This is a genomic window from Mucilaginibacter pedocola, assembly GCF_002013915.1.
In the GTDB taxonomy this organism is placed as follows: Bacteria; Bacteroidota; Bacteroidia; order Sphingobacteriales; family Sphingobacteriaceae; genus Mucilaginibacter; species Mucilaginibacter pedocola.
Map to the genome: position 1 here is coordinate 55,297 of NZ_MBTF01000023.1, position 230,686 is coordinate 285,982.

Below are 230,686 nucleotides of genomic sequence, written 5' to 3' on the forward strand. Positions count from 1 at the left end.
GGTATGCAAATCCACCGTGCATGGTTGCCTGTCCTGCGGGAGACGCGAAGTATCGCGCCTCTACGGAAATAGATTTTTACTTGAACCAATTGCCCAGTTTTTGAAGGATAGATTTCGGTTTCTCTGTCGCAGGGGTGTCTTGAGTAGATTCTTCTTCCTCTTCTTCAGGATTTAACTGATATTGCCAATCATCCTCAATGCTGTTTCTGAATGCTTGCCAACCGTATTCTAAATCGAAAACATTATTTACACTCGGGTCGAGCTTTGTAATAGTTTCCAGCGCTACAAGTTTAGCATCAGCTATATCAAGGGTGTCGTTAGTGTGGAACTGCCAGGCACCATCCTCATTATGGTAAACATTCAATATCGGCGCACCATTCAGCACCTGGATGGTAGTAAAAACGCCAACGTTTCGTTCTTCATAAAATTTGAAATCTATATTCCTGTCGAGCAATGGCTGCCTAAATTTCCATTCGGGGTTAAAGTTCTCCTCCCATGGGAAATTACCCTGCAAGTCTGGGTAAACGATCTGTAGTGCCGGAAAATCTATATAGTTGCCATAATACCATCGGGCATATCCAAAATGCTCGGCATAAAACGCCTTATCAACCGGCAGCAATTGCACATTGTGGCCCTCTAAAAAGCCATCGTACAATTTTCCGGGAATTAGCAACTCTCCTTGTTCTATCAAATCGCAGGCATGGTTGATCATCGAGCTCATCAAGTCTGACTTCAGATCGAAGCATATGATTTCCGGATGGTTAAATCGTTCGTATAAACCTATAGAGTAAGCAAAGTCGGGTACGCTATTACCGCTTTGTACCAAAACAATATGGCAGCCATGTTGCTCAATATTAGCGGTTACGTTATTGCGGGCTTCGTCGGTGTGGTGGTCGTGTTTACATTCCATGGTTTAGATGTCTTGCCCCTAAATTAACAGAATATTCCCTCTTCGCGCGAAATTTTATGGGCACGCAAAGGCGCAAAGCCGCCAAGTTTTTTCTTTGCGTCTCTGCGCCTTTGCGTGAAATATTTTATACGTCTCTACAATTGCGTACTTAAAACCGCATCAAGTAATTTGCTGGTAATATCAGTAAATTATAACTTTTGATTCTTTGGGATTAAATATTTGATTTTCAATATTTTGTAAACATTTTACGTCAAAAAGTGTTAAGTTATGTTAACCCTATATCGCGTTTGAGAGCATGCCTAAACTCTATAGTAGAAAGATATTCACCTTCAAGAGGGTTTAATTATTTCATCTTGTTCCTCAAATAATTAAGCCTATATTTATTTCAAATTATAAAACCTATGGCTTCATCTATCATTGTTTACGTATTGCTGTTTTTGGTGTTAATGGTTATCCTCGGTTCGTTTGTAACCGTTAAGCAGGGTACTATTGTGGTGATCACTATTTTTGGCAAATACCGCCGCATATTATTGCCGGGGCTGAATTTTAAGATACCCTTCATCGAAAACATATACTCCAAAATATCTATCCAGAACCGCTCGGTAGAGCTGGAGTTCCAGGCTGTAACGTTCGATCAGGCCAATGTGTATTTCAAAGCCATGCTGCTGTATTCGGTATTAGATCAGCAGGAAGAGACCATCAAGAACGTCGCCTTTAAATTTGTGGACGAACGCAATTTGATGCAGGCGCTTATTCGCACCGTAGAGGGCTCTATCCGTGCATTTGTGGCCACCAAACGCCAAAGCGAAGTACTGATACTGCGCCGCGATATTGTGGAGCACGTAAAAGAGCAGTTGGATACTATACTGGAAGGCTGGGGCTACCACCTGCAAGATCTGCAATTGAACGATATTACCTTCGACGATGTGATCATGAAATCGATGAGCCAGGTAGTAGCATCAAACAACCTGAAAGCCGCAGCCGAGAACGAGGGACAGGCATTGCTCATCACCAAAACAAAAGCTGCCGAGGCCGATGGTAATGCGATAAAAATATCTGCCGAGGCCGAGCGCCAGGCGGCACAACTGCGTGGGCAGGGCATAGCATTGTTCCGCGAAGAAGTTGCCAAAGGTATGACCATGGCCGCCAAAGAGATGCAAGGCGCTAATATGGATACTTCAGTTATCCTGTTCACCATGTGGACAGAATCTATCAAGCACTTCGCCGAAAACTCTAATGGTAACGTAATATTCCTGGATGGCTCAACCGCCGGCATGGAAAATACCATGAAAGAAATGATGGCATTAAACCTTCTGCAGTCGGAGAAAGTCAGAAAGTAAAAATTACTTTTAACGGCTTTTAATGATGTTGAAATGTTTACGCGCAGGCACGGTATTGATGTTGTTGCTGCTTGCTTCTTCACCACTTTTTGCGCAGCCTTTCAGGCAGTTAGTGGCGGGCGATTTTCAGGGCTACCCGCGCTTTAACAACCGCGGCGTTGTGGCTTATACTAATTGCACTATCGATTTCAGGTTCCAGGCATCACACCGGGATGGTGAATACATTTTGCATTTTAATGTAACGCTGAGCATGAACAGTAACAAGTCGTGGCTTGACCGCGCTCGCGTTACCTCGGCAGAATCTCTTGCTTCTATCCTGAACCACGAGCAGGGGCATTACAACATAGCCTACCTGGAGCAGCAGGAAGTACTGCGCACCGTAAACCGCACCCGCTTTACCGCCAACTACCAAAACGAGGCCATGGCTATTTTTAACCGGATAGATGCCAAGTACAAGCAGCTGAATATTGACTATGACGAAGATACCGGGCATAGCACCAATAAGCAGCAGCAACACGCCTGGGATATATACTTTGCCAAGCGTATAGAATATATGCCGCCGGTAAACAATGGAAGCTATTAAAACAGCTTTGAGGGATTAGATCATTGTCGTATTTTTGGCGATATATGCCAACCGGAAAAAATATCTATTTCGCTTCTGATATGCACTTAGGCATAGGCGCGCAAACTTCGGCTCGTGAACGCGAAGATAAGGTAGTGCGTTGGCTGGACATGATCAAAGACGATGTTGCTGAGCTTTTTTTGGTAGGTGATGTATTCGATTTTTGGTTCGAATACAAAACCGTAGTACCAAAAGGCTACATCAGGTTTTTGGGTAAACTGGCGCAGCTGACCGATGCCGGCGTAAAGCTGTATATGTTTAAAGGCAATCACGATATGTGGATGTTTGATTACTTTGAGAACGAACTGAACGCCACCATTATCCCCAACGAATTTACTTTTGAACGCAACGGTAAAAGTTTTTACCTGCATCATGGCGATGGCTTGGGCCCTGGGGATAAAAAGTATAAATTCCTGAAAAAGATATTCCGCAGTAAATTATGCCAATGGGCCTTTGCCCGGCTGCATCCAAATTTTGGTATTGGTATTGCCGGTGCATGGTCGCATAAAAGCAAAGTAACTAACGCACGTATAGGCGAAAAAAAACTGCATCCGCAGGAATGGATAGAGCTTTATTCGAAGGAGGTTTTGCAAACCCGGCACTACGATTACATGATATACGGGCACAGGCACCGCCCTATGGATAAACCCCTCATTAACAATACCCGTTACATAAACCTTGGCGATTGGATATACAACTTCAGTTACGCGGTATTTGACGGAGTTAAGCTGGAGTTGAAGTACTTTGAGAAAGCTAAAGACGGTGTTCCTGAATGGAGCAGTGTAATTTAACCGCGAAGAACACAAAAAAGAAACGCAAAGGGGCGCAAAGCCTTGCAAGCTGATCAATTGAGGTTTTAGTGACTTTTTTCTTTGCGTCTTGGCGCCTTTGCGTGAGATCGAAAATCTTTGTATTCTTTCTGCTAATCAGTTCGCAAGTCTCTGCGCCCTTTGCGGTTAAATGGCCGCCGAAAAAAGCCCGATAATCTATTTACAATCCCCTGAATAAATTAATCCCTTATTTTCCGTATTTTTGCATGTTTTTTGCAAGCTGAAATAACCAAACAGCAAGCAGGAGATTTTCAACACAATACCATGTTAGAGAAATTAGAATTGATATTTCAACGCTGGAAGGCGGTCGAAGCTGAGCTGAGCACACCAGAAGCCATGAGCGATATGAAGCGCTTTGCCCAGTTGAATAAGGAATATAAAGACCTTGCCAAAATTGTTGAAGAGTACCACAAGTACCGCAACATTATGAGCAATATAGATACCAACAAACAAATTTTGGCTACCGAGAAGGACGAGGAGTTCCGCGAGATGGCCAAAATGGAATTGGACGAGTTATACGTTCAGCAGGAAGAAATGGAAGAAGCTATCCGTGTGATGCTGATACCAAAAGACCCTGAAGACTCGAAGAATGCCATTGTAGAGATACGCGGCGGTACAGGCGGCGACGAAGCTGCCCTGTTTGCCGGCGACCTTTACCGCATGTATATGCGCTACTGCGAAAAACGCGGTTGGAGAACCGAACTGGTGGACTACACCGAGGGTACATCGGGCGGTTACAAAGAGATCGTTTTTAACATAAACGCCGAAGATGCTTATGGTAACTTCAAATACGAGAGCGGTGTGCACCGCGTACAGCGCGTTCCTGATACCGAAACCCAGGGCCGTGTGCATACCTCTGCAGCATCGGTAGTGGTATTGCCGGAGGTTGACGAGTTCGACATCGATTTGCAGGTAAGCGATATCCGTAAAGATCTGTTCTGTGCTTCGGGCCCGGGCGGCCAGTCGGTAAACACTACCTACTCGGCGGTGCGTTTAACACACATTCCTACAGGTATTGTTGCCCAATGCCAGGATCAGAAATCGCAGTTGAAAAACTATGATAAAGCTTTGCAGGTACTACGTTCGCGTGTGTACGAAATGGAGCTGCAGAAGCACCTGGAGGAAACATCTAAGAAACGCAAAACCATGGTGGCCACCGGCGACCGCTCTGCTAAAGTACGTACCTACAACTATCCGCAAGGGCGTTTAACCGAGCACCGTATTGGCTTAACTATATACAACCTTACCGGCGTAATGAACGGCGACTTACAGGAAATTATGGAAGCCCTGCAATTTGCAGAGAACGCCGAGCGCTTAAAAGAAGGCACCGCCGCTTAATGCGTGCGGAATATTAACCCGCCGCCCAGGTAGTCGCAATCGCTGCCGTGTATGTAGCTTTTCACTTGTAAAGCCATCCATGGCAGCATATAATATTTTATGCCCGGCATCCAATACGTATGTATGGGCGTGGTGCTTCGGTAATGCAGGTAGTAGCCGGTGTTGGCCATAATAGCCAATCGCCCAAGCCATAAATCAAAGCCTGCGCTTAGCCCATATCGCCACCTATCAAACGAGGAGCCATGGTATTGGTAACTGGGTTCGAGGTTGGTTTTAGGGTCGTCATCGGGGTGGTAAAGCGAAAAATAATACACCGCATCGGCGCCTGCCTTTAAACTCAGTGCATTACCTACCCTGTAATTGTACGCCGCTGATAGGCCTGTTTTATAAAGCCCGCCTTCGGCCTTCTGTACGCCTCTTCGCCCTACATCAAACCCAAACTCAAACGAATGTTTGTAAAAGGTACTAAAAGCCTTGCTACTGGTTTGCGGCCCGGGGGTATTTAAGTTTTGAATGAGCCCTAATGATACTTCTACCGAGTTAATGCCATTGTTGGGTACCTTTACCGCGCCGTTAGAGTAATGGAAAATATCTATACCACCCTTTAGCCCAACACTATTGCTTAACGGTGCCGATATAAAAAGCCCGGCCTGGCTTGCTAAGTTAATATGGCTGCCAATAAGCGGGTTGCCGTTTGTAAAGTAGGTACCTGTGGCATAAGCAAGCCCGATTGCGGGCGCGAAAACCAAACGCCCTCTGCCAAATTTCACAATGGGTATTTCCAATCGCCCAAGCACACTGTAAACCTGGCCAATGGGTTTTGTTTCCACATCATTACTATCAATAATACTTACGCTGTTAAAATTGCGGAAACCGCCTACTATATCAATATTTTCAATATTCAGCAGCCGTATGTAGGGGGCTTTATTATTCCCCATATTAAAGCGGTAGCTGGCCTCCAGCCCTTTTAGGTGCCCCGGCATTTTATAAAATTCGGCAGTGAAGGAGCTTAGGCCATGTATGGCATTTATCTCGAATGAATTGGTGTTAGCTGTTTGGGCAGCCAGCTGTTTGCACAGCAATAGCAGGGTAAATATTACCGCAATTTTTTTCATATAGGGGCTAATCCGAAGCTATGCGCTTCGTTGTAGTTTAAATTAGTTTGGGGAGCAGCAATATAGTTTAAATATTATAATATTTATATATAAAATGCGTTGCGGATGGCATTCTGTTACTGATAGTTGCGCTTTTCATCTCAATTTCATAATGAGCCACTACTTTCGTATTGTTAGGTTGCCGTTTTGCCTTATATTTTGGCAAACTGTAACATTTGGTAACAGTAATTCATCTTGAAGATATGCTGGCAGTAAAAAATTTAACAGAAAATAAAGAGGTATTTGTACGCGAGGCGCGTTTGATGGGAAGCAATTTTGTGGTGAGCCTGGTAGGGGATAACGAAGCCCGCGCCGAAGAATGCTTTGCCGATGCTGTTGCCGAAATTGCCCGTGTAGAAAAACTGTTGAGCACTTTTACCGACGAAAGCAAACTGAACGAGATTAACCGCAACGCCGGCATCCGTCCGGTGCGTGTTGATGCCGAGATATTCCGTTTGGTTGACAGGGCGCTGCAAATATCTGAGCTTACTTACGGTACTTTTGATGTTACGTACCCTGCTACCCAGCCGGCAGAAGCTGATAGCAAGGCTGCCAAACGCAAATTAAACTTAGCCAACTATAAAAACGTTGTGCTTGATGCTGCAAAGCAAACCGTTTTTTTAAAAAACAAGGGTATGCGCATTGGCCTTGGCGCTGTTAGCCGCGGTTATGCTGCCGATAGGGCAAAATATATATTGCAAATGCAAGGCATTGCCAGCGGTGTTATCAACGCCGGCGGCGATTTGCTAAGCTGGGGCCTGCAGCCTGATAATACCCCATGGACAATTGGTACAGCCGACCCATCGCAAGCGGCGCAGCCTTTTGCCGATGTAGAGATAAGCAACATGGCCATTGCAACTTCGTTCAATTCGGATAAACTGGCGCCAATTGCCGATAGTAAACTGGCAGGCACCGTGAACCCCGAAACAGGTTTCCCTGTGAGTAAAATAAAAAGCGTGAGCATTATTACCCCAGGTGCCGAGCTTGCCGATGCTATGGCAAGCCCAATTATTGCTATGGGCATAAACGCCGGCCTTTACCTTATAAACAAGCTTAACCAAATGGCTTGTATTATAATAGATGACCATGCGCGCGTTTACACTTCAAAAGATATTAAATTAATGGCATAGGCACTTTGTTGCTTATGCCGCTATTTATATATTTATCCAATTAATACAGCCAAGCCTTTATAAGTAAAATTTTTACCCTCAAGCTAAATTAGCTGAGCCGGTGCCACGTCTAAAGGGCGTGTACGGGCACGGTTAATAAAGCATTTGTACGCTCTCACCTGGAATGATAAAGTGGTTTTTGTATATTGTACTCCTGATAATAGCAGTGCCACACATTTTGTCTGCCCGCAACGCCCCTTCAAGCAATAAAAATTTTTATAGTGCAGTAATACCTGCGCCGTTGTATCCGTCGTTACAGCATGATACCACTAACAAGGCCAAACAGCGCCAGCAGGAGGAGGAAAAAAAGAAAATTAAGGAGGTTGCCAAGGCAAAAAAACAGCCCAAGCCCGAAAAAGTGGAGGAGATAGACCCTGCCACCGGCAAGCCGAAGGCCAAGCCAAAACGCCAGCGCCGGCCCGATGGTATGGAGCGGCCACCCGAGATACCACGTAGAAACAATAATTAATATTAAGTTTACGGCATAATTTAATAATGAAATATTTAGGCATACTGGTTTTTATATTGAGCTGCGGCACCCTTAACGCGGCAATGGCTAAGCCTGTGCTTATTGATACCCTGAAGAAGCGCCTGCCTGCCGATGCTGATACGGTTGCCCTAAAACCGGCCGAAGCCGATACTACCAAGCCGGTAAAGAAAAATTCGCTTTCGGCGGGGATAAATTATGGCAGCGATGCTTTGTTTTTTGGCCGCACCGGCCCATACAAATACCCTTTTGTGGCGGCAGATATGGTTATTAACTACCAGTCGGGCTTTTTTGTGTACGGCTCCGCGCTAAAGGTGCTGGGTTATAATGCCTCGGTTGATGAGATTGATGTTGGCGGCGGGTATTTTTACCGTTTATCAAAAAAGTTTACCGGTACTATCAGTTATACGCGTTTCATTTTTAATAAAGAGTCGGAGATCATTAAATCTGCATCATCTAACGATATCAACTTCAAAAACTCCTACGATTGGGGGCCATTTAAAACCAGCATAATCGGCGATTACCTCTTCGGTAAATCGTATGATATTTTTGCTACCGTAAGCAACTCTAAGTACTGGGAAAGCAGCTGGAGTATTTTCGACGATCAGGATTACCTATCTATCAACCCATCGTTCAACTTTATATTGGGTACGCAAAATTTTGTGCAGCGCTACTCTATCGACCATAAGTACCGCCTGGAGGCCAACAATATTTATGTGCGGAATGAGAATGCCATAGGTGCAAGGGCCAACGCACGCTTCACCATGCTTAACTACAGTATTAAAGTGCCTGTTTCATACAACAGGCCGCATTATACGCTGGAGTTTTCGTACCGGTACTCGATGCCCGTGAACGTGGAAGGCTCTTTGCGCAACCGCCGCGAATCGTTTTATAACCTTACGTTTTACTACGTTTTTTATTGATGCCTGATGAATGTTTTAATTATAGAGGATGAAAGGGCGCTTGCCGACGAAGTGGAACTATTCCTATCCAAGAATAATTTTATTTGCGAGGTATGCTACAACGGTGCTTCGGCATCCGAAAAAATTGCCATAAACCTTTACGATTTTATACTGATAGACCTTGGCCTGCCCGATTACGACGGGCTCGACCTGCTGAAAGAAGCCAAACTAAACCGCCCCGAAGCTGCTTGTATTATCCTGACGGCCCGCGCCGAGGTGAACGACCGCATTAAAGGGTTGGACCTTGGTGCTGATGACTACCTGCCCAAGCCCTTTTCGCTGCTGGAGTTGCAAAGCCGTATGCAGGCCATTACGCGCCGCAAATTTGGGCTGGTTAACCAAACCGTAAACCTTGATGGCTTTATAGTAAACCTTACCGACCGCACTATTACCTATATGAGCAACGCGGTGAGCGCTATTACTAAAAAGGAGTTCGACCTGATAGCTTACCTTATTCTGCATAAAAACCGCACGCTAACCCGCGCGCAACTAAGCGAACATATTTGGGGTAGCGTGGTTAATGATGATTACGACTCGAACTTTATTGATGCACATATAAAAAACATACGCAAAAAGTTAAGCGCCTTTGCCGCCGCCGATTGGCTGGAAACTGTGCGCGGGTTGGGTTACCGCATCAAAACAAACGTTTAGGTATTTGAAACTTAAAACCAAACTAACGCTGTTTAATGCTATCTCTAAACTGGTGATAGTAACCCTTTTTGTGCTCTTGCTGCCCTCTATTATCGAGAACATCAACCGCAACTATACCGATGATAGGCTCATTAAACAAAAAGATAAGCTGCTGCAAATAGTAAGGGAGCAGGGTATTAAAACCTATATTGAAGATGGGCAAAGCTACGGTAGTTATCTTCCGCTTAAAGAAGAATACATAAGTTTGGATGAGGTGGAGCCCGACTACTACGCCGACACCATACAAAACGAACGGCGACTGGTAGAGCGCGATACCATAGACTACCGCATATTAAGCCACACCTTTGTTGCCGGGAAAAAGAACTACCTGCTGGAAATAGGCAAAAGTACCGAAACCATAGGCGATACCACCGGCCCGCTGCAAACCATAGCCTTTTTGCTGCTGTTAGGCATGATAATGCTTACCATTATTGCCGACCAGGTGTACTCTAACTATATACTCGCACCACTCAGCCGCATTATCCGCACCAAGTTAGTGGGTGCCAAATTCCCGAGCTTTACTACTTATAGCCGCATAAAAACCACTACATCAGATTTTCAGCACCTCGACCTCAGCATCCATAAAATGATAGCCACTATTGAGCGTGCCTTTCAAAAAGAGCGTGAGTTTATCTCCAATGCTTCGCACGAGTTGATGACCCCTATCTCGATCATTCAAACCAAGATCGAGAACATGTTTGAACAGGAGGATGTTGCTGACGAATTGAAGGTGCGCTTGCTGGAGATGCAAAGGATACTTAACCGCCTTAAAAGTATTACCAAAACCCTGCTACTGATATCGCAGATAGAAAATGAACAGTTTTTGAAAGAAGACGAGATATCATTAAACGATATGCTGCAGGAGCTTTATGAGGAGATATCCATACGCCTGCAGGAGAAGAATATTGGGTTCAGCATTGCTTTAACTGAAGATGCCACGCTGGTAAACGTAAACAAGTTCCTGCTGTTCAACTTGCTGTTCAACCTGGTGAATAATGCCATTAAATACAATAAGCCCGATGGTGCCATAATTATTACCGGCGAGCCGTTTAAGGGTGGCTACCGCATCAATATAAACGATACAGGTATAGGCATAGCCGAAGACGAACTGCCATTTATATTTAACCGATTTAAAAAACTGAAGGCCTCGCTAAAACAAGACAGCTTCGGGTTGGGGCTTCCCATCGTAAAATCAATAGCCGATTTTCACCAGATAGATGTGCAGGTGCAGTCGGAACAGGGTGTTGGCAGTACGTTTATCCTCTCTATTCCGGCAAAACTTTTGCGTGCCTAATATGGCATTGTGCCAAAGTTGTACTAAAATGCAGTCAGTGTATAATTGTGGCGTATAAACTGCCTGCCATTCTTTCATTCCGGCTTTACTAATCATTAAAAAATTATAGTCAAACTATCAATTATTAAGGCTGATTTATAATCGGCGCCATTGCTTTCGCTCTGTAGGTTTTGGCACCTGCTTTGCAGTTGTCATGCTTACATACACATCAACTTTATAACATGAAAACTTTGAAATTAAAAATAGCTACTTTCAGTATTGCATTAGCTTCATTAGGCATTTTGGGTGCCGGTTGTAACTCGCTTACTAAAACACAAAAAGGTGCTGCCATTGGTGCGGGTGCCGGTGGTACTATAGGTGCTATTATTGGTAAAGCTGCGGGTAATACTGCATTAGGTGCTATTATTGGTGGTGCCGTTGGTGGTACAGCCGGTGCTTTCATTGGTCGTAACATGGATAGGCAGGCTGCTGAGATTAAACAAACTGTACCGGGTGCAACCGTTATCCGCGAGGGCGAAGGTATTTTGGTGAAATTTGATTCGGGTATTTTATTTGATACCGACCAATCTGCTTTAAAGGCTGCTGCACGTACCAACCTGCAAAATCTTTCTACCTCATTGGTAAACAACCCGCAAACTAACATCCTGATCGTAGGCCATACCGATAACACAGGTTCAGATTCACACAATATGGATCTTTCTATCCGCCGTGCCGAATCGGTAAAATCATTCATCGCTGCCGGTAACGTTGCTGCATCAAGGTTAAGCACATCGGGCAAAGGCGAAAGCGAGCCAATTGCAGATAACAACACTGTTGACGGCCGCGCGCAAAACCGCCGTGTAGAAATTGTAATTGTAGCCAACGAGCAAATGAAAAACCAGGCCCGCTCGGCACAATAATTTAAAAGAGAGATTATATAAGAGTTAATAGTTCTTCAGCGCCTTTCCGGAATACCGGGAGGGCGTTGTTGTTTTATGGGAAATGAGAATGGGTATTTGTACAGTCCGGTGGGAATATCGATATTATGCTTCCACTACCTCGGCTTTGCCTTTTTCTTTAATGGCTAATTGCCCGCAAGCTGCATCAATATCTTTGCCACGGCTGCGGCGCAGGTTGGTGTTTATACCCTGGCTGCGCAAGTATTCGGCAAAAGCTTCTACTTTATCTTCGCCCGCGTTTATGTAGCTGGCAAAAGCAATGGGGTTGTATTCAATGATGTTTACCTTGCAGGGCAGGTGCTTGCAAAAGGCTGCCAGCTCTTTGGCATCCTGCAGGTTATCGTTTACGCCATCAAAAATAATGTACTCGTAGGTTACCGGGTTTTTGGTTTTTGCGTAATAGTATTTTAAAGCTTCGGCCAATGCCTTTAGCGAGTTTTGCTCGTTTATGGGCATTATGGTGTTGCGCTTTTCGTCGTTAGCGGCATGCAGCGATAGCGCCAGGTTAAATTTCACCTGGTCGTCGCCAAGTTTGCGTATCATTTTGGCAATACCTGCGGTTGATACCGTAATGCGTTTTGCCGCCATGCCCAAACCTTCGGGCGAGGTAATACGCTCTACCGATTTCATCATGTTGGCATAGTTAAGCAAGGGCTCGCCCATACCCATGTACACAATGTTTGATAGGGGGATGCCATAATTGTCGCGCGCTTGCTTATCAATTAAAACAACCTGGTCGTAAATCTCATCGGGGTTAAGGTTGCGCTTGCGTTCCATGTAGCCCGTGGCGCAAAACTTACACGTTAAACTACAGCCCACTTGCGATGATACGCAGGCCGTCATTCGCTCAGTTGTGGGTATTAAAACACCCTCAATTAAATGGTTATCGTGTAATATAAAAGAATTTTTTATAGTTTTATCAGCACTAACCTGTGAAGTATTTATTTTAACATGATTGATAGTAAATTTCTCATCAAGCTTAGTACGTAGTTCTTTAGAAAGATTGCTCATGTCCTCAAAAGATATGCACGACTTTTTCCAAAGCCACTCGTACACCTGTTTAGCCCTGAAAGCCTTCTCACCCATCTGGGTGAATTGCGCCTGAAGTGCCTGAAGGTCAAGGCCGCGGATGTCTATTTTATCTTTTTTTGCGTTCACGGTGCAAAAGTACTTAATTTTAAAAATTCCGCTGCTTTTTTAAAGTCATTCATTTCTAACATTAAAAACAATAACTAAAAGTTAATTGTATTTAATTAAATTGGATGGGGTTAAATTGTTTTTAGAAGATGCCATTTTTTACTTGAATGAAAAGTTTTATAGCCGATTACGTTTACCCTGTTTATGCCGATCCAATAAAAAATGGAATAGTAACAGTTGACGACGACGGGAAAATAGTTTCCGTTAGTGATAGTCAAGGAGTTGATTTACAGCAAACTAAACCAGAGCGTCTTAGCGGCGTAATTGTCCCCGGTTTTGTAAATACCCATTGCCACACCGAACTCTCTCACCTTAAAGATAAAATTGCCCCTGGTGGCGGGCTCATTAGTTTTATTCAGGACGTTCAAAACTTCCGCAATATTGATAAGCAAGCTGTTATTGATGCCGCCCAAAAAGCCGACGAAGAGATGCGTGAAAACGGCATTGTGGCCGTTGGTGATATAAGTAACAGTAATTTTACAATTGATATAAAAAACAAAAGCAACCTCTATTACCACACGTTTATAGAGATATTCGGCTTTCTACCTGAGCGTGCCGAAGAGCTTTTTGAAAAGGCCGTTGCCCTTGCCGAAGAGTTTAAACCGTTATCCAGTTCGGTAACGCCGCATGCGCCTTACTCGGTTTCAAAAGAGCTGTTCAAACTCATTAAACGCTACAGCGATAGCGGTACAAACCTCATCAGTATACACAACCAGGAGTGCGAAGACGAGAACAAGTTTTACCGTTACAAGCTGGGTGGTTTTATTGATATGTACAAACACTTTGGTATCAATATAGATTACTTCAGGCCGCAGGCGCGCAACTCTATCCAATCGGTTATACCACTGCTTACCAATCGCCAAAAAATATTAATGGTGCATAATACCTGCACTAATCTGAAGGATATCTACTTCATTAAGCGGTTCGACCGTAAAATAAACTGGTGCTTTTGCCCTAATGCCAATTTGTATATCGAGAAACGCCTGCCCAAAGTAGAGCTGTTTATAAACCAGGGATTGAACATCACCCTCGGCACCGATAGCCTGGCATCAAATGGCCAGCTTTGCATCCTCAGCGAGATGCGTACATTGCAGCAAAATATCCCATCGCTAAGCTTCGACACCTTGCTGCAATGGGGCACTATAAACGGGGCGCGGTTTTTAGATATCGATAACACTAAAGGCACTATAGAAGCCGGCAAAACCCCGGGCCTGAACCTCATCACCGGGTTGGATGGTGGTAAAATTACGCCTGAAACTAAAGTTCGTAGGTTGGTGTAAGGTGAATGGTTGATTTGGTGAACGGTTGCTTTTGCCCGCCTTTATTTGTGGCTATCTCTTTAGAGTGCCAACAAGTTTAAGTTATTTTGCGTTGTTTATGCTGTTGTGAGTCATACAACTACTCACCACTTAACTCAATCAACCACTCACCAAAATGAAACATCTCGATATAACGGTTAAAGGCAAAGTACAGGGCGTTTTCTACCGTAAGTCAACCAAAGCCGTTGCCGACCAGCTGGGCGTGCGCGGCACGGTTAAAAATTTGCCTAACGGCGATGTTGCCATAGAAGCCGAAGCTGCTGATACCATCACCATGGATATGTTCTTAGAATGGTGCCACGAAGGCCCCGAAGATGCCGAAGTTACTGCTGTAGAAGTGCATGACGGCGAATTAAAAAACTATCGTAATTTTGAGGTAGTAAAAAAATAATCTGCTCACTTTATTTCCCGCCGATTGTCAACCGCAAAAAAATTCGCCGGACAAACTTTGGTATATGGCTTAAGCACTATTGCCGGCCGTGTGTTAAGTTTTTTCCTCACGCCTGTATACACCCACACCTTCCCAACCAAGGTTTACGGTATTTTTGGCAACCTGTATAGTTATGCCTCTATGCTGAACGCCCTGCTGGCTTTCGGAATGGAAACTACCTTTTTCCGTTACCTCAATAAACGGCCCGATGATAAGCAAAGCGTATATAATAATACCTTTGGCGTGGTGCTAATGGTATCGTTACTGTTTGTGCTGTTTACCTTTCCATTCGCCGGGCTTATCACTACCTGGATACGTATAGACCCATCAACACCTGTTTCCGAGTACATACTGTTTATCAAATTTTTTATCGGCACGCTGGTGGTTGACGCGCTTTCGGTAATACCCTTTGCTAAACTACGTGCCGATGGGCGCCCGGGCAGGTATGGTATGCTCAAGTTTGTTAATGTTATGATGTTCGTGAGCCTCAACCTTATTTTTATTTACGTTTTGCCTGCTATAGTTAACAATAAATGGGTGGGGGCATCGCTGGTAAGCCCATGGTTTAAACAAGGCTGGATCGGTTATGTGTTCCTTTCCAACTTCATTGCCAACTCAATAACCGCTATTATGCTGTTACCCGAGTTTGTAAAACTGAGGCCGAGATTAAGCAAGGCACTTATTCTCGAAATGCTGATGTACAGCTGGCCCGTTCTGATAGCCAACTTCTCGTACCTGGTAAACGAGAACCTGGATAAAATACTATTGGGCAAGATACTACCCATCAGCACGAGTGCCACGCAGGTAGGTATTTACTCAGCATGCGCCAAAATCTCCGTCTTCCTGAGCATTTTTGTGAACGCCTTCAGGCTTGGTGCCGAACCCTTCTTTTTTAGCCATGCCAGTAACAGCAACGCCAAACAAACCTACGCGCGCATAATGCATTATTTTGTAATTGCGGTGTGTATGATATTTGTGGCGTTGGTAGCCAACATCGAAATACTGAAGTATTTTATAAGAGGCGGAAATCCTGCACAGACACAATTGTATTGGTCGGGTATTGAGGTGATACCGGTGCTATTGTTTGGTTATGTTAGCCTGGGTATTTATATGAACCTTTCGGTATGGTACAAACTTACCGACCAAACTAAGTATGGCCTTTACATATCGGGTATTGGGGCGTTGGTAACCATTATACTCAATGTAATATTCATTCCGTTTTACGGCTATATTGCTTCGGCATGGATATCGCTGGCGGCCTATACCACCATGATGGTGCTTAGCTACCTATGGGGACAAAAGCATTACCCCATACCATACATGCTAAAAAAACACCTGGCCTATATTATAATATCGCTTGTGCTCGTTTACATATCGTTCAGCTTATTCAATCGTAATATATTTATCGGCAACGGGCTATTTATTTTATTTGCACTTGGCGCGCTGTATACCGAACGGAAAGAACTAAAAGCTATATTTAGCAAATGAGAAAAGCAGCGTTGGCTATTTTACTTGCAGGCTCACAGATGGCCGCTTTTGCGCAACAAAAAGGCGCAGGCAACGCCGTGCCTCAAAAGCAGCTTAGCTATGCCGATAGCATGAAGGTGAAGGACCTTTTCTTTAACGCCCTTCGGCAAAAAACTACCGACAATACCCGCCTCGCGTCAGAAATGTTTGGGCAGGTGCTGGCGATAGACCCCAATAACGATGCCTCGATGTACGAACTGGCTAACCTGCAAAAAAGCCAGAATAACTACAAAGCGGCAACCCCGTTGCTGGAGAAGGCAACCACTGTAAACCCCGATAACGAATGGTATTGGTTATCGTTAGCTGACATTTATGAGCGCAATAACGATTTGCCCAAACTTGCCCAATCTTTCGACCAGCTGATACGTATTGACCCTGAAAAACCCGATTATTATTTTGGCAAAGCGGGCGTGTTTGCGGCCGAACGTAAATTTGATGAGGCCATAAAGCTATACGATAAAGTAGAAAGCATAACCGGCCCTACCGACCAACTGCAGGCCAACCGCCAAAAAATATACCTGATACAAGGCAAGGTTGACCGTGCTTCGGGCGATTTGGAGAAACAAATTGCAGCCAACCCCACCGACCCTAAGTACTACCTGATGCTTGCCGAGGTTTATAATTCCAATGGCCTTAACGATAAAGCGCTTGATATATTAAACAAGGGCGTTACCGCTTTAGATAAAGAGAAAATAAGCGGGCAAGGCATTGGTTTGTTGCACATGGCCCTGGCCGATGTTTATAAAGACCAAAAGAATTTTGACGCGAGCTTTAACGAGCGTAAAATAGCATTTACCAATCCGGATGTGAATGTGGAGCAAAAGGTGCGCATAGTGCTCGACCTTATCCCCCGGCTTACCGACCCGAAAGTAAAAGCACAAGCACTGGAACTTAGCCGGTTGATTAGCGAGGTGCACCCCGACAATGATAAAGGCTTTGCCATTTATGGCGATATGCTGGTGCAAAATGAGAAATACCGGGAGGCGAGGCCGATGTACAAAAAGTCGGTAGAGTTGAACCCGCAATCGTACCAGGTGCAGGAGCAATTGGTGCGTATAGAGATGGCCGAAAGCGATTTTACTGCCGCGATAAAGGATGGCGAGAATGCATTGAGCTATTTCCCTAACCAGGCATGGATGAATTATTTGGTAGGCGTGGCCTGGCTGCAAAGCAAAAACTATAACAAGGCGCTGGGCTATTTAAAAAATGCCGCAAGCCTGGAGGCTGCCGATGCAGATATGCTATCGCAGGTATACTCGGGCATCGGCGATGCCTATCATTCCATCAGCGATAATAAAAACTCTGATGATGCCTATGAGAAAGCGTTGACCTATAATGCCGATAACGCTTTCACGCTGAACAATTATGCGTACTATTTGTCGTTAAGGAACGAGCGCTTGGATAAGGCAGCGGCCATGTCAAAACACAGTAACGAGTTGCAGCCTAATACCGCCTCTTTTGAAGATACTTACGCCTGGATATTATTCAGGCAGAAGAATTATGCCGAGGCAAAAGTTTGGATAGAAAAATCGCTGGCGCATGATAAGGACGACAGCGCGGTAAAAACCGAGCACTACGGCGATATATTATACTTTTTGGGCGATACTAATGGTGCCCTGCAAAACTGGCAAAAGGCCAAAAAGCAAGGCGCAGCGTCGCCTGTATTAGATAAAAAGATAAATGAGAAGAAATATTCTGAATAAAATAGCCCTCCTTGCTTTATTGGTTACAGCGGCAAGCTGTAAGTCGAAAAAGCTGGTAGAGGTACAACGCCCTACAAAGGATAGCACCGCTACAGTAAAGCCCAACAACGTGGCCGAAAAACTGGCGGTCATACGTTCTAAGCAGATCACCTTTAATACCTTTTCCGGTAAAGCCAAAGCAAAGCTGGCCGTTAATGGCGACGAGAACGATTGCACGCTGAACATCCGCATAAACCGCGACCAAAAGATATGGATATCCATTACCGCCATTGCGGGACTGGAAGTTGCTCGTGCCCTAATTACGCCCGATAGTATACAGGTGGTTAACCGTTTCCAGAATATCTACCTGAAAAAGCCTTTCAGCTATGTGCACCGATATGCAGGCAGCCAGGTAAATTTCAAAACCATACAATCGTTGCTGCTGGGTAATGCCATTGGCGAATTACTGAACCCTAGCGCTAAGCTTAGCCCCGAAGGCACCAATACCTTAGTGGCGGGTAACCTGCAGGGTGCTATTGTATACAAACTATTGTTAGGCCCCGATCTGCGCGTTACCCAAACCAATTTGGTGAACCAGGATGCCGGGCAGAGTTTAGAGGTGACCAACCGGGTATTTACACAGGCCGGCGACCGTATGCTGCCATCGCAGATCGATATAAACTCTACCGCGCCGCGCAATAAAGTAGTGGCCAACCTGCGTTATACACAACTGGAGTTTGATAAGGTGCTGGAGTACCCCTTCAGTATTCCAAAAAGTTACCAACCTGCTGATTAAAAAACTATTTTTGGTGAATGAAATTTTTTAAAGCCTTCCTTATTGTTATTGCTGTATGTACAGCTTCGGCAGCGTTCGCACAAAGCAGCGCGGAGTTGAAGCGCCGTAAAGATAAACTTACGGAAGAACTGAACCAACTGAACCAGGAGTACGAAGAGACGGCCAAGAATAAAAAGGTATCGTTAAAACAACTTAATAACTTAAAAATTCAGATAAACCTTCGGCAGGAGAAAATACAGAATATCAATGCCGAGGTGCGCAACCTGGATAACCAGATATCTGAAAGTAACAACACGGTGCGCAACCTGCAAAGCCAGCTCGACCAGTTGAAGAAGGAATACGCAGGTATGGTACTCTTTGCGTACCGCAACCAAAGTGCCTACAATAAACTGATGTTCATTTTTGCCGCGAAGGATTTTAACCAGGCCTACCGCCGTTTAAAATATTTGCAGCAATTTGGCACCTATCGCGAAAGGCAGGCAGGCTATATACAAGGAACCCAAAAAGAGTTGCATGTAAAAATTATTGGGCTTGATAGAGACAAAAAAGAGAAGAACAACCTGTTGAACGAGCAGGAGAAGGAAAGAGAAGAATTGGGCAAGGCTAAAAACAGCCAGGTAAAGGTAATTAGCGACCTAAGCAAACATCAGGGTGAACTGAAACAGCAGCAACGCGATGTGCAGCAAAGGATATTAAAGACCAACCGCGAGATCACCCGTGCAATTGCCCGCGAAATTGAAGAGGCTCGCCGCAAGGCAGAAGAGGAGGCCCGTAGAAAAGCGGCCGCAGAAGAAGCCGCACGAGCCGCCGCCGCTGCAAAAGCCAAAGCAGAGAATGCTAATGCACCAGCACCAACCGTAACCAAGAAACCGGTAGCTATAGCCAAGAAAACCGACAGTGAAGCGCTGAACGCAACACCCGAGGCTGCCAGGCTTTCTAACGACTTTTTGGGTAACCGTGGCCGCTTGCCATGGCCGGTTGCTAACGGACAGCCTATACATTATTTTGGAGTTTATGTAGAAGATGGTATTCGGAATGAGAATAATGGCTGGGAGATTAGGGCACCTGCCGGTGCAGCAGTTCGTGCCGTTTTTGACGGAGAAGTGAAAAGGGTGATGGACATAAGCGGGACTTATTTGGTTATCGTTCAGCATGGCGAGTATTTTACATCGTACTCAAACCTTCGTTCTGTAAGCGTGTCTGCAGGGCAAAAAGTGAGTACCAAGCAAACTATAGGTACTGTAGCTACCGATCAGCTAAGCGGCGAATCATCAGTTAACTTTATTTTGAACAAGGGCAAAACCTTTGTGGACCCTAAGATATGGTTAGCGCCAAACTAAAAAGTAAACCATTGCGTTTATATTGTATATATTTGTAACCTTAATTGTGAGATAAGATGTTGAGCATGGTTTTTGCATTCCTGAATATAGGCACCGGCGAGATGATACTGATCATTTTTGCGGCGCTGATGCTGTTTGGCGGCGAGAAGTTGCCCGAGATAGCACGTGGGCTGGGCAAGGGTATACGCGATTTTAAAGATGCATCTGACGATGTGAAGCGCGAGATAAACAACCAGATAAATAACTACGAGGATAAAAAGAGCGAGTTGAAGAAATCCCTCGAAGATAAACCGAAGGAAGAACTGCCCGAAGCAACCACTCCGGCTTACACCCCAATAGAAGGTACTATGCCGGCATACGAAAGCCATTACTCGGCTACCGATGCCATTGAAGAAGAAACCACCTATACCGAGCTTGGTAACCCCGAGGCACCCGAAACTTACGAAGAAGTGCCCGAAATAAAACACCCGGTTACCGGCAGCGCAAATACTGCTTCGAGTATCAATTTGAGCAAAGAAGGCGAAGCAGAAACCAAAACGACTATCGACGAAGAATATAAATAAGTCAACAAAAAAATTTAAATTACATTAAACACTAAGAAAATGGGATTAGGCGCACCGGAAATTATTCTGATCATTATCGCAATACTGATATTGTTTGGCGGTAAAAAAATTCCTGAACTAATGAAAGGTTTGGGTAAAGGCGTTAAAGAATTTAAAGACGCCCAAAACGGCGAAGGCGGCAGCGCATCGGAAGAAAAACCGAAAGTGTAATTGCCTGTATGGTAGCAACAGCTTTAATTAGCTGTTTTAACTTATAAACTTATCTGCTGAAATAGTTATGCTTCAACAGATAAGTTTTTTATTTTAGGCCCCATGTCTAAAAATTTTACCTCTTACACCGAGATAAAAAGAGGGTTACAAAGCGGTTCCGTTACAGCCGAAAGCCTGGTTAAAGAATATCTGAAACAGATAAAGGCCCACGCCCGCTTAAATGTTTTTAACGAGGTTTTTGAGCAGGACGCGCTTGCTGCCGCCAAAAACGTTGATGCACGCGTTAAAGCCGGTACTGCCGGCCGCTTAGCCGGTATGGTTATCGGTATTAAAGATAATATCTGTTATAAAGATCATAAGGTAACAGCATCATCGCGCATACTGGAGAATTTCACCTCCATTTATTCCTCCACCATTGTTGAGCGCTTATTAGCTGAAGATGCCATTATTATAGGCCGTTGCAATTGCGATGAGTTTGCCATGGGTGCCGCTAACGAAAACTCGTTCTTCGGCCCGGTGAAGAACTTTGCCGATGAAACCCGCGTGTCGGGTGGTTCGTCCGGTGGTTCGGCGGTGGCTGTGCAGGCAGGTATGTGCCACGCGGCAATTGGTACCGATACCGGCGGCTCGGTAAGGCAACCCGCATCGTTTTGCGGTGTAGTAGGTTTTAAGCCAACTTACGGCCGTATATCGCGCCATGGTATTATATCTTACGCCTCATCGTTCGATCAGGTGGGTACACTTACCAAGTCGGTAGAGGATGCAGCTTTACTGTTAGAGATAATGGGCGGGCCTGATGAGTTCGACGGTACCCTGTCGCGTAAAGAACTACCCAAAGCAGAAGCACACAAGCCTGATAACGGCAAAAAGAAAATAGCCTATTTACAGGAAGCCATATCGAGCCCCGGCGTAGATGCCGAGGTGAAGAATACGTTGATAAACGCTATAGAAAAACTACGTGCCGACGGGCATACGGTTAAACCCATATCATTCGAGTACCTGGATTACCTGGTACCATCGTACTACATATTGGCCATGGCCGAAGCATCGAGCAATTTGGCTCGTTACGATGGCGTGCACTACGGCTACCGCAGCCCCAATGCTACCGACCTGATATCAACCTACAAACTTTCGCGCTCAGAAGGTTTTGGTAAAGAGGTGAAGCGCCGCATTATGCTGGGCACCTTTGTACTGAGCGCTGGCTATTACGATGCCTATTACGCAAAGGCCCAAAAGGTGCGCAAACTCATCCGCGACCAAACTAACGCTATATTGGGCGAGTACGATTTCCTGCTTACACCAACTGCGCCCGAGCCTGCTTTCCCGATAGGCAAAAAGGAAAAAGACCCGGTGGTAACCTATCTGTACGATATTTTTACAGTGCAGGCATCGCTTGCCGGGCTGCCGGCCATATCCTTACCGAGGGGCAATAACAGCAAAGGGCTGCCGTTAGGTTTACAGTTATTGGCTAAAGGTTTCGCCGAAGAACAACTCTTGAACTTCTCCGAATATTTTCTTCAGCTATAAAAAAATTATACTTTAGTAGATAGTTTTACGGGCTTCCGTTCCCGTGTATAACCTGGATTTATGAGGAAATTCTTTACGTTTATTACCTGCGTGGCAGCATTGCAGGTGATGAAGGCCGATCGCTTATTCGCGCAATCGCCAACGGCAGATACTGCGGCCCTTCTCCCTGTAAAAGAAGTGGCCGTATCAAAATACCAGGATGTTATTTACAAACGCCGCCTGGATGCTATCCAAAAAGACGTCCCGCTCGATTATAATAATTTTGTACAGGGCTATATAGACGCCTACATGGGCCGCCGCGATGAGATAGGCCGCTTTATTGGCCTCTCTAAATATTACTTCCCCATTTACGAAAAGGCGCTTCGCGATGCCGGGGTGCCCGAAGAAATAAAATACCTTTCGATAGTTGAATCGGCATTGAACCCCAATGCCGTATCGCGCGTGGGTGCTGCCGGGCCATGGCAGTTTATGTCGGAAACGGCCAAGATATACGGCTTGAAGATGACCGACTATGTAGACGAGCGCCGCGACCCCATACAATCGAGCGCGGCCGCCGCTGCCTACCTGCGCGATGCCTACCAGCAATTTGGCGATTGGCTGCTGGCCATAGCCTCATACAATTGCGGTAAAAGCAACGTAGAAAATGCACTGGCCAAAACCGGCGCTACGGATTACTGGTCTATCCGCACCCTGCTGCCTGCCGAAACGCGTGGCTATGTGCCTGCTTATATTGCCATCAGCTATATGATGAATTATTACCCCGAACACGGTGTACGCGCGCAGCCTACCGATATTTCGATGGAGAACGATACGCTGAGCATTAACCGCATGGTCCCCATGAACCGTTTAGCCGCCGCTTTGGGTATGGATTTGAAGGATCTAGTGGTGCTTAACCCCGGTTACCGCATGCTTATTGTAAATGGCACGGCTACCGCGCCAAGGCAGTTACTGGCACCGCATACGCGCAAGGAGCGCTTTGCTATTTTAGCGGAAGCTGTAGATAACCCTACGTTTGTAATACCGCCGTACCATCCGGTTTATGTACCACCGCCGGCACCAATTAAGCCGCCGGTAATTGCCGTGGCACCTGCTGCTGCCAAAACTATGCAGGCGGTTGCCCCTGCCGTAACAAAAACTGCCCCGGCTGTAACTACTGCCGAAGCAAGCGGCCCAAAGCCTAACATCCCGGCTACCTATATTACTAAATTAGGCGATACACTGGCAGATATTGCCACCAAATACGGACTGAAAGTAGAAGACCTGATGGCCTGGAACAAACAACTGGGCAGCAGCAAAACCATACGCCTTGTGGCAGGCCTTACGGTGAACTTAAGCCGTGGGTAATTGATATTTAATGTGGGCCGGGTTTGGAGAATTACCTCCAAAACCCGGCCTTTTTATTACCGGCTTTCAAAAAGGTAATTGTAATTTTGAGGGCTTGAATTAGAGAAGAATGAATAAACCAACACGCAAACAGGATGCCCTTAACTACCATGCTAAGGGCCGCCCCGGTAAAATTCAGGTAGTGCCAACCAAGCCTACCAATTCGCAGCGCGATTTAACCCTGGCTTACTCGCCGGGTGTTGCCGAACCTTGCCGCGCCATTGCGGAGAACGTAGACGATGTATATAAATATACCGCCAAGGGTAACCTGGTGGCGGTTATCAGCAACGGTACCGCTGTATTGGGGCTGGGTAATATAGGCCCCGAGGCCAGCAAGCCGGTAATGGAAGGCAAGGGCCTGCTGTTTAAAATTTATGCCGATATCGACGTGTTCGACCTGGAGGTGAACGCCAAGAGTGTCGACGAGTTTGTAACCATTGTAAAAGCACTTGAGCCAACTTTCGGCGGCGTGAATCTGGAGGATATATCGGCCCCTACCTGTTTCGAGATAGAGCGCAGGTTGAAGGCGGAGATGAACATCCCGGTAATGCATGACGATCAGCACGGCACCGCCATTATATCGGGCGCGGCCCTGATGAACGCCTGCGAAATACAGGGCAAAAAGCTTGACAAAATAAAATTGGTAGTGAACGGCGCAGGCGCTGCGGCGGTATCATGTACTAAAATGTATCTCTCGCTGGGTGTGAAAAAAGAGAACGTTGTAATGTTCGATATCAACGGCGTGCTGGATACCAACCGCACGGACCTGGATGATATCCGCATGGAGTTTGCCACCGAGCGCACAGATGTAAAAACTCTTGCCGATGCCATGAAGAATGCCGACGTTTTTGTAGGCCTATCGGCAGGTAATGTGGTTACGCCTGCTATGCTGGTGAGCATGGCTAAAAACCCGGTAGTATTTGCTATGGCCAACCCGGAGCCCGAGATAAATTACGACTTGGCGGTTTCGGCACGTAAGGATATCATTATGGCCACAGGCCGGTCGGATTTCCCTAACCAGGTGAATAACGTATTGGGCTTCCCATATATATTCCGTGGCGCGTTGGATGTAAGGGCTACTGCTATTAACGAAGAAATGAAGATAGCCGCGGTAAAGGCAATCGCCGAAATGGCGAAAAAGCCCGTACCGGAAGCGGTTAACTTAGCTTATAACATTACCAACCTGAAGTTTGGTAAAGATTACATCATCCCTAAACCGATGGACCAAAGGCTGATAACCGAGGTGTCATCGGCTGTGGCCAAAGCGGCTATCGAAAGCGGTGTTGCCCGCAAGGTAATTACCGATTGGGATGCTTACAACGAAGAACTATTATCGCGCCTGGGCACCAACAATAAGCTGATGCGCGATATTACCAACAAAGCCAAGCAACACCCAAAACGCGTGGTATTTGCCGAAGCCGATACCTACAAAATTTTGCGAGCCGCCCAAATTGTAAAAGACGAGGGTATAGCTACGCCGATATTGCTGGGCAACATTGAGAAGATAAAGGCCATCATCCGCGAAAACGAGCTTGATCTGGGCGATGCGCAAATGATAGATACCCGTGATGAATGCCACCGTGTACAGCTGTTCACGGAGTTTCTGTACAAAAAACGCCAGCGCCGCGGTATTACCAAACAAGAGGCCCGTAAACTGGTAAGCGACCGTAACTACTATGGGGCCTGCATGGTACAATTTGGCGAGGCTGATGCACTAATATCGGGTTTGACCAAGAACTACGCAGACACCATTAAACCTGCCCTGCAAATTATTGGTACCGACGAGGGCGTAAACCGTGTTGCCGGTATGTACTTAATGATAACCCAAAAAGGCCCTGTGTTCTTTGGCGATACTACAGTAAATATCAACCCCACTGTTGATGAATTGGTGGATATTACCGTACTGGTAGAAAAAGCGGTTTCGCACTTTATACCTAAGCCAAGGGTTGCGCTTTTATCGTACTCCAACTTCGGATCAAACAAAGGTGAAATTCCTGAAAAAACTGCCGAAGCGGTGCGTATATTGCATGAGAAATATCCCAACATGATAGTAGATGGTGAGATGCAGGCAAACTTTGCCCTCAACCCGGATCTGTTGAAGGATAACTTCGAGTTTTCGATGCTGAACGGGAAACCGGCCAATACGCTGATTTTCCCGGGCTTGGCATCGGGTAACATTGCTTATAAACTGTTGCAGGAAATTGGTGGTGCCGAAGCGGTAGGCCCAATTTTGCTGGGCCTTAAAAAGCCGGTGCATGTGTTACAGTTAGATAGTAGTGTTAGAGAAATTGTGAACATGGTCACTATTGCCGTGGTTGATGCGCAGGAAAAAAAGCAAACTGCATCGGCCACGCAAAAAAAGAAATAAAGTATGTACGATTATATTGATGGGCGCATGGCCTTTAAGGGGCCGGCGCATGTGGTAATTGATGCTGGAGGTGTTGGCTACCACATCAATATCTCGGTAAATACTTTTTCTAAGCTTTCAGATACTGAAAGGTGCAAGTTGTACGTTTGGTTACATGTAAAAGAAGATGCACACACCCTCTACGGTTTTGCCGACGAGGGCGAACGCAGGCTTTTTTTACATCTGGTATCAATATCCGGAATAGGGCCGGGCACAGCGCGTATGATGTTATCTTCCATCACCCCCGATGAGATACGTAACGCGATAGTGCAGGGGAATGTTCCGCTTATACAAAGGATAAAAGGTATCGGGCCTAAATCTGCGCAACGCATAATTTTAGAACTTCAGGATAAATTAAAAAAAGAAGGGCCGGACACGCTTACGGTGGTTCCGGGCCTGAAAACCGCTAAGGAGGAAGCTCTTGCTGCCCTTGTTATGCTCGGCTTTGCGCGCAATGCGGCCGAAAAGGTTTTAGACCAGGAGATAGCTAAAAATGGTGGGACGTTAAGTGTAGAACAACTTATTAAATTTGCATTAAAAAGCTTATAATTACCCTAATATAAAATAACACTTGGTTAAAAATTTTACTTTTAAAATCTTTATTAGTACTATTTTTTTGTCCGCTTTATGCGGAACCGGGAAGTTATTAGCCCAAAATCAGATACCGGGGCAAACCACAATACCCCGCCCGGGGCAGCAATCGGGCACCCAACAACCGGGTTTTCCGCAACAGCAACCGCCAACGCAACAGCGTCCGGGGCAGCAAAATGTACCACAAACAAACCAGCAGAATACAGCTCCGCAAGATACCAGCCGCCCGCGTAATACGGCACCGTTGAGCAACAAGCCAAAGCTTACCAAAACCCGTAACCAATGGGCGTTGGAGGGTTTGTTTGATGTTGACCCTCCGGGCGTAACCAGTACCGTGGAGTACGATTTGAAGACCAACTCCTACATTATCCGCAAAAAGCTGGGGAACATGAATTATGGCGTACCGCTGTATTTAAGCCCATCGGAATACCTGAAACTGCAGCAAAAAGGCATGCAGCGCGAGTATTACAGGCAACTGGCAGATAATTATGCATACGAGTCGCAGCAGCCGGGCTTTATACCGGCCATAAAAGTGCGCAGCAAAACCTTCGAGCAGATATTTGGCAGCTCTAACATCAACATCCGTCCGCAAGGTTCGGCTGAGGTTATTTTGGCAGGGCAAATAAATAAGAACGAGAATCCACTCTTCAATACCCGCCAGCGCAACCAGTTCAACTTCAATTTCGACCAGCGTATACAACTGAACGTTACAGGCGATATTGGCGATAAACTAAAAATTAGTACCAACTATAATACCGAGGCGCAGTTCCAATTTGAGAACCAGATAAAGTTGGATTACACCGGCCACCCCGACGAAATTATCCAAAAGATAGAGGCGGGTACCGTAAGTATGCCACTGAATACTTCGCTCATTACCGGTAGCCAGGCACTGTTCGGGGTGAAGACCAAACTGAAATTCGGCAAGCTGGATGTTACCACCATTTTATCGCAACAGCGCTCGCAATCAAAAAATATTACCATTACCAATGGCTCGCAGCAGGGCAATATATCGCTAACCGCTGCCGAGTACGAATCTAACAAGCACTTCTTCCTGTCGCAATATTTCAGGAACAACTATAACCGCGCGCTTGCTAATATCCCCATTATTAGTTCCAATATCAACATTACAAAAATTGAAGTTTGGACAACCAACCGCACCAACGTAACTACCGATAGCCGCGATATATTGGCCTTTTTGGATTTGGGTGAGAACCGCCCGTACAATACTACGTTAATACAGCCCGGCGCGAGCGGCTTGCCTGCCGGCTTTAGTGGCCCAGGCTTCCCGCAGCAATCGAATAATCTATTGTCGCAGTTGCCCACCGGTGCACGTAGCACCAACTCTAACGAAGTTGCAACTTTCTTCCGCTCTTCAGGCGCTACCGATAACTATGCCAAGCTAACCTACGCCCGCAAGCTTACCGAGAAAGAGTTTACCCTGCACCCGCAATTGGGTTATATATCGCTAAACTATCCGCTGGAGAACGACCAGGTTTTAGCTGTGGCCTACCAATACTCATACAACGGGCAGGTTTACCAGGTGGGGGAGTTCAGCAGTGATGTGGCGGTTGACCCTAATACCCCCAAAGTGCTGTTCGTAAAGTTGCTGAAGAACGAGTTGCTGAAAACCAATCTGCCCACCTGGGACCTGATGATGAAAAACATCTACTCGCTGGGAGCTTACGGCATCAGTTCATCAAACTTTAAACTGAACATTAGCCGTTTGGATGATAAATCGGGTATTGAGAAAACCATAATGGACGAGGGTACCAACACCAAGAGCAAACGCTGGATGCAGCTAACAGGTGTTGATAATCTGGATCAGCAGAGCGATAAACGCCCCGATGGCTATTTCGACTTTTTGGAGGGCATTACCATCGATTCGCAAAACGGGCGCATTATGTTCCCCGTGATAGAGCCCTTTGGATCCGATCTGGCAAAACAATTCACCGCAGGCGAAACGGATTTGGTAACGCGGTATACCTATCAACCGTTGTACGATTCTACCAAGACCATTGCGCAGCAACTGTTCCCCAAACTTAACCGGTATTTAATAAAGGGTACTTACACCTCCACACAAGGCTCGGAATATCAACTGAACGCTGTGAATATTCCGCAAGGTTCGGTAGTGGTAACAGCGGGTAACCTGAAATTGAACGAGGGTTCGGATTATACGGTAGATTACAGCTCGGGCCGTATCCGGATATTGAACAGTGCATTGCTTCAATCGGGGCAACCCATCAATATCAAGCTGGAGAATAACGAGCTGTTTGGCGTTCAGCAAAAATCGCTTTGGGGTACCAGGCTCGATTACCGCGCCAACAGCAAACTTGCATTGGGTGCCACCTTTATGCACCTAACCGAGCAGCCCATCACCCAAAACGAAATAGTGGGCGAGGAGTCTATCTCTAACAGTATTTTCGGTTTCGATGCTAACTACAGCACTACATCAAGGCTTCTGACGCGGTTGGTGGATAAAATACCGTTGATAAACACCAAAGCACCATCAACCATCAATCTAAGCGGTGAGTTTGCCAAGCTGATGCCGGGTAGCCCGGGCGCCCTGAATTTTGCAGGCTCGAAGAACGGTACTTCTTATTTGGACGATTTTGAGAATAGCCGCTCTATTATTGATGTGAAAAGCGCCGTAAGCTGGCAGATATCGGGTACACCGCAAATGTTCCCCGAGTCGCAATTGTTTGATGACCTGAGCTATGGATTCAACCGTGCCCGACTTGCCTTCTACAACATCGATCCGATATTTTACACCAACGCAGGCAATATCCCGGTGAACCGTACCGACTTATCTAACCATTACGTAAGGCAGGTGATAGAGCAGGAGGTGTTCCCGTATAAGCAATCGGTAACCGGGCAGCCGCTTACTTTGGCTACGCTTAACCTTGCCTTTTACCCAACTGTGCGCGGCCCGTATAACTACAGCACCACCGGCGTTAGTAACGATGGGCACCTGCTAAACCCGCGCACACGCTGGGGGGGCTTGTTCCGCAAGCTGGAGACTAACGACTTCGAATCGAATAACATTGGCTACATCGAGTTTTGGATGCTGGACCCCTTCATTTACAAACCCGGCTCGCAGGGTGGTGACCTTTACTTTAACTTGGGTAGCATATCTGAAGATGTGCTGAAAGACGGCCGCAAGAGTTTAGAGAATAGCTTGCCGGTAGATGGCGCTACTGATAAAACCGACGAAACCAACTGGGGCCGCGTATCAAAACTGCAGCCGGTTATTAACGCTTTTGATAACAACCCAAGCTCTCGCGCTTTGCAGGATGTGGGTTTAGATGGTTTGAACAGTGCCGCCGAGCAAACCAAATTTGCCAGTATTGTGAACCAGGCCAAAGCGGTATTAAGCCCGCAAGCCGCAGCCGAATTTACTGCCGACCCATCATCTGACGACTACCGCTACTACCAAGGGCCTGAGCTTGACCAGGCACGTGCCGGTATATTGGAACGTTACAGCCGTTACAATGGTAGCGAGGGTAACTCTAAAACAGCAGAGCAATCGCAAGCGGAATTGGGGCTGCAAACTTCGGCATCAACATCGTTACCCGATGGCGAGGACATTAATCGCGATAATAACATGAGCCAAACCGACGAGTACTACCAGTACCGTATATCTATCCGTCCGCAGGATATGTTGGTTGGCCAAAACTATATTACCGACAAAGTAACTTCGAACGTTAAGTTGGCCAACGGCCAAACCGAAGCCGCTACCTGGTACCAGTTTAGGATACCCATTGGCGATTACCAAAGCAAGGTGGGCAACATACAGGATTTTAAGGCCATCCGCTTTATGCGTATGTTCATGACCAACTTTGCCGATACCTCGGTATTGCGTTTTGCAACCCTGCAACTGGTACGCGGCGAGTGGCGTACCTTTAATGCCGAAAATAATCCGCTGAATGTTATTGCAGACCCAAGCATACAAAACCCTGTAGTGGATGGCTCGCAACTGGATGTGCAGGCTGTAAACATCGAAGAGAACGGTAACCGTACACCAATACCTTATGTAGTGCCGCCGGGCATTAACCGCCAGCGTAACTATAACAACCTGCAAACCGATACCAAGCTGAACGAGCAATCGCTATCGCTGAAAGTGGCCAACCTGCGCGATGGTTATTCGCGTGCGGCCTTCCGTACTTTTTATAACGACCTGCGTTCGTACAAAAAGATACAAATGTTCATCCACGCGGAAGGTGAAACACTTAATGACAAGGACCTGAATGCCTTCGTGCGTTTAGGTGTGGATTATATAGATAACTACTACGAGTACGAGGTGCCGCTTACCATTACCCAGCCCGGCACCCGCGACCCCGGCGCTATTTGGCCTGCCAATAACGAACTTAACCTGCAACTGGAATTGCTGACCAGCGCCAAACTGGCTCGTAATAATGCCAAGCTGAACGGCCAACCATGGCCATTCACCACGCCATTTGTGTATACCGATGGCGCCAATAAAGTAACCATAAAAGGCCAGCCCGACTTGAGCCGCCTGCGTACTATTATGCTGGGTGTGCGTAACCCTTACAAAGGCAACAACTCGGGGCCCGACGACGGTTTAGATAAGAGCGGTACCATTTGGTTTGATGAGTTGCGCTTAACGGACTTTGACCAGCGCGGCGGTTGGGCGGCAACAGCAAGGGCCGATTTTGCTTTGGCCGATTTTGCCAACATCACCATATCCGGCAGTAAGAGTACGGTGGGCTTTGGCTCGCTGGATTCGCGGGTGAGCGACAGGAGCAGGAGCGACAACCAGATTTATGATATATCGGGCAGCGTGGAGTTGGGCAAGTTCTTCCCGGCGAAGAGCGGAATAAAAATACCGGCCTACGTGAACGTGAGTAATGCCGTGGCTACCCCGCAGTACGACCCGCAATCGCCGGATGTGGAGCTGAAGAAAACTTTAGCTGCCGCCCCAACATCGCAGGCAAGGGATTCGATACGGAATGTATCTATAGATTATACCATGCGCAAAAGCATCAACTTTACAAACGTGCATAAAGAGCGTACCGATGCCAGCGCGCCTGTACACGTTTGGGATATTGAGAACTTTAACGCCACCTACGCCTATACCGAATACACCCACCACGATTTTATTGTGGAGAGTGATATAGCCCGCACTTACCGTGTAAGCCTGGCCTATAACTATAGCAACCAGCCGAAATATATTTCGCCATTTGAGAAGGTGATCAAGAGTAACCTGTTGGCCCTGGCGCGAGATTTTAACTTCAGCCTGCTGCCATCAAGGTTGAATTTTAGCATCAATTTCGATAGGTTCTATTCGGAGAACACCCTGCGTAATAACGACCCGAATAATTTTATACCGATACCTACGGCCTTCAATAAAAACTTTAACATTACCCGCGTTTACGGTATAGGCTGGAACTTGTCGAAGTCCTTACAGATGGATATCGATGCTACCAACCTTTCGGTGGTGGATGAGCCCGCCGGGCGAATTAATGGTTTGAAGCGCGATACCCTTTGGGAAAACCTGAAAAGGCTGGGGCGTACTACCAATTACAACCACACTATTAACTTTAATTACACCACGCCTATAAACAAGGTGCCGGGTTTAGATTGGACGGCGTTGGTGGCGCGTTACAGCACGCATTTTAACTGGCAAACCCAACCCGAGTTTGCTATTAACAACCCCGAGTATAACATTGGCAATAGCATACAAAACTCGCGCACCGTACAACTGAACCCTACGCTGAACTTCATTACCTTCTACAACAAATTTAAGGGGCTGCGCAAAGGGCCGAATGATAAGGGAGGGGTGAAGGGTTTCTTCCTTGGTTTATTAACCAGCTTGAAGAATGTTAGCGGTACTTATACCCGCACTGAGGGCACCTTCCTGCCGGGCTATCTGCCGCAGTCGAATTTCTTCGGGCAGGATTTTAGTTATAACTCTCCGGGCTTAGGCTTTTTGTTAGGCAGCCAGGCCGACCTGCGTAGCCAGGCAGTTGCCAATGGCTGGATAACCCGTGACACCCTGCAAAACCAGCCTTACGTACGCACCTTTAACTCCGACCTTCGCCTACGAAGCATCATAGAGCCGATAAAAGACCTGCGCATAGAGCTGATTGCCTTTAAAACCCAGGACCGTAACTACCAAACCAACTTTAAGTATTTGGCCAGCAGTAATTCCATAGAGAATTTGAGCCCTACAACTACGGGTACTTACAGTATTTCGATATTGTCGTTCGCTACGGCATTTTCTAAAACTACCGGCGGTACCAATAACTCTACCACCTTCCAGCAGTTTTTAGCTAATAGGGAGGTGATATCGCGCAGGCTGGGTGTTACCAACCCCAACTCTACCGGCACGTTAACCGATGGCTTTGTGGATGGTTACGGCGCCAACGCGCAGAACGTTTTAATACCGGCCTTTTTAGCGGCTTATACAGGTAAAAATGCGGCAAGTGCATCGTTAAGCCAGTTCCCGGTAACGCCTATACCCAACTGGCAGGTAAGCTATAACGGTTTGGGTAAAATGCCATTCTTTACCGAGATATTCGATTCGTTTGACCTGAAGCATGGTTACCGCTCATCGTACAACGTAAATGGTTATACCACCCTGCTGCAATATCAAGAGGCAAACGGAGCAGTTAGCGCCCGCGATGTGAATAACGACTTCCTGCCATTCTTCCAGATGACGCAGGTGAGCATCTTCGAGCAATTTGTGCCCTTACTGGGTGTTGATGTACGCTTTAAAAACAGCATGACAGCCAATATGGAGTTCCGTAAAACGCGTACTTTGGCGTTGAGCTTGTTGAACAGCCAGCTGGCGCAACAGAGCGAGAATATCATTGTATTCGGTTTCGGCTACCGCCCTAAAAACTTCAGGATGCCGTTTGGCCTGCTTGCGGGCAAAACCAATAACGATGTAAACTTTAAGCTGGATGTGGCCATCCGCGATAACAAAACGCTGATATACCGTGCGGATGTACAAGATGCCGAAGTATCATCGGGTGCTAAAAATATCACCATGCGCCCGTCGATAGATTATGTAATAAACCAGCGCTTCAACCTCAATATCTTCTACGATAGCAATATCACCAAACCCTATACTTCGCAAACGTTCAACACCTCGTTTACCAACTTTGGCTTGAACTTGAAGCTGTTGTTGCAGTAGTTTTATGCCCTTGTTGGTGTTATCACCAACAAGCCCGTAATGCCCTCAGATACATGACAACCGCGAGACCATTAGCTCAATGACAATATGAGGTTTCAACAAGCGTTGGAGTCGCTGGTGATAACACCAACGACGGCGGGGAGAAAAAGAGCCCTTGTCATGCTGAGGGACGAAGCATCTATTCGCGAATTTGCATAGCGGCAATTGTATTGTGGCTAACAGATCCTTCACTATCGCTCAGGATGACAAAAAGAAAAAGAGCCTTTGTCATGCTGAGGGACGAAGCATCTATTCGCGGATTTGCATAGCGGCAATTGCATTGTGGCTAACAGATCCTTCGCTTTCGCTCAGGATGACAAGAAACAACCACTCTCCACTCACCCAATCAACCACTCACCAACCCTTAACACTCCGGCAAGCTAATAGGGATATTAATGGCCAAACCACCATCTGAGGTTTCTTTGTATTTGGAGTTCATATCAAGCGCGGTTTGCCACATGGTGCGTACTACGGCATCAAGGCTTACTTTGGCTTTATCGGGGTTGCTTTGCAGGGCAAGTTGGGTGGCAGTGATAGCCTTTATAGCACCCATGGTATTGCGCTCGATGCAGGGGACTTGCACCAGGCCGGCAATTGGGTCGCAGGTGAGGCCGAGGTGGTGCTCCATGGCAATTTCGGCGGCCATTAATACCTGTCGCTGGCTACCGCCCAAAACCTCCGTAAGGGCTGCTGCTGCCATGGCAGATGATACGCCTATTTCGGCCTGGCAACCACCCATAGCTGCCGATATAGTAGCGCCTTTTTTAAAGATGCTGCCTATTTCGGAAGCCGTGAACAGGAACTGTATGATGCGGCTTTCGTCGAACCCGTCGCAAAAGCAAATAAAGTATTGCAGTACGGCGGGGATAACACCTGCCGCGCCGTTAGTTGGGGCCGTAACCACGCGGCCAAAGCTGGCGTTCTCTTCGTTTACGGCAAGGGCGAAGCAACTCACCCAATCTAAGATATTTTTGAAGCCGTGCCCGGTTTCGCGTATGGCGGCAACCCACTCGGCATAATTACTGTAAGCATGGTGGCCAACGAGGCGTTTATTTAATTTGTAGGCACGGCGGGCAACGTTCAAGCCTCCCGGGAGGTTACCGGTGGTATGGCAGCCGCGGTACATGCACTCCTGCATCACGCGGAAAATATCAAGCGTACCGGCGCGGGTTTCTGCCTCGCTACGCCACGCTAACTCGTTCTCGGCAACTACTTCAGATATTTTTAGGCCGGTTTTTATGCACCAGTGCAGCAGGTCGCCGGCGGTATCAATGGGAAAGGGGAGGTCTACCTCGGCCTTGTGCGAAGTGTTTGCACCCTCCTGTACCACAAAGCCCCCGCCTATAGAATAGTAGGTAGCAGACACGGCCTTACCATTACTTAAAAACGCCTGAAAGGTAACGGCATTGGGGTGAAAAGGCAGGCTCTCGGTGAATAGGAAAAGCATATCGTCCTCAAAATGGAAGCTTATTTCTTTATCGCCTCCTAATTGAAGTTTATGCCCTTTAATGATGCTATCTATCTTGCTGTTTATTTTATCTACCTCGAAGGTAACCGGGTCGTCGCCGCTTAAGCCAAGCAGTATGGCAATATCGGTACCGTGCCCTTTGCCGGTTTTGGCCAGCGAGCCGTACAGCAGCACTTTTATTTCGACAACCAATGGTAAGGCATCCTGTGCGGCAAGCAGGGCTACAAATTGCTGCGCGGCACGCCAGGGCCCCAGCGTATGCGAACTGGAGGGGCCAATGCCAATCTTAAACATATCGAATACCGAAATCTGTTCTCTTACCATTGTTGCAAACTTAAGGATAGTAAATATTTATTTGCCCGAATGCTTTTAAAATTAACGGGCAATTAATAATTTAAGGCACACATTAAACACTAAATACTTTATTACAATGGATCAAACTTACGACTCAGGCTCGGTAGCAGCAGCGGCCGCCATTTTTGGTATCGTTATGATACCCGCACTAATTGTTACGGTTATTTTAGTTATTGCCCACTGGAAGATCTACGAAAAAGCAGGTAAACCGGGTTGGGCAGCCATTATTCCTATTTACAATGTTATTGTATTGTTAGAGATCGTTGGCAAACCCGTGTGGTGGTTTTTACTGATTGCATTCCCCTGCACCGCGCCTATATTCGCCATTTGGGCAATAAACCTCCTTAGCAAAAGCTTTGGCCAGAGCGAAGGATTTACCGTTGGATTATTGTTTTTGCCATTTATATTTTACCCAATGCTGGCTTTTGGTAACTACCAATATGTTGGCCCAGCAGGCGCAGGTTTTGCAGGCGCAAAAGGCTTCGACCCATCTGTTGGTTATAAAGACCCATTTAATAACCCGCCTCAAGCATAATGTTACTATACTTATTTGCCCCTTTGGCCCCGGTATTTATTACCTGGCTGAAGGGGCATTTACTTCCGTGCCCTTTTAAATATTTTACCGGGATAGATTGCCCGGGCTGCGGTTTCCAGCGGTCGGTAATAGCACTTGTTCAGGGCGATCTGAAAGTGAGTTTGCTGCTTTATCCGGCTACTATTCCTTTGTTATTGGCCATTGCTTATACCGTTGCCGATAATTTTTACAAGCTCGATACACCAAAGAAAACTATCAAGAAAAGCGCTTACATTACAGTTGGCAGTGTAATGCTAATAAGTTACACTATCAAAATGGTGCACTTATATTGGCTATAATGCTGCTGCCTGCTGCATGTGGTAACTGTAATCGGTACGCAGGGTTTGCAGAAATTTAAGGTCGTTCATGTCTGCGGGTGGCGTTACCTTCAGGTGCTCTTTCAGTCGGGTGGCCATATTATAAACCACTACGCTGTTACCGGTTTTTACGTAGGTGTTTATTACCTCGCTTATCAGCTCAACTTCCTGTTCGCTTAATTGTGCTGCTTCGGCAAATGCAGGTTGGTAATCATCTGCCGCAGGAGTAAAGGCAACATGGTTTATTTGCGTGCGCGGAACGGTGCGGATAAGTATAGTACCGGCCACCAGGTCGCCAATGCGTTGCACCTTATCGCTTATTGCAGCAACTACCAAGGCTATAGAGCCAAAGCTTATCCCGAAATCGATAATGCGGAAAACCCATCGCAACAGGTACTGGCTAAAGCGCGGCTGTGCCCCGTCGAGGCTCACCACCTTTATTTTCATTACCTTTTTACCTACCGATTGGCCGTTCATAGCAAACTCGCATACCAGGTCGTAAAAAACGTAGCATACGCCGTAAATTATAGCACCAATAAGCACACCGGTGCCATTGCTGCCAATGCTGACACCTGTTATGATGAACAGCAAATAAAGTAGGAAAAAGATGCCAAAATCTATAATACTTGCCACCATACGTTCGCCCAAGCCGGCCAGTTCGTAGTCGATATCAATGTTTTGTGATGTGGTTATTCGTACGGTTTGCATGTTAAGAAATATATATGCTCAATTTGCCGGTTTTTTGTTGAATAATAAAACTTTTGTAATTATTTTAACGGCATATAAAAGTACCTAACCCTGCCCCATGCGCGAACCGGTCTTCGTAAAACAAAACGCCCAAAAATGGCAACGCTTCGAAAATTCGCAGGGGCAAGGGCCCGATGAACTGGCCGACAGTTTCATCCAGATAACCGACGACCTGGCCTACGCTAAAACCTTCTACCCCAAATCAAAAACAACGGCTTACTTAAACGGACTGGCGGGGAGGTTCCATCAATCTATCTATAAAAATAAAAGCGAAAAGGGTAACCGCTTCATCAGCTTTTGGAAGTATGAATTGCCGCTGCTGTTTTATAAACACCGCATGCCTTTGCTGTATGCCTTTGCATTTTTTATGGTGTTTTGCCTTATTGGCGCGCTTTCGGCAAAGTACGATGAGAACTTTATACGCCTGATACTGGGCGACCGGTACGTGGACGAAACCAATGCCAACATTGCACGCGGCGAACCATTCGGTGTTTACAACAGCCAGTCGGAGGCGCTGATGTTTTTAGGGATAGCTGCCAATAATATTTATGTATCGTTGGTTACGTTTGTTAGCGGTATTATTTTTTCGGTGGGGTCGGTTTATCACCTTTTTCAAAATGGGGTAATGCTGGGTGCCTTCCAGTATTTCTTTTTCAGCAAAGGCTTGGGCATGCAATCGGTTTTGGTGATATGGATACATGGTACGCTGGAAATATCGGCCATTGTGATAGCCGGTGGTGCCGGGTTGGTATTAGGCAACAGCTTTTTATTCCCTAAAACTTATACCCGCATGGTATCGGTACGTAAGGGTGCCTCCGAGGGTATCAAGATAGCTATTGGGCTGGTGCCCATATTTATAACCGCTGCTTTTTTTGAAGGCTTTGTAACCCGGCATACCGATATGCCCATATGGCTAAGCGTAAGCATTTTGGCATCATCGCTTTTATTTATTATTTGGTACGTAGTAATTTACCCCCGCAAGCTTAACAATACTTTAAATGGAAAATAATATAGAACTGGCCAAACCGCGCGACTTTGGCGAAATAATTGGCGATACCTTCGTATTCATCAGGCAAAATTTTAAAGAGTTGATGAAGAACTTCTTTATTTTTTGCAGTTTTTTTATGATTGCCAGTGCCATAAATATGAGCATGATGCAAATTCGCATACAGCAATTTACAAGAGGGTTACAAACGGGAGAGCCGGCCAGCCCTACTACTTTCGAAAGCATAAGCGACTTTTTTATAAATTGGGTATTTGTAATGGTTTTTGGCTTGTGCATGTTTGCTACCAATATGCTGGTAATAGTATGCTATATAGCGCTTTATAAGCAAAAAGGCAATGTTGCGCCCACCACGCAGGAGCTTTGGGCATATTTTAAATACTATTTTTTCAGGATGCTGCTTTCGGTGTTCCTGATAGTTATTATGCTGACAGTTGCTTATATGGTATGCCTTATCCCGGGTGTATGGTTGTTTCCTATATTTGGGTTGATATTCCCTATCATCGTGATAGAGAACGGCAGCTTCGGTTATGCTTTTAGCCGGGCGTTTAAACTCATCAGCAATAACTGGTGGGTTACCGCGGGGGCGGTATTAATAGTTTGGATAATTGCCTACTGTATGGTTATGGTTTTGAGCATACCGGCATCTGCCATGAATATGGCAAGCGTGTTTTTGCATCCGGGTAAAATGCCTGTTTTATCAAATGTACAGATCATAGTAACAACCGTATTGCAGCAGTTGATGCAGGTGTTTTTTATAATACCTACCATTGGTATATGCCTTTGCTATTTTAACCTTACCGAAACCAAAGAGGGCACCAGCTTGCTGGAACGCATAGATAAATTTGGCCAGCAACCTAACACCCCTAATCTGCCAACCGAGGAGTACTAAATGCTGCGTATTACCTGCCTTTTTATATTCCTGTTATTTGCCCGTGCCGGTTTTGCTGCCGCGGATACAACTGCTGTGCCTGTAAAAAAGGGTGTAAAAGCCGATACCGCAAAAATAGTAAAGGTACCGGCGGTGGTAAAGGCAGATACCTCGGCCGTTTCAATACGCCGGTTTAATGATGCCGCCATAAAAAAGTACGCTGCACAACCCGAGTTTAAATACAACGAAGTAAAAACAGGCGGCCTATCCTGGTGGACGCGCTTTTGGATATGGTTTTGGGCTTGGTTCCAGTCGCTGTTTAGCAAGAACAAAACGGAAATATCCGGCTTTGCGGTTTTCATGAAGTACTTTTTTATAATGACGGGGGTGGCAGCATTGGTATTTTTGATACTAAAGCTGTCGGGTATTAACATGCTGCAGCTTTTCCGTAAAAAGCCATATAGCGCTATCAGTTATTCCGAAGCGGTAGAGAACATCCACGAGATAGATTTTGAAGCAGAGATAGAGAATGCTGTTGCCGTGAAGAACTACAGGCTGGCCGTGCGCCTGCTTTACCTGCGCAGCTTGAAACAGTTGAGCGATGCCGGTTTGATAAACTGGCAGATAAATAAAACCAATACCACCTACGTAACCGAATTAACCGATGCTACCCAGCGCGAAGCCTTCAGGCGGCTTACCCTGCAGTTTGAGTACGTTTGGTATGGCGATTTTGTGATAAACGGCGATATCTTTAAAAAGATAAATACGCTTTTCAGCAACTTTAAAAGCAAGGCCGAATGAAAGATTTTAAAATATACATCGGCATAGCTTCGGCCTTATTATTGGTTTACCTTATTGCCCAGTACAATAAGCCTACACCTATTAATTGGGAAAGTACGCTTTATTATAACGACAAAATTCCCTTCGGTACTTTTATCATGTACAACCGCCTTGGAGATATGTTCCCCGATGCGGAGGTAACGCGCACCAATAAGTCGGCCTATGAAGTGTTTAGCGATACACTTTTAATGCCGGGCAACTATCTGGTCATTGCTAATAACGTTGACTTAAGTAAAGCCGATTATACTGCTATGGTTGACTTTATCAGCAAAGGCAATTCGGTGTTCATTAGTGCTTTTGCCTGGGATGGGGTGATGATGGATACGCTGAATGTTGGTGTAAGTACCGAACTCACCCAAAAGGATATTAGCGTAAATTTTAACAACCTTAAACTGAAACAGGCCAAAAACTACGTATTTGATAAACACATTACCGACGAATACTTTACCAAATTTGATACCACCCGCGCTACCGTTATAGGGCAGAACTCGGAGGGACATGCTAATTACATCAGTTACTCTTTTGGCAAGGGCAAGCTGTTTTTGTTTACCAACCCGCAAGTGTTTACCAATTACAGCCTGCTTAAACCGCAGTCGGCAGATTACGCGGAGAAGGCGCTATCGTACCTGCCGGCAAATGCCGATAATGTTTATTGGGACCAATACCAAAACCACGATATCCCTACCGACGAATCGCCAATGCGTGTATTTTTTCAATATCCTGCGCTGCAGTGGGCCTATTACATAGCACTTGCCGCCATGCTGCTTTTTGTGGTGTACGAAATAAAACGCCGCCAACGCATTATACCCGTGGTAGAACCGCTGAAAAATTCCACGCTTGATTTTGTTAGCGTAGTAGGTAAGGTGTATTACGAGCAGCGCGATAACAGCAACATTACCGCCAAGAAGATATTGTACTTCTCCGAGCATCTGCGCAATACTTTCGGGCTAAAAATGGATAGCCAATCCCCCGAATTTACCGAACGCCTGGCTAATAAAACAGGTATAGAGCGTTCGCTTGCCGATGAACTGGTGAACCATATGAGTTACCTGGCAAGGCAGGTGAAGGTAACCGACTACGAACTTATTGTATTGAATCAATTAATAGAAAAATTTTACACCCAAACCGGCTCTTATGGAAAATGAAGATTTTGAACAACGCACCGACCTTGGCCAGCTAAGTGCTGCTGTTGAACAGATAAAGGCTACACTGGGCAGCATTATAGTAGGGCAGCAGCACGTGATAAACCTGCTGATAGCCGGCATTTTGGCCGACGGCCATATATTGATAGAAGGTGTTCCCGGCGTGGCTAAAACCCTTACCGCAAAACTTATTGCCCGCGCTGTGGATGTGCAGTATTCGCGCATACAGTTTACCCCCGACCTGATGCCCTCCGACGTATTGGGTACCTCGGTATTTAACCCGCAAAGCACCGCTTTTGAGTTTAAGCGCGGCCCGGTGTTTGGCAATATTATTTTGATAGACGAGATAAACCGCGCGCCAGCCAAAACACAGTCGGCATTGTTCGAGGTGATGGAAGAGCGGCAGGTTACCATGGATAGCCATACCTACAAAATGGCGGAGCCTTTCATCGTATTGGCCACACAAAACCCCGTGGAGCAGGAAGGTACCTACCGCCTGCCCGAAGCACAGCTCGACCGCTTTTTATTTAAGGTAGAGATAAAATACCCAACCCTGGAAGAAGAGATAGCCATTGTTACCCAACAGCATCAGCAGAAAACGGTAGAGCAGGTAGCCGACGTAACGCCGGTACTTAAAGGTGCTGATATTATAGCCCTGCGCAAGCAAGTGCGTGAGCTTTATGTAGAGCCGAAGATATTGGCCTTTATTGCGCAAATAGTGCACGAAACACGCAACAATCGCTCGATATACCTCGGCGGGTCGCCGCGTGCCTCGTTAGCCATAGCCAATGCAGCCAAAGCCATTGCTGCCATTAACGGTCGCGATTTTGTAACGCCGGATGATGTTATTTACGTAGCAGCGCCGGTGTTGCGCCACCGCATAATGCTAACGCCCGATAAAGAGATGGAAGGCGTATTGCCCGATGATGTGATCGCGCAGATCATTCAAAAAATTGAGATACCAAGATAAAGAGAGGTGAAAAAAATATTCGCGCTGTTTTATACCAATTTGTTTTTAAGCGGCAGGCTGTTCCTGTTGTTGGCGGGCAGCGTTGTGTTCTTTCTGTTCTCGTTTTTTTACCCCTGGCTGGGCGATCTGCCCGAGTTTGCATTTTGGGGCATAGTGCTGCTGGTACTGGCAGACCTGCTGATGCTTTACCGCGTGAAAGAAGCCATGTTTGCCAAGCGCCAGGCACCCGAGCGCCTGAGCAACAGCGACGATAACGAACTGGGTATTTATATCGAGAACCGCTATTCGTTCCCCGTATCGGTTGGTATTATTGATGAGATACCCGTGCAGTTTCAGAAGCGCGATGTTTGGTTTAAGACCGATTTGAAGGCCGGTGAGCATAAAACCATCAACTACTTACTGCGTCCGCTTAAACGGGGAGAGTATGAGTTTGGCGCAGTGCGGGTGTTTGTGCGCTCGCCGTTGGGCTTACTGAGCAGGCGCTTTACATTTGGGCAAACAGAGGTACTGCCCGTTTACCCTTCGTTTTTGCAGATGCGCAAGTACGAGTTGCTGGCCATATCTAACCGGTTGAACGAAATTGGCATCAAGAAGATCCGCCGCCTGGGCCATAGCCTGGAGTTTGAGCAGATAAAGCCCTACGTACCCGGCGACGACTATAGGAACATTAACTGGAAGGCATCCGCAAGGCAAGGTGCACTGATGACTAACAGCTATACCGACGAAAAATCGCAGCAAGTGTATTGCGTGATAGATAAATCGCGGGCGATGAAGATGCCTTTTGAAGGGCTTAGCCTGTTAGATTATGCTATTAACGCCAGCTTGGTGCTCTCGAATGTGGCGCTGCTGAAGGAGGACAAAGCAGGGCTGATCACTATATCTGAAAAAATAGGAGCGGTGCTGCCGGCAGATAAAAAACATTCGCAGATTAACCGCATACTGGAGATATTATACAAAGAGAAAACCCGCTACCTGGAAACCAACATGGAAGCGCTGTACAGCACCATACGCAATGTGGTAAAACAACGCAGCCTCATTGTTTTCTTTACCAATTACGAGAGCATACCTGCCTTGCACAGGCAGTTACCCTTCCTAAAACGCATAGCACGTTTCCACTTGTTGTTAGTAGTTTTCTTCGAGAATACGGAACTAAAACAGTTAAGCGAAAAACCGGCTAATGATGTAGAAGAAGTATACATAAAAACCATTGCCGAAAAATTTGCCTACGACAAAAAACTCATCGTAAAAGAACTCGCCGCCCACGGCATTCAATCCATCCTGAGCACCCCGCAGAATCTCACCATTAATACCATCAACAAGTACCTGGAGTTGAAGGCTAAGCAGAGGATATAGTCGTTTGAGAATCAAGAAAAAAGAGTCAAGAGCCAAGATGTATGCCATATTCAACTTCTTGTCTTGATTCTTGAATCTAACCGTCTTGGCTCTTCTCTAACTACATCCCCGGCAACTTCACCCCAGCGGCGGCTAAACCGTTTACAATGCGTTCCTGCAATTCTATTTTGGTAGAGAGGAAGTTTGCCGGTTGTACCCAAACATTTACGGTATACTTAACACCCTCAATATCCATTGCTATAACACCAACGCGGGTTGCGGGTTCTTTTAATATAGCGGGGATGGCTTTAATGGCTTCGTTTATGATCTCTTTCACCTTCGGCACGGGTGCTGCGTAGCCCAATTTTATTTCAAAATCGAGGCGGCGCTTGCCCTCGCGGGTTACGTTAACAATTACTTCGTTGAATAGCTTTCCGTTAGGGATGATGACGGTTTTATTATCAGCCGTAATGAGTACGGTATAGAATATTTGGATAGAGGTTACTTTACCATCCTGCCCCTGGGCAATAATGCTATCATCAACCTCGAAAGGTTTTAATAATAGGATAAGCACACCACCGGCAAAGTTTTGGAAGGTACCTGATAGTGCCAAACCAGCTGCTACCGAAAAAGCACCAATAATGGTGGTAAATATGGTAAGTTCGAAACCTACGATATTCATCACCGTGATAATGAGCAGAACGTATAGCGCCGTAATGGAAAGGCTTAAGATAAATGGTTGAAGCGATGAGTGCACCTGGTTGCGATCCATGCGGGAACGCAGGCGTGATTTTAGAAAGCGGATGAACCACAATCCCGCAAAGAACAGTAAGATACCTGCAGCATAGCTGGGTCCGCGGTGTATCAACCAAACATGAAATTCTTTATAAAATTCTTTTAGCTCCATAGCGGTGCCAAAAGTATAGATTTTTTGCCGATTAGCTATAAATGGCCACGAAAAGCTCCGGGCCTTTGTACAGCACCCATTCTACAATGCGGGTGTGTATTTGTGTTTTTTTGTTTCTGAGGTTTTTCATAACGCTGAACACTATTCAAACGCTGTGCCTAACAGCTTCGGTAGCAATTTAATTACGAAAATTTCATACAGAGCGGTTTCCTTGTTATTAAATGATATCCAAAACATTACACAAGCTCAATCAAAACCACCTATACCGGCGCTACCGCCTGCCATTCCATACAAAAGCCCTGTATGTTTTACCATACAGGGCTTTTGAAAATTTATATCCTGTGGAAGGATTGGAGGCTGATTACATCATGCCGCCCATGCCGCCGCCACCCATTGGAGGCATGCCAGCACCTTTATCGTCTTCCGGATCATCAGCCAATACGCACTCGGTAGTTAACAACATCGAGGCGATAGAAGCAGCGTTCTCTAATGCTACACGGCTTACTTTAGTTGGGTCGATAACACCGGCGCCAATTAAGTTTTCGTAAACATCGGTACGTGCGTTGTAACCGAAATCGGCAGTACCTTCTTTAACCTTTTGTACTACTATAGAACCTTCGATACCTGAGTTTTGACAGATCTGGCGAAGTGGCTCTTCAATAGCACGACGGATAATTTGGATACCTGTGTTTTCGTCGTCGTTAGCACCTTTAACGTCTGCCAGCGAAGCAACTGCGCGGATGAAGGCAACGCCACCACCTGCAACAATACCTTCTTCAACAGCAGCGCGGGTAGCGTGCAATGCATCGTCAACACGGTCTTTTTTCTCTTTCATCTCTACTTCAGAAGCAGCACCGATATACAATACCGCAACACCACCGCTTAATTTAGCTAAACGCTCCTGCAGTTTTTCTTTATCGTAGTCTGATGTAGTGTTCTCTATCTGTACGCGGATCTCGCCAACACGTGCTTTGATCTGCTCTTCTTCACCGGCACCGTTAACGATGGTGGTGTTGTCTTTATCAACAGAGATTTTTTCTGCCTGGCCTAACATGCTCAGGTCAGCGCTTTCCAGTTTGTAACCACGCTCTTCAGATATAACGGTACCACCGGTAAGGATGGCGATATCTTCCAGCATAGCTTTACGGCGATCGCCAAAGCCCGGAGCTTTAACAGCAGCAACTTTCAGCGAGCCACGGATTTTGTTAACAACCAAAGTAGCCAGCGCTTCGCCGTCTAAGTCTTCAGCAATAATTAACAATGGTTTGCCGGTTTGTACTTGTTTCTCCAGTATAGGAAGGATCTCTTTCATCGACGAGATCTTTTTGTCGTAGATAAGGATGTATGGGTTATCCAATTCTACTTCCATTTTATCAGAGTTGGTTACGAAGTAAGGAGAAAGGTAACCACGATCGAACTGCATACCTTCTACGGTTTTCACTTCGGTTTCGGTACCTTTTGCTTCTTCAACAGTGATAACACCGCTGGTGCCAACTTTTTTCATTGCATCAGCTATCATCTCGCCAATAACTTCGTCGTTGTTTGCAGAGATAGAAGCTACTTGTTTGATCTTACCGAAATCGTCGCCAACATCTTGTTTTTGCGATTTTAAGTTAGCTACAACAGCAGCAACAGCTTTGTCGATACCGCGTTTCAAGTCCATTGGGTTTGCACCGGCAGCAACGTTTTTAACGCCTGCGGTAACAATAGCTTGTGCCAAAACGGTAGCAGTAGTTGTACCATCACCTGCAACATCGGCAGTTTTAGAAGCAACTTCTTTTACCATTTGTGCACCCATGTTCTCAACAGGGTCTTTCAATTCAATTTCTTTAGCTACAGTAACACCGTCTTTGGTAACCGATGGAGAACCAAATTTTTTGTCGATGATAACGTGGCGGCCTTTAGGGCCTAAGGTTACTTTTACTGCATTAGCCAGGATGTCTACACCGCGTTTTAAAGCGTCGCGTGCTTCAACATTATATTTAACTTGTTTTGCCATTTTATTTTTAAGTTTCGAATGAGTGAATTGTGGTTAGAAGGGTTAGAAAAGTTGAAAGGGTTGGAAAAGTTGGAAAAAGATGATCTTGATATGTCGGCCTTTTCTAAACTTTTTTAACCTCTATAACTTTTACAACCTTCAACAATTAATTGAATACCGCGTAGATGTCTGATTCGCGCATGATCAGGTACTCTTTACCGTCAACAGTAACTTCGGTACCTGCATATTTACCGTATAATACTTCGTCACCAACTTTTACGGTCATTGGGATAAGCGAGCCCGATGCATCTGCATATTTACCGGGGCCAACAGCCACAACAGTGCCTTTTTGAGGTTTTTCCTGAGCTGTTTCAGGCACGTAGATACCCGAAGCAGTTTTAGTTTCGGCAGCAGCGGCTTGTATAACCACCCTGTCTGCACTTGGTTTAATGTTTAATGACATAGTAATACTATTATTTGAAATTTTATTTAAGTTTTTCAGTAATTGGTTTTCACATCAATTATGCCAAGCCCGCAAATACTGTTGTATTGTCAGCATTAGGTAAAGGGGCTTGCGGTAGTTCACATTAATTTTACATGCGGGTGCCAACGTGTCAGCACTCGTATTTAACCAAAAAAGGCCCCGTTTTTTGCGGAGCCTTTTTGATATTTTTTCGTAGCTATTATTTTTTGCCGGTATCTGTTTTTGCAGCAGGCAATAACGGAGTTGTTGCAGCAGGAGCGGTAGCACCCGGTTTAGATACTTTTTTGATCAGTTCTTTTTGTGCCGAATCATCGTTGCCTTGTGCACCGCCTTTAACCGATACATTGATGATCAACGAGAACACCATAATGGCAATGGCCAATACCCAAGTGCCTTTTTCAAGGAAATCGCCTGTTTTTTGAACACCCATCAGTTGCGATGAGCCTGCAAAATTTGATGATAAACCACCACCTTTAGGGTTTTGTATCAGCACTATAAGGCCCAAAAGGATGCAAACAATAATGGTGATCACGATTAAAACTACGTACATTTCTTATTTAAATTAATTGATTTTCTTTTCTAACTGTTCAATTTGGGTTGCAAAGTACGTCTTTTTTTCCGGTATTTTCAACATTAATTTTTTATAAGTAGCTATCGCTTTATGATATAGCATTTGGTCGCCGTATATGCGGGCCAGTGTTTCGGTAACCATGGCATCCTGGTCTTCCGAGCTGCGGCGCGCTTTGTTCTCGTTGTCCAGTTTATCAGCCGCCAAAGGTTTTATCTGCGGGTCGTTGTGGATAAAGCGCTCGATGATCACATCTTCCTTCTTCTCCGGGTCGAAGGCTATTTGCGGCGGCTCGATATCGCCTACGCTGCTTACCGAAGTAAGGCTGAAAATATTGGCAAAATACTGCTGTTGTAAACCATCGGCTGTAACTGCTTTTATATTATCGGCAATTGCTGCACCTTGTGGTTGCGCCTGTGCGTAGGGGCGGGTGCTGCCGGCATGCTCTTTACGTGTTTTATCAAGCCACCACAAAAAGCTGTAGGGCAAGGTATCATCGTCATATTTCGAAACCCGTTCAGGGTCTTTCGCCGTTTCGGCGATTTGTGGCTGCTGGGTTACCTCTGCTACAGCAAATTGTGCAACAGGTTCCGGTGCGGCTTCTATCGCAGGTTCTGCAGTTGGCTCCGGTGCCGGCACTTGGGCAACGGGCTGTGCTGCTGTTTCGGTAGGAGTGCTTGCGTTTGTAAAACCGGCACGTAATTCATCCAGTTTCTTATCGAACGATAAATAGTCGGTTGCAGCTATGTTACCGTACATCAGGCGCTCGGTTTCGTCGGCAATCAGATTTTCCTGCGCTTTAATGGCTTCCTCATTGGCATCTGCTTCTTCCAACTGCTCTGTGTGTTCGCTTTCGGCAAATGTATTCCCCAACGATTCTATACCTATAGCATCAATGCTTACTATCTCGTCGTAAACAGGCTCTTTTATTTCATCCTGCTTGTGGAATACATTGAACGATGTTGTTTCTTCTTCGGCTTTAGGCGCTTCGGCAGGTTTTTCAACCGCAATAGGTTCTATTACTGATAACGAGTGGTCGTAGGTTTCTACTTTCGGTTCTTCGGTTATCGCAGTAGCTTCGGGTTGTGGCAGGCTTTCTACTAATGGTGCCGGGGCTATTTCCTCTATTGGCTCTACCTCTATCGGAGTACCTGCTGGTTCGGCCGGTATTTCGGCAGCAGGTTCTGTTTTTATTTCGGCTACCGGTTGCGGCGCTGCTTCAGCAGCTGGTGCTATTTCTTCTTTTACCGGCTCTGGTGCATTAACTGCCTCCTTTTCGTCAAGCTTCGAAAGATCCCATGGGTTGGCATACTCATCGTCGTCTTCATCCTGCGCGGGCTGTGCATAGGCAGTAGCGGCTACGGGGATCTCCACCGGCGGAATATAAGTAACCAGCGGCGCAGGTGATTGCTCCGGTTCTGGTATAAAGCCTATTGTGTCGCTATGGAAAGTATTTTCTTCCTCGTGCTGCGGCAGCATTGGCGGCTCATCATGTGCAGGTAACAGTTCCTCAGTTGGTGTAAAGTTATCTACAGGCTGTGGCGCTGCCTGCTGCGATAGTTTTTGGAATATATTAACAGGCGCATCGCTTTCCTCATCTGTAATTACAGGGGCGGTTTCGGGTGCGGTGCCTATGTTAAAGTAATTCTCGGGTTCGGCGGGTTTGTGGCCGTTAAGGTATTTGTTCACCCTATCGCGCGATACGGGCAGCAGCCCATCAGCATCGTGCATGAGTTTATGCAGCGTTTTAGGGCTGAAATAGGCAGATGCCTTCTGTATATCGGGTGTTTGCAGCGAGCGGGCGTACATTACCTGCAGCAAACCGCTTTGCGGATTATCCTGCACCAGCCGCTCTAAATTATGCTTGTACAACTGGCCATTCTCGGCCGGGTTAGCCAGCAAATCCCACAAAATTTCTTTATGCCTGTTATCTATGTTTTGATCCACCTGCTTAAAACTACAAATTGCCTACCAATTATTGAAAGCCTTATTGAAAATATCGTCGGTGAGCTGCTTGTTAATATCCTGTATCAACTGCTGCTCCTGCGATGATATATCGCCTGTAAAGTCTTTGTACTTACTAAAGCTCTGCTCAAAACTAAGCTTTTTATCCTTATCGTAGGTAAACTTCACGTTTACGGTAATAGTTAAACGGCTTGCACCTGCAATTGGGGCCGTATTATTATTGGTAGCCTGTACCGATATTGGCGCATAGCTGTAACCCGTAATAGTACCCGTCATCATTGCATCAGCTTCCGCATTCCTAACAATGCTGAGGCTGGTTTGTGTGCGGATTCGGTTTTTTAATGCTTCGGTAAAATCCTGGCTCAATGTATTTACTACCAGCGGCGCATTGTTTTCAAAATATTGTACGTTGATGGTTTTAAGCGCCGGCGGTATTGTAGCCCCGTTCAGCGAAACCGAGCAAGAGTTGAACAGGCAAATAACAGCGGCCAATAAAACAGGGGCGAAAAATAGCTTTTTGATCATATACGTATGATAACTATAAATTTAGCTCTTTTATTTTACGGTACAAGGTTCTTTCAGAAATACCCAGTTCGCCGGCTGCCAGCTTGCGCTTGCCCTTGTGTTTTTTAAGTGCCTTACGTATCAGGTCCGACTCTTTATCCACCAGCGACAACGATTCTTCAACTTCCTCGGCATCGTGCGTAATGTTATAAGCATCATTAGTGTTATTGCTGTTGCTTACAGTTGCTGTTAAGGGCTGTTGTATGGTAAACTGCGGTTCTTTGTAATTGGCGGGCGGTAATTCAATGTCGCGGTAAAGCTGTGTAAGCGTTTGCGAATGGTTGGGGTAATTAGCGCTTACGCCGCCATGCTCAATAATATCGGCAACCAGTTTCTTCAGCTCCACCATGTCGCGTTTCATATCGAACAATACTTTGTACAATATATCGCGCTCCGAGAAATCTTCCTTCGGCTGATTATCTAAGCGCATTGGGAGATTACTGCGGCCTGCTTCGTGCGGAATGTAGGTAAGCAGGGTTGCGGCGGTAATTACACGGTCGCGTTCCAACACGGCTAATTGCTCGGCCATGTTTTTTAACTGGCGCACGTTACCCGGCCAGGTGTAGTTGGTAAGTACCTGCTGCGCGTCATCATCCAGTTGGATGGGCGGTGTACGGTACTTATCGGTAAAATCTGCCGTAAACTTGCGGAACAGCAGGAAAATATCTTCCTTCCTATCGCGCAGGGGCGGGATGCGCAATGGCACTGTATTTAAACGATAATATAAATCCTCGCGGAATTTGCCGGCTTTCACCGCATCGTAAACATCAACATTTGTTGCGGCAATTACACGCACATTGGTTTTCTCAACCTTAGACGAACCTACACGGATGTACTGTCCCGACTCCAGCACGCGCAGTAAACGCGCCTGGGTGCCCAAAGGCATTTCGGCAATCTCATCTAAAAAGATGGTGCCGCCGTTCACAGTTTCGAAATAACCTTTACGCTCGCCAACGGCACCGGTGTAAGCACCTTTTTCGTGCCCGAAAAGTTCCGAATCGATAGTTCCCTCGGGGATTGCACCGCAGTTAACCGCAATAAAAGGCCCATGCTTACGCGGGCTCATCTGGTGGATGATGTGCGAAAATACCTCTTTACCGCTGCCGCTCTCGCCGGTTATTAAAACCGAAATGTCGGTAGGCGCTACCTGGTTAGCTATATTAATGGCCCGGTTAAGCAAAGGCGAGTTGCCAATGATACCGAAGCGTTGTTTAATGTCTTGTATATCCATGCCCCCTAACCCCCTGAAGGGGGAATATTAAGTTTGTAATTCAGTAAGCCCAGCTTTGCTAATCAAAAGCTCCTCCGCTAATCAGCGGAGGCTGGGGGGCTAAACGATTCTTCCTATCAGCGTTGCCGATGTAGTCCTTTCAACCAGTACGTTGGCGTATTGGCCCGGTTTGTAGCCTTCGGTTACCGGGAATATTACCATGGCGTTTTGGTCGCTGCGGCCGCAATAGTCTTTGTCGGATTTTTTGGAGAAGCCTTCTATCAGTACTTTTTCTACACGGCCTAAGCGAGCCTGCATACGGTAATAAGAGTACTCCTGTTGTTTGGCAACTATCTCGGCTAAGCGCGCTTGCTTTACATCTTCCGGTATATCATCGGCGTAACGTTTGGCAGCTAAAGTACCCGGGCGTTCGCTGTATTTAAACATGTAAGCAAAATCGTATTTCACGTAATCCATCATGGTTACGCTATCCTTATGCTCTTCATCGGTTTCGGTACAGAAGCCGGTTATCATATCGGTAGATATGGCGCACTCCGGAATAATACGACGGATAGCATCAATGCGGTTGATGTACCACTCGCGGTCGTAAGTGCGGTTCATCAGGTCTAAAATGCGGCTGTTACCGCTTTGTACCGGCAGGTGTATGTAGTTGCAAATATTATCGTACTTGGCAATGGTGTATAAAACCTCGTCGGTAATATCCTTAGGGTGCGAAGTTGAAAAGCGCACGCGTAGATCAGGACTAACCAATGCCACCATCTCCAGCAGGTTGGCGAAATTCACAATTTTCACTTCATCACCAACTGCTAAAGCCTCTCCGCCTTCTGCTACCGGCGCGGTCCACTTGTACGAATCTACGTTCTGGCCCAGCAAAGTTACCTCGCGGTAGCCCTGGTTGAACAGGTCGGTACATTCAGCAACCACCGAAGCTGCATCGCGGCTACGCTCGCGGCCACGGGTAAACGGAACCACGCAGAACGAACACATATTATCGCACCCGCGCATAATTGATACAAAGGCGTTGATGCCATTGCTATTTAAGCGCACCGGGTTAATATCGGCGTAGGTTTCTTCGCGGCTTAGCAATACGTTTACCGCACGCTGCCCGTTATCTACCTGCTCTATCAGGTTCGGCAGGTCGCGGTAGGCATCGGGGCCTACTACTACGTCTACCAGTTTTTCTTCTTCTAAAAATTTGGCTTTTAAGCGTTCGGCCATGCAGCCCAATACGCCCACCACCATGCCGGGGTTTTTAAATTTGGCACCGGCAAATTCTTTCAGTCGGTTACGTACGCGCACTTCGGCATTCTCGCGGATTGAGCAAGTGTTAATGAAAACCACGTCGGCATTATTAAAATCCTTGGTGGTTTCAAAACCCTTGTCGGCCAGTATCGAGGCAACAATTTCGCTGTCAGAAAAATTCATGGCGCAGCCATAACTTTCTATATACAGTTTGCGCCCGTTATGCTTGCCGTTCGGCTCTAACACCAACGCCTCGCCCTGGCGGCTCTCATCATGCGCCTTATCCGGAATAAGCAGATCCATCTCCATTATAAAAAATTGAACGGCAAAAATACAAAATTTTAGTTAAAGGTGTGACAGTTTGTCAGCGACTAACAAAACTGAATTTTTGTTGTTAGGTAAACGCTGTGGTGCATAGGGCGTTGCAGTTAATTACCAAATTACCCTAAAATGGCGTTTAAACTATTGAAGCATCGCTGGCAAAAAATAACCCTCATTGTAGTGGGCGGCTTATTGGTTTTAACACTTATAATCGCCTTATTCGCCAACAGCTACTTCGCCCCAAAGCTTGCTGATAAAATAAAAGTTGAGGTATTGAAAGGCAGCGATAGCCTATATCGAATAGATATTGGGAATACCGACCTCCACATTTTGCGCGGAACAGCCACCCTCTATGATATTAAGCTAAGCGTAGATAGCTCGGTCTACAACCTGAAGAAAAAGCAAGGCGATGCACCGAATAATTTATACGAATTGCAGGTGAAACGCCTGGTAGTATCGCACATGCAATTGTTGCGGATGTATTTTAAGAAAGAACTGAACATTGGCCGCATAACGCTGAACGCGCCCGATGTGGTAATAAGCTACCACCCCAACCAGCCCGATACTGCCGGAAAAAAAGATAAGCGCACCCTATGGCAAAAACTATCCAAAACACTAAAGTTGGTTAATGTAGGCGAGATATACCTGAACGATGTAAAGCTGAAATACAAAAATTACAGCGGGCCAAAAGTGGCCACCTCCGAATTTAGGGAGTTGAACCTGAAGGCGACCGACTTACTGATAGATTCGGCTACGCAAAAAGATACTTCGCGATTTTTGTTTTGCAAGAATGTTAGCACCGAGTTATTGAACTACAGCAGCAAATCAGCGAACGGGCTTTATAGTTTTAAGGTGAAGTCGGTAAAGCTATCTACCCAAACATCAAAACTGACGGTTAAAGGCATTAACCTGCAACCGGCAGAGCACGTGAAGTTTTTTAATACGGTAAAAGCCGACCGCTTTACTTTACGGATAGATTCGGCAGCTATTAATAATTTCGATTACATCAATTACCAAAAGTCGCAGGAGATGGATGCCTCCAAAATTACCCTGAACCATGGATTTTTTGAGGTGTACAGCAATTACAACGGCAAACTGCAAACTACCGACAGGCTGGTTACTTTCCCCAACTGGGCCATGCGCTATGCGTTTAAGGCCCGCGCAAAAGTTGATACCCTCGATTTGAAACGCTTCGAGTTTGTTTACCGCCAACTGAACAAAACGCCCATGAAAACCGGCGTGGTGGTATTCAACAACATCAACGGGCGGTTTTTAAACCTCACCAATAAAAAGGAAGCACTGCAGAAGAACAACATTGCTACGGCCAACGTAAGCAGCTATTTTATGGGGAAAGGTAAGCTCGACCTTAACTTCAAATTCAACCTCGACGATGCCGACTATAAATACCATTACACCGGGCACCTGGGGCCAATGAGCATTACCGATGCCAACCAGCCCATGATGGCATTATCCATGGTACGGGCAACATCGGGCAGGGTGAAAAGCCTCGATTTTGATATCAGCAGTACGCAAAAAACATCAACGGGCACGGTAACCTTGCTGTACAATAATTTGCAGGTAGATGTATTGCGAAAGGATTTTACCAAACGCGGCCTCATCAGTACCCTGGCCAATACCTTTATCCTGAAACACGATAACCCCGACGATGGAAAAACAGAACCACGGAAAGCGAAAGTAGCCTTCATTCGCCCGGCGAATTTCCCTTTCTTTAAAACCGTTTGGCAAACCATTTTAGTCGGCCTGAAAGCCTGCGCCGGCGTTGGCAAAGCCGAAGAAGAAAAGTTTAATAAGCAAAACGCCGAGGATGCTAAAAAGGAACAGGAAGATCTGTTAAAGGATGCGAAGAAGCGGAAAGAGAAAGAAGACGAGAAGTTTAAGGAAGCGTTGAAAAAGAAACGCGAGGGGTAAAATAGTGCACCTACATTTTTACGAGAGTTTCGGTAAATACATACTTCTGACTACCTACAACATTCTCGAAAGTGAGCTGGATAGAAGTTTTGCTGAGCATTTTTATTACGCCATAGCCATTATCTAAGGCCCCGTGGCGGCCCTGTATGCCCGAGAAAAAAATATATTTGTCGCCATCCCGGGTGATGCTGTATTCTCCGTCTGATGTGATGTGCCCTTCGTAATAAAGTACTTTTCCGTTAGGCAAAAATTCGAATTGGTAATTGAAATATTCGAGTGGGATGTCTTGTACAAAAACATCGTTTCTATACAATTTATTAGTGTATGCCGTAAGGTCCCATTTGCCTAAAATAGTATTTGCGGTAATGGTGGTATCGGCTTGTTTATCTTTTTTACAGCCTGCGAAAGTAGCGATACAAATTAGGGCGATGATAAGGTTTTTCATGGTTGAAATTGGTTAACGCTAAGGTAAGCTTCGATCCACAAAAAATCAAACCACCAAGCGCGTTTTGCAGCGATAATTTGCAGGAGGTTATTTACGCAACCTTCGTGTCCTTTTTTCTTTCGGTTACCGCTTTCAGGTCGGCCGCTATCTGCGTAGCAATAACCGCTGCCAGATCCACCGGAACAGCATTGCCGATCATTTTATAACCGGCGGTTAGTTTTTTGTAGTGGAGAATAAAATCGTCGGGGAAGGTTTGCACGCGGGCACACTCGCGCACCGTTAGGCGGCGGTATAGTTTTTCGGAGCCCTTGGCAAATTCGCGCACGTTGGTGGCTACAAAAGGCATTTTTGGTGCTTGCGGATGCAATGGCGCATGCCTGCCGCCTGCCTGTATGGTGAACGAAACATCGTCCCAGCCGCGCACGCGGTTACGCGACATATAGATAGACGAGAAATCGCCCGTCATGTATTCGTGGTTTGGCACCAGGCAATCGGACCCGTTGGTAAAGTCTTTTTTAATGGCAGGTATTGCCGTATCTTTCAGGTCGCCAATAGTTTGGTGCAATGGCTTTTTTTCCGATGCATTTTTGGTGGTAGGCTCGGGGAATTTGAATTTCATGCCCAGGTCTTTACGGTAACCTACAAAGAAGATACGCTTACGGTCTTGCGGTACGCCATAGTCGGATGCGTTTACCGGGGTTACCGATAGCTCGTACCCGCATTCGCCGAACAGGTTTTTAAAGTTCTCCATCGAAAACTTATGCCTCTCCAGCAGCATGCCGGCCACGTTCTCGGCCAAAAAGAACAGCGGTTGTTTATCTTTCAGGATGCGGATAAAATCGTAAAAAAGCTTGCCGCGTTTATCGTCGATGCCGCGTAATGCGCCGCCGGCGCTCCAGCTTTGGCAGGGCGGGCCGCCAATAATCCCGTCGCAATCGGGCACTTCGTCAGAAGTTATATCGGTAATACTGCGCCTGTCGAGCACAGTATGGGTATGGTTTTTTTCAAAAGTTTCCCAAATATCTTTATCGTATTCGTTTGCCCATACCGTATTAAAACCGGCTTTTTTAAAGCCAAGGTCTAAACCTCCTGCGCCCGAAAAAAAGGAAACTAATTTCATAACCGCCCAATTTGATTTACAAAAGTAAATGCTGTGATAAACAATAGCGAAAATTGTTACTCACAATCATTGTATATTACAATATTAAACAAAAGGATTTAAAAGCTAAAGTATTTAGTATTATTGCCGCGTAGGCTATTGCTTTCAAATAACTTTAACATTTATTTTAAAAAAATAATCTTATGGGGCACAAAGATAAATTAATCACATATAATGCTGAAGTTCAGGATATGTCTTTCAATAACGAAAAATCTTTTGATCAACTGAAATCTTTTTTAGAAGAGGTTGTAAGATACTATGATTCAATTATTCCAGATAACGGTGGCAGGTATCAAGAAGATATAAAGATTAGGCACTACGAACAGGAGAGGATGCATATGACTTTGGATTTAAAAATATTGAGCAATGTTTCGTGGAAAGCAGGGCTGTCGCAAAAAAAGAAAGCTTACGAAGAATGTTTAAAAGAAACTAAGTACGATTTAAAAAATGCTTTAGTCCACTGGTAACGATAATTGTTTGATTTCGGGAATAATGAGTTTTTCCTAACTTCCGCCCCATAAACCCAACCCAATGAAAACCGAACTACAGAAAATGCTGGATGGCGAGCTATACGTTGCCAGCGATCAGGAACTGGTGGATATGCGCGACAATGCCCGCAAACACCTTAGCCAATACAACCAAATGATGGCCGAGCCGCTTGAGAAGAAGAACGCCATACTAAAGCAGCTTTTAGGCAAATGCAGCACCATTGATATACAGCCGCCCTTTTATTGCGACTATGGCAAGCACATTGTGGCCGGCGAGAACTTCTTTATGAATTTTAACTGCATAATTCTGGATTGCGCCATGGTAACTATTGGCAACAATGTAATGTGTGGCCCCAATGTGCAGATATACACCGCTTACCATCCGCTGGCGGCCGAAGAACGCATTAAAGGGCCCGAACTGGCTAAACCTATAACCATTGGCGATAATGTTTGGCTGGGTGGCGGCGCCATTATTTGCCCCGGCGTAACCATTGGCAGCAATACCACCATTGGCGCAGGCAGCGTAGTTACCAAAGATATCCCCGCGGGCGTATTTGCGGGGGGGAACCCATGCAAGGTGATACGGTTGATTTAGTTGAATATCGAATGAAGAATGCCGGATTCCCAACGCCGAAGTAAGATACTTCATCATTCGACATTGGGTGTTCGATATTCGACATTCTTTTATTTGTTATCTTGCGCCCGTATTTAAAACATCAAAACCATGCAAGAGCCAAGCGCATTAAACCAGGTAGCCGAATTTCACAGAACCTTTAAACACCCGGTGGTTGATGGCCCGGCCATCCCCTCAAAAGAGCGTTGCGCACTGCGTGTTTCGCTGCTTGCCGAAGAGGTGAAAGAGTTACAGGATGCTATCGCCGATAACAACCTGGTAGAAATTGCTGATGCCCTTTGCGATATACAATACGTATTGGCCGGCGCTATTTTAGAGTTCGGGCTGGGCGAAAAATTTAAAACGCTATTCGACGAGGTGCACCGCTCCAACATGAGCAAGGCCTGCAAAACCATTGAAGAAGCCGAGCAAACCATAGCCCACTACAAAGCCAAAGACGGCAGCGAAGCATACCACAAAGAAGAAGACGGACTGTTTTTGGTGTATCGCAATAACGATAATAAAACCCTGAAATCTATTAACTACTCGCCTGCTGATTTGGGAGGGATATTGTTGTAGGGCGCAAAGTTGGTTTTGCCGATGTAATTATTGCTACATTTATGTTTGAGTAAGAATAAGGCTTTTAAATGCATTACGAAATTCCCTTATTGCCGCCTAAGCAGGACTTAGAAACAAAAGCGATCTTAAAAAAACTTCCTTCTGCCCACAGAAGATTGGCGGAGTTAAAGGGTATTGCAGCAACTATTCCAAATGAAAGTATTTTAATTAATACATTGGCGTTGCAGGAAGCTAAAGATAGTTCTGCCATAGAAAATATTATTACTACTCATGACGAACTATATAAAGCTCAGTTATTTGAAGAACTTGTAACCAACGCATCCGCCAAAGAAGTAAATAATTATGCCGACGCATTAAAACATGGATTCGATTTAGTTCGAAAGAATAAAATTATCTCTGTTAGGCATATTATAGAAATACAAAATTTACTTGAGCAGAATGACGCGGGCTTTCGCAAATTGCCGGGAACTGAGTTGGTCAATCAATCTACAGGCGAAAGCGTTTATAAACCACCTCAGTCTTATGATTCGATAGTAGAGTTGATGGATAACATGGTAAGGTTTATAAACGAACCGGAAATAAGCGATTTAGACCCGCTTATAAAGATGGCGGTTATTCATCATCAATTTGAAAGCATACACCCATTTTACGATGGTAACGGCAGGACTGGCCGTATTTTAAACATTTTGTATCTGGTAATTCAAGACCTGCTTGATTTGCCGATACTTTATTTGAGTCGGTTTATTATCAGTAATAAAGCTGATTATTATAGGCTTCTACAAAAAGTTAGAGACGAAGGAAGTTGGGAAGAATGGATAATCTACATGCTGAATGGCGTAGAGCAAACGGCGAAGGAAACTATTGTTCTCATAGGGGCAATGCGCAATTTAATGCAAGATTATAAAATTAGGATACGAAAAGAATTACCTAAGATTTATAGCCAGGATCTATTAAACAATCTCTTTAGGCACCCTTACACCAAAATAGATTTTTTAATGAAGGAACTCATTGTTTCAAGGCTCACAGCTACAAGGTATGTGGATTTATTAGTTAGCAATGGTTTTCTTACTAAAGAAAAAATAGGGAGAAGTAATTTTTACATAAATGTTCCTTTGTTTACGCTGTTTAAAAATGAACCTGATGTTAAGCAACCAGTTCCTCCTATCCAAACGATAAATCCTAATTTCGATTCAATTTGATATGTATAGAAAACGCGGGTTTTCTATACATGTCGTAGGTGATATGTATAGAAAATGCAGGTTTTCTATACATGTTGTAGGTGATATGTATAGAAAATGCAGGTTTTCTATACATGTTGTAGGTGATATGTATAGAAAATGTAGGTTTTCTATACATGTCGATGATATGGATAGACTTTGAAGAATTCGTTCGAATTCCGTAAATTAACCCCATCATGAGCAACCAAAACCGCCGCATTTTTTTAAAGCAAGCTACTGCTTTGGCGGGCGCCTTCGGCGCCGCCAGTATGTTTAACCATGCACATGCCGAAAGCTTTGCAAAAGCATCGGCAAGGGTAGCGCATTTAAACCCCGAACAAGTGGCGGCGGATGAGGATTATTGGGCCACCATACAGCAAGCCTATACGGTTAACCCCAGCATTATTAACCTGAATAATGGCGGGGTTTCGCCTACGCCTACGGTGGTGCAACGTGCGCTGGAAAGGTATAATGCGCTTTGCAACGAGGGGCCATCATACTTTATGTGGCGCATTTTGGATATGGGGCGCGAGCCGCTTCGCGAGAAACTGGCGGCCCTTGCCGGTTGCCTTCCCGAAGAAATTGCCATTAACCGCAACGCTACCGAAGCACTGAATACCATCATCTACGGGATAAACCTGCAACGGGGCGACGAGGTGATAGGTTCGTACTTTGATTACCCTAACATGATGCATGCTTACGAGCAGCGTGCCCTGCGCGATGGTATTGTTTACAAACAGCTTAGCTTTAATTTCCCGATAGAGAACGACGACGAGATAGTTAAGGCCTATACCGATGCCATTACCCCTAAAACCAAACTGATACACGTTACCCACATGGTGAACTGGGTGGGGCAGGTGATGCCCGTGCGTAAAATAAGCGATATGGCGCACGCTAAAGGCATTGAGGTAGTGTGCGATGGTGCGCATTCCTTCGGGCTGATGGATTTTAAAATACCTGATCTGCATTGCGATTATTTTGGTACCAGTTTGCATAAGTTCCTCTCGGCACCTATTGGCAGCGGCATGATGTGGATACGCAAAGACCATATAGAAAAGACCTGGCCGCTCACCTGTGCCGATAAGCCCCAAAGTGCCGACATACGCAAGTTTGAGCAATTGGGTACCCGCAGTTTTGCCATTGAGCAGGCCATTGGCGAGGCAGTCAATTTTCAACTGGCCATTGGCAGCAAACGCAAAGAAGACCGCATTCGTTACCTGAAAAATTACTGGGCCGAGAAAGCAAAAGATATCCCGAAGGTAAAAATACACACCTCGCTAAAAGCACCATACTCCTGCGCCATTTGCGGCGTAAGTATCGATGGCATGAAAGCCGGCGACCTGGACGCCGCCCTTTGGAATGGCTACAAAATACACGTAGTAGGTATTGTATACCGCGACCTTAACCTGGTGCGCGTAACCCCGCATGTATATACCACAACGGCGGATCTGGATAAATTTGTGAAGGCTTTGAGGGAGATAGCAGCGAAAGTATAGAAGAGTCCGAAGTCCGTAAGTCGGAAAGACCGAAAGACGGAATTGAGTCTGCAAGTCGGAAAGTCCGAAAGACACTGCCATTGACATTTTTCTTTCTTCTTTCCGACTTACGGACTTTCTGTCTTTCGGACTAATAATCTACAAATGGCTCAATACTACCGGTGCTAATTGCTGCACCCATAGGCTATACATAGCCGCGGAGGGATGTAAACCATCGCCGGCGGTGAGGCTAGCATCTGTAGCGGCTTTGGTGGATATGCCGGTTATGTCGATATAAGCGACCCCCTGTTTGTCGGTTTCCGATTTGTTGATAGCGTTGAAAGCGGCTATATCTTCCGATAATTTTTCGAGGTTACGCCCATTGGCGAAAGGCGTTGCGCCCCAATCGGGGATAGAAAGTACAAACACCCTTCGCTTGTTGCCGTTAGCATAAGCAATGGCTGTGTTTAGCAGTTGGGCGAACTCCGTTCTGTAAACATCTTTTGGATAACCGCGGAATTGGTTGTTCACGCCAATGAGCAGGGTAACAATATCGTATGTTTTGCCCTGGGTATCGCTGGCATTTATGCCTTTGATGAGTTCGTCGGTGGTCCAGCCCGTGGTGGCTATAACCTTTACCGAGCTTACCGGGTGGTGTGCCGCTGTTAACCGTGCTGCCAGTTGATAGGGGTAAGTTTTACTCGTTTCCACCTCCTGGCCAAAGGTATAGCTATCGCCAAGGGCAAGGTAACTCAAATTACCAACAGTGGCAGGTGTAGTTGTGGTGGTTGGCTGGTAAGTCACGGGTTGTTGCTGCGGATCTAACTTTTTGCTGCAGCCGTAAAAAACGCCTGCTATAAATAATAAACTTAATAATTTTCTCATACGGCCTCCATACCAAACAATACGAAAATATGTTTGGTAAGGATTTGTTGTACGTCTTTTAAATTCACTTCGTGCCCCAGTTCCTGCTGCATGCTGGTAACGGCCTTATCGTCTATCCCACAGGGCACTATGTTTTTAAAGTAGCTGAGGTTGGCGTTCACATTCAGCGCCAGCCCGTGCATGGTAACCCAGCGGCTGCAGCGTACGCCCATGGCGCATATTTTGCGAGCCTTCTCGTTATCAGCGTCGAACCAAACACCGGTATAGCCCGGGTAGCGGCCGGCAGTTAAGCCGTATTCGGCAAGGGTGAGTATGATGGCCTCCTCCAGCGTACGCAGATAGAGGTGTATGTCGGTAAAAAAATTGTCGAGGTCTAAAATAGGGTAGCTCACCAATTGGCCGGGGCCGTGGTAGGTGATATCGCCGCCGCGGTTTATGGGGTAGTAAACGGCTTCTTTTTCTTTCAGGCCTTTTTCGTCCAGCAAAAGGTGTTCGGGTTTGCCGCTTTTGCCAAGGGTGTATACGTGCGGGTGTTCGCAAAAAACAAGGTAGTTGGGCGTAAGCGGTTCTTCGGCAGGGGCATCACCAGCCGCAACTAAGGTTTGCCTGTTGCGTATCTCGGTTTTCAGTTTCACGGTTTCGCCGAAAAGTTTTTCCTGGCGTTCCCAGGCAACTTTATAATCGGTTAGCCCCCAATCCTGTAGTATTACTTTCTTGTTTTTCATTATCAGGCCTTCACGTATCCTATCATATAATCTTCGTACTTAATGTAATTCACTTCGTACGCATTATCTATTGCCCCTTTTTGCAATTTGGCATCAACCACGCCATGCCCCTCGTAAGCAAAGGGTTGCAGCGATATGTTATCTAAAAACGAAACCTCTTTTTGCCCGTAGCATTTATAGATGGCCTCTTTGGCACACCAGCAAACGTACAGTTGGTCTATGGTATGTTTAGGGTTTATGTAAGCCAGTTCATCGGGGCTCATAAATTTATTGGCAATGCGCTCTACCTTTTCTTTCACCTGCTCAATATCTATACCTACCGGGCTGCTTTTGCTGATCATTACAGCCGCGTAATCAAACGAGTGGCTTAGAGAGATATGGTAGGGCAAGCTAACGAGGTAAGGTTTGCCGTGGGCATCTACCTTGCAATCTATATAATCTTCGGTGCCCAGCATTTTGCGCAGCAGCACGCGGGTGCCCAGCCAATGCAGGTAGCGTTTGCTTTTGCTTAGCTGTTTGGTAAAGGCTTTCTCGTGCTCGTCGAGCTGTAGTTGCTTGTACAGTTCGTCGGCACCCTCCTCTATCCGCCAAAGGGCAAATTCGGTATCATCGTCTATTTGGTGCCGGTAAGCTATCGCCATAAAAGTAAAATTGCAAAAACGGCTGCAAAATTATATCAAATAAAATTAATAATTCGTTTTTATGGGATCGGATGTAACAGTACGCGGTGTACTTACGTCATACCCGTACTAAACGTTATTTAAATTACATTACCATGAAAAGGATATACATAGCCGCTGCCGTTTTAATAGCCGTGGCACTTAGCGAAAGCTGCCGCAAATTGCAGGTTAGCGCCGCCGGCGCCCCGCATGAAAAAGTAACCATCAATTAATAAATACCAATAAAATCGGCAAAAAATTGCCTTTCAGTATTTTATAACAAATTTTAAATTGATAGTGTGTTAAGTTTCGGGTAAAAAGTGTAACTTGTACCCTGTTTTACCCTCCAACCGTTAACTTAACACAATCATGAGCGTCGTAGAAATATTCGCATCAATTGTACTTGGTTTTGCCTTGCTGCTTATATTGGGCATTATCTTTTTCAGCATTTTGAAATGGATCAAAAAGAAATATTACCCCACCTGGAAATTCCCTGATTACATCAGCGTAGGTTACGCCGAATACCTTTACCATAAATTTATAAAGCGCGACCTGAAGCAATAGGCTCTATTCTACAACCGGAGTTTACTCACCCCGGGTACGCTATCGCTGCCCGACCCTCTCTCTCGCTTTGCGGAAAGAGGGTGAACTGCAACAAATCTTCCGCCCTCTTTACGAAGTAGAGAGGGCCGACGCCCGCGAATTGCGGGCCGTCGGGGTGAGTCAACTCGCCGAGCGATAGCCAGCTTCATTACACAATTGTTGGTTAATAACGCGGCAACAAGCTTGCCCGCCCCGGCATTTTGTGATAATTTTGATGCCTCATTTAACAAGTTCATGATACTATCTGATAAGCGCATCCTCGAAGAAATTGACAAAGGCACCATTATTATTGAGCCTTTTAATCGCGAGTATTTGGGCACCAATTCATACGATGTGCATTTGGGCAAACACCTGGCCACTTATAAAGACCGTGTGTTGGATGCTAAACTGCATAACGAGATAGTAGGCTTTGAGATACCCAAGGAAGGTTACGTACTGCAACCCAACACGCTGTACCTGGGCGTTACCATGGAGTATACCGAAACCCATCAGCATGTGCCTTTTTTGGAAGGAAAATCGAGCACGGGGCGTTTGGGGATAGATATACACGCCACCGCCGGCAAGGGCGATGTAGGTTTCTGCAACACCTGGACGCTGGAGATATCATGCGCGCAGCCCGTAAGGATATACCACGGTATGCCCATAGGCCAGCTGATTTATTTTGCGGTAGAGGGCGAAATTGAAACGCTTTACAACACCAAAACCAATGCCAAATACAACAAGCCTACCACCCGCCCGGTAGAAAGCATGATGTGGAAGAACAAGTTTTAATTATTACAGTTTATATACAGAAAAACAGGCTATTAACGTTGTAGCTTTGTATAAGCCCCGCCTTTTTCTGTATGATCACCAAACGACATTTTATTGCGCTGCTTTTTGCTGCCGCCATAGCGGGTGCATATAGCTTTATGCCCGCCGATGGGCCTATTGATAAGCTTGCCAAGCAACTGGCCAATTGGCTTAGCATACACCCCATAGAGAAAGTTTACCTGCAGTTTGATAAGCCCAATTACGCCGCCGGCGACGATATTTGGTTTAAGGCTTATGTGGTTGAGGGTGCAGAGAATAAACCATCGATAATTAGCGGGGCTGTTAACGTTGATTTGGTGGATAGCAAAGGGCGGACTACTATCGCCGTTAAACTCCCCTTAAAGGATGGCACAGCCGCGGGCGACTTTGCCCTGCCCGATACCCTCCGTGGCGGTTCGTATTTCATCCGCGCTTATACCAACTACATGCGCAACGCCGGGCCCGAATATTATTTCAGCCAAAGCATTACGGTTGTAAATAGCCCTATATCAAACAATAACAAAAAGAGCACATCCCCTCAAAGTGCAGCGGTGCCTTCTGCCGATGCTAAACCCGACCTGCAGTTTTTCCCCGAAGGCGGCGAACTGGTTGCCGGGTTAAAAAGCGATGTAGCATTTAAGTGTGTTGGTGCTAATGGTTTTGGCCTGGATGTACAGGGCGTTTTGTTGGACGGCAGCGGGCAACAAGTACTTAACTTCAATAGCAGCCATTTGGGTATGGGTAAGTTTAGCTTTGCCCCGGCTGAGGGTAAAACTTACAGCGCGAGGATAACCACCGCGGACGGCGCTTCTTTTACTTACCCTTTGCCTATCGCCAAAAGCGCAGGTTATATACTGCATATCCCCGATGCCACCGCCGACAATATTGAAGTACAGTTGAAGGCTAATAGCATTGCTTTGCAAAGCGGCATAAATAAAACATTGTATTTAATAGCACAGGGCGGCGGGCAAATTTATTACAGCAGCAGTTTAGCTGTTAATGCCAATGGTGTATCTGTTAGTATACCGAATAGCAAATTCCCCACAGGCATTGTTCAGTTTACGGTGTTTACCGAAGCGGGTGAGCCACTGCTGGAGCGGCTGGCTTTTATCAAGCATCCGGATAAATTGGCCTTGGGTATTTCGCAGGTGCAAAATTCAGCTGTGAGGCAAAAGGTTACTATAGGGCTTGACGCAAAAAGCGAAGGCGCACCTGTTGCAGGCAATTTTTCGGTAGCGGTGATAGACGAGAGTACCATGCCTGTTAACCCGGATAACGAAAACCATATTATGGCAAGCCTGCTGCTCAAATCGGAATTGAATGGCTTTATTGAAGACCCGGCATATTATTTTGAACGGAATACCCCAAAGGCCTTGGCCCACCTCGATCTGCTGATGCTTACCCAGGGTTACCGCCGCTTTAGCTGGAAACAACTGAATGCCGGTAATTACGGGCGCGATGTGTATAAAGCCGAGCAGGCCTTAAGTATATCGGGCACCATTACCACCCCGGCGGGCAAGCCGGTGCCTAATGGTAAAGTACAGGTAATTAATATCGACAATGCTACTTATACTTTAGATACCCTTACCGATGCTAACGGCCACTTTGCCTTCACCAACCTCGATTTTGATGATAGCATACGCTTTATTGTGCAGGCGCGTACTGCCAATAATAAAAAAGATGTGAAGATATTGCTGGATAGCGTTCCGCCCGAAACTATTTTCATAAAAGCAAGCCTCCCCGAACTGAGTATTGATAAGCGCGAGGATCTGGCTGTTTATACCCGGGCAAGCCGCTTGCTTTACCAGGCGCAGCGGCAAGCAGGCGTAGGCAACCATATTATACCGTTGGCAGAGGTAATTATCCGCGAGAAAAGGATAGCCCTAAAACATTCTGCCAATCTGAATGGCCCAGGCAATGCCGACCAGGTATTGCTGGCCCGCGACCTGATGAATTTTGCTTGCCCTAACTTTGCAGATTGTTTGCAGGGCAGGCTGCTGGGCGTTACCTTCAGGAATGGCAGGCCATACTCTAACCGCGGCTTTGGGCCAATGCAGGTTATTATTGACGGTATTTATGTAGGCAGCGATTATTTAAATTCGGTTAACTACAACGATGTTGCCGCGGTAGAAGTACTGCGCAATGCATCAACTTTAGGGGTATACGGCGGGCGGGCCGCAAACGGCGTAATATTAATAACCACCAAACGCGGCGACGAGCCCGATAATAGTTACGATGGCCCTATAGCCGGCCGCGGCATAAAGCCATTTTACCCCAAAGGATATTACAAAGCGCGCGAATTTTATTCGCCCCGGTATGATGACCCTAAAGTGGTCAAAACTCTGGCAGACCTGCGCACTACTATTTACTGGAACCCTACAGTAAAAACAGGAGCCGATGGCAAAACATCATTCGAGTACTTTAACGCAGGCAGCCCCGGCACTTACCGCATTATTGTAGAGGGGATAGATGCTAACGGCAACCCCGGGCGGGCGGTTTACCGCTATAAGGTGCAGTAATTACGGCTAAGCGTTTAGTTTTGAGTTTTTTTGAGTATTTTTGGGGCATATATGCCAACCGAAGTACAGGAAGAAACCCTCACCCTCGAAGAGATACTGGCCGGGCTGAAAGAGATGCACCGCCTTATTTTGTGGAACGACGACCATAATACTTTCGACCATGTAATTTATTGCATGATGAAGTACCTTGATTATTCTGAATCGCAGGGCGAAAAGATTGCCTGGAAGGTACATAACGAAGGCAAGTGCGCCGTGTTAGAGGGCTCGTTCACCGAAATGGAGATCTACCGCAAAATTTTGCAGCAGGAAGGTTTGACCGTTAGTGTGGACTAAGCCATGGCATACACACTGCAAACCGAACGGTTGAACATCAGGGGGCTCACGCTTAGTGATACAGCCTTCATCATCCAATTGCTTAATTCTCCCGGCTGGCTCACTTTTATAGGCGACCGCAATGTGCGTACTACCGAAGAAGCCATAGCATACCTCAATAACGGACCCATAAAAAGCTATAGCGAAAACGGCTTTGGGTTGATGCTTGTGGAAACTAAAGAGGGGGCACCTATAGGCATGTGCGGCATCATCAAACGCCCCAGCCTCCCTAACCCGGATATAGGTTATGCATTAATGGCTGAATTTGCCGGGCAAGGTTACGCTTACGAAATGGCACGCGCTGTTTTAACCCATGCTGTTGATGTTCTAAAACTACCCATTATAACGGCCATCACCCTGCCTTCAAATGCTTCGTCGGTTAAGTTGCTGAGCAAACTCGGTTTGAAACTGCAAGGCGAGATCACTTCGGGCGATACAGGCGAGACACTTTTGCTTTTTGAGCTATAAGCTCGCCCATACCGTAAAGTCCATCCGCTATAATTTGCTCTTCGTCTACACAAAGCGGGGCTTCATCTATTCTTCTTTTTTTATTCGTTTAAATTTCACTCATTTGCAATGCCAATCCCCGGGGGCGGTGCTGCAAACCCGGGATTGATTTGTTCGATAATGATGCGTTCCGTGTGAGAAACGGGGCGCATTTTTCGTTTATAGCTTTCGGTAACATTTTTTGCATCAACATAAACATTAGTGTTTCTGGACGAGGCTTGGTGCGGGCTATTTTAGCAACGTAAAGAACCGCAATTCCCAAATCATGAAGAGAACCCTTGCCCTGTGCCTGTCGCTATTCGGCTTAACGGCTTTTGCCAAAAGCCAAACAATATCTCCCATACCCAAAGTAATTGAAAAGAATGGCCGCCATGCTTTGCTGGTAGATGGTAAGCCCTTTTTAATGCTGGGCGGGCAGGCGCATAACTCCAGCGCATGGCCGGGCATGATGCCGCAGGTTTGGCAAGCTATGGATGCCATGCACGCCAATACTTTAGAAGTGCCGCTTTATTGGGAACAAATAGAACCGCAGCAGGGCAAATTCGATTTTTCGGTTGTTGATACTTTGCTAAAGCAGGCACGTGCCCACAAGGTGCGTTTAGTGCTCCTATGGTTTGCCACCTGGAAGAACGGCAGCAACCATTATATGCCCGCCTGGATGAAAGCCCAATCAGCCAAATATCCCAATATTGAAGGTAAAGGCGGTAAGGTTATCGATTCGCCCTCGCCGCATGCCGAAGCAACGCTGGAAGCCGACACCCGCGCTTTTGCCACCGTAATGCGCTACCTCAAAAAAGCCGACCCGCAACATACGGTAATAATGGTACAGGTAGAGAACGAGCCCGGCGCGTGGGATACCGTGCGCGATTATTCGCCCCTTGCCCAAAAGCTTTTTGACGGTGCCGTGCCGCCGCAATTATTGAAACCCCAAGTACTTAAAGCCCTTAACCGCCCAACAGATGCTACCGGCAATTGGCAAAAGGTTTTTGGCAACCGTGCTGAGGAATACTTTCATGCCTGGTCGGTTGCTTATTATATAGGTAAAGTTGCGGCAGCCGGTAAAGCCGAGTATGGTTTGCCCTTGTACGTAAACGCTGCCCTGCGCGACCCGCTTACCGACCCTATGCCACCATCGTACGAAAGCGGTGGCCCTACCGATAATGTAATACCTATTTGGAAGGCCGCGGCGCCCGCTATTGATGTGCTGAGCCCGGATATTTACCTGCAGGGCAGCGAACGCATTATGAAGGTAATTGAATTATACGATAGGGCAGACAATGCTTTGTTCGTTCCCGAAGCCAGTTTAGCCCCACACATGTCCCGCTATATGTATGATGTTATTGCCCGTGGTGGCATAGGCTTTTCGCCATTTGGTATAGATAGTAACCTGCCGGATGGTAAAAAGGCCGAAACAGTAGAACGCCTGGCACCGTTTGGGCAGGAATACAAAGTTTTTGCCCCCATGATGCGCGAATTGGCGGCTTGGGGTTTCGATGGTAAAATAAAGGCCGTGGTAGAGCGGGAAGATAATGCTGCCCAAACGATGGACCTGGGCGCATGGCAGGCAAAAGTAACCTTCGGCAGCAAATGGAATGGCAACGATGTTACACTAAATGCAACACCATCGGGCAAGGCCATGGTGGTGAAACTTAGCGAGAACGAGTTTGTGGTAATTGGTTCGCTTTGCCATATAACCTTTAAGCCGCTGGGTGCCAACGAAGGCAAAGTATGGCAATACCTGAAGGTAGAAGAAGGCCGGTATGAGAATGGCGTGTTTAAAGCCCTGCGCATACTAAACGGCGACGAAACTGATTGGGGAGGCCCGCGCATTGGCCAAACGCCGGTAGTGCTTAAAATATCGCTTGTTGTAAGGTAATATTACCAATTAGAGTATTAGCCTTTACCTGTAAGGCACTGTACATATTTATAGCTAAAAAGCTACTTATTATGCGTAGTTTCGTAAGGTGCGGATGTGGTTTGGGCCCGTCCGCGCCTTTTTAATATCCGCCAAAAAAGGCGCTTAAATAAACTATGTATTTAAACAAAAAGGTGGTGGTTGTTTTGCCATCGTACAACGCCTCGTCTACATTAAAGCAAACTTATGCAGAGATCCCTCTCGGTCTGGTTGACGAGGTTGTATTGGTTGACGATAAGAGTAACGATAATACCGTTGCCGTAGCGCAGGAACTGGGTATACAACACATTATTGTACATGAGGTGAATAAAGGCTACGGCGGTAATCAAAAATCGTGTTACAACAAGGCGCTCGAACTGGGTGCCGATATTGTAGTAATGCTGCACCCCGATTACCAGTACTCGCCAAAATTGTTGCAGGCCATGATATCTGTTATTGGAGAGGATGTATACCAGGTAATGTTTGGCTCGCGCATATTGGGTAAGGGCGCCCTAAAAGGTGGTATGCCTATGTATAAATATATTGCCAACAGGGTGCTAACGCTGCTGCAGAATATACTGATGAACCAAAAGTTATCCGAGTACCACACCGGCTACCGTGCGTATTCGGCACAGGTGCTTAGGGCAATTCCATACCAGAAAAACTCCGACGATTTTGTATTTGATAATCAGGTGGTAGCGCAGATATTTTACGCGGGTTTCGAGATAGGGGAGGTTACCTGCCCCACCAAATACTTTGATGAAGCATCGTCTATCAGCTTTTCGCGCAGCATGACTTATGGCTTTGGCGTGTTAGGGGTTTCTTTAAGGTATTGCCTCGCCAAGCTGAAACTGCTGAAATGGGATATCCTGGAGTGTTGATATGCGGAAGATAAAACCGGAAAGCCTCATTGTACCTTTAGCGTTGTTATCGCTTGTTGCGATAGCCGTAATTATACTTTGCCGCACGCAGGGTATACTGTACGATGAGAGCTATTTCGTACCCAATATACCCCGCATAGCACAATTAGGGCTTACCAACGAGTTTTTATTGAAGATAACCGGCTCGCCGGGACCCACCTACGCCGTAATACACAGTTTCTTTTCGGGCATTACCCACTTCAGTACATTAGGTATCAGGCTGGTGAATTTTGGCTTGTTGCTGTTGCTACTCGCTTTTATTTATTTAAACGCTAAGCTAATGGGCGCTGCCTCGCCGCTGAGCGTTGCCGCCAATTTCATTTTTATACCAATGGTATGGGTTGTATGCGGGCTGGCCCTAACCGAAGTACCTACCATGCTTTGCGCCATGGTGAGTTTGTATTTTATGCTGCAGTGTTTTAAAAACGGCAAGCCAATTGGCAAGCAGATGCTGCTGGCTGTAGCGGCAGGCTTGTTTTTATCATTCGCTATAATGGGGCGCTCTTTTTTCCTGATGGTGGTATTTGCCGCCCTGGCCTGTTTATTTATCTACGCCATAATTGTTAAACCTAAAACAGGTGTTACAGGAAACTCAGCTTACAGCACACCGGGATTTAATAACAAATGGGCAGTAGTGTTGCTTGGTGTTTTTTTGTTAGCAGCGCTGCCTTTACCCGCCTATGTTTTTAAAGTATGGGGAGCCCTTGCCCCGCCTACCGAAAATGTGGTTGTTGGTGCCGACAATATTTCAATTGTGCCCTGGTACGCACTGTTATCGTTTTGCTACTGCGGGTTTGTCGCCCTCATATTGGCACCCGCATGGTTCGTTGCCGATAAGCGCACTCTGCTGGCCACGCTGGCCGTAAGCCTTGTGTTTTTAGTGGCGAATTTGATAAACGGCTATTTCGAATTTGCGCCTATGATGAGCGCTGCCGCGAAGTTATTGGGGCCTGCTATGTTTGGGGTATACCAACGTGCCATACCGGCTTTGGTGGTGTTTTTATCGTTCCATTTCCTGCTGTCGTCGGCCATTAGGCTCTGGCAAAACCGCAATAACCCGGTATTTGTATTTATCGGGCTGACGGCGTTGTTTATCGCCTTCTCGGCCATTAAGGTGAAGGTGCAATTTTCCAGCCGTTACGTAGCGCAGGTGGTCCCTTACTTTTTATTGCTGTTTATCCCTTATCAAAAAAACGATTGGACGAAGATTGTCCGCATAAGCATTGGCGCAGCGCTGGGCTTTGTTTCGCTGTGGTTTTACTATAACGGATAGGGGAGCGAGTAAAATAGGTTTGGTGGCTCAGTAAGGCAATAACTCTTGTTGCAAGGCCATCAGCCGTTGGCTATCAGTTCAACAGCCTCCGTTAAGTCATTCTAACTCTTCTTCCTGCCTGTTCATTACAAACAGATCGAAAAGCCCCAGCAGCGTTAGCCATAAAATAAAAAGAACAGCAAGGGCTATGTGGGAGGCGCGATGAGTTGTTACAACATACAATATTAATAGTGCTATCAGAATAGAAAGGGTACCAATAATATATTTTGCCGCTCGTTTATTGGTTTTATTTTGAAGTTCAAGAGAGGTGGTATATATCATAAGCACAATGTAGCAAAGGCTGCCTGTGTCAATTAATACATCTATCCAATCCACAGCAATAGGAAGCGATGCAAACCCCGAAAACAACGTAAAAACAATGAACATAAAACGTGTGATCGTCCAAAAGTAATAGCTCTGAATAAAGAAGCGTTTCATTGCTTGAAGATAATAATTATTCAATGGAATTAAATGGGGGGTACACGCCTTATTTATCCATGAAGTTAAAGGAAAGGCTGAAAGCGAGATCTGTAAATTTCCGTGCGGTATAGGCTCTGGCAAAACCTCAATAACCCTGTGTTTGTAACGGATAGGTGTTAATCAACGTTGTTTGGAACACTATTGCGAAACTGCGATGGCGGCATATTTTTTACCTTTTTAAATACGCGATTGAAATACGGTACATCATTAAACCCCACGGCATGGCATACTTCGGCTACCGACATGCCCGTGCGCTGCAGCATTTGTACTGCCGACTCCACGCGGTATTCGGCCAGGAAAGTGAAGAACGGTTTGCCTGCTTTACGTTTAAAGAAGGTGCAGAAAGATGACTTTTCCATCCCAACAAATGCCGCGGCATCTGCCAAAGTTATTTCCCGCTGAAAATTATTGATCACATAACTGTAGGCTTGTTGCAGCTTCAGTTGGCTGCGGTCTTCTACTACTACGCTACCTACTATTTCCATTTGCGCCGACTCGGCTATAAGAGCAAGCATGCGCACCAGGCTGGCAAATTGTTCGGTTTTCGATTCGTTCCGGGTATTGCGCATTAGCTCCTGTAAACGCTCGCGGGTTTGCCCGGTAAACACCAAGGCGCTTTCCAGGCTAAGTATTTTTGTAAAACATTCGTGTAATTCGGGGCAGCCATCAAGCGCGGTTTGCAACAGTTGGGGTGTAAAAAAGATGGATATGTTCTCGATCTTTCCGTCGGCCGCTGTATTAAAGTTATCAAACGACCAGCAATGCGGGATATTCGACGGGATAAATATCACCTCGCCCTGGTTAAAGTTATCGGCCGTGTTGCCAATAACCCGCCTGCCCGAACCCAATACGATGTATGATATTTCCAGCGATTCGTGCTGGTGAAAGGTGATCTGCTGGGAAGGCGTTACCCGCACATGATCAATGAAAAAAGATTGCCAACTTTTTTCGGGTGTTGGACAATATTTTACCCTATTAACAACATTTCTCAATTTATCGAGCTATTTATCCAAATATACGACAAGTATTTTCAATTATCCGACAATTTGCGCACGTGCCTTCCTTTTACTTTTGTTCACCCGGTAGCTGATATTCCGCCGGTATAAACTATCCCTTAACTAATTTCATGAGCGCAAATTCAACAAACCTTGCCACCAAACCGCACTATCCTATATTGGATGGGTTGCGTGGCGTGGCCGCTATTACCGTAGTAGCTTATCACATTTTAGAAGCAAGCACAACCAATACCCTCACGCAGGCAATAAACCACGGCTACCTGGCTGTCGATTTCTTTTTTGTGCTTTCGGGTTTCGTAATAGGTTATGCCTACGACGATCGTTGGCATAAAATGACCATAGGCGGCTTTTTTAAACGGCGCTTAGAGCGGCTGCAGCCTATGGTTATAATGGGGATGCTGATAGGTGCCCTGTGTTTTTACTTTTCCGATTCGCCCGCCTGGCCTAATATTCATAATGTACCGGTTTGGCAATTACTGCTTGTTATGCTCGTTGGTTTCACGCTGCTGCCGATTCCGCCATCTATGGATATACGCGGCTGGCAGGAAATGCATCCGTTGAATGGGCCGGGCTGGTCGTTGTTTTATGAGTACGTGGCCAATATTTTATATGCGCTTGGGTTGCGCAAGTTAAACAAGCCGGCCTTGTGGCTATTAGTAATGGTTGCCGGTGCATGGTTGGCGTATTATGTAATAACCAGCCCTGGCGGCGATGTTATTGGCGGCTGGGCATTAGATCCGGTTCAACTCAAAATCGGTTTTACGCGCCTTATTTACCCGTTTTTTGCGGGCTTATTGCTCTCGCGTTCCATTAAACCCGGCAAGCTTAACAAAGCCTTTTTATGGTGTAGTATTCTGCTACTGGCATTGCTATGCGTGCCAAGGCTTGGCGGGCAGGAGCAACGCTGGATGAATGGTATTTACGAAGCCGCGGCGATAATTATATTCTTCCCTCTGGTAGTTTACTTGGGTGCCTGCGGCGAAGTTAAGGGGAAGGCCGAAAGTAAGATCTGTAAATTTCTGGGCGATATATCGTATCCCATCTATATAACTCACTTTCCTTTTATTTACATTTATGCCGGCTGGGCAAGCGGCCACCGCCCTCTCGACCTAAAAGAAGCAACAGTTTATGGTATTATTACTTTTACGGTTTCGGTAATAGTAGCGTATGCTACGCTGGTGTTTTACGATGAGCCGGTGCGTGCGTGGCTGCGCAAAAAGCTGAATTGAGCATTTAAACCAATTATAAACCTATATATGTATAAATTACGATTGGCAGCCGCAGCTTGCCTGTTTGCCCTTGCGTTTAGCGCTTGTAGTAACACCACCACCAATACAGATAACCAATTAACCGAAAAAGAGCAGAGCGAAGGCTGGAAGCTTTTATTTGATGGCACAACCACCAATGGCTGGCATTTGTATAACCAGGAAAGTATTGGCGATATATGGCTGATTAAAGACGGTGTTTTGTATTGCAACCCCAACCCCGATTTAGACCACGGCGATTTGGTAACCGACGAATCATATATTAATTACGATTTTAAGTTTGATTGGAAGCTGGGCGAAGGTGGCAATAGCGGCGTATTTGTAAATGTGCTTGAGCGAAAAGACCTGGCAACCGCCTGGGCATCCGGTCCCGAATATCAGTTGCTGGATGATAAGCATAAGGATGCACACATCCCCACAAAGATATCCGGTTGCCTTTATGGATTTAGCCCGCAATTAAACCCTGTAAAGCTAACACCCAATGGCGGCTGGAACCATTCGGAGATCATACAAAAGGACGGTAAGGTATCATTCTATCTAAACGGCACCCTCACCGCGGAGCAGGACCTAAAAAGTACCCAATGGGCAGAAAAAGTTAAGAACAGCAACTTTAAAGCCTTCCCCGAATTTGGCAAATACACTAACGGCCGTATAGCCCTGCAAGACTGGACCAAAGGCGTATCGTTTAAAAATTTGAAGATACGAGAGTTGTAAGTAAATTAATATGTGTGGGGATGTTGATATCCTTAATGATTAGGCTGCTTCAGTTGGAGGCGGCCTTTTTTGTTGGCGAAAATTAGTGAGGTGGTCAAAAAATAGGTTTCAAACAAAAAAGCCTCACATTTCTGTGAGGCTTTTGAAGTGGGAGCTACTGGGTTCGAACCAGTGACCCTCTGCTTGTAAGGCAGATGCTCTGAACCAGCTGAGCTAAGCTCCCTTTTGTTTTTCCTTTTTCTTAGCGGATATTTCCGTTCGTTTTGGGATTGCAAATATAGAGCTAATACTTGTTTTGCCAAAAAATATTTTCAAATATTTTTAAAGTGCAAGATACAGAGGGATTTAATTTTTTTCACATAGCCAATTCGTGCCCGGGGCGCGGGTCCTCGGGTAAAATTTCCATCTCAGGGAAATCAATATAATCGGCATACCACTGTATGGCGCCTACCACATCAAGGGCATCTTCGGCGGCAATGTTGATGGTTTCGAAGGCATAAAGCTTATCATGCGCATAACCATAAAGCTGTATTTCGTTTTCGCTGGGGCTAAAGCGGTCGTGATTGAGGCAATATACTCTTATTTTAAGGCTGGTATCTCTGGAGTGGATAACATCCCTGCACGGATCCTTCGGATCGGTAGCCAATAAATATACATTGTAATCCATTTGCGTAGTATTGGGAGTTAGCTTATAATTATCTTATGCATAACCCATTAGCGGGGCATTGTGTTTTTGATAATGTCAATAATAAACATTTGGGTAATGTTTCCCCAAAATGGGTGTGTTTTTTCTACAGTTTAAATTAAATAAAGCAAGGCGAGGGGCTTTTTCTCTATAATTAAGCAGTTTTTGAGTTTGGTATCAGTATTGAATTAAAGTTAATACCCTTCTCAAAGGGTGTTTTTCATAGGTAGATGTAGGGCCGATAAAACTGCGAGAGTTTTACGGCCTTTTTTCTTTTTAGCCCCTACATAGGCTACATCATATGCACAGTTCCCCAATTTCCCCAAAACTCCGCAAGATTTCCCCACGCTTAAAACAGTATCGATAAAAAAGCTTAATATTTCCCTGTAATTAATATGTTTTGAACTTTGGCATTAGTATTGAATTAAAGTTAATACCCTTCTCAAAGGGTGTTTTTCATAGGTAGATGTAGGGCCGAATAAAACTGCGAGAGTTTTGTCGGCCTTTTTTCTTTTTAAGGCACCCGGGAAAACAATTCAATTAAATTAAACAAGCCGCAAATAGCAAGGGTTAAAAACTTTGCCATAAGCGCGGCCTTCTAAATACAAGGCTCTGCAAATGCGCCGGCCGTTCAATACTTTAAAGCGTAATCTTATTTTCTTACGGCCGAACCGATACCAGGTTACAGGCCATTAACTTAAGTTCATGTTGAGGACCGAATATTTCCGGTATCGTTCCCCAATTTCCCCAAAAATGTGAAGTTTTTCTACAATTTAAATTTTGATAAAGAGGAGAAATGCCCTTTTGCCTTATAATTAAGCGCTTTTGAAGTTTGGCATAAGTGTTGAATTAGAGTTAATACCCTTCTCAAAGGGTGTTTTTCATAGGTAGATGTAGGGCCGGCAAAACTGCGAGAGTTTTATCGGCCTTTTTTGTTTTAAATACCTTACTCTTTTATCAGCTACTCCCGCAACGGCTACTCTCGTTTCAGCTACTCTCCAAACGGCTAACAAGTTTATTATCAGGCTCAATCTAACATGACCGGTAATGCGTTTGTCTATTTAATTAATCAATACAAAGTAATTATAAACTACTTATGAAAACAGACACTAACTTAACTACAGGCGGAGCGAATATGGCCAGGCGGTCGTTCCTGCGCTATGCCGGGGCAAGTGCCGCAACTGTGGCTATCCTGGGCGCAGCATCCTGCCGCAGCGAACAGATACCGCACCCGGTTGATGCTACTGATATTGGCTCGGGCGACATTGGTATACTAAACTATGCCTATGCGCTGGAACAATTAGAGGCTGCCTTTTACATGCAGGTTGTGGCAACACCCTACAGCGGCATCTCCACTTCAGAAACAGCTTACCTTACCGACATTCGCGACCACGAGGTGCTGCACCGCGATTTCTTTAAAACAGCTTTAGGCAGCGCTGCTATAAAAGGCCTTACGCCCGATTTTTCAACCATCAACTTCAGCGACCGTGCAAGTGTATTGGGCGCAGCAAAGTTGTTTGAAGATACAGGCGTAAAAGCTTATGATGGTGCTGGTTACCTGATACAAAGCCCCGACTATTTAACCATTGCAGGCAAAATAGTTTCGGTAGAAGCAAGGCATGCCGCGTTAATAGCTAACTTAATTACCCCAGGCAGTTTTGTAAACCCCGATCAGGTAGATGAGAACGGCATTAACAGGTCGGCATCTATAGCTGAAATACTCAGCGCGGTAAATGGTTTCCTTAAAACCAAGGTAATAGCATCAAGTTTCGGTTACGATAAAGTATAACGCCATGAATTTATTTGAAATAATAGACGAAATAGAAAAAGTTGACCCGGAGATACACGAAAGGTTAAACCCGCGCCGTGCGGCCATAAAAAATATCACCAGCTTTGGCTCAAAAGTAGCGGTTGCTGCTTTGCCATTTGCCTTGGGTACCATGTTTAAAAAAGCATACGCCGCCGCATCAACTGCCGATGTTATTGGCGTGTTGAACTACGCCTTAACATTAGAGTACCTGGAGGCGGGTTTCTACAACCAGGGAACTTCTAAAGCAGGCTTGTTCCCCGGCTCAGATACCCAATACATCAACAAAATTACTGCCGACGAAAACAATCACGTTACTTTTCTTAAAAATGTGATAGGTTCGTTAGGCGGTACCGCCGTAGCTGCACCAACTGTAGATTATACCGGCGGCAACAACAAGGGCGGCGGTCCGTTCCCTACAGTATTTACCAATTACGATACCTTTTTAGCTGTTGCGCAGGTGTTTGAAGATACCGGTGTGCGTGCTTATAAAGGTGCTGCGCCGATTTTGATAAACAACCAGGTAGTGTTAACTGCTGCATTGGGTATACACGCGGTAGAAGCACGCCACGCATCGGCCATACGTAAATTACGTAACGACAGGGCTAACGGCGCAACCGCAAAACCTACTATTTACCCTTACATAGTAAGCAGCGCATCGTTAGGCAACGATACCGGTGTTTCTGTAGCCAACGGCAACTACGCAGGCGAAGAAAACCAAACACAGGGTGGCGTAAATTTAAGTTCGCTGGCTTCAACAGCTGTAGTAACTGCCGCTTTTGATGAGCCACTTACCAAAGACCAGGTATTGGCCCTGCTGGTAGGTTCGTTTATTGTGAACTAACGCTATTCTCTCCAAAAAGATCAGCTAAATAAAAACGGCCGCGGGGTAATTCCCGCGGCCGTTTGCATTATAAGGCTTTTGCTTACCGGTAGCTTAGGGCCTACCGGGGCGGTTCTGTTGCTGCTGTTGCTGGCGTTGCTGCTCGCGCTGTTGTTCTTGTTGTTGGCGCTGTTGCTCACGCTGCTGGCGTTGCTGCTCCATCTGTTGCTGGCGAGCTTGTTCTTGCTGCTGCCTTTGTTGCTCCTGCTGTTGTTGGCGCTGTTGCTCTTGCTGCTGGCGTTGCTGCTGTTGCTGTTGTTCGCGAGCCTGACGCTGTTGCTCCATTTGTTGTTGGCGTGCTTGTTCCTGCTGCTGCCTTTGTTGCTCTTGTTGCTGTTGGCGCTGCTGTTCCTGTTGTTGGCGCATTTGCTGTTGTTGCTGTTCACGCTGCTGGCGTTGTTGCTCCATTTGTTGCTGGCGCTGCTGTTCTTGCTGCTGCCTTTGTTGCTCCTGTTGCTGTTGGCGCTGCTGCTCTTGTTGCTGCCTTTGCTGATCCATTTGCTGCTGACGGGCCTGATCTTGCTGTTGCTTCAGTTGGTCTTGTTGCTGCTGTTGGCGCTGTTGTTGTATTTGTTGCCTTTGCTGTTCACGTACCTGCTGTTGTTGTTGGTCGGCTTGCTGGCGAGCTTGTTCTTGCTGTTGCCTTTGCTGATCTTGCTGCTGGCGGCGTTGCTCCCGTTGTTGGTCTGCCTGCTGGCGCTGCTGGTCGGTCTGCTGGCTGCGCTGTTGCTCCCATTGCTGGCGGCGCTGTTCGCGTTGCTGATCGGCTTGTTGGCGCTGCTGGTCGGTTTGCTGGCTACGTTGTTGCTCCCATTGCTGGCGGCGTTGGTCGCGCTGTTGGTCGGCCTGCTGGCGTTGCTGATCGGTTTGCTGGCTGCGGTCGACCTGCATTTGTTGGCGTTGTTGTTCGCGTGCCTGGCGTTGCTGGTCGGCTTGCTGCCCTTGTGCGTTGGCATCTATAGGGCGGCGCGTTGGCCTGTCGGCAGTTCCTTGCTGCCCGTCGGGCCTTCTGAAGCCGCCGTTGCCACCGTTTTGTTGTGCGCCGGGTACATTAGGGCGGTCGTTGTTGTACGCAGGCCTATCGTTACCGTTGCGCACAAAGCGGCTGTTGTTTGAGCGTGCTTCGTTGGCTAACCTTGCGGCATTATCACGCTGGCTAACTATACCTGCGCGGCGGTCGCGGCCGCCTATACCCTGGTTAGGGTTCTCGCGTCTGTAAGCTGCACCATCTATCACTGTCGATGGGCGTGCACCACGGTCGCGGCGGATATCGGGCCTGTAAAAATTAACCGTATTGCGGTTAAAGGTATTGCGCGATGGGCGGTCGATATTGTTAATGGTATACATCCTTACCGGGCGATTGGTGCGGCGTTGAATATCCTCGCGGCGCGGGCCGGTAACGTACACGCGGTTATTATACCTGTAGGTATTGCGTATAAAGTTACTATGTACATATATGGTACGCACACGGGCATAAGGCACGCAGTAGTTATACACGTTGGTGTAGTTGATGTAAGCATATGGCGCAAACGACCAGTAGAAATCCGGAACGGAGTAGCTGTTATAATAATCGTCGCCATAGTAGGCATTATAGCTGTAGTCGGGTGTCATTGGTGCCCAGCCGTAGTAGCCGTCGCCATCGCGCCAGTCAACCCAGGCGGGTGCCCATTCGCTGCCGGGTACCCATTCCCAGCCATAGTAATCATCATAGGTCCAGCGGCCATAGTGGAAGGTTGCCCATCCCCATTCAAAATCGCTTACCCAAGTATTGCCGTAGTTGGTGTACACCCAGTGCCCGTTGGTTACATAAGGGCGAAAATCCTGGTCAACATCAGGCAGCCATACGTCGCCATACTTGGCATCGTAAACCCAAGTGCCATAGGGCGACAGTTGGTCGTAAAAATCCTGTGTGGATATATATTGGCCGCCATCCTGGGCGGAGCTTTTTGCAGGGGCAATTGCCACCAACATGATGGCTAAAAGTGCTGTCCCCCATAATTTTGTTAACGCTTTCATAATATATTCGAATAAGATAGGCTTATATGCAGGTAAGACTACGCCAAGTATAAAACGTTTAAACAATAAATAGTTTTAAGCCTTATATTGTGTAACAAATGTGCGGCAGATAAATTGTGGAGAGATAAACCCGTATCTGCCCCATCTTTTTAATAATTTTGAAGGCATTTTTAAACCCATACTTATGAGCACCATCAACATCCCTCGCCTCGACTTAAATACCTACGTAAACGGCAGCGCCGAAGAAAGGAAACAGTTTTCTGACGCTATTGGCAGTGCCTTTAACGAAACGGGCTTTGTTACCATAACCAACCATGGTTTAAGCAAAGAGCTGATGGATAAATTATACGAGCAGGTAAAAGCTTTATTTGCGCTGCCCGAAGCTACCAAGCAACAATACGAAATACCCGAATTGGCTGGCCAGCGCGGCTATACAGGCAAAAACAAAGAAACTGCTAAAGGCTTTAAAGTGCCCGACTTGAAAGAGTTTTGGCAGATAGGGCAGATAGACCCCGAAGAAACCGCCAGCAAAGAAGACTACCCGGATAACATGACGGTTGCCGAACTGCCCGAGTTTAACAGCACTACCGAAGAGGTTTACCAAAAACTGGAAGCTGCCGGTAAACACCTGCTGCGCGCTATTGCCGTGTATTTAGAATTGCCCGAGAATTATTTTGATGATAAAGTAGAGCATGGCAATTCGATATTGCGCACGCTGCACTACTTCCCGATAGAGGACCCGGATAGCCTGCCTGATGACGCCGTACGCGCCGGAGCACACGAAGATATTAACCTCATCACTCTGCTGATAGGTGCCAGTGCTGATGGTTTAGAGTTGCTAACCCGCGAGAACAAATGGTTCCCGGTAACAGCTTTTGGTGAAGACCTGGTAGTGAATGTAGGTGATATGCTGCAACGCCTGACCAACAATAAACTAAAATCGACCACGCACCGTGTAGTAAACCCGCCGCGCGAACTGATGAAGAACTCGCGTTTCTCGGTTCCGTTCTTCCTGCACCCCAAATCAGATATGGACCTAACAAGCCTGCCATCAACAATTGATGCCGAGCACCCCAAAGTGTATAGCGATATGACGGCAGGGGAGTATTTGGATGAACGATTGAGAGAGATAGGGTTGAAGAAGTAACCTGTCGACATAATTATAAAAAGGGCGAAAATCGAAGATTTTCGCCCTTTTTCTTTTACCTCCATGTCATTTCGACGAACAGAAGCGAGGGGAAGCGTAAGGTGTGAGGAGAAATCTTCGACACAATGCAATGCAGTCATGCAAGGCGATAATACATTGCGTCGAAGTTTTCTCACACTCGCCTTTCACGCACATGCCATCCGCACACCGGTTCGAAATGACATCGTGGTAGTAGTGTTTTCTTTCCTTCCTTTTCTACTCCAACACCACCTTCTGATGCTGATACGGTATCTCAATATTAGCAAATCCCTTTTCGCTTAGCTTTTCGGCAAAGTGCTGCTGTACTTCGTATTCGCCGTGCACCAAAAACAATTGTTTAACTACAGCCGGGTCCTGGCAACTGAGGAAGTGGAGCAGGTCGTCGTAGTCGCCATGGGCACTCATGCTTTTTATCGACTGTACTTCGGCATTTACCCGGTATTGCTCGCCAAAAATATGTACTTCCTTTTCGCCACGGGTCAGGCGGCCGCCAAGTGAGTTGGGTTCGGCGTAGCCTACCATCAAGATCGTGTTCTTTTGGTTGCTGATGTTGTTTTTGATGTGGTGCTTCACCCGGCCGGCCTCGGCCATGCCCGATGAGGAGATGATAACGCATGGGCGCACATCATCATTTAGCGCAATAGATTCCTGCGAGCTTTGAATGAACTTCAATCCTTTAAAGCCGAACGGGTCGGCATCTACCTTTAGTACTTCTTTTACCCCGTTGTTATAAACCTCGGGGTGATCTTTTAATACCTGCGTAGCTTTTTCGGATAGCGGGCTATCTACATAATACGGCACATCGGGCAATACACCTTTTAGTTCCAAAGCATTCAATGCGTAAAGTAATTCCTGCGTGCGCCCTACGCTGAACGCGGGTATAATTACTTTGCCTTTCTTTACCTCGCAGGTATGCTTTATTACTTCCAGCAAGGCATCCTCTATCGGGCCGATATCTTTATGCAAGCTGTCGCCATAGGTCGATTCTAATAAAATATAGTCTGCCTGCGGGAATGTTTGCGGGTTTTTCAGCAGCAGGTCGCCGTAACGGCCAACATCGCCGCTGAAGGTGATATAGGTTTTCTTGCCGTTCTCTATCACCCTGATGTGTACCGCAGCGCTGCCCAGTACGTGCCCGGCATCGGTAAATTTAAATTTTACGTTTTGGTTGATGTGGTAAGGCTCGTGATAATCTACTATTTTAAACAGGCTCAAAGCCTTAATTACATCTTCTTCGGTATACAAGGCTTCTAAAAGCGGCTGCCCTTTGCGGGCGCGGTGCTTGTTGCTGTATTCAATATCCTGCATCTGTATCTTGGCCGAATCGAGCAGGAGTATCTTGCAGAGGTCCATTGTGGCGGCGGTGCAAAATATTTGTCCTTCAAAGCCTTCGGCTACCAGGCGTGGTATTAATCCGCAATGGTCTATGTGCGCGTGCGAGAGTATCAGGTAGTCAACTTTTTTTGGGTTAAAGCCAAAATGCTCGTTCATGTCTTCGGTTTGCTCGCCCAGGCCCTGGAATATGCCGCAATCTAACAATATGCCAGTGCCATCCTGTAAACGCAAAAGGTGTTTGCTGCCGGTAACATTACGGGCAGCCCCGTGAAAAGTAATATCCATGTATAATTGGTTGTGGAATTTTAACAACCAAACATGCACATAAAAGTTTATTAAATAAAAAACTAAACATTTAGTTGTAAATTTGCTTTATATATTTTAACTTCGTTTAACTAATAAATTAGTTCGTTTTTATCATGATGGAAATAAAAGAGTTAACACGCGCCGAAGAACAGATAATGCAAGTGCTGTGGCAGTTGCAAAAAGGCTTCGTAAAAGATGTGCTTGACGTATTGCCCGAGCCGAAACCTGCGTACAATACGGTATCAACTATCATCCGGATACTGGAGACCAAAGGCTTTGTGGGGCATACGGCCTACGGCAAAAGCCACGAGTATCATCCCATTATCAGCAAAGAAGCTTACAAAAACTTTGCTGCCGATAAATTGCTTACGGGCTACTTCGATAATTCGGTGAACCGTATGCTCTCCTTTTTTGTGAAGAAAGAAAAAATAGACCTGAAAGAGGCCGATGAGATAATGAAACTTATTGAGAAACTTAAAGAGAAATAGTTATGGCTTGGTGGCATTATTTGTTGCTGGTAAATATTTACCTCACCTTGTTTTTTGGCTTTTACGCGCTGCTTTTGCGCCGCGAAACCTTTTTTCAGCTTAACCGCATTTACCTGGTAGGGGCGGCGCTGCTATCGTTCTTTATCCCATTGATGCAGTCGGAATGGGTGAAGAACCTGTTTATTACGCAAAAGGTGCAATATGTATTTTACGGTACGGGTACCGAAATAAACATAACAGCCATGGCACCTATAAACAATAGCTCCTACACGCTGGGCGAAATACTGGTAATGGTATACCTTGCCGGCGTTACGCTGCTTGCTTTGCGGCTGATGTGGCAATTTATACAGCTTAGGCGAGTGATAAAGCAGGAAACGCCATCGGCCACGCCCTACTCTTTTTTTAATACCGTAAACGTTGCCGAAGATACCGAAGGCCGCGACGTAATTATGGCACACGAGCATGTGCACGCCAAACAATGGCACTCGGCAGATGTGCTGGTGATAGAAGCGGTAATGATCATTAACTGGTTTAACCCCGTGGTGTACCTGTACCGCTTTGCCGTTAAGCACATACACGAGTACATTGCCGACCGCCAGGCCATTGATGCCGGCAACGATAAAGCCGAGTATGCCATGCTGTTGCTTAGCCAAACCTTTAACACACCCCAAAGCCAATTAGTTAACCCATTTTATAACCACAGTTTATTAAAACAACGAATTATGATGTTACAGAAGAACAGATCGGCGAGGGTGAAGTTGTTAAAGTACGGCTTATCGGCCCCATTATTTGGTTTGATGCTGGTATTGTCGTCAGCCACCATCAGTAACAGCAAGGCTATTGAAGCCATCCACGATAATGCAGCAGAGTTGTTATTGCAACCCGCTACCGGCGAGGCACCCGAAGAGGCAAAAGTTATAGAGCCCACCGCTACAAATTTATTGCTTAAAGAAACGGTAGTGGTTATTGATACTCCGCGACGGGGTAAAGTTTATATGAAGGTGGACAAAATGCCGCAATTTGGAAAAGATGAGAGTGCATTTGGTCGGTACATTGGAAAAAACGTTAGATACCCTGCTATTGCCAGAGAGCATAATGTGCAGGGCCGTGTAATACTCACTTTTGTGGTAGAAAAAGACGGCTCATTGAGCGATGTAAAAGTACTGCGTGGTATTGGCAGCGGCTGCGACGAAGAAGCCGTACGCGTAATAAAAGCATCGCCTAAATGGACACCGGGCACACAAGGGGGTAAAAAGGTACGGACCCAATTCTCGGTGCCTGTAAATTTTGCACTTTCACTTGAGGCTGATAATAAAGAAAATGCAACTTATACCGAACCTACGGTAGCGAGCTCGGCCGTTCCCAACGAGGTATTTACCGCGGTAGAGCAGCAACCAGCCTACAAAGGGGGCAATGAGGCTTTTGCAAAATTCCTTACCGCCAACATTAAATACCCGGCTGAAGCACGTAAAAATAAGATACAGGGTCGCGTAATTACCACCTTTGTAGTGATGAAAGACGGTAGCATAAACAACGTAAAAGTATTGCGCGGAATTGGCTACGGTGCGGATGAGGAAGCCGTGCGCGTTGTGAAAGCCATGCCAAAATGGAACCCCGGCATGCAAAACGGGCACCCTGTAAATGTACAATTTACGGTACCGATCACTTTTACACTTGATGGTAAACAACTAAACCTGCAAGGCAAAGTAGACCCGGCGATATATCCTAAAACATATAAATTGTTAGCGGGTGATACCAGCACTATCAAAACCGGAGATGGTAAAACATTTATCGAGCTAAAGGGAGATAAAGTGCCATTGTATATTGTTGACGGTAAAGAAGCGAAGGATCTGAGCAGTATTAACCCCAATGATATTCAGAGTATCAGCGTATTAAAAGATGCATCTTCGACATCTATATATGGTGATAAGGGCAAAAATGGGGTGATTTTAGTAACTACTAAAAAAGCAAAATAGCACACAGTTTAGTTAATTATAAACCTGGCCGGCAGATGCAAATTTGCCGGTTTTTTTGTGTTATCCCTTTTGTCATATCGAGGGAAGCGAAGCGACGAGATATCTTGTTAAATAAAGTATGAACGCTAATGTATGAACGATTTGCAGCCGTACAGGATATCTCCCCAGGCTGCGCCCATCTCTCCCCGCTGCCCATCGAAATAACAAATAATATAAGTTGGTGATTATGAAATACTCTCTCTAAATTTATACCATAAACCTGCCCCGCCATGAATGTTAAACTAATCCTTCAATTATCCCTTTTCGGGCTGATAATGGCCTTTGGTACCATATCGCTTATACCCGAACCTATCGAACCATTCTTTTGGGTGGTGATATTTATATTTTCAGCAGTAGTGATTGCCAAAGCCTGCCCGGCCAAACATTTTTGGCATGGCTTTCTGTTAAGCCTTTTCAATAGCGTTTGGATAACTTTAGTGCATGTTTATTTTTATGATAAGTACCTGCCGCATCATCCTAATATGTCGGGGTTCGAAATTGGTACACACCCGCGGGTGATGATGATATTAATGGCACCACTATTCGGCATTATCTTCGGGCTGATACAGGGCGCATTTGCTTACATAGCCTCAAAGTTGTTTAAGCCCAATCCGGTTTACTGAGCATCTGTAGACTCCATAGCTTCTTTTTGCTCGCGCAGGTTCCGCATAATTTTGGTGAAGCCGCGGTGGTTACGTTCCTCATCGTATAAGGGGAATACCAGCCCGCTGCCCCAAAAGCGGCTTCCGTCGCGCCGCATGTGGTAGCGCTCGTCAATAGCGCGGCCGTGGATGAGCGCATTGGTCAATTCTTTTTCCGGCTCGCTAATAGCAATATCTTCGGGCGTGAAAAATATTTTGGCGCTGCGGCCAATTACTTCAACTTCTTTATAACCTAAAACTTTCTCTGCACCCGAGTTCCAACTGTTAATGTCGCCGTTCTTGTCGGTAGTTACTACGGCGTAATCTTCCAAACTCTCCAGCACCTGGTGGAAAAAGTCCTCACTCATCCTGAAGTAGCTGTCGTCAAAAATATCCTGCCCGGTTATGTTATCGTTCCGCGTTTCATAATCCAGCATAATAATAGTTTCGCTGATGCCGGCTGCCATTACCATAGGTTCGCGGGTTATTTTGTAGAAAGTTTCGTAACCCTCGGGTAGGTTATATAGTTCGGGCTTTTTGCGTACGGGTTTCAGCGTAATAGCATTTTCCAGCGATGGCTCGGCGGCGCTGCTGGCCAGCAGGTAAGTGTAGCCTTTTTCTATCAGGTCGCCCAGTAATTGCGGCGTGAACGGGATCTTCATGGTGGCAGTAGAGTTATTGAAAAGGCCCCGGTTTGCGCCGGAGCCTTTGATTTATAATGTTTGCTTACTATATTGCTGTCGGCCTGCGTATAATACCCAGTATTACGGCTATAACGGCCAGTACCAGCAATATATTTATCAATCCGCCTACGGTGGTGAAGAAAAAGCCCACGGCCCAACCAATAACAAGGATGACCGCGATGGTATACAATAATGAATTCATGGTAGTAGATGTTTAAAATGTTATTTATTATGGGTTATGTAATAAATAATGTGCCAAAAAAATAGGTTAGTGGTTATTTTACCGCAAAGGGCGCAAAGATTTGCAGCTTCATTAGCGCAAAGGCCACAGAGCTTTGCAAACCGTTTATTAAGGTTTTAAGAGGGATAAATTAGTAAGTAAAGTAGCTATAAAAGGTAATCGCGGTAGGAAATGAAATTGCGCTTGCAAGGCTTTGCGCTTCTTTGCGTTTTTTCTCTGCGTTCTTTGCGGTTAAATAATAAAGCCAACAAAAAGCCCCCTATCCAAAAGAATAGAGGGCTTGTATAAAAAGTTATTCAATCTACAACTTCAACCATTTTTTACGTACCGCCAATTGCTTTTCGGTAGCGTTTGGCAATTGCTCGGCTTTGTATTGAACGCGGCTGTTGCGTTGCAGGGTTACCGGTAGGCTGTAGGGTTTACCATCGCGTATTACGGCTACGGTAACTTTATCGCCTACTTTATGGGCGTTCAGCATTGCTGCAAGATCGGTAACCGGTGTGCCGTCTATCGATACTATTTCGTCGCCCACGTTAATGCCGTCTTTCCAACCCGGTCCATCGCGCAACACCATGGTCACTATCTTTTTACCATTTTGGTTTACCGATACGCCCAGTGTTGGGTTATTGGTATCGGCCAGTTTATCTACTATCTGGTAACCGGCGTAGCCCAAGTATTTGTTATAATCGATAGCTGCTAAGCCATTGATGTATTTAGCATAAAAATCATCCAGTTTTTTACCTGCGAATTTTTCGAAACCTGCTTTAAACTCGGCATCGGTATAGCCGCGTTTTTTGCCTTTGTAATAGGTTTGGTACATGTATTTCATTACATCGTCCAGCGATTGCTTGCCGCCGGTGTTGTTCATTATCTCCAGGTCAAGCAGCATGCCTACTACAGCACCTTTGTCGTAGTAAGATATACCGGTGTTGTATGAGTTCTCGTTAGGGCGGTAAGCTTTTATCCAGGCATCAAAGCTGGCTTCGGCCAATGGCTGTATGCGCGAACCGGGCTGGTTCTCTACCGTGTTTATATCACCAATAGCATCTTCCAAATAGGCATCGGCCGAGTAAACATCAGCATGCAGGCGGGCCAGGTTTTGGTAGTAGGCAGTAAAGCCTTCGGCTATCCACAGGTTGGTGGTGTAGTTTTCGTTCTCGTAATCAAACGGGCCCAATACTATAGGGCGCAGGCGTTTTACATTCCACAAGTGGAAGTGCTCGTGTGCTACCAGGCCTAAAAAGCCCATGTAGCCGCTCTCGCTGCCATATTGCTCGCGGCCGGCACCTAATACGGTAGAGCTTAGGTGCTCTAAACCGCCGCCACCACGCTGGCGGTTGTGTACAATAAAGGTGTAGTGTTTATTAGGGTTCTCGCCAAATACGGCAGTTTCGGCTTCAATAATTTTAGTCATGTCCTTTTTCAGGCGCTCTTTATCGTAGTTACCGCCGCCATACATGGCCACTTCGTATTTAACGCCGGCAGCATCAAAACCAAATACATCCTGCGTGCCCACCTCGATAGGCGAATCGAACAGGATATCATAGTTTGGCGAAGTGCGGGTGAACTGGTCGCCGCTAACCATTTCAAGGCTGGTAGATACGGTGGTCCAATCTTTATAAGGGATTATTTTTACGGTAGAAGGTTGGTCCAGCATACCTTTTGGGTACAGGAATACGCCTGAAGTTGAAAGGAAGCCGTGGCTCACATCAACAAAACTGGTACGTACCGATACCTCGAAAGCATAAACCTTGTATTTAACCACTACGGTAGATACGCCGGTGGTAGCAATATGCCAGGTGTTTTTACTAACCTTTGGCGCGGCAATAGCTTTGCCATTGGCGGTAGCGGTAAGGCTCTCTATGTTTTTGGCAAACTCGCGCACCAGGTAGCTGCCGGGCGTCCAAACAGGCATCTTTAATTCGAGGCTTGCTTGTTTCAGGCCGCTAACGGTCATTTCTACATCAATGTAATGAGCCTGTACTTCGGGAAAGGTAACTTTATAAGATATTTTAGGAGATACAGCAGCAGCTTCGGCCGTGGAAACTTTCATAAATAATAATATTAAATAAGCCAGAGCTATAGGTTTAAAATTTTTCATGGTTGCAATTTATGAAAATTTATGTTTTTTAATTGAAACGCAAAAAAAGGGGTGTTGTAAAATGGTTGATACACGCAAGCAATATGCACACTAAGCGGTTAGTTTTGCGGTTATTAAGCGGTGCAGGTATTTTATATTTACGCCGAAAAAAATATACAACAGCAAACAAATGCGAACGCCTTTTTATTTACAGATGAACCTCATCATCAGCCAATAAGCCGACATGAAAACGAAATACATTATATACACATTGTTGGCTTTGCTGGTGGCCTTCCTTATTTATAATAAATTTTTTAGTCAGCACGCTAAAGAGCGCGATGCCCTAACCGCCGGTGGTGGTGGAGCAGGCGGCGGAGGCGGCAAAGGTGGTGGCAAGGGCGGAAAAGGCGGTAAGCCCAACCCGCCGGTATCGGTAACGCTGATGGTGGTGAAAGATACCGCCGTGAGCAACCAGATAGATATTACCGGTACCATTGATGCCAACGAAAAGGTAAGCCTGATAAGCCAAACCGCGGGCAATATTACCGGAATTTACTTTAATGAAGGTACCAAAGTGAGCAAAGGGCAACTGCTGGTAAAAGTTTACAACCAGGATCTGCAGGCATCACTGCAGCAAATAAACGCCCAAATGGTTTTGGCGCGCGATATTAATAACCGCAACAAGATATTATTAGAGAAAGAGGCCGTTAGCAAAGAGGAGTACGAAACTTCACTATCGTCCCTCAATGCCATGAAGGCGCAGGCCGATGTAATAAGGGCACAGATAGCCCGTACCGAAATACGTGCACCATTCTCAGGCACTATAGGCTTGCGTAACGTTAGCCCGGGTGGCTATTTGTCGCCGCAAACGCCTATTGCCACATTGGTGAATATCGACCCGGCGAAGCTTACCTTCTCGGTACCTGAGCGCTATCTGCCTTTGATAGGTGCAGGCAGCAAGGTGAAGTTCACTATCGAAAGTTCGCAGAAAGACTTCAGCGCTACGGTTTATGCTGTAGAGCCTGCCTTGGATGCAACATCGCGCACCATTACGGTAAGGGCAAAAGCACCTAACGAGGGTAATTTGCTTACCGCAGGCTCGTTCGCCAAGGTGAACCTTACGCTCGACCAGATACCAAAAACCATTATGGTACCAACCGAATGCGTTATCCCCGACCTGAAAAGCAGCAAGGTATACGTAATGCACAACGGCATAGCCGAGGCACGATTTGTGAAAACTGACCTGCGTACCGATACCAAAATACAGATCATCGACGGCCTGAAACAAGGGGACAGCCTGGTAGTATCGGGCCTGATACAGATACGCCCGAAATCGCCTTTGAAGGTTAAAAACGTTATAAAATAGCCCTATGAGTTTATCGTCCGTAAGTATAAAAAGGCCCGTATTGGCAACCGTAATGTCGGTTGTTATAGTGGTGTTCGGCGTTATTGGCTATACGTTCCTGGGGGTGAGGGATTTTCCTTCGGTAGATCCGCCCATTATATCCGTATCAACCAGTTACTCGGGTGCCAATGCCGATGTAATTGAATCGCAAATAACCGAGCCGCTGGAGAAAGCTATCAACGGTGTGCCGGGCATTCGTAATATATCTTCAACCAGTTCTGTAGGCTCGAGTAATATCACCGTAGAGTTTAACCTGGATGCCGACCTGGAAACCGCCGCTAACGACGTGCGCGACAAGGTGAGCCAGGCCCAGCGCCAGTTGCCGCAAGATATTAATGCCCCGCCGGTAGTTACCAAGGCCGATGCAAGTGCCGACAACATTATCACCCTGACGGTTAGCAGCGACAAGCGCAACATTATGCAGGTGAATGATTTTGCCGAGAACGTGCTGCAGGAAGGCTTGCAAACCATCCCCGGTGTAAGTACCATTAACATACAGGGCCAACGCCAGTACGCCATGCGTTTGTGGATCGACCCGAATAAGCTTTCGGCACTAAAACTTAGCGCTAACGATATTGGCGACGCGCTAAACCGCGAGAACGTGGAGCTGCCCGCCGGTAAAATTGAAGGTAATAATACTGAGATAACCATACGAGCACTGGGTAAACTAACCGACGAGAAGGACTTTAACAACCTCATCATCCGTGCCGATAGTAACCGTGTGGTGAGGCTGCGCGATGTTGGTTACGCCATATTGGGTTCGGCCAATGAGGAAACATCGCTGAAAGAATCTTTCGTGCCGATGGTGAGCCTCAACGTGGTGCCGCAGCCGGGTGCCAACTATGTGCAGATAGCCAAAGATTTTTATGTAAGATTGGCCCAGATACAGAAAGACCTTCCGCCGGATATTAAAGTAAAGGTGGCTTTGGATAATACCAAATTCATCAATAATTCCATCACCGAAGTAAAAGAGACCTTGCTTGTATCCTTTGTACTGGTGGTAATTATTATTTACCTCTTCTTCCGCGATTGGCTCATCGCCTTCCGCCCGCTGATAGATATACCGGTGTCGCTGATAGGCGCCTTCTTCATCATGTATGTGTTCGGTTACTCCATCAACATTCTTACCCTGCTGGGCATTGTGTTGGCCACGGGTTTGGTGGTGGATGATGGTATTGTAGTAACCGAAAACATCTATAAAAAAGTAGAAGGTGGTATGCCGATCAGACAGGCGGCCTTCCAGGGGTCGGCAGAGATATTTTTTGCGGTGGTATCTACCTCGGTTACTTTGGCCGCGGTGTTCCTGCCTATCATGTTCTTGCAGGGTTTTACAGGCAGGTTGTTTCGCGAGTTTGCGGTGGTAGTTGCCGGTTCGGTATTGATATCTGCTTTCGTATCGCTATCGTTAACACCGATGCTGAATGTGAAGCTTATCCGTAAGGAGCAAAAGAAATCGAAATTCTACGAAAAGACCGAGCCTTTCTTCGAGGCTATGACCACCGGCTACACCGAATCGCTCATCAACTTCATGAAGAAGAAATGGGTATCGTTCGCGATACTTATTGGCTCGCTGGCTATCACCTGGATACTGTTTAAAGTAACACCATCAGAGCTTGCCCCGCTTGACGACCGCAGCTTACTGCGTTACTCGGTTACCGGATCTGAAGGTGCCACCTACGAGTACATGACCCGCTATATGGACAAAGTTGCCCAGATAGTGGCCGACTCGGTTCCTGAAGCTAACGTTAACCTCGAGATCGTATCGCCATCATTTGGCGGTGGTGGTTCGGCAAACTCGGGCTTTGGCCGTATAGGTTTGGTAGCGCCCGATAAGCGTACACGAACGCAGCAGCAGATAGCCGATTTTATGAACAAAAAGCTGCGCGCCATGCCCGATGCCCGTGCCATTGTGGTGCAGGAACAAACCATAAGCGGTGGCGGTAGCGGTGCGCGTACTTCGCTGCCCGTGCAATTTGTTATCCAGAACCAGGATTTTGAAAAGATACGTAAGGTACTGCCCGACTTTTTTGCCGAGGTATCAAAAAGCCCTGTTTTCCAGGGGACGGATATCAACCTGAAATTTACCAAACCCGAGTTGCGTGTTGTGACAGACCGCGACCGCGCGCGCGACCTCGGCGTTTCGGTACAGGATATTGCCCAGGCGCTGCAATTGTATTATAGCGGTGGCCGTTTGGCGTACTTCCTCATCAATGGTAAACAATACCAGGTAATAGCCCAGGTAGACCGCGCCAACCGCGATCAGCCGCTCGATCTGAAATCGGTTTATGTACGCAGTACTAAAGGCAATTTGGTGCAGTTGGATAACGTGGTGAAAGTGGCCGAAAGCGCTACGCCGCCATCTATCTACCACTTTAACCGTTATAAATCGGCAACGGTACAAGCCGGGCTCGCACCGGGTAAAACCATTGGCGATGGTATTGCCGAAATGGATCGGATATCAAAAGAAATGCTTGATGAAACCTTTAGTACTGCACTAAGCGGCCCATCGAGGGATTATGCAGAAGGTTCATCAAACATCGCTTTTGCCTTCCTCTTCGCGCTGTTGCTGATATACCTTGTATTGGCCGCACAGTTCGAAAGCTTTGTGGATCCGTTCATCGTAATGCTTACCGTACCCTTGGCTGTGTCGGGAGCCTTCCTGTCGCTTTGGTTATTCGACCAAACCTGGAACATTTTTGCGCAGATAGGTGTAATTACCCTTGTAGGGCTGGTAACCAAAAACGGTATCCTGATCGTAGAATTTGCCAACCAGCGCATGGAGCACGGGCTTAGCAAATACGAGGCCGTTGTTGAAGCTGCCACATCGCGCCTTCGCCCAATATTAATGACCAGCTTGGCCGTTGTGTTGGGTTCGGTACCTATTGCTTTGGCTTTGGGTGCGGGTGCAAAAAGCCGTGTGTCATTAGGTATCGTTATTATTGGCGGTATGCTGTTTTCGCTGGTGCTTACACTTTACGTTATCCCGGCCATGTATTTAGTTTTTGCGGCCAAAACCCGTAAAGATCCTGATGAAGAAACGGAGGAAGAGGCAAAGGCCATTCATCCTTCGCACATTATTATTCAAAAACCATAAGCAGCAAAGGCATGAACTTTAAATATATAATAGGCTTGTTTTTTTGCTGTGCTGCCCTAAGCGCAAAGGCACAGGATGCCCAGCCGCTTACCCTGCGCGAAGCTGTGGAGATAGCCCTGAAGAACAACTATAACATTAAGCTGTCGCAAAATAATGCTACCATATCGGGCAATAACGTTACGTTGGGTAATGCAGGCTTTTTACCACAGGTAACCGGTAGCCTTACGCAAAACAGCAGTATACAAACCACCCGGCAAACCCGTAGCGATGGCACGGTAAACAATATTGATAACGCCCACAACAGCAACCTCAACTACGGCGTAAACCTTAACTGGACGGTATTTGATGGTTTTGCCATGTTCGCCAATTACGACCAGTTGAAGCAATTGGATAAGCTTGGAGGCATACGTTTGCAGGATACCGTACAAAGCACCATTGCCAACGTAATAAACACCTATTATAATTTGGTGAGCCAAAACGAGCAGATAAAGGCCCTGCGTGGCGCCATAGAAATATCGCGCACGCAGCTGCGTTACTCTAACGATAAGTTTGCCGTGGGCAGGGTATCGAGGTTGGATGTTTATAATGCACAGGTGAATTTAAATACCGATACTGCCGCACTGATAACCCAACTGCAGCAATTTAAAACCACCAAAATACAACTGAACCAATTGCTGGTGCGCGATCTGCAAACCGATTTCGCGGTAGGCGATACGATCATGATAGACCGCTCATTGATACTGGGCGACATCATCAGTAAGGCGCAAACGCAAAACCCGGCGCTCATCTCATCGCAAATAAACAAGCGCCTTGCCGAGATAAACCTGAAACAGGTACGCAGCACGCGCTATCCCGTTGTGGGTGTAACCTCGGGCTATACTTTCTCGCGCAGTAAATCGCCGGCGGGTTTTACCCTGCAGCAAAATGCGCGGGGTTTTGCGTATGGGTTAACAGCTTCGGTAAACATATTTGATGGTTTGAACCAATGGCGCAAAGAGCGTAATGCCAAACTACAGATAGATAACGCCGACCTGAACTATAAAAGAACCATGCTGGATGTAGAGGCGCAGATAAGCAGCTTTTACGTAGCCTACCTTGCGGGGCTCGACCTGGTGAAGCTCGGCGAATCGAACGTTGACCTTGCCCGCAAGAATATGGAGATATCGCTGGAGAAATACCGCCTGGGCAATATCACCCCATTGGAGGTACGCACGGCACAACGCAATTACCTTGATGCGCAATCCACCTATTTTTCGGCGCAATACCAAAGCAAAATGGCCGAAGTGACTTTAAAGCAGATAACTAACAGTATAAATATTCAATAAAGTAGATTAATTTGCTTTAAAAGATTAATTTTGAGCATGCCTGTCCGCTACAAAACTTGCTTGCTCATTGACGATAATTATATCGACAATTTTGTTACGCGCAAAATTTTGGAAAGCGGCAATTTTGCCGAGAACATTATAGTACAGCAATCGCCCGGGCAAGCCTTATTGGCTTTGGAGCAAGGCGTGATAAAACCCGATATTATTTTCCTGGATGTACGTATGCCGGATATGAGCGGGTTTGAGTTTTTGGAGGAATACGATAAACTGCAACTGGATACCGAAACGCCGGTAAAGATAATCATGCTGTCTTCCTCGCTGGACCCTACCGACCGCAACAACTCGTTAAACAGCAGGCACGTAGCGCAATTTATTCATAAACCCCTTACCTACGAGGCGCTGGAAGAACTTAGCACATGATATTAGTAGCAGATAGCGGGTCGTCGAAAACCGACTGGTTGCTCTCGGGCACCGACGGCGAACCCAAAGCATTTAAATCGGTAGGGCTGAACCCCTACTTTCTTACCGAAAAAGAAATACTTAAAATACTTCAGGAGCAGATAACCGATCTGATACCTTACGCACCCGAGATAAAAGAAATATACTTTTTTGGCGCGGGCTGCTCAAGCCCCGACAGGCACGAGATAGTTTCCAACGCGCTTAGCGTACTTTTTCCACAATCATACATCAGCGTAGATAGCGACTTGCTGGCATCGGCCTATGCCACCTGCGGCAAGGAGAAAGGCTTTTGTTGTATTTTAGGTACAGGCTCTAATATATCTTTCTTTGATGGCGAAGAAATACACGACGGGCAACACGGCCTGGGCTATGTATTGGGCGACGAAGGGGCAGGCACCATCATCGGCAAAACGCTGGTTATCGATTTTCTGTATGGCCGTATGCCGCATGATATCCATCAGAAATTTGAGGCGGCTTACCATTTGGATAAAGAAGTGGTGATAAAAAATGTTTACCAAAAGCCTGCAGCTAATACTTACCTGGCATCGTTCTCGCGTTTCATCAGCGAGATACGCGAAACCGAGTATGCTCAAAACGTACTCCGGAATATATTCCAGGAGTTTGTAGATACCAACGTAAAATCGTACCCGCAGTACGCCAAATACAAATGCAACTTTGTAGGCTCCATAGCTTATACCTTTACCGATGAGCTGAAAGCCGTTTGCGAAGAAAGTGGCGTGCATGTAGGCAAGATCATTAAACAACCCATAAACGATCTACTGGAGTTTATTATAGAGCGTAACGGCTGACCATGATTCGCTTGATTTAAAGATTCTCCGATAGAACTAATTATAAACGCAAGAAGCCCGGCATGCCGGGCTTCTTGCGTTTATAAACCATTTTGTCATTTCGAACCCTGAAGCGGTGGCTGCGAGCGTGAGTGGGTGAGAAATCTTCGACACTTAGTATGGGCGCCGGTTATTACCGCTTTGCATGAGCGCATGCCGTTGCGCCGAAGATTTCTCCTCACGCCACGCACTCCCCAGCCCGCAGTTCGTTCGAAATGACATTTTTGGTTTATGGAGTAGTTTCTTTGTCGTAAACTACCCGATACTTGTCGCCTTTGCATCCCTTAAACAATTCTTACACCGCAGATATTTGAATAAAAATAACCTGCACTATGAGAAGGATAATTTTATCGATGCAAACCTCGCTTGATGGTTACGTAGAAGGCAAGAACGGCGATATGAGCTGGATGCAGCCGGACGACGATGAAGCCTGGGGCGACCTGTTCGGTATGCTTAAAAGTAAAGTCGATTTGTTCCTGTTGGGTCGCGGCATGTGGGCCGAATACCGTAACTACTGGAAAAAGGCACTGGCCGAACCGGAGAAATTTTCGGCGCATGAGGTAGAGTACGCCAAACTTGCCGAAGCTACACCGCATATCGTCTTTTCTAAAACGTTAAAAGAATCCGGTTGGGAAAACACCTCCATCAACAGCGGCGACTTGGAAACTGAGATAAAGAAAATAAAGGCATCTGAAGGGAAAGATATCCAAATAGTAGGAGGGGGAGATTTTGCCGCCGCGATGCTGGATTCGGGCCTGGTGGATGAGATACGCATATTGGTAAACCCCGCTATTGTTGCCGGGGGCAAATCATTCTTCCACCAGATCAAAAACCGCCATTCGCTGGAGTTGAAAGAGGTTAAGCAATTGAGTAGCCAGGTGGTGGTATTGGTTTATAACCAATTGGATACCAATAGCAATATCAACCAAAACCCGGTGAAACGCAGGGCGGAGAACAATAAGTAGGGCTAAGCATTGGGGACGTTAAAAAAGCGTAGGGCGATGGGATTCCTTCCCTGGGGAAGGAGGAGGAAGGGGTTTAGCGAACTTTGCATGTGGTAAGCGTTATGGCTAAACCCCTCCCTGCGTTTGCGCTCAGGCTAGCCGCACCCCTCCCCGAGGAGGGAATTTTATTTAGGCTACAACTTTCTTCCTGAAAAACGATCTCACTAACAAAGACAGAATTCCCAATACCGCCAAAATACTACCCAGTTTTGGCAGGTAATCGCCATGCGCTACGTAGAAGGTGATATTACTGTTGAGGTTAATATTTTGTTTCAGTGCCGTACGCACCCACCATTTGCTTTGCTGCACCACATCACCACGCTGGTTAATGAATGCCGAGATACCCGTATTGGCCGAGCGGGCAACCCAACGGCGGGTTTCAATAGCGCGAAGTTTGGCATAATCCAGGTGCTGGTCTTTCCCCGAGGTATTTTCCCACCAGCCATCATTGGTAATAATGGCAATAAATTGTGCGCCCTGGCCAACCGAACGCGCTATCCAATCGCCCCAAAGCGATTCGTAGCAAATAACCGGCGCTACGCCTATGCCGCTCTGTGCATAAAATACACCAGGCTCGGTTTGCAAGGTGTAAGTACCTGTAGCGCCACCCAAATGGGCAAATACAGGTTTTAAAAACGATAAGGCATCGCTAAAAGGAAGCGACTCGGCTCCCGGTACCAGGCGCGATTTGTGGTAAAACTGCACCCTATCTAAATTTTCGATATTGATGGCACTACTGTAGCGGTCCCAATAGCCACCGCCGGGTACCGGGCTGGCGGTTTGGTTTATTTGCTTATCATATAACTTATAGGTTTCGCCGCCGGTGAGTACATTGCCGTTTTTGTATTTATCTAAGAAACGCCTTACTTGCTGGTAATATCCGTTGCTCGATATATGCTCCTCGTCGATAAGATCAGATATCGCCGTTTCGGGCCAGATAAAAAATTCTGTATTAGGCTGCGCTAATGAATCGGATAGTTTGGTAAGCGTTGCTATCTGTTTGAAAACAGGTATTTCTCCACCCTTTAAGTAAGGGTCGATATTGGGTTGGGCAACTATGACGTTGGATGGATTAGGTTCTTCCACATAATCGTAATAGCGGCTAAGAGAAATACTGAAAGGAATCACTAAAGTCAGCGTAAAAGCTATTACCAGCCTCTGCTTGTATTTTGCTGTTTGCGCTTCGCGGATGCTTATATACATTAAAAACACCAGTATGTTAATTGCCCACACCCAAATGGTGCCGCCGTATACGCCGGTGTACTCGTACCATTGTACCCACTGGTGCATGGTGGCAAAGCCGTTGCCCAAAGTCATCCAGGGGAAGTTGAGGTCCCAGCTTTGGTGCAGGTATTCGTAGCCTATCCAAAAACAAACCAGGCCGATAAGCCCGATAGTGCGGTTGGTTTTTAAACGTAAACGATAATACAGCCAGCAGGCGGTACTCATCAGCAAAGGGCCTAAGGAGTAAGGTATCAGTGTAACGGGTATGGCCACAATTGGGCCTATGGTTTTTAATGAGTTATAAACCCAGTAAACGCACAACGTATTCCAAATAAAAAAGCCGATAAAGGTGCTGTTGAATATCAGCTTCCCTTTTTTGGCGGAGTTGGAGTTGATAATATTCTCCATCATTAGCAACATAGGTACAAAACCAATGAACAGGAAAACGGTGGTATACGGAGTTGGCGGCCAGGCCAGCCAAAGCATTAAACCTGAGAATATGGATAGGAGGATGTTTTTTTTCATGTAAAATTAAGTGCTGCTGATTAACTACATCATTGCTATTCCACTATGTCATTGCGAGCGATAGCGAAGCAACCTCGTAGTGTGCAAAGTAAGGGAGGTTATTCGTCGTCTTCCTCGTCGTTTCCGTATTTCTTTTTCTTTTTATCCCCCTCGGCCGGTGTTGCACCGGCAACGCACATCACAAACTCGCCCTTCATGGGGTGGGTTTCAAAGTAGGCCTTTACCTCGGTAACGGTGCCGCGTACGGTTTCTTCGAACATTTTGGTGAGCTCCCGCGATACGGATATCTGCCTGTCGGCACCCCAGTAGGTGGCCATCTCTTCCAGCGTTTTCAATAAACGGTGAGGCGACTCGTAAAGTATCATGGTGCGCTCTTCGGTAGCCAATTGTTTATAACGGGTTTGGCGCCCTTTTTTCAAGGGGAGAAAACCTTCAAAACAAAACTTATCGGTAGGGAAGCCCGAATTTACCAATGCGGGCACAAATGCGGTTGCGCCGGGAAGGCATTCTACCGCGATGTTGAATTTCAAAGCCTCGCGAACTAAATAAAAGCCCGGGTCGGAGATAGCAGGGGTGCCTGCATCAGATATCAGTGCAATGTTTTGCCCCATCAGCAGGAATTTGATGATCTCGTTACTGCTTTGGTGCTCGTTGTGCTGGTGATGCGCGAACACCTTATTTTGAATATCGAAGTGTTTTAGCATAGGGGCGGAGGTACGTGTGTCCTCGGCCAGTATCAGGTCGGCCTCCTTCAAAATACGGATGGCTCTGAAGGTCATGTCCTCCAAATTGCCTATGGGCGTGGGTACTAAGTAGAGTTTACCTGTTGCTTGGTTCATGGGTGGCTATTTTGTCCATGGTCCATGGTCGATGGACGATAGCATCTCGAATACTTTAGTACTAATAACCACTATCAACAGTGGCTTAAATATCTATGGACTATCGACTATGGACTATGGACTTATTTATATCTTTGCCTAAAAATTATAATAATGCTGCAAGTTAGTTATATCCGTGATAACAGGGAACAGGTTTTAGAACGTTTGGCTGTAAAAAATTTCAAACAGCCCGAATTGGTAGATGAGGTGATAGCGTTGGATGATAAACGCCGCCATACTCAAACTCAGCTCGACAACGTTTCCGCCCAGTCTAACGCAGCTGCCAAACAAATTGGCGAACTGATGCGCACCGGTAAAAAAGAAGAGGCCGAAGCCATTAAAGCCAATACCGGTAAATGGAAAGAAGAAGGCAAACAACTTGGCGAGGCTTTGGCTGCTGTTGAAGCCGAATTGCAGGATAAAATTGTGTTGTTGCCCAACCTGCCGCATACATCTGTACCAAAAGGCATTACGCCCGAAGAGAACGAAGTAGTACTGGAGAATGGCGCTATACCAACGCTACCCGCAGGTGCTTTGCCGCATTGGGAACTGGCGAGCAAATACAATTTGATAGATTTTGAACTGGGTGTTAAAATAACCGGCGCGGGTTTCCCGGTATATAAAGGGAAAGGTGCTAAGTTACAACGCGCCTTAATTGCTTTCTTTTTAGATGAGGCCGAGAAAGCTGGCTACAACGAAGTAATGTTGCCGCTGATGGTGAACGAGGCATCGGGCTTTGGCACCGGGCAATTGCCGGATAAAGAAGGCCAGATGTATTTTGTAGGGCAGGATAACCTGTACCTGATACCCACAGCCGAAGTGCCTATCACCAACTTGTACCGCGATGTGATACTAAAAGGCGAGGAGTTGCCCGTTCGTAATACCGGCTACACCCCATGCTTCCGCCGCGAAGCGGGTTCTTACGGTGCCCACGTACGTGGTTTGAACCGTTTGCACCAATTCGATAAAGTGGAATTGGTACAGGTGGTACATCCCGATACTTCATACGATGTATTGGAGCAAATGAGCGCACACGTACAAGGCCTGTTACAGAAACTGGGCTTGCCATACCGTGTATTGCGCCTTTGCGGTGGCGATATGAGCTTTACCGCATCGTTAACTTACGATATGGAAACCTGGAGCGCTGCACAGGGCCGCTGGCTGGAAGTATCTTCGGTATCGAATTTCGAAACTTTCCAAAGCAACCGCCTGAAACTGCGTTTCCGTAACGCTGAAGGCAAAACCCAATTGGCCCACACGCTGAACGGTAGCGCGTTGGCTTTGCCGCGTATAGTAGCTACATTACTGGAGAATAACCAAACCGAACAAGGCATTAAAATACCGGAGGTATTGGTGCCATATACAAGGTTTGAGTGGATAGATTAAAAAGTACAAAAAAATTACCGTTGTCATTTCGAACGAGCAGCGGGGAGGGAAAGAGCGTGGCGTGAGGAGAAATCTTGTTCATGATGCAAAGCGGTAATGCTAAGCGTTCATGCAAAGCCGAACAGGATTTCTCGTCGCTTCGCTTCCCTCGAAATGACAGAGGGTTATAAAAAGGAACGAGCAACTAATGCCGCTCGTTCCTTTTTATGTTTTAGCCTTATTGATCACAGACTTAAAGTTGTTTGCCCAAACGGGTAAGTGCACTGCTTCTTCAATGATCTGTCCGTTGCTCACATTCATCAGCGGTACCATATCTATATTCTGCCCCGGCGGCTGGAAATTTTGATAAAGGTGTACTGAAGTAAAAGTTTGGTAGTATTGTGAGAGATTCTGCAAACTCTTTTCAAAGTTAATATTGATGTATTCTACAGATACATTATGCCCGCCTTTTGCAACCCTTAATTCGACCCTCTCAATACTCGCTTCTACAGAATCCAAGCCCATGAAAATAAGCCGGGATTCGAAGCCGGCATTCATAAATTGTTTAACGGAATTAATGACCTGCGAATCGCGGAAATTGGTTTCAAAAGCAGCATCTTTTTTACTGCTGATCATTTCTTCTTTCCATTCCGGAAAGAAAACGTCAGTGACGGAGAGCCAAATTTTACTTTCGTCCAGGTCATAGAAAAAGGATTTTAGTTCGGCAAATTTTTTGTCTCCGTCGAATATTGGCGTTCCAGAGGGAATCATTGATGTAGCAAAAGTACTTTTGCCGGCACCATTGGGTCCAGCAAAAACATACAGTTGCGGGGTTGCCATTACCGTATAGTTTTGATGATCTCTGTATGCCCAGTAGCGGCATCTATTTTAACAACCTCCCGATGGCTTTGATACTGCCTGATAAATATATTGCCCGCTTTATAGTGGGCATCGCGGTAGCTATTGTATAAGCCTTCGCGCAGGTTCTCTAACTGCACTTTCGTCATCTGTGGGGCTAACAACTCCGATTGCTCGGATAATGTTCTCTCAAAAATTGGTTTGAATGTGTTGTGAGCCATGTCGTTGGTCCGTTGCTTAAAACAAAGATACAAATGATTTTACAATCCCTACATCCCCTTATTTATCGCTTCATAAATAGCATCCTGTATCCTCGGGCGGATGTTTAGGCTCCCTAATTTGCTGCTTACATCGGGGTGTACGCGGTTACTCAGGAAAACGTAAACCAGGTTATACTTTGGGTCTACCCATACGCAGGTGCCGGTGAAGCCGGTGTGGCCATAGGTTTGGTCGGAAGCCAGTTGCGAGGGGTATTTGTGGTCAGCAATGGGGTCCCAACGGTCAAAGCCGAGGCCGCGGCGGCTTATGGCGCTTTGTTTGGAGGTGAACAGGTCAACCGTTTCGGGTTTGATGTATTGCACGCCGCCGTAGCTGCCGCGGTTCAGCATCATTTGGTACATAATGCCAATATCATTGGCACTGGCAAATAAACCGGCGTGGCCAGCTACGCCCCCCATCAGTGCCGCTGTTGGGTCGTGCACGTAGCCGTCAATTAATGTATGGCGGTCTTTTTTATCGTCTTCGGTTGGCGGTATGCGGTCGGCAGGGAAACGGTACAGCGGCAGGTAGCCTGCGGTTTGCATGCCCAGCGGGTTGTAAAACTGCTGCTGCACATATTGATTAATGGGCTTTGCCGTAACGGTTTCCACTATCTGCTGCATTATGCACATGCCCACATCGCTGTATACATATTGCCCGCGTGTTTTTATGGGGGCGTTCAGCATATCGGGCCACATTACTTCTTCAAAATAATTCTTCCGCAAAAAGTAATTATCGTTAACCTTGGTAGGGAAGTTGGCAGACGAATCAACCGTGTAATCCGTAGGTTTTATTTTGGTAAAGGTTTGAATATCGGGAATAAGCCCTGCCTGGTGCAGCAGCATTTCGCGCACGGTTAGGGTTTTGATATTGCTTTTACGCGCCAAAGCCAGGTAACTGCCTGCGGTAGAATCGAGCGAGAGTTTGCCCTGGTCGTACAGTTGCATGCTCTCCATTGTAGTAGCCGATATTTTGGTCATGCTGGCCACATCGAAAATATCATCTGTGCGGTCGGCTATGCGGTTATCATAGGTATGGTAGCCGTAAGCTTTATTGTAAATTACCTTGCCATCTTTGATCACCATTACCACGCAGCCCGGGGTTGCATGGCTGCTGATGGCCTCTTTAGCAATTTTATCAATGGCCGAAAGGTTGTCTGTCTTTATCCCTGCATCTTCGGGTACGGTGTATTGCAGGCGTACACGGGCGGTGAGCGAACCGGTGCCTGTTGCAAATTTTGGCGTATAAGTTTTGGTAAGCTTTTGCGTAACCGCTACCCCGCCGAACAGGGCCTCTGCACTATACATTGCCGAAACAGGCGTAACCTTTGCCGACCAGATAAGCGGACCGGCAACATCATTCAGCTTAATAAGCGACTTATCGTTACCCAGCAGAGATACAATCACCGTTTTCACCTTTTGGTTAGTAGTGATAAAATCCAATATCTGCGCGTTGTTGATGTCGCCATCGGCGAGTTGAACAATGAGGGTATTGTAAAACTTGGTGTCTAAAGAGAGGGCATCCAGCGTTTTTACGCCTAAATAGGCGCTGCCATCAAAAGGCTGCACTTTGGTGTATTTGTTGGCCAGACTATCAAATGTGGCGGCATTGGGTGCCGAGAAATGTATGCTGGCAATTTTTGCCGATTCGAGGTTTTGCAGCGGGATAACCTGCTTGTCGTTATTTAACAGAACGGTGCTTAGCTCTGCCGCTTGTTGTTCCTGCAGGAAGTTTTTGCTGTTGATGGGCGGGTTTTGCGCACATGCCGAATTAAAAACCACAAAGCCCGATAAAAGCAGAAGGCATAAATTCTGCTTATTTTTTCTCATAAACCTTAACACCATTTATATATGTCTTTATAACTTTCACATTAGGCAGCTGGCTGCCATCCACCTTCATAATATCATTATCCAGTATCACAAAATCGGCATACTTGCCAACCTCTATACTGCCTTTTTCGCTTTCTTCAAAGTTGGCTTTGGCTGCCCAAATGGTCATGCCTTTCAGTGCTTCGGTGCGGCTAAGCGCATTCTCCATCTGGAAACCACCTTCGGGCAAGCCCTTCAAATCTTTACGTACCACCGCTGCGTAGAACGTGTACATAGGGTTTATGTTTTCTACCGGGAAATCGGTCCCCAACGGAATCCAGCCGTTTTGCTTCATCAGGCCTTTATAAGCGTAAGCGCTTTTTAGCCTTTGCGCACCAAGGCGGGTACCGGCCCATGCCATATCTGATGTAGCATGCGTAGGCTGCACCGATGGAATAATGTTAAAGTTGCCGAAGTATTTTACATCCTCGGGCGATACAATTTGCGCGTGCTCTATGCGCCAGCGTTTATCGTTTTTGCCTTTAAGCACATCAGCATAAATTTTTAGTATGGCGCGGTTGGTAGAGTCGCCAATGGCGTGGGTACACATCTGGAAACCGTGTTCGGCTATCTTTTTGGCCACTTCTTCAAAATGGGCTTTGCTGCTCAGCAAGAAGCCGTTCCAGTTGGCTTTGTCGCTATAAGGCTTCAGCAAACATGCCCCGCGCGAGCCTAATGCACCATCGCCATAAACTTTAAAGGCGCGTACATTAAGTCCCGGTGTTTTGTAAGCGCCGCGTTTAAACAGGTACTCGTAGTTTTCTTCTTTATCGGCCAGCATCAGGTACATGCGCATTTTCAGGTCGCCTTTGTGCTGCAGGGCGGCAATAGTGCTTACCATGGTGTAAGGTAGCCCGCAATCGTCAACCGTGGTTAGGCCTACGGCGAAGCAATTCCTCTGCGCATCCAGCAATGCGGTTTGCACCAGTTGCTCGGTTGGCTCGGGTATTTTGCGCGTAACAATGCCCACTGCGTTATCAACCAAAATGCCGGTGAGTTTGCCGCCAACAGTTTCTATTTGCCCGCCGGTAATGGTTTGTCCGGGTTTAATACCTGCAATATTCAATGCGGCCTGGTTGGCAATGGCGGCATGCCCGTCTATCCGGCTCAAAATAACCGGGCGCACGGGGAACAGCGAGTCAAGCTTGGCCTTATTGGGGAATTGCTTTACGGCCCAAATGTTTTGGTCCCAGCCGTTGCCAATTATCCAGCCTTCGGTGCTTTTTGCGGCAAAGGTTTTTACCGTATCCAGTATAGCCTGCCAGCTTTTGCTGCCTACCAGGTTCACTTGCTGCAGGCCTAACCCATATTCAAAAAAGTGTGTATGGGCATCAATAAAGCCGGGGTAAACCGGTTTGCCGCCGGCATCTATCACCTCTTTGGCAAGGTATTTTTTCTCGAGAGTATCAGCATCGCCAACCGAAATGATTTTTCCGTTGCTTACAACGAAAGCATTGGCGGTAGAAAAATTACTGTCCACCGTATAAATGAGGGCGTTTTTTACAAGGGTATCGGCGTTGTATTCCTTTTGTTTACAGGCGGCTACAAGCACAAGCAGCAGGGGCCATAGTTTCTTCATATCGTAAATGGGGGTATACCTAAGTGTATTATTATATACAAGTATGTAAAGGTAAAGTTAGGGCATCAAAAACATAATTTTTTATGGTATCAATTTTATAGCAATTCCTGTAAGGGGTAAGGTGGTGAACTGCGAGTTGACTCACCCCGAATGCGCTACGCTGTTCGACCCTCTCTACTTCGTAAAGAGGGTGGAGGAAATGAAGCTCACCCTCTTTCTGCTTGCGGAGAGAGGGTCGGGCAGCGATAGCGAACCCGGGGTGAGTAAAAATAGCGCCGTAGTGAGCCACCGTGCTAACCGTGCCCATAAAACTGCCCGCCAGCTACTATTCCTATTATTTCCTGAATGTCATTATTGGGCGCGCCGCCCTATGCAACAAGCAGGTGGGGATAACTAAGCCGCAGCCTATCCTAAACATATGCAAGCAAATATTTAATTTAGCATCGAAAATGACTCCGTGCGAAAACGGGAGAAGGGACCACATTTAAATGCCAGATATAATACAGCTTTTACCCGATTCGGTAGCTAACCAAATAGCCGCAGGCGAAGTGGTGCAGCGCCCGGCATCGGCCGTGAAAGAATTGATAGAGAACGCCATAGATGCCGGGGCTGATAAGATACAACTGATATTAAAGGATGCAGGCAAGGGCCTGATACAGGTAATTGATAACGGTTGCGGCATGAGCGTTACCGATGCCCGCATGTGCTTTGAACGCCACGCTACTTCAAAAATACGCAAGGCGGACGACCTATTTGCTATCCGCACCATGGGTTTCCGCGGCGAGGCCATGGCATCTATTGCCGCTATTGCGCAGGTAGAACTAAAAACCCGCCGCCACGAAGACGAACTGGGCACCTGCATTTGCATTGAAGGTAGCGAGGTAATTAAACAGGAGCCTTGCTCGGCTGTTGCAGGTACTTCCATATCCATAAAAAACCTTTTTTATAATACGCCGGCGCGCCGCAACTTTTTGAAGAGTAACCCGGTAGAGATGCGCCATATTATTGATGAGTTTCAGCGTGTAGCGCTGGCCAATCCGCAGGTGTTTTTAACCCTGCATCACGATGGACAGGAGGTTTACCATTTGCCGGCGGCATCGTTAAAGCAACGCATTGTGCACCTGCTGGGCAATAACTACAACCAACGGTTAGTGCCGGTAGAGGAAGATACCACCATCATAAAACTGCACGGCTACGTAGGCAAGCCCGAGTTTGCCCGCAAAACCCGCGGCGAGCAGTTCTTTTTTGTGAACAACCGTTTTATTAAAGATGCTTACCTGAACCATGCGGTGCTTACGGCTTTTGAAGAGTTACTGCCCGATGATACCTACCCGCTTTACGTGCTGTACATCGATATCGACCCATCAAAAATTGATATCAACGTACACCCTACCAAAACCGAAATAAAATACCAGGACGAGAAGGCCATTTATGCCATCATCCGCTCGGCGGTGAAGCGCTCGTTGGGGAAGTATAACATTACACCTACGCTTGATTTCGACCAGGAGAACAGCATCGGGCACCTGATTACGCAAAAACCTTTCGAGGAAATTGTGCAGCCTACCATTGCTTTCAACCCGGATTTTAATCCCTTTGCGGCCGAGAAGCGCCCCGAGCGGGAAATACCGTTTTTGCGCGATAGCCATAGCAGTAGCAGCCCGCGCACGGCCATCCCTAAAAACTGGGATACCCTTTACGAGATTGCCCGCAAGGAAGAAAGCCTGCAGCAGCAAATGCATGTGGAGCCGGTAACGCAAATAAACGAGCAGGAGGTAACCAAGGGGGGCGATAAGCAGTTCTTCCAGGTGCATAACCGCTTTATACTATCGCAAATAAAATCGGGCTTTATGCTGATAAACCAGCAGGCCGCGCACGAGCGTATTTTGTATGAACGCTATTTGCAGCAATTGGACAACCATAGCGGTGTAAGCCAGCAGAGTTTATTTCCGCAGTCGGTTACACTAAACAGCAGCGATTTTGAGTTATTGAGAGAGCTTTTGCCCGATATACGCGCATTGGGTTTTGATATACGCGAGTTCGGTAAAAACACGGTTGTGGTAGAGGGCGTACCGGCAGATATTACCAATGCAAACGAGCACGAATTGCTGGAGCATTTGCTGGAAGGCTTTAAAAACAACCTGGCTATATTAAAGGTTGATAAGCGCGATAACCTTGCCCGCTCATTGGCGCGTAATGCAGCCATAAAAACGGGTACCAAATTATCGATGGAAGAGATGAACCAGTTGATAGACCAACTTTTTGCCTGCGAAATGCCCAATTTAGCCCTGAATGGCAAGCCCGTAATTACTACCTTTACCCTGAACGAATTAGCCGAGCGGTTTGATAAATAACCGGCAAAGCTTTTAAATATTTTTATACAGAAAATGCAGTCACCATTTGCAAATCTAACGCCGGTTGTAAAGAACCTTGTTATAATTAATATCCTGTTTTTTGTAGCTACTTACGCTTTAGCTCAGTTTATAGACCTGGAGAAGTTTTTAGGCGCATACTACCCGGCATCGCCATCATTTAAGCCATGGCAACCCATCACTTACATGTTTATGCATGGCGGGTTCACGCACATATTTTTTAATATGTTCGCCGTATTTATGTTCGGCCCCATGTTGGAACAGGTAATGGGTTCAAAGCGTTTTTTTAACTACTACTTCATGACGGGGCTGGGCGCGTTTGTACTGTATATGATAGTGCAGGCTATACAATTGCATGCAGTAACGGGGGCATTCACCATTCCGCATCCCGAACTGGAAAGCTCCTATTTTAACTATGGCGGAGGGGAAAAAGAGGCAATAAAATTATACAGTATATATAATTTCCCAATGGTTGGTGCGTCAGGAGCAGTTTTCGGTATCCTGGTTGGTTTTGGCCTGTTGTTTCCCGAACTGGAGATGATGGTGCTATTTATACCCGTACCCGTTAAGGCTAAATACTATGCCTTAGGTTATGTTGTGTTAGAATTATTTTCCGGAGTTAGGCAAGCGCCCGGCGATAACATAGCGCACTTTGCCCATCTCGGTGGCGCACTTATTGGTTTTATCCTGATTACCATATGGGGGCTCAGGAAGAAAAACAATTATTAATAATTTTTATTGTAATCATAGCTTATGAACACGCTGTGGCGAGATATTCAGTATAAAATGTCCAGATCGGGCAATAAGATCAATTTGCTTATTGGTATAAACGTTATTGTTTATTTGGCTATCAATATCCCTTCGGTACTGCTTGGTTTGGTTACCCGTTTGGATAGCAACCCTATTATCGATTTTACACAAAAGTACCTGCTACTTCCCGCAGACCTCCGTACGCTGCTCTATCATTTCTGGACGCCCGTTACTTACATGTTTATGCACGCAGGTATTCTGCACATCCTTTTTAACATGCTTTGGCTGTATTGGATGGGGCAGATATTTGAAGAGTACCTGGGCAACAAGCGTACCATTGGCCTTTACCTGCTGGGTGGGCTAACCGGCGGCTTTTTGTTTGTAGCGGCGTATAATTTGCTACCTGCTTTCACCAGCATCAATGCCGCTTCGGGTGGTGTTATCGTTGGCGCATCGGCCAGTGTTATGGCGGTAATGGTGGCTACGGCAACTTTGCTGCCCGATCATACCATCTCGCTCATTATTATTGGCCCGGTAAAACTAAAATGGCTGGCCATATTTTATGTAGTTGTTGATTTTTTAAGCATTGCCGGCAGTAATGCAGGCGGCGAAATTGCCCACCTTGGCGGCGCGTTATTTGGCTTTGTATACATCAGGCAACTGCAAAAAGGTAACGACTGGATAGGCAGCATCAACAAAATGTTTCAGCCTAAACCTAAAATGAAAGTGGTAAGCTTTGAGCCTCAACAAAAAAAGAACAACAATTTGCCTCGGCAGGACGAAATAGACCGTATTTTAGACAAAATAAGTGCCTCGGGCTACGAAAGCCTGAGCAAACAGGAACGAGAGACCCTATCGCGGGCAAGCAACAATAATGAAGGATAAAAAAAGCTTAGGTTTTTTTGGTAAGATACTTTTGTGGATAAACTATGCATTGTGCGCCGCCCTGCTGCTTAGTTACCTTGCCCCCTATACCGATCCGCGCAATGCCTGGTTGATCGCTTTCTTTGGGTTGGCCTACCCGCCGCTGTTATTATTTAACGCCATTGCCGCCGTTTACTGGCTGCTGCGCAGAAAGCTGTATGCGCTGCTTTCCATCGTTTCCATCCTCATAGGTTATAACGTACTCTTCAACAATATTGGTTTCCGCGCTAAAAGCGAAGCCCCGTCTGCCCCAAGCGCCGATATGCTGAAGGTGATGACCTACAACGCCCACGATTTCAGGAAATACGGCGCCAATAACGATATATCTACCAAACACGAAATTTTAGAGCTGATTACTCAATATAACCCCGACATTATTGGCATACAGGAGTTTTATACCCGTAAGCGCGGCCAGTACGATATGATAGATTCGCTGAAGAAAATAATAGGCAGCGAATATTATTATTTTGAACCTTTTGACGTGAATTACGACCAGGCCTCGGGGATGGCAGTTTTTTCGCGTTACCCTATCTTCAATTTCGGGCTCATATCGCTTTCGGGTAAGGTAACGGGCAACCAGTGCTTGTTTGTTGATATTAAAAAAGGCGATAAAAAAATAAGGCTCTACAGCATGCACCTGCAATCGATAAAATTTGAGCCGGAGGATTATAAATATTTGGGCGAAGTATCTAAGCAGGGCAAAACCAATATGTCGGCCACCAAGCGCTTAGGCAGTAAATTAAAAATCGCATTTTTAAAACGTGCCGACCAGGTGTTTACCATTAAGGCTCACGCCAAGCAATGCCCTTACCCCTACATTTTTTCGGGCGATTTTAATGATACCCCTGCATCGTTCGCCATGAACGAAATGGCAAAGGGTATGAAGAATACCTTCCGCGAAAAAGGCTCGGGCCTGGGGCGAACCTACAATGGCGATTTCCCGAATTACCAGATAGATTATATTATGGCCAGCCAGCATTTTGATGTGCTGCAATACGATATCATCAAGAAAAAGCTATCCGACCATTATCCTGTTACGGCAACTTTACAGCTAAAGTAAGCGGCCTGTTATTTACGTTTGTTAATGAAAGTTTTAGTCACGGGTGCCTCGGGCAAATTGGGCTCGGTTACCGTACAACATCTTAGGGCGTATGGCCATCAGGTAACAGGTGCAGATGTGATAGCCTCGGCCCAGGCCAATACCCTACTTGATATACGCGACCGCGATGCCGTTGAGTCCGCATTGGCCAATGAGTACGATGCCGTTATCCATACCGCCGCTTACCACGGCCGGCATATGGATTTGCAGTATTCGCGCGAGGCTTTTATCCATACCAATATCCTCGGCACTTTAAACCTATTGAATGCCTGCGTAAAGTATGGCGTTAAAAAGTTTTTGTACACCAGCACAACCTCTATCTATGGCGAAGCCCTGGTAGATGCCGAAAAAGCCGTTTGGGTGGATGAATTGCTGCCCATACAGCCCCGCGATATTTACGACATTACCAAACAAACCACCGAACAGCTCTGCCGCGACTTTTTTTATAAAGAAGGGTTACAAACATCAGTATACCGTGTTGGCCGCTTTTTGCCCGAAGAAGATAACCTGCAAGCCAACCACCGCCTGTACCGCGGGCTGGATGAACGCGACGGAGCCGAAGCCCTGCGCCTGGCATTGGGCCGGGAGTTTAAAGATTTTGAGATATTCAATATCAGCAGCGGCTCGCCTTTTGGCAGGGGAGATGTGTTTGCACTCAAACATAATCCTGCAGAAGTTATCCTGAAATATTACCCCGAAGCTGCTGCCATTTATGCCGGTAACGGTTGGGTATTCCCCCAAAGTATTGATAGGGTTTATGTTTGCGATAAGGCAAAGAAACACTTAGGCTATATGCCCAAATTTACCTTCGAATACCTGCTGAATCGGGCTTTTGTGCGCTCCTGAAAAAATAATTGGTAGGCCCATGAAACCTTTTACATTTAACAGAGTCTTAACATACAGATAAACTGATAATCTGACATTTGTAAAAATATAGCGAGATGAATTTTGAATTTGCTTACCTGTTTATAGTGGGACTTTTGGTATTGCTCGGCGCGTTTTACCTGAGCCCCTACGAACTGAGCGTTAAAGAGGACGATGACGACGAATGATCGTTTTCCCCTCCAAACGAACTTGCTGTTTTTATACCGGTACAACGTGCCGGCTTGCATTGTAGCCCCGCAATACTAAGTAATGGCAAAAAGAGAAGTTGATATTGTAATTATATCTGATGTGCATTTGGGCACATATGGCTGCCACGCCAAAGAACTCCTGAAGTACCTGAAAAGCATTAAGCCAAAAATGCTTATCCTCAACGGCGATATTATTGATATTTGGCAGTTCAGTAAATCGTACTGGCCCGAAACCCACATGAAGGTGGTGCGCCGTATCCTGAAATTTGTTACCGAAGGCATCCCCGTGTATTACCTCACCGGTAACCACGACGAAATGCTGCGCAAATTCACCGATTTCGACCTCGGTACCTTCCAGCTCCTCAATAAAATAGTTTTAAATATCGATGGCAAAAAAGCCTGGATATTCCACGGCGACGTGTTCGATGTTACCATGCAGCACTCTAAATGGCTTGCTAAGTTGGGCGCCGTGGGGTACGATTCGCTTATCCTCATCAATAGCTTTGTAAACTGGTTTTTAACCGCCATTGGCAAACAAAAAATGAGTTTCTCGCAAAAGGTGAAGGCTAAGTTTAAAGATGCCGTAAAATTCATTAATGCCTTTGAACAAACCGCTGCTGACCTGGCCGTGGAGAAACAATACAGCTACGTAATTTGCGGGCACATACACCACGCCGAAATTCGCGAAATACAATCTACCGAAGGCAATGGCAGCGTGCTATACCTCAACAGCGGCGACTGGGTAGAAAGCCTTACCGCCTTAGAGTACCACAATAACAACTGGACCATCTTCAAATACACCCCCGAGGCCTTCCACACCGACACCGACGAAGAAGACCAAACCGACGCCGAAGACCTGGACGCCAAAATGGATGTGAATAAACTATTGGAGCGGTTTAGGCAGGAAGCGGAATAGGGAAGCTATACAGGCTGAAGTAAGCAAAATAGCCCGATAGTTTATAATTCAAAACAGCATCTGTAACTAACGTTATTTAAGTAATTTGCACAACTATGAGGAAGGCTTACTTACCCGGCTTATTGGCGTGCTTGCTTTTATTACAGCTTAGCGTGTACGGGCAAAGTATACCCGTACCATTTAGAGTAGGAGATAAATTTGGGATTGCTGATGAAAGTGGTCGAATGATTATCAAGCCTCAGTTTGATTGGGTAACCGTTAGCAACCTTAAACAAAAGGTGCTCGTCGGTTACAATCTAAAGGGCGGCACAGTTTTGTCGAGCCTTATTTATCAAAATAAGATATTGCTAAGTAACCTGCCATATAGCGAATACTTTTACACCAATGGTTTATTTGTAGCGGTTAAGTACAGCATTACCGACCCGACAAACTCAAACTTCAACGACCGTTTCGTTCAACGGGATGACCTGTTCACCGTAGATGGCAGAAAATTAATTGACGGGAATTTCAACGATATAACTCCTCTCGACGGCATAGAGGAAGAATCGCTTAGGCAAACGTTGGTAAGCACAACCGACTCTGCCTACAGGCAAAGTTTGTTTCTTTACGATAAAGTACTAAAGAAAATCGTTAAAACTTATTTTGCTAACAGCAAGTATGTAGAATTTACCAATAACGCATCGGTATATTATAAAAATAGGTCTTACACGTTTGTTTTCCTTGATGAAAAGGGCATAGGCCATCAGTTGGTGATAAAAAACGATGGCAAAGCCCTGCAAGTTGTAGTGAATAAGCCCGTAAATGTACCGCCACCACCACCGCGTCAACACTATTTTGACCAGGCTTTTGATTTTCCGGAAAGCGTTTTCGATAATAAGCTCACGCCCCCAACTGAAACCGGTTCTAAATTAATCAAATCGTATGAGCGGCGGGGGGCGTACTATTACAAACCGAAGGCTAAAGAACAGCTAAAAAATGGCTCTCAACTCTTAGGCAGTACAGCCCTTGTGTTTAAAGATGGAAAGATAGGACTTGAGGATAACGGCATATTGCGAATACCGGCGGTTTATGATGATATTTTACATGGCGATTTTGAAGGCGATAGCGGAGGCTACGTACTTCGGCAGGGCAATAAATATCAGCTTTACTATTACAGTAACGGTAAACCAATGGTGCTGCCTACCATATTTGATAAAATCCCGCTCTTAATAAGCGGTTATTTTGCTGCCGACGCGCCTCTGATAAAACTTTATGAGGATAACGGCGAGTTTTTTTGCTTCGCTAATAGCACCGGCAAATTATACTACAGTAAACAATAGGCACAACTGCTGCAGGGTTGCCATGATGCCTCTGCCGGTTACAAATTCACAGTGCGCGTAAGTTGTTTAAAGATTTTGCCGCCACTGCAATTCTATGAGTTCCGCAACACCCTCATCCTATAACAATTCATGGCCGCCTCGCCTAATTGTGCTATTAGTTTATAGTTAGCGATTGCCCCAACCGCTGCGCCTATTACGGGGATGAGTTGTGCTATTTTTGCCAGGTCGATGTAGTCGCGGTATTCTTGTTGGAAGGTGCGCCAGTCGAATTTTTCGGCGTCTTCCGGCAGTCCGGCGCTGTAATTGTCCCAATCTTGCAATATGCGGTAAACCTCGTTGCGGTGCTGCTGGCTGCTGTAAGTGAGTTGAAAAATATAGAGGATGTATAGCCGCTCTTTGTAATCCTTTACATCAAAACCATATAGCGATGCTATGTTGAACAACATCTTCATTTTTATAACGATCAACAGCGGGAAATCGGCAAGTCCCAATAGTATGCCGCCTGCCCCGGTAACCGCACCTTCTACCGTGGCGGTTTTTTGGTAGATGCTTATCTGCCATTGTACATGGCTTTCGCGCAGTTGCAAAGGGGCATCGGCAGGCAGCATTTCGCTTGCTGTATATTTTGCGCCGAACAGCACCGCCTTCACCATTTTTTCGATGGTTATGGTTATGGCCTTGTGTACTTTCTCGGGGATAAGGTTATTGAGCTTATCCTGCAAGCCCTTGGCCATACGGTTTACCAGCGATGGCTTCTTTTGCATCTTCTGCTGCCATTCGGCTAACTGTAACTGGGCCTGGTCGCGGTAACTGGGCATTGGGTACGATGTTTTGGTAATAGACTGTGCTTTAAAGCCTTTGTTACTATCAACAATATAAAAGCCCGCTTGTTGCAGCCAAGTGTGTTATCGTAATAAAGTTATCCAACCCGATACCGGCGGCAGGTTATCTTCCCTTAAATTGATAATGTAATAGTAAACACCGGCAGGTAGTTGTTTGCCGCCGCGCGTGCCATCCCAGGGTTTGGCGTAGCCGTTGCTTTGGTAAACGGGTTGGCCGTTTTTGGTGAAAATACTCACTTGTGCATGTGGGTAGGTGGCAATATTGTTAATGTTCCAGAGGTCGTTCACTCCATCATTATTGGGCGTAAAGGTATTTGCCGGGGCTATTTTTTTATAAACCCGCACGAACACATCACTTGTGCTTTCGCCGCAGGTGGTTGATATTACGTGCAGGGTGTAAGTTATGTTATCGGTAGCGCTTGTTATGGGATTTACCGATAAGGGGTTATCCAGAAATGTCGAAGGAGTCCAGTAGAGTTGTGCCAAATTATCAAAAGTGGCGGTACCCTGTAATTTTGCGGTGTCACCTTCCATCAGTTTAATATCCGGTCCGGCATCGGCAACGGGTAGGCGCCAAACTCTTACATAAACAGAATCTGAAGCAGAGCAACCGCCTGCGTTGCTCACCTCTAAATGGTAAGTAGTGGGCACGGCAGGGTTAGCCATGGGGTTGGCAATATCATCATGGTCAAGCCCGGTGGAGGGTGTCCACTTATAGGTGGTGGCATTGGTAGTTTGCGGTGTAAGCTGCACGGGCGTGCCGGCGCAGGTTTCTTTAGGTACCATAGGCTGCACAGTGGCGCGTTCGTATACAGTAACGGTGGTTTCGGCGTGGCTATCGCAGCCGTTGCTGGTAACCTTTACGTGGTAAACGCCATTATTAGCGGTTGTGGCATCTGTAGTAACAACAGGGTTGCGCGTATTGGCGGTAAAGCCGTTAGGCCCGGTCCATTCGTAGGTATCGCCGCCGCTGCTGTTTAGTTGCAATGTGCCGCCAACGCAAGCGCCTGTTGCACTCGCCAGCACAATGGTGGGTTCTGCATAAACATCAACCTCCAGCGGGTCGGAGTATATGCGACAGGCTTCAGAGCCTACCTTTTCTGCCCCCAATACACCTATGCGGTATAAGTATTTCCCGGCGCCCGAGGCGTTGATGGTTACGGTAGCACTTGCACCGGTTTTCCCCGGGATATCCTGCCAACCGTTACCGTCGTTTAAATTTTGCTGCCATTGTAACGATGGGTTGTTGTATTCCTGCGGATCGGCCACAAAGGTATATTGCAGCGTTTGGCCCCGGCAACCGCTGCGTGCGGTCATATCGCCGAGTGTACCAAATCCTACAGGTATTAACTGCCCGCAGGGGCTGAAGGTGATATCGTCCATGGCAAAATCGTTACCGGCACCTCCCGGGGCGTTGTTTATTAGTTTCACTATAAAATCGCTACCATCTGCCGGGGTGGTAAACAACGAGCCATATTGCACCCATTTGCCGGAGCCCCTCTCGGGCGGTATTACGCCGGTATTGGCTTCACCAAGTAATTGCCCGTCGAGCGTCTCCACCCTAAAAGTGATATCCGGTTGCGAAAAACCCTGGGTTTGTGGTATATCGCGCAGTATATTCATTATCCAGGCACCCAAATAATAAACCGAATTGGGGCATAACGCATTGCCCGATACACGCTGTGTATAAAACACATCGGGCTGGCTGCCGGCGTTTATCACCATAAAATAGCCATTGCCATCGCCGGTATGGTCTGCCGCTATAGTTTGCCAGGTGCCGCCCTTACACGATCCCATAAACGTTTGCAGCGTGTAAACGCCTTCGCCGCCGTTATCGCCGCCGCAGTTATCGTTATAATACCTCAGGTTGGTTAGCCCGGTTGCCAGTGCCGGGCCCGGTGCGCTGGTTGTGCCCCGGCCAAAAGTTTCGTTTATAGCGGGTGCACCCAGGCTACCTGTACACTTTTGGGCATAACAGGGCAATCCGAATAAAAGGACTATCAGCAATAAAAATATAGGGCGCATGAATTGGGTGGTGGTGCAGGGGCACTCGGGTAAATGTAGGTAATGTTAGGCATCGCACAAAGGCATCAGTAAGCAAATTTGCATTTCGGCTTACGACGAAGTATATTAGCCTTACTTAAACCTAACAACCATGGAGTATAAAAATATCATTTACGGACTGCTTGTATTGGCGCTTGTCTTGGCAATAATTTTTAAAGACAAGGTAAAAGCCAGCTTTATGGGTATGAAGTTGAACGCCGAGAACGGTAGCAGGCGAAATAAACTTGATATTGATGGTAAAAATAACAAGGTAAAGCAAGGAAGCGGCTCAAGCAAAACTCCCGCAAACAATACCGCCAAAGTACGGGGCGAGGATCATGATGTAGAACAAAATTGATTCAGTATTAATGAGCTTCATCCAATACAATTCTGTAAAAATTGATGGCGACAACAATTTGGTGCTCCAATTGGTTGACGGCGGCAATTTGCGGATAGCTTTAAATGAGTTCATCGATAAATTTACCCACGAAAAAGATCAGAGAATAAAGGAATTACAGGACGCTTTGTTTGACAAAAGTAAAGTTGTAATGCTTACTGAAGAAAGGGTATCCACTCTGGCTGCTGAACTGGATCGTGTTACCAAAGAGCGCGATTCTCTATCTGTCCAGATAACAAAAATTATTGAAGACTTTTCTCAAAAGGATATTGCAGCAAGTAACGAACTTTACAAACAGGCGTTTAATTTGTTCATTAATGCAAAGCTGGATGAAGCGTTAGCTTTGCTTAGCGAAGCTCGTTTGCAAGACGAATTGCTGCTTATACAGCAAAGAGAGGAGGTTTCTAAACGGGAACGCCGAAACCTTGCCGATAATTATTTACTACGTGCGGAAATGCTGAAATTGAAGTTTGATTTTGAGGAGGCGAGCGAATGTTTTAAATCTGCGTCATTGATATGTTCCGAATGGAAATATAAGTTAGAGGCTGGTAATTTTTTTAAGTTTGTTAATCAGTTTGATAAAGCTGAGCTTTATTTTAACGAAGCTCTAAGTCAGTCCGATTACCCGGAAGAAAAAGCAATTGCGTTGAACAATCTCGCCGTTTTGCAAAGCCAAGCAAACGAATATAATAAAGCTACAGAGAACTTTACCCAAGCTCTCGCACTTTATCGGCAACTGGCGACGTTAAACCCGGAAATGTTTCTCAAGGATATTGCGACCACATTGCAAAATCTAGCCAACGTGCAAAGTAATATGCAAGAATACGAAAAGGCGGAAATTAATTATAAAGAATCAATTTCCCTAAGCAGGCAACTTGAATCAACTTATCCCGGTAGTTACTTAAACCAATTAGCAGCCACTTTAAATAATTATGCCACATTACAAAAAAATAGAAATGCATACGATATAGCAGAGGTGAATTACGCCGAGGCTTTAAGCATTCGCACTAAACTAGCTACAGAAAATCCTCAAACTTTCTTGCCAGATCTTGCAACGACACTAAATAACATTGGCAATTTAAACAGCAACAGGAGTCAACATGTTCAAGCTGAAGCTAATTATAATAGGGCACTTGCCATACGCAGACAACTGGCCGCAGAAAATCCACAAACCTATCTTCCTGATGTTGCGATGACATTGAACAATCTTGCCAATTCGCAAAGATTTCGAAATGACTATACCATGGCTTATTCCGGTTATGAAGAGGCTCTTATAATTCGCAGACATTTGGCGACAGTAAATCCGAAAGTTTTTTTACCGGATGTCGCGATGACGCTAGTCAATATGGCAACGCTCTATAGTTATGTGAATATTTTTCAAAATCGTGAAAAAGCGCTTAAGTGCTCTATGGAAGCAATAACGATTGCACTGCAATTCTCCGAGTTTATGCCGTTATGCGAAAAATATATACAAATTTCATGTAGGGTACTCACCCACTGGGGCGAAGATACCGAAGCCTTCCTCGATTCCATAAAATCTAAATAGTCACTTTACCTGTATTTCACCTTTTAATAATCTGCAATAAACTTTTCTTTACTAAATTGCCCGCTATTACACGCTTATGAAAATATTGTTTGGTATACAGGGTACAGGCAACGGGCACATTAGCCGCGCCCGCGAAATTGTCCCCCTGTTGCAGCAATATGGCGAGGTCGACCTGGTAGTAAGCGGCACCGAAGCCGAAGTAAGCTTGAGCCAGCCGCTTGCCCACAAATTCCACGGCTTTAGTTTTGTATTCGGCAAAAATGGCGGGGTTGATAACTGGGCCACCTATAAGCTCATGAACCTGCGCCAGCTTTATAAAGATATGCACAGCCTGCCGCTGGCACAGTACGATCTGGTTATAAACGATTTTGAACCAGTTACCGCCTGGGCTTGCCGGCTGCAAAAAGTACCGAGCGTTTCGCTTAGCCACCAATGCTCGTTTGTATCGCCAAAAACGCCGCGCCCCAAAAGCTGGGACTGGGCCGAATGGCTTTTTAAATATTACTCGCCCACTACGTACCACATCGGTTTCCACTTTGAGCGGTACGATGATTTTATACACACACCAGTTATCCGCAGCGATATCCGCAAAATGGAAACCAGTAACCTGGGGCATTATACCGTATACCTGCCTGCCTACAGCGATAAAACCCTGCTGAAGCATTTAAGCGGTACCGATGCCGAGTGGCATGTATTTTCAAAACGTACCAAAACGGCCTATCGCGAGGGCAACGTGCATATATTTCCGGTGAATAACGATGGCTTTAACAAAAGCCTGGCAAGTTGCACCGGCCTGCTCAGCGGTGGTGGCTTCGAGGGGCCTGCCGAGGCATTGTTCCTTGGAAAAAAGGTGATGATGATACCCATGAAGGGCCAGTACGAACAGCAATGCAACGCCCTATCGGCATCGCGCCTGGGCGTAAGCGTAGTAAGTACCATTACCGATAGCTTCCGTTCGGAAGTGAATAACTGGCTTGCAGATGATAGGCGTATCAACGTAGACTTCCCCGACGAAACCGCAAAAATTGTGGACGATATGGTGAAGAAGTATGCGAGATGGTAAATACTAATTGTCATTCTGAGCGATAGCGAAGAATCTATTAGCCACAATGCACTAACGCCGATGCAAATCGACTAACAGATGCTTCGTCCCTCAGCATGACAAACGGAGAGGATAAACCCTAATTGTCATTCCGAAGCGAAGCGACGAGGAATCTTGTTAAGTTATGAATGAACGCTATGCATCTCCGCTTTGCATTCCTGCTTTGCATGTACCGTAAGATTTCTCTTTCGCCGCATCACACCAACCTATCACACCGCTCAATCGAAATGACATAATTGTTTAAATTTCTGCTAATTTTGCGGCCACATACCATGGTCAATATCTTCAAGGTTTACAACCCGCTTAATATATTTTGGCTTGCCATTTTGCTTTATGGCCTGCGTATCGGCTATATAGTGCAGGTGCCCGATAAGGTGGAGTTTATTATGGTGGAGCCCTTTGCACGTCTGCTGATACCCGTTGCCTACGAGTATGCCTTTTCGCCTGTTTTAAATGTGTTTTTGGCCGGCGTGCTGGTTTTGGGGCAGGCGGTATTGGTAAACTATATGGTTAACCACTTTAACCTGCTGGGCAAGCCCACGTTTTTACCCGCGCTAATGTATGTAACCGTAACGGCGTTGTTTATGCCTTTTATGGTATTGAGCGCACCGTTGATGTGTAATTTCCTGCTGATATGGATGCTGTTCAAGCTGTTCAGCTTTTATAAAAGCGAAGATGCCAAATCAACCGCTTATGACTTGGGGATGATCGTAGCCATCGGCTCATTGATCTATTTTCCCTATATTTTTATGTTCCTGGCTATTTGGATAGCGCTTGTTATATTCAAGCCCTTCAACTGGCGCGAATGGGTTTCGGGCATATTGGGCTACGCTACGGTGTTCTTCTTTTTAGCCGTGCTGTATTACCTCAACGGCAGGCTGGGCCGCTTTTACGACATTTGGACGCCGCTTGGTACCAAATTCCCCAACAGCATCCATATCGATTATCTCGACTACCTGGTACTTATCCCCGTTATCATCATCATTGCCCTTTACTTTGTAAAACTGCAGCAAAACTTCTTAAAAAGCTATGTGCATGTGCGCAAATCGTTTCAGTTGCTGTTTATTATGTTTGTGGTGGCAGGGCTATCGGTATACATCCGCAGCACCTTCAACGTAAACCATTTTTTATTGTGTGCGGTGCCTGCAGCGGTGTTTTTTAGCTATTATTTTGTACACGCTACCACCCGCTGGTTTTACGAAAGCCTGTATTTACTCCTGCTTATCAGCATTGTATATTTTCAGTTTAACACTTTTTAACTTTTACATTCGTCCATATTTCAGCCGATATGTTAGTTTTGTAGCATGAAATTTGGCGTAGTAATATTTCCCGGATCCAATTGCGATGAAGATATCATCCACGTTTTGCAAAATGTAATGGGCCAGCAGGTGGTTAGGCTTTGGCATAAAGACCACGACCTGCAAGGTGCCGAGTTTATTGTTTTGCCGGGCGGCTTCTCTTTTGGCGACTACCTGCGCAGTGGCGCAATAGCACGTTTTTCGCCTATTATGCAGGAGGTTATACAGTTCGCTGCTAAAGGTGGCAAGGTGCTGGGTATCTGCAACGGTTTCCAGATACTGGCCGAGGCCGGGCTGGTACCGGGAGCATTGCTGCACAACAAAAACCGCAAATTTATTTGCCGCAATATTTATTTAAAACCGCAAACGGCCAACTCGCTGGTTACCCGCCAGCTTGATCCTGAGCGTGCTTTAAAAATACCTATTGCCCACGGCGAAGGCAATTATTTTGCTGATGCTGATGTACTAAAAGCTATCAACGATAACGACCAGGTGTTGTTCCGCTATTGCGACGAAGCCGGTAACATTACCGACGAAAGCAACCCTAACGGTTCGTTAGAAAACATTGCCGGTGTTTGCAATGCCGAACGCAACGTATTTGGTTTTATGCCGCACCCAGAGCGTGCCGCCGAAGGTTTGGTAGGTAACGAAGATGGTGTGCTGATATTTGAATCGATACTGGCACTGGCCAGAGCCTAAATGGTTGCACTGGTTATTGATATTGGCAACACCTTAACAAAAATTGCCGTTTTTAATGGCGACGAAATGCTGGAGGTGCAGCAGTATCCCGAAGTAACCAGGATAGCGTTGGCGGAGTTTTGTAGTTTGTACTTACCCGATGCAGTTATCGTTTCTACAGTAAAAAATGCAGAAAGACACATTTGGGAAGATGCTCTGGCTGCGTTTACTATCAATTGCAGCATTACAGCTTTTGATAGCAGCACACCTACAGGTATAAACAACCACTATAAAACCCCTAAAACACTTGGTGCCGATAGGCTTGCTGCCGTTGTTGGCGCGCACCACCTATACCCTAATGCCGCCAATATTATCATAGGCGGCGGCACCGCTATCACTTACGATTATGTAGACGCCGGGGCTAATTATTTTGGCGGTAGTATATCGCCGGGGCTTAAAATGCGTTATAAAGCCTTAAATCAGTTCACGGGCGCGCTGCCGCTGATAGAGGTTGATGAAAATTTTGAGGCAGCGTATGGTGATGATACCGCTTCGGCCATCACATCGGGCGTGCAAAACGGAATAAAATATGAGCTTACGGGCTTCATAAACGAGTATATAAAAACACAGCAGGCGTACAATATCATACTAAGCGGGGGCGATAGTATTTTCTTTGATACGCTGCTAAAAAATAGCATCTTTGCCCCCTATATAAAAATTGAGCCTTACCTGGTTCTCAAAGGATTAAACGCAGCTATACAAAAGCATAATGATTAGATTTTTAAGGCCCATACTTATACTTTCGCTCGTTGCATCGGCGCTTGGCGCAAATGCACAATCTACTGCCACTACAAGTTCTCCGTATTCGAGGTATGGCCTGGGCGACCTTAGCCCTACAGTATTGCCCCAGCAGGCAGCCATGGGTGGTATAGGTGCTGCTATCAATAAAATAAACAACTTCAACTACGTTAACTTTTTAAACCCGGCATCGTACTCAACCATCAACTACACCATTATTGATGCCGGTATAGCAAGCAATATCAATACACTCAGCAAAACCGGGTTCACCAACCAAACCAATAGCAGTTTCAGGCTTAGCCATATTGTGTTTGCCATGCCTGTTTCAAAGCGTTCGGCCATTAGCTTCGGGTTAATGCCCTACAGCGAACTGGGTTATAATTACCGCCAAACCAAAAGCAATTTTGGCAGCGGCTTGCCGGCTGATACTAATGCGGTTAATTACCTGTATAGCGGCGATGGCGGTTTATCTAAATTTTACATGGGTTACGGTGTGCGTATTGGTAAGCATTTATCAGTAGGTGCAAACGCAGCATACATATTTGGTAACTTAAAAGAAACTCAATCTACCGAGGTGCCCGATCTGTTTGGTACACTCAACTCAAGGGTAGAAGAAGGCAACGCTATAAACGGTTTCAACTACGATTACGGCGCACAATACAGCTTCGATTTTTCGGCCCGCAAGCACCTCGTGTTTGGTTATTCAGCTTCGGCAAAATCAAAACTGAATACGCAAAATAGGTATATTGTAAGTAGCTACTTTTCCGAAAGCGGCGACGAAGGCGTAGCTACCGACAGTTTAGTAAACCGCACCGATGCCAGCGCAAAACTTACCCTGCCGCAGGTGCAACACTTTGGCGTAAGTTATCAATTTGATGGGCACTACCTTTTTGGTGTTGATTATACCATGGGTAACTGGAGCCAACTGGAAATAGCCGGTGTAAATAAAGGCCTGAAAAACAGCCGCACCTGGAATATTGGTGGCCAGATAACGCCTAATGCCAACTCGTTATCAAATTACTTTGCCCGTGTAGATTACCGCTTTGGTTTTATTTACGATAATACCTACCTAAATGTGAATAATACTAATATTAAGCGCTATGCAGGTACTTTTGGTATTGGCTTGCCGCTACCACGTAACAACAGCGCCTTTTACAAAATAAACTTAGGTGCCGAATACGGCCAACGCGGTACGGTAGCTAACGGGTTGGTGAAAGAAAACTACATAAACCTGCGTTTGTCATTCACGCTAAACGACCTTTGGTTTATCAAATACCGTTACGATTAATACGCCACGCATGGCAAAAAAACTTCATATTTCAACTACACTCATAACCGCATTATTTGCGGTTATGCTTTTTAGTGCCTGCGAGAACGATATAAACAAAATACAGGAGATAGCCGCTGCTGATGCCACAAAACCCATTCAGCGTACAACCGACCTTGATGTTATTTTCAGCGATTCGGCACTGGTGAAGTTCAGGTTGCGGTCGCCGCTGTTTATTGAGTATCAGGTGAAAGAGCCTTACAGTACCATGCCAAAAGGGGTAAAAATCACATCCTTGGATAAAGATGCCAAAGAGAACGGTAACATTGTTTCCGATTCGGCCTGCATGCGTAACAACAATAAACTTATCGAATTTTATAAGAATGTTGTTGCTACTAATTCTGAGGGTACAGTGTATAAATCAGAAGAACTGATTTGGGACCAGAACAAAAAAATTTACTACTCAAACAAGCCCGTAGAGATGACCAAAGTTGGCGGCGATATTATGCGCGGTACCAGTTTTACCAGCGATGATAAACTACAGCACCCCATCTTTCAAAACTCTACAGCGGTTATTCACGTTAATGGCGACGCTGTTTCGCAATAATTAAACAAATTAGATACGCAAAAAATTGTATTATAGAATTTTAGTAAAAGTTGTATCTTGCGCCTCTTTTTTGGAGAACTATAAAATAGATTAAGAGTTATATGGGTATCATGGGTTATTTGCGGGACCGAATGGGGACAATTCTCGCAGTTTTTATCGGATTGGCTTTAGTTGCCTTTATAGCAGGCGAAGTTATCAAGTCCGGAAGTTCAATTTTTAAAGATAGCGCTACCGAAATTGGCGAAATAAACGGCACCGCTATCAGCTATGCCGATTTCAACAGGAGGCTGGAAGTATCTACCGAGCAGTTTAAACAACAGTCGGGCCAGAGCATTTCTCCGCAAATTACCAACTATTTGCAGGAAACTACCTGGAACCAGTTTTTAACTGACGGCTTGCTAAGCAAAGAAATTGAGAAACTGGGCATCACTGTTGGCGAAGCCGAAACACAAGCCATGATAAGCGGCCCAACCCCCGATCCGCAAATTGCTCAACAATTCACTAACCAGCAAACCGGCCAGTTTGACCGTGCCCGCCTTAACCAGTTTTTGCAATACTTGCAAACTGCTAAAGCCGATACTGCACAGCTAAAAGCCTGGGGTAACTTTGTTACCGAGTTGATAAAAGACAAAAAAAGGCAAAAATACCTGGCTGCCGTTACAACCGGTTTATACGTAAACTCGTTGGATGCGCAGGACGATTACCAGGCTAAAAACAAACTGGCTAACTTTAAATACGTGGTGTTGGATTACGCATCGATCCCCGATAATAAAGTTACCATTAGCGATGAAGACTACAGCGCATACTACAACGAGCACAAGGCTCTGTTTAAAAACAAACAAGAGTTGCGCAACTTCGATTACGTAACCTTCAACGCTGCCCCTTCAAAAGAAGATAGCATTGCAATAAAAGGCCAGGTAGAAAAATTAGCTGCCGACCTGAAAGCCTCTACCAACGATTCGTTGTTTGTACAGGTAAACTCAGAAACCAAAACACCTATCGCTTACCGCAAAAAAGGCCAGTTAGAGCCTCAGCTGGATTCGGTAATGTTTGCCGCAGCCCCGGGTTTTGTTTATGGCCCGTACTTATCAAATGGCAGCTACAAAATTGCTAAACTGGTTTCGGCTACTATCAGCCCCGATTCGGTTAAAGCACGCCACATATTGATTAACCCTGCTACCGAAGGTGGTTTGGATAAAGCAATGGCTAAAGGCGATTCAATTAAAAAACTTATTGCCGGTGGCAAATCATTTGCCGAATTGGCCAACACCTTCTCGATAGATAAAAATGCCAACGCAAAAGGCGGCGATTTAGGCACCTTTGCCCGCGGCATGATGATACCTGCCTTTGACGATGTAGTGTTTGATGCTAAAAAAGGCGAGATAAAAGTATTTGCTACCCAGTTTGGTGTACACGTTGTGGAGATTGAGAACCTGATAGGTTCATCAAAAGTGGTGAAAGTAGCCCAGGTTGATAAACCTTTGGAGGCAAGCCAAAAAACACAAAACGAAGCATACAACAAAGCGCAGGCTTTCCTGGCATCGCTTAGCGGCAACAGCTTTGCAGCGCAAGCTAAAAAAGCAGGCCTTACCATTAAAACTGCAGATAACGTAGTAGGCACACAAGCTGTATTACCTGGCCTTGACGGCGCACGCGCTTTAGTAAGGTGGGCATACAAAGCCGATGTGGGCGATTTCTCTGAAGAGGTTTACCCAATTGGCGACCAATATGTAGTGGCCACCCTTACCCAAATAAACCCAATTGGCTACTTAAGCCTCGATGCTGTTAAAAAACAAATTGAGCCGGCCGTAAGGATCGAGGTAAAAGGCAAACAACTTACCGAGAAACTGCAGGCAGCTTTGGGTGGCAATATCGATCAGGTTGCTCAAAAAACTGGCGGTAAAGTGGTGCCGGTACAAAACGTAGTATTTGCTAACCCGGTTATGCCAGGTTCGGGCCCGGAGTATAAAGTTATCGGTGGTATCTTCGGTTCGCAGCCGGGCAAGCTTTCTAAGCCGGTAGTTGGTACACAAGGTGTTTATGTATACGCTTTGGATAGCTTTGTTAATCCTCCGGCTTTAACCAACGCAGTGCGCGAGAAACAAACCCTTGGCGCTGCCCTTGCGCAACGTGCCGATGGCGCTGTGCTTGAAGCCTTGAAAGATAAGGCGAATGTAAAAGATAACCGCGCTAAGTTCTTATAAGCTAATTTTAAAGTAATTTTGCATCCGGCAAGGGCCTTAAAACCTTTGCCGGATTTTTTTTGCTTTACATTACGGTTTACAACCATGGAGATACAGGAAAACATAGTAAACAAAGTTGCGCTTAGCGGGCTGGTAACGCTCGACCCCGCGCAGTTTTACCTGCCCGGCGAAAGGGTGGTGTATGATATAAAAGATAATTTGTTCCACGGGCTAATGCTGCGCGAGAAGGATTTCCGCGAGTTTGTAAAAGGGCACGATTGGGCACAATACCAGGATAAGTATGTAGCCATTACCTGCACGGCCGATGCTATTGTACCTGCCTGGGCCTATATGCTATTGGCCAACCGTATGGCGCCCTATGCCAAAGATGTGGTTTTTGGCGATGCCGAAGTGCTTGAAACCGTTTTGTTTGCCAAACAAATGGAAACCCTTGATGCCGAACAATACCGCGACCAAAGGCTCGTTATAAAGGGCTGTGGCGATATACCGGTACCGGTGTCGGCTTATGTAGAACTGGCAAAAAAACTTACGCCTGTTGCAAAAAGCCTGATGTTTGGCGAGCCATGCTCTACCGTGCCTATATACAAGCGCCGCGATTAAACCCTTTACGCAGAAGCGCGTCAATAGGGCAAACGCAAACCCCGAATGAAGAAATATTATATAGCGCTGTTATTGCTCACTTGCTTTGCCGGTGCTTATGCACAGGAGGCCGAGAAAACCGAAGAGGTGGCTTTTCAGGCGGGTGAACAAATAACCTATAAATTAAAGTACGGCATATTTTCTGCGGCCGAAACTACCATTAAGGTAGAGAACAGCGAGCAGAAGTTTTTTGGGAAGCCCGCGCTGCGCATACATGCCGTAGCCAACACGCTGGGTACTTTCAATTTGTTATTCAAGGTGCGTAACCAGTACCAAACGTTTATAGATCCGCATACGCTGCTGCCTTATTATTATTCGGAAGAACGGAAAGAGGGAGGCTACAAACATGCCGATAAAGTAACGTTTGACCATACTACGGGCACCATATCGGCAAATAGCGGTAAATACCCCTACAGCGGCAATGTATTCGATTTCCTGTCGGCATATTACTTTGCCCGTAATGTGGATGTATCAGGCCTGAAGATAAACGATAAGCTGGATATGCGCTATTTTTTGGAGGACGGCATACATACGCTTACCATAACTTATTTGGGTAAAGAGCAGGTAAAATGCGGGCTGGGTACCTTCAACTGTTTAAAGTTTAACCCAACAATTATCCCGGGGCGTATATTTCGCAAAAATAGTAAGCTATATTTGTGGATTACTGACGATAAGAACCGAATACCGGTAAAAGCCCATGTAGAATTAATAGTGGGCAGCCTGGTGATGGACCTTACGCAGGCAAGCGGGCTTAAATATGCCCTAAATCCGGTGAAGAAATAATGATGATAGAAGTAGGGAGTGTTTTACTGCACGAGGATGTGGTAAAAGAAAATTTTGTATGCAACTTAAACAAGTGCAAAGGCGCGTGCTGCCTCGAGGGCGATTCGGGTGCGCCGCTAAACCACGATGAGCTGGGCATACTGGAAGAGATTTACCCCAAAGTAAAACCTTACATGACGGCCAAGGGCATTGCCACCATAGAAAGAGAAGGCACCCACGTAACCGATTTTGAGGGCGACTATACCACCCCCTGCGTAGATACCAATAAAGAGTGCGCTTACGTAACCTGGGAAAACGGCATAACCAAATGTGCTATTGAGAAAGCCTACGAAGAAGGCGTTATCAGTTGGCAAAAACCTATATCGTGCCATCTGTACCCCATACGCATAACCAACTACCCCGAGTTTGATGTATTGAACTACGACCGCTGGAGCATTTGCAGCCCGGCATGCAGTTTTGGTAAAGAGCTCAAAGTATCGGTACACGAGTTTTTAAAGGGGCCGCTCATCCGTAAATACGGCGAGGAATGGTATCGCGAACTGGAGGATACAGTTGCGGGAATTTAAAATATTCGCAGGTTTGTAGTTAAGCTTTTAGGTTCTATTTCGATTATTTTGGTAATATTGCAATAAATAATTGCTTATCTAATAATCGTTAATGAAAAAAGCACTAATAACAGGTATAACTGGTCAGGACGGCGCATACTTAGCTGAATTTTTGTTAAAAAAAGGTTACGAGGTACATGGCGTTAAACGCCGCTCGTCGTCTTTTAATACCGATAGGATAGACCACCTATACCACGACCCGCACGAAAAAGGCGTTAAGCTGCACCTTCATTACGGCGATCTTACCGACTCAACGGCCCTTATCAGGCTGATACAGGAAATTCAACCCGACGAAATTTATAACCTTGGTGCGCAAAGCCACGTTAAGGTGAGCTTTGATACACCGGAGTATACCGCCAATGCCGATGGTATTGGGGTATTGCGTATATTAGAGGCAATACGTTTGCTGGGCCTTACTCAAAAAACCCGCATTTACCAGGCCTCTACTTCTGAGCTTTATGGTTTGGTACAAGCCGTTCCGCAAAGCGAAACCACGCCGTTTTACCCGCGTTCACCTTATGCAGTAGCAAAACTTTACGGCTACTGGATAATTGTGAACTACCGCGAAGCTTATGGTATGTATGCCTGCAACGGTATATTGTTTAACCACGAGAGCCCTATACGGGGAGAAACTTTCGTAACCCGTAAAATTACACGTGCCGTTGCCAAAATATCCTTAGGGTTACAGGGCTGCCTTTACGTGGGTAACTTAGGCGCACAACGCGACTGGGGCCACGCTAAAGACTATATAGCCGCAATGTGGCTGATGCTGCAGCAAGATAAGCCTGAAGATTATGTTATAGCTACCGGCGTAACTACAACCGTGCGCGACTTCATCAAAATGTCGTTCCACGAATTGGGTATCAACGTAGAATTTAGCGGCAAAGATGAGAACGAAAAAGGCGTTATCATAGATGTTGACCAGGCTAAAGTACAAGCGCTGGGCTTAAACTACGCTGCATTACACTCGGGCCAAACAGTAGTAAAGGTTGACCCTAAATACTTCAGGCCTACTGAGGTTGATTTGCTGATAGGCGACCCTACAAAATCGAAAAAACAATTGGGTTGGGAGCCGAAATACGACCTGCAAGCCCTGGTTACCGACATGGTACAATCAGACCTTGACCTGGCCAAAAAAGACGAGCATTTGAAAAAAGGCGGTTACAAAACACTCAATTATTTCGAATAGCATTTATTGATACCCCGGCATTATATGAAGAAACTTCTAATCAGCAGTGTTGTATTACTGGCTACTATGGGTGCTGCGAAGGCGCAATCGGTTTACCAGCCCTATAACTTCCAGTTTTACCAAAAGCTGGATGCCGAGGTATATTCTACCAAAACAAGGGTTCACTCGTCCATGAAACCCTTTTATTCGGACAATCCGCTGCTGAAGGCTAAGTTTGATTCGATTTTGAATTACGGTGTGGTTAAGGATGGCGCCTATGCCAAAATTTTTAACGAGCACCTCATAGATTCTAAAAGCTCGGATGCTACTTTTTATGCCGACCTGCTGCCTGATTTTAATATTGGCCGCGATTTTAGCGGTAAAAAAACTACCTATTACAACTCGTTGGGTTTGCAAATAGGCGGTACTGCAGGTAGCAAGTTCAGCTACAGTATTGAAGGTTACCTCAACAGCATGAAAGCCCCCGACTACCTGGATACTTACATCAGTCAGGTAGGCATAGTGCCCGGGATGGCTTACGCCAGAAGGGTTAACGGAAAAGCGGATGTTTACAACTGGAGTTATATAACCGCTACAGCATCGTACTCCCCTTATAAATTTATTAACCTGAGCATAGGGCGCGATAAAACTTTTATTGGCGATGGCTACCGTTCGGTGTTTTTATCAGATAACTCGTCGCCTGCGCCGTTCTTCCGTGTAACTGCCGATGTGGGTAACGTAAAATACATGGCCATGTGGGCCATGTACCACGACCCTGCCAACACCAGCAGCATAGGGCAGGACCGTACCAAGTTTGGCGTTTTCCACTATCTGGATTGGAATGTGAGCAACCGCCTTTCGTTCGGTTTCTTCGATTCGGTTATATGGGCCAGTAAAGATGAAACCGGGCACCAGCGCGGGTTCGATTTTGCATACATCAACCCCTTTATATTCCTGAGGCCTGTTGAGGCATCAAGCGGCTCGCCCGATAATGCTTTGATAGGGCTTACCAGCAAGTATAAAGTTGTTGACGGGCTTACGCTGTACGGGCAATTTGGGTTGGATGAATTTGAATCGAAAAACTTTTTCCATAACCCGGGTAACTACCGCAACAAGTTTGCATGGCAATTGGGCCTACGTGGTGCCGACCTGTTTGGTGTTAAAAACCTAAACTACCTTGCCGAAACCAGCACAGCCAGGCCGTATACTTATTCAGAGCGTTCATCAATTATCAACTACACCGCTAATAGCGAAATGCTGGCACACCCGTTTGGTGCCAACTTCCGCGAGTATGTAGGTTTGCTTAACTACGCCTACAAACGCTTCAACTTTATGGGTGAGGCCGATTACGGCCACTACGGTTTGGATATAAATAACCTTAACTACGGTAAAAACCCTTTCTTAAATTACCAAAACCCTGCTAAGGTTGATGGTAACTACATTGGCCAGGGCCTAACCACCAATATGATTTACCTGCAGGGCAAAGTAGCCTTTTTACTAAACCCCAAATACAACCTGAGGCTCGAGTTGGGCGGCATTTACCGCAGCGAGAAAAACGACGAGTTTCATGATAAAACGGGTATGATCACCTTCGGTATCCGCAGCTCTTTCCGCGATTTGCATAGCGATATAGTAAGCTTTAAATCGCATTAATTTATTTCATAGTGGGCGTTGTAATCAAGGCTTTTTTCTTATCATTGTGATAGAAATGCGATTCCCTATTAGTCGCATTTTAAAAGAAAACTTGAACCTTATTTGATTAAACTCCATGAAGAAAATTCTACTTTTTGCGGTCGTATGCCTATTCGGCCTGAATGCCCATGCGCAATTTGAAAGTGCAAAACAAATTTACGAAAGCCCAAAACTGAAAGATGCGGTAAAAACGCATAAGCTTGTGGCTATTCTCCCGTTTAATGTTAAAATCTCTTACAAAAAGCCGCCTAAGAATTTTGATGCTGCCAGCAATCACGAGCAGGAACTAAAAATGGGCAAAAATATCCAGTCGAGTATGTACACATACCTCCTTAGAAAGGCTGATAACTATTCGGTAAGTTTTCAGGATGTAGAAAAAACCAATGTGCTGTTAAATAGGGCAAAGTATTCTGATAGTATAGAAATACATACCAAGGATGAAATAGCTAAAGTATTGGGAGTTGATGCCGTAATTTTTGGCACCTATAATCAGGAGAGCACAAAATCAGAGACTGGTGCCATTGTTACTACCGTATTATTTGGCTTTGGGGGCAAAACAGGTGAAGGCGGTATTACCATGCAAATTTGCGATGGTGCCGATGGCGAGATGCTTTGGCGTTACACCAAAAGGATGAACGAGGATCTGTTCTCTTCAACAGACGATGTTATTGAGCGGCAGATGAGAAAGATATCCCGCAACTTTCCTTATTCAAAATAACTTTAACGTACATAAATACAAAAGGAGGGTTTCGCCCTCCTTTTGTATTTATCATAAGATGCCTTAGTGCTTACGCTTTCCTCTTCATCTCTTCCTGTACAGCCCTCAAAAATTCGTTTACGTGTTGCGAACCTATAATGTATAGCAACCCATCGCGATCAGTAAGGTGCACGGCGTCGTTACCGGCGGTGAAAAAACGGATGGTGCCTTTGGTATGCAGGTTATAAACAGGGTTGTTGAACAGGTAGCGGCTGTAGGTGCCTTTTTCGGCTTTTACAATACTGTTCAGGTCTATTTTTACGCGGCGGGTGGTCCACAGACCGTCGAGCGTAACGCTTTTGTTGGCAACAGTGGTATTAAAATGTACTACAAAGCCAAGAATGATGGATATGGTGATAATAGCGAAGCCTACCACGGCAAGCAGGTCGCCGTTGCGTTCGCGCTCATCGGTAAAAAAGTAGGCTGCAAAGCAAAACATTGATAATACAAGGCGTATGGTTATAGGCATCCACTCGCGGCCCAGGTATTGTTTTTCGGTAAAAACGGCTTTATCGCTCATAATTTATTCAATTCGAATATAGTAACTTTTTTAGTGTTATTATCCACTTTATACCTGTCGTCCGGCCGGTGGCCGCCAAGCCAAATAATGTCTCCGTTGCCGTTCACCAAAACGGGTATTTCGCTTTTTTGGTGCAGCGGCACTTTTTGGTGAATGAAAAAATCGCTCAGCTTTTGCTTCGTCTTCATACCCAGCGGGTAAAAAACTTCGCCCTGCTGCCATGGCCTCATAATCAGCGGATAAACCAGTTTTGCGGCATCTACCGAAACCGCAAAGGGGTTATCTTTTATAATAAGCGGGCTATCATCATGCAGCACAGCAAGCCTAAAATCGCCATAAGTAATAAAAGCCTCGCCTTCCGCTATCGGTACCGCTACCTGTGCCGCGGTTTTCCTTTCAGAAATAATAAGGTTCTCCCTGTCGAGCACAAGCAGGTGGCTATTACTTTCGAAGACTCGCCCCGAATGTTTATCCAATACTGTTAGCAGGTCATCTATCACTGTATCCACAAACCCGTAAGGCTTAAGCAGTTCAAATAGTAGCAGCCTTTGCGGCGCCAATTGCTTTATAGCATCGATAGCTATATGTGTTTCGCCGCCTTTACCAATCAATAATGTATTACGCAATTCATCAACCTTTAGGTTCAGTAATTGCTCCATTTCCCTAAAGTTGCGCAGGTTGTTCTCAAAGGTATCTTCCAGCGCAGGGTTAAGTTCTTTTAGCAAGGGCACTACCTTGTGGCGTATTTTATTGCGGGCATATTTGGTTGAGGCATTGCTGCTGTCTTCTACGAAGGCTATGTTTTCGGCGGAAGCAATTTGGGCAATCTCTTCGCGGGTTAAAAACATCAACGGGCGCACCAGGTTGCCGTTTTTTGGTAAAATACCATGCAGCCCCGCTATGCCTGTACCTCGTGTAAGGTTCAACAATATTGTTTCTATCGTATCGTTCTGATGGTGTGCAAGGGCAATAACTTGGTAGCCTTCGGTTTGGGCAATTTGGTTAAACCAGTTGTAGCGCAGATCGCGCGCTGCCATTTGGATAGATACTTTATTTTCGGTAGCAAATTGTTGGGTATCGAAGTTGGTGGTATGGAAGGTAATGCCTAATTGCTTGGCCAGTTGACGGGTAAATTCCTGGTCGGCATTAGCTTCATGGCCCCGCAACATAAAGTTGCAGTGTGCTATACCAAAATGGTAGCCCGCATGTTTAAGTAAATGAGCCATTAAAACCGAATCGACACCGCCGCTAACAGCGGCCAGCACCCTTGTACCGGGTTGGAACAGCGCATTTTGCGAAATAAAACTTACAAAACGTTCAACAGGGAGCATAAGCCAAAATTATTAATTTAATAACCCCCGCAAAAAACTAATTTTGCCATCGTGATAAAATACGCCTTCAGCTTTCTTCTTATTCTTCTGTCGGTTACGGCGCTGGCCCAAAAAAAGTCTGTTGTGAACCTCATCAGTTCTACACGCAGCGAGGGCGTTAAAATAAACGGCAAGGATGTTATAAAGGTTTATAAAGGCACCTTCCAGCAAGATTACTCCATTATGCGGTCGGACAGCGCATACTTCTATCCACAAGAAAATGCCTTTGATGCCTTTGGCAACGTAAACATTACCCAGGGCGATACCCTGAATATATTTTCGGATAAGCTGAATTACAACGGCAACACCAAAATAGCCATACTTACAGATAACGTGAAAATGGTTGATAAGGATGCTACCTTAACCACCAATTACCTTACCTACAATACCGCTACACGCATTGGTACTTATACCGGCGGCGGCAAGGTGGTGAATAAAGACAATACGCTTACCAGCAAAAATGGCTACTACTTCGCCTTCTCGCGCGATTCGTACTTCCGGTACGATGTGGTATTGGTAACCCCCGACGCCTTGATAAAAAACGACACGCTGCGTTATAACACAGGTACACGCATAGCCTATTTTTACGGGCCAACCAATATTTACGATACCAAGGATAAAAAAGACACGCTTTACACGGAGAACGGTTTGTATAATACCGTCACCGAGCAGGCCTTCTTCGGCAAGAAAAACCTGTATAAATCGGGCACTAAAAGGCTGAAGGGGGATAGCTTGTTTTACGATAAAAAGATAGGCTTTGGCCATGCCGTAAAGCACGTGGTATTTACTGATAGCGAACAAAAAACTACCCTGCTGGGCGATTTGGCCAATTATTACAAAAGCGAAGAACGCACCGTAGTAACACAAGACCCTTACGTAGTTATTGTAACCGAAGAAAAAGATACCACCAAAACCGATACCATACCCGTGCCGCCTGCACCGGCAGATAAGGGCAGTAAGGTTAAAAAAGGCGCATCGCCCATAAAGGCCCCAACGCTTGGTACGCCAATTAAAGGGCAGTCGGCAGCATCGCCCATAAAGGCGCCACCCCTACAAACACCGGGTGTGCCTGTAAAGATACCGCCACCAGCGAGCGAAGTGCTTAAAGGTGCCCCTGCAAAAGCGCAACCGGCTGCAAAGCCTCCATTGGGTACGCCACGAAAAGACATGAGCGATACTACACGGCGCGATACCACTATAAAGGCCATCGACTCGTTAGGTAAGAAGCCAAGGGGGGAGAAAATAAAGCGCGACTCGGTATATATATCTGCTGATACGCTGGAGACACAGATAATGACCTACAAAGATTTGAAGGCAATGTGGGAGAAATTGAGGCTTTCGCGCATCAGGGATACCTCGTTGAAAGTGAAACCCGACTCGATTGCAGCCAAAGCCAAAAAAGCCGACTCGAAATACCTGTATGCTAAATACCTGAGTTTCCGCAAAGATAGCTTGATAAAATACCCGCTGCTTTTTGGGCTGCCTAAACCGCAGGTGGCGGTGAAACCTGTTGGTAAAGATGGCAAGCCTTTGGCCGGCGCAGATAGCACACTAAAGGGGAAGGATACCGCACACGTGGCGGGTATCCCCGGTAAGGGCGATAAAGCCGGCCCGCCGGGAAGTAAAAAGCCCCAAGCGAAACAGGTAGTTGAAGAACAGGAGGAGAGCGACCCTGCCTTCATTATTCGTAACCGAGTAGTAAGCGATACGGCGCGCATACGCATTATCAGGGCCTACCACCATGCCAAGCTCTTTAAATCGGACCTGCAGGCCAAATCCGACTCGATGTTTTACAGCTACAGCGATTCCACCCTGCGTTGTTTTGTGCAGCCTATTATATGGACGCAAGGCTCGCAGTTATCAGGCGATACCATTACCCTGCAAATGCGGAATAAGAAGATGGATAACCTGATGCTGTTCCCCTCGGCATTTATTGTGAATATTGAGAAGGACGATTCGCTCACCTTTAACCAGGTGGCGGGGAAACGTATGCGCGGCTTTTTTAAGGATGATAAGCTGGATAAAATGTTTATAGCCGGCAACGCCGAGAGTATTTATTTCAATCGCGATAGCACCAAAAAGGTAACAGAGATGGAGCGCTCGCTGGCCAGCCGTATGCGTGTGTTGTTTAAAGATAACAGTGCTACCGATGTGTTCTTTTTAACCAAACCCGAGCACCGCTACGGCCCGCTAAGTAAATTTACTGAGGAAGAAAAGATTCTGAAGGGCTTTATCTGGAAGCCAAAGGAACGGCCGATATCCAAGGAATCTATCATCCCATCATACGGCAAGAAAAAAGGTACAACAAAGCCTGCCGGTAAACCTGCTGCCACACCGCCCGGTAAAAAAGGCGCTAAAACACCGGCGCCAAAGCTGATAAATGGCAAGCCTGCCCCGGCAGATAGTACGGCCAATAAAAAGCCGGGCAATGGTGTAATTAAATTAGGCACCGACACTTTGGGTACACAACCTGCTGTAAAAAGCAAAGTAGACAGCGCTGTAAATAAGCCAAAGCTTGCACCAAACGTGCCGCCAAATATGGATAGCACGGTGGTGAAGCCGGTGGCTAAACCAAAGGCTGATAGTACGGCGAAGAAGCCTTAAGCCGTTTGTTCGTTTAAAAATGCAATAAGTTTCTCTACCGCGATGGCTCGATGGCTGATACTATTTTTTTCCTCCATGCTCATTTCGGCAAAGGTGGCATCGTAACCATCGGGCTGAAAGATGGGGTCGTAGCCAAAACCATCGGTTCCGCTCAATTGGATGCGGATGGTGCCTGCAACAATGCCTTCGAAAAAGTATTCCTCGCCGTTCCACATTAGGGAAATCACGGTACGGAATTGCGCTTTGCGGTTTTCAAGGCCCTCCAGTTTGCTTAATACTTTGGCGTTGTTTGCTGCGTGATCGCCATGGCTGCCCGCGTAACGCGCCGAATAAATACCGGGCTCGCCATTTAGTGCTTCAATTTCCAGCCCGCTATCATCGCCAAAACAATTCAAGCCATACCGGTCCCACACAAAACGGCTTTTAATAGAAGCATTTGCTCGGAAGGTAAGCCCGTCTTCAATAATATCATCGGTACAGCCAATATCGTTAAGGGTTACCAATTTCAGCTGGCCTTTTATTTTAGCCTCTACTTCCGTTAACTTGTGGCGGTTATTTGTTGCAAAAACTAATTGCTGCATATTAAAGGGTTTTCATTTGGTCCCAAAAGGCTTTCTTATTATCGTTGCTGCTCATCATATCATCAAAGCTAAAGCTATACAGCACCGTTGTTTTTTTGCCCTGCACGGGGCTGTTGAATGGTAAGTTACCAATACCCTGGGGCATGGCATCTTTCCCCATAATTACCATCTTGGCGGGTTTCAGTATCTCCGCAACCTTAGCTATGGCCAGTGGCTGATGCTTGTGCATGTTGAAAATGGCAACATCGGCCAGTGCAAGTTCTTTACGTTTCAGTATGTTTTCCATAGCGGCCAAATGCGCGGCAGGTATATGCTCTTCGGTAGCGTAATTTACCAGTATGGCAAATTGCTTATTGTTGCCGCCCAGATAATTAAACGCCGGTTCTGCCGTTTTTATGGGCTGAGGGATGGTAGGAATAGCCACGGTTACAGGCGCTTTTACAGGTTCTGCGATAGGTGCCTGGGCTGTTTGCTGTACAGGTTGCGGCGCTTGGACCTGAGGTTCGGGCGTAGGTTCAGCAAATGGCGCGGGGCTTAAAGCCTTGTCGCCGGCAAGCAGGTAAATATCATCCTGTAATAAAAAACGGAAAGCGTTGGGGTTATCAACCTTCATGTTTATTTAACATATTTTAACCAAAAGTAGGCAAAGCAGTTGATGCATTATAAGCATATTCGCATAACGGCTTAATTATGTGCCATTATTAATTTTTTTTACCGAAATTTGCTTTTTTGGCGGCAAAAGCGGCCGCATGTTATTCAGATCATTCATGAGAAAATTAGGGTTATTTATAGTAAGTGTTTTTTTACTTGCCACTGCTGCACAGGCTCAAACCGATACTGCTGCTAAACTGCCTGCTGCCGATACCAACGTTGTACGCACAGGCCCAAGCCGCACCATTGATAAAATTGCCGCCATTGTTGGTTCAAGCATTATCCTGCAGTCGGACATTGAGCTGCAATATGCACAGTACCTGGTAAGCGGCCAACAACCGCCACCCGATTTTAAAGCAGTGCTTTTGCAAAACCAGCTAACCCAAAAACTATTAGCCCAGCAGGCCGTGATAGATAGCGTGCAGGTGAAAGATGAAGATGTGGATAGCGAAGTAGAGCGCCGTATGCGTAGCTTTATTCAGCGTGCAGGCGGGCAGGAAAGGCTTGAGCAATTCTTAGGCCGCTCGGTTATCCAATACAAAGACGAGATACGTCCCGATATCAAAGAATCGCTGGTTGCGCAGAGGATGCGTGCAAAAATCACCGAAAAAGTAAATACCACCCCTCAGGATGTAAAACGCTTTTTCGACCTGATGCCGAAAGATAGCTTGCCAACCTTCAACAAAGAGGTAGAGGTAGGCGAGATTGTGTTTAACCCTAAAATGACCAAAGAGGAGAAACAGTTTTATAAAGATAAATCTGAAGAGTTACGCCAGCGTGTTAAAAAGGGTGAAGACTTTGGTGCATTGGCCCGCTTATACTCGCAAGACCCCGGTTCGGCACCTGATGGTGGCGACCTTGGTTTTAACGACCGTAACGGTTTTGTGAAAGAGTTTTCGGCGGTGGCCTTTAAACTAAAAGCTGGTGAAATTTCTCCGGTGTTTGAGAGTGATTTTGGTTTCCACTTTTTACAGGTGATAGAGCGTCGCGGCGAACAGGTACATACCCGCCACATACTGGTTGTGCCGGTTACTACACCCGCTGCATTAGAGAGGGCAAAAGTAACTGCAGATAGTTTGTACAAAGTAATGAAGGCCGATAAGACTGCTGATTTCTCGACCTACGCGGCTGTGTTTTCTGATGATAAAGACAGTAAATACAATGGAGGTATGATGTTGAACGCCGAGAACGTACAAACCCGTACTACTTACATCCCTACAGATAAATTAGACCCGCAGATTGCCCTGGTAATTGATACTATGAAAGTGGGCGCTACATCGACCCCAAAATTGTTTACCGACCCGCAAACCGGCAAAAAGAACTACAAAATATTGTACCTAAAATCGGTTACTGATGCGCATAAGGCCAACCTGGAGCAGGATTTTGCCAAGCTGAAAGAAATGGCTATGGACGATAAACTGAACCGTACCGTAAGCCAATGGTTTGATAAACGCCGTAAAGAAACCTTCATTAAAATTGATGCCGAATACCAGGCTTACCCTGCTCTGCAAAAATGGGTAGCGTCGCCGGCATCTGCACAGGTAAAACCCTAATATAAAATATGCAACACCGCTCTGAGGTAGAGGCCGCCGACGCATTGAAGTATGCTTATGAGCAAATTCGTGCCGAAATTGGAAAAGTTATTATAGGGCAGGACGAGGTTATTAAATTCGTCCTGATCTCTATTTTCAGCAACGGGCATTGCCTTTTGGTTGGTGTACCGGGCTTGGCTAAAACATTGCTGGTGCAAACCGTAGCTCAGGTGTTAGACCTCGATTTTAAACGCATACAATTTACGCCCGACCTGATGCCCTCAGATATTATTGGGGCTGAAATATTGGGCGAAGACCGCAACTTTAAATTCATTCCCGGCCCGGTATTCTCTAACATTATCCTTGCCGATGAGATAAACCGTACGCCGCCTAAAACACAAGCAGCCTTGTTGGAAGCCATGCAGGAGAAAGCGGTTACCGCAGCCGGCGTTACGCATAAATTATCGAAACCATTTTTTGTACTGGCTACGCAAAACCCCATTGAGCAGGAAGGCACCTACCCGCTGCCCGAGGCACAGTTGGACAGGTTTATGTTTAACGTGGCGCTTAATTACCCATCGTTTAAAGAGGAGCTGCAGGTGGTTAAAAATACTACCAGCACCCACCAGGTAACGGTAAATAAGCAGTTAAATGCCGAGCAGATCATTTATTTCCAACAGTTGGTGCGCAATATCCCCGTTACCGATAATGTGCTGGAGTATGCCGTAAAACTGGTATCAAAAACCCGCCCCGATAGCGAGTTTGCTACCCCGCAGGTAAAGCGTTTGCTTAACTGGGGTGCAGGGCCGCGCGCATCGCAATTTTTAATATTGGGCGCAAAATGCCATGCCGTACTCAACGGTAAATACTCACCCGATATTGAGGATGTACGCGCTGTTGCCAAGCCTATATTAAGCCATCGTATAGTGCGCAGCTACCATGCCGAAGCAGAGGGCCTATCGGCAGGAGATATCATCGAACAGTTGTTTTAAAACAAAGCATCACCCATAAAAAAACCGCTGCCTGTAACAAGCAGCGGTTTTTCTTTTTTGATAGCCGGGGGTTATTCTATTGTAGAAAATATCTCGGCCAGGATGTTCCATTTGCGGTTTGCATCTATCTCCCAAATGCGCACGTAGTTGTAGTTGTTTACTATATTGCCTTTGCGTATGCGGGCAGTGCCATAGCTATAGGCCAAATCGTTACTGGTGGCACGGCCAGCGTTCACGGTTTGAGCAGTAATGCTCATGCCTTCGCTGGTTAAAAATTTAGATACTTTATCCTTACCGGTCATGGGTTCAAATCCGGGGAAATACAAAGTACCTTCTGCAGCAAAAAAAGCCTTGTAACCAACCAGCGCCGATGCATCTAAAGTTTTATTAAAGGCGTTGTCATTACTTAAGGTAACAGATTTGCCTTTAAAAGGGTCTTTACTGGCAGCTGCTTGTTTAGTGGCATCTGGCTCTTTAAAATCGGTACCCGCTTCACCTTCCGGCTCGGGGTGTTGTATGCCAAGGTCTATCAGTAGTTTAAGCTTGTTATCGGCATTGTCCAGCTTCCAAACCGAAAGGTACTGGCCAAACACTTTATCATCGTCGCTTTTACCGTTTTGATAGATGTAAGGGCCGGCGGTGAAGGCCAGGTCGCCATTGGCAGATATGCGGGCAATTTTTGGTTTCCAGGTAAGCTTGCCGGGTTGTTTATCAATAGTGCTGTAAAACTCCGATATTTTAACCATGTTGGGTTTAAACACGATACCCTCCGGGTCGGCAACGGCTAAAAAGCCTGCTTTTATACCCTTGCGCTCTACCAGTTTATCAAACTCAATTTCGGCATTTACTACTTTGCTTACTTCAACGGCTTTTTGCTGGGCAGATAAATTGGCGCTAAAACCGGCCAGCACTAAGGCGGCTAATAATACTTTCTTCATAAGGTTGTTTTGCGGGCTATGGTTGTGTTGCTTAAGCCGTATAAATGTACGCAAGCCCCGCGTACATTTACATCATTCGGGAGATAAAATTGGTTAATTTTTTGTCCAATCGGTACCGCCCTGTTTGTTGTCATTTAATTGAAAGCCAATTTGTTTCAACCCCTCGCGTATCTTGTCTGATGTGGCGTAATCTTTATTGACCTTTGCCTGGTTGCGCAGGGTAATTATAAGGCTCATCAGTTCGTCGGTATCGCCGCCTTCGCTATCTTCTGTTTTCAAACCAAGCACATCAAAAAAGAAATCGTTGTACGTTTTCTTCATACGCCCGAAGGTTTCAGCTTTAATTGCGCCCGAATTACGGGTACCGCCGGCGAACGAGTTTACCTGCTTGGCTATATTATTCAGTGCATCTAACGTTTTTGGCGAATTAAAATTATCGTTCATACCGTTGTAGCAATCTTCGCAGGCGGCTATAATTGCGCTTTCAATTTCGTCATCAACAGCAACCAAGGCATTTTGTTGTAACGAAGCTAATTTTTTTGCAGCCTCTGATAATCGCTTGTAAAAGCTTTCGGCAGCATCAATGGCCTCGTTAGAGAAATCTATAGTGCTGCGGTAGCTGGCCTGCAGAAAGAAGAAACGCACCACCATAGGGCTGTAGCCTTTTTTAAGCAGCGGGTGGGTGCCGTTGAAAAGCTCGTTCGGCAAAAAGCTGTTGCCAAGCGATTTTGACATTTTTTGCCCGTTGGTGGTAAGCATGTTGGTATGCAACCAATAAGTGGCCGGGTTGTTGCCGCAACTGGCAACATTCTGCGCTATCTCGTTGGTGTGGTGGGTAGGCATTAAGTCCATACCGCCGCCATGGATATCAAACTGATGCCCCAAATATTTATTGCTCATGGCCGAGCACTCCAGGTGCCAGCCCGGGAAACCCACGCCCCACGGTGATGGCCATTTCATCAGGTGTTCGGGCTTTGCTTTTATCCAAAGGGCAAAATCGAGCTTGCCGTGTTTTTGGTCCTGCCCGCCCAGGGTGCGGGTATTGTTCAGCATATCTTCCAGCTTGCGGCCGTTCAGTATGCCGTAATCCTGCGTTTGATTATATTTTTCTACGTCGAAGTAAACAGAGCCATCAACCTCGTAGGCATAGCCTTTATCCAAAATGGCCTTTACCAGCTCTATCTGCTCAATAATATGACCGGTGGCCGTAGGTTCGATGCTTGGCGGCAGAGCGTTAAAGGTTTTCATTACCTCGTGGAAATCCACAGTGTATTTCTGTACAATCTCCATCGGCTCCAAAGCCGATAACCTTGCTTTTTTCGATACTTTGTCTTCGCCCTCATCTGCGTCGCCTTCCAGGTGGCCTGCATCGGTAATGTTGCGTACATAGCGCACCTTATAACCTAAATGGGTAAGGTAACGGAAGATAAGATCGAAGCTGATGAACGTGCGGCAGTTACCTAAGTGAACGTCGCTATATACAGTTGGCCCGCATACATACATACCCACATGGGGGGCATCAAGCGGTATAAATTCTTCTTTTTTGCGTGTTAAAGTGTTATAAACAAATAACTTTTGTTCCATAGCCGCAAACTTACAATTTTTAGGTTTGATGTGTGACAAATTTATGTTTGCCGAAGGGGCGGGCAAGGCACCCGGAATGATCTAAATTTTAAAATAACGCAGCGTTGACAAAAGGCGATGCCTGTAGAGTTAATCAAGCCCTAAGCCCCAAAAGATTTCCTGATCCTATCCAATTGTTCCAGATGATGCTGCAAATGCACGCGGATAAATTTAAACCATTGGCTTGCATTGAGCATACCCAATCGCGGGTGTTCCCACCTGGCGCGGGGAGAAGCAGAGGCCACCAGTTGCGCCGTGCTTTCTATCCGCTTGCGCACTTTAATGATGAGGTTTTTTGCTTCTTCTATCTCAATTTTCTTTGGCGCCACTTTAGCCGCAACCGCTTCGGGTACGTTTGTTTTAAAAGGAGGGACGTTGCCGGTAAGCATCATGTAATAGCCCCAAAAGTTCATGCCTTTTTTGGTGGGTGGGCAATTGTTATGCGTACAACGCTCCAAAGCTATCGACGAGCCCAGGCTCGACTTCAGGATATGATCATACACCTCGCTGTAACTCCAGCCGCCAATGGGTGGGGTGGTAGCAAAGGCATCCTCGGTAAAGCCATCCAGCTGGCGGCGGTACTCATCCAATGCACTTTCGATGGCGCGGCGTTCTTTGGCGATGTTCATGATTAGATGCCTTCTTGCAAGCTTTGTAAATATAATTCAATTGCCTCATTAGCCATTAGGGTTGCTTCTTCAATAGTTTCGCCTTGAGTGAAACACCCTGGAAGGCCGGGGACAGAGACGCTATAGCCGCCTTCGTCTTCAGGCATGAATATCACATCGTAATTGCGTATTTGTTTCGAGATCATCACAACATTAAAGTTAACTCTTTTAAATGAGTTATCTGCACCGGCACATCTGCAGGTTTATCCAGGTTGAAGGGGTTGAAATAGATAGCATCCATACCGAAGCCCAACGCGCCCCGAATGTCGGCCTCTATGCTGTCGCCTATCATCAGGCTTTCGTGTTTGGTGGTACCTGCCAGATCTACCGCATGCTGAAAGATTAGCGGGTCAGGTTTGTTTACGCCCACTACCTCGGATATGATGACGTTGGCAAAATATTTCGCCAAGCCCGTGCCGGCAACTTTTAACTGCGTAGAATCTTTAAAGCCGTTAGAAATAAGATGCAGCGTATATTTCGCCTGCAGGTATTCCAGCGTTTCGTGCGCGTGGGGGAACAGGTTGGTTTTAGTAGGGCAGAGGCGTACGTAGGCATCCTCAAAATCAGCGGGCATTACATCCGGGTGCAGGCCGAGTTCGGTAAAAGTGCTTTTGAAACGGGCGTCGCGCAGTTCGTCTTTGGTTATTTCGCCCAAATGGTATTGTGCCCAAAGGCGGTGATTGTGGCGGGTGTAGGTTTCAATAAATATATCAGCAGAATGCACACCAACATCCACCAATTTATAAGTGCCATAAAGTTCGTGCAGGGTTTCTTCGGCATTCTTGTCAAAGTCCCAAATGGTATGGTCGAGGTCGAAAAAGATGTGGGTGTATTTTGTTTCGGAGTTCGGATTTGAGATTTCGGAATGTGGCATGGGGCAAAGCTAATAATAGTTTGTTTCTCACAGATTGTAGATTTATCGCCTTAACCAATTTTTCTTATCTAACTTATTGGTGTCTATCGCCATTTCTATCTTGAAATAAGGTGTAACAGGGCGATGCCATACTATCTCGTAGTCGCCCGGTTCCGTTCCGCCTCCGAATGCTCCCAAGTCAAGATAACGGCTTATTATCTTCACCTCCGGATCGTTTTTGTTTACATAATAAGTTCCCGCCTCTGACCACACTGCAAGTGGGATGGTCAAAACGAAGAGCAAGGCGATCATCCAGACTGCGATAAGGAAAATAGCAGACAATATCTTGGTGATAAGATAATGTGCCGAGCGGCTAAAATATCGTTGCAGTTGAATAACGGAAGAAAATGCAAATGCTAAAAAGAGGATGCAATAATAAATTAAACGGGGTGTTTGTTGAGTAAAATAAACGGGTATAAATTGAAATGCAGTAAAGCCCAATACAGAATAAAGCAATGTCCAAAATGAGAGCTTATTACTGTTAGGCGTTAGGTTTTGTTCCATTTTTAATTGGCTGGTCTAAATTCTATTCCCCCTTCAGGGGGTAGGAGGCTCACACCTTCTCCCCAAACGCCAGATCCCCTGCATCACCCAGCCCGGGCACTATATAACTCTTGCTCGTCATTTCCTCATCCACCGCGCAAACCCATATTTTGGCTTTTGGCAAGTTGGCGCGTACGTGGGCAATGCCTTCGGTACTGGCAATTACGGCGGCTACATGCAGTTCGGCAATATCATATTGGGCCAATAGTTCTTTACAAACATTTACTACGCTTTGTCCGGTGGCCAGCATGGTGTCTATCATAATTAAAACCTTACCATCAAGGTTAGGTGTGCTAATGTTATCTACCTGTATGGTAAAACTGCCGCTCTTTTTGGTTTTGCGGCAGGCCGTTACAAATGCCGATTCGGACTGCTCGAACACCTCCAAAAAGCCCTGGTGAAAAGGTAGCCCGGCACGCAGTATGGTTGCCAATACCGGCTGCTGCGTGGGCAAGTGCACTTTGCATATACCGAGCGGGGTTTGCACTTCGCTGGTTTGGTAATGCAGGGTTTTGCTGAGCTCGTAGGCGAGTATGGCACCCAGTTTCTGCTGGCTCCGGCGGAAACGGGCGCGGTCGCGCTGAGCCACTACATCGCGCATATCGGCGAGGTAAAGATTGGCTATGCTGTCGGTTTTATTTAGGATGAAAGGCATGTTTTGGAGATTAGAGGTTTGTTGCTTAGAGGTTAGTTATACTTGCCTCTAATTTTTTATAAAGGTTACGAAAGCACTTTGCATAGGCAAAAAATAAGGGGAAAATATTTCTGCTGACATAGGGCTGTCATCGCGGCCATATTATTTTGTACTACACAGTATGGAACATTGCCCGGTCAAAATCGTTTACTAAAATCGACTAACCGCTGTTCTCTGCCCTCTAATCACTATTTTTGAATAATGGATTTTAAATTAACTTCTCAATACGTACCCACCGGCGACCAGCCCAATGCCATAAAGCAACTGGTTGATGGCGTAAACAATGGCGACCCATTCCAAACCCTGTTGGGGGTAACGGGCTCGGGTAAAACGTTTACCATTGCCAACGTAATTGAGCGAACGCAAAAGCCTACGCTGATATTAAGCCACAACAAAACACTGGCTGCGCAGCTGTATGGCGAGTTCAAGCAGTTCTTCCCCGAGAATGCCGTGAACTACTTTGTATCCTACTACGATTATTACCAGCCCGAGGCTTTTATCCCCTCATCTAATACCTATATAGAAAAGGACCTGCAAATAAACGAGGAGATAGAAAAACTTCGTTTGCGTACCACATCTGCCCTAATGAGCGGAAGGAGGGATGTTATTGTGGTGTCGTCCATTTCCTGTATCTACGGTATGGGTAACCCCGAGGACTTTGCCGCTTCGGTATTTAAATTCGCGGTGGGTACGCGTATTAGCCGCAATGCTTTTCTGCACCGTTTGGTGGAGATATTGTACGCCCGCACCACCGCCGATTTTAAACGCGGCACCTTCAGGGTGAAAGGCGATACAGTGGATATCTTCCCGCCGTATATGGACCATGCCTACCGTGTTTCCTTCTTCGGAGATGATATTGAAGAACTGAGCGCCTTCGATATTACCAGCGGCAAAACCATCGAAAAGATGACGCACATGGTGGTTTATCCTGCCAACCTCTACGTGGCCCCGCGCGAACGTTTCCAACAGTCTATCTGGGCCATACAGGAAGAACTGGAAACCCGCAAAAAGCAATTTATAGATGACGGCCGCTTTATAGAAGCTAAGCGACTGGAAGAAAGGGTGAATTACGACCTGGAGATGATACGCGAGCTGGGTTATTGCAGCGGTATAGAAAACTATTCGCGCTTTTTTGATGGCCGCGCGCCGGGGATGCGCCCCTTCTGCCTGCTGGATTACTTTGCTGATGATTACCTGATGGTGATAGATGAAAGCCACGTAACCGTTCCGCAAATACGCGCCATGTATGGGGGCGACAGAAGCCGTAAGATATCACTGGTTGATTATGGTTTTCGCCTGCCTGCTGCTATGGACAACCGCCCATTAAACTTTCAGGAGTTTGAACGTTTAGCACCGCAAACCATTTATGTAAGCGCTACGCCGGCAGATTTTGAACTGGAAAAATCGGACGGTGTGGTGGTGGAACAAGTGATACGCCCTACAGGCTTGCTTGACCCATTGATAGAGATACGCCCCGTAATAAACCAGGTGGACGACCTGCTGGATGAGGTAGACAAAACCATAAAAATGGGCGACCGCGTACTGGTAACCACCCTTACCAAACGCATGGCCGAAGAATTGGCCAAGTATATGGACCGCCTGGGCATAAAATGCCGCTACATACACTCGGAAGTAAAAACCCTGCAGCGCGTGGAGATATTACGCGGGCTGCGCTTAGGCGAGTTTGATGTATTGATAGGCATCAACTTACTTCGTGAGGGTTTGGACTTACCCGAAGTATCGTTGGTAGCTATTCTGGATGCTGATAAGGAAGGTTTCCTGCGGTCGGAGCGTTCGCTGATACAAACCATAGGGCGTGCCGCGCGTAACGATAGGGGCAGGGTAATTATGTATGCCGATACCATTACCGATTCGATGGAGATAACCATAAACGAAACCGCCCGCCGCCGCGAACTGCAGATAAAGTATAACGAAGAGCACGGCATCGTACCGCGTACCGTAGGCAAAAGCAAAGAGGAAATTATGGAACAAACCTCGGTGGTGGACTTTAAGGGCGGTGTGCAGCAAGCCTACGTAGAGAACGAGGCCCTCACCCTTGCCGCCGACCCGATAGTGCAGTACATGACCAAGCCGGACCTGAAAAAGTCTATCGAGAACACCCGCAAAGACATGGTTGCCGCCGCCAAGAATATGGACTTCCTGCTGGCTGCCAAACTCCGCGATGAGATGTTTGCGCTGGAAAAAATGATGGAGGAGAAGTTTAGTTAATTTGAATATGAGTTGATTTGAAGATTTGAAAATATTGGACGATGCCGATCGGTTAGTTATTTCATTTTCAAATCTTCAAATTCCCACATCTTCAAATCTGAGCATTATCACATTCAAACATTTTTTACGTTATACTACTTATATTTGTAAGCTAAAAATTAAGAGATGCTTCGTTACCTCATCATCATAATCTGCATCCTGTACATTGTGCAATACGTTTTTAAGCTGTTATTGCCGGCTATTTTCAGGGCGGTTATCAATAACGTACAACAGAATGCGCAGCAAAACGCGCAACAACAATATTATAAGCAACAACAGCCCAAGCCCGATGGCCGTGTAAAGGTGGACTACATCCCCGAAGGGAAAAAACAAAGATTGCCTGATAGTGAAGGGGAATTTGTAGATTACGAGGAAATAAAATAAACCGTATGATACCCGAGAACCTTTACAAACGCAGGCGCCAGCACGATAACACCCCGCCGCAATTATTGCTGATTGTAACCAACTGCATTGTATTGGCCGTTCTTATTTCACTATTCAGTACCTGCGATAAAATAAACAACATATTTTGGGCTGCCCTGGCCATTTTGGCGCTCTACAATGCCTACACCATACGCATTAACCGCGAGCTGTATAACCGCCTGCATGTTATTGTTTATGTAGTGAGCATTATTGGTATGGCACTGGTGTTTTACTATATTAACAAACACCCTCATAACTGCTAATTTGAAGATTTGGAAAAGGTAACCGGCTGGTCCTTTCTATAATTCATTATCAAATTTTCAAATAGGCTCATCCTCAAATTATCCAAACTTATCATTCTATTGTCATTCAATTTTCTATTTTTGAGAGATTTTACGAGTGGGAATCCCTTTACAATTATTTAAATGAACAACTGGTTTAAACGTAACGGCATACATTTGGCTGTTATAGGCATTTTTTTAGCTATATGCTTTTTCTATCTTACGCCTTCTTTCCAGGGTAAAACCCTTGGGCAAAGCGACGTAATTGGCGCACAATCTACCCAAAAAGAAGTAAACGATTACCGCGCAAGGGATACCACCATTTTGTGGACTAACCAGATATTCGGCGGGATGCCTACATTCCAGATTTGGGCACCATACCCGGATAATATCACTACACACGTAGTTGATATTATAAAAACTACTTTCCCTAACCCGGTAGATACACTGTTGCTGCTATTGGTTGGCAGCTACTTCCTGTTCATAGTTTTAAAAATGAACCCATGGCTGGCGGCTGCCGGCGCGGTTGCCTTCGCTTTTTCCAGTTACAACATTATATTGCTGGTGGCGGGGCATAGTAACCAGGCCTTTGCTATTGCATTTTTTGCACCTATACTGGCCAGCATTATACTAACGCTGCGTGGAAATTACCTTACAGGTGGTGCCTTAACAGCGTTCTTTTTAGCAATGGAAATACGTTCAAACCACATCCAGATGACGTATTACCTTTTGCTATCTATCCTGATATTGATGGGTATCGAAATCTTCCATGCTATCAAAGGCAAAAAACTACAATCGTTTTTAAAAGCTTTAGGCTTTTTGGCCGGTGCTACTGTTTTGGCCATTGCTGTAAATGCATCTATCTTGTGGAGCACTTACGATTATGGTACCGAAACCATCCGCGGTAAATCAAACCTGAAAGCTTCGGCAAAAGAGCCAAGCGCCGGTTTAGATAAAGATTATGCTTATCAATGGAGCCAGGGCGTGGGCGAATCGCTTACCTTTTTGGTGCCAAATGCTTATGGCGGCGCGTTGCCAAGTTCTGAGCCAATAAGCGCCGATGCAGCTACCGTAAAAGTATTTACTGATAAAGGCATCCCTGCCGACCAGGCACAGCAATATGCTCAGCAGATAACCTCGCAAATCATCCCAATGTATTGGGGTACCAAGCCGGGTACATCTGGCCCGTTCTATTTCGGTGCTATTATTTGCTTCCTGTTTGTATTGGGGCTTATCATCGTACGCAGCCGTTTAAAATGGTGGCTGTTCGGTACCGTGGTGTTAACCTTGTTCCTGTCGTTCGGGCGTAATTTGCCTTTCCTGTCAGATATCTTCTTCGATTATTTCCCGCTATACAACAAATTCCGTGCGGTAGAATCAATACTGGCGGTAGCCGGTTTGTGTTTCCCTATATTGGCTTGTTTGGCCGTACAGGAGTTGATTGAAAGCACTGATAAAAAAGCTTTGTTGAAAAAGCTTTACATAGCAGGTGGTATAACCGGTGGCCTTACACTTATCCTGATCGTATTGCCTGGCATATTCCTGAGCTTCCGTACAGATAACCATACCGAAATGGTTAACTACCTTGCCCAGGCCCTTAAAGGTGATAATGCCATGGCCAACGAAGTAGGCAAAGCCGTAATAAGCGACCGCACCGCCCTGGAGCGTGCCGATGCCATCCGCACCTTTATATTCCTGCTGGTGGGTTTTGGCTTGCTTTGGGCGTACCTTAATAATAAGATAAAAGCACAGTTACTGTCGCTGATTTTGTTTGTTTTGGTATTGGTTGATATGTGGCAGATTGATAAGCGCTATTTGAAAGAAAGCAGCTTCCAGGAAAAGGTAGAAGCAGAACAAGTGGTACAGCCGCGCGAGGTTGATAACTTTATTGCTAAGGATAAAGACCCTAACTTCCGTGTATTTGATGCCGGTGCCGACCTGCGTTCAGATACCTTTAACCCTTTCTTCCATAAATCAGTAGGCGGTTATTCTGCGGCAAGGTTAAAAAGGTTCGAGGAGTTATACCTTAACCAATTTACCAAGAGCATTAACCACGATGTGTTGGATATGCTGAACACCAAGTACATTATTACAACCGACCAGAAAAATGGCAGCGCACGTTTGCAGAATAACGAAACGGCTTGCGGTAACGCCTGGTTTGTAAAAAGTGTGAAGTATGTAAAAGATGCCGACCAGGAAATGCAGGCCATCAGCAGCTTCTCGCCTAAAGATGAGGCCATGGTTGACCAACAGTACAAAGCTTTAGCAGAGGCTAAGCCATTGGCTAATGATACCAGCGCAACCATTAAACTGGTGAAGTATACCCCCGATCATCTTACTTATCAAAGTAGTTCGGCAACTAACCAGGTGGCGGTGTTCTCTGAAATTTATTACAACAAGGGTTGGAAAATGTTGATTGATGGCACAGAGCAGCCTTTCTTCCGCGCCGATTATTTATTGCGTGCGGCAAACATCCCAACCGGTAACCACAAAATTGAATTTATATTCCACCCGGCATCATATTACACCGGCGAAGGTATATCATTAGCCAGTTCGATACTGCTTGTGCTGCTATTAGCCGGTGCAGTGTTTGTTGAGCTAAAAAAGAAAACACCCGAACCACAGCCTGAGCCTGTTGTGGCAAAAACAGCTACTAAGAAAACAAAATAGTTTTAAGTAGCCGGATGAAAAAAAGAGCGATGGATTTTCAAATCCATCGCTCTTTTTCGTTTATAACAGAGTGAGGATATTAACCATTCCCTACTCTCCATTCACCACTCACTAAACAGTTACTTAATACTATAACTAATTATACGCTCTTTGCCAATTTCGCTGCCAAAGGCCTCGCTATCAATTTCTATCAACCCAACGCCTTTTGCCATAAAAAAATGGTAGGTGGTAAAGGTTTCAAAACCGTCGCCTAAACCCGTATCGTACTGCAATTCTACCTGGGTGTTTATAACGTCGGTAAAGGTTTTGCCGCCTATGGTTTTGGTTACGCCTTTTTCTATTACGGTACCAATGATCTGTTCGGGTATACCGTTGATAAAGCCGCTATCGCTTATATGTGCTTTCCATGTATGGCCTAAGGCGGTGGTATCATTCAGTATTTGCATATCAACCGTTACACCCGATACCATGGTATTGCTGCGTAACGAGGCTATATGGTTGTTATAATAAATTAAACCCGGCTGGCTGCCGTATTTTTTTGATGTGCTGGTAGATGCATGGTAAAGCTTGCCATTAATAGTTTGGGTTTGCCCTGTTATTTTAATGGTAACGGTATCCGGCGCAGAGCCCGCTAATACGTTATTATATACCCAGTAGCTGCCGGTGGTTGTAGGATAATAGCTTTCTGATTGTGCCGACGAGCCGGTGCCATCGGTTGCTATGTCGGGAGCATCCAGCTTGCAGCCTTGTGCAAACAATATAGCTAATGCGATAAAGGTGAGGATAGGTTTATTCATACAGCTAAATATACATAAATGCATTTAACTGTATGAATAAAAGATTATTGGCGAAAGGGCTAATTGATTATAATATCGTTGTTCTTTATAACAAAGCTTAGTAATGTGCTATGCCCAAGGTCGGTACCATCAGCTGCTACGCCAATGTTTTCTATTACGCCAACGCCCATGGCAATATAATAATCGTATGTGGCAAGGGTTTCAAAACCGCTGCCTTTGTCTTGCTGCAACTGCATGCGGGTATGCCTAACCCGCGGGTAGGTAATGCCATTTAAAACCTTGGTTATATTATTTTCAATCACCGTTCCTACCACTCTTGCAGGGTATCCGTTAAGCATGCCGTCGTCGGTGATTTTTTCTGTCCAGGTTTGGCCTACAGTGCCTATGCTGTCTATAACATATTTAATTTGGATATACCCGCCTGCTATTGAGCTGTAATCGCGTACAGTTACTGCGCTATCGGCAGTATAAAAATAGCTTTCGCCGCCAAATTTGGTAAGCTGGGTGTAAACCGTATGATAAGTTCGCCCATTAATTACCGGCTGGTCTCCCGTAACGCGCGACTCGGCAGTATCGGGGTCTTGCTCTGCGGTGGTTTTTAAATATTTCCAATAGCTACCCACGCCCAGCGGCTGAAAACTTGCCGACCAATCTTCTTTTGGTGGCGGGCCATACACAGGCGGGTCTAATTTGCAGCCTTGCAAAAAGGCAGCTACAAGAACAAATAATAAGAGTATTTTTTTATTCATGATATATAGCATGTTATACGCAGAAAACCTGTTTTTGGTTGTTTAAAAAACAAACCTTTACAGGGGGCAGGTTTTCGCATTTTCGCGCAAAGATACCATTACAAAATTTATGCCCAACAGTTGTAAGGCCTGTTAGGCATAAATTAGTATATAAAAACCTACGGATTGATTTTCAACGTTATGGTTTTTGGGACAGAGCGCAGTGCTCCCTTCTTGGCTATCAGTGTAATAGCGTAGTTACCGGCGGCTATAAATGTCACCTCGGGGTGTTCATCCGTAGATGCCGGCGGGCCGTTGGTGCCAAACTCCCATTCCCAGCTGTCGGCGTTTTTGCTTTGGTTTACCAATTGTATTTGTTCGCCAACTTTGTAGGGGTATGGGTGGTAGTTTAATACAAAGGCCGCTTGCGGGTTTTGGTTGGCCGCTACCTTAACCACATCGCTGTAGGTAGCTTGCTTATCGCCGTTGATAGCTGTTAAACTAACGAGGTACTCACCGGGCTGTGGAAAGGTATAAGTGGGGCTGGCCTCGTAATAGTTTACGCCGTTGATGGCCCACTTGTAACTCTGTGCATTTACCGATTGGTTTTTGAATACCACCGTGGCCGGCGAATAATCTTTGCCATCTTTAAAAGTATAGGTAAAAAAAGGTGCCGGGTTATTATCGGGTGCTATGTAAATGGTTTGTTTAGATACCATGCGGCGTTCGCCTTTTATGGCCGTCAGGATAACATCATATACGCCTTCGCCGGTATACTTAATTTTATCAGGGTTGGCTTTGGTGGACGTTTGCCCGTCGCCAAAATCCCATTTGTAGCTGTCGGCGTTTTTAGACGAATTAGTAAACAGGATATCCGAGTTTATAGTTAACTCTCCCGACCAGCTAAAATCGGCATAAGGCGTAGTATTGTTGGGTGTGCCGGGCTTAGCTCCGCCGTTATCTTTTTTACAGGAAAGTAAGGCCATAGCGATGGCCATTAAGCACGTTAATGCTTTTAAGTAAGATGTTTTCATAGGATGTAGGGTAGATACGGCCGGTAGCGATAAAACTCCCGGCCGTATAATCTGTGTTGGTGCCGTGCCGCCAATTGGGGGCGGGCATTTTAAATTATTTGATGTTGTGGCTTATCAACTCCGATTTGCTCAGCTGGGCGCCATCGTAACTGGTGTAAACGCCAACTACGCCAATGTTTTTGGCTACATAAAAATCAAAGGTGAACACGGTGACATATTGCCCTTCGTCTTTGGATTGAAGCTCGAGTTTGGTATGGATAATATTATTGTAGGTTTTGCCCAGGATGGTTTTGCTGATGCCTTTTTCTACAATGGTGCCTTTTATTTGAGATTCGGGCGCTTCTTCAATCACAACCGGCACAGTCCAGCTGTCGTTAACTGCTTTTTCGTCGTTCAGGTAAGGTAGTTCCAGTTCGGCATTGGCTGCATCAACAACGGTGTGGTTGTAGTAAAAGTGGTTATCGATACCGAAATAACTGTTTGTAGTTTCGGTGCCGCTTACCGATTTTAACTCGCGGAAGGTTTTGCCGTTGAAAACTTTGGTAGTGGCCGTCATGGTGTTTACCGTGGTATCAACTTCTGCTTCGCCCTCGCCTAATGCAATACCTTCGTTGCGGTAGCTCCAGGTAGAACCGGTGGTTAGCGGCTGGTAATTGCCGGTTACGTTGTCGCCGGGTTTATTGTCATTGTCTTTTTTGCAAGCACTAAATAATAAGGTGGTTATGGCTATTGCTGATAAAATGTACTTTTTCATGTTCTGTAAAAAATTGCGAGGCATTAAAGCCCGGTTTGGTAATGTGTAAATAGATGTTTTGTAAAATGCGGCGCTACGTGGTACCTACGTTTTGCAACATTTGACCACATTGACGATGATGTTGGTGTAAGCGTTACACCAGGCAAAAAATTTTTACAGAAAAGGAAATTTTCAGTTCCCCTCTTGAGAGGGGCGCGCGGAAGATAGGAGCGGTGGCGGGGTGTGTTAGTCAGTCATGCAATAGCGGAACACACCCCTAACCCCTCTCAAGAGGGGAACTATAGTTCGATAGGGGCTTGTTAGGGCAGAAAGGTGTCCTACGCCCCCTTCTTCACCTTCAAGCTGCTCATTAGCTGATCGTAAAGGTCGTCGCTTTTGGTTTTGTGGGGTTTTAGTTTTTTAACAGTGGCGCGTTTGCCTTTTGCCTTGGCATGGATGATCTTCAGCAACTCGCCGTTGTACTCGTCTTTATATTTAGATACATCAAACTTCTCGGCGTATTGGTTGATAAGGGCGAGGCCTACATCCAATTCCTTTTTGCTAACGGTAACATCCTTGGCAATGTTCAGGTCATCAGTATCGCGTATCTCTTCGGCGAAGCGTATACGGGTTACCACCAACACGTTTTCTTGCGGATGCACAATACACAGGCTTTCGGTACTGCGGAGCACAAAGCGGGCAAGCCCGGCTTTTTTTGATTGCTGCAGGGCCTTCAGCAGCAGTGCGTACGCTTTATTGTTTTTGGTGTCGGGTTCGGTGTAGTAGCTGGTTTCGTAAAACATGGGGTTAACTTCGTCCAGTTCTACAAAGCTTTCAATTTCTATTACCTTGCTTTTTTCGGGTGCGGCATCCTCGAAATCCTTGGCATCAACCACCACGTAATCATCGTTCAGTTTATAGCCTTTTACAATTTTATCGTAGGGTACTTCTTTATGGGTATTCTCGTTCACGCGCTGAAAGCGGATGCGGGCATGGTCGCGCCCGTCGAGCATATCCAGGTCGAGCGTGCTTTTTTGCACTGCCGAATACAATTTAACCGGTATACTTACCAGCCCAAACCCAAGCGAACCTTTCCATATCGACCTCATAATTACTGCCTTTAGTATCTGAGATAACCAACAAAACAAGGAAGGGTTTTGCCTATCAGGCTATAAATACCACATCCGGTTGTAAGGTGTTCCAACTTCTATTAGCCGTCTACGTGTTTCACGGTATGCCAATATACCTCATATGTAGTATTGTGGTGTGTTGTTCATAATCAGAACTTTACCATCATAAACGCTAAACTTTAAATTCTAAACACGATGAAAAAACTTATCCTAACCGCCGCTTTTGCATTCGCAGTATGCCTGGGCGCAAATGCACAATCAACTCCTGAACCGGCCGCCATTACCGAAAACCCTGCTGAGGTAAAAAGCGATGGCAAATCGTTAGATCAGCTTAAAGAAGAAAGAGCTGCTTTAATTGCCATGGTGAAATCAGAAGATTACCAAAAACGCCTTGCCAAAGTTGACGGCTTAAAAGCACCGAAAGAATCGGGCGTGGCCAGTGTAGATGCCTTATCAACATTGGTTACCACCATGCTGGGCCAGCTGAAAGATAACCGCAACATGGTGCCACAGTTGTACGCCAGCGTTACCGGCCAAACTTTAGATGGCGTTGCCGCAACCGGCATACAGCCTATCTCGCCGGACCAAATGGTGGCCTTCTCTAAACTTTGCCTGGCTATGGGTAGCAACTTAGTAAAATCATCAAAAGATTTAGTTACCCTGCCCGGCGATATCTCGAGTGCAGGTTTCATGAAAGGCCTTAAAGCCCTTAAATCTGTAGCTTACATTAAAAGCGCAATCGGTATCCTGAAAGACGAAATATCATACAACTCAAAAATGGTGAGCAACCTGATGGAGACCAATAAACTGGCTTCGTTAACTGCCACTACTACAAAATAACAACGGATTAGCCGGCCCCGGCACAGGGAGGCTTTGGGGGCACCAAAAGTGGAACCTCCCTGCTGCCGGGGTTGGCTGATTCGCCTGTAACGGTTTTATTCAACCCCAAACCTTAATACAGCCGCCGAAGGTGTTTCCTTCGGCGGTTTCTTTGTTATATGGCCTTTGTGTTTTATCTGCCCAAAATCTCCCCGGCAGGTCATTTACGAGGGCAAATCACCTCTTTTTCTCGGTTTTATAGATAAAATTGCCTATTTTTGCAGCCTTTAAAATTCGAGCGAACATATTGATGTACAAGGAATATAAGCAGTTGAACCTGTCGGAAACAGGCAAGGATATACTGGAATTTTGGCAGCAGAATAACATATTTGAAAAGAGCATAACCAGCAGGCCGGCAAGCAAGCCGTATACTTTTTATGAAGGCCCGCCAAGCGCCAACGGGATGCCCGGCATCCACCACGTTATGGGGCGCTCTATTAAAGATATTTTTTGCCGCTACAAAACGCTGAAAGGCTACCAGGTAAAACGCAAAGGCGGATGGGATACCCATGGCCTGCCTATTGAGTTGGCTGTAGAAAAATCGCTTGGCATCACTAAAGACGATATTGGTAAAAAGATAACCGTAAAGGAGTATAACGATGCTTGCCGCAAAGAGGTAATGCGCTATACAGACGTATGGAACGACCTTACCGAAAAAATGGGCTACTGGGTTGACCTGGAGAACCCTTACGTTACCTACGAGAACGAATACATTGAGAGCCTTTGGTGGATATTGCAGCAGCTTTACAAAAAAGGCTGGCTGTACAAAGGTTACACCGTGCAGCCATACTCTCCCAAATCGGGCACGGGCCTAAGCTCGCACGAACTGAACCAGCCGGGTACCTACAAAATGGTGAAGGATACCACCATCACTGCGCAATTCAAAGTAAAGCGCGACGGCGATTCTGAGTTCCTGTTCGATGGCGTTGCTTCGGGTACGGATGTATTTATCCTGGCCTGGACGACCACCCCATGGACCCTGCCATCTAACTGCGCACTGGCCGTTGGCGAGAACATTACTTACGTAAAAATTACCACCTTTAACCCATATACCTACAAACCTGTTAGCGTAATACTGGCTAAAGACCTGGTTAAAAAATACTTTAAAGCCGAAGGCGAGAACGCCTCTTTTGAAGATTACAAAGGCGGCGATAAGGTTATCCCTTACAAAGTAGAAGCCGAGATAAAAGGCAGCCAGTTGGTTGGCTTGCACTATTACCAGCTGATGCCTTACGTAACCAACGAGGATTTGGAGAAAAACGCCTTCCGCGTTATCCCCGCCGACTTTGTTACTACCGAAGATGGTACCGGCATTGTACACACTGCATCTGTTTTTGGTGCGGATGACTTTAGGGCCTGTAAAGAAAACAACGTGCCATCGGTAATGGTGAAGGACGAGAACGGCAAGGATGTTCCGCTTGTTGACAAGCAGGGCCGCTTTGTTGTAGAGGTTACCGATTACGCCGGCCGATACGTAAAAGAAGAATACTATACCGCAGAAGAACGCGCCGAAGAAGGTTTTAAACCAACCGACGTACTCATCTCTATAAAACTGAAGGAAGAGAACAAAGCCTTCAACGTACAAAAATACGAGCACAGCTACCCGCATTCGTGGCGTTCAGATGAGCCTATACTCTACTATCCGCTGGATAGCTGGTTCATCCGTACTACGGCCATCAAGGATAAAATGGTGGAGCTGAACAAAACCATCAACTGGAAACCCGAAAGCACAGGTACAGGCCGCTTTGGTAACTGGCTGGAGAACTTGGTTGACTGGAACCTTTCGCGTTCGCGCTATTGGGGCACCCCGCTGCCTATTTGGCGCGAGGAGAACGGTACCGAAGAAAAATGTATAGGTTCGATAGCTGAACTGAATGCAGAAATAGAAAAATCGATAGCTGCTGGCTTTATGCCGGCAGGCTTTAAGCTGGAAGATATGCACCGCCCTTACGTGGATGATGTAATATTAACATCTGCCGCAGGCAACAAAATGATCCGCGAGACCGACCTGATAGACGTTTGGTTCGATAGCGGTGCCATGCCTTATGCGCAATGGCACTTTCCTTTCGAGAATGCTGAACAATTTAAAGGTGCCTACCCGGCAGATTTCATAGCCGAAGGTGTTGACCAAACCCGTGGCTGGTTCTTTACCCTGCATGCTATAGCGGTAATGCTAAGCGAAGCCAGCGACGAGATCAAAGCCATCAACCTGGAAGTTGGCAACAAGGGTATCTCATTTAAAAACGTTATCAGTAACGGTTTGGTGCTGGATAAAAACGGCAACAAAATGAGCAAGCGCCTGGGTAACGGTATCGACCCTTTCGAAACCATTAACCAATACGGTGCCGATGCTGCCCGCTGGTACATGATAAGCAACGCCGCACCTTGGGATAACCTGAAATTCAACATCGAAGGGGTGGATGAGGTGCGCCGCAAGTTTTTCGGTACGTTGTACAACACTTACTCGTTCTTTGTGCTTTATGCCAATATCGATAAGTTTAAATACGAAGAAGCTGAAATAGCGATACAAGACCGCCCGGAGATAGACCGCTGGATACTATCCTTACTAAACACCCTGAGCAAAGAGGTGGATGGTTACTATGCCGATTTTGAACCTACCAAAGCCGCCCGCGCTATACAGGAGTTTGTGGATGTGCATTTCAGCAACTGGTACATCCGCTTAAGCCGCCGCCGTTTCTGGAAATCAGATAACTCGGATGATAAGCTATCGGCATACCAAACGCTTTACACCTGCTTAATAGCTATCAGCAAACTGATGTCGCCTATAGCGCCGTTCTTTGCTGAGCGTTTGTATACCGACCTTAATTCGGTTACCGGTAAAGAAGAATTTGAATCGGTACACCTGGCGTACTTCCCTGAGTACCACGCCGACTTAGTTGATACAGCATTAGAAGAGCGTATGCAATTGGCGCAGGATATATCGTCATTGGTATTATCGCTTCGTAAAAAGATAGAGATACCGGTGCGCCGCCCGCTGGGTAAAATTTTGCTGCCTATATTGGATAAAAACTTTAAAGAGCAGGTAGAAAAGGTAAAAGACCTGATACTTTCTGAGGTGAACATCAAAAATATTGAGTATATTACCGACACCGAAGGCTTTGTAAAAAAGAAGATAAAACCAAACTTTAAAGCCCTTGGTGCAAAGGTTGGCAAGGACATGAAAGATGTTGCCGCCGCTATAAACGCCTTTGACCAAACCGAAATTGCCAGATTGGAAGCCGAAGGTAGCATTGACGTATTGGATGGCAAGTACAGCATACTGGTAACCGATGCCGAAATTATAGCCGAGGACGTTCCCGGCTGGCAGGTAGCAAACCTGGGCAAGCTAACCGTGGCATTGGATGTTACTGTTTCTGAAGAATTGGCGCAGGAGGGGATATCCAGAGAACTGGTTAACCGCATACAAAACCTGCGTAAATCAAAAGGCTTTGAAGTTACAGACAGGATAAACGTGCGCGTAAGCGACCATGATTATATCCGCGAAGCTGTAAAAAACAATTTAGCCTATATTTGCGCCGAAATTTTAGCTGATAGCCTTGTGCTTGATAATGAGCTGACTGAAGGCGACGAAGTAGAAATTGACGGACATAAAATTTTAATAGTAATTAGTAAAAGTTAACATGAGTCAAGAACCCTCAAAAACAAGATATTCTGACGCAGAGCTGAAAGAATTTAAAGACCTGCTGTTGGATAAACTACGCAGCTCGAAAGAAGAACTGGCTGCTTTGGCAACTTCGCTTAGCTCGCCAAACGCAAACGGTACCGATGATACCGCCGGCACTTACAAAACTTTGGAAGATGGCTCGGCCACTTTAGAGAAAGAGCAGATAAACCAGCTGGCTGCCCGCCAGAAGAAATTTATTGAGCAATTGGAGGCTGCTTTGGTACGCATCGAAAACAAAACTTATGGTATTTGCCGCGAAACGGGCAAGCTTATACCAAAAGAGCGTTTGCGTGCCGTGCCACATACCACGCTTACTATGGAAGCAAAATTAAAGCAATAGATGAAGGCAGCTTATACTAAACCTTTCCTAACCGCGACATTTATTGTATTAATTGACCAGGCCATTAAGGTTTGGGTAAGGCAAAACATGACTAAGCATGAGCCTATCAAATTCATGGGCAACCATGGCATGCTGCAATATGTTGAAAATAACGGTATGGCCTTTGGAATGGAGCTGGGCGGCGAATGGGGCAAATTGGCTCTTACTTTATTCCGCATTGTTGCGGTTGCGGGTATCGGTTATGGGTTGGTGCATCTTATCAAACAGAAATACCATCGCGGCCTTATTATGATGGTAGCCTTGATATTGGCCGGCGCTGTAGGCAATATTATCGATTCTGTTTTCTACGGCGTTATTTACGGCTATGCGCCTCTATTGCAGGGCCAGGTAGTAGATATGTTTTACTTCCCCTTGTTTAGCGGGCATTTCCCGGCATGGTTTCCGGTTTGGGGTGGCGAGGAATTTATATTTTTCCGCCCGATATTCAACTTTGCCGATGCTGCCATATCCGTGGGTGTTATCATGATACTGTTTAACCAGGGGCGCTATTTTAAACACGAGCAAGAGGAAGAAAGCAGCCCGAACAGCGAGATGGTAGAAGATTAAGTTTTTTAAGTCCGAAGTCTTTGGTCGGTAAGTCCGGAAGACGGAATTTGAAAATATTAAACAATAAAAGCGGCTAAGGCCGCTTTTATTGTTTAACCTCAATGGCATGGCGGGAGGGGAGAGACGGCACCTTCGTTTAGCACGAACGCGCATTATCGCTTCAATGCCTAAAATTCGCTATATTGCCTTAAAAAACGTCCCCAATGAAAAAGATATTCCTGATAGCCACTGTTATTGCTTTTGCCACCATCGCCAAAGCGCAAGATAAACCAACCCTTTATCATCCGGAAGCTGATGCAAAAGCGGAGATTGCCGCAGCCGTTAAGAAAGCAGCTAAAGGGCATAAAAATGTATTGCTGCAAATTGGCGGCAACTGGTGCAGCTGGTGCCTGCGCTTTAACGGCTTGGTTACCCAAAACGATACGCTGAATACTTACATGAATACCAATTATGAGGTAGTACACGTAAATTACAGCAAAGAGAACACCAACGATAAATTAATGGCAGAATTGGGTTTCCCGCAGCGTTTTGGCTTCCCGGTATTTATTATACTGGATGAAAAAGGCAACCGCCTTCACACCCAAAACTCGGCCTACCTGGAAGAAGGTAAAGGCTACAGCTCCGGCAAAGTGAAAGAGTTTTTTGAGAATTGGGCACCTGTCGCGCTCGATCCTAAGAGCTACGCAGAGAAGACGAAGTAGTCTTAAGTCTTAAGCCTTAAGTCGGAAGTCCGCAGTCGGAAAGTCCGAAAGTATTTGTAAACGATAAACGCGGCGCTAAGCCGCGTTTATCGTTTATAGCCACCACACTATTGCGAGCTTTAGTGCGGCGTTCTTCGGTTAAGCATTATCGCCTGCACATTGTGAGATTATCGATATAGCTTAGGCTTTGCTATTCCAAACAAAAAGGGTTATCGCATCCACGATAACCCTTTTTCAATTTCTTCCGTCTTTCGGACTTTCCGACTTAAGGCTTATTCTACCACACTTACGCGCAGCATATTGGTTTTACCCTGTTTGCTGATTGGTACGGCTGCGGTGTTGATAACCACGTCGCCGGTGCGGATGTGGCCTTCTTGTTTCAATATCTCGTTTACATCGGTAATAGTTTGGTCGGTGCTTTCCAGTTGGTCGTAGTAGAAAGCGCGTACGCCCCAAACAAGGCTTAATGCGTTAAGCAATTGCTTGTTCGATGTAAATATGTAAGTGCCTGCTTTTGGCCTGTAGCTCGAAATTTCGAAAGCAGTGTAACCCGAAGTAGTCATAGATACTATACCGGCTGCATTGGTATGCTCGGCAAGGTATACGGCGCTACCGCAAAGATTATCGCTCAGGAAGTTCGGGTGAGCAGGGTCGAGGTTCTCGCTTTTCTTAGCATTGAACGGATAACCCAGGTCTTCTACATTGCGAACAATTTTGGCCATAGTTTCAATAACAATAACCGGGAACTCGCCAACAGATGTTTCGCCGCTCAGCATCACTGCATCAGCACCATCTAATACCGAGTTAGCTACGTCGTTCACCTCGGCGCGGGTTGGGCGCGGGGTGGTTATCATGCTTTCCAGCATTTGGGTAGCAACAATTACGGGTTTAGCAGCATCGCGGCATTTGCGGGCAATCATTTTTTGCAGTAATGGTACTTCTTCCAAAGGCATCTCAACACCAAGGTCGCCACGGGCAATCATTACACCGTCGGTAGCAGCAATAATATCATCAATGTTTTCAATTGCTTCAGGTTTTTCAACTTTAGCAATTACGCGGGCGCTTTTGCCGCTTTCGCGGATAATGCGTTTCAGGTCTATGATATCCTGGCCGGTACGCACGAATGAAAGGCCTATCCAATCCAAATCCCACTCCAGTGCAAATTGCAGGTTGTATAAGTCGTCTTCGGTTAAGCTTGGGATAGATACTTTAGTGTTTGGCAGGTTAACACCTTTGCGCGATGTTAAGATACCGCCGTGTACCACTTCGCAAACAACGGTGTCTTTACGGTTGGTATCAATAACTTTCAATTGCAGTTTGCCATCATCCAACAGGATAATTTCGTTGGCTTGTACATCCTGCGGAAAGGTTGGGTAGGTAATGTATATCTGGTTGTCATCGCCAATACACTCGTTGGTAGTAATGTTGATGCGGGTACCGTTTATAAGGTTTATACCGCCATCTTTCACCAATCCAATACGGATTTTAGGGCCTTGCAAATCGGCCAGGATGCTCACATTTGTTTTGTATTCGGCGTTAATTTCGCGAATAATGTCAACAACTTTTTTGTGGTCTTCCGGCTTTCCATGCGAAAAGTTGAGTCGGCAAACGTTCAATCCTGCCTGAATCATGGCAATCAAAACGTCTTTTTTTGCTGATGCCGGCCCCATGGTGGCAACAATTTTGGTACGGTTATAATAAAAATTCATATTCTCGGGTTTAAATCGGGCTATACGTATATATTATATATAGTGTAGTATTGACACATTTTAAAAATCGCGCTAAAATAAGAGATTTTCCCGTGATTTTATTTTTTTCGGTTCAATCTTTACTGCAGCAACTATCTCGGGTATCTTATTCAGGCCCGAAATTATACTTTCCACGTCACTTTCGTCTATATAATTTTTTATTAATATAAAATAATCTGCTTCGCGCATTTCGGGCACAAGGTATCCATCAGACCCTTTATTGCCAATAAAATTAAATTCGGTTTCGGTAGTTTCCCAGGTATATTGATAAATAGAGAACAAAACCTCGCCGTTGCCGGGGCCAATATCGAGTTTTAGATCGTCCTGACGCACAAAATTAAAGTTTAAGTTTTTGTTAATAAGGTAACAAGTACGGTAATCTTTAAGAGATGTGGTAAGCGCAATTAATATAAAATCAAAATCGATCTCAAACTTTAAATTTTTCCTGTTCAAAATCATTACTTTTACGGCGTTAAAATTACAAATCCAAACCTTTGCAATAAAATATTGTTCTGATAATTATGCGAAGTTTTTAGGTTTGATATTTAACATAATTTATTTTTCTTTGCACTGAAAATTTATTAATCATTAAAAATTAAGACTATGTCTGATATCGCTTCAAGAGTAAAAGCTATTATCGTGGAAAAACTGGGTGTTGACGAAAGTGAAGTTACACCAGAAGCAAGCTTCACCAACGATCTTGGTGCTGACTCTTTAGACACCGTGGAATTGATCATGGAGTTTGAAAAAGAATTTAACGTTGCAATTCCTGATGATCAGGCCGAAACTATCGGTACTGTAGGCCAGGCTGTTGCTTACTTGGAAAAAAACGTTAAATAAGCTCCTCTTAAAACTATTAAATGGAGTTTAAAAGAGTTGTAGTTACCGGGCTTGGAGCGCTTACTCCGATTGGTAATTCGGTTCCAGAATATTGGGACGGTTTAGTCAATGGGGTAAGCGGCGCTGCCTTAATTAAGAGTTTTGACGTTACAAAGTTCAAAACCAAATTCGCCTGCGAAGTAAAGAATTTTGACGCGGATGGCTTTTTGGGCCGTAAAGATGCCCGTAAGCTCGATCCGTTTGTACAATATGCTTTGTTCTCTACCGAAGAAGCGGTTAAGGATGCCGGATTAGATTTCGAAAAACTGGATACCAGCCGTATTGGCGTTATCTGGGGTTCGGGCATTGGTGGTTTAAAGACATTTTTGGATGAGGTTGTAAATTTTGCCAAAGGCGATGGTACACCCAAGTTCAATCCGTTCTTTATACCTAAGATGATCGCCGATATTGCCCCTGGCCATATTTCTATTAAATATGGTTTGCGCGGGCCAAACTTTACCACTGTATCTGCTTGTGCTTCATCAAATAACTCGCTTATTGATGCCTTTAACTACCTGCGCCTGGGTAAAGCAAATATGTTTATCACCGGCGGGTCGGAGGCTATTATAAACGAAGCGGGTATTGGCGGCTTTAATGCAATGCATGCTTTAAGTACACGTAACGACGACCCTTCAACAGCTTCGCGCCCATTTGATTTGGACCGCGATGGTTTTGTTGCCGGCGAAGGTGCGGGTACCATTATTTTGGAAGAATTGGAGCACGCCCTAAAACGCGGCGCAAAAATTTATGCCGAAATGGTGGGTGGCGGCATGAGCGCTGATGCATACCACATGACGGCCCCTCACCCCGAAGGGCTTGGTGCTGCACTGGTAATGAAAGCTGCTTTAGAAGATGCAGGCTTAACCCCGCAGGATGTTGATTATGTAAATGTACACGGTACATCTACCCCAATCGGCGACCCGCAGGAAGTAAAAGCCATAACTGATGCCTTTGGCGACAGGGTGTACGATATCAATATCAGTTCAACAAAATCAATGACGGGCCACTTGCTTGGTGCTGCCGGTGCTGTTGAAGCAATTGCCTCTATTTTGGCACTGAAACATGGTATTATCCCGCCAACCATCAACCACTTTACCGATGATCCTGCTTTTGATCCGCGTATCAACTTCACTTTCAACACTGCGCAAAAACGCGATGTGAACGTGGTGCAGAGCAACGGTTTTGGTTTTGGCGGCCACAATGCATCTGTTATCTTTAAAAAATACCAGCAATAACTTCGTTGGATGCCTATTAGTCGCTTTTACAAGCTATATATTTCGCCTAACCGCAAGTATGTGAAGGTTTTAAAGAATTTGCTCGGCTTTGTGCCGGGCAATTTATCTTTATACCGTTTGGCTTTCAGGCATAAATCGGTTGCCCAAAACATCAAAAAAGGCGTAAAAAATAGTAACGAACGCCTGGAGTTTTTGGGCGATGCCGTATTGGGCAGCGTGGTGGCCGAAGTGCTGTTTAAGCTGTACCCCTACGAAGATGAAGGCTTTTTAACCGAACTTCGCTCGAAGATCGTAAGCCGAAACAATCTTAATGCCCTGGCCAAGAAGCTTGGCTTTGATAAGCTGATAGAGTTTGATACCAAAATACTTACCTCGGGCAGGCAGGGCTCGCTGCTGGGCGATGCTTTTGAAGCGCTTATAGGTGCCGTTTACCTCGATAAAGGTTACGATTTCACCCGTAATTTTTTGGTGAACCACATCATCAAATCGCATATCGACATACACAAGCTGGAGCAAACCGAAACCAATTTCAAGAGCAAGCTTATTGAGTGGTGCCAGCGCCACGGCAAGGATATCAGCTTCGACTTAATAACCAACCTTGACGGCGAAAGCGCCAAACTATTTACCGTACAAGCCAGCATAGATGGCGAAGTATTAGGTTCCGGCAAAGAATTCAGTAAGAAAAATGCTGAAAAATTAGCCGCCGAAAAGGCTTGTACTGCGCTGGGAATATAGCTGAGGCCCCCTAACCCCCTGAAGGGGGAATAGAAGTTGAAGACTTTGCGAAAGATATTTGTGAGCCCGGCTGTGAAACAGGTGGGCTTTAGGCTTTTCAAAGGCTCCCCCTTCAGGGGGCTGGGGGGGCTCACGGTTTCTTTATCTTAATTGGCCCCGGCCCGCCCAACGATTCGGGTGCAGTTAATTGAGGTAAGGGCTGATACTTGTCCCCATTTCTGCGGTAGTAATTGTAATTGGTGCGGATGCGTTTCATCAAGTCGTAATCGGCCCATATCTTAAGGTCTTCGTACGAAGGGCGCCAGTAAGCCATAAATTTTGCTACTTCTGCAGAATCGGTTAAGCCGGTTACCTTCATTACTAATGCGCTGTTGTAGCGGCGGTCTACCTCGGTAGCTTCCAGTTCGCGTTTGGCAAATTGCGCAAAGCGTTTGGCCCGATTGGGCGTTTTGCCGAATAGCTCATATACGCCTGTAATAGGGTTTGTGAGGAAGCTCAACACCGGTGGTTTGCCATTATAAAACGTGCCCTGGCTTTTGTATTGGCCCATTATTTCGCGCAGTTCCTGCTTTTTGGTTTGGCCGGTAATGCGCACCTCGTTCAGTTTAAAACCGGGTTGCATGTATACGATCATCGCGAAGCCTTCATATTCCTGCTTTTGAACGGTGTAGTCGGCTTTGGTAAATTCCAGGGTATCGCCAATATTGGCTTTTATGGTGTAATTGCCCAGCTCGTCGCTAATTGCAATAATGTGGTTTTTGAGGTTGGTAACCTTTACTGCAGCAAGGCGATCGTTAGATATTTTGCGGTAAGTAGTGCCCTTTGCCTCCTGCGCACGGGCGCAAACGGCAAAAGCAAACATCAGCAATAAAGTAAAGGCTGCATGGCGGGCGTATGGCATACTACAAACTTAGCCCTAAAAAACGACTTGAAATGTGAAAAAGTGTTAAAGCTGAAGTTGTAAGTCGGAAAGTCCGATAAGTCCGAAAGAAACTCCAGCCAAGCGCACGTCCTATGAGTGTCTTTTCTTTGGGCTTTCCGACTTTTCGGACTTTCCGACTAAAAGCCTATCTTTGCACATGATAAAATCCATGACAGGGTATGGAATTGCCAGCTTCGACTCGGGCAGGACAAAATATACCGTTGAAATTAAATCCCTGAACAGCAAATTCTTAGAGCTTTCGTTACGCTTACCCAAAATATTTTCGGAAAAAGAGTTTCAACTGCGCAACGATTGCAGCAAGCAGATAGAGCGCGGTAAAGTAAGCCTTTCTATCAATGCGGAGCAAGCCAACGCTGCCGAGGTTAAAGCCGCCGGTATAGATAAAGTGCTATTGAAGCATTACTACAACCAGCTTAAAGAAGTAAGTGCAGAAGTGGGCGAAGCCGGAGGCAACCTGTTGCAACTGGCCTTAACTTTACCTGAAGTGGTGAAGTTTGAGGAAGACACCCTATCTGAAGATGAGTGGAAACTGGTTGAAAAAACCTTCAATCAGGCCATGGCTGCTTTCCAGAAGTTCCGCAGCGATGAGGGGAATGTGCTGGAGCAAGATATTAGGATGCGCATAGGTATCATCCTGAAGAACCTGGAGCTGGTTGAAATTGAAGAGCCAAAACGCGTACCCGTTATCCGCGAACGCCTGAACCAGTTTTTGAGCGAAGCTGTTGGCGCCGATAATATGGATAAGAACCGCTTTGAGCAGGAGTTGATATATTTTATTGATAAACTGGATATCACCGAAGAGAAAATAAGGCTGAAAACCCATTGCGAGTATTTTTTAGAAACACTGAAGAATGCCGATGCCAACGGTAAAAAACTGGGCTTTATATCGCAGGAGATAGGCCGCGAAATAAACACCCTGGGCTCTAAAGCTAACGATGCTGCTATGCAAAAGCTGGTAGTAGGCATGAAAGAAGAACTGGAAAAAATAAAAGAACAACTTTTAAATGTATTGTAGTTCATTGGTTCATTAGTTCAATGGTTTGTATGGTCCTATTAGACAAGGTACTATGCACAAATGAACTAATGGACAATTGAACAAGTGAACTAATAAACCAATGACCAAAGAAGGTAAACTCATTATATTTTCGGCACCGTCGGGCGCGGGCAAAACTACTATTGTGCACCATTTGCTTGGCGAGGTGCCCGATCTGGAATTTTCCATTTCGGCAACTACACGTGCCCCGCGCGGAGATGAGGAAGATGGTAAAGATTACTATTTTATCAGCCTGCCCGAGTTTACCCACCGCATTGCTAAAAAGCAATTTGTGGAGTTTGAAGAAGTGTATACCGGCACTTTTTACGGCACCCTGCGTGCCGAGATAGAACGCATTTGGGCAAAAGGCAAAACCGTAATTTTTGATATCGACGTAGAAGGTGGCCTTCACCTTAAGCGTAAGTATAACGAACAGGCACTTGCCATATTTGTTCAACCACCATCACTGGAAGTTTTAAAGGAACGCCTGACCGGCCGCGGCACCGATAGCGCCGAAAAACTGGCTGAACGTTTCGAAAAAGCAGAAAAAGAACTAAACTACGCACCGCAATTTGATATTATCCTCAAAAATTACGATCTTCAGACGGCTTGCAAAGAAGCGAAGACGCTGGTGACGGAATTTATAGCCAGTTAGCAGTTTGCAGTGCGCGGTTAGCAGTTTGCTTTTCTGAATGGGAACATACAAAGATCTGTTGATATATAAGAAAAGCTTCAGTCTGGCGATGGAGATTTTTGTGGTTACCAGATCATTCCCCAAAGAAGAAAGGTACTCATTAATAGATCAGATCAGGAGATCTTCCCGCTCTGTTAACATTTGCTCTGTAGAGGCTTATAGAAAACGCCGATATCCAAACCATTTTGTAAGCAAGTTGACCGACGCTGATATGGAAAACAGCGAAACCCAGGGCTGGTTGGAGTTTGCCCTGGCGTGTGAATATATAGATAAGGATACCTACGAAAAGCTTTTAGCCCAGTCGGGCGAAATAGGCCGTATTTTACAGTATATGATGGATAACCCTGACAAATTTGGGGCAGGATAATTTCTCTGAATACTGCTAACTGAAATATTAACTGCCAACTGCACACTGAAAACTGCCAACTGATGAAAATAGGCTTACTATTCGGTTCGTTCAATCCCATACACATAGGGCATTTAATAATTGCCAACTACATGGCCAACCATACCGCACTTGATAAGGTGTGGCTGGTGGTATCACCACAAAACCCGTTGAAAAAATACGGCGACCTGATAAACACTTACGACCGGCTGGAGATGGCCAAACTGGCTACCGAAAATGCCACCAATATTGCCGTAAGCGATGTGGAGCTGAAACTGCCACAGCCATCGTACACCATTGATACACTTACCCATCTTAAAGAAAAATACCCCGAGCACGATTTCGCGCTGATAATGGGTTCGGATAACCTGGCTACGCTGCATAAGTGGAAGAACTATAAACTCATCCTGCGCGATTACCGCATATTTGTTTACCCACGTCCCGGTTACGAAAATGCCGAGTTTGCATCGCACCCATCGGTAACTATCACCATGACGCCTCAGATGGAACTGTCGGCAACGTTCATCCGTAAGTCCATAGCCGAGAAAAAGAATGTACAATATTTCGTCCCCGACCCTGTTTTAAAGTTTATAGAGGCAAAGAATTTGTATAAGTAAAGTTGTACATTTATAAAAAGGAGGCTTGTTATGCTAACGCGGGACAAAGTACAGGAAATAGTTGCTCACATGCCGGATAAGTTTTCGGTAGATGATTTGGTGGAGAAAATATTGTTGCTTCAAAAAATAGAAATCGGTGAGCAAGAAATACAAAATGGCGAGGGAATAGACTGGGAAGATTTAAAAAAAGAAATGGAGCAGTGGTAAAGGTTACAATTGCTCCAACTGCCCGCTTAAATATAAGAGAGATCTTCGATTATATAAAACGGGATTCAGTTCATTATGCTCAAGTAGAAAAGAGCAGAATAATCGAGGCCATAGATACGCTAAGAGAAAACCCGCTCATTGGAAAAAGGGTACCTGAACTCGATGATAGTAATTACAGAGAGATACTGTTCAGGCGCTATAGAATTATCTATAAGGTAATCTCTGAAGACGCATTGAATGTGGTCGCTATTCAGCACCAGTCGAGATTGCTCTCCAACAATCCTGCGTTTACAAAAGGACTATAAATTCTTCTTGGTTCTTGACTCTTAAATCTTATTTCTAATCTTCCTATCTTTGCTCCTGTGAGCGAGAAAACCATTTTAAAACTACAATTGCCTACCGACCCGCTTTGGGTGAAGAACGTGGTAGAAAGCAATATTGAAGAATTGCTTACCGACCATGCCTACTGCGAGCAAAAGGCCGCCACAAACGCCATTACCCTTATTGTGCAAAACCCCAACCTGAGCGAGGTGGTGCAGGAGATGATAGCATTGGCGCAGGAGGAAATGGAGCACTTTAAACGCGTGCACGATCTTTTGCTCGAGCGTGGCTTTACATTGGGTAAAGAGCGTAAAGACAATTACGTGAACGAGCTGCGCAAATTTATGATAGTAGGCGGTGGCCGCGAAGCCCAACTGATAGACCGCTTGTTGCTATCCGCAATGATTGAGGCCCGCAGCTGCGAACGCTTCAAAGTATTGTCAGAAAACATTAACGATAAAGAGTTGTCCGATTTCTATTACGAATTGATGGTGAGTGAAGCCACCCACTATGCGATGTTCATTCGCCTGGCAAAAAAGTACGCCGTAGAAATAGACGTAGACAAACGCTGGAACGAGTTCCTGAAATATGAAGCCCAGGTTATCCAAAACTACGGCAAAGCCGAAACCATCCATGGATAGCATCATCATTAGCTTATAAATAAACGCAGGCGCGCAACTCTTACAAATCGGTGGAATCATCTTCCCCAATCGGTGAAATCCCAACAAAAAAATCCTGTCCCGATCCCTTCATCCCTAAATCCTGTCAACAACTTCTACTATTAAATCTTGTTCTCGTCGGCACAAAATCCCCGTTTACCGATACATCTCCCAAGCCCCCAAGTTCCTGTTATACTTTTACATCAAGCAATAAGAAACACATAAAAAAATAGCATTAGTGGTAGTATCGTTTACATAACCGCGACAATATACGGAGACGGGAGGGGACATTAGGTGTTTAGGTAGGCGTACCCCCTCCCGCCACTCCGTAAACAGGCAAGCAATTAAGTGTTCTCTTTTTTCATAATAGTTCGATAGGGGCGTTTGTATGTGCTGTGCAACGTCCCTCTTTTTTTAACCGTCATGCACCTGTTTATTAGCCCCAAAACATCCTGCAAGACCAGGGAGTGGAAACCTTTTGCCCTTTTTTTTGCCTGCACGCTTACCATGCTTGCCGCAAATAACCATGCCCAAGCCCAAAGCCTTGGCGACCCGGTGGTGAACATCACTTTTGGCTCGGGCAGTAGTACGCATTCGGGGGCGCTCTCTGCCGATTCGGGCACTACCAGTTATACTTACAGCAGTAACGATTTCCCAAGCGATGGTTCGTACACTATAGAAAATACTACCGCCGGCGCAGGCAACGTGTGGTGGAGCGGTACCGACCATACGGGCAACACCGGCGGTTACATGATGGTGGTGAACGCCAGTGTATCCAAAACAGATTACTTTTATAAACGTACCGTTCATGCGCTGTGCTCCAATACTAAATACCAGTTTTCTGCCTGGGTGGTAAATCTGCTGAGGAGTAGGGATATTAGTCCGCCCAATATTACTTTCTCTATAGAAACAACCGGTGGCACAACTATCCAAAGCTTTAATACGGGCGATATTTCCCTGAAAAGCAGTTACCAATGGGTACAATACGCCTTTAATTTTACCTTGCCTGCGGGCGTTTCGGATGTGGTTATCAAAATGTCGAACAATAGTGCGGGTGGCGCACCGGCTAATGATCTCGCCATCGACGATATCGTTTTTCGCCCGTACGGACCGGATATAAAAGCCAGCTTCAGCAGCACTGCAGAAACCGTAGATGCTTCGGCTTGTTCGGACAACCCTACCAGCTATACCTTAAGCACTACCGCGCCCGATGGTTACTCTATATTATGGCAATACCAAAACAGCGCGGGTGCCTGGGCCGACCTGCCCGGTGCGAACGCCTCCTCAAATACTTACACCTTCACTTCGCCAATAGTTGCGGGTACTTACAAATACAGGGTGGTGACCGCGCTCACAGATAATATAACCTCCACGCTTTGCCGCTCGGCATCAAACCAGTTAACGCTAATGGTGGGTTCCTCGCCCTCATCATCGGCAAGTTCTAACTCGCCGGTGTGTGCGGGGCAAAGTTTATCGCTGAGCGCCTGGGCTGGTGCGTCCTGGGCGTGGACGGGGCCTAACGGCTTTACCTCGAACGTGCAAAATCCTATTATAAACCCCGTGAGCGAGGCAGCAACAGGCACCTACTATGTTACCGTAACATCGGCATCTAACTGCGTGGTAGTTGCGCAGGTTGATGTAAGCGTAAAAGCACAACCCGTAGCAGTAGCCGGCGCGATAAGTACCGAGATATGCGAAGGTAACTCTACCGCACTAACCGCAAGCGGCGGCGAAACTTATGCGTGGCTGCCCGTAACCGGTTTATCTAACCCTAACATTGCCAACCCCGTTGCCAGCCCTGCACAAACTACTACGTATACCGTAACTGTTAGCAACAGCAGCGCCTGCACAAGTACGGCAACGGTTATTATTAATGTATTGAAGAAACCGACGGCCAGTGCCGGGGCAGATAAGCATATTACCCAAACCCAATCGGTAACGTTGGATGGCAGCGCTGGTGGCACCAACGTAAGTTATTACTGGACGGCCTCTGATGGCTCTGCAGCCCCCGAAGGGCTTACACCAACGGTAAGCCCGCTGGAAGATATTACTTATACGCTTCACGTGCTCTCCAACGCAGGCTGCGGGTTAGAGGCTACCGACGACGTATTCGTACGCGTCTACAAAAAAGTGACGATCCCCAATACTTTTACCCCCAATGGCGATGCCGTTAACGATACCTGGGAAGTAGGCGCATTAGATACCTACCCCGAAGCCACCACGCAGGTATTTAACCGCTATGGCTCGGTGGTATTCAGCAGCCTGGGTTACCCCAAAGCCTGGGACGGCAACAGCAACGGCCAGCAACTACCGGCAGGAACCTACTACTACAAAATAGACCTGAAGAACGGCAACGTGCTGAGCGGTTGGGTGTTGGTGGTGAGGTAGTTGGCGGTGGGCGGTTGGTAGTATGCAGTTGACAGTTTGCGGTGGGCGGTTAGCAGTTCTCAGTTGGCGGTTTGCATAGGGCAGTTCGCATTTCGTGCGCATCAGAGAATCCTTTAATCAAGCGAATCATGGTTCAGACAATCAGCGGAATCAACGTCATCATTAAAATCAGCGGTCAGGTTTACCGACACATTCCCGCCATTAAACGATACATCACTGCGCTGCTGCCTGCAAACCTGCACCTTAGATTCAACAAAACAAAATTACCATGAACGCCACACACAATAAAAAACACATTTTGGTGCTTGATAAAGATAACCGCATACTATCTGTAGTAGACGACCTGATGCACCTGGGCAATTTTGATGTACACGTTACTTACGACCCCAACGCTATTTACGACAGCGCCAAATCGCTTAAACCCGACCTGGTTATTTTAGACTACAAACTGCTGAACGACGAGTGCGAAGAAATTTGCCAGGACTTTAAACAGGATAGCGAACTAACCGGTGTGCCCATTATTGTGGTAACTACTTACAAAACCAAGAAGATACGCGCCGAAGCCTACAAGTGCGATGCGCTGTTTGTAAAGCCGCTGGATATTAGCCTATTCGCTTCGCGAATGGACTACCTGATGGCCTCCTGATACCGCCAAAATAATCTCAGAATATATAGAAATCAATTAAACTAACGAATCATGAAAAGGAAATTTATCTATTACAGTTTAATGCTGCTGGGCGGCATTGGTGTGTTTTCGTCGTGCAGTAAAGATGCCACAAGCAACAAAACCGATAGTACCACCACTGCGGCAAGCAGCGCCCTGGCTACAGCGGTGGCCAACACAGGCTCTATTGCTATTTCAACGGTAAGTACATCGGGCACAACAGATAGCCTGTACCTGGTGGGCTGCATGGGTAAACGCGACAAAAAAGATACCGTAGCATTTAGCGCGTTGCCTGCCGCTATTGGTACTTATTTAACCACTAATTACTCAGGCTATACCTTTAAAAAGGCATTTGCCGTTAAAGATAGCACCGGCACGCTGACCAGTTATATTGTGGCCATACAATTCAATGGTAGCCCGGTCGGCTTGAAATTTACCGCTGACGGCACTTTTGTAAAAGTATTGGAGCAACGCATTGGTGACGACCTGAGGCACGGCCGCCGTTTCCACGAAGGTGGCCCCTTTGGCGACCGTAACGGCCACCCGCGCGATACCATTGCCCTATCGGCCTTACCAACGGCTGTTAGTAGCTATTTTGCTACCAACTACGCCGCCGATACCCTGCTGCATGCCTTTATTGCGCACGATAGTACTTACGTGCTCATCAGTAAAAATAATGGCTTGTATAGCACCGCTATTACCAAAGCAGGCAGTTTGGTTAAACGTGTACAAATAGATAACCACCGCGGCAAAGTAGCATCGGTTACCGAGGCCGGTTTGCCTGCAACAGCTACCACGTACTTAACCACCACCTATGCGGGTTATGTTTTCAACAAAGCCTTCTCGGTAAGTAAAGCAGGTGTGGTACAAAGCTACGTGGTGTTCATAACGGTGAATACGACCAAATATGTGGTAGTATTCGACAGTTCGGGAACTTTTGTTGCAGCAAAAGCCATCCGTTAATTCGTCCTCATATACATATCTATATTCCCCGGCCCCGGCTCTTGTGCAAAAGAGCTGGGGCTTATTTGTGACTATAGGATCCGCGTTAGATTTGACAACTTTCAAAAAGTTGTCAAATCTTTTACCCTCCATGTCATTTCGACGAACAGAGGGCTGGGAAAGAGCGGGGTGTGAGGAGAAATCTTGAACGTTAAGTATTACCGCCACGCATTTACTCGTTGATATAACCGACTTGCAGTTCCGCTTTGCATGAACGCATAGCAATGTGTCGAAGATTTCTCTTCGCCCACCCGCTCTTTTCCTCCGCGCATGCTCATCGAAATGACATCGTTTTTTGTGTTCTTTACCCCTTAAAACCCACCACATCCCTTAAATAAGCATCCATCATCTCCATATCCACCATATCATTCAAATAGCCGATGTGCATATCCGGGCGAACGATAATGGCTTTGCGATGCCCTGGGCGTACTTGGAAGGCATCGAAGATATGTTGATTGCTTGACGACGATGGCAGGTGGAAGAAGTTGATACCCGAGTTGTATTGCTGGGTTAGCCATTTGGCCAGGCTGAAAAGATAGTTCTCTTTTATCTCACCCATGGTGATAAGCGTGAAGCCTGGCTTGTTGCACCAGGCGTGGAGGTCGGTTTTTTCTTTCTTTTTCTCGTCGAATATTTCGAGATAGGGGAGCCTGTCGCCTGCCCTGATATTTCCCTGGTGCCCTAAGTTGCGGCTTAGCTTGCTATCGCGATAGCTGATACCCGTTTGGGATACCCGTTTGAAAAATTCGGTGCGCACCTTTTCGCGCTTCCACATAAACTTTAATGCTGCGGGCATTATATATTGCTTTAGCATACTGCCAAATATGCTGCGCGAGGTAATGATGTTGAAGATACGGTCGGTAGTGTTGAGCAGCATTTTGGCAACGGGCATGCGCTCCTCGGCATAGGTGGTTAATATTGCCGGGGTGAATTGCCCGTTCACTACGCCTGCCAGTTTCCAGGCAAGATTGTAGGCATCCTGCAGCCCCGTGTTCATCCCCTGCCCGCCAACAGGGGAATGGATATGCGCGGCATCGCCTATCAAAAAACTTCGCCCATCGGCAAATTTATCGGCCATACGGTGGTGCAGTTTGTACTGGGTGAACCAGTGGTTTTCCTGCACCTCGATAGCTTTACCCGTGAGCTGCCTTAAATGCGGCAAAACTGCATCCAGTTCCAAAGTATCGTGGTCCGCAAGTTCGTCGGGTATGCTGGCTACTACGCGGTAACAGTCTTCTTCGGGCATGGGGAAGAAACCCGCGAAATCTGTCTTCGACATAAACAGCTGAACGTTATCGCCGTTGAAAACCTTATCGATCTTCACATCCGCCAAATAAAATTTATGTGCGTAGGTATCGCCGCTAAAAGGTATGCCCAATTGTTTGCGTACGATGCTATGCGCGCCATCGGCACCTACTATGTAGTCGCAGGTGATAGCAAAGGTTGCCTCTCCGCTCTGTAGTTGAGCTTCGTAGCCGGTGGCAGTTTGTTTTAGCGATTGCAGCGATGTTTGCCAGTAAACGGGGCAGCAACCTGTAGTTAACTCATCCAGCAGCAGCCGCTCGTTTTTGCTTTGCTGATAAAGCAGTATGTAGGGGAACATCGTACCGGCATCTTCAATAGCATTCATGGGCAGTGATGCTATCGCTTGTCCATCCTTGTTAAAACTTACGCCCGAAGCTTGTTTGCCGCCGCTAAGCACCCGGTCTATCACCCCCATTTGCCTGTATATTTCCAGCGAGCGCGCCTGTACCGCCAATGCTTTCGATTGACTGGTTGGCCCTTGTTTGGTATCTATAATAACCGGTACCAACCCATAACGCAGCAGTTGCGCGGCCATCATTAAACCCGATGGGCCTGCACCTACAATAAGTACGCTGCAATGGGTAGGAGGGCTTAGCATAAATTATCAGGCATGGAATAATAAGAAGATGGCCGGGCGTTTGCGCAGGTCGGGCACTTGTTTTTTCCAGTCGGCTATGGTAAGGGTTTTGATGAACTCGGTAGCGGCGGTAATATCGCAGGCTATACACAGCCGGGTTTGGGGCTTGCAGGTTTTCAGCACATCATCCAGCATACTATCATTACGGAAAGGTGTTTCGATAAACAACTGCGTTTGCTTATTCTTCTCGGCGAGGCTTTCCATGTCCTTTATCTTTTTGGCGCGCTCCACTTTATCAATGGGGATATAACCATGGAAGGTAAAGCTTTGCCCGTTAAAGCCCGATGCCATCAGCGCCAGCAGTATAGAGCTTGGCCCAACCAATGGTACTACCTTTATGCCTTTACGATGAGCTTCAGCAACTATATCGGCACCCGGGTCGGCAATGCCGGGACAGCCGGCTTCGCTCATCAGGCCAACATCGTTACCGGCCATTAAGCCCGTGAAAAATTCGCCCAATCCGCTATCGCGATTATGCTTACCATAATCGTGTACTATCAATTCGCTTTGCGGCGTTTTCAGCCCGGCTTCTTTTAAAAAGCGGCGGGCGGTTTTGCTGTTCTCTACTATATATTCCTTTACCGAGTTAATGGTATCCACCAAATAGGGCGTAAAAGACTTCGCCGCCACTTCATCGGCAAGGGGTACGGGTATTAAAAAGAGCGTTCCTAACTGCATATTGCAAATTGACGCTTTTTATTTGTTTTAAGCTAATTCAGTTTGCAGTTAACGGTGGGAGAGTTTGCAGTTTGCGGTGCGCAGTTTGCAGTTATTATAAAACTATGTCATTGCGAGCCGCAGCGGGAGGGTTGGTGAGAAGGGGTGGCGTGGCAATCTCATAGGACAGTCCTCCATGCAGAATTCGGTACCTGTCCTATAAGATTGCTTCGTCGTTCCTCCTCGCAATGACAAATTGGGAAATATAGAGATTGCTTACACTAATTTCGCCAGTGCAGCTTTCACCCTTGGCAACAGATCCTTCATATCCTGCAAGGTGCTTGCTCCTACCGATACACGGAACCACGCCGAGCTTTCATCTGTACCGAATGCTGAGAACGGCACCAGCGCTACGCCGGCTTCTTTTATCAGGTAAAAGTTCACGTCTGCCGAGTTAGCCAATACTTTGCCATCGGGTGTGGTTCTGCCAATGTAATCGACTTTAACGGTTAAGTAAATAGCGCCCATAGGCTCAATAGAATCAACGGCGAAGCCTTCAGCCTTCAAGGCCTGGAAACCTTCGTGAAGGGTATTCAGACTTGCTTGTACGTTGGCTTTCAGGGTATCAAGGAAAGTGTCAACAACGGCTTCATTCTTCAGGTATTCGGCCATGGCCACCTGCTCTGCCTTTGGCGACCATGCCCCCATGTGGCCAACTATGGCTTTCATGTGGTTGATCACCTCGGTCGGTCCAAAGCCCCAGCCTACGCGTACGCCTGTTGCAGCGAAGCATTTAGAACCACCATCAACAAAAATGGTGTAAGGTTTCAGTTCGGGGCGTAGGGTTACCGGGTCGTAGTGTTTGTATTCGCCGAAGGTAAGTTGCGAGTATATTTGGTCGTACAGCAGGTACAATGGTTTTTGGCCTTCCGCGCGGCTTTTGTTTTCTTCTATCACCAGGTCGCAAATTTCCTCCAGGTCCTTTTTGCTGAACATGGTGCCGGTCGGATTCAAGGGCGAGCACAGCGCCAGTAATGTTGCACCTTTTACATGCGGGCGCAATTCATCTGCCGTTGGCATAAAGTTGTTTTCGGCACGGGTGGGTACGATCAGTTTTTCGGCACCGGTAAGGTCGCAGTAGTGGTTGTTGTTCCACGATGGTGCCGGGAAAACCACCCAGTCGCCCGGATCAACCAGGGCAAGGTAAGTAGAGTATATCAGTGGGCGCGAACCACCTGATATCAATATTTGGTTAGCGGCATACTCCAAACCCAAACGGCTTTTCAGGAAGCCCGAAACGCTTTCGCGCAGGCTCAGCATACCATCCGCAGGCGGGTAGTTGGTTTGGTTATGTTTGTAGGCCTCAATAATGCCCTCCTTCAGTTCGGCAGGGATAGGATAAATATTCGAGTCGAAATCGCCAATGGTGAGGTTGGCAATGTTCTGCCCTTGTTTTTTTAACTCGTTTATTTCGCCGGCTATCTTGATGATCTCCGAGCCGCTCAAATTCTCTGCTAATACCGATACTTTCATGGAGGCAAATATAGCCCTTTAAAGATAAAAGACAGCAAGAATCAAGAACCAAGACAAAGCCCCAAAACTCTTTAAAATAAAAAGACGAAATACCTTTTGGATATTCCGCCTTTCTTGAATCTTGACTCCTCCGCTTACGAATATGCTTTCCTTAGCTTAATAATGCGCATCCAGTGCATCAGTTTCATTACGGGATAAACCGGGTCTATCTCGAACCATTTGGCACCAAAGTTTGCGCTGTTCGGGCGTTTGTGGTGGTTGTTTTGGAATAATTCGCCCAACATCAGAAAATCGAAAGGGGTTGTATTTTTTGATTTATCGTTGTTATCGAAGTTGGCATAACCGTATTTGTGGCCGCACCAGTTAACAATAGCACCGTGGATAGGGCCCATTAAAAAGTGGATAGGCAGCAATAAAAACATCCACCAGTATTCGGCAAAGGCAACGTAAAATGCCACATACAGGCCGCCAAATATCAGGCGCGAAATCATCGACGAACCGATGTAATCTAAAAACCTCCACTCGGGGTAGTTGCCTTTAAAGCGTTCCTCGGGTTCTTTTAAGCGCCTCTCGTGCATTTTGTAGCTTTTTGCGGTGTACCAGCTCATCTGGAAAACATCGGTAAAAAAGTGCGGCGAGTGCGGGTCCTTTTCGGTATCGCTGTAAGCGTGGTGCTCGCGGTGCATAATGGCATACGCACGCGGGTTTAAAAAGGATGAACCCTGGAAAAGATAGGTCATCATATAAAATACACGCTCGAAGAATTTATTCGTTGTAAACATCTTATGCGAGGCGTACCTGTGCAGGAAAAACGTTTGAAAGAACAACGATAAAAACCAGTGGCCGAGAAAGAAAATGAGTATGATCACAGTATAGAAATTAATGTGGCAATGCTATTTATAATGATTACAAATATAGCGATAAATTCAAGCATTTGGTTTTATAATTACATATCCGTTACGGGAATAAAAAACGCCGCTCCGGGTTGTCCGGAGCGGCGTTTTAATTAACGAGTGAATTGGGTGCTTACACTTGCGCATCGCGCAGGGCTTTGATACGGTCGTGGCCCTGGTTAATGGCTTGCTGTTGGTTAACTATCAATGAAACTTGATCCGGAGACAGGCCGTTATCTCCTGATAAGGCATCGCGATAAGCTTTCTTGATAGCATCTTCGCCACGTTCGCATTCCGAAAGGATGGCCTTACGGTCGTGCCCGCTAAAGGTGGCTTTAACATCCAGCCATGCGCGGTGTAAAGTGCCCGATACCGAGTTGCCGGTTTCCAGCTCGCCGCCTGCCTGGCCAACTGCGCGGCTCAGCTCCTGTACGTTGCGGCGGCTATCGCTTGCAAATTTGTCAAAAACGGCTTTCAGGTCGGCATCGCCTTCGCCTAAGTCTTTAGAGGCACGGGTGAAACCGTCTACACGGTCGTTATTAATTTCTATTAAATCGTTCAATACTTCTGTTGATCTTTCAATGGTGGTTTCCATGGTATTTGTTTTTGTTTGATAAGGTAATTGCAACCACCATGCCAATAATTAATTACTAATTAAATAAATTATAATTATTGATTTGTTGTTTCCTGTGTTAGTGGGAAAATAAATTTAAAAATAAAATTAACCGCAGAAGATGCGCGGTTTTTGCCTGCGCGAGGGGATAGGACAGGGTGTATAGATTTTTATAACGACGAGCTTTAATCGTTAGTGCGTTTGTGCCGAAGCCAGTAAGTGCCCAGGTTAAAGGCGATAATAAAATGGTTAAAAACTGTTGGCACCAATCCGTAATGCTTTCGCATAATGGCAAAGCGTTCTTCTAAACTTTGGCGGTGTTTAGCTTTAGACATGCCACCCACCAGGTACTTGGCCACATATCCATCCACCTTCACAATTTTTTTTGCCTTTTTCGCTGCGCGGATTATCCAGTCTATGTCGGCACTCAGCTGGTAGGCCGGGTCGTAAGGTTCAGCAAGTGTTCTGCGGATGTAGATGGCCTGGTGGCTTATGCTCATGCCGTATTTAAAGCCACGCCAGCTGAATTTTACGGGCGCTTTGTGTCGGCGCTGGCCAAGGCTTTCACGACGGGCGTTCACCATTTCGGTTTCGCCGTAATAAATGTCGGCATCATCCGCAGTCGCAAAAACTTTCTCTACGGTATCGGCGGCGTAAAATTCATCGCCCGAATTCATGAAGATAACGTACTCGCCCGTTGCCAGCGCCAGCCCTTTATTCATGGCATCGTAAATACCTTTATCAGGCTCGCTGATAAATTTGGTAATGCGGTTTTTGTAGGTGTTGATGATATCAAGCGTGCCATCGGTTGATGCGCCGTCAATAACAATGTATTCGATATGCGGATAAGTTTGGTTAAGCACCGATAGCATGGTGCGCCCTATATCCGCAAGATTGTTATATACTACCGTAATTACCGAAAGGGTGGGCTTCATACCGTTGCTCCTTTCAGTAACGAAGTATAAAGGCCGATGTATTGCCCGGCAACTTTTTGGTTATTAAAATCGCGCAGTACTTTTTCCCTCGCGGGGATAGATAAGGCGCCGTTCTCGCCAAGCACATAGTCTACGCCTGCTGCTAAACTCTCTGCCGATTTAAAAGTAGCCAGGTAGCCGTTAACTTGGTGCTCTATCATATCGGGTATACCGCCGGTATCAAAGGCTACCACGGGCGTTCCGCATGCCATGGCTTCCATTACGGTATTGGGCAGGTTATCTTCTACCGATGGCAGCACAAAAACATCCGCCAGGCTATAAACCTCCGCCATTTCTTCGGGCGAGGTTATGATATTCAGCTGATGAACCGGGAAGGGCAGGGTAGTGGTATCAAAACGTTTGTTTTTTCCGAATATCACCATCTCTATATCGCCCGCAAACGGCGAATTACTTTTGAGATGTTGCAAAGCGTCCACCAAATAGCTTAGCCCCTTGCGCCTGTCGGCAATGTTGGCCGCGCCAAAAAGGATTACCTTTTTATTTATATCGATGCCACGCTTGGTCCTCGCCGCTGCTTTATCCTTTGGCGAAAACAGTTCGGTATCTATAGGATTGGGGATGGCCTGTATGCTGGCGTTTTTGAGGAGGCAGCTTTGTTTGGCAACCTCGCCCAGCCAGTTGCTGCAGGTTACGTAGCTGATGTTAGGGGCATTAACCGGCATTTGTTTTTTGCGCAGCCATCCGCTGTGCGATATATCATTATCCGCAGGGTTGCGCAAAAAGTAGCAGTTGCCGCACTGGTTCATGAAATGGTTGCAGGCACCAGCGTAGTGGCAGCCGCCGGTAAACACCCACATATCGTGCAGTGTCCAAACAATGGGTTTGCCCAGGGCAACGAGTTTCGACAAATCTTTTATAGATAGAAAGCCCGAGTTGGTCCAGTGGATGTGCAGGATATCTGCCTGCTGTATTACCGGCTCGTTGCTGATATCGGTACCGGCATTCGCGGTAGAAAAAGCGAACCTAACACTACGGTCGCGTGCTTGAAGCGCAATAAAGGGCAGGCGTTCGTAAAAAAAGTTGAAGTTGGCGTGAGCTTTATCTATCGCGTTTTTTTCGATGGAGTACACGGCTTCATTATCCCGCTTTTTGTGCTGAACCACTAAAGTAGCATCAACCTGTTGCTGTTGCAGCGCCTTTAACAAACGCATACAGGCCTCGGCAGCGCCGCCGCCCGCATCAGCTGTATTTATTAAGGCAACTTTCATTCACGTTCAATTATCGGGGCAAGTATACTGATACTAAAATTAAAAAACTTTACTTTTGAAGGCTTCATCTTCAGCAGCAGTACACTTAAAAATAAAATTTACCCGCAGGCATGAACTTTTTCGCTTATTTATTCCAGGACCGGCGGGCCAACCGGGGTAATTTTAAAGCGCAACTGGTACTTTTCATGTTCAGGCTGGTGAATGCCATCAACCGCTACATGCTGCTCAAAGTTATCTTTTTCCCCTACCTTATGTTCTACCGTTTTTTCGTGGAATGGAGCCTGGGGATAGAGCTTCCGCGTAAACTGCGTGCGGGTAAAAACCTGGTGTTTTACCACGGGCAGGGGCTTGTAGTAAATTACGGTACCATCATTGGCGAAAACTGCGTACTGCGCAACGGCGTAACCATTGGCCACAAAAAACTGGCGGACGGCACACACAGCCGCTGCCCGCAAATTGGCAACAATGTAGATATTGGCGCTAACGTATGCATCATTGGCGATATTACCATTGGCGATAACGTAGTAATAGGCGCCGGCGCCGTAGTGGTAAAAAGTATACCGCCCAATAGCACAGCAGTGGGCAACCCGGCGCGGGTGCTGGAGAAAAAGGCAGAAGCAGCCAACCTAACAAAGGATATTAATGGACAATAATTTAACCGACAGGGCCTTTTGGAAAGCCTTCTGGGAATCGCGCATAGGGCTTATATTTAAACTGAAACCCAATTACGTTTTTGGCGATATATTGGGCAAGGTAATTGCCGAAAAGAATGCCAAAACCGCCATCGAACTGGGCGGTTTCCCCGGGTATTATGCCATTTACCTCAAAAAATACAAAGGCCTAAAAACTACCCTGCTCGATTACTTTATCCACCAGGGCTTAGTGAACCAATTGCTGGAAGTGAACGACCTGAAAGAAGGCGATATAGGCATCATAGAAGCCGACCTGTTCACTTACGTGCCCGAAGAGAAATACGATATGGTGCTTTCCTTTGGGTTGATAGAGCACTTTAACGATACCAAGTTTATCATTGGCGAGCACCTGAAGTTTTTGAAACCCGGCGGTACGCTGTTTATCACCCTGCCTAACTTTAAAAGCGTGAACGGCTGGGTACAGCGCAAGTTCGACAAAGAGAATTACGACAAACACAACATCAACAGCATGGACCTCGCCCTGCTGAAAAACAGCTGCGAAGCCCTGGGGCTAAAAAATGTAGAGGCTTACTACCACGGCAAATTTTCGGTTTGGCTGGAAAATAAATCGGAACAAACCGCCTTTGCCAAACTAATGATGAAAACCATTTGGCTTGCCGGGAAGGTGTTCACCAAAGTGGTGCCGATAGAAAGCAAAGCCTTATCGCCTTACATGGTGGTTAAGGCGGAACTGTAAGGAATTATAAAAATCGGGTAAGATTTGACAACTTTTTAAAAGTTGTCAAATCTATTTCAGGCCCCTTATACAAACCTCATGCAGGGCGGTGATACACAAACGCTACCTGCCGTGTGGGGTGCCGAAAAAAAATCGGCATGAACGATTTAAGGCTACAACAACTATCCTCTAATCAACCACTCTCCAGTCACTAACCGCTACTGCACCATCTTATTAGCGCAGCACGAGCTTGCAAAAGCCTCGGGCTTGGCCTTGAACACGAAGCCCATGCTCAGGATGTAGCCCATAGCCTCGTGCAGGGCCTGGTTGCTTTTAAACATTGGGTTGGTGTTAATGTCGGCGTGCACCTCAAGCTCTACGTCGTACAGGTCGAGCAGGTCGCAAAGTTTGTAGGCAATGTCAATAGATTTTTGCACCTCGTTGAGCATACGTTCCTTAATGCTCATTTTTTGGGTAGTGCGCTCCTGGTGGATAAACATGAACGCGCCGCGTGCTTCGCGGATAAAAACAATAACCGTAGCAAAATCGGTTATCGCCCCCTTCACCTGCGAATCCGTCCCAATACACACTTTCAATTTGTTCCCCAGGGCAGTTTCGCGCTCAATGGCGTGTTCCACTTCCTCCATAATGGGGGTTTGAATAATCTCTCCGCTAAATTTTCTCCAGGCCATAAAATTAATTTTTGATTGATTTTTAGCACTGACCTTTTTACGGTCTATAAAAATAAGCGATTAACTATTGGATAAACGTTATGTATGCATAATTTATTTGTTAACAATTTGGTGAATATTAACAAGTTAGGAAGATGTGCAGATTTCAGATGTGCAGGTGTGCAGATGATGAGAGGAGGGAGGAAGTTATAAAATGTGGGCGTTCCTGCTGGTAGAAGCGGGTGGGCTATCCGTTGCATCCCGATAGTTATCGGGACTTCATTCCGCACCGCTGATAGAAGCGGCGCATTTCACAGTATACTTTTACTTAAATGGTAGATGAGATATAATTATCTCAACGGGCTTCTCTCTCTCTAAATGTGTATACTTCTTCTCCTTTCTTTTCTTTATATGATAATTAAAAGCGGCCGCCCACTCATCGGCTCTTTCGACTTTAGGTCCTAATGTTATTTTTTGTAGTATAGGAATGATATTAATTAATTTGATATAAACTCTTGGAGGGTTTGTTGCTTTTTGAATTATTTTTTTGAAACCAACTCCCTGAACGACCAGTCTCACTTCTTGCTCGTATTGATACTCCACACTTTTGAATAGGTAGGCTATATCGTTCAGTATCACTTTAACTGTATTTTTTTGAGCTTCATTGAGAACCTCAAGTTGCTCTTTTAATTTTTTAAGTAGTCTATTAAGCTTCCTATTTTTAGTCCGCGGGGCTTCAGGTATAAAGAACTCTTGGTCGTTTTTATAAGCTACTCTATAAAAAGTAAATTTCCCTTCCATTTGAGGCATCGCTTCTAACTCAATCAATGGATTAAGCTTAGATTCAAGATTGGCAATAAATTGATCTTTAAAAATTGTTAAAGCGCATCCTCGCGCTTCAATATTAGCCTCTTTCCCGTACATCCTCCAAAGGGTCAAATCATCATTTTTGTTATCCGCGACAAAACTCCCGATGAAAGGTCTCTCAACAAAGTAATCCTCGATGGATTCTTCCTTTTGTTTGGTTGTTGTAAAAGATAAGTAGTGGAACAGTTCCCTACCCTCTGAGGTGTCATTCAAATAGGCTCCCTCTGAGAGCCGAAATAAACTATTATCCAATATCATAGATTTTGCCGCCGATAAACTTGTGTAATGAGTAACACATGGCTTATCAAAAAGTAGTAGTTCTTTGATTTTTTGAACTAATTTGTTTATCTCGTCCAACCACCTATTTGCAATAATTTCAGATAGCTCTTCGCTTTCCGCAATGGCGATTTTGCGCTTATAGTTATCATCATCTGGCAGTAATTTTAAATAGCTTTCATAGTCCTGCAATGCTTGTGTGTAGTTTTCCAGTTTCCTGTGTACAATTGCCCGATTAAAAAACGCCTTTCTATAATTTGAGTCAATGCTGATTGCTTTGTTAAAATCTTGAATCGCATTTTCAAAATCACCAACTTTGGTCAACGTTATTCCTCTATTACTATAAGCACGGGCATTTCCTTCGTCTAATTTGATGATTGTGTTATAGTCAGCCAAGGCCTCTTCATACCTTTTTAGATTGGCGAAAGACATTCCTCGATTACTGTATGCTTTTACATAAAAAGAGTCTAATTTGATTGCATTATCGAAATCCTTGATAGCTTGAATGTACTCTTTTTGATTGAGCCAAAAAGTACCGCGATTATAAAATAAAGCAGCAGAGCTGTTATCTAACGATATTGATTTGTTGAAATCGTTTAGCGCTGCATCGAATTTATTAGTTCTTACCAATGCTAAAGCACGCCCGAAATAGTTTGTTGGATTATTTGGATTGAGTTCAATAGCAGTATTAAAATCTGAAAGGGCTAATTCATACTGGTTATTAAGAAGCCGTGCACTCCCTCTTGTGCTATATCCAAGATCAAGAGTGTTATCTAATTCAATTGCTTATTCTGCATAAAAAAGGCCGGATTCAAAATTTTGTTGTTTTAAATAGGAACGCGCTTTAAAAGAATATAACTCTGCATTTTTATATTCACTCAATAATTCGTCAGTCAACAAGGTGGTAATTTCAGAAAACTGATTTTCCTTTATCATACTTTGTACTATCGATACGAGTTCTTCGGATGTTTGTGACATAAGGCGGCGGTAATTAATCAAACTTAATGTTTAGAATCTTCTATACAAAATAGAAACAGATTTTATTAAGTCTGTAAAAAAAAAGCCGCTTCCTATCAGGAAGCGGCTTTCATATTTCTATACCAATTGTGGCTTATCTGGCCTTATATGGTTTTGCTTTTTTAACCGGTAGGTGTGGTTTGCCTTCGGGGTGAATCTCCGGGGCACCAACCATGGTCATGGCGCAACGGAAGCCTACTTCGGCGCTGGCTTCGTCTTCGTCCATAAAGCGGCGGGTTGCAGGGTTCATCCAATATGCAAGGTCGTTCCAGCTGCCGCCTTTGTAAATTTTGCTATGGTCGTTTACCAATGTGGTGCTACCGTATAATACGGTATTCACAGCATCATTTTCGCCACGGAAATCGGGGTTGTAAGCTTTACCGCTGTATTTAATAGCGTCAGGCGTGGTTGGTGGCACAGTGCCACCGGTACCGGGTTGTGCAGCGCCGTTTGCAGGTGCAGCGTTTGGTGTACCATTAGGAGCAGTGCCGTTGTTTAGGCCTTGCTGCTGGGCTATCATCTCGCTGTATTTTTGTTTCTTGTTAGAGCGTGACGGATCCTTAATAGGGCGGCCATACTTATCTTTTGCGTAAAGGCCCTTGGTTGGGTCGGCAAGGCGTTTGTTGGTGAACTGATTACCACGGAAAGGGTTAAAGTCTTCCACCTCTTCAAACGAAGTTTGGCGATAGGTATCGGCAACCCACTCGTTTACGTTACCTGCCATGTTGTATAAACCAAAATCGTTTGGCTCGTAAGAGCGCACAGGTGCAGTAATATCGGCCTTATCGTTCAAGCCGCCGCCCACACCGGCATTATCGCCCGAGCCGCGCTTAAAGTTGGCTAATATTAAACCACGGGTTTTACGGCCAGGTGAACGTACGCCTAAACCATTCCATGGGTATACTTTACCATCGTTAATGTTTTCAAACTCGGTGTTGCCGGCCAATGCTAAAGCAGCATATTCCCACTCAGCTTCAGATGGCAAGCGGTAGCCTTGTTTCAAAATACCGTCTTCTATACGCACAGGCCTGCGCGGTGCATTTTTGCCTGTACCTGTAGCATTTGGGTTTTGGTCGCGCGGCATGTTTTTACCATCTACACCTGCACCGCGTATCTGGCCGTTCAGGTATATATCAGTATTAAAAGGTTCTTTTAAGCCACCTTGCGCGCCGCCGCCGGCACCGGCTTTGCCTTTTTTACCACCTGCTGCATCTTTCCAGGTCATCATGTAGTTATTCTCGCGCAGGATGTTTTCGTTGGTACGGTCGGTACGCCATACGCAGTAATCCTGTGCCTGGTCCCAGCTAACACCTACTACAGGGTAATCTTGGAAAGCAGGGTGGCGCATGTAGTTTTCTACATAAGGCTCGTTGTACGACAATGGTTTACGCCATACCAGGGTATCGGGCAGGGCATTGTAATATAATTCGCCATCGTTAGGGAAGGTAATATTTATCCAGTGCAGGTAATCGAGCCAGTCCTGGTTGCTCACCTCGGTTTCGTCCATATAGAAAGACGGAACGGTAACCCTGCGGCGTACGTTGTTGTAATCGTAAGTTACGTCCTGGTCGGCACTGCCGCCCAATACGAAGGTACCACCCTCAATTGGCACCAAACCGGGGCCGGGGGTAGGGTGCGTTTGCTTAAAGCGCAGGTAACCACCATTATTACGGGTATTGTAGGTCATGCCCGTTTTTTGTGATTGCTGAGGTTTACTACAGCTGCTTAGCAAGGTGCCAAAACCCAACAACACTAAAGCAGTATTAGTAAAAATTGATTTCATACTGTACAAAATATCTATTTGGAGGTAAATTTAATAAAATTCAATAATAAAACGGCCTTAAAGCTACCAATTTAAAAAAAGGACCGTTGTCTTTCTTTTAAACGGATTATTTATTTGTTGAGTTACAATAATTTGCTGGAATATAGGTTTTATCCTCGAAAACTTAAACGACAGCAGTGTTTTATTATTTTAAATATTAAAACTAAATTGCACGCAATGAAGTATAGCTATACTAAAAAATTTGCCCTCTATATTTTATTGGCCATACCGGCGGTTGCCACAGCGCAAACCAACACCAACGGTAGCGGTGCCAATGCCATATCAACAGCGGTACCTTTCCTGAATATTACGCCCGATTCGCGTTCGGGTGCAATGGCCGATGCAGGTGTTGCCATTACGCCCGATGTTAATGCAAACTACTGGAACCCCGCCAAACTGGCTTTTTTAGATAATGGCGACCACCTATCATTATCGTACAGCCCCTGGCTGCGCCATTTGGTGCCCGATGTGAGCCTTGCCTACCTAAGCTATGCCCATAAACTTGATGACCGCAATACATTCGGTGCATCGTTAAGGTATTTTAACCTGGGTAGTATTCAACTGATAGACGATAACCAAAACGACCAGGGTACCTACAAGCCCAACGAACTGGCGCTTGATGCATCGTTTGCCCGTAAATTTGGCGAGAACCTTTCGCTGGGGCTAACCATGCGGTATATCTACTCCAATTTTTCTAACGGGGCTTTCGTGGCCGGCGGTAATACCTCGCAAAACAAGGCGGGTAATGCCATTGCGGCGGGTGTTTCGTTATATTACAACAAGCCTTATGGCGATAGCTCTGTGTTTGCTTTTGGCGCGCATATCTCCAATATAGGGTCGAAAATTGCCTACAGCGAGGGTGGCACCAAATACTTTTTGCCCACCAACCTTAAACTCGGCGTAGCCAATACCTGGCATTTTGATGATGCTAATAAGCTTACCGTAGCATTTGATATTAATAAACTGCTGGTGCCTACACCGCCTATTCGCGATACCGACGGAAATATCGTATCGGGTAAAAACGATGATGTATCGGTACCTGCGGGCTTGTTTCAATCGTTTGGCGATGCGCCGGGAGGTTTTAGCGAGGAGCTGAAAGAGATATCATTTTCGCCGGGTGTTGAGTATTGGTATAACAACCTGATAGCCCTGCGCGCGGGTTACTTTTACGAAAACCCCAACAAAGGTAACCGCAAATACGCCACCTTTGGCGTTGGGCTGAAGTACCAGGTGTTTGCGTTTGATTTTTCGTACCTGGCAGCCAGCCAGCAAAACAGCCCTTTGGCTAATACCTTACGTTTCACCCTCTCGGCCAGTTTTGGCGGCAATAAATAGTAATGGCTAAAATTAAAGTAGGTTTTGGCTTTGATGTACATCAGCTAAAACAAGATCACCCTTTTGTATTAGGCGGCGTAAAACTGGAACATACCAGCGGCGCCTACGGCCACTCGGATGCCGACGTAATGCTGCACGCCATTTGCGATGCCCTTTTAGGCGCGGCCAACCTGCGCGATATTGGTTATCATTTCTCCAACAAAGACGACCGCTGGAAAGGCATCAGCAGCCTGATACTGTTACAGCACGTTGTTGCCCTGCTTGCCGAAAAGAACTGGAAGATAGGCAACATTGATGCCATGGTATGCCTCGAAGCACCTAAAATAAACCCGCACATCCCCGCCATGCAAGCCAATATTGCCGAAGCCGCAGGTATTGATGTGGAGGATATTTCTATAAAAGCTACCACCAACGAGCAGCTTGGGTTTATAGGCCGGGAAGAGGGGGTTGTGGCTTATGCGGTTTGTTTGATAGCGCGCGCTTCTTAGATATGCGGATTTCAGATGTGCGGGTGAGTTAAGAGGAGTTTCGGTTCTTTAAAAGCTCTATTATCAAGCACAAACACCATCCGCTCATTCGCCGCGGGGGGCTTGTTCTTTTGAAGCACCAAAAGAACCAAAAGTGCTTTCAGCATAAAGGCTTCTTTGCCGCACGGGCCTTTCCCCTGCAAACCGGGCAGAACCACGGGCTGGGAAAATTTGCCCTTGCTGCGCCGCTCAGCCCGCCGCTTCAGCAAACATTTCCTATGCCCTTACAGCCACACATGCCCACCATGTTCTGCCCGCTTTCGCCCGAAGCTCTTCTGCTGACGTTCTAAAAGCTATTTCGTAAAGCACAAGTCAAGAAATCCTCTAATCAAACGAACGGCGAAGCCCTCTTGAGTGCCGATAAAGAATGATTAACCTACGAAAAATCAAGGTTCAGGTAAATTACCTGCACACCTGCACATTTATTGTTCCTCCTCCGCTTTCAGGTCTTCCTTCTTTATCGTTACCGTTCCGGTGCGTTTTAGTACACCCCAGCCGCTTAGCTCGCCTTTGAGGGCTTTGCGGAGGGCCTTGAACAGGATGTAATACATCAACTGCCGCCAAATGAAACGCTGCGGGATAATGTAAACCAGCTTTTTGTAATTCTCTTTCTCCATCCGGAAGGCGATGATGGCCACAATGAAATCTACCAGTACGAACACGATGTAATACGTCAGTATCTTCCAGGGTTTATCGCCCAGCAGGCCGAATATCATCATCAGGTCGGCAAGAGGGGAGAAGAGGGGCAGGAATATTTGGAAAATGAGGATATTAGGCATACCCACCATCCCGAAGAATTTATACTTCTTGTTGAACAGTGCATCTTTGTTTTTCCAAAAGCTTTGGATAACCCCGAAGCTCCAACGGAAGCGTTGTTTCAGCAACATGTTCAGCGTTTCAGGGGCTTCGGTATAAGCAACCGCATCGGCGCTGTTACGTACGATGTAGCCCTGCTTCAGGATGCGCATGGTGAGGTCGCAATCCTCCGCCAAAGTATCATAAGTAAAGCCCCCTGCCTTAAATATGGCCGATTTACGGAAAGCGCCAATCGCACCGGGAACTACCGTGATGCTGTTGATGAGGTCGAAGGCACGGCGGTCCATATTCTGCGCGGTGATATACTCTATCGATTGCCAGCGGGTGATGATATTTATCTCGTTGGCCACCTTCACGGTACCAGCAACGGCGCCAATTTCCTCATCGGTAAAGTAAGCCATTAGTTGCTGTATGGCATCGTTACGCAATTGGGTATCGGCATCTATACAAACTACATAATCGTAATTTGATTTAGATATCCCGAAGTTGAGGGCAGATGCCTTGCCGCCGTTGGGCTTGGTATGCACCCGCACCAATGGATGGTCTGCATAAGCCGCTTTTACTACTTCGTAGGTATTATCCTTAGACCCGTCATCAACAAATATGATCTCAAGCTCGGGGTATTCCAGTTTCAGCAAGCTTTCAATGGTGGCCGTAGCAGTAACTTCCTCGTTGTAGGCCGGTACAATAATACTCACGGGCGGCAGGGCTGTGTTGGGTGCAACGCGCTCTTTTTTATCGCCAAAGAACTGCCTTACGGCCAGTATGCCTATCAAAATAATACGCCCGATGGCCAGGAATATGGCCGACAGGAACAGGTAGAAAATGAATTTATTACCGATAAAGAAGCCTACAATAACCACGTCATAGAACCTGCCCCAAACGGTTTTATCGTCCGAAGTTGGTAGCGGCATCAGGTCGTCTTTACTTTTATCCAGTACATCGGCAATGGTGGTGAACTGGTAGCCGTGGCTTTTGAAGAATTTGATAATACGCGGCAGTGCCTTTACGGTTTCTTCGCGGGTATCGCCACCGGCATCGTGCAGCAATATCATCGATCCGTTATCTTTTTGGCGGATGGTGCGGGCCACAATGCTATCAGCGGTTACGCCGGGCTGCCAGTCCCATGGGTCGATAGATTCGCCTATGGTGATATAGCTTTGGCGGCGGCTCTCGGCAACAGGTATAACCTCCTGCAGGGTTTGCGGCTCGGCATCGGCATTAAATGGCGGGCGGAACAATATGGTACTGCGCCCGGTGACCGATTCGATGAGTTTACGGGTAGAGTTCAGCTCCAGGTTCACCCTTTCTAAACTAATGGTAGAAATATCCGGGTGGAAGAAGGTGTGGTTACCTATTTCGTAACCTTCATCGTAAATACGTTTCAGGATAGGGATATTCTTCTCGGCCATCGAACCCACGATGAAGAAGGATGCAGGCACGTTCTCCTTTTTAAGGATATCCAATATACGCGGGGTAAACTCCGGATCGGGGCCATCGTCAAAAGTGAGTACTACTTTGCCCGGCTTTAAGCCGTAGCGGCGGATCACGTATTTGGTAGGCAGCCTGATATAGTCCTGCTTGGTGATGGTGAAGTTTTTGGGGTCCATCTTCACATCTATCTTACCGGTATCGGGCACGGTGATCAGATCCAGTACCTCGCCGCCTTCGCCCGCATAGCTTATCTTATCATTAAGGCCTACCGTATTAAAATGACGGATATCGATACCCGTTTTTTTCAACGAATCGATAGAAAGGTTCTTTTGGAAGAACGACCATAAGCGCGGATCCTCGGCACCTAAACGCCACAGGGCAACACCACCGGTAGCCCAATCATCCGCCATGCGGATGATGTTGAAATTGGTGGCGGCATCGGCAAAGTAAACGATGTGGTTAAACCCATCATTACCCAAATAGTTAAAGTGCAGGTTGGCCGAAACCGGGTCGAAAATGATCTTGGCCTTTTTTTGCTGCGCCGTACTAATGGCCTGCTGGTAGCCTGCCGAAACGCCTATACTGTTCTCGGGCCAATCGAACCCGCCGCCTGCAATGGTGAAAATGATCTTCTCGCTGGGTATCTGCTCGCAAACAAGATCCAATATCTCCTCGGCCCAGTGCTGGTTACTCACCTCGCCGGCGTTGCTGCCATCGTAATGCTGATCAATGGCCATTACAAAAATGTAATCGTTCAAATGCTGGAGGCGCTTCAGGTCATAAGCTTCATCCTCGGGGACAACGTTTTGCGTTACCAGCAGGTCGCTGGCGTGCAGGGTGTTATACAGCTCGTTCTGAAATTCGATAAAGTGCTTGCTGTTACGGTCCTTCACATCGTCCAGATCCACATTGATACCGTTGAAGTTGTAATGCTTCAGGCGCTCAACAATGCTGGCGATAAAAGCCGTGCGTAGTTTTTTGTTGGCAAAGATGTGCTCCACCTCTTCTACATCATACCCACCCTTGACGTTATCGTAGTTGGATAGGGTAACCAGTACCTGTTTCTTCAGTTTTTTGTTGAGGTTGATAAGGCCGGTATCCAGCGTGGTCTTCAACGTATCGGCATTTTGGCTGAACGAGAAACCCTCGGTTACTACCATATCTAACCGGTGCATATACTGCACCAGCGAGTTATAGGCCTGTGGCTCCCAAGGCCGATAAAAGGCCGCGTTTATACGTTTAGAGTTGTTGGGGTGCTTTAACTGGTGCAGGCGGCGTGCGCGGGCTATCTCTTCAATGGTGGCGGTTTCTACCTTAAAATCTTTATAGCGTTTTGATTTTTTGAGCGCATCCAAATCCTCCTGTGATATCTTTTTGGGCACAGGATCCAGGTTGGGGAGGATAGGATATTCGGTAGAAGTAATGGTTATAGCGGCTGCTACGGCACCAAAGATGATCACTATTAAAAATATGCGGCTTATCCACTTAAAGCGGTTCCACCTGCCGGGGTCGTCGGCTTGAAATACCTGTTTGTTAGACATGAAGAGTATTTAAAAAAGAAACGATCAGGTTATGGTTGGGCAAATATCGCCTGTACTATTTTGCTTTACCTTCGGGGCCAATGGCCGAAAAATCGACACCGCACTTGCAGTTAGTGCCGCAGCCTTTTTTTGCGAAAAGGCTTTTGTACAGGTTACGCCCCACGTAAAATACGGCGGCTGCAAATAATAATATAATGATAATTGCCTGTACGTTCATGACTGCAAAATTAATAGATATATATTACGTACAGACAATTAAAAAAGTATAAAGTTTAGCTTTCTTTACCTTAAGCCCTTAGTTTTCCGTTGAATTAAAAGTAAGGCGGTTGCCAAAAGGGTCGCCTACTTCCATCGTGAGCACATCCGGGTTCCACCCTGCTTTCTCTAATCCCGGGTTGTAGTACTTGTAATTTTTGCTGTGCAATAACTTGTGGTAATCGCGCAAGCCTTTGAAATCTTCGATATGGATACGCCCTCCCGGTGTGCAATCGCCATAATGCTCGGTAAGGTGTAGCACTATGCCCTGTAACGAAACCTGCATATAAATTGGCGAACCCTCGGGCTTGTGCTCCCAATCGATATTGAAGCCCAGCCAATCCACATAAAACTCAATGGCCTTATCGTAGTCGAATATCCTGAATATGGGCCTTGCTATTGCCATGGTTCTGCTCTTTAATTTATTTGTGCATAAAGGCTACTGTACCGCCCACCCAATCATAATCTTTATTGTAACGCACGCCTATCATTTTGCCCTTGCTTAGCCGCGCCAGGTTTATGGCAAGGGTTGGCTTTTCATCGCTATCGGGCCAAAGGTATAGCAGGCGCACCTCTACCTTCACGCCCATATCGGGCGACTCGAGTACCGGCTCGTAGGTTACCTTCTCCTGCAATATCCAATTCTGCGGGTCGGGTATTTGCTCAATGTCGCCATCCATTATATCGATGATAACGCCCTGCCCGGCAAAACTGAAGAGGGGTTTTAGTACGTAGTTCTGCAGGTCTTCGGGGATATTTTTCACCTCGTGCAGAAACTGCGTTTTGGGTACGTAGCTGCCCTCTAAAAATGGCATAGTGAATTTGCTGATGCGGTAGAACCAGTTGGGGTGGGTTATCCATTCCACATCAAGCGGCTGGCGGATATCTACCACGCGGTTGAATATATCCTCGTCGTTATATATCTCGTCAAATATCAAGCGGTTGTATATGCGGCGGATGCGTTTCTTTTCTTCGCCATGTAGATAAAAAAGCTGGTCACCTTCCTGTATCAGGTCCTCTAACGATACCACGGGTGTGCCGATATAATTTTCGGTGATGTAAAAATCTACCGAGGTTTTTTGCTGAGGGGCGTTCACATCCATCAGTACCACTTCATCGGGTTGGTAGGGGCCAAGGATGGTTTTCTTCAACAGATCGATATAGCCTGCTTTATCCAATCCGTTAAAATAAATGGTTTGGTTGCCGGGCACGTTAAAAGAGTGGCGGTAGTTCTCGGCCAAATGCACCTGGAAACCGTATAACGAGGGGAAGCCCTGCAGTTCTATCAGTTTGGGTACGATGTTGCCTGCTTCATCTTTACAAACCCCAAAATCTAAAGCGATGAAATGCGGGTGATCATTCTCGTGCGGGATGTGCCATTTTGCGGGGATAGCGCGCTCGGTAAGTTCTTTAAAGCCCGGCTTCAGCACGGTGGCAATAATTTCTTCACCGGCCTGCAGCAGCTTATCGCGGAAATCGTCGGTTAAAAACACCGGTGTTTCGGCAATGCGGAACTCGATGGGTTTTCGCAGCCCCTCGTTCAGCGACAGCAAAAACTCCGCATATTTCTCTTCGGTAAAGTTTTGGTTGAAGGTGCTTCTGATAGATGGGTTCATAATGGTTTGTTTTATTTTAACCTCTATTTGTTAACCTCCCCTTGTCATCCTGAGCGATAGCGAAGGATCTGTTAGCGACTATGCATTACCGCTTTACTTTGTGGCTATCAGATGCTTCGTGCCTCAGCATGACAAGGATTTTTATTTTGTCATCCTGAGCGATAGCGAAGGATCTATTAGCCACAATGTGATCGCCACCTTGCAAATCGCCTATCAGATGCTTCGTACCACAGCATGACAAAAGGCGCTTATCCTGTAAATACCGGCGGCCATTCCATGATCTCGCTATTTAAGAACGTCCAATTAGGATTTTCTTGTTCAATCAATTTTATCTTTTTCGCCCTTACCCAACCTTTGATCTCCTTTTCGCGCTCGATAGCATAGTTCACATATTGGTGCCTTTCGTAGTAAACCAAATAAAAGCATTTGTATTTAGCGGTGAAACTATCTGCCTGATCTTTACCGAAGTAATGTTCATATAACCTCCTGTCCAGGTCGTTCGTGACGCCGGTATATAACACCTTCTTGGTATAATTGGTTAGAATGTAGGTGTAGAAGTTATATTGTCGCATTAGATACTTATTTCACTCATATACCCTATAAGCTGATCAGCACAGCAACTACCGCACAAAGCATGGCGTTCATAGCGTGAAGGCAATGCATTGTGGCTAATAGATTCTTTGCTATCGCTCAGAATGACAAATTAGCAATGCCCCTGCAATTTACCAAAGAACTTATACCTTCTCCACGCGCAACAACGCCGCATCCAAAAAGTTGGGGATGATGGTGTTTTGGGTATGGGCTATTTTGTCGGGATCATCAAGCCGTTCCAGCATTTCGCGGTACTTGGCCTCGCCGTGTTCGTTTATAACTTCTTCTTTCTTTTCTTCGCGCAGCAACATGCCCTTAACGCCTATTGGATCTGCTTCGGGGTGGAACTGTGTAGCAAAGAAATACTCGCTGAACCTGATGGCCATCATAGCGCGGGGCAGATCTACATGCGGGCGCTTCTTCTCCAGGGCCAGCAGTTTCATGCCCAGCTGTTCAAAGCGGCTCATGTCCGGGTTTATCACCTGCCAGCTACGCGAGTCTACGGTGTAGAACGGGTCATGAAGGTTTTCGAAGACCTGGTCGTGCTTGCCGGCATCGGTTAAATGCACCGGCAATATCCCGAACGATGGCGAGCGGCGTAAACCTATCTCGCCCAAGCCATATTTGCGGCACATCAACTGGAACGAATGGCACACAAAAAACACCGGCTTTTTATCATGCCCGTTGCCCAGGTTCTTATCCTCCAGTTTATCTATCAGCCTGAAGTACTTTTTCTCCCACTCGGTGCCCTCGCTATCTATCGGGCTGCCCGGGCCGCCGCTGGAGATATAGGCATCAAAGCCTAAGCCAGGCACCTGTGCCTTGCGGCGTACATCAAAAACCTCGTATGTTAAATTAAGGCCGTGTTTGGCCTTGTAGCGCTCCAATATCTCACGGAAACCCCGCATCCCCTCGTTGGCAATACCATCGTATAGGTCTAATATGGCAACCTTTATTTCCGCTTTACTTGTACTCATTTTTATTTACTACCATTCGGCTTTGTAGACCGACCCTATGCTTGCTTATTGCGCTCTAAGAAAAATCGCAAAAACCACAGGGTTAACACAACTTAACACATTTTAAAAATTATATTTTACAAATACCTGATTATAAGATATTTGTAATTTTAAGGATTGGCATAAAATGAACGCGTATAATTTCCTTAAAAGAAACTCCCATTGAGTTATATCCCCTTTAACGTTTGTGTGGTAATGTAATCCACAACGTCTTCAAAGTTATTGTTTTGGTTGAAAACAGCCAACTGGCGGTCGGCGCCGGTGCCGTGTTCCAGTATTTTATGGATGTATTGCAGGTCGTCGCGGCAGCCCAAATCGTCAACTACATCGTCAATAAAATCAAGTAGTTCCAGTACCAGCGAGCGGGTGTTCACCTCCAGCTCCTTGCCAAAATCTATCATTTTACCATCGATGCCGTAGCGGGCGGCGCGCCATTTATTTTCGTTGATAAGCGCACGGTTGTAGGTAATGAACTTCATGTTTTGCTGGCGCAATTTGTACAGCTTGGCGCAAATGGCCTGGAAGAGCGATACAAAAACCATCGTCTCATCTATCAGCATAGGGCAATCGCATATCCTGAACTCGATTGTTTCAAAGAAGGGGTGCACACGCAGATCCCACCATATCTTCTTGGCATTATCAATACAGTTGGTTTTCACCAGCAGCTTTACGTAGTTGTCGTAATCTTCTATACTCGCAAAATAATCGGGGATACCCGTACGCGGAAATTTATCGAACACCTTGGTACGGAACGATTTATACCCAGTGTTCCTACCTTCCCAAAATGGCGAATTGGTTGATAGTGCATACACATGCGGCAGAAAATACCTTGCCTGGTTGGCAATATGTATGGCCATCTCGCGCGATTGTATACCTACATGCACATGCAGACCGAAGATGAGGTTAGAGCGCGCCGCTTCCTGCAACTCGTCTACTATCTCGAAATACCGGGGGTGGTCGGTTATCAGCTGGTGCTGCCAGTGCGAAAAGGGGTGCGTACCGGCCGCGCCAATGCGCAAGCCAATATCGCCCGCCAATTGGGCAACCGTGCCGCGAAGCTTGGTTACTTCTTTGCGTGCCTCGGTAGTATTGCGGCAAATGTGGGTGCCCACCTCTACCACGGCCTGGTGCATTTCTGCCTTTACCTGGTCCTCATGGATCTTCTGCGCCGCGTCAACGATCTTCTGCTCGTGCGATCTTAGCTCCCTGGTCACAGGGTCTATCACCATAAATTCTTCTTCAACACCTAAGGTGAACTCGTTCATAATTGGTTAGGGGTTTGGTTGGTTAACCATAGCGATGGGTTTCAAACCCATCGCTATGGTGATATCATTATCGTCGTCATGTTGAATTTATTTCAACACCCCATCATATAAGCCGCCACAATACTATGTCGCCATGCAAGCCGCCTACCTGTCCTGTGGGGTCCTGAAACAAGTTCAGGATGACGTTTATATTATTTTATTTCTTCGCCGCCTTCTTAGGCGCTGCTTCCTTTTTAGGTGCTGCTGCTTTCTTCGGTTTTGGCTCGGCTATGGTGGCTACAGTTACATCTTCGGCCTTAGCTGCCTTTGCCGATGCAATGAGCGGTTTACCTGCTGCACCTGTTTTTACAAACTCGCCCCAGGTAAGGTTGTCCTTACCATCTTTTTGTGCTTTGGCGCGCTCAATAGCATAATCGGCAGCGGTTTCTACCACCCATTCAAAGTTGTCCTGGCCAACGCTGGTCACTTCGGCATCGGGTGCCGGGTTGCAAAAATCAATGGCATAAGGTATACCATCGCGCACGGCAAATTCTACGGTGTTAAAATCGTAGCCGAGGTATTGGTTCAGCTTCAGCACATATTCGGTCACTTTATCCAGCATGGCTTTAGCTGCGGGAGCTTTGCCGTGCTCATAGCGCAGGTGGTGTGGGTTGCGCGGCTCGTACTGCATTATGCGCACATGCTTGCCGCCAATGCAATAGCAACGGAAGTAATCGTCAAAAATAATTTCTTCCTGCAACAGCATTACCAATTGGCCGGTTTGGGCGAATTTCTCCCAAAGGTCTTCCTTGTCGCTTATCTTGTAAACATCGCGCCAGCCGCCGCCATCAAAGGGTTTCATATACGCTGGGAAGCCTACGTAATTAAATATCGCATCCCAATCCAGCGGGAAGGCCAGGTTACGGAACGAGCGATCGGTAGTGCTGTCGGGATGGTCTTTCGAGGGTAACAGTACGGTTTTTGGTACCTGTACGCCGAGTTTTACGGCAAGCGCGTTGTTAAAGAATTTCTCGTCGGCGCTCCACCAAAAGGGGTTATTGATAACCGCAGTGCCGGTAATAGCTGCGTTTTTTAACGATGCGCGGTAGAAGGGCACATCCTGCGATATACGGTCAACAATAACCGAATAGCCCAGCGGCTCGCCCTGCACCATTTTATCAATGCGGACAAACTCTGCCGAGATGTCTTTGCCTGCTTTTTCGTTTATCCGGTCGACAAATGCCTGCGGAAACGAATTTTCCTGCCCGAATAGAATGCCAATTTTTTTCATAAGGATGTGTTATAGTAGATTTTTATGTCTTGTCTCTTGATTCTTATCTCTTGACTCTCAATTCCCGGTTCTATTTTATCGTAGATAAATAATGCGGGAACATTTCTTTCCATATCGGCCAATCGTGGTTGGCACGGGGGCGTATGTCCAACCAGTGGTTAATGTTCTTCGCTTTTAATATGTTCGACATCTGGATGTTGTACTCTTTACAAATATCGTACTCAGATGTCCCCAGGATGATATTCATCTTCCAAAGCCACTCGTTATTGCTGCCCGGCACAAAATCTACCGGGTTATTATAATACACATTATCGTCGTGGTAGCCATCGGTAAACATCTTGATGTCAAAAGCGCCGCCCATAGTAAACAGGTGGGCAACTTTTTCGGGATGTTTAAAGGCAAAATTGGCCGCATGGTAGCCGCCAAAACTACAACCCGCAACGCATACGCGGCCTACGCCGGTTTCGTGCTGCGCCCAGGGGATCAGTTCGTCGGTGAGCATTTTATCGTACCAGGCGTAGTTACGGGCGCGGTCGGCAGGGTGTATGCCTTTATCGTACCAGGTGCGGTCGTCAATGGTGGCGGGGCAATAAATTTTTACCAAACCTTCGTCAACAAACCAACGTACACTATCAATAAGCCCCATATCCTTGTTTTGGTAATAGCGGCCTTTGGTGGTTGGGAACAGGATAACCGGGTACCCGCGGTCGCCAAAAACCAGCATTTCCAGGTCGAGGTTAAGGTTTGGCGAATGCCAGCGGTGATATTGTTCCTTCAAAGCAGATGTGTTTATGAGGGTAAGTTACCAGTATCGGATGTAAATGTCAACACTACGCCAAATAATTCTGTTTTAGTTAATTTAATAAAACTATAGCCGTATTTTTGTGCCCTTTATTTATTAATTTGAACTTGTACATGTTTAGTACAACTATTGAAATGGCCATCACTCAGCAGGAACTCATCATTAATTCGAGCGCGCTTGGCCGCGAAGTTACCTGCACTTTATTAATACCCGATAATGCCGGCATAGCCCCCCTGCACTTATTACTGCTTAACGACGGGCAGGAACTGGAAAACCTGAGATACACCGAAACTTTAGAATACCTCTACGACCGTAATTGCCTTAAACCGCTGTTGACCGTTGCCATAAATGCAGGCGACGACCGCATACAGGAATACGGCATTGCCGGCAAGCCCGATTACAAAAAGCGTGGCGCCAAAGCCGACGCGTACACCCAATTCATAGTTACCGAATTGTTGCCCGAGATACATAAAGCAACCGGCATTGAGCATTTCGAAAGCACTGCCTTCGCGGGATTTTCGCTTGGTGGCTTAAGCGCTATGGATATTGCCTGGAACAACCCGCAACTGTTCGATAAGGTTGGCGCATTTTCAGCTTCTTTTTGGTGGAGAAGTAAAGACCTTACCAAAGGCTACACCGAAGACGACCGCATCATGCATGCCCAGCTAAAAAGCAGCACCACCAAACCCAAGCTAAAATTCTGGCTGCAAACCGGCACCAAAGATGAAACCGCCGACAGGAACAAGAATGGCATCATCGATTCGATAGATGACACCATCGATATTATCAAAGAGCTGGAGAAGAAAGGCTACACCCGCCCGGCAGATATTCGCTACTTAGAGGTAGTAGGCGGCCAACACGATACCGAAACCTGGGGCAAAGCCATGCCTAAGTTTTTGCAGTGGGCTTTCGGGCACACGATGTAGGGGACTTGCGCGGTTGGTTTACAGGATTTAATGATTTTTGTTGGGGATTTCACCGATAGGGGTTGATTCCACAGATTTTTAATGATATCCTTAGTGGTAGAACACGATTTTGCTTAGCACGGTTGTTTTACAGGATTTCAGGATGAATGGATTAGGCAGGATTTTTTTTGAAGAAGTTAACTAACTTAGAGCATGGAAAATAGTGAGTTATTTGAAGCTATAGAAAAATTGCCATACCACTCTAAATGCCAGGTACAGCATCTCGTAATAAAATTGGTCAGGGAGGCTAAGCAAGATCCTTATTACGCCGAGCGTTTTAAAGATATTGGTGGCTTGATGGCGGACGACTTTGATGCGCCATTAAAAGAGTTCCATGATTACATGTACACAATGGATATAGATTTTATTAATAAGATCGAGAAATTGCCCGTGGCTTCACAAATGGAATTGGAAGCTATTACTGACGAAATGCTTGTTAATCTAAAAAAAAGAGAAAGCTTAGCGCCCGGCTTGTGCGCGCGTGCCGCGCGTTCCTCCAATAAATTCAACATACTTTAAAATATCCCTCCCGCTCATTCGTCTGCATGGGTATGTATAACCTTATTCTTCCGCTGCATTCGTTGGTACGCTGGCTGGTGCTTATTAGTTTGCTTGCTATTATTTTCCGTTCGTATTTTGGTTGGTTGGGTAAGAAGGAGTACTCTAAGTTTGATGAAAGGCTTAGGCTTATTGCCGTTACTATTGCCCACATTCAGTTTATGATAGGGGTATGGCTGTATTTTATCAGCCCTATTACCAATTGGTTCATGCATAACTTTAGTGAGGGCGTGCGCCTGCGCGAGATACGCTTCTTCGGTATGGAGCATGTTACCATGATGCTGATAGCCATTACGGTGGTTACCATCGGCGGCTCTAAGGCCAAGCGTAAGGTTATCGCTCACGATAAATTCCGCACGCAGGCTATTTGGTTCACTATTGGGTTGCTTATTATTTTAAGTTCTATCCCATGGGCGTTTTCGCCATTAGTGCACAGGCCATGGTTGAGGGGCTTTTAAGATAAATCGTGGTGGTCAAGATGCGTATGCTCATTAATTCTCATCCACTTGCACACCTGCACGTGCGCATATCTGCACATCCGCCCGTGTTATCCAACAATTAACTCTCCATCAAACAATTGTAAAAAGCACACCACTCTTTTTTATACCATATATAAAGCGTACCTTTGCGGAAAATTTAGAGTACGCATTTTATGCAAAAAATTAGAAATATAGCGATCATCGCACACGTTGACCACGGTAAAACTACCTTGGTTGATAAGATCTTACACAGCTGCGAGATCTTCCGCGACGGACAAGAAACCGGCGAACTGATCTTGGATAACAACGACCTGGAGCGCGAGCGTGGTATCACCATCGTATCTAAAAACGTTTCGGTTAAGTACAAAGATGTTAAGATCAACATTATTGATACCCCGGGCCACGCCGACTTTGGTGGCGAGGTTGAGCGTGTATTGAAAATGGCCGATGGCGTGTTATTGCTTTGCGATGCGTTTGAAGGCGCCATGCCTCAAACCCGCTTCGTAACCCAAAAAGCTTTGGCTCTGGGCCTTAAGCCAATTGTGGTTGTAAACAAAGTGGATAAGGAGAACTGCCGCCCCGAAGAAGTTTACGAACAAATTTTCGAGCTTTTCTTCAACCTTGAAGCTACCGAAGAGCAACTGGATTTCCCGGTTATCTACGGTTCATCTAAACAAGGCTGGATGAGCACCGACTATAAAAAACCAACGGAAGATATCTTCCCGTTGATGGATGCTATTTTGGAGAACATTCCGCCTGCACCTATCAATGAAGGTACACTGCAAATGCAGATCACCTCGTTAGATTATTCTTCTTTCGTTGGCCGTATAGCCATTGGCCGTGTTGCCCGTGGTACTATCAAAGAGAACCAGCCGGTTAGTTTGGTAAAACGCGATGGCAAAATTGTTAAATCGCGTATTAAAGAACTTTACACTTTCGAAGGTTTGGGTAAAGTAAAAGCTGCTTCGGTTTCTGCAGGTGATATCTGCGCCGTTGTAGGTATAGAAGGTTTTGATATTGGTGATACTATTGCCGATTTTGAGAACCCTGAACAACTGGAGGTTATCAAAATTGATGAGCCTACCATGAACATGATGTTCACCATCAATACCTCTCCTTTCTTTGGTAAAGAGGGTAAATTTGTGACCTCACGCCACCTGCGCGATCGTTTGTACAAAGAGATGGAGAAAAACCTGGCGCTGAAGATCGTTGAAACCGAATCCCCGGATTCTTACCTGGTATATGGCCGTGGTATCCTTCACTTGTCTGTACTGATCGAAACCATGCGCCGCGAAGGTTACGAGTTACAGGTAGGCCAGCCGCAGGTTATTGTTAAAGAGATTGACGGTGTTAAATGCGAGCCGGTTGAAACCCTGATTGTTGACGTACCTGCCGACGTTTCGGGTAAAGTTATCGAGCTGGTTACTCAACGTAAAGGTGACCTGTTGATCATGGAGCCAAAAGGCGATTTGCAACACTTAGAGTTCGAGATACCATCGCGCGGTATCATCGGCTTACGTAACAACGTGCTTACTGCTACTGCAGGTGAGGCTATTATGGCTCACCGCTTTAAAGCATATGAGCCTTGGAAAGGTGTTATCCCCGGCCGTTTGAACGGTGTATTGGTATCTATGGATACCGGTAAAACTACGGCTTTTGCTATTGACAAACTGCAAGATCGTGGCCGTTTCTTCATCGATCCGGGTGTTGATATTTACGAAGGCCAGGTACTGGGCGAGCACATCCGCGATAACGATTTGGTTATTAACTTAACTAAGGGTAAGCAGTTAACCAACATGCGTGCATCAGGTAGCGATACCAACGTGCGTATTGCACCTGCTATCAAATTCTCGCTGGAAGAGTCGATGGAGTACATCCAGGCCGATGAGTACATTGAGGTAACTCCGCAAAGCATCCGCCTGCGTAAAATTTACCTGAACGAGAACGAGCGTAAAATAAACGCCAAGAAGTTCCAGTCGCAGTAATTGGAGAATGGTTGATTAGGTGAGTGGCTGATTATTTAACTGTCGCTGATCAAATCTATATACAAATAAACAGGCCGTCCGTTTTTAATGGATGGCCTGTTTGCTTTACAGCCTTTTCCAAACCATTCTCCCAATCAACCACTCACTAATCACTATATTTGCTCCACACTATGCGCATACCCTCCATTAAAGGTTTCGACCAGCAGGCTCTTGAGAAGTATTTTAAAAATACGGGGATGTCCTTTATTGGCAAGGTGGGCAGCCTGATTATAAAGATGGGGGTTACAGTGCTGGTTGCCCGTTACCTGAGTAAGGATAGGTTAGGTATTATAACCGGTGGTGTTACTTACGTTTACTTGTTTTCGGCACTGGCCACGTTGGGGCTCGATCAATTTGTGGTGAAAGAGCTACATCAGTTTCCCGAGAACCGCGATAAAATTTTAGGCACTTCCTTTTGGATGCGTATCGCCTCGGGTTTTTTAAGCATCCCGCTTATTTGGCTGGCCTACCAGGCTTATCCGGCTAAAGGCACGCCTTATACTTACATTTTTGTTTTTTCGCTCATTGGCATCACGCAGGCATTCAATATTATCGATGCGTACTTTCAATCGCAGGTACAGTCAAAGTATATTATGCAGGTGCAGGTGGTGGGTAATATACTATCGGGTATTATAAAACTGGTGCTTATTTACCTGCAGATGCCGCTTATTGCTTTTGTATATGCTTACGCGCTCGATTTTTTGCTTATTGCCGTAGGCTACTTGCTCACCTACCAGCGCAAAGGCCGCAGCATTGCCAAATGGAATTACAATGGGCAGCTTGCAGCCAAATTATTAAGCCACTCATGGCCTTTAATTATATCGGGCATCATGGTGTCGTTGTATATGAAGATAGATCAGCTGATGATTCAAAACATATCGGGCACAGCGGAAGCCGGCGCGTATGCTACTGTAGCCACCTTAAGCGAAGCCTGGAATTTTATACCAACCGTAATTGTTACCACGCTGTTTCCGGCTATACTCAATGCCCGGCGGGATGATATGGAACGCTACGAAAAACGTATCCAAAACCTGTACGATTTAATGGTTTATTTAAGCCTTCCCGCCGCTTTAATAGTCACTTTTGCCTCACCTTTAATTTACCAAATACTTTATACAAAGGAGTTTGCCTATGCCGCATCGGCTTTATCGGTACATATTTGGTCGGGCGTGTTTGTGTTTTTGGGGGCGGCCAACAGCCAATACCTCATTGCCGAGGGCTATAGCAAGCTCACATTTATACGCACGGGCTTTGGCGCCGTGGTAAACATTATATTAAACTTAATACTCATTCCTAAAATGGGCATGATGGGGGCGGCTGTAGCCACGCTGGTTGCTTATGCGTCATCGGCGTTTTTTGTGCTATTTATTCCAAAAACCCGCCACCAGGGTGTTATGATGTTACGATCTTTATTATTATCTTCACTTTTCAAAAAATTAACCAGGCCTTGAGCACATTTTCATCCCTATTAAAAGTATTAGGCAATCCCTCACATCTTCGGGCTTTGCTATCATTCAACAATAAAGGCTACCTTGATGATATTGGCTGGTTTAAAGCATTCGATAAAAAATCACCTGTTGATGAAGCCGGCAACCCTATACCATGGGTAACCTATTCTTTTATCGATTTTATAAAAGAACGTATCACCAAAAAGCACAAGGTTTTTGAATTTGGCTCGGGTAATTCCACCTTTTTTTATGCCAAATATGCGGGCAAAGTAGTTTCGGTAGAGCATGATAAAGACTGGCTGAATAAGATCAACAAATCTGATAAAAAGACCAAAAACTCGGAGATGATCTATTGCGAGCTGCACCGCGATGGCGATTACTGCCGCATGCCGCTTAAGCTGAACGAAAAGTTCGACATTATTATAGTTGACGGGCGCGACAGGGTTAACTGCTGCAAACAATCATTAGAGGCTTTAAACACCGGCGGCGTGGTAGTGCTTGATGATTCGGAACGCGAATCATACAAAGCAGGCGTAGATTTTTTGGTGACTGCCGGCTTTAAGCATTTATCGTTCAGCGGTATTTCGCCGGGCTTGTTTTACCGAAAATCAACATCAATATTTTACAAGGCCGATAACTGTTTAGGTATATAAAAATGCGGTTTAAACGGGTTGCTATAGCTTTATTGCTTTGTACGTTGGGCGCTGCATCGGCGCATGGCCTTGCCACATTATTAAGGCCCGTTATACCCCACGAGGCAGATAAACCGCCGCCCCAGATAAGCGCGGGCGCGGCTCGTTATAAACCACCTGCATTTTCGCGCCAAAATTCCGCTTTAAACCAATCGCCTAAACCTGTTATAGATCACACCAAAGTATTTGCCGGGTGTTACGATATTAATTGGGCCACCTGGAGTACTTTTGATGATGTAACCTCAACCACAGGTAACATTATTGATGCCGACGGCACCCCAATTAGCATCACCATGTCGGCCAATTACAGTTTCGGCTCAACTCCGGGGATATATAATTATCCCAGGCTTTCAAGCTATCCGGCAACTATACCTAATCAAACCGTACCTAAAACTACCTGGGCGGCCGGCGTGGGCGGCGAAACCACCATGTGTTTTTCCCGAAAAGTTACCAACCCCGTGCTATTGCTGGCATCGTTGGGCAGTACGCTTCCGCAGAGCGCAACTTTAGATTTTTCGGTGCCGTACGTTGTATTGTATGATGGCGGCAATATGGTATATAATAGCAGCACAAGGCTAACGGGTACCGAGGGCTACGCCATTGTAATGTTCCCCGGTGATTTTACCTGCGTTACCATCAAATCATCCACTCCCGAAAACTACACCAACCTTACCTGGGGTATACGCCCGCAGCCTTTTACAATCGGCTTTAACCAAAACGCCACTTGCGGAAGCACTGCTGTTACCGCCACAGGTGGTACAACCTATCAATGGAATGGCGGCGATACGCCTAACCAGGCAACCAACACTTTCCATACCAGCGGTACTTACCTGGTAACAGTTACCAATTCGTCGGGCTGTGTTACCAGTGCATCTGTAGATGTGGTGGTCAGCAATTCTGTTACACCATCTATCACGGCTTTTACTATTCCGCAGCAAAGCGGCGCTACTGTTATTAACGAAGCCAACAAAACCATTACCTTAACCATGCCTGCGGGCACCAACCTGGCGAGTTTAACGCCGTCTATTACGGTGCCATCAGGAACTACCGTGTCGCCTGCATCGGGCACAGCGCGTAATTTTACTAACCCGGTAACTTACACGGTAACCGGGGGCTGCGGGGTGGTAACTTATACCGTAAGGGTGTTGGCTGCTAAGCCTGCCACTACATGTGCGGGCGTGTCAAACATCATTACCGGCGATACGCCTACACCCGCAGGCACTTTTGCCTGGCAGGTTTTACAAGGCGGCAATTGGGTTAACGCACCCGGCACTATAAACGGTGCCAATTATCAAACCTCGGGGCTTGCAAATACTACTTCTGCAAACATTACTTATATACTTCGCAGGCAGGTAACCGCTGCAGGCGGGGTAATAACTTATGATTCTTTTTACGACCTCACGGTTGAGCCAACAATAGCCATAACTAACAATATCGCTACCGCGAGCGGCGTAAGTATGTTTTGCGCCACCGGCGACCCGGCCGCAATCACGGGGTCGGCGCCTGCCGGAGGAAACGGAACTTATACTTACCAGTGGCAGTCCTCTGCAGATAATATAACCTTTAGTAACATAGCCGGCGCCACCGCAAAAGACTACGACCCGCCGGCTATTACGGCCACTACTTATTATCGGCGTATTGTTTCATCGGGCAGTTGCAACACGCCCAATACAAGCAACGCTGTTACCGTTACGGTTGTTCCGGTTGCTGCAGGTAACGCCGTTACCGCGCCGGCTATAACATCTTTTTGCAGTACAGGAGACGCGGCCATTATTAACGGTACTACACCCACCGGCGGCGATGGCGTTTATCAATACCAATGGCAAAGCTCTGCCGATAATGTAACCTTTACTAATATAGCAGGCGCCACCGCGAAAGATTACGATCCGCCTGCTATAAATACTACCACTTACTACCGGCGCATAGTTACATCTGCCCCCTGCAGTACGCCGCTTACAAGTAACGTGGTTACTATTACTATTACACCTGCAGTAGCCAACAATACCATTACTGCCCCGGCCGTAACTTCGTTTTGCAACACGGGAGATGCAGCGGCTATAGTTGGGAGCACGCCCACCGGTGGTACTGGCACTTATCAATACCAGTGGCAATCATCTGCAGACAATACTACGTTTACAAATATTGCCGGGGCGAACGCCAAAGATTACGACCCTGCCATAAGCAGCACCACCATGTATTACCGCCGCTCGGTAATATCCGGCATCTGTAATGTGCCGGTTTTAAGTAACGTAGTAACCATCAATATACAGCCACAGCCGGGTAATGTAGTTGTTACGCCGGTAAACCCGGTTTGTGCAGGAAGCCGCGCAACCATATCAGTAAGCTCGCCCAATGCTGCACTTAGTTATTTTTGGTACGATTCGCCCGCCAAAGGGGCCATTCTATTCGCGGGCCCAACTTTTATCACCGGCCCGCTAACCGCCAGCCATACTTATTATGTAGAAGCATCCAACGGATCGTGCTCAAGTTTAGCTTTAACCAGTATTACAGTAACTACTATACCAGTGCCTGCTGCACCGGCATTGGTTAACCCTGTACCTGTTTGCAGCGGCACGCCTGCTACCTTAAATATAGCCGGGCCACAGGCCACATTAACCTACAACTGGTACAGCACAGCAACAGGCGGCACGCCAATTTTTACAGGCCCGCAGTTCGTAACCAACGCCTTAACGGCCAATGCAACTTATTATGTAGATGCTACCAATGCATCGGGCTGTATATCGCCGCGTACCACCGCCGGCGTAACGGTAAATGCATTACCTGCAATTACAGCGCAGGGCGTGACCGTTTGCGCAGGTAGCGGCGCCACACTCACGGCCAGCAGTACCGATAATAACGTTACCATAAGATGGTACCAATCGGCCGCGGGAGGGAGCAGTGTTTTTACCGGCGCCTCTTACCCGGCACCCGCCGTTAGTAGCCAAACTACTTATTATGCCGAAGCAACTAATAACTCAACAGGCTGTATATCGGCAACGCGTGCAGCGGCGGTTATTCAAATAGCGCAGCCGCTGCCGGCACCGGTTGTAACAACAGGTGATATTACAGCAACCAGCGTTACCTTTAAATGGGCAGCTGTAACCAATGCCACGGCTTACCAGGTAAGTACAGATAACGGGCAAAGTTTTAGCACACCAAGCTCGGGCAATGCCGGGCTCACACATACCATAACAGGGCTTACTGTTGGGCAAACTGTAAATATTATAGTGCGCGCCTCAGGTACACTAAATTGTTTGTTAAGCAGCAATTCGGCCACGGCTGCGGCAACAACGGTTGACCCTCTGGCCGACGATATATTTGTGGCCAACGGTTTTACGCCAAATGGCGACGGGAAAAACGATGTGGTTTATGTGCATAACGACAACATTAGCACCATGAAATTTTATGTGTATAGCCAATGGGGCGAACTGCTGTTCTCTACCCAAAACATACAAAACGGTTGGGATGGTACCTATAAAGGGCAGCCAGAACCGGCCGGGGTGTATGTATATTATGTACAGGCTACTATGAAATCGGGCAAGCAAGTGAATAAAAAAGGAACCATTACGCTGATCAGGTGAAAAAGATAATTCTCATTATAATAGTCTTGCTCCAGTTAGGGGCCATCGCCCGGTTACATGCCCAGGTTGATCCGCATTTTTCGCAATATTATGCGTATCCTTTATGGTTAAACCCGGCCTTAACGGGTGTTATAGATGGGCAAACCCGTATAAACGGCAATTTTAAAGAGCAGTGGAGCGGCCTGCCCAAAGGTTATAAAACAGGCGGGCTCTCGCTTGATACACGGGCAAGCGATAAGGTTGGCCTGGGTTTTAACATTATTAACCAGGCAGCGGGCACCGCGGGGTATAACTATTTTGCAGCCTACGGTTCTTTCGGCTATGGCATAGCCATATCAGGCGACGGCACGCAAAAACTGCACTTTGGTGTACAGGCAGGCCTCATCAATCGCAGTTTCGACCCTACCAAACTACAGTTGGATAATCAATATATCCCGGGCGGGGGCTTTGACCCTACAGTGCCCAATTTCGAAAACTTCAGCAGCACCAGTGGTACCGTTTTTGACGCAAGCGCCGGCCTCTTCTATTTCGATGGCGACCCTAATCATACAGCTAATGTTTTTGCAGGGGCCAGCCTGGCACATTTAACTAAGCCTAACGACCCATTTGCCACTACCGGTGTTAATAGCAAACTACCCTATCGTTTCAATGCGCATGGTGGCGTTAAAATAAAGGCGGGCTACGGATTCGACTTAACTCCGCATGCGCTTTACATTAGCCAGGGTAAAAACAATATTAAAGCAGCAGGCCTGTATTCTGAAATAAAAATGGACGACGACAATGCTTTACTGCTGGGTGGCATGTACCGCTTTGGCGATGCGGCTATGGCCTCCGCCGGCTACCATGTAAAGAGCCTGGTAATTGGTATGAGTTACGATTTTAATATTTCATCACTCCGGACTGCAACAAATGGCATGGGGGGCTTCGAGCTTTCTATTAGCTATGTGTTCCGTAAACATGCGGTAAACCCTGCAGAGGTTTGCCCGAGGTTTTAATGTGAAAATATGAGATCGACACTTTTAACACTTGTTGCCGTATTCATATTCAAAGGCGTGTTTGCCCAACAATACCGCGAAATAAAAAACCTTGCCGATAAAGATTTTGATGAGGGGAAATATTTTGAAGCAGCATACCAGTATGAGAAACTGGCCGATAGCAGTAAAGCTATTAATTTAGCTATACCCACCTATGTAGGCCGTAACCAAAGCCCCAAAAGGGCACGGGAAGAAAGGCCTTTTATTTACTACCGCCTTGCCGAATCGTACCGGTTGTATCAAAATTACCGCCTTGCCGAAAATTGGTACGCGCGGGTAATTGGTGCAAATTATGATGCAGACTATCCGCTTACCCGCCTGTGGTATGGCCTATGCCTGCGTGCCAACGAGCGTTTTGATGAGGCCATAACCCAACTGCGTAGTTTTATGGCCGATTATAAGGGCGATGCCAAGTATAAAACTATTGCCGGCCGCGAACTATCAGCAGCCTTGTATGCCAAACAGCAATATGCTGCTACGCCCTTAACCAGTATCGACAAGGCAAACATTGCTGTTAACAATGCCGGCGGCAATTATGCAATGGTGAAAAATAACGGCGAGGTGTGGCTTACCTCAACAGCCTACCACCAACAGGCAAAAAGATCTTTGAACAACATTTACCGTCAACAGGGCGATAGCGCTGTTGCTTTTGTTGCCGCTAACAGTAACTATGCCGATTATGGCACGCCTTCGCTTAGTAAGAACGGCGGGCGTTTGTACTTAACCGCATGGCATAAGGCCAACGGCAAAACCAGCCTGGCCATATACTATACCGTTAAGTTAAATAACCGTTGGGCTGCTATAAAAAGGCTTAACAAAAACGTTAATACCGATAATGCCAACGCCATGCAGCCGCGGGTAACTGATGATGGTAAACGTTTGTATTATGCTTCCGACAAACCCGGTGGTTTTGGCGGTACAGATATTTGGATGAGCGATTTGGATGACAACGGCGATGCCATAAACTCGGTAAATTTGGGCAGGCAGGTTAACTCTGCCGACGACGAGCAGGCACCATTTTTCGATAGCCTAAAAAACAGGTTGGTGTATAGCTCCAAAGGTTTTACCGGGATGGGCGGTTTCGATCTTTTTGAAAGCTATTATAGCGGTAACCAATGGCTGGCGCCTAAAAACTTAGGCTACCCGGCAAACTCGTCAAAAGACGACCTTTATTACTTTGCCGACCCAATCGATGCGCACCGCGCCTATATAAGTTCCGACCGACAATCTGATTGCTGTTTGGCAATATATGAATTAAACGAACAGCCGTTTGTTATTCGCATAAACCTTACCGCCTGCAACTCGGGCAGTATTTTGCACGATGCTACTGTAACGTTGATAGATGCCGATACTAAACGCGTTATACGCACTATTGAACAAAGTGTAAACGGCAGTTATGCTGTAAGCACATACGATAGGTATAACTATTTACTGCGTATAGAAAAAGCAGGCTATTTGGCCAAAACCCTGCCTATCAATAGCAAATTAACTACCAATACTTTGTATTCTTCCGAAATTTGCCTCGATGGATACACTGTAAACAAGCCCATAGCTATAAAAAACATCCTATATAATTACAGCACTGCCACCCTGCGCCCCGAATCGAAAATAGCTTTGGATACCGTTGTCGCTATACTTAACGAAAACCCCATGCTGAAGATAGAGCTGGCTGCCCATACCGATTCGGTTGGTACCAATGCTGCCAACCTTAAGCTTTCGCAGCTACGTGCAAACGCTTGTGTGGAGTATATAATTAGTAAAGGGATAGACAGAAAGCGGCTATATGCCAAAGGTTATGGAGAAAGCAAACCGGTTGCGCCAAATTCGCTGCCCAATGGGGCCGATAATCCCGAAGGGCGCCAGCTTAACCGCCGCACAGAGTTTACTATTTTGGGCAAATAAAACATTTTTGAACGTTTGCACAATACCCCTAACTTTACGGCTTAGCATATACCAAGTTTGATGCAACAAAACGCTATTAGCGGTAACGTAAAAACCGCCTACGACGAATTTTACCAAAAACACGATGAGGCCTGGCGTATGCTGGGTGCCAGGTACAAAGCGCAGCATATTATTGAGGTATGCGCCGGCAAAACCTTTGCTAAAGTGCTGGAAGTTGGTGCAGGCGATGGTAGCATATTAAAATACCTGTCCGACCAAAATTTCGCCCCCGAGTATCACGCGGTAGAAATATCTGACAGTGGTGTTGCCCACATTAAAGCGCGTAATATAAAAGGACTGGCATCGGTACAGGAGTTTGATGGTTACAAACTGCCGTTTGCCGATGATAGCTTCGATTTGATTATCCTGTCGCACGTGTTGGAGCATGTAGAACACGAACGCCTTTTGCTGCGCGAAATGAAACGTGTGGCCCGCCATTTTGTAATAGAAGTACCGCTTGATTACAAAGCCGGCGTTGATAAACGCATTAAACACTTTTTGGCATACGGGCACATCAACATGTATACCCCAACCAGCCTGCGCTATCTGCTAATGACCGAAGGCTACGAGGTTGAAAAAGACCTTACCTCAATGATAGAGCCCGAGGTGACAAAGTTTAACACCTACATTAACCAAAAGAAACCCAAAAGCATAATAACCGACCTGAAGATAGCTGCCGAATACAGCGTTAAAGGCATGTTAGCCAAGCTTGGCGGCGAAAAAGGGACGGAGAAGTATGCAAATGCATATACGGTACTTTGCGGGAAAAGTGGTGGTGCGGCGGAGATATTTTAAAGGTTGAGGTTTAGTGGTTAATTAACCGCAAAGAGCACAGAGATTTGCATGATGCCGAGCGCAAAGGACGCAAAGATTGTATAGTTCATTATTAAGTTGGATAGCTGATAATTTGAAGTTTTTATATGACAGAGAACGAACTTTCTAACAAAGTAATTGGGCTTGCTATTGAGGTGCATAATGCCCTCGGACCGGGTTTGTTAGAGAGTGCATACAAAGAGTGTTTGTTTTATAAGTTGGCTAAATCCGGCTTATTTGTAGAAAAAGAAAAACCACTGCCTATAATATTTGAAGAGGTGCGGCTCGATGTTGGCTATAGGCTTGATCTGCTGATAGAGAATAAATTAGTGATAGAGCTGAAAAGCGTTGAAGCCTTAAACGATGTGCATACTGCTCAAACTTTAACCTATTTAAAATTGGGGGACTATAAATTGGGCATCTTGATGAATTTCAATGTAGTAAAATTAAAAGATGGCATAAAACGGGTGGCAAACGGCATCTGATTTTATCTTAATTAACCAATTGCAAAGCCTTTGCGTACTTTGCGAAAATCTCCGCGCCCTTTGCGGTTAAATAACCAACAACATAATAAATTTTGCAACACCCCGCCCCCATAGCTCTATTCGCCTACAACCGTCCCGACCATACCCGACGGACTATAGAGGCGTTACAACAAAATTTCCTCGCCCCAGAATCGCGCTTGTTTGTTTTTTGCGATGGAGCCAAAACTGCTGCCGATGCAGAAAGTGTAGAACAGGTAAGGCAACTGGGTAAAGAAACTACAGGCTTCCTCTCGGTAAAGGTAATAGAACGGCCGCAGAACCTTGGACTGGCCAACTCCATTATCAGCGGCGTTAGCCAATTAGTTAAGGATTACGGCAGTGTTATCGTTTTCGAAGACGATCTTATTTCATCGCCCCATACCCTTCAATTTTTTAACGATGCATTGGAGTATTATAAAAATCAGAATAAGGTGATGCACATCAGCGCCTACATGCTGCCAATAGCGACAGATAACCTGCCCGAAACTTTCTTTTTTCGTGCGGCATTTAGCTGGGGCTGGGCAACCTGGGAACGCGCATGGAAACACTTCGAGCCGGATATTGATAAATTGATGCAGCAGTTCGATAAGGAGAAGATAAACCAATTCTCTATTGAGCACAGCATGAACTTTTGGAAACAGATGCAGGATTTTAAGGCCGGCCGCAACAATTCCTGGGCCATACGCTGGTATGCATCCGTTTTTCTGAACGGAGGGCTTACGCTAAACCCGCTGCATTCGCTGGTGCATAATATCGGGCACGATGGCTCTGGCACGCACTCTAACATCGAAAATACCTATGGCGTACAGGTAGCGCAGCAACGCGTACAATATTTCCCTGATGATATTGCCGAACACCGGGGCGCTTACGAGGCTATTAAATACTTCCTGAAAAACCGCAAGGGGGGGCTTATTAACCGCGGTATGCAGTTTATTAAGCAACTGAGAAGTAAATACCTGCGATAATTAGCATTTGAATTATTTGCTTAATGTTAACAGCTTTAGTTTTGTTAATAAATATATTACAAAATATTAGTCTGCTAAATCTATAGACATTATATTTGTGGTATTATTAAACCTATTATAAACCACTTGTTCTTTATGATTTAATAATAAGATCAGTAAAAAGCAAAAAAAGAGAGGGCCCGCAAGTTCTCTCTTTTCGTTTTTATAAACATGGTGCGGTTTTTGGTGTTGTACTAAAAAATCAAAAACCATGATAGACGAGAAAGATACCGCCCCGGCAGAAAAAGACGGCAAATACGAGTTTGTGATACACTACTCGGGCCGCGAAGTACCTTGCACAGTTGTAAAGGAGCAGGATAAACTCATAGTAACCATAGAAGACAATATAACGGCAGAGCTAACGCACAACGCCGACGGTAGCCTGGTACAAACCGGTGGCACCGATCTGGCCGATTCGGCTGTGGATTTCATCAAGAAAAGGATATTCGGTTAATACCTTTATTATACCTGCCCTGCCTGATAAACAGGGCTTTGCATTGCCTTCCTGCGAAACGCCCTCTTTCGCTTTAGCCAATATTTTCCTACATCTCCCTAATATTACTGCATGGCTATTAGCTACTTCAACCAAACTCTTAAGATATTACTGCTTTTAGTGCTCGTGTTCGGCATATTGTACATTGGTGCCCCGGTATTTATACCCCTAACCTTTGGTGCGGTGCTGGCTATGCTGTTGCTGCCCGTTTGCCATTGGCTGCAACGCCGCGGGTTAAATAATGGTTTGGCTTCGGGCTTAAGCGTTATTGCTTTGCTGCTCATCATAGGCGGGCTCATTTTGTTACTGCAAATGCAACTGAGCGATTTGGTGCAAGACTTGTCTAAAATACAGGAGCGCGTAAACGGAATTATAGCTAACCTGAAAGAGTATGTGCAGCATACGTTTGGCATATCTAAAACCGAGCAGCAAAAGATCATTAAAGAACAGCAGGGTGGAGGTATGGAAAAGGCGGCAGCATTGGTGACTACCTTGTTGGGTTCTTTCGCCGGGATATTGGTAGATGCTGTGTTGGTGCTGGTTTATACTTTCCTGTTCATTTATTTCCGCGCACATTTTAAAGCTTTTGTGTTGAGGCTGCTTAGCAGGCAAAACCACGCTACAGCTAAAGATGTATTGCAAAATGCCGGTACCGTTACGCAGCAATACCTGGGAGGGCTGGGTATGATGATAGTAATGCTGTGGATAATGTATGGCATTGGCTTCAGCATAGTAGGCGTGCAAAATGCGCTGTTTTTTGCCGTGCTTTGCGGCATACTCGAGCTGGTACCTTTTGCAGGAAACATTACCGGCACATCCATTACGGTACTAATGGCGCTGGCCCAAAGCGGCGATACCAAAGTGGTTGTAGGCGTTATTATCACCTATGCCTGTGTACAGCTTATCCAAACTTATATACTTGAGCCATTGGTTGTGGGCGACAGGCTCAACATCAACCCGCTGTTTACCATCCTCATCATCGTAATAGGGGAGGCCGTGTGGGGTATAGCAGGCATGATATTAGCCGTTCCGTTACTGGGCATCTTCAAAATTATTTGCGATAACTTTGAACCACTTAACGACATTGGCTTCCTCATAGGCCCGCCCAAAGAGAAAAAGAGCGAGGGCGGCAATTTTATTACGAGGCTGTTCAAGACTGGAAAGTAACCGCTTGTTACCGTGCGGCCACCGTATGGTCCTTAGCTATGCCCTTTACATGCAGCGATATTAAACTTGCATGCTTCATCCCTAACGATTGCCCCGGCACATCCGCCAGGTATTTTTTTAAATAACCGTTCAGGATAGCGGTAGAGTTGTGGATATAATTGTCCCGGTATTTGCCATCAGTGAAAGGGAATAGCGGTTTATCGTAATACATGTTGCCATCCTTATCTACATACACACTAAAAGAATACTTGAAATCGGCATAGGCTTTTTTGATAACGATATCGTAATGCGGGTCCATATAATCATCGGATACGGTGGAGTTTTCGAATAATGGGCCGGGGGCAGTTTTGCGTTTCTGTACTGTAAGTATAGGGCTTTTACTTACAAACTGAACAGGGTGCTGCGCGGCAAAAGCCTCTTTCATATCGGCGTTGGCTTTTTCTACCAATCCTTTTACAAAAAGGGTATCGCGCCTGCGGTAACGCTGTAAAACTTCGGCAGTGGTATGCAGTTTGTTTTTGATATAGTCGTCGGCATAAAACTTCATAAAAATTTTAGCGCCGGTTACATCCAGGGTATCTTCATGCGCCAACAGTAACTCAAACACCAGGCTGTCTTTACTCATGCGCCGCATTTTTAAATACGAACGGTTGGTGTTGATGATAGAATCCAGTCCGCAAGCTAAAGGGAAGTTGAGGAACTGCTTTTTTACGGGACTAAATAAGGCCACCGAATCTTTGGATACAAAACGCATGCGCCAGTCGGGGCTAAGGTGGTAGCCATACTCGTTAAACGATAGTCCGTTTTGCATAAAGCGGGCCACTTCGGTGTATGTTATGCCTTCTATCGATTTAAAAGATATAGGCCTTTTATTTACCCTATGCCGTGGGTTGTTATCGTGGCAGCCCATGGCAGAAACAACAACTAAGGCCAATGCAAATGCTTTAACCGGGAGTGTTTTTAATGATAGCATAAGGTATATTTATTTGTTAGCAGATACGGTTTGTGCAAAGGCGGGCTGCCTGCCATGTATATGCAGTGTTACTATACTGGTATGAGGGATGCCTAAAGTTTGGCCGGGTACAACGGTTAAATTGGGCTTTAAGTAATTATCTAAAATAAACTTCGATATCTTAACGTAATTGGCGGCAGCCTGGTCGTCGCCATAAAAGCCTACCATGGGCATGCGGTAGGTTATTTGCCCTTTGGCATCTACAAAAACAGAGAGCGAATAATCAAAGTGTTTGTATGCCTTACTCAGGGTAATATCAAACGTGGGCGTCATGTAATTATCGGCGTAGTCGTAATTATTGTAATATAGCTTTGGTGTGCGGTGCCAAAAAGACACCTGCATAGCGGGCCGCTTGCTAATGAAATTTACCGGTTGCTGTGCAGCAAACGCATTTTTAATATCGGCGTTGGCTCTTCCTATTAGTTTCTTCAAAAACACGCTATCTGCGTGGCTTACATGCCGGGCCTGGTCTATAGTGGCGTGCAGGTTGTTTTTAATGTAGTTATCGGCATAAAACGTCATCCGCACGGCAGAGTTGGTTCTATCGAGCGTGTCGTCCTTAGCCTGCAGCATATCCAGCACCATGCTGTCTTTACTCATGTGCAGCATTTTGAAAAACGAGTGGGAGGTGGCGAATATGGAATCTATCCCTCTGGATAAAGGAAAATTGACGAATTGCTTTTTCTCGGGGCTGTACAGCGCAACCGAATCTTTGGGTTCGAACCTCAATCGCCACTCGGGCGCGAGGTGGTAACCCTGCTCGTTAAACGACAGGCCATTCTTTTGCTTGCGCGATACTTCGGTGAAAGTAATACCTTCAACGGAACTGAAGGATATCGGCTTTTTGTTTTTTCGGAGCCTTGGATTGTTATAGTCGCACCCGGCAAAAACGATTGTTGCAGAGAGCAACAGAAGAAGGTGGAAGTTTTTAGGCAGAAACATCTTTGTATTGATATTTTATTCTGCCATAAATATAAATAAAGAAATTTAATTCTGTTTATTTTTTATCCTAAAACTTCTTCTAATACTTCGTGCGATTTGATGTAACCGAAACCCTCGATATGGAGGGCATAATATTCCAATAGTTTGTTGATGAGGTAACGGCGCTCATCGTTACTCAACTTTATTTCGCCGATGTGCCCGAAACCGCTCTCCAGCAGTAATTGGAAGTTTGCGGTATGCGGCGGCGATAGGTACGAAAGGCTATCGGGCCGGTAATTGCTAAACACGCCGTTACGCATATCAAAATAGTTAGCACTGTTAGCACCCTCGCTGTGCGGGTAAAAGCCCAGGTAGCGCGTAAGGCGAATGAGGAATACCAAATGGAAGTTGGCAAGCCCCTCGGTGGCATTGTCTAAAAACTCGATGGAGTTAAATAAGAAGTCGAACACAGCCTCATCGGGCGTCTGCTGTTTAATGGCTTTGTACAATACCTCGTTCAGGAACATCACGAGGCAGCTTTTAATAATATCGTATGGGATGCTGAGCAGCACAGGCGAATTTTTGAGTTCGGAGATACGCTGGATGTTGCCGGCTGGTTTGTGGTAAACCACCATATCAACCAAATGCAGCGGCTGCAGCATATTGCGGCTTATTTTTGCTTTTGGCTTTTTTACACCGTTGATGAGGTACGATTGCAGCCCGAATTTCTCGGTAAAAATCTGTACAACTACACTGCTCTCGCTATAGTCGGTAGTTTTAAAAACAATGCCGCGGGTTTTATGCAGCATGGTTAAAGAGCGCTAAAATTTTCGGCAGGAAAATGATACAGCCGGTTACCAATGCAAAAAAAGCAGTCACTAAAACAGCGGCGGCGCTAACGTCTTTCACATGGCCTGCCAGTTTGTTATACCCCGGCGATACCAGGTCGGTGAGGGTTTCTATGCCGGTGTTCAACAATTCGGTAAGCAACACCATAGCAATGCAGAGCGTTACCCAGTTCCATTCGGCGGCGCTTATCTGCAGGAAAAAACCCATCGCGATAGCTAAAAGCCCCGCAAATACGTGCACCCTGAAGTTGAGTTGGGTAGTGTACGCATATTTTAAACCGTTAAAGGCAAAGCCAAAACCACGAATAAACTTTTTCATTTACCTGTTAAGATATGCAAATCTGCACAAATTAATTTACAGGCAGCGTAAAGTAAAAGGTAGAGCCTTCTCCGTTCCCGCTCTCCACCCATATGCGGCCGTCGTGGCGCTGCACTATCTCGGCGCAGAGGTATAGGCCAATACCGAAGCCCGATACAGTGAGCATATGGCTGCTTTCTACCCGGTAGTATCGGTCGAATATTTTTTCGATATCCTGTGGTTTTACGCCCATGCCCTGGTCTTTTACGCTCACCTGCGCCATATTATCAACCAGGCGGCATTCCACGTCAATATTTTTGCCCTTGGGCGAATACTTAACGGCATTGCTCAATAGGTTTGATATTACCGAGCCAATTTTATCCCTATCGGCATCCACGGTAATTGGTTCCGAATGGCTGAAGGTTACCACATGGCTGGCCACGGTTAAGCGCGCATCACCTATCATTTCGGAGATCAGGTCATCCAGCGAGAACTCCTGTTTGCTCAAAAATATCTTGCCCGATTCCAGTCTTGATACATTCAGGAAGCCATTGATCATGGTGCTCATCTTCTTCACCTGTGTGTTTACTTTTTCAAGCGCGCTGGTGGTAAAGGCATCATCGTTATTGCGCGCTTTGGCGTAAAGCATTTGGGCGTAGGCGCTGAGCGAGGTGAGCGGCGTTTTCAACTCGTGGCTTACCATGCCTATAAAGTCGTTCTTGCGCATCTCATCTTCCTTCTGCTCGGTAATATCAATGATGAGGCCCGAGAAATGTACGGGTTTGCCGTTATCATCGGGATACATTTTACCGTAGGCGCGCACCCAGCGTTTCTTCTGGTCGTGGTGGCCTATCAGCGGGTGCTCCATAATATAATCGCGGCCGGTGGCTATGGTTTGGGCTATCTCGCTGCGTACTTTTTCCTGGTAGCCATCGGCAATGGTTTCGGCAACCATATCAAAGGTTACGTCCTCATCCGCATAAAAACCAAACTGCTCTTTCAAGCGTGGCGATACGTTAAACTCGTGCGTATCGGTATTCAGGAACCAGGTACCCACGTTAGCCGCCTCAATGGCAAAACGGGTTTGTTCTTCAGCCTTTTGCACCTCTTTACGTGCCAGCACCTGCTCGGTAACTACATTGGCCACCAATACAATGCTGGTGGTTTGCCCTTTATTATCTTTTAAGGGGTGGTATACAAAGTTGGAATATACTTCTTCTATTTTGCCGTTCTGCTCCAGCAGGGCCTTCACTTCATCGCCATAGTAAGCTTCGCCTGTAGCAAATACTTGGTCCAGCAGGGGCAAAAACTGCTGGCCTTCCAGTTCGGGTACGGCAACGCGTAACGGTAGGCCAATAACGCTGTCATCTTTCCCCCAGGCGGCAAGCACCATTTTGTTGGCACTTTCTACAATCATATCGCGCCCGGTAAGCAGCGCAATGGCAATAGGCGCATCGGCCAGCATGTAGCGCAACTTGCCCTCGCTTAGTTCCAGGTCTATAATGCTTTTTTGCAGGTCGAGCTGGGTTTCGCCCAGTTCTTCGTTAGTGGCGTAAAGCTCTTCGTTGGTGGCGGCCAGTTCTTCGTTAGATGCAGATACCTCTTCGTTAAGGGCCTGCAGCTCTTCGTTGATGGCCTGCAGTTCTGCTTCGCTTTTTTCTATTTGCTTACGTGCCTCCACTACTTCCGATACATCAAATACCGATACCATGATAGATTCTACCTCACCATTTTCGGCAAACAGCGGGTCGTACGAGAAGTTGACATATAGGTGTTTATTGCCTTCGGCGGTATTAATGTCTACCTCAATCTCGGGCAGTGCCAGACGCTTGCCGGTATCAAATACCTCGTACAGCATGTCCGGGAAAGGCTGGTCAAGCAATTCTGGGAATACATCCAGCAGCTTTTTGCCCATAACCTCTTCGCGCGTACGGCTCCAAATATCCAGTACCGATTGGTTGGCAACGGTTATCACCAAGTCGCGCCCTTCAAAAATGGCCATGCTGATGGGGGTATTCATCACCATATCGCCAAGTCGTTTTTGGTGGTGGCGGGCTTTGTTGGCAGCATCAACCTGGGCGGTAACATCACTGGCCACTACTATTACACCGGTGGTTTTGCCGTCGGCATCTTTAAACGGATGGTTTATGAAAGTAAAGTAGCGTTCTTCTAAGCCACCGTTGCGTCGCAGCCAGGCACGTTCCTGCGTACCATGGTAAGGCACATCGGTAGCGTAAACCTCCTGCATTATCTTAATATAGGGCTGCTCTTGCATCTCGGGCAAAATATCGCCCAGCGGCATACCCAATACCGAATCGTCTTTGCTCCACAGCTCCAAAAACTTGCCGTTCACCATATCAAGCACCATATTATGCCCGCTGAACAAGCCAATGGCAACCGGCGCCTGCGATATCATGTTGCGGAAGTTGGCCTCGCTTTCGGCAAGGGCTTTGGTGCGCCTGGCCACGCGGTCTTCCAGTTCTATGTTCAGTTGTTGTAGCTTTTCCTGTGTGAAGTTTAGCTGATCGTTAGTGGCTCGCAGTTCTTCAATGGTAGAGGCCAGTTCTTCATTTGCGCCCTGCTCGCGTGTAAGTGCGGCTTCCAGCCGCTCGGCAGATATTAAAGCTTGCCTGCTCAGGTACCGCTCGGTAACATCTGTAGCGGTGTGTAAAATGGCGTAGGTTTTACCCGCATCATCTTTTAGTGCGCGGTATTCAAAATCGAAATAAGATGTTTTTAGTTCGCCGCCTATCTCTATATCGGCGGCGGTATCTACGGCTTGGTAGGTTTTACCGCTCGTCCAAACGCGCTTTAATATGGCTATAAATTGCTGGCTGGCCAGTTCGGGTACGCCAACTTCGAGAGGGAGCCCGGTAATGGAGCTATCTTTGCCCCACAGATCCAACATGGCCTTATTGGCCCATTGTATAATAATATCTTTAGTACGGTAAATAGCTGTAGCGTTTGCCGATAGGGACAAAACTTCCAGCAATTCGTCACTGCTAAAACGGGGATCAGTGTTCATTTAAAAAAGCAACGGATAGGTAAAATTAAGCTATAATTGATAGGTACAATTAGGCAAAACGCATACGCGTTTCACGCGGATCGGCATGAACGATTTATTAACCAGGGGATGGAGATGTAAATATAGTACAGTTTAAGAATATTAAAAAAAATGTTGTTATAACACTTTATTTACGGCTAAGCTGATCTTTCAACAGCAAAATAAAGCTGATGCAGCCCGCAAGGCCAAACCCGCCCGATGCCCCGCGAATAATATCAAACAGCATTGGGTTTTTAGGCGCCGGCACCCAAACTATAATGGCAAACAGCAAAATAGATATGGCCAATAGAATAACGGTACGCGTAACCTGGTTTTTCATGCCCGCAAGATATTGTTTTTTGCGGGCAATGCGGTAAGCTTGTTACTTGATATTGGCATCCAGCCAGGCTATACGTTTGGTAAACCATTCTTTTACATGGGCAACCTCTTTAGGGTAGGTGCCTAAAACAACCGAGTTTGGCCAAACATAAGTACCCAGTATATCCCACTTGGCAAAGTTTTTCTTTTGCGAAAAATAAAAAGCGGCTTCGGTTTTGTCCATATTATCAAGCATAGTGGGTATAGGCCCGGCTTTTAGTTCGGCCCATTTGGCTTTTACTTTGGCAGCGAAGGCAGGGTCTTGGTACAAGCGGCTTATCCATACGCCATTTTTCACCCACCAGCCTTCGGCGTAGCGCGAGTCGCTATAATCGTTATTGCCGGCACCGAGGTCGAAATCCCAGGCGGGGCCCATGCCCAGTTTACCACCGCGGTCTTTGTAATAAAACATGCTCGAAAAGTTTTGCGCATCCTCATTGGCAAACAACTCGTTCACCAAAAACCAGCTGATGAATGAGTCGGTGTTGATATATTTTGCATAACCATTTACCGGGTCGGCAAAATCGGCCGCGAAGATGGCGTTTTCGGTATCCTGTATGTAGGTTTTAATGTAATCGAGCTGCTGGGTGTTGGGGGCCTCGGGCGAGCGCAGGTTCATGGGCAGGCTTTTGCCGGTTTGCCAATGCACAATTTCGCCGTTGCGCTGGTCAAGCTCAATTAAATAGCCGCCAGTAACTGCGGTTGCGCTTACATCACTGGCTTTTAGCTCGGGTATGTTTACGCGCGCTGCATTTATCTCAACTTGCTCGGTAAGGGTGTAGTTGCCCAGGTATTCGCCGTTCATTACAACTTCTACCGGTATGCCATGCTGCGCAAAATCTGATTTTGCCCCCTGTGCCAGCCCGAAGGCAAGCACGTTGCGCATGAGGGTTTTATCGGCATAGTTGGCCAACAATACCCAGTTTTTAGCGCTGGCTAAGCCCAGCACTTTGGCCTTGGTATCAAACTTAAGCCTGTACGGTTTTTTAGGCATGCCCCAGGTGGAGTTGCCGCGCCCTTTTATTTGCAGGGGGATGTTATTCACTTCCTGATCGTACAGCCCCAGTGTATTAATGTTAAGCGAACCGGTTACATAATCATCCTTTGACACCACCGGGCTTGCCGTAGTGAGGTAAAATATAGGCAGGCCCGTAAAGTTAGATAGCGTTATGGTGTACGATTTAGCAACGCCATTTTTAGTTACTGTATATGTTACGGGCTTAGAAAAATCTACAGGGGTAACGCCGCTGGTTTGCGGCACGCCAGCTATGGTTACAGTAGCACCGCTCCTGGTTAAAAAGGTGGGTATAAACGTCATGCTGCTTTCTACCTCGGGCGTTGCGCCTTTCAGTTTATCGGCATCGGCTTCAAAATAAATATCGGCGCTTACTTTACCGGTGTTGTACTTTGTTTCAACGTAAAACCTAAACTCAGGGGTGGTATCGGGCTCAGATGGTATTACGTTCTCATTATCTTTTTTACAGCTAACTATAAATAGGGCAATACACAGGTAAGTAAACGCTTTTCTCATACAGCAAGGGCGCGTAAAACCAATAACGCACATTTGGGCATGCGCGCCAATTGGTTAACATTTAATAATAGGTTTATAATTTGGTAATATAATTGGCTCCTAATTTATGAGATTTTACTGATAATCAATACCCTGATAAAAAGCTATAATTGCGCATTATGGACCTGAAACTTCAAAACAAAGTAGCCCTTGTATTTGCAGCAAGCAAAGGCTTGGGCAAAGCAATAGCATTAACGCTTTCTGCCGAGGGCGCAACGGTAGTAATTGGCTCGCGCAACAAAGCCGAACTTGATAAAACTGCCGCCGAAATAACCGCCCAAACAGGCAATACCGTACTGGCTTTACCTGTAGATGTAAGCAATGCCGATGAGATAGCCGGCTTTATTAAACAGGCTGCCGATACTTTTGGGCGGATAGATATTCTGCTGAATAATGCCGGTGGCCCACCCTTTGATAAGTTTGAAAACATAGACGAAGAACAATGGCAACAAGCGCTTAGCCTTAACCTGATGAGCGTAGCGCGGGCAAGCAAATTGGTGCTGCCTTATATGAAAGCGGCGGGCAGCGGGCGTATTATCAATATCATCAGTGGTTCGGTAAAGGCGGTGCTGGCAGGTTCGGTACTTTCTACCGCAACGCGGATGGGCGTAGTGGGCATGGCCAAAATGATGGCCGACGAGTTTGGCCCTTATAATATTACTGTAAACAACGTGGCACCCGGACTAATACTAACCGACCGTATTAAACATACTCTACCTAAAGATGTGGATATAGAACAAGCCATGAAAGACAAAGCCAAAAGCATCCCTCTTGGCCGCATCGGCGATCCTGAAGAACTGGCATCGCTGGTAGCCTTCCTTGCATCCGATAAGGCAAGCTACATTAGCGGGCAAACCATACAGGTTGATGGCGGGGCAAGCCGTGCGATATATTAATGAACACTAATTGCACTAATTTATTCGAATTTCACTAATGAGATTTACGCTGGTGCGCGCCTGTGGCGCGTTCCATGAGTAATGTTAGGTGGGGTATGTAAGCCGGTCAAACACGCGCGGCACGCGCGCGCCAGCTTTGGGGAACGCTATGCAAAGTTTCAATCCGTTAGCCAGGCACTGGTAACCTTATTGCTAACCGAATCTACCGCTACGTCTAATATTTGCCAATTGATAAATAAAGTGGTGTCTGGAGTGCTCAAGGTGTAGCTATACATACAATCAATATCATCGTCGGGCTTTCCAAGTACCCTAAATAAGCTATCCCGCGAAATGCCATTCAGCACATTTCTTTTTAGTAGATTTTTTACCATACGTCCCCGCAAGTGCCTCGTTCCTGTTTTCCATAATGCCGCATCAAACAAGGTGTCCTTGCTCCTGTAGTCGTTGCTGCGCTTTGGTCCTCCATCGCAAGAAAACATGCAGCAAATTAAAATTGCGATAAGCGCAGCCTTCATGTTAGCAGCAATTTATATGTTCAGGCAACAACCTCTGCCCCTTGTCCCTGCTTCCATTTTATGCCCCAAGCTATGCTTGCAAGCAACGAACCACCTGCTAAACCGCCGGAAAAGCCTTGCATAAAATTAATCAGCTTGGTTTCGGTAAAATAATGTGTAAAGTTGATAACCAGGAAGAGTGAACCGGCTATGATGGTTACGGCCAATGCGGTGTAGAATTTTCTTTTCATGCTATATAATTCGTGGAATTCGTTCTCTTTAGTAACAATTCGCGTTTATTCCCAAAGCGATTTTTCCCTTATCGCTTTAAATTCCGAGCCTGCTTTCCAGCCCGGGAAGCCGCCCTCGTTTGCCAGTTGCAAGCCTAATTGGAACATCAGGCCGGCTGTTTGTGCCATGCCTTGGGTATTCATGGTATCGCTGTAACTATCCGATGGTTGGTGATAGCGGTTATCGTTATATTCTTTTAATTTCTCCATACCATAGGCTTCGCCTTTTTCTATAGAATTGGCGCCGTTGTGCAGGTCTAAAGCGGGCACGCCAACCTTGGCAAAGTTAAAATGGTCCGACCGGTAGTAGCCACCCGAGCCGGGGTTTTTATCGCCAACAACCGTCCAGCCGTTGGGCTTGGTTAAGGCAATTACATAATCGTCCAAATCGTTTTGGCCTTTGCCGGTGATAGAGAAATCGCTGGTTTCGCCAAAGTCGGATAGGGCGTCAATATTCAGGTCGGCAACGGTTTTCTTCAGCGGGAAAATGGGATGTGTGCCATAATACTCCGAACCTAATAAACCCTGCTCTTCGGCGGTAACCGCCAGGAAAACAATGGAGCGCTTAGGTTTACCATTTAGTTGCTTAAACTTTTTGGCAACTGCCAATATAGCCGCAACACCGCTGGCATTATCTACCGCACCATTATAAATACTATCGCCTTTGGCATCGGGCTTGCCAATACCAAAGTGGTCCCAATGGGCGCTGTATAAAACGTATTCGTTAGCCGCAGCGTAGCCTTTTAAAATTGCCACCACATTATGCGATGTAGAGTACTTTAATTTATTTTTCAGCGATACCGATACCGAACTATTGAGAGGCACCGCTTTAAAATCTTTTTTGCGGGCGTAGGCGCGCATATCTTCGGTAATGCCTGCACCTGCCAATAATTTTTTGGCGGTTTCTTCGCTTATCCAGCCCTCTACCTGGCAGCGGTTCATGTGTTTGTCTTCCTGCGTTAAATATAATTTAGAGCCGGTAAAGCTGTTTTGTATCACCTGCCAACCGTAGCTTGCAGGTTCGGTTTGGTGTACTATGAGTACGCCTGCGGCACCCTGGCGGGCGGCTTCTTCGTATTTGTAGGTCCAGCGGCCATAGTAAGTCATGGTATCGCCTTTAAATAATTTTTCGGGCGCTTTAAAGCCGGGGTCGTTCACCAATACCACAACGGTTTTGCCTTTTACATCGAGGC

The 230,686-nt window shown here is 46.1% G+C and carries 208 protein-coding genes and 1 tRNA gene (1 of these 209 cut by a window edge); 126 read left to right on the forward strand and 83 right to left on the reverse strand.

Features of this window, described 5'->3' with window-relative positions; genetic code table 11:
* Positions 1-76: 76 nt before the first annotated feature.
* Positions 77-910 carry a DUF4262 domain-containing protein gene (locus BC343_RS17770; protein ID WP_078349142.1) on the reverse strand — a complete coding sequence of 278 codons (834 nt, stop codon included), beginning with the start codon at positions 908-910 and terminating at the stop codon, positions 77-79.
* A gap of 401 nt (positions 911-1,311) precedes the next feature.
* On the opposite strand from BC343_RS17770, the gene BC343_RS17775 reads away from it, so the two are divergent.
* The 4 genes from BC343_RS17775 (at position 1,312) to prfA (ending at position 5,040) form a co-directional block, all read left to right on the forward strand.
* Entirely contained in the window at positions 1,312-2,250 is a 939-nt protein-coding gene (locus tag BC343_RS17775; RefSeq protein ID WP_078349143.1) for an SPFH domain-containing protein, read from the forward strand.
* 22 nt (positions 2,251-2,272) lie between these two features.
* A complete protein-coding gene (locus BC343_RS17780; RefSeq protein ID WP_143822248.1) occupies positions 2,273-2,833 on the forward strand; it encodes a DUF922 domain-containing protein in 561 nt (186 codons plus the stop codon).
* Between the two features lie 44 nt (positions 2,834-2,877).
* Complete coding sequence (locus BC343_RS17785) at positions 2,878-3,663, forward strand: UDP-2,3-diacylglucosamine diphosphatase (RefSeq protein WP_078349145.1); 786 nt, start codon at positions 2,878-2,880, stop codon at positions 3,661-3,663.
* Between the two features lie 303 nt (positions 3,664-3,966).
* Positions 3,967-5,040: a peptide chain release factor 1 gene (gene prfA, locus BC343_RS17790; RefSeq protein WP_078349616.1), complete on the forward strand. Its 1,074-nt coding sequence runs from the start codon at positions 3,967-3,969 to the stop codon at positions 5,038-5,040.
* On the opposite strand, the gene BC343_RS17795 is transcribed toward prfA, so the two are convergent.
* Entirely contained in the window at positions 5,037-6,155 is a 1,119-nt protein-coding gene (locus BC343_RS17795; protein ID WP_078349146.1) for an acyloxyacyl hydrolase, read from the reverse strand. The two genes, prfA and BC343_RS17795, sit on opposite strands and share 4 nt — an antisense overlap.
* 242 nt (positions 6,156-6,397) lie before the next feature.
* Here BC343_RS17795 and BC343_RS17800 point away from each other — a divergent pair, with 242 nt between their 5' ends.
* From BC343_RS17800 to BC343_RS17825, 6 genes are all read left to right on the forward strand, one after another.
* Positions 6,398-7,324 (forward strand): FAD:protein FMN transferase, encoded by a 927-nt coding sequence (locus tag BC343_RS17800; RefSeq protein WP_078349147.1) that lies wholly within the window; start codon positions 6,398-6,400, stop codon positions 7,322-7,324.
* A 163-nt stretch (positions 7,325-7,487) separates the two neighbouring features.
* Entirely contained in the window at positions 7,488-7,832 is a 345-nt protein-coding gene (locus BC343_RS17805) for a hypothetical protein (RefSeq protein ID WP_078349148.1), read from the forward strand.
* 26 nt (positions 7,833-7,858) lie between these two features.
* Entirely contained in the window at positions 7,859-8,773 is a 915-nt protein-coding gene (locus BC343_RS17810) for a hypothetical protein (RefSeq protein ID WP_078349149.1), read from the forward strand.
* A gap of 6 nt (positions 8,774-8,779) precedes the next feature.
* Positions 8,780-9,463, forward strand: a complete 684-nt coding sequence (locus BC343_RS17815; protein ID WP_078349150.1) for a response regulator transcription factor — start codon at positions 8,780-8,782, stop codon at positions 9,461-9,463.
* 4 nt (positions 9,464-9,467) lie between these two features.
* Positions 9,468-10,796, forward strand: a complete 1,329-nt coding sequence (locus BC343_RS17820; protein ID WP_078349151.1) for a sensor histidine kinase — start codon at positions 9,468-9,470, stop codon at positions 10,794-10,796.
* Between the two features lie 221 nt (positions 10,797-11,017).
* Entirely contained in the window at positions 11,018-11,695 is a 678-nt protein-coding gene (locus BC343_RS17825; protein ID WP_078349152.1) for an OmpA family protein, read from the forward strand.
* Between the two features lie 123 nt (positions 11,696-11,818).
* On the opposite strand, the gene rlmN is transcribed toward BC343_RS17825, so the two are convergent.
* The gene (gene rlmN / locus BC343_RS17830; protein WP_078349153.1) at positions 11,819-12,892 is read right to left on the reverse strand and encodes a 23S rRNA (adenine(2503)-C(2))-methyltransferase RlmN; all 1,074 of its coding nucleotides are present in this window, start codon (positions 12,890-12,892) and stop codon (positions 11,819-11,821) included.
* 146 nt (positions 12,893-13,038) lie between these two features.
* Here rlmN and BC343_RS17835 point away from each other — a divergent pair, with 146 nt between their 5' ends.
* The 13 genes from BC343_RS17835 (at position 13,039) to sov (ending at position 33,862) form a co-directional block, all read left to right on the forward strand.
* Entirely contained in the window at positions 13,039-14,211 is a 1,173-nt protein-coding gene (locus BC343_RS17835; protein WP_078349154.1) for an amidohydrolase family protein, read from the forward strand.
* Between the two features lie 154 nt (positions 14,212-14,365).
* The gene (locus BC343_RS17840) at positions 14,366-14,641 is read left to right on the forward strand and encodes an acylphosphatase (protein WP_078349155.1); all 276 of its coding nucleotides are present in this window, start codon (positions 14,366-14,368) and stop codon (positions 14,639-14,641) included.
* A gap of 24 nt (positions 14,642-14,665) precedes the next feature.
* On the forward strand, positions 14,666-16,168 hold the full coding sequence (locus BC343_RS17845; protein ID WP_078349156.1) for a lipopolysaccharide biosynthesis protein: 1,503 nt from the start codon (positions 14,666-14,668) through the stop codon (positions 16,166-16,168).
* Entirely contained in the window at positions 16,165-17,910 is a 1,746-nt protein-coding gene (locus tag BC343_RS17850; protein ID WP_078349157.1) for a tetratricopeptide repeat protein, read from the forward strand. Before BC343_RS17845 ends, BC343_RS17850 begins: the two co-directional genes overlap by 4 nt.
* On the forward strand, positions 17,888-18,685 hold the full coding sequence (locus BC343_RS17855) for a DUF4292 domain-containing protein (RefSeq protein ID WP_078349158.1): 798 nt from the start codon (positions 17,888-17,890) through the stop codon (positions 18,683-18,685). The genes BC343_RS17850 and BC343_RS17855 overlap by 23 nt, the downstream gene beginning before the upstream one ends.
* A 17-nt stretch (positions 18,686-18,702) precedes the next feature.
* Positions 18,703-20,025: a murein hydrolase activator EnvC family protein gene (locus BC343_RS17860; protein WP_078349159.1), complete on the forward strand. Its 1,323-nt coding sequence runs from the start codon at positions 18,703-18,705 to the stop codon at positions 20,023-20,025.
* Between the two features lie 65 nt (positions 20,026-20,090).
* The gene (locus BC343_RS17865; RefSeq protein WP_078349617.1) at positions 20,091-20,588 is read left to right on the forward strand and encodes a Sec-independent protein translocase subunit TatA/TatB; all 498 of its coding nucleotides are present in this window, start codon (positions 20,091-20,093) and stop codon (positions 20,586-20,588) included.
* A gap of 39 nt (positions 20,589-20,627) precedes the next feature.
* On the forward strand, positions 20,628-20,798 hold the full coding sequence (gene tatA / locus BC343_RS17870; RefSeq protein ID WP_078349160.1) for a twin-arginine translocase TatA/TatE family subunit: 171 nt from the start codon (positions 20,628-20,630) through the stop codon (positions 20,796-20,798).
* A 102-nt stretch (positions 20,799-20,900) separates the two neighbouring features.
* On the forward strand, positions 20,901-22,325 hold the full coding sequence (gene gatA, locus BC343_RS17875) for an Asp-tRNA(Asn)/Glu-tRNA(Gln) amidotransferase subunit GatA (protein WP_078349161.1): 1,425 nt from the start codon (positions 20,901-20,903) through the stop codon (positions 22,323-22,325).
* 60 nt (positions 22,326-22,385) lie between these two features.
* Positions 22,386-23,669 carry a lytic transglycosylase domain-containing protein gene (locus BC343_RS17880; protein WP_078349162.1) on the forward strand — a complete coding sequence of 428 codons (1,284 nt, stop codon included), beginning with the start codon at positions 22,386-22,388 and terminating at the stop codon, positions 23,667-23,669.
* A gap of 109 nt (positions 23,670-23,778) precedes the next feature.
* On the forward strand, positions 23,779-26,076 hold the full coding sequence (locus BC343_RS17885) for an NADP-dependent malic enzyme (protein ID WP_078349163.1): 2,298 nt from the start codon (positions 23,779-23,781) through the stop codon (positions 26,074-26,076).
* A 3-nt stretch (positions 26,077-26,079) separates the two neighbouring features.
* Positions 26,080-26,664, forward strand: coding sequence for a Holliday junction branch migration protein RuvA (ruvA, locus tag BC343_RS17890; RefSeq protein WP_078349164.1), 585 nt, complete (start codon positions 26,080-26,082; stop codon positions 26,662-26,664).
* Between the two features lie 67 nt (positions 26,665-26,731).
* The gene (sov, locus tag BC343_RS17895; RefSeq protein WP_238381802.1) at positions 26,732-33,862 is read left to right on the forward strand and encodes a T9SS outer membrane translocon Sov/SprA; all 7,131 of its coding nucleotides are present in this window, start codon (positions 26,732-26,734) and stop codon (positions 33,860-33,862) included.
* 403 nt (positions 33,863-34,265) lie between these two features.
* Here the strand turns inward: sov and BC343_RS17900 are convergent, their stop codons facing one another.
* Positions 34,266-35,693, reverse strand: a complete 1,428-nt coding sequence (locus tag BC343_RS17900) for an L-serine ammonia-lyase (protein WP_078349165.1) — start codon at positions 35,691-35,693, stop codon at positions 34,266-34,268.
* Positions 35,694-35,799: 106 nt separating this feature from the next.
* On the opposite strand from BC343_RS17900, the gene BC343_RS17905 reads away from it, so the two are divergent.
* Together BC343_RS17905 and BC343_RS17910 are read left to right on the forward strand one after the other, a co-directional pair.
* A complete protein-coding gene (locus tag BC343_RS17905) occupies positions 35,800-36,258 on the forward strand; it encodes a DUF5684 domain-containing protein (RefSeq protein WP_202909817.1) in 459 nt (152 codons plus the stop codon).
* The gene (locus BC343_RS17910; RefSeq protein WP_078349166.1) at positions 36,258-36,596 is read left to right on the forward strand and encodes a DUF2752 domain-containing protein; all 339 of its coding nucleotides are present in this window, start codon (positions 36,258-36,260) and stop codon (positions 36,594-36,596) included. The genes BC343_RS17905 and BC343_RS17910 overlap by 1 nt, the downstream gene beginning before the upstream one ends.
* Here BC343_RS17910 and BC343_RS17915 read toward each other — a convergent pair.
* A complete protein-coding gene (locus BC343_RS17915; RefSeq protein WP_078349167.1) occupies positions 36,591-37,322 on the reverse strand; it encodes an RDD family protein in 732 nt (243 codons plus the stop codon). The genes BC343_RS17910 and BC343_RS17915 overlap by 6 nt on opposite strands.
* Positions 37,323-37,419: 97 nt before the next feature.
* Here BC343_RS17915 and BC343_RS17920 point away from each other — a divergent pair, with 97 nt between their 5' ends.
* Genes BC343_RS17920 through BC343_RS17945 form a run of 6 tightly spaced genes read left to right on the forward strand, consistent with a single transcriptional unit; the run spans position 37,420 to position 43,540 of the window.
* Entirely contained in the window at positions 37,420-38,370 is a 951-nt protein-coding gene (locus BC343_RS17920; protein ID WP_078349168.1) for a stage II sporulation protein M, read from the forward strand.
* On the forward strand, positions 38,360-39,256 hold the full coding sequence (locus tag BC343_RS17925; RefSeq protein ID WP_078349169.1) for a hypothetical protein: 897 nt from the start codon (positions 38,360-38,362) through the stop codon (positions 39,254-39,256). Before BC343_RS17920 ends, BC343_RS17925 begins: the two co-directional genes overlap by 11 nt.
* Positions 39,257-40,036, forward strand: a complete 780-nt coding sequence (locus BC343_RS17930) for a DUF4129 domain-containing protein (RefSeq protein ID WP_078349170.1) — start codon at positions 39,257-39,259, stop codon at positions 40,034-40,036.
* Positions 40,033-41,220, forward strand: coding sequence for a DUF4350 domain-containing protein (locus BC343_RS17935; protein WP_078349171.1), 1,188 nt, complete (start codon positions 40,033-40,035; stop codon positions 41,218-41,220). Before BC343_RS17930 ends, BC343_RS17935 begins: the two co-directional genes overlap by 4 nt.
* The gene (locus BC343_RS17940; RefSeq protein ID WP_078349172.1) at positions 41,210-42,187 is read left to right on the forward strand and encodes an AAA family ATPase; all 978 of its coding nucleotides are present in this window, start codon (positions 41,210-41,212) and stop codon (positions 42,185-42,187) included. Before BC343_RS17935 ends, BC343_RS17940 begins: the two co-directional genes overlap by 11 nt.
* 6 nt (positions 42,188-42,193) lie before the next feature.
* The gene (locus BC343_RS17945; RefSeq protein WP_078349173.1) at positions 42,194-43,540 is read left to right on the forward strand and encodes a DUF58 domain-containing protein; all 1,347 of its coding nucleotides are present in this window, start codon (positions 42,194-42,196) and stop codon (positions 43,538-43,540) included.
* A gap of 100 nt (positions 43,541-43,640) precedes the next feature.
* On the opposite strand, the gene BC343_RS17950 is transcribed toward BC343_RS17945, so the two are convergent.
* The 8 genes from BC343_RS17950 to miaB all read right to left on the reverse strand — a co-directional run bounded on the left by BC343_RS17950 (position 43,641) and on the right by miaB (position 52,761).
* The gene (locus tag BC343_RS17950; protein WP_078349174.1) at positions 43,641-44,426 is read right to left on the reverse strand and encodes a mechanosensitive ion channel family protein; all 786 of its coding nucleotides are present in this window, start codon (positions 44,424-44,426) and stop codon (positions 43,641-43,643) included.
* A 361-nt stretch (positions 44,427-44,787) separates the two neighbouring features.
* Positions 44,788-46,425 carry a chaperonin GroEL gene (groL, locus tag BC343_RS17955; protein ID WP_078349175.1) on the reverse strand — a complete coding sequence of 546 codons (1,638 nt, stop codon included), beginning with the start codon at positions 46,423-46,425 and terminating at the stop codon, positions 44,788-44,790.
* A gap of 145 nt (positions 46,426-46,570) precedes the next feature.
* Positions 46,571-46,867, reverse strand: coding sequence for a co-chaperone GroES (locus BC343_RS17960; protein WP_078349176.1), 297 nt, complete (start codon positions 46,865-46,867; stop codon positions 46,571-46,573).
* Between the two features lie 220 nt (positions 46,868-47,087).
* Positions 47,088-47,438 carry a preprotein translocase subunit SecG gene (gene secG, locus BC343_RS17965; RefSeq protein WP_078349177.1) on the reverse strand — a complete coding sequence of 117 codons (351 nt, stop codon included), beginning with the start codon at positions 47,436-47,438 and terminating at the stop codon, positions 47,088-47,090.
* A 12-nt stretch (positions 47,439-47,450) separates the two neighbouring features.
* Entirely contained in the window at positions 47,451-49,403 is a 1,953-nt protein-coding gene (locus BC343_RS17970; protein ID WP_078349178.1) for a hypothetical protein, read from the reverse strand.
* A gap of 21 nt (positions 49,404-49,424) precedes the next feature.
* Positions 49,425-49,946, reverse strand: a complete 522-nt coding sequence (gene lptE / locus BC343_RS17975; RefSeq protein WP_078349179.1) for an LPS assembly lipoprotein LptE — start codon at positions 49,944-49,946, stop codon at positions 49,425-49,427.
* Between the two features lie 13 nt (positions 49,947-49,959).
* Complete coding sequence (locus BC343_RS17980; RefSeq protein ID WP_078349180.1) at positions 49,960-51,216, reverse strand: sigma-54 interaction domain-containing protein; 1,257 nt, start codon at positions 51,214-51,216, stop codon at positions 49,960-49,962.
* Between the two features lie 99 nt (positions 51,217-51,315).
* Positions 51,316-52,761, reverse strand: a complete 1,446-nt coding sequence (miaB, locus tag BC343_RS17985; protein ID WP_078349620.1) for a tRNA (N6-isopentenyl adenosine(37)-C2)-methylthiotransferase MiaB — start codon at positions 52,759-52,761, stop codon at positions 51,316-51,318.
* Positions 52,762-52,908: 147 nt separating this feature from the next.
* Here miaB and BC343_RS17990 point away from each other — a divergent pair, with 147 nt between their 5' ends.
* Entirely contained in the window at positions 52,909-54,708 is a 1,800-nt protein-coding gene (locus BC343_RS17990; protein ID WP_078349181.1) for an AsmA family protein, read from the forward strand.
* Positions 54,709-54,718: 10 nt separating this feature from the next.
* On the opposite strand, the gene BC343_RS17995 is transcribed toward BC343_RS17990, so the two are convergent.
* Positions 54,719-55,153: a hypothetical protein gene (locus BC343_RS17995; protein WP_078349182.1), complete on the reverse strand. Its 435-nt coding sequence runs from the start codon at positions 55,151-55,153 to the stop codon at positions 54,719-54,721.
* A 91-nt stretch (positions 55,154-55,244) separates the two neighbouring features.
* Positions 55,245-56,273, reverse strand: a complete 1,029-nt coding sequence (locus BC343_RS18000) for a DNA cytosine methyltransferase (protein WP_078349183.1) — start codon at positions 56,271-56,273, stop codon at positions 55,245-55,247.
* 182 nt (positions 56,274-56,455) lie between these two features.
* Between BC343_RS18000 and BC343_RS18005 the strand changes: the two genes are divergently transcribed.
* From BC343_RS18005 to BC343_RS18025, 5 genes are all read left to right on the forward strand, one after another.
* On the forward strand, positions 56,456-56,779 hold the full coding sequence (locus BC343_RS18005) for a hypothetical protein (RefSeq protein ID WP_078349184.1): 324 nt from the start codon (positions 56,456-56,458) through the stop codon (positions 56,777-56,779).
* Between the two features lie 64 nt (positions 56,780-56,843).
* Entirely contained in the window at positions 56,844-57,395 is a 552-nt protein-coding gene (locus BC343_RS18010; RefSeq protein WP_078349185.1) for a sugar O-acetyltransferase, read from the forward strand.
* 129 nt (positions 57,396-57,524) lie between these two features.
* Positions 57,525-57,992, forward strand: a complete 468-nt coding sequence (locus BC343_RS18015) for a pyrophosphohydrolase domain-containing protein (protein ID WP_078349186.1) — start codon at positions 57,525-57,527, stop codon at positions 57,990-57,992.
* 68 nt (positions 57,993-58,060) lie between these two features.
* Positions 58,061-59,191, forward strand: a complete 1,131-nt coding sequence (locus BC343_RS18020; RefSeq protein ID WP_078349187.1) for a Fic family protein — start codon at positions 58,061-58,063, stop codon at positions 59,189-59,191.
* 215 nt (positions 59,192-59,406) lie between these two features.
* Positions 59,407-60,705 carry an aminotransferase class V-fold PLP-dependent enzyme gene (locus BC343_RS18025; protein ID WP_078349188.1) on the forward strand — a complete coding sequence of 433 codons (1,299 nt, stop codon included), beginning with the start codon at positions 59,407-59,409 and terminating at the stop codon, positions 60,703-60,705.
* Positions 60,706-60,843: 138 nt separating this feature from the next.
* Here the strand turns inward: BC343_RS18025 and BC343_RS18030 are convergent, their stop codons facing one another.
* Genes BC343_RS18030 through BC343_RS18040 form a run of 3 tightly spaced genes read right to left on the reverse strand, consistent with a single transcriptional unit; the run spans position 60,844 to position 62,935 of the window.
* Entirely contained in the window at positions 60,844-61,569 is a 726-nt protein-coding gene (locus BC343_RS18030) for an SGNH/GDSL hydrolase family protein (protein WP_078349189.1), read from the reverse strand.
* Positions 61,566-62,294: a lipoyl(octanoyl) transferase LipB gene (lipB, locus tag BC343_RS18035; RefSeq protein WP_078349190.1), complete on the reverse strand. Its 729-nt coding sequence runs from the start codon at positions 62,292-62,294 to the stop codon at positions 61,566-61,568. The genes BC343_RS18030 and lipB overlap by 4 nt, the downstream gene beginning before the upstream one ends.
* Positions 62,295-62,296: 2 nt before the next feature.
* Positions 62,297-62,935 carry a 4'-phosphopantetheinyl transferase family protein gene (locus BC343_RS18040; protein WP_078349191.1) on the reverse strand — a complete coding sequence of 213 codons (639 nt, stop codon included), beginning with the start codon at positions 62,933-62,935 and terminating at the stop codon, positions 62,297-62,299.
* A gap of 387 nt (positions 62,936-63,322) precedes the next feature.
* On the opposite strand from BC343_RS18040, the gene BC343_RS18045 reads away from it, so the two are divergent.
* The 8 genes from BC343_RS18045 (at position 63,323) to BC343_RS18080 (ending at position 71,830) form a co-directional block, all read left to right on the forward strand.
* A complete protein-coding gene (locus BC343_RS18045) occupies positions 63,323-63,517 on the forward strand; it encodes a hypothetical protein (protein ID WP_078349192.1) in 195 nt (64 codons plus the stop codon).
* 273 nt (positions 63,518-63,790) lie between these two features.
* Positions 63,791-64,327, forward strand: coding sequence for a dCTP deaminase (dcd, locus tag BC343_RS18050; RefSeq protein ID WP_078349621.1), 537 nt, complete (start codon positions 63,791-63,793; stop codon positions 64,325-64,327).
* A 71-nt stretch (positions 64,328-64,398) separates the two neighbouring features.
* Complete coding sequence (locus tag BC343_RS18055) at positions 64,399-66,864, forward strand: TonB-dependent receptor plug domain-containing protein (protein ID WP_078349193.1); 2,466 nt, start codon at positions 64,399-64,401, stop codon at positions 66,862-66,864.
* A 51-nt stretch (positions 66,865-66,915) separates the two neighbouring features.
* Positions 66,916-67,197 carry an ATP-dependent Clp protease adaptor ClpS gene (locus tag BC343_RS18060; RefSeq protein ID WP_078349194.1) on the forward strand — a complete coding sequence of 94 codons (282 nt, stop codon included), beginning with the start codon at positions 66,916-66,918 and terminating at the stop codon, positions 67,195-67,197.
* A gap of 3 nt (positions 67,198-67,200) precedes the next feature.
* Complete coding sequence (locus BC343_RS18065; RefSeq protein ID WP_078349195.1) at positions 67,201-67,704, forward strand: GNAT family N-acetyltransferase; 504 nt, start codon at positions 67,201-67,203, stop codon at positions 67,702-67,704.
* 304 nt (positions 67,705-68,008) lie between these two features.
* A complete protein-coding gene (locus tag BC343_RS18070) occupies positions 68,009-69,619 on the forward strand; it encodes a GH35 family beta-galactosidase (protein ID WP_078349196.1) in 1,611 nt (536 codons plus the stop codon).
* Positions 69,620-69,774: 155 nt separating this feature from the next.
* Positions 69,775-70,518 (forward strand): glycosyltransferase family 2 protein, encoded by a 744-nt coding sequence (locus tag BC343_RS18075; RefSeq protein ID WP_078349197.1) that lies wholly within the window; start codon positions 69,775-69,777, stop codon positions 70,516-70,518.
* A gap of 1 nt (position 70,519) precedes the next feature.
* Positions 70,520-71,830 (forward strand): hypothetical protein, encoded by a 1,311-nt coding sequence (locus BC343_RS18080; RefSeq protein WP_078349198.1) that lies wholly within the window; start codon positions 70,520-70,522, stop codon positions 71,828-71,830.
* A gap of 96 nt (positions 71,831-71,926) precedes the next feature.
* On the opposite strand, the gene BC343_RS18085 is transcribed toward BC343_RS18080, so the two are convergent.
* Positions 71,927-72,307 carry a hypothetical protein gene (locus tag BC343_RS18085; RefSeq protein ID WP_143822249.1) on the reverse strand — a complete coding sequence of 127 codons (381 nt, stop codon included), beginning with the start codon at positions 72,305-72,307 and terminating at the stop codon, positions 71,927-71,929.
* A 158-nt stretch (positions 72,308-72,465) separates the two neighbouring features.
* Complete coding sequence (locus BC343_RS18090) at positions 72,466-73,266, reverse strand: AraC family transcriptional regulator (protein WP_078349200.1); 801 nt, start codon at positions 73,264-73,266, stop codon at positions 72,466-72,468.
* 209 nt (positions 73,267-73,475) lie between these two features.
* Between BC343_RS18090 and BC343_RS18095 the strand changes: the two genes are divergently transcribed.
* Positions 73,476-74,594, forward strand: coding sequence for an acyltransferase family protein (locus tag BC343_RS18095; protein WP_078349201.1), 1,119 nt, complete (start codon positions 73,476-73,478; stop codon positions 74,592-74,594).
* 27 nt (positions 74,595-74,621) lie between these two features.
* A complete protein-coding gene (locus BC343_RS18100) occupies positions 74,622-75,344 on the forward strand; it encodes a 3-keto-disaccharide hydrolase (RefSeq protein WP_078349202.1) in 723 nt (240 codons plus the stop codon).
* Positions 75,345-75,492: 148 nt separating this feature from the next.
* Here the strand turns inward: BC343_RS18100 and BC343_RS18105 are convergent.
* Both BC343_RS18105 and BC343_RS18110 read right to left on the reverse strand, forming a co-directional pair.
* A tRNA-Val gene (locus BC343_RS18105) sits at positions 75,493-75,567 on the reverse strand.
* 132 nt (positions 75,568-75,699) lie between these two features.
* Positions 75,700-76,011: a hypothetical protein gene (locus BC343_RS18110; RefSeq protein ID WP_078349203.1), complete on the reverse strand. Its 312-nt coding sequence runs from the start codon at positions 76,009-76,011 to the stop codon at positions 75,700-75,702.
* A 1,114-nt stretch (positions 76,012-77,125) separates the two neighbouring features.
* Here BC343_RS18110 and BC343_RS18115 point away from each other — a divergent pair.
* A complete protein-coding gene (locus BC343_RS18115) occupies positions 77,126-77,818 on the forward strand; it encodes a ferritin-like domain-containing protein (protein ID WP_078349204.1) in 693 nt (230 codons plus the stop codon).
* 4 nt (positions 77,819-77,822) lie between these two features.
* Complete coding sequence (locus BC343_RS18120; protein WP_078349205.1) at positions 77,823-78,680, forward strand: ferritin-like domain-containing protein; 858 nt, start codon at positions 77,823-77,825, stop codon at positions 78,678-78,680.
* A 93-nt stretch (positions 78,681-78,773) separates the two neighbouring features.
* On the opposite strand, the gene BC343_RS31080 is transcribed toward BC343_RS18120, so the two are convergent.
* Positions 78,774-80,735 carry a DUF6600 domain-containing protein gene (locus tag BC343_RS31080; RefSeq protein ID WP_156088764.1) on the reverse strand — a complete coding sequence of 654 codons (1,962 nt, stop codon included), beginning with the start codon at positions 80,733-80,735 and terminating at the stop codon, positions 78,774-78,776.
* Between the two features lie 184 nt (positions 80,736-80,919).
* On the opposite strand from BC343_RS31080, the gene BC343_RS18130 reads away from it, so the two are divergent.
* Positions 80,920-81,882, forward strand: coding sequence for an isopenicillin N synthase family dioxygenase (locus BC343_RS18130; protein ID WP_078349206.1), 963 nt, complete (start codon positions 80,920-80,922; stop codon positions 81,880-81,882).
* A gap of 255 nt (positions 81,883-82,137) precedes the next feature.
* Here the strand turns inward: BC343_RS18130 and BC343_RS18135 are convergent, their stop codons facing one another.
* On the reverse strand, positions 82,138-83,541 hold the full coding sequence (locus tag BC343_RS18135) for an MBL fold metallo-hydrolase RNA specificity domain-containing protein (protein ID WP_078349207.1): 1,404 nt from the start codon (positions 83,539-83,541) through the stop codon (positions 82,138-82,140).
* A gap of 137 nt (positions 83,542-83,678) precedes the next feature.
* On the opposite strand from BC343_RS18135, the gene BC343_RS18140 reads away from it, so the two are divergent.
* The 3 genes from BC343_RS18140 (at position 83,679) to BC343_RS18150 (ending at position 86,688) form a co-directional block, all read left to right on the forward strand.
* Positions 83,679-84,050 (forward strand): BlaI/MecI/CopY family transcriptional regulator, encoded by a 372-nt coding sequence (locus BC343_RS18140; protein WP_078349208.1) that lies wholly within the window; start codon positions 83,679-83,681, stop codon positions 84,048-84,050.
* Between the two features lie 2 nt (positions 84,051-84,052).
* Complete coding sequence (locus BC343_RS31625) at positions 84,053-86,026, forward strand: M56 family metallopeptidase (protein WP_078349209.1); 1,974 nt, start codon at positions 84,053-84,055, stop codon at positions 86,024-86,026.
* A gap of 269 nt (positions 86,027-86,295) precedes the next feature.
* Positions 86,296-86,688 (forward strand): hypothetical protein, encoded by a 393-nt coding sequence (locus BC343_RS18150; RefSeq protein WP_078349210.1) that lies wholly within the window; start codon positions 86,296-86,298, stop codon positions 86,686-86,688.
* Here BC343_RS18150 and BC343_RS18155 read toward each other — a convergent pair.
* The 3 genes from BC343_RS18155 to BC343_RS18160 form a co-directional block, all read right to left on the reverse strand.
* Positions 86,682-87,368 (reverse strand): PAS domain-containing protein, encoded by a 687-nt coding sequence (locus BC343_RS18155; RefSeq protein ID WP_078349211.1) that lies wholly within the window; start codon positions 87,366-87,368, stop codon positions 86,682-86,684. The two genes, BC343_RS18150 and BC343_RS18155, sit on opposite strands and share 7 nt — an antisense overlap.
* A 67-nt stretch (positions 87,369-87,435) precedes the next feature.
* Positions 87,436-87,591: a lmo0937 family membrane protein gene (locus BC343_RS30800; RefSeq protein ID WP_143822251.1), complete on the reverse strand. Its 156-nt coding sequence runs from the start codon at positions 87,589-87,591 to the stop codon at positions 87,436-87,438.
* A 340-nt stretch (positions 87,592-87,931) separates the two neighbouring features.
* On the reverse strand, positions 87,932-89,683 hold the full coding sequence (locus BC343_RS18160; protein ID WP_143822252.1) for a M61 family metallopeptidase: 1,752 nt from the start codon (positions 89,681-89,683) through the stop codon (positions 87,932-87,934).
* Positions 89,684-89,954: 271 nt separating this feature from the next.
* On the opposite strand from BC343_RS18160, the gene BC343_RS18165 reads away from it, so the two are divergent.
* The 6 genes from BC343_RS18165 (at position 89,955) to BC343_RS18190 (ending at position 97,806) form a co-directional block, all read left to right on the forward strand.
* Positions 89,955-91,076 carry an efflux RND transporter periplasmic adaptor subunit gene (locus tag BC343_RS18165; RefSeq protein WP_078349213.1) on the forward strand — a complete coding sequence of 374 codons (1,122 nt, stop codon included), beginning with the start codon at positions 89,955-89,957 and terminating at the stop codon, positions 91,074-91,076.
* 4 nt (positions 91,077-91,080) lie between these two features.
* Positions 91,081-94,209, forward strand: coding sequence for an efflux RND transporter permease subunit (locus tag BC343_RS18170; protein ID WP_078349214.1), 3,129 nt, complete (start codon positions 91,081-91,083; stop codon positions 94,207-94,209).
* Between the two features lie 11 nt (positions 94,210-94,220).
* Positions 94,221-95,534 (forward strand): TolC family protein, encoded by a 1,314-nt coding sequence (locus BC343_RS18175; protein ID WP_078349215.1) that lies wholly within the window; start codon positions 94,221-94,223, stop codon positions 95,532-95,534.
* A gap of 36 nt (positions 95,535-95,570) precedes the next feature.
* Positions 95,571-95,954, forward strand: coding sequence for a response regulator (locus BC343_RS18180; protein ID WP_078349216.1), 384 nt, complete (start codon positions 95,571-95,573; stop codon positions 95,952-95,954).
* Entirely contained in the window at positions 95,951-96,802 is an 852-nt protein-coding gene (locus BC343_RS18185) for an N-acetylglucosamine kinase (protein ID WP_078349217.1), read from the forward strand. The genes BC343_RS18180 and BC343_RS18185 overlap by 4 nt, the downstream gene beginning before the upstream one ends.
* 371 nt (positions 96,803-97,173) lie before the next feature.
* The gene (locus BC343_RS18190; RefSeq protein ID WP_078349218.1) at positions 97,174-97,806 is read left to right on the forward strand and encodes a dihydrofolate reductase family protein; all 633 of its coding nucleotides are present in this window, start codon (positions 97,174-97,176) and stop codon (positions 97,804-97,806) included.
* Between the two features lie 168 nt (positions 97,807-97,974).
* Here BC343_RS18190 and lnt read toward each other — a convergent pair whose 3' ends face one another.
* Together lnt and rsmI are read right to left on the reverse strand one after the other, a co-directional pair.
* Positions 97,975-99,594: an apolipoprotein N-acyltransferase gene (lnt, locus tag BC343_RS18195; RefSeq protein ID WP_078349219.1), complete on the reverse strand. Its 1,620-nt coding sequence runs from the start codon at positions 99,592-99,594 to the stop codon at positions 97,975-97,977.
* A 98-nt stretch (positions 99,595-99,692) separates the two neighbouring features.
* Positions 99,693-100,433, reverse strand: coding sequence for a 16S rRNA (cytidine(1402)-2'-O)-methyltransferase (gene rsmI / locus BC343_RS18200; RefSeq protein ID WP_078349220.1), 741 nt, complete (start codon positions 100,431-100,433; stop codon positions 99,693-99,695).
* A 153-nt stretch (positions 100,434-100,586) separates the two neighbouring features.
* Here rsmI and serS point away from each other — a divergent pair, with 153 nt between their 5' ends.
* The gene (gene serS / locus BC343_RS18205) at positions 100,587-101,858 is read left to right on the forward strand and encodes a serine--tRNA ligase (RefSeq protein WP_078349221.1); all 1,272 of its coding nucleotides are present in this window, start codon (positions 100,587-100,589) and stop codon (positions 101,856-101,858) included.
* Positions 101,859-102,062: 204 nt separating this feature from the next.
* Here the strand turns inward: serS and BC343_RS18210 are convergent, their stop codons facing one another.
* From BC343_RS18210 to BC343_RS18225, 4 genes are all read right to left on the reverse strand, one after another.
* Positions 102,063-102,677: a zeta toxin family protein gene (locus tag BC343_RS18210; RefSeq protein ID WP_078349222.1), complete on the reverse strand. Its 615-nt coding sequence runs from the start codon at positions 102,675-102,677 to the stop codon at positions 102,063-102,065.
* Positions 102,677-102,844 carry a hypothetical protein gene (locus BC343_RS31085; RefSeq protein ID WP_156088765.1) on the reverse strand — a complete coding sequence of 56 codons (168 nt, stop codon included), beginning with the start codon at positions 102,842-102,844 and terminating at the stop codon, positions 102,677-102,679. The genes BC343_RS18210 and BC343_RS31085 overlap by 1 nt, the downstream gene beginning before the upstream one ends.
* A 120-nt stretch (positions 102,845-102,964) precedes the next feature.
* Entirely contained in the window at positions 102,965-104,782 is a 1,818-nt protein-coding gene (locus BC343_RS18220) for a serine hydrolase domain-containing protein (protein WP_078349224.1), read from the reverse strand.
* On the reverse strand, positions 104,769-106,400 hold the full coding sequence (locus tag BC343_RS18225; protein WP_078349225.1) for an amidohydrolase: 1,632 nt from the start codon (positions 106,398-106,400) through the stop codon (positions 104,769-104,771). Before BC343_RS18225 ends, BC343_RS18220 begins: the two co-directional genes overlap by 14 nt.
* Before the next feature lie 488 nt (positions 106,401-106,888).
* Between BC343_RS18225 and mutL the strand changes: the two genes are divergently transcribed.
* The 7 genes from mutL to BC343_RS18265 all read left to right on the forward strand — a co-directional run bounded on the left by mutL (position 106,889) and on the right by BC343_RS18265 (position 114,850).
* A complete protein-coding gene (gene mutL / locus BC343_RS18235; RefSeq protein ID WP_078349227.1) occupies positions 106,889-108,751 on the forward strand; it encodes a DNA mismatch repair endonuclease MutL in 1,863 nt (620 codons plus the stop codon).
* A 33-nt stretch (positions 108,752-108,784) separates the two neighbouring features.
* Positions 108,785-109,498, forward strand: a complete 714-nt coding sequence (locus BC343_RS18240) for a rhomboid family intramembrane serine protease (protein ID WP_078349228.1) — start codon at positions 108,785-108,787, stop codon at positions 109,496-109,498.
* 24 nt (positions 109,499-109,522) lie between these two features.
* Positions 109,523-110,404: a rhomboid family protein gene (locus BC343_RS18245; protein WP_078349229.1), complete on the forward strand. Its 882-nt coding sequence runs from the start codon at positions 109,523-109,525 to the stop codon at positions 110,402-110,404.
* Positions 110,394-111,503 (forward strand): endonuclease/exonuclease/phosphatase family protein, encoded by a 1,110-nt coding sequence (locus tag BC343_RS18250; protein WP_078349230.1) that lies wholly within the window; start codon positions 110,394-110,396, stop codon positions 111,501-111,503. The genes BC343_RS18245 and BC343_RS18250 overlap by 11 nt, the downstream gene beginning before the upstream one ends.
* A gap of 24 nt (positions 111,504-111,527) precedes the next feature.
* Positions 111,528-112,388 (forward strand): NAD-dependent epimerase/dehydratase family protein, encoded by an 861-nt coding sequence (locus tag BC343_RS18255; protein ID WP_078349231.1) that lies wholly within the window; start codon positions 111,528-111,530, stop codon positions 112,386-112,388.
* Between the two features lie 288 nt (positions 112,389-112,676).
* Positions 112,677-113,531 (forward strand): UDP-2,3-diacylglucosamine diphosphatase, encoded by an 855-nt coding sequence (locus tag BC343_RS18260; RefSeq protein ID WP_078349232.1) that lies wholly within the window; start codon positions 112,677-112,679, stop codon positions 113,529-113,531.
* A gap of 224 nt (positions 113,532-113,755) precedes the next feature.
* Positions 113,756-114,850 carry a hypothetical protein gene (locus BC343_RS18265; RefSeq protein ID WP_078349233.1) on the forward strand — a complete coding sequence of 365 codons (1,095 nt, stop codon included), beginning with the start codon at positions 113,756-113,758 and terminating at the stop codon, positions 114,848-114,850.
* Positions 114,851-114,942: 92 nt separating this feature from the next.
* Here BC343_RS18265 and BC343_RS18270 read toward each other — a convergent pair whose 3' ends face one another.
* Positions 114,943-115,668, reverse strand: coding sequence for an EcsC family protein (locus BC343_RS18270; RefSeq protein WP_078349234.1), 726 nt, complete (start codon positions 115,666-115,668; stop codon positions 114,943-114,945).
* Between the two features lie 87 nt (positions 115,669-115,755).
* On the reverse strand, positions 115,756-117,717 hold the full coding sequence (locus BC343_RS18275; protein ID WP_078349235.1) for a gliding motility-associated C-terminal domain-containing protein: 1,962 nt from the start codon (positions 117,715-117,717) through the stop codon (positions 115,756-115,758).
* Between the two features lie 130 nt (positions 117,718-117,847).
* Here BC343_RS18275 and BC343_RS18280 point away from each other — a divergent pair, with 130 nt between their 5' ends.
* The 15 genes from BC343_RS18280 (at position 117,848) to BC343_RS18350 (ending at position 133,237) form a co-directional block, all read left to right on the forward strand.
* A complete protein-coding gene (locus BC343_RS18280; RefSeq protein ID WP_078349236.1) occupies positions 117,848-118,093 on the forward strand; it encodes a hypothetical protein in 246 nt (81 codons plus the stop codon).
* 10 nt (positions 118,094-118,103) lie between these two features.
* Complete coding sequence (locus tag BC343_RS18285) at positions 118,104-119,678, forward strand: tetratricopeptide repeat protein (protein ID WP_078349237.1); 1,575 nt, start codon at positions 118,104-118,106, stop codon at positions 119,676-119,678.
* Between the two features lie 76 nt (positions 119,679-119,754).
* A complete protein-coding gene (locus BC343_RS18290) occupies positions 119,755-120,741 on the forward strand; it encodes a glycosyltransferase family protein (RefSeq protein ID WP_078349238.1) in 987 nt (328 codons plus the stop codon).
* Between the two features lie 311 nt (positions 120,742-121,052).
* Positions 121,053-122,039 carry a DUF6427 family protein gene (locus tag BC343_RS18295; RefSeq protein WP_078349239.1) on the forward strand — a complete coding sequence of 329 codons (987 nt, stop codon included), beginning with the start codon at positions 121,053-121,055 and terminating at the stop codon, positions 122,037-122,039.
* A 45-nt stretch (positions 122,040-122,084) separates the two neighbouring features.
* Entirely contained in the window at positions 122,085-122,777 is a 693-nt protein-coding gene (purQ, locus tag BC343_RS18300; RefSeq protein WP_078349240.1) for a phosphoribosylformylglycinamidine synthase subunit PurQ, read from the forward strand.
* Positions 122,778-123,533, forward strand: coding sequence for a type III pantothenate kinase (locus tag BC343_RS18305; RefSeq protein WP_078349241.1), 756 nt, complete (start codon positions 122,778-122,780; stop codon positions 123,531-123,533).
* Positions 123,526-124,842: a hypothetical protein gene (locus tag BC343_RS18310; protein ID WP_078349242.1), complete on the forward strand. Its 1,317-nt coding sequence runs from the start codon at positions 123,526-123,528 to the stop codon at positions 124,840-124,842. The genes BC343_RS18305 and BC343_RS18310 overlap by 8 nt, the downstream gene beginning before the upstream one ends.
* 10 nt (positions 124,843-124,852) lie before the next feature.
* Entirely contained in the window at positions 124,853-125,428 is a 576-nt protein-coding gene (gene lptC / locus BC343_RS18315; RefSeq protein ID WP_078349243.1) for an LPS export ABC transporter periplasmic protein LptC, read from the forward strand.
* Between the two features lie 110 nt (positions 125,429-125,538).
* Positions 125,539-127,632 (forward strand): peptidylprolyl isomerase, encoded by a 2,094-nt coding sequence (locus BC343_RS18320; RefSeq protein ID WP_262493402.1) that lies wholly within the window; start codon positions 125,539-125,541, stop codon positions 127,630-127,632.
* Between the two features lie 84 nt (positions 127,633-127,716).
* Positions 127,717-128,232 carry a DUF2480 family protein gene (locus BC343_RS18325; protein WP_078349245.1) on the forward strand — a complete coding sequence of 172 codons (516 nt, stop codon included), beginning with the start codon at positions 127,717-127,719 and terminating at the stop codon, positions 128,230-128,232.
* Between the two features lie 45 nt (positions 128,233-128,277).
* Positions 128,278-129,054, forward strand: a complete 777-nt coding sequence (locus BC343_RS18330) for a DUF3108 domain-containing protein (RefSeq protein ID WP_078349246.1) — start codon at positions 128,278-128,280, stop codon at positions 129,052-129,054.
* A gap of 2 nt (positions 129,055-129,056) precedes the next feature.
* Entirely contained in the window at positions 129,057-129,620 is a 564-nt protein-coding gene (locus tag BC343_RS18335; RefSeq protein WP_078349622.1) for a DUF3109 family protein, read from the forward strand.
* Between the two features lie 91 nt (positions 129,621-129,711).
* Positions 129,712-130,848 (forward strand): GDP-mannose 4,6-dehydratase, encoded by a 1,137-nt coding sequence (gene gmd, locus BC343_RS18340; RefSeq protein WP_078349247.1) that lies wholly within the window; start codon positions 129,712-129,714, stop codon positions 130,846-130,848.
* Between the two features lie 24 nt (positions 130,849-130,872).
* Positions 130,873-132,480: a gliding motility protein RemB gene (locus tag BC343_RS18345; RefSeq protein ID WP_078349248.1), complete on the forward strand. Its 1,608-nt coding sequence runs from the start codon at positions 130,873-130,875 to the stop codon at positions 132,478-132,480.
* Positions 132,481-132,595: 115 nt separating this feature from the next.
* On the forward strand, positions 132,596-133,237 hold the full coding sequence (locus BC343_RS18350; RefSeq protein WP_078349249.1) for a hypothetical protein: 642 nt from the start codon (positions 132,596-132,598) through the stop codon (positions 133,235-133,237).
* A gap of 70 nt (positions 133,238-133,307) precedes the next feature.
* On the opposite strand, the gene BC343_RS18355 is transcribed toward BC343_RS18350, so the two are convergent.
* Positions 133,308-133,796 carry a hypothetical protein gene (locus tag BC343_RS18355; RefSeq protein ID WP_078349250.1) on the reverse strand — a complete coding sequence of 163 codons (489 nt, stop codon included), beginning with the start codon at positions 133,794-133,796 and terminating at the stop codon, positions 133,308-133,310.
* Entirely contained in the window at positions 133,793-135,127 is a 1,335-nt protein-coding gene (gene tilS / locus BC343_RS18360; protein ID WP_078349251.1) for a tRNA lysidine(34) synthetase TilS, read from the reverse strand. Before tilS ends, BC343_RS18355 begins: the two co-directional genes overlap by 4 nt.
* A gap of 51 nt (positions 135,128-135,178) precedes the next feature.
* Between tilS and BC343_RS18365 the strand changes: the two genes are divergently transcribed.
* Entirely contained in the window at positions 135,179-137,770 is a 2,592-nt protein-coding gene (locus BC343_RS18365; RefSeq protein WP_238381805.1) for an OstA-like protein, read from the forward strand.
* Here BC343_RS18365 and rdgB read toward each other — a convergent pair.
* Positions 137,767-138,351 (reverse strand): RdgB/HAM1 family non-canonical purine NTP pyrophosphatase, encoded by a 585-nt coding sequence (gene rdgB / locus BC343_RS18370; RefSeq protein WP_078349253.1) that lies wholly within the window; start codon positions 138,349-138,351, stop codon positions 137,767-137,769. The two genes, BC343_RS18365 and rdgB, sit on opposite strands and share 4 nt — an antisense overlap.
* A 1-nt stretch (position 138,352) precedes the next feature.
* Positions 138,353-138,964: a hypothetical protein gene (locus tag BC343_RS18375; RefSeq protein WP_078349254.1), complete on the reverse strand. Its 612-nt coding sequence runs from the start codon at positions 138,962-138,964 to the stop codon at positions 138,353-138,355.
* Between the two features lie 154 nt (positions 138,965-139,118).
* On the opposite strand from BC343_RS18375, the gene BC343_RS18380 reads away from it, so the two are divergent.
* Positions 139,119-140,555 (forward strand): peptidylprolyl isomerase, encoded by a 1,437-nt coding sequence (locus BC343_RS18380; protein WP_143822254.1) that lies wholly within the window; start codon positions 139,119-139,121, stop codon positions 140,553-140,555.
* An 8-nt stretch (positions 140,556-140,563) separates the two neighbouring features.
* Positions 140,564-141,526: an AAA family ATPase gene (locus BC343_RS18385; protein ID WP_078349255.1), complete on the forward strand. Its 963-nt coding sequence runs from the start codon at positions 140,564-140,566 to the stop codon at positions 141,524-141,526.
* A gap of 71 nt (positions 141,527-141,597) precedes the next feature.
* Here the strand turns inward: BC343_RS18385 and BC343_RS18390 are convergent, their stop codons facing one another.
* From BC343_RS18390 to upp, 7 genes are all read right to left on the reverse strand, one after another.
* Positions 141,598-142,464 carry a Cif family virulence factor gene (locus tag BC343_RS18390; RefSeq protein ID WP_143822255.1) on the reverse strand — a complete coding sequence of 289 codons (867 nt, stop codon included), beginning with the start codon at positions 142,462-142,464 and terminating at the stop codon, positions 141,598-141,600.
* 93 nt (positions 142,465-142,557) lie between these two features.
* Positions 142,558-144,048 (reverse strand): cysteine--tRNA ligase, encoded by a 1,491-nt coding sequence (cysS, locus tag BC343_RS18395; RefSeq protein WP_078349257.1) that lies wholly within the window; start codon positions 144,046-144,048, stop codon positions 142,558-142,560.
* 140 nt (positions 144,049-144,188) lie between these two features.
* Positions 144,189-144,716 (reverse strand): DinB family protein, encoded by a 528-nt coding sequence (locus tag BC343_RS18400; protein ID WP_078349258.1) that lies wholly within the window; start codon positions 144,714-144,716, stop codon positions 144,189-144,191.
* 2 nt (positions 144,717-144,718) lie between these two features.
* Positions 144,719-144,862, reverse strand: coding sequence for a type II toxin-antitoxin system HicB family antitoxin (locus BC343_RS18405; RefSeq protein WP_202909818.1), 144 nt, complete (start codon positions 144,860-144,862; stop codon positions 144,719-144,721).
* A gap of 38 nt (positions 144,863-144,900) precedes the next feature.
* On the reverse strand, positions 144,901-145,629 hold the full coding sequence (locus tag BC343_RS18410; RefSeq protein ID WP_078349260.1) for a YjjG family noncanonical pyrimidine nucleotidase: 729 nt from the start codon (positions 145,627-145,629) through the stop codon (positions 144,901-144,903).
* A 42-nt stretch (positions 145,630-145,671) separates the two neighbouring features.
* Positions 145,672-146,172 (reverse strand): hypothetical protein, encoded by a 501-nt coding sequence (locus BC343_RS18415; RefSeq protein ID WP_078349261.1) that lies wholly within the window; start codon positions 146,170-146,172, stop codon positions 145,672-145,674.
* 49 nt (positions 146,173-146,221) lie between these two features.
* On the reverse strand, positions 146,222-146,866 hold the full coding sequence (gene upp, locus BC343_RS18420; RefSeq protein WP_078349262.1) for a uracil phosphoribosyltransferase: 645 nt from the start codon (positions 146,864-146,866) through the stop codon (positions 146,222-146,224).
* Between the two features lie 240 nt (positions 146,867-147,106).
* Here upp and uvrB point away from each other — a divergent pair, with 240 nt between their 5' ends.
* From uvrB to BC343_RS18440, 4 genes are all read left to right on the forward strand, one after another.
* A complete protein-coding gene (gene uvrB, locus BC343_RS18425) occupies positions 147,107-149,134 on the forward strand; it encodes an excinuclease ABC subunit UvrB (protein ID WP_078349263.1) in 2,028 nt (675 codons plus the stop codon).
* Positions 149,135-149,299: 165 nt separating this feature from the next.
* Positions 149,300-149,557 (forward strand): DUF4834 family protein, encoded by a 258-nt coding sequence (locus BC343_RS18430; protein ID WP_078349264.1) that lies wholly within the window; start codon positions 149,300-149,302, stop codon positions 149,555-149,557.
* A gap of 5 nt (positions 149,558-149,562) precedes the next feature.
* Positions 149,563-149,859, forward strand: a complete 297-nt coding sequence (locus tag BC343_RS18435; RefSeq protein WP_078349265.1) for a hypothetical protein — start codon at positions 149,563-149,565, stop codon at positions 149,857-149,859.
* A gap of 162 nt (positions 149,860-150,021) precedes the next feature.
* A complete protein-coding gene (locus BC343_RS18440) occupies positions 150,022-152,547 on the forward strand; it encodes a YfhO family protein (protein WP_078349266.1) in 2,526 nt (841 codons plus the stop codon).
* 119 nt (positions 152,548-152,666) lie between these two features.
* Here BC343_RS18440 and BC343_RS18445 read toward each other — a convergent pair whose 3' ends face one another.
* The 5 genes from BC343_RS18445 to ku all read right to left on the reverse strand — a co-directional run bounded on the left by BC343_RS18445 (position 152,667) and on the right by ku (position 156,948).
* On the reverse strand, positions 152,667-153,344 hold the full coding sequence (locus tag BC343_RS18445; RefSeq protein WP_078349267.1) for a hypothetical protein: 678 nt from the start codon (positions 153,342-153,344) through the stop codon (positions 152,667-152,669).
* A 59-nt stretch (positions 153,345-153,403) separates the two neighbouring features.
* Positions 153,404-154,093 carry a hypothetical protein gene (locus BC343_RS18450; protein ID WP_143822256.1) on the reverse strand — a complete coding sequence of 230 codons (690 nt, stop codon included), beginning with the start codon at positions 154,091-154,093 and terminating at the stop codon, positions 153,404-153,406.
* Between the two features lie 158 nt (positions 154,094-154,251).
* Positions 154,252-155,106, reverse strand: a complete 855-nt coding sequence (locus tag BC343_RS18455) for a PKD domain-containing protein (RefSeq protein ID WP_143822257.1) — start codon at positions 155,104-155,106, stop codon at positions 154,252-154,254.
* Between the two features lie 94 nt (positions 155,107-155,200).
* Positions 155,201-155,860 (reverse strand): hypothetical protein, encoded by a 660-nt coding sequence (locus BC343_RS18460; RefSeq protein WP_143822258.1) that lies wholly within the window; start codon positions 155,858-155,860, stop codon positions 155,201-155,203.
* Positions 155,861-156,177: 317 nt separating this feature from the next.
* The gene (gene ku, locus BC343_RS18465; RefSeq protein WP_078349271.1) at positions 156,178-156,948 is read right to left on the reverse strand and encodes a non-homologous end joining protein Ku; all 771 of its coding nucleotides are present in this window, start codon (positions 156,946-156,948) and stop codon (positions 156,178-156,180) included.
* Between the two features lie 216 nt (positions 156,949-157,164).
* Between ku and BC343_RS18470 the strand changes: the two genes are divergently transcribed.
* The 5 genes from BC343_RS18470 to BC343_RS18490 all read left to right on the forward strand — a co-directional run bounded on the left by BC343_RS18470 (position 157,165) and on the right by BC343_RS18490 (position 163,180).
* Complete coding sequence (locus tag BC343_RS18470; protein ID WP_078349272.1) at positions 157,165-157,809, forward strand: hypothetical protein; 645 nt, start codon at positions 157,165-157,167, stop codon at positions 157,807-157,809.
* A 289-nt stretch (positions 157,810-158,098) separates the two neighbouring features.
* Positions 158,099-161,488 carry an isoleucine--tRNA ligase gene (ileS, locus tag BC343_RS18475; protein ID WP_078349273.1) on the forward strand — a complete coding sequence of 1,130 codons (3,390 nt, stop codon included), beginning with the start codon at positions 158,099-158,101 and terminating at the stop codon, positions 161,486-161,488.
* 1 nt (position 161,489) lies between these two features.
* Positions 161,490-161,873: a TraR/DksA family transcriptional regulator gene (locus BC343_RS18480; RefSeq protein ID WP_078349274.1), complete on the forward strand. Its 384-nt coding sequence runs from the start codon at positions 161,490-161,492 to the stop codon at positions 161,871-161,873.
* A complete protein-coding gene (locus BC343_RS18485; protein ID WP_078349275.1) occupies positions 161,874-162,479 on the forward strand; it encodes a lipoprotein signal peptidase in 606 nt (201 codons plus the stop codon).
* Between the two features lie 203 nt (positions 162,480-162,682).
* On the forward strand, positions 162,683-163,180 hold the full coding sequence (locus BC343_RS18490; RefSeq protein ID WP_078349276.1) for a thioredoxin family protein: 498 nt from the start codon (positions 162,683-162,685) through the stop codon (positions 163,178-163,180).
* A 272-nt stretch (positions 163,181-163,452) separates the two neighbouring features.
* Here the strand turns inward: BC343_RS18490 and pyk are convergent, their stop codons facing one another.
* The gene (pyk, locus tag BC343_RS18495) at positions 163,453-164,889 is read right to left on the reverse strand and encodes a pyruvate kinase (protein WP_078349277.1); all 1,437 of its coding nucleotides are present in this window, start codon (positions 164,887-164,889) and stop codon (positions 163,453-163,455) included.
* Positions 164,890-164,961: 72 nt separating this feature from the next.
* On the reverse strand, positions 164,962-165,381 hold the full coding sequence (locus BC343_RS18500) for an IPExxxVDY family protein (protein ID WP_078349623.1): 420 nt from the start codon (positions 165,379-165,381) through the stop codon (positions 164,962-164,964).
* Positions 165,382-165,531: 150 nt separating this feature from the next.
* Here BC343_RS18500 and BC343_RS18505 point away from each other — a divergent pair, with 150 nt between their 5' ends.
* Genes BC343_RS18505 through rnc form a run of 3 tightly spaced genes read left to right on the forward strand, consistent with a single transcriptional unit; the run spans position 165,532 to position 167,777 of the window.
* Positions 165,532-165,768 carry an acyl carrier protein gene (locus tag BC343_RS18505; RefSeq protein ID WP_031266521.1) on the forward strand — a complete coding sequence of 79 codons (237 nt, stop codon included), beginning with the start codon at positions 165,532-165,534 and terminating at the stop codon, positions 165,766-165,768.
* A gap of 20 nt (positions 165,769-165,788) precedes the next feature.
* A complete protein-coding gene (gene fabF / locus BC343_RS18510; RefSeq protein ID WP_078349278.1) occupies positions 165,789-167,042 on the forward strand; it encodes a beta-ketoacyl-ACP synthase II in 1,254 nt (417 codons plus the stop codon).
* A gap of 9 nt (positions 167,043-167,051) precedes the next feature.
* A complete protein-coding gene (gene rnc / locus BC343_RS18515; protein ID WP_202909819.1) occupies positions 167,052-167,777 on the forward strand; it encodes a ribonuclease III in 726 nt (241 codons plus the stop codon).
* A gap of 130 nt (positions 167,778-167,907) precedes the next feature.
* On the opposite strand, the gene BC343_RS18520 is transcribed toward rnc, so the two are convergent.
* Positions 167,908-168,678 (reverse strand): hypothetical protein, encoded by a 771-nt coding sequence (locus BC343_RS18520; protein ID WP_078349279.1) that lies wholly within the window; start codon positions 168,676-168,678, stop codon positions 167,908-167,910.
* Between the two features lie 178 nt (positions 168,679-168,856).
* Here BC343_RS18520 and BC343_RS18525 point away from each other — a divergent pair, with 178 nt between their 5' ends.
* The 10 genes from BC343_RS18525 to BC343_RS18565 all read left to right on the forward strand — a co-directional run bounded on the left by BC343_RS18525 (position 168,857) and on the right by BC343_RS18565 (position 176,651).
* Positions 168,857-169,735, forward strand: coding sequence for a YicC/YloC family endoribonuclease (locus BC343_RS18525; protein WP_238381806.1), 879 nt, complete (start codon positions 168,857-168,859; stop codon positions 169,733-169,735).
* A gap of 100 nt (positions 169,736-169,835) precedes the next feature.
* Positions 169,836-170,408 carry a guanylate kinase gene (gmk, locus tag BC343_RS18530; RefSeq protein WP_078349281.1) on the forward strand — a complete coding sequence of 191 codons (573 nt, stop codon included), beginning with the start codon at positions 169,836-169,838 and terminating at the stop codon, positions 170,406-170,408.
* Between the two features lie 37 nt (positions 170,409-170,445).
* Positions 170,446-170,814: a four helix bundle protein gene (locus BC343_RS18535; protein ID WP_078349282.1), complete on the forward strand. Its 369-nt coding sequence runs from the start codon at positions 170,446-170,448 to the stop codon at positions 170,812-170,814.
* Between the two features lie 62 nt (positions 170,815-170,876).
* On the forward strand, positions 170,877-171,449 hold the full coding sequence (gene nadD, locus BC343_RS18540; protein ID WP_078349283.1) for a nicotinate (nicotinamide) nucleotide adenylyltransferase: 573 nt from the start codon (positions 170,877-170,879) through the stop codon (positions 171,447-171,449).
* Between the two features lie 30 nt (positions 171,450-171,479).
* Positions 171,480-171,656, forward strand: coding sequence for a hypothetical protein (locus BC343_RS31405; RefSeq protein WP_202909820.1), 177 nt, complete (start codon positions 171,480-171,482; stop codon positions 171,654-171,656).
* Entirely contained in the window at positions 171,650-171,961 is a 312-nt protein-coding gene (locus BC343_RS31985) for a type II toxin-antitoxin system RelE/ParE family toxin (protein ID WP_162276895.1), read from the forward strand. Before BC343_RS31405 ends, BC343_RS31985 begins: the two co-directional genes overlap by 7 nt.
* Positions 171,962-172,018: 57 nt before the next feature.
* Positions 172,019-172,618, forward strand: coding sequence for a tRNA-(ms[2]io[6]A)-hydroxylase (miaE, locus tag BC343_RS18550; protein ID WP_202909821.1), 600 nt, complete (start codon positions 172,019-172,021; stop codon positions 172,616-172,618).
* 525 nt (positions 172,619-173,143) lie between these two features.
* Positions 173,144-175,024: a gliding motility-associated C-terminal domain-containing protein gene (locus tag BC343_RS18555; RefSeq protein WP_162276896.1), complete on the forward strand. Its 1,881-nt coding sequence runs from the start codon at positions 173,144-173,146 to the stop codon at positions 175,022-175,024.
* Positions 175,025-175,292: 268 nt separating this feature from the next.
* Positions 175,293-175,670 carry a response regulator gene (locus BC343_RS18560; protein WP_078349286.1) on the forward strand — a complete coding sequence of 126 codons (378 nt, stop codon included), beginning with the start codon at positions 175,293-175,295 and terminating at the stop codon, positions 175,668-175,670.
* Positions 175,671-175,721: 51 nt separating this feature from the next.
* Positions 175,722-176,651 carry a PepSY-like domain-containing protein gene (locus BC343_RS18565; RefSeq protein ID WP_143822259.1) on the forward strand — a complete coding sequence of 310 codons (930 nt, stop codon included), beginning with the start codon at positions 175,722-175,724 and terminating at the stop codon, positions 176,649-176,651.
* A 343-nt stretch (positions 176,652-176,994) separates the two neighbouring features.
* Here the strand turns inward: BC343_RS18565 and BC343_RS18570 are convergent, their stop codons facing one another.
* The 7 genes from BC343_RS18570 to BC343_RS18600 form a co-directional block, all read right to left on the reverse strand.
* A complete protein-coding gene (locus tag BC343_RS18570; RefSeq protein ID WP_078349288.1) occupies positions 176,995-178,593 on the reverse strand; it encodes an FAD-dependent monooxygenase in 1,599 nt (532 codons plus the stop codon).
* 6 nt (positions 178,594-178,599) lie between these two features.
* A complete protein-coding gene (locus tag BC343_RS18575; RefSeq protein ID WP_078349289.1) occupies positions 178,600-179,310 on the reverse strand; it encodes an SAM-dependent methyltransferase in 711 nt (236 codons plus the stop codon).
* A gap of 255 nt (positions 179,311-179,565) precedes the next feature.
* Positions 179,566-180,822 carry a pyridoxal phosphate-dependent aminotransferase gene (locus BC343_RS18580; RefSeq protein WP_078349290.1) on the reverse strand — a complete coding sequence of 419 codons (1,257 nt, stop codon included), beginning with the start codon at positions 180,820-180,822 and terminating at the stop codon, positions 179,566-179,568.
* Between the two features lie 134 nt (positions 180,823-180,956).
* Complete coding sequence (locus tag BC343_RS18585) at positions 180,957-181,691, reverse strand: acyl-CoA desaturase (RefSeq protein WP_078349291.1); 735 nt, start codon at positions 181,689-181,691, stop codon at positions 180,957-180,959.
* Positions 181,692-181,848: 157 nt separating this feature from the next.
* The gene (locus BC343_RS18590) at positions 181,849-182,310 is read right to left on the reverse strand and encodes a ferritin-like domain-containing protein (protein ID WP_078349626.1); all 462 of its coding nucleotides are present in this window, start codon (positions 182,308-182,310) and stop codon (positions 181,849-181,851) included.
* Between the two features lie 203 nt (positions 182,311-182,513).
* On the reverse strand, positions 182,514-183,263 hold the full coding sequence (locus tag BC343_RS18595; RefSeq protein ID WP_078349292.1) for a glycosyltransferase family 2 protein: 750 nt from the start codon (positions 183,261-183,263) through the stop codon (positions 182,514-182,516).
* Positions 183,260-184,531: a glycosyltransferase gene (locus tag BC343_RS18600; RefSeq protein WP_078349293.1), complete on the reverse strand. Its 1,272-nt coding sequence runs from the start codon at positions 184,529-184,531 to the stop codon at positions 183,260-183,262. The genes BC343_RS18595 and BC343_RS18600 overlap by 4 nt, the downstream gene beginning before the upstream one ends.
* Before the next feature lie 110 nt (positions 184,532-184,641).
* Between BC343_RS18600 and BC343_RS31875 the strand changes: the two genes are divergently transcribed.
* A complete protein-coding gene (locus BC343_RS31875; RefSeq protein WP_078349294.1) occupies positions 184,642-185,184 on the forward strand; it encodes a serine acetyltransferase in 543 nt (180 codons plus the stop codon).
* The gene (locus BC343_RS18610; protein ID WP_078349295.1) at positions 185,174-185,920 is read left to right on the forward strand and encodes a class I SAM-dependent methyltransferase; all 747 of its coding nucleotides are present in this window, start codon (positions 185,174-185,176) and stop codon (positions 185,918-185,920) included. The genes BC343_RS31875 and BC343_RS18610 overlap by 11 nt, the downstream gene beginning before the upstream one ends.
* A 197-nt stretch (positions 185,921-186,117) precedes the next feature.
* Here the strand turns inward: BC343_RS18610 and BC343_RS18615 are convergent, their stop codons facing one another.
* The 4 genes from BC343_RS18615 to BC343_RS18630 all read right to left on the reverse strand — a co-directional run bounded on the left by BC343_RS18615 (position 186,118) and on the right by BC343_RS18630 (position 190,513).
* Positions 186,118-186,591, reverse strand: coding sequence for a ribonuclease H-like YkuK family protein (locus tag BC343_RS18615; protein WP_078349296.1), 474 nt, complete (start codon positions 186,589-186,591; stop codon positions 186,118-186,120).
* A 303-nt stretch (positions 186,592-186,894) separates the two neighbouring features.
* Positions 186,895-188,496, reverse strand: a complete 1,602-nt coding sequence (locus BC343_RS18620) for a tetratricopeptide repeat protein (RefSeq protein WP_078349297.1) — start codon at positions 188,494-188,496, stop codon at positions 186,895-186,897.
* Between the two features lie 3 nt (positions 188,497-188,499).
* Positions 188,500-188,691 (reverse strand): hypothetical protein, encoded by a 192-nt coding sequence (locus tag BC343_RS18625; protein ID WP_143822261.1) that lies wholly within the window; start codon positions 188,689-188,691, stop codon positions 188,500-188,502.
* A gap of 133 nt (positions 188,692-188,824) precedes the next feature.
* Positions 188,825-190,513 carry an SUMF1/EgtB/PvdO family nonheme iron enzyme gene (locus tag BC343_RS18630; RefSeq protein ID WP_078349299.1) on the reverse strand — a complete coding sequence of 563 codons (1,689 nt, stop codon included), beginning with the start codon at positions 190,511-190,513 and terminating at the stop codon, positions 188,825-188,827.
* Positions 190,514-190,729: 216 nt separating this feature from the next.
* Here BC343_RS18630 and porV point away from each other — a divergent pair, with 216 nt between their 5' ends.
* Positions 190,730-191,887: a type IX secretion system outer membrane channel protein PorV gene (gene porV, locus BC343_RS18635; protein WP_078349300.1), complete on the forward strand. Its 1,158-nt coding sequence runs from the start codon at positions 190,730-190,732 to the stop codon at positions 191,885-191,887.
* 2 nt (positions 191,888-191,889) lie between these two features.
* A complete protein-coding gene (ispF, locus tag BC343_RS18640; RefSeq protein WP_078349301.1) occupies positions 191,890-192,375 on the forward strand; it encodes a 2-C-methyl-D-erythritol 2,4-cyclodiphosphate synthase in 486 nt (161 codons plus the stop codon).
* 461 nt (positions 192,376-192,836) lie between these two features.
* On the opposite strand, the gene BC343_RS18650 is transcribed toward ispF, so the two are convergent.
* The 9 genes from BC343_RS18650 to BC343_RS18690 all read right to left on the reverse strand — a co-directional run bounded on the left by BC343_RS18650 (position 192,837) and on the right by BC343_RS18690 (position 202,996).
* A complete protein-coding gene (locus BC343_RS18650) occupies positions 192,837-196,205 on the reverse strand; it encodes a glycosyltransferase (RefSeq protein WP_078349303.1) in 3,369 nt (1,122 codons plus the stop codon).
* A 55-nt stretch (positions 196,206-196,260) separates the two neighbouring features.
* Positions 196,261-196,422, reverse strand: a complete 162-nt coding sequence (locus BC343_RS18655) for a FeoB-associated Cys-rich membrane protein (RefSeq protein WP_078349304.1) — start codon at positions 196,420-196,422, stop codon at positions 196,261-196,263.
* Between the two features lie 78 nt (positions 196,423-196,500).
* On the reverse strand, positions 196,501-196,866 hold the full coding sequence (locus BC343_RS18660) for a glyoxalase superfamily protein (RefSeq protein ID WP_078349305.1): 366 nt from the start codon (positions 196,864-196,866) through the stop codon (positions 196,501-196,503).
* A gap of 16 nt (positions 196,867-196,882) precedes the next feature.
* Positions 196,883-198,076, reverse strand: a complete 1,194-nt coding sequence (locus tag BC343_RS18665; protein ID WP_078349306.1) for a hypothetical protein — start codon at positions 198,074-198,076, stop codon at positions 196,883-196,885.
* Between the two features lie 248 nt (positions 198,077-198,324).
* Positions 198,325-198,648 carry a GIY-YIG nuclease family protein gene (locus BC343_RS18670; RefSeq protein ID WP_078349307.1) on the reverse strand — a complete coding sequence of 108 codons (324 nt, stop codon included), beginning with the start codon at positions 198,646-198,648 and terminating at the stop codon, positions 198,325-198,327.
* A 162-nt stretch (positions 198,649-198,810) separates the two neighbouring features.
* The gene (locus BC343_RS18675) at positions 198,811-199,644 is read right to left on the reverse strand and encodes a type 1 glutamine amidotransferase (protein ID WP_078349308.1); all 834 of its coding nucleotides are present in this window, start codon (positions 199,642-199,644) and stop codon (positions 198,811-198,813) included.
* Positions 199,645-199,850: 206 nt separating this feature from the next.
* A complete protein-coding gene (locus tag BC343_RS18680) occupies positions 199,851-200,948 on the reverse strand; it encodes a carboxylate-amine ligase (protein ID WP_078349309.1) in 1,098 nt (365 codons plus the stop codon).
* Between the two features lie 196 nt (positions 200,949-201,144).
* Entirely contained in the window at positions 201,145-202,218 is a 1,074-nt protein-coding gene (locus BC343_RS18685; protein WP_078349311.1) for an ATP-grasp domain-containing protein, read from the reverse strand.
* 70 nt (positions 202,219-202,288) lie between these two features.
* Positions 202,289-202,996 (reverse strand): esterase family protein, encoded by a 708-nt coding sequence (locus BC343_RS18690; RefSeq protein ID WP_078349312.1) that lies wholly within the window; start codon positions 202,994-202,996, stop codon positions 202,289-202,291.
* 137 nt (positions 202,997-203,133) lie between these two features.
* On the opposite strand from BC343_RS18690, the gene BC343_RS18695 reads away from it, so the two are divergent.
* The 14 genes from BC343_RS18695 (at position 203,134) to BC343_RS18765 (ending at position 219,743) form a co-directional block, all read left to right on the forward strand.
* The gene (locus tag BC343_RS18695) at positions 203,134-203,946 is read left to right on the forward strand and encodes an alpha/beta hydrolase (protein ID WP_078349313.1); all 813 of its coding nucleotides are present in this window, start codon (positions 203,134-203,136) and stop codon (positions 203,944-203,946) included.
* Between the two features lie 192 nt (positions 203,947-204,138).
* Positions 204,139-204,504 (forward strand): hypothetical protein, encoded by a 366-nt coding sequence (locus tag BC343_RS18700; RefSeq protein WP_078349315.1) that lies wholly within the window; start codon positions 204,139-204,141, stop codon positions 204,502-204,504.
* Positions 204,505-204,536: 32 nt separating this feature from the next.
* Positions 204,537-205,001 carry a hypothetical protein gene (locus BC343_RS18705; RefSeq protein WP_078349627.1) on the forward strand — a complete coding sequence of 155 codons (465 nt, stop codon included), beginning with the start codon at positions 204,537-204,539 and terminating at the stop codon, positions 204,999-205,001.
* A gap of 194 nt (positions 205,002-205,195) precedes the next feature.
* Positions 205,196-207,007 carry a translational GTPase TypA gene (typA, locus tag BC343_RS18710; RefSeq protein ID WP_078349316.1) on the forward strand — a complete coding sequence of 604 codons (1,812 nt, stop codon included), beginning with the start codon at positions 205,196-205,198 and terminating at the stop codon, positions 207,005-207,007.
* 170 nt (positions 207,008-207,177) lie between these two features.
* The gene (locus BC343_RS18715) at positions 207,178-208,497 is read left to right on the forward strand and encodes a flippase (protein ID WP_078349318.1); all 1,320 of its coding nucleotides are present in this window, start codon (positions 207,178-207,180) and stop codon (positions 208,495-208,497) included.
* On the forward strand, positions 208,494-209,147 hold the full coding sequence (locus BC343_RS18720) for a class I SAM-dependent methyltransferase (RefSeq protein WP_078349319.1): 654 nt from the start codon (positions 208,494-208,496) through the stop codon (positions 209,145-209,147). The genes BC343_RS18715 and BC343_RS18720 overlap by 4 nt, the downstream gene beginning before the upstream one ends.
* A 2-nt stretch (positions 209,148-209,149) precedes the next feature.
* Entirely contained in the window at positions 209,150-212,767 is a 3,618-nt protein-coding gene (locus BC343_RS18725) for an Ig-like domain-containing protein (protein WP_078349320.1), read from the forward strand.
* Complete coding sequence (locus BC343_RS18730; RefSeq protein WP_078349326.1) at positions 212,764-213,762, forward strand: PorP/SprF family type IX secretion system membrane protein; 999 nt, start codon at positions 212,764-212,766, stop codon at positions 213,760-213,762. Before BC343_RS18725 ends, BC343_RS18730 begins: the two co-directional genes overlap by 4 nt.
* A 9-nt stretch (positions 213,763-213,771) precedes the next feature.
* Positions 213,772-215,703, forward strand: coding sequence for an OmpA family protein (locus BC343_RS18735; protein WP_078349327.1), 1,932 nt, complete (start codon positions 213,772-213,774; stop codon positions 215,701-215,703).
* Positions 215,704-215,763: 60 nt separating this feature from the next.
* Complete coding sequence (locus BC343_RS18740; RefSeq protein ID WP_078349328.1) at positions 215,764-216,537, forward strand: class I SAM-dependent methyltransferase; 774 nt, start codon at positions 215,764-215,766, stop codon at positions 216,535-216,537.
* 125 nt (positions 216,538-216,662) lie between these two features.
* Positions 216,663-217,040 carry a GxxExxY protein gene (locus tag BC343_RS18745; protein ID WP_078349329.1) on the forward strand — a complete coding sequence of 126 codons (378 nt, stop codon included), beginning with the start codon at positions 216,663-216,665 and terminating at the stop codon, positions 217,038-217,040.
* A 92-nt stretch (positions 217,041-217,132) separates the two neighbouring features.
* Positions 217,133-218,044, forward strand: a complete 912-nt coding sequence (locus tag BC343_RS18750) for a glycosyltransferase (protein WP_078349330.1) — start codon at positions 217,133-217,135, stop codon at positions 218,042-218,044.
* A 250-nt stretch (positions 218,045-218,294) separates the two neighbouring features.
* Positions 218,295-218,537, forward strand: a complete 243-nt coding sequence (locus BC343_RS18760; RefSeq protein WP_078349332.1) for a hypothetical protein — start codon at positions 218,295-218,297, stop codon at positions 218,535-218,537.
* 111 nt (positions 218,538-218,648) lie between these two features.
* A complete protein-coding gene (locus BC343_RS18765; RefSeq protein ID WP_078349333.1) occupies positions 218,649-219,743 on the forward strand; it encodes an AI-2E family transporter in 1,095 nt (364 codons plus the stop codon).
* 7 nt (positions 219,744-219,750) lie between these two features.
* Here BC343_RS18765 and BC343_RS18770 read toward each other — a convergent pair whose 3' ends face one another.
* The 7 genes from BC343_RS18770 to BC343_RS18800 all read right to left on the reverse strand — a co-directional run bounded on the left by BC343_RS18770 (position 219,751) and on the right by BC343_RS18800 (position 227,774).
* Complete coding sequence (locus tag BC343_RS18770) at positions 219,751-220,716, reverse strand: hypothetical protein (RefSeq protein WP_078349334.1); 966 nt, start codon at positions 220,714-220,716, stop codon at positions 219,751-219,753.
* Positions 220,717-220,725: 9 nt separating this feature from the next.
* Positions 220,726-221,697 (reverse strand): hypothetical protein, encoded by a 972-nt coding sequence (locus BC343_RS18775; protein WP_078349335.1) that lies wholly within the window; start codon positions 221,695-221,697, stop codon positions 220,726-220,728.
* Between the two features lie 62 nt (positions 221,698-221,759).
* Positions 221,760-222,485 carry a DNA repair protein RecO gene (gene recO / locus BC343_RS18780; protein ID WP_078349336.1) on the reverse strand — a complete coding sequence of 242 codons (726 nt, stop codon included), beginning with the start codon at positions 222,483-222,485 and terminating at the stop codon, positions 221,760-221,762.
* A complete protein-coding gene (locus tag BC343_RS18785) occupies positions 222,475-222,843 on the reverse strand; it encodes a diacylglycerol kinase family protein (protein WP_078349337.1) in 369 nt (122 codons plus the stop codon). Before BC343_RS18785 ends, recO begins: the two co-directional genes overlap by 11 nt.
* Positions 222,844-222,874: 31 nt before the next feature.
* Positions 222,875-225,847 carry a PAS domain-containing protein gene (locus tag BC343_RS18790; RefSeq protein ID WP_078349338.1) on the reverse strand — a complete coding sequence of 991 codons (2,973 nt, stop codon included), beginning with the start codon at positions 225,845-225,847 and terminating at the stop codon, positions 222,875-222,877.
* A 166-nt stretch (positions 225,848-226,013) separates the two neighbouring features.
* On the reverse strand, positions 226,014-226,205 hold the full coding sequence (locus BC343_RS18795) for a hypothetical protein (protein WP_078349339.1): 192 nt from the start codon (positions 226,203-226,205) through the stop codon (positions 226,014-226,016).
* Between the two features lie 42 nt (positions 226,206-226,247).
* Positions 226,248-227,774 (reverse strand): CotH kinase family protein, encoded by a 1,527-nt coding sequence (locus tag BC343_RS18800; RefSeq protein ID WP_162276897.1) that lies wholly within the window; start codon positions 227,772-227,774, stop codon positions 226,248-226,250.
* Between the two features lie 158 nt (positions 227,775-227,932).
* On the opposite strand from BC343_RS18800, the gene BC343_RS18805 reads away from it, so the two are divergent.
* On the forward strand, positions 227,933-228,709 hold the full coding sequence (locus BC343_RS18805) for an SDR family NAD(P)-dependent oxidoreductase (protein WP_078349341.1): 777 nt from the start codon (positions 227,933-227,935) through the stop codon (positions 228,707-228,709).
* Positions 228,710-229,244: 535 nt separating this feature from the next.
* On the opposite strand, the gene BC343_RS18815 is transcribed toward BC343_RS18805, so the two are convergent.
* The gene (locus BC343_RS18815) at positions 229,245-229,454 is read right to left on the reverse strand and encodes a hypothetical protein (protein WP_078349343.1); all 210 of its coding nucleotides are present in this window, start codon (positions 229,452-229,454) and stop codon (positions 229,245-229,247) included.
* Positions 229,455-229,499: 45 nt separating this feature from the next.
* On the reverse strand, positions 229,500-230,686 hold the 3' portion of the coding sequence (locus BC343_RS18820; RefSeq protein ID WP_078349344.1) for a M28 family metallopeptidase. Its footprint extends 463 nt past the window's final position; 1,187 of the gene's 1,650 nt are visible here — the last part of the coding sequence; its start codon lies off the right edge, out of view — the gene reads right to left on this strand; it ends in the stop codon at positions 229,500-229,502.

Coding starts and splice junctions, on each gene's coding strand:
- BC343_RS17770 (WP_078349142.1), bottom strand. CDS start 910: ATGGAATGTAAACACGACCACCACACCGACGAAGCCCGCAATAACGTA.
- BC343_RS17775 (WP_078349143.1), top strand. CDS start 1,312: ATGGCTTCATCTATCATTGTTTACGTATTGCTGTTTTTGGTGTTAATG.
- BC343_RS17780 (WP_143822248.1), top strand. CDS start 2,273: ATGATGTTGAAATGTTTACGCGCAGGCACGGTATTGATGTTGTTGCTG.
- BC343_RS17785 (WP_078349145.1), top strand. CDS start 2,878: ATGCCAACCGGAAAAAATATCTATTTCGCTTCTGATATGCACTTAGGC.
- prfA (WP_078349616.1), top strand. CDS start 3,967: ATGTTAGAGAAATTAGAATTGATATTTCAACGCTGGAAGGCGGTCGAA.
- BC343_RS17795 (WP_078349146.1), bottom strand. CDS start 6,155: ATGAAAAAAATTGCGGTAATATTTACCCTGCTATTGCTGTGCAAACAG.
- BC343_RS17800 (WP_078349147.1), top strand. CDS start 6,398: ATGCTGGCAGTAAAAAATTTAACAGAAAATAAAGAGGTATTTGTACGC.
- BC343_RS17805 (WP_078349148.1), top strand. CDS start 7,488: ATGATAAAGTGGTTTTTGTATATTGTACTCCTGATAATAGCAGTGCCA.
- BC343_RS17810 (WP_078349149.1), top strand. CDS start 7,859: ATGAAATATTTAGGCATACTGGTTTTTATATTGAGCTGCGGCACCCTT.
- BC343_RS17815 (WP_078349150.1), top strand. CDS start 8,780: ATGAATGTTTTAATTATAGAGGATGAAAGGGCGCTTGCCGACGAAGTG.
- BC343_RS17825 (WP_078349152.1), top strand. CDS start 11,018: ATGAAAACTTTGAAATTAAAAATAGCTACTTTCAGTATTGCATTAGCT.
- BC343_RS17835 (WP_078349154.1), top strand. CDS start 13,039: ATGAAAAGTTTTATAGCCGATTACGTTTACCCTGTTTATGCCGATCCA.
- BC343_RS17840 (WP_078349155.1), top strand. CDS start 14,366: ATGAAACATCTCGATATAACGGTTAAAGGCAAAGTACAGGGCGTTTTC.
- BC343_RS17850 (WP_078349157.1), top strand. CDS start 16,165: ATGAGAAAAGCAGCGTTGGCTATTTTACTTGCAGGCTCACAGATGGCC.
- BC343_RS17855 (WP_078349158.1), top strand. CDS start 17,888: ATGAGAAGAAATATTCTGAATAAAATAGCCCTCCTTGCTTTATTGGTT.
- BC343_RS17860 (WP_078349159.1), top strand. CDS start 18,703: ATGAAATTTTTTAAAGCCTTCCTTATTGTTATTGCTGTATGTACAGCT.
- BC343_RS17865 (WP_078349617.1), top strand. CDS start 20,091: ATGGTTTTTGCATTCCTGAATATAGGCACCGGCGAGATGATACTGATC.
- tatA (WP_078349160.1), top strand. CDS start 20,628: ATGGGATTAGGCGCACCGGAAATTATTCTGATCATTATCGCAATACTG.
- gatA (WP_078349161.1), top strand. CDS start 20,901: ATGTCTAAAAATTTTACCTCTTACACCGAGATAAAAAGAGGGTTACAA.
- BC343_RS17880 (WP_078349162.1), top strand. CDS start 22,386: ATGAGGAAATTCTTTACGTTTATTACCTGCGTGGCAGCATTGCAGGTG.
- BC343_RS17885 (WP_078349163.1), top strand. CDS start 23,779: ATGAATAAACCAACACGCAAACAGGATGCCCTTAACTACCATGCTAAG.
- ruvA (WP_078349164.1), top strand. CDS start 26,080: ATGTACGATTATATTGATGGGCGCATGGCCTTTAAGGGGCCGGCGCAT.
- BC343_RS17900 (WP_078349165.1), bottom strand. CDS start 35,693: ATGGTAAGAGAACAGATTTCGGTATTCGATATGTTTAAGATTGGCATT.
- BC343_RS17905 (WP_202909817.1), top strand. CDS start 35,800: ATGGATCAAACTTACGACTCAGGCTCGGTAGCAGCAGCGGCCGCCATT.
- BC343_RS17910 (WP_078349166.1), top strand. CDS start 36,258: ATGTTACTATACTTATTTGCCCCTTTGGCCCCGGTATTTATTACCTGG.
- BC343_RS17915 (WP_078349167.1), bottom strand. CDS start 37,322: ATGCAAACCGTACGAATAACCACATCACAAAACATTGATATCGACTAC.
- BC343_RS17920 (WP_078349168.1), top strand. CDS start 37,420: ATGCGCGAACCGGTCTTCGTAAAACAAAACGCCCAAAAATGGCAACGC.
- BC343_RS17925 (WP_078349169.1), top strand. CDS start 38,360: ATGGAAAATAATATAGAACTGGCCAAACCGCGCGACTTTGGCGAAATA.
- BC343_RS17930 (WP_078349170.1), top strand. CDS start 39,257: ATGCTGCGTATTACCTGCCTTTTTATATTCCTGTTATTTGCCCGTGCC.
- BC343_RS17935 (WP_078349171.1), top strand. CDS start 40,033: ATGAAAGATTTTAAAATATACATCGGCATAGCTTCGGCCTTATTATTG.
- BC343_RS17940 (WP_078349172.1), top strand. CDS start 41,210: ATGGAAAATGAAGATTTTGAACAACGCACCGACCTTGGCCAGCTAAGT.
- BC343_RS17950 (WP_078349174.1), bottom strand. CDS start 44,426: ATGGAGCTAAAAGAATTTTATAAAGAATTTCATGTTTGGTTGATACAC.
- groL (WP_078349175.1), bottom strand. CDS start 46,425: ATGGCAAAACAAGTTAAATATAATGTTGAAGCACGCGACGCTTTAAAA.
- BC343_RS17960 (WP_078349176.1), bottom strand. CDS start 46,867: ATGTCATTAAACATTAAACCAAGTGCAGACAGGGTGGTTATACAAGCC.
- secG (WP_078349177.1), bottom strand. CDS start 47,438: ATGTACGTAGTTTTAATCGTGATCACCATTATTGTTTGCATCCTTTTG.
- lptE (WP_078349179.1), bottom strand. CDS start 49,946: ATGATCAAAAAGCTATTTTTCGCCCCTGTTTTATTGGCCGCTGTTATT.
- BC343_RS17980 (WP_078349180.1), bottom strand. CDS start 51,216: ATGGATATACAAGACATTAAACAACGCTTCGGTATCATTGGCAACTCG.
- miaB (WP_078349620.1), bottom strand. CDS start 52,761: ATGGATCTGCTTATTCCGGATAAGGCGCATGATGAGAGCCGCCAGGGC.
- BC343_RS17990 (WP_078349181.1), top strand. CDS start 52,909: ATGGCGTTTAAACTATTGAAGCATCGCTGGCAAAAAATAACCCTCATT.
- BC343_RS17995 (WP_078349182.1), bottom strand. CDS start 55,153: ATGAAAAACCTTATCATCGCCCTAATTTGTATCGCTACTTTCGCAGGC.
- BC343_RS18000 (WP_078349183.1), bottom strand. CDS start 56,273: ATGAAATTAGTTTCCTTTTTTTCGGGCGCAGGAGGTTTAGACCTTGGC.
- BC343_RS18005 (WP_078349184.1), top strand. CDS start 56,456: ATGGGGCACAAAGATAAATTAATCACATATAATGCTGAAGTTCAGGAT.
- BC343_RS18010 (WP_078349185.1), top strand. CDS start 56,844: ATGAAAACCGAACTACAGAAAATGCTGGATGGCGAGCTATACGTTGCC.
- BC343_RS18015 (WP_078349186.1), top strand. CDS start 57,525: ATGCAAGAGCCAAGCGCATTAAACCAGGTAGCCGAATTTCACAGAACC.
- BC343_RS18020 (WP_078349187.1), top strand. CDS start 58,061: ATGCATTACGAAATTCCCTTATTGCCGCCTAAGCAGGACTTAGAAACA.
- BC343_RS18025 (WP_078349188.1), top strand. CDS start 59,407: ATGAGCAACCAAAACCGCCGCATTTTTTTAAAGCAAGCTACTGCTTTG.
- BC343_RS18030 (WP_078349189.1), bottom strand. CDS start 61,569: ATGAGAAAATTATTAAGTTTATTATTTATAGCAGGCGTTTTTTACGGC.
- lipB (WP_078349190.1), bottom strand. CDS start 62,294: ATGAAAAACAAGAAAGTAATACTACAGGATTGGGGGCTAACCGATTAT.
- BC343_RS18040 (WP_078349191.1), bottom strand. CDS start 62,935: ATGGCGATAGCTTACCGGCACCAAATAGACGATGATACCGAATTTGCC.
- BC343_RS18045 (WP_078349192.1), top strand. CDS start 63,323: ATGAGCGTCGTAGAAATATTCGCATCAATTGTACTTGGTTTTGCCTTG.
- dcd (WP_078349621.1), top strand. CDS start 63,791: ATGATACTATCTGATAAGCGCATCCTCGAAGAAATTGACAAAGGCACC.
- BC343_RS18055 (WP_078349193.1), top strand. CDS start 64,399: ATGATCACCAAACGACATTTTATTGCGCTGCTTTTTGCTGCCGCCATA.
- BC343_RS18060 (WP_078349194.1), top strand. CDS start 66,916: ATGCCAACCGAAGTACAGGAAGAAACCCTCACCCTCGAAGAGATACTG.
- BC343_RS18065 (WP_078349195.1), top strand. CDS start 67,201: ATGGCATACACACTGCAAACCGAACGGTTGAACATCAGGGGGCTCACG.
- BC343_RS18070 (WP_078349196.1), top strand. CDS start 68,009: ATGAAGAGAACCCTTGCCCTGTGCCTGTCGCTATTCGGCTTAACGGCT.
- BC343_RS18075 (WP_078349197.1), top strand. CDS start 69,775: ATGTATTTAAACAAAAAGGTGGTGGTTGTTTTGCCATCGTACAACGCC.
- BC343_RS18080 (WP_078349198.1), top strand. CDS start 70,520: ATGCGGAAGATAAAACCGGAAAGCCTCATTGTACCTTTAGCGTTGTTA.
- BC343_RS18085 (WP_143822249.1), bottom strand. CDS start 72,307: ATGAAACGCTTCTTTATTCAGAGCTATTACTTTTGGACGATCACACGT.
- BC343_RS18095 (WP_078349201.1), top strand. CDS start 73,476: ATGAGCGCAAATTCAACAAACCTTGCCACCAAACCGCACTATCCTATA.
- BC343_RS18100 (WP_078349202.1), top strand. CDS start 74,622: ATGTATAAATTACGATTGGCAGCCGCAGCTTGCCTGTTTGCCCTTGCG.
- BC343_RS18110 (WP_078349203.1), bottom strand. CDS start 76,011: ATGGATTACAATGTATATTTATTGGCTACCGATCCGAAGGATCCGTGC.
- BC343_RS18115 (WP_078349204.1), top strand. CDS start 77,126: ATGAAAACAGACACTAACTTAACTACAGGCGGAGCGAATATGGCCAGG.
- BC343_RS18120 (WP_078349205.1), top strand. CDS start 77,823: ATGAATTTATTTGAAATAATAGACGAAATAGAAAAAGTTGACCCGGAG.
- BC343_RS31080 (WP_156088764.1), bottom strand. CDS start 80,735: ATGAAAGCGTTAACAAAATTATGGGGGACAGCACTTTTAGCCATCATG.
- BC343_RS18130 (WP_078349206.1), top strand. CDS start 80,920: ATGAGCACCATCAACATCCCTCGCCTCGACTTAAATACCTACGTAAAC.
- BC343_RS18135 (WP_078349207.1), bottom strand. CDS start 83,541: ATGGATATTACTTTTCACGGGGCTGCCCGTAATGTTACCGGCAGCAAA.
- BC343_RS18140 (WP_078349208.1), top strand. CDS start 83,679: ATGGAAATAAAAGAGTTAACACGCGCCGAAGAACAGATAATGCAAGTG.
- BC343_RS31625 (WP_078349209.1), top strand. CDS start 84,053: ATGGCTTGGTGGCATTATTTGTTGCTGGTAAATATTTACCTCACCTTG.
- BC343_RS18150 (WP_078349210.1), top strand. CDS start 86,296: ATGAATGTTAAACTAATCCTTCAATTATCCCTTTTCGGGCTGATAATG.
- BC343_RS18155 (WP_078349211.1), bottom strand. CDS start 87,368: ATGAAGATCCCGTTCACGCCGCAATTACTGGGCGACCTGATAGAAAAA.
- BC343_RS30800 (WP_143822251.1), bottom strand. CDS start 87,591: ATGAATTCATTATTGTATACCATCGCGGTCATCCTTGTTATTGGTTGG.
- BC343_RS18160 (WP_143822252.1), bottom strand. CDS start 89,683: ATGAAAGTTTCCACGGCCGAAGCTGCTGCTGTATCTCCTAAAATATCT.
- BC343_RS18165 (WP_078349213.1), top strand. CDS start 89,955: ATGAAAACGAAATACATTATATACACATTGTTGGCTTTGCTGGTGGCC.
- BC343_RS18170 (WP_078349214.1), top strand. CDS start 91,081: ATGAGTTTATCGTCCGTAAGTATAAAAAGGCCCGTATTGGCAACCGTA.
- BC343_RS18175 (WP_078349215.1), top strand. CDS start 94,221: ATGAACTTTAAATATATAATAGGCTTGTTTTTTTGCTGTGCTGCCCTA.
- BC343_RS18180 (WP_078349216.1), top strand. CDS start 95,571: ATGCCTGTCCGCTACAAAACTTGCTTGCTCATTGACGATAATTATATC.
- BC343_RS18185 (WP_078349217.1), top strand. CDS start 95,951: ATGATATTAGTAGCAGATAGCGGGTCGTCGAAAACCGACTGGTTGCTC.
- BC343_RS18190 (WP_078349218.1), top strand. CDS start 97,174: ATGAGAAGGATAATTTTATCGATGCAAACCTCGCTTGATGGTTACGTA.
- lnt (WP_078349219.1), bottom strand. CDS start 99,594: ATGAAAAAAAACATCCTCCTATCCATATTCTCAGGTTTAATGCTTTGG.
- rsmI (WP_078349220.1), bottom strand. CDS start 100,433: ATGAACCAAGCAACAGGTAAACTCTACTTAGTACCCACGCCCATAGGC.
- serS (WP_078349221.1), top strand. CDS start 100,587: ATGCTGCAAGTTAGTTATATCCGTGATAACAGGGAACAGGTTTTAGAA.
- BC343_RS18210 (WP_078349222.1), bottom strand. CDS start 102,677: ATGGCAACCCCGCAACTGTATGTTTTTGCTGGACCCAATGGTGCCGGC.
- BC343_RS31085 (WP_156088765.1), bottom strand. CDS start 102,844: ATGACGAAAGTGCAGTTAGAGAACCTGCGCGAAGGCTTATACAATAGC.
- BC343_RS18220 (WP_078349224.1), bottom strand. CDS start 104,782: ATGAGAAAAAATAAGCAGAATTTATGCCTTCTGCTTTTATCGGGCTTT.
- BC343_RS18225 (WP_078349225.1), bottom strand. CDS start 106,400: ATGAAGAAACTATGGCCCCTGCTGCTTGTGCTTGTAGCCGCCTGTAAA.
- mutL (WP_078349227.1), top strand. CDS start 106,889: ATGCCAGATATAATACAGCTTTTACCCGATTCGGTAGCTAACCAAATA.
- BC343_RS18240 (WP_078349228.1), top strand. CDS start 108,785: ATGCAGTCACCATTTGCAAATCTAACGCCGGTTGTAAAGAACCTTGTT.
- BC343_RS18245 (WP_078349229.1), top strand. CDS start 109,523: ATGAACACGCTGTGGCGAGATATTCAGTATAAAATGTCCAGATCGGGC.
- BC343_RS18250 (WP_078349230.1), top strand. CDS start 110,394: ATGAAGGATAAAAAAAGCTTAGGTTTTTTTGGTAAGATACTTTTGTGG.
- BC343_RS18255 (WP_078349231.1), top strand. CDS start 111,528: ATGAAAGTTTTAGTCACGGGTGCCTCGGGCAAATTGGGCTCGGTTACC.
- BC343_RS18260 (WP_078349232.1), top strand. CDS start 112,677: ATGGCAAAAAGAGAAGTTGATATTGTAATTATATCTGATGTGCATTTG.
- BC343_RS18265 (WP_078349233.1), top strand. CDS start 113,756: ATGATTATCAAGCCTCAGTTTGATTGGGTAACCGTTAGCAACCTTAAA.
- BC343_RS18270 (WP_078349234.1), bottom strand. CDS start 115,668: ATGCCCAGTTACCGCGACCAGGCCCAGTTACAGTTAGCCGAATGGCAG.
- BC343_RS18275 (WP_078349235.1), bottom strand. CDS start 117,717: ATGCGCCCTATATTTTTATTGCTGATAGTCCTTTTATTCGGATTGCCC.
- BC343_RS18280 (WP_078349236.1), top strand. CDS start 117,848: ATGGAGTATAAAAATATCATTTACGGACTGCTTGTATTGGCGCTTGTC.
- BC343_RS18285 (WP_078349237.1), top strand. CDS start 118,104: ATGAGCTTCATCCAATACAATTCTGTAAAAATTGATGGCGACAACAAT.
- BC343_RS18290 (WP_078349238.1), top strand. CDS start 119,755: ATGAAAATATTGTTTGGTATACAGGGTACAGGCAACGGGCACATTAGC.
- BC343_RS18295 (WP_078349239.1), top strand. CDS start 121,053: ATGGTCAATATCTTCAAGGTTTACAACCCGCTTAATATATTTTGGCTT.
- purQ (WP_078349240.1), top strand. CDS start 122,085: ATGAAATTTGGCGTAGTAATATTTCCCGGATCCAATTGCGATGAAGAT.
- BC343_RS18305 (WP_078349241.1), top strand. CDS start 122,778: ATGGTTGCACTGGTTATTGATATTGGCAACACCTTAACAAAAATTGCC.
- BC343_RS18310 (WP_078349242.1), top strand. CDS start 123,526: ATGATTAGATTTTTAAGGCCCATACTTATACTTTCGCTCGTTGCATCG.
- lptC (WP_078349243.1), top strand. CDS start 124,853: ATGGCAAAAAAACTTCATATTTCAACTACACTCATAACCGCATTATTT.
- BC343_RS18320 (WP_262493402.1), top strand. CDS start 125,539: ATGGGTTATTTGCGGGACCGAATGGGGACAATTCTCGCAGTTTTTATC.
- BC343_RS18325 (WP_078349245.1), top strand. CDS start 127,717: ATGGAGATACAGGAAAACATAGTAAACAAAGTTGCGCTTAGCGGGCTG.
- BC343_RS18330 (WP_078349246.1), top strand. CDS start 128,278: ATGAAGAAATATTATATAGCGCTGTTATTGCTCACTTGCTTTGCCGGT.
- BC343_RS18335 (WP_078349622.1), top strand. CDS start 129,057: ATGATAGAAGTAGGGAGTGTTTTACTGCACGAGGATGTGGTAAAAGAA.
- gmd (WP_078349247.1), top strand. CDS start 129,712: ATGAAAAAAGCACTAATAACAGGTATAACTGGTCAGGACGGCGCATAC.
- BC343_RS18345 (WP_078349248.1), top strand. CDS start 130,873: ATGAAGAAACTTCTAATCAGCAGTGTTGTATTACTGGCTACTATGGGT.
- BC343_RS18350 (WP_078349249.1), top strand. CDS start 132,596: ATGAAGAAAATTCTACTTTTTGCGGTCGTATGCCTATTCGGCCTGAAT.
- BC343_RS18355 (WP_078349250.1), bottom strand. CDS start 133,796: ATGAGCGATAAAGCCGTTTTTACCGAAAAACAATACCTGGGCCGCGAG.
- tilS (WP_078349251.1), bottom strand. CDS start 135,127: ATGCTCCCTGTTGAACGTTTTGTAAGTTTTATTTCGCAAAATGCGCTG.
- rdgB (WP_078349253.1), bottom strand. CDS start 138,351: ATGCAGCAATTAGTTTTTGCAACAAATAACCGCCACAAGTTAACGGAA.
- BC343_RS18375 (WP_078349254.1), bottom strand. CDS start 138,964: ATGAAGGTTGATAACCCCAACGCTTTCCGTTTTTTATTACAGGATGAT.
- BC343_RS18380 (WP_143822254.1), top strand. CDS start 139,119: ATGAGAAAATTAGGGTTATTTATAGTAAGTGTTTTTTTACTTGCCACT.
- BC343_RS18385 (WP_078349255.1), top strand. CDS start 140,564: ATGCAACACCGCTCTGAGGTAGAGGCCGCCGACGCATTGAAGTATGCT.
- BC343_RS18390 (WP_143822255.1), bottom strand. CDS start 142,464: ATGAAGAAAGTATTATTAGCCGCCTTAGTGCTGGCCGGTTTTAGCGCC.
- cysS (WP_078349257.1), bottom strand. CDS start 144,048: ATGGAACAAAAGTTATTTGTTTATAACACTTTAACACGCAAAAAAGAA.
- BC343_RS18400 (WP_078349258.1), bottom strand. CDS start 144,716: ATGAACATCGCCAAAGAACGCCGCGCCATCGAAAGTGCATTGGATGAG.
- BC343_RS18405 (WP_202909818.1), bottom strand. CDS start 144,862: ATGCCTGAAGACGAAGGCGGCTATAGCGTCTCTGTCCCCGGCCTTCCA.
- BC343_RS18410 (WP_078349260.1), bottom strand. CDS start 145,629: ATGCCACATTCCGAAATCTCAAATCCGAACTCCGAAACAAAATACACC.
- BC343_RS18415 (WP_078349261.1), bottom strand. CDS start 146,172: ATGGAACAAAACCTAACGCCTAACAGTAATAAGCTCTCATTTTGGACA.
- upp (WP_078349262.1), bottom strand. CDS start 146,866: ATGCCTTTCATCCTAAATAAAACCGACAGCATAGCCAATCTTTACCTC.
- uvrB (WP_078349263.1), top strand. CDS start 147,107: ATGGATTTTAAATTAACTTCTCAATACGTACCCACCGGCGACCAGCCC.
- BC343_RS18430 (WP_078349264.1), top strand. CDS start 149,300: ATGCTTCGTTACCTCATCATCATAATCTGCATCCTGTACATTGTGCAA.
- BC343_RS18435 (WP_078349265.1), top strand. CDS start 149,563: ATGATACCCGAGAACCTTTACAAACGCAGGCGCCAGCACGATAACACC.
- BC343_RS18440 (WP_078349266.1), top strand. CDS start 150,022: ATGAACAACTGGTTTAAACGTAACGGCATACATTTGGCTGTTATAGGC.
- BC343_RS18445 (WP_078349267.1), bottom strand. CDS start 153,344: ATGAATAAACCTATCCTCACCTTTATCGCATTAGCTATATTGTTTGCA.
- BC343_RS18450 (WP_143822256.1), bottom strand. CDS start 154,093: ATGAATAAAAAAATACTCTTATTATTTGTTCTTGTAGCTGCCTTTTTG.
- BC343_RS18455 (WP_143822257.1), bottom strand. CDS start 155,106: ATGAAAACATCTTACTTAAAAGCATTAACGTGCTTAATGGCCATCGCT.
- BC343_RS18460 (WP_143822258.1), bottom strand. CDS start 155,860: ATGAAAAAGTACATTTTATCAGCAATAGCCATAACCACCTTATTATTT.
- ku (WP_078349271.1), bottom strand. CDS start 156,948: ATGAGGTCGATATGGAAAGGTTCGCTTGGGTTTGGGCTGGTAAGTATA.
- BC343_RS18470 (WP_078349272.1), top strand. CDS start 157,165: ATGAAAAAACTTATCCTAACCGCCGCTTTTGCATTCGCAGTATGCCTG.
- ileS (WP_078349273.1), top strand. CDS start 158,099: ATGTACAAGGAATATAAGCAGTTGAACCTGTCGGAAACAGGCAAGGAT.
- BC343_RS18480 (WP_078349274.1), top strand. CDS start 161,490: ATGAGTCAAGAACCCTCAAAAACAAGATATTCTGACGCAGAGCTGAAA.
- BC343_RS18485 (WP_078349275.1), top strand. CDS start 161,874: ATGAAGGCAGCTTATACTAAACCTTTCCTAACCGCGACATTTATTGTA.
- BC343_RS18490 (WP_078349276.1), top strand. CDS start 162,683: ATGAAAAAGATATTCCTGATAGCCACTGTTATTGCTTTTGCCACCATC.
- pyk (WP_078349277.1), bottom strand. CDS start 164,889: ATGAATTTTTATTATAACCGTACCAAAATTGTTGCCACCATGGGGCCG.
- BC343_RS18505 (WP_031266521.1), top strand. CDS start 165,532: ATGTCTGATATCGCTTCAAGAGTAAAAGCTATTATCGTGGAAAAACTG.
- fabF (WP_078349278.1), top strand. CDS start 165,789: ATGGAGTTTAAAAGAGTTGTAGTTACCGGGCTTGGAGCGCTTACTCCG.
- rnc (WP_202909819.1), top strand. CDS start 167,052: ATGCCTATTAGTCGCTTTTACAAGCTATATATTTCGCCTAACCGCAAG.
- BC343_RS18520 (WP_078349279.1), bottom strand. CDS start 168,678: ATGCCATACGCCCGCCATGCAGCCTTTACTTTATTGCTGATGTTTGCT.
- BC343_RS18525 (WP_238381806.1), top strand. CDS start 168,857: ATGATAAAATCCATGACAGGGTATGGAATTGCCAGCTTCGACTCGGGC.
- gmk (WP_078349281.1), top strand. CDS start 169,836: ATGACCAAAGAAGGTAAACTCATTATATTTTCGGCACCGTCGGGCGCG.
- BC343_RS18535 (WP_078349282.1), top strand. CDS start 170,446: ATGGGAACATACAAAGATCTGTTGATATATAAGAAAAGCTTCAGTCTG.
- nadD (WP_078349283.1), top strand. CDS start 170,877: ATGAAAATAGGCTTACTATTCGGTTCGTTCAATCCCATACACATAGGG.
- BC343_RS31405 (WP_202909820.1), top strand. CDS start 171,480: ATGCTAACGCGGGACAAAGTACAGGAAATAGTTGCTCACATGCCGGAT.
- BC343_RS18555 (WP_162276896.1), top strand. CDS start 173,144: ATGCTTGCCGCAAATAACCATGCCCAAGCCCAAAGCCTTGGCGACCCG.
- BC343_RS18560 (WP_078349286.1), top strand. CDS start 175,293: ATGAACGCCACACACAATAAAAAACACATTTTGGTGCTTGATAAAGAT.
- BC343_RS18565 (WP_143822259.1), top strand. CDS start 175,722: ATGAAAAGGAAATTTATCTATTACAGTTTAATGCTGCTGGGCGGCATT.
- BC343_RS18570 (WP_078349288.1), bottom strand. CDS start 178,593: ATGCTAAGCCCTCCTACCCATTGCAGCGTACTTATTGTAGGTGCAGGC.
- BC343_RS18575 (WP_078349289.1), bottom strand. CDS start 179,310: ATGCAGTTAGGAACGCTCTTTTTAATACCCGTACCCCTTGCCGATGAA.
- BC343_RS18580 (WP_078349290.1), bottom strand. CDS start 180,822: ATGAAAGTATCGGTATTAGCAGAGAATTTGAGCGGCTCGGAGATCATC.
- BC343_RS18590 (WP_078349626.1), bottom strand. CDS start 182,310: ATGGAAACCACCATTGAAAGATCAACAGAAGTATTGAACGATTTAATA.
- BC343_RS18595 (WP_078349292.1), bottom strand. CDS start 183,263: ATGAAGCCCACCCTTTCGGTAATTACGGTAGTATATAACAATCTTGCG.
- BC343_RS18600 (WP_078349293.1), bottom strand. CDS start 184,531: ATGAAAGTTGCCTTAATAAATACAGCTGATGCGGGCGGCGGCGCTGCC.
- BC343_RS31875 (WP_078349294.1), top strand. CDS start 184,642: ATGAACTTTTTCGCTTATTTATTCCAGGACCGGCGGGCCAACCGGGGT.
- BC343_RS18610 (WP_078349295.1), top strand. CDS start 185,174: ATGGACAATAATTTAACCGACAGGGCCTTTTGGAAAGCCTTCTGGGAA.
- BC343_RS18615 (WP_078349296.1), bottom strand. CDS start 186,591: ATGGCCTGGAGAAAATTTAGCGGAGAGATTATTCAAACCCCCATTATG.
- BC343_RS18625 (WP_143822261.1), bottom strand. CDS start 188,691: ATGTCACAAACATCCGAAGAACTCGTATCGATAGTACAAAGTATGATA.
- BC343_RS18630 (WP_078349299.1), bottom strand. CDS start 190,513: ATGAAATCAATTTTTACTAATACTGCTTTAGTGTTGTTGGGTTTTGGC.
- porV (WP_078349300.1), top strand. CDS start 190,730: ATGAAGTATAGCTATACTAAAAAATTTGCCCTCTATATTTTATTGGCC.
- ispF (WP_078349301.1), top strand. CDS start 191,890: ATGGCTAAAATTAAAGTAGGTTTTGGCTTTGATGTACATCAGCTAAAA.
- BC343_RS18650 (WP_078349303.1), bottom strand. CDS start 196,205: ATGTCTAACAAACAGGTATTTCAAGCCGACGACCCCGGCAGGTGGAAC.
- BC343_RS18655 (WP_078349304.1), bottom strand. CDS start 196,422: ATGAACGTACAGGCAATTATCATTATATTATTATTTGCAGCCGCCGTA.
- BC343_RS18660 (WP_078349305.1), bottom strand. CDS start 196,866: ATGGCAATAGCAAGGCCCATATTCAGGATATTCGACTACGATAAGGCC.
- BC343_RS18665 (WP_078349306.1), bottom strand. CDS start 198,076: ATGAACCCATCTATCAGAAGCACCTTCAACCAAAACTTTACCGAAGAG.
- BC343_RS18670 (WP_078349307.1), bottom strand. CDS start 198,648: ATGCGACAATATAACTTCTACACCTACATTCTAACCAATTATACCAAG.
- BC343_RS18675 (WP_078349308.1), bottom strand. CDS start 199,644: ATGAGTACAAGTAAAGCGGAAATAAAGGTTGCCATATTAGACCTATAC.
- BC343_RS18680 (WP_078349309.1), bottom strand. CDS start 200,948: ATGAACGAGTTCACCTTAGGTGTTGAAGAAGAATTTATGGTGATAGAC.
- BC343_RS18685 (WP_078349311.1), bottom strand. CDS start 202,218: ATGAAAAAAATTGGCATTCTATTCGGGCAGGAAAATTCGTTTCCGCAG.
- BC343_RS18695 (WP_078349313.1), top strand. CDS start 203,134: ATGTTTAGTACAACTATTGAAATGGCCATCACTCAGCAGGAACTCATC.
- BC343_RS18700 (WP_078349315.1), top strand. CDS start 204,139: ATGGAAAATAGTGAGTTATTTGAAGCTATAGAAAAATTGCCATACCAC.
- BC343_RS18705 (WP_078349627.1), top strand. CDS start 204,537: ATGTATAACCTTATTCTTCCGCTGCATTCGTTGGTACGCTGGCTGGTG.
- typA (WP_078349316.1), top strand. CDS start 205,196: ATGCAAAAAATTAGAAATATAGCGATCATCGCACACGTTGACCACGGT.
- BC343_RS18715 (WP_078349318.1), top strand. CDS start 207,178: ATGCGCATACCCTCCATTAAAGGTTTCGACCAGCAGGCTCTTGAGAAG.
- BC343_RS18725 (WP_078349320.1), top strand. CDS start 209,150: ATGCGGTTTAAACGGGTTGCTATAGCTTTATTGCTTTGTACGTTGGGC.
- BC343_RS18735 (WP_078349327.1), top strand. CDS start 213,772: ATGAGATCGACACTTTTAACACTTGTTGCCGTATTCATATTCAAAGGC.
- BC343_RS18740 (WP_078349328.1), top strand. CDS start 215,764: ATGCAACAAAACGCTATTAGCGGTAACGTAAAAACCGCCTACGACGAA.
- BC343_RS18745 (WP_078349329.1), top strand. CDS start 216,663: ATGACAGAGAACGAACTTTCTAACAAAGTAATTGGGCTTGCTATTGAG.
- BC343_RS18760 (WP_078349332.1), top strand. CDS start 218,295: ATGATAGACGAGAAAGATACCGCCCCGGCAGAAAAAGACGGCAAATAC.
- BC343_RS18765 (WP_078349333.1), top strand. CDS start 218,649: ATGGCTATTAGCTACTTCAACCAAACTCTTAAGATATTACTGCTTTTA.
- BC343_RS18770 (WP_078349334.1), bottom strand. CDS start 220,716: ATGCTATCATTAAAAACACTCCCGGTTAAAGCATTTGCATTGGCCTTA.
- BC343_RS18775 (WP_078349335.1), bottom strand. CDS start 221,697: ATGTTTCTGCCTAAAAACTTCCACCTTCTTCTGTTGCTCTCTGCAACA.
- recO (WP_078349336.1), bottom strand. CDS start 222,485: ATGCTGCATAAAACCCGCGGCATTGTTTTTAAAACTACCGACTATAGC.
- BC343_RS18785 (WP_078349337.1), bottom strand. CDS start 222,843: ATGAAAAAGTTTATTCGTGGTTTTGGCTTTGCCTTTAACGGTTTAAAA.
- BC343_RS18790 (WP_078349338.1), bottom strand. CDS start 225,847: ATGAACACTGATCCCCGTTTTAGCAGTGACGAATTGCTGGAAGTTTTG.
- BC343_RS18795 (WP_078349339.1), bottom strand. CDS start 226,205: ATGAAAAACCAGGTTACGCGTACCGTTATTCTATTGGCCATATCTATT.
- BC343_RS18800 (WP_162276897.1), bottom strand. CDS start 227,774: ATGAGAAAAGCGTTTACTTACCTGTGTATTGCCCTATTTATAGTTAGC.
- BC343_RS18805 (WP_078349341.1), top strand. CDS start 227,933: ATGGACCTGAAACTTCAAAACAAAGTAGCCCTTGTATTTGCAGCAAGC.
- BC343_RS18815 (WP_078349343.1), bottom strand. CDS start 229,454: ATGAAAAGAAAATTCTACACCGCATTGGCCGTAACCATCATAGCCGGT.